The organism is Nanhaiella sioensis (assembly GCF_046557775.1).
GTDB lineage: Bacteria > Bacillota > Bacilli > Bacillales > SM2101 > Nanhaiella > Nanhaiella sioensis.
In genome coordinates this window covers 3,910,143-4,140,828 of record NZ_JBKAEG010000001.1, presented here as the reverse complement: position 1 = coordinate 4,140,828, position 230,686 = coordinate 3,910,143, and the positions used below count along the sequence as shown (strand labels likewise).

The window sequence follows — 230,686 nt, the reverse complement described above, 5'->3', positions numbered from 1 at the left end:
CTATTAACTCCCCCTTTCTTCTAGCTCCTTAATTTCTTTCACCATGTTTTGTAATAAAAACAGAACTTCGTTTAAGATTCCAGTGTCTCCAGCGACTTCTCTATTGTTTTCAATATGCCAAATAAGATTCTCTAACCTCTTTTGAATAAGAATGGTTTCACTCACTATTCACCTGACTCTATCTTTTGTTTACTAAAACAGCATCATTGTTTATTAAATCAAAATTCTTCCTTTGTATTAATACGTTAACTCCCACATACAATTGTATTAATTACCAATTTGAAGAGGTGGTTTGTATATGACGACGACTATCATTGATGTGAAAACTCATAGTATAATTGCAACTTTACTTATTGGTAACACAGCCTTAATTCCCTTAGGAGAAGGACTAGTTGTTTCTCCAAATGGTAAAATTGTTTTAGTAGTAAATTTTACTGGCAATAGTATAAGTGCCATCAATACTTCAACTCATGCAGTAGTTGCCACTGTTCTTGTTGGAGTTAACCCTTTTTTCGTCATTTTATCTCCGGATGGAAAAATTGCTTATGTTGTAAACAGAGAAGACCCTTTGATCCCTTCTTTCATATCGGTAATAGATACTAAAACTTATTCTGTTATTGCTACTGTACCTGTTGGACGTGATCCTAGGTTTGCAGCAATAACACCTGACGGAAAACATGTTTTTATCTCAAACGCTGAAGATAATACTGTTTCCGTTATTGATACCAAAACTTATAGCTGTAGTGCTACTATTCCTGTTGGAGCCAGACCATTTAACATTATAATTTCCCCTGATGGTAAGTCTGTTTATGTTGTAAACATTAGTTCACCATCTATTTCTATTATTGATGTAAAAACACAATTTGTGATTGGTACTGTACCAGTTAGTAATAGTCCTTCATCTATTTCCATTACCCCAAATGGTAAATTAATCTATATAGTAGCTTCTGACGTTATTTCTGTCATTGATACTAAAACTTATTCTGTTATTGCTACTGTACCTGTGATCAACGCTCCGTCTAACTTGGCCATATCTCCTAACGGTGATTTGGTATATGTTATTGGCGTAGATATAAATGATTTGGGAGCTTTGTCTGTAATAGATATAAAAACTCAATCCGTTATTGCTGCTGTCCGTGTGGGAGTTAATCCGGTTGATATTACAATCACACACGATGGGAAAATTGCATACGTAGTAAATGAAGGTGATGACCAAAATCCATCTACTACGACGGTAATTGATTTAAAGACACATGCAGTTATTGCTACTATTCCCAATCCGATTAGTTCCGGTACAGTATCTATTTCCCCAGACGGAAAATTAGCTTATATTTTAGAAAGAAACAGTTAATTTATTGCAGTATGATTTATTTTATTAAACAAAACTATCATTGTGGTTACTAGTTACGGTAGGCATATAAACATTTTTATTTTCTTTGGGCAAAAACCCAAAATAAACAAAGTTATATCGCATACTATAAATCATATAAGTTGATACCTTATATCCAGCCATTTGGCACCTCTCGAAAATTTTGGGAGGTTACATAATTTAATGGTATAAATAAACCTAATATCCTAGGGTTATAATTTCATATAGTGTTGTACGGATGCTTTCTTTACAGGAAGGCTTTTTTTATTTTCAACATGTTTTTTATTAATGCTCATTTTCTAAAATCCTACGTATGATATTACACCTCAATCTTTTATAAAGGAGTTTACAATATGTCATTTCTTTATGTTACAAACTCTGATTCAAATGACGTTACAGTAATTGATACTAAAACTCATTCCGTGATTGCTACAGTTTCTATAGGGAGTGGGTTAGATAACCCTGTTGATGTAGTTTTTACTCCAGATGGAATGCTTGCTTATGTGGCAGTTAGCACACCTCAAATTGGTTTTATATCAGTTATTGATACAAAAACGCATTCTGTTATCGCCAGAGTGACGGTAGGTTTACAGCCAGCACTGTTAACCTTCTCTCCAAATGGGAAACTTGCCTATTTGGTGAATAGTAATTCACTAAATATATCTGTCATCGATACTAAAACTCATTCTGTAATTGCTACGGTCCCTGTCAGTGGAAGCCCAAGAGATATCATCTTTACTCCTGATGGAAAGCTTGCTTATATCGTGAACAGTTCTTCAGAAGATATCTCAGTCATTGAGGCGAAGACCCACTCTGTTATTGCTACAGTACCTGTAGGTGTAAATCCAAGAAATATCATTTTAGCAACTGAAGGGAAATTTGCTTATATTGTTAATGAAGGTGCAGCTCAACCTGGAAATACAGTTTCAGTCGTTGACACTAAAACTCACTCCGTCATCGCTACCGTTCCCACTGGAGATTTACCGAGTGATATAGATTTTACCTCAGATGGAAAATTTGCTTATGTAGTGAATGCTGGTTCAAATGACGTTACAGTAATTGATGCTAAAACTCATTCCGTCATCGCTACAATTCAAGTGATCGTTCAACCGACTATAATAACCTTTAATCCAGATGGAAAACTTGCTTATATTTTAAATTCACCCGATGCAGGTAACGACTCCATATCAGTTATTGACACGAAGACTCATTCGGTGATTGCTAACGTACCTGTCGTAGGTAACGGAACTGGTATCGTTTTTTCTTCAGATGGAAAATTTGCATATGTCTCAGCTAGCATTGAACTATCCTTAGGAAATGTCTTTGTCATTGACACAAAAACTCACTCTATTATCGCAACAGTACAAGTTGGAATGGATCCCAGAATGATTGCTATATCACCTAACTAAACAATAAGAATCTGATTTGAGTAGGGATTGTTTTTTGTTTCATTAATTTTACAATCTAATATTTTGCTATATAATAAATGGTAAGGATTTCTATAACATAAAAAATTCATGTTTGGAGCGATTAACATTGAGCATCTTAGCATTTATTGTATTAACTGTGCTTTCGGTGATACCTGTGGCCATCATATACTGGATAGGAAAGTTTTTCAGAAAGCAACGATCCGTTTAAGCTAAGTTTCTTCATGTGAACGCCCTCCATTCTTGGGGCGTTTTTTGCTTTAGTAACCACAATGCTTATTAAGTCTTATAAAAATAATTAATTTGTCTTAGCACATTAATACAAGCTTAAGTAAGAATCTTACATAACATAGAAGTACACCATAATTATCACTCTCTTCCTGTATCCTCCTTTTACGAACAGACAGGGAGAATTTTAAAGATTTGTTATGGCGATTCCTCTGTACTCTCCTTCCGCTTCTGAGTATGGAGGAATTTTTTCATTTTTCACAATGCTTATTTTTTCTATAAAATTATTTATCTTCTAGTACATTCGCACATAACTTATACATAAAGTCCGAATAAAATATTATGTACGGAGACTCATCACATTCCCTCAAACCTCCCGAGGTATACCTCCTTTTATATGATCGGATCAGGGGAGGTTACATAATTTTCGATAATCAACTGAATTACTCTTGTGTTTAATAAAATATATTTCACACCAATTCTAATTGCGAATTAACCAAACAATTTACTCATATCTATGAAATAATAATTACTTTGAAGAGGTGGATTTAGTTTGACTACTACTGTGATTGATGTAAAAACTCATAGCATAATTGCTACTTTACCTATGGGAGAAGCTTCATTTAAACAGTCAATCTTTACTCCTAATGGAAAAATCGCTTATGTAATTAATCAAATTCTCGGTAATATTTCAGTCATCGACGTCAAAACTCATATTCTAATAACTACTATTCAAGTTGGTCTTGGCCCATTTGATCTTACTTTCACATTTGATGGAAAAATTGCTTATGTTACTAATTTTCGCGATAATCCTGGTACCGTCTCCGTTATTGATGTTAAAACTCATAGCAAAATAGGAACGGTACAAGTTGGTCTTAGGCTTTCTGACGTGGCTTTTACACCTGATGGAAAACTAGCTTATGTGGTTAATAATCTACAGAATGGCGCGGTATCAGTTATTGATGTCAAAACTCATACTCCCATTGGAATGATTCCTACTGGAGCATTCCCATTTAATATCGCCTTCACACCTGATGGAAAAATTGCTTATGTTACTAATTTCTTCGATAACCCTGGTACCGTCTCCGTTATTGATGTAAAAACTCATAGCCTGATAACAAGAATTCTCGTGGGAGACAGCCCAGACGCTCTTTCTTTTACACCTGATGGAAAAATTGCCTATATAGCAAATAATGATTCAGTTTCAGTCATTGACGTAAAAACTCATACCGTGATTTCTACTGTTCTAATCGGTGGTGGTAATCTATTTGATATAGTCTTCACGCCAAATGGAAAAATTGCTTATGTTATTAATAATGTCAGTAATGGTTCAGTTTTAGTTATTGATGTCAAAACTCACAGTATTATTGCAACTATTGCAATTGGAAACATTTCAAGTGTTGTAGACTTCACCCCAGATGGAAAAATTGCTTATGTTACTAATGGTGTTAATAATGGCTCAGTTTCAGTTATTGATGTCAAAACTCACAGCATTGTTGCAACTATTGCAGTCAGAGACCTTCCAAGAGTTGTAGAATTCACCCCAGATGGAAAAATTGCTTACATAATTAGTAGTTGATTACACTATTCCTATTTTTGAGTAGTATCTAAAGCCCCCCTAGAGAAGATTAGGCATTACAGATAATGATCCCCCTAAAGGTGAAATTATAAACGTTATAGATACAACTATTGACATACAAATTTTTGTACTGAAGATTATTGTTATTTGTCGCTAGTTTTTAAGTAACCACAATACAAAATAAGTCTTATAAGCTAAAATCATCCACAGCTTCATCCACAAGGTCTTGACTAATTCCGATATACCTCAAGGTAACAGAGGGGTGACTGTGGTTAAATATTTCTTGAAGTAAAGCTACATCCTTATTTTTCTTGTAAAAGAAGTATCCGAACGTCTTTCGCGTTGAATGACATCCACACTCAGACACCCCAACCTCTTTTGCTTCTTCATTTAGAATTTTCCATGCTTGTGATCTTTTTTATGATTGGAGCCACGTAATGACTTAAATAAATAATCATCATCTTTCATGTTGCTTGTGTATTCATTAATTTGTTTCTGTAGCTCCTTGTTTAATTTAAACCGTTTAGATTTTTTAGTTTTCTGCTCAGTAATAACTAGGTGACTATGATTTTTCACATCTTTGACTTTCAACCATAGTAAGTCACTGATCCTTAAGCCTGTATTAATTCCCATTGTAAAAAGAAAGTAATTTCGCTTGTTTTGTTTTAATAATGTTAGTTTCATAGCTTCGATTTGTTCAACGTCTCTAATGGGTTGGACTACATTCAAGCTTATTTCACCTTCTGGTATATTATTTTTATTGATTTTCGAGTAATTTTTTTATGCCAATGTCTTCGAAATCTTCTCGATTAATCTTCTTCTGTAGCTCAATTTGCTCCTTCCCTTCCTTCGTCATAACTCCCTCACCCACTCTGAATAAGATTTATCTTGCAATAACACTCCCCACTTTTTTGAAAATGGATTATCTACTTTTACTTGCTGTTTCGTAAAACCAGGTTCATAGATTGTAATAATAGAGAGTGTTTCTCGATCATTTGAAATACCTTTATGTAAAACTACTTGTCTCGTATTAGTCATGATCAACCTCCAATTCTGAATCTAAAATAGCACTAATCCCTTCCTCTTTAGACAGCGAGAATATATTGTATATCAATTTATTTTCTAATAAAATGTTAGTTTTATTGACTCATACCCTAACCCCTTTTTAATATGGTTGCACACTAAGGATAATCGTCCAATCATGTCAGATAGATGTACATATGTTATTTAATGATTAATAAAAAAGGAGTGGTTATTGATGGAACCTTCTAACATTGAACTTAAAAGTTTTTCTGAGCAAGACAACGAATTACCTAAAGATGATCAGAGATATTCACTTACTGTCAATAGTAACGGAGATGTCATCCCTTCGTTAGTTGTCAATCAACAAGATGATTGTGATAATGTGATTTCATTTTGTTGTACGAGTGTAGTACCTGACGGATTTCGTTTACCAAGCATAGAAAATATTTGTATATCGTTTGACTTTAGTGAATTGGATTGTTGTTTGGAAACATTTGAAACAACTGGAGTAGTAAACAACCCTTGTAATGGCACTTTAGAATGTCCTGTTGATATAGAAGCTGTTCGTCTTGTTGGATGTGCTAGAATGCATGCAAACTTTGGTGAACTAAAACCAATAGATGGTATTACCCTCAATATTTCAAATACACCATGTACTATTTGTTGTGATTTAACAAAATGTGTTGACCAAATCATAGACTTTACATGTGGGCAAAAACCACCTTGTCGTGACTGTTTTAAAGTAGATGGTTATGATGTTGTCACGGAACTTACAACTGATTTTTGTGGTCGACAAATTGTTGTATTGAATGTTGATTTGGTTGTAGAGTTTACTGGATGCTCTACTGGAGAATAATTAATTTCTTACCTATATTCTCCTTTAAATTACAAACTTGTAGCTATCAAACCTTGGTTGTTAGTAAAATCTTCAACTAAGGTTTTTACTTAACTTTAAATCCACTTTCTACAACTTTTTCAACCCCTTTCCCTATTCCTATAATTCATAGTTTTAAGATTCAATTTTTGGTCATAGACTATAGAAAACTATTGAAAAGGAATGATGAAATTTGGCATACTCATACCCTATCTATGTGAGACCAAACATTGAATGTGATACTAACTTATTGACTTCAGAAATCTCTTCAAGAAGATGCCTTACTGTACCATTAAATAACAAATTAAATAAAACAGCAGTATTTATAATGATGAATCCAAGTAAAGCAAATTCTTACGAGTCAGACAAAACTATTAATAAATGTGCTAGCATATGTTATCATGATCTATCTCATCTCAAAATAGGTCGGTTTAAAGTAGTTAATGTTTATCCTTTTTATCAATCAAATGCAAATCAACTTGTAGCTACTATTAGTAATGTAAAGAACATTTCTAGAGCATTGTATTACGAAGAAATCTTAAATAATGTTTCAGTTGTCCAAGATGTAGTTAAAACATCTGATTATGTGATAATGGCTACTGGTCGTATCCCGGATACAATTAATGATAAAACCGAATATCAGTTTATTTTAGATACAATAGGTTGTTATATAGAAACATATAAAGGTAAAGTTTATTTAAGTTCTGGAAAAAGTTATAATAATAGATATTATATGGAGTATGCAGGTAATCAGTACTCATATCACCTCGCACCTAAAGGCATCACATCTAAGATTGATAGATTAAAATTGTTCAATATCTCAAATGGGAAATTCATGAGTATTCCAGAAACTAACCCAATACCTCTAACAGTTCCTCCTCTTCTTTAATGGAGGAGCTTTTATATATAATTTTCACCTACAATTCCAATAAAATAGTCGTTTTATTAAATTAAATTTCACCTAATTCCAATTCTGGCTTTACTATTTCAAATAACTTATTTATAAAATCAGCTGCATTCTCTATTACCCAATCACATTGATGTATGGTTTCTTCCGAAGTTACTTTATTTTCTTTCATAAATTGAATAACTGATGAATACAGCTTGTCTTTTGTGTCTTGTATGTGTACACCGTTTAATTCCTCTCCTGCCCAAAGATTATTACCCAATTTCTCTATTAATTTATCCTCAAACTCTAGTTCATATGGATAATACCTTCTTGTATCAACACCTTTGATTGTTGCTACTTGCCCTATGTATTTATCTGGATATACTCCATCCTCATCAATTACACAACATATTTTAACTTTATCTCCCTCTGAAAATTTCAAAAATCATTCCTCCATTTTCTATAAAACTATTATTTTATTGTGTTTCATTTATACTTTTTAGAACTTCTTGCAGTACAAACTCAACTGGTTTATTGGTTGTATTAATGTCAATAAAATTCATCGAGTCTTTTATTAAAGGTGGAAGTTCTACATTTCTCATTTTCTCGAACACATTCTTGTATGTGCTCTGTTGCTTCAATGTTTCAGATACGCTTTCCTTTACCTTTCCAAATGGAACCTTATCTCTAATCAACCTATTGTTCAATTCTTTTTCATCTTCAATCAAAAAATTTAGTAAATAGATTTCATCGGCTAATGTAGGTAGTATGTTAGTGAAATCTAAGAACTCTTTATCAAAATCATAGGATTTATATAAAAAAGAGTAGACCATTTCTGATGGGAAAAATCTATCGCAAATTATGATTTGATTTGGTACATTCCATTTAAACTTTCGAAATAGATCTAGCCAACTGTGATAATAATTTTTAATTTTATCTAATCCTTCAACATTATCATCATCAAACCCAGTAAAATTGATAAGTGTACTATTTTTTAAGATTTGTCTTAGCTTAAATGCAATTGTACTTTTACCTGTTCCTCTAGCACCTTCTAAAATAATTAATTTGAACAAGAGTTATATCACATCCTTATCTTCTTCATAGGTAACCTTTACATGTTCTACCTACGTTTAGTGAACTTCTTCATCTCATATTTGAAACATCTAACGCCCTCATCCGGTTATTTTATTTATATATTTAATTATTTTATATAAGTAATCATGATTTAACCCATTTTTCATTATGTAATCTATGCTTCCGGACTTCCCTTTTAAATAGCTTAGCAGCGCTGCTTTCGTTGAGTCTTCATCTGAATAACCTTGCTCTAACCAGTATTGTTTCAAATAACCTAAATACCATGTTCCCATTTTTATAGAATGATAGGGATTGAAAGGATCTACTTTTTCTATTCCAACTTTATCAGCAAGCCATCCTAGTGTGTTGTTTCGGTTGATTTGCATTAACCCCACACTTGAACCATTGTAGCTTACAGCAAATGTATCAAAATTTGATTCCTTTTTAATTACCGCCAGAACTAGTTCATACGAAAGGCCATTACTTTTCGATTCTTCATAAATATACTTTTGAATTTCTCTTTCAAGTGGAATTTCTTCATAAAATGTAAAGTCATCTTTTTTCACCTCGCTTATACTTTCTATTGATTGTATTGACAGTTGACCTTGTAAATTTTCAATAGTGCTTTCTTTATCATCTAGTGTTTTGGCTAGTTTATCAATTTCTGATTTTTTATATTCTATTAATTTATATTTATATTCTAACTCCTCCTTCATTTCAGCTTTTACTTTATTGAAGTTTAGTATAGTAACAGTGTTCAATATTGCTAGAGTTACAATTAACCCCATCGTTACTATTTGTCTAGTATCTACTTCTTTTATGTTTTTTAATAAAATAAGCATCAACACCTCCTTATATATTCTATATAATATTATTTTATATTAGATTAATTCATATTACAATAGCTATTTTGAAATTTAACTTAAAGAAAATTAATATCTATTCTGATTTGCCTCTCTTACTTTTAGACTTCTTCTTTTTATTTGAAATACCAAGGAAGTCATTTATTCTTTTTTTAGCCATCTCAATATAGTACTCATTGTCTAGATATTCAGGGACTTTCTTTTCTTTTACATCATCATTATCTATAAAACAACGTTCTGGTGTATTGCCGATTTTTTCAGCAACTTCCTGTTCTATACCATCCTTCAATTTCCACTTTACTTTATACACTCCTAGAGCGTTATCATCGTTCGAAGCAAATACACGTAACACTTTTTCAGATAATCTTATATCTCCATGTTGTGCATAAAGGTATTTATTTGACACTTTAACAATTTTTTGAAACTCTCTAAGATCTGTACACTTCTTAATTGTTTCTTCTACGGGAATATTCTTTGTGAAATAATTAATCAACGATTTATTCACTATTGGTAAGTCATAATCTAAATCATTTAATTTTTTCACATATGCTCCTTTTGATTTGTAGCTACCATCCGGAAATACCAACACATAATTGTTTACGTCTTTTTGATAAATTTTACTAGCGATTTCCCATTCAAGGTCTAACCTCGTTCTCTTTTCCCACTCACTAGCAACGTCCTTTAATTTTTGAATATCAGATTCTTTTTCTACTTTAATGAATACACCATCTGTATTGGCTTGTACCAATTCTCCATACGGTTCCAATTTTTCAATTAAATCTAGTAACAACATCTGACCTGCTAAACAAACATTATTTGACATTAGTGGGTCATATAAAGGATTGTATTTATCTTTCATTGCCCCATACGTTCCATTTATTACGATCTTGAGAGGTGCTTGTCGAGGGTCTTTATTTCTTTTCATTTCTAAACGTGTGTCTCTAATTTCTTTATATTTTTCTGGGTTTTTAACATTTCTACTGATATATCCGTATTCTATTTTTAATGCGGGATATAGGCTAGAAACGTCACAGCAAACAATAATTCCCTCAGCATGATATTTTGGTAATGCAGCATGAATTCCACCCCATGCAAATATAGCTGGCATACCTGCAACATCTACTCGAAATTTTTTCTTATAGTCCATGTTTTCAGGCTGTTTATACCACTCAACAATGTGTTGATATTTTTCACTAATTACTAGAGTATCTGGAAAAGATAAATTAAATTCATCTCCTCTATTCTCATGTTTTTCAGCTCCTAGAATATATGCACCTAATTGAGCTTTTGTTTTTGAGAACATAGACATGTCAAGGTTAAATGCTTCAATTAATTGTAATTGACTATCGAACTCTTCTCTTTTTGCATCAAAGACTTTAATTGTTTCTTCGACATCATGTGTACAATACTCACTTATTTCGTATATTTCATCTTTTGTAACTGCTCTTTGTATATCAAATGACACTTCAGATTCTTTAATTTTACTACCCATGAATCCTTCTAATTGTTTTAAACTGTGGAAACCTGTACTTATATCGAAATTATTGAAAGGTATTTTATAAGCATCTCTTACTACTTGCCAACCTTTTTTATTTTCTAAGATGATTTTGTCGTTTATATATCCAGCATCCATTCCCAACAGTAGACCTTTAAATATAAACTGATCATAACCCCTACTATTGTACCCTATGAATATATCATTCTTCAGCAATTTGTATACTTGTTTAAGTTTTTCAACATCATTTATAATGATACTTTTTTTTCTTGTATCATAGTCGATTAATACAACTAACCAAAAGCTTTTCCCATGTTCCTTCACACCAGAAAAAACTTCAAAGTCATAAAATATTTTCCTCATTAAACCATCCTTCAGCTAAACAAATTTTCAAATTCATTTTCTTTCTTCTTAGCTTCAAAGTTATTTGAGTTATCTTCTAAAAATTGTTTATAATACTTACATCGTTTTCGATGACCACATAAAACCCCACAGTAAAATGAATTATATTTGTCTATTTTTACTGGAACCCATTCATCTTCGTTTGCTTTATTCTTTCTCTCGATTTCTACTACTGTATCTTTAACAAATGCTCTAACGTCATTAAGTTTTTCATCCGTGACCTCATATTCAACAATACAATCTTCTAGCCAATATTTCTTTTGAATCTCAACAGGCATGCAATTAAGATTATTTTCACTTTCTGCTTTATCCAGTAATAGCTCAATTTCAAATTCATCTAACATTAGTTTATATAATTCCTTTTCAACTTGCTTCCGAATTTCTTTGACCCATTTATGTCTGTTGCACATCTTTCGTTTTGTTTTCGTATTCTTTAAAACATTACAAACGTATACATACTTGATCATGAACCACATGACTTTATCTACTTTTATTGCTTTATCACTCTCAAGACCAATCTTATATAGTAATAGTTGTCTACCCGCTTCATCTAATTTCTTTCCAGAAAACTTACTTGATGTTTTCCAATCATAAACATTGACATATGGTTTACCTTTATCACTTGGTAATATTGCATCTACAAAACCTTTTAAGTATATTCCATCTCCTACTTCAAATTTAATCTCTTTTTCTAATAACATCTTGGAATCAATCTTATTAAAATTACTAATGAAATGTCGAACATCTTTCATCCAAGCTTCTTTCACTTTTTCATTTGGGAAGTCAATTCCTAGTAAATCTAGTTCCATTAGTTTTTCTTCAAAACTATTATGAAAACTTTGTATGTCACCTTTACTTTTATATATTTTCTCTAAATTGTCATGAATGAGTGAACCAGTAAGGGTATATACGTTTTCTATCCCCTTATTCTTTAGCACATATGTATTGTAATATTCGTACTGACAGTTATGAAATGTCGAAAACCTTGAATATGAATAAACAGTAGTTTCTTTCAAATTCACACTCCCTTTAAATCCATTTTGTACAATTTTCTAATAATTTCTTCAGTGTTGATTTGTCTAAGTCCGATGGAGCCAGTTTTGATCCTTTAGGTAAATAGAAATTCTTAGCATCAAACACGTATCCTACTTGATTACTAAAGAAATGATTGAATTTCAATTTTTTTGCTATTTCTACACTTTTATCTTCCTCTAACCCCTCATCTAGCATTACTAGTGTTCTGTTTGTATAAAGTGATTTAATATGATTAGCTTGGATATCGCTTAGATAGCTCCCCCCCAGTGATAAACCCACACCTAAACCTTTACTTGCTAAACTCATAGTGTGTTTTTCTGATTCCCCAATCATACATATGTCACTATTTTGGATTAATTTATAATTTTGAGAGAACCCATATAATGTTTTGGATTTTTGAAAAGGAATGACAGGAAACCATTTCACTTCATGGTTTTCTAATTCTTCTTTATTTAGCCTACCCATTACTCCACAAAGCTCTCCATCAAAAGTAAACCAAGGACATGTAATCCTATTTGATACACTATCGAAACCAACTTTGTAATCTACTTGTACTTTTGGTAAAATTCCATCTTTATAGAATAATAAGTTTGGCATTTTATGATACTCTTCTAATAATGTGAGTGGATATGTCTCCATCACGACCAATTCTTCTTTCTTCAATTTTTCTATATGTTTATAGAATCCTCCAAAAGGAGGTACATACTTGTCAATTACACCATCAAATTTATAATTTACTTTATTAGATATAAATTCGATTGTTTGCTTAAATGACAAGGCTCTCTTCTCTTGAATAAGTGTAATGATGTCTCCTTTTAATCCTGATGAAAAATTAATAGTTCCCAACGAATTCTTACTAATTCTAATAGATGTAGGGTTAGAGTCTAATTTATTACCACACCTATATTCATTACCAAAATCTCTAATATTGTGAAATTTACAGCACTCTAATAGCTTTTCAATATAAGAAGGATTTCTGATTATGTGCTGTTTTAGCGAAAAAACATCCAATACTTAAACACCTACCTTTGGTGTTTAGGAGTACAATACCCTAATTCAGTCCATTTATTCCAATCCCCATCAAATTGGTATAGAATTGCGATTTCCCCTCCATCATTTCTAGTCTTGTCCAGGAACATAATTCTGTACTTTTTTTCTGGATTCATAGTTATGTATTCTTTAACTTTCGTGTATTTACCCCTAGAATCTTTCTTGAACTTGTAAGGCTTTATATCAAATTTCCCATCTGGAAATTCATCTTCCCATACTGGTCTAGTCATAATTAATTCTGAAACTACTTCTTTTACACCTTTTGCACTTGACAAAGTAGCAGCAGTTAAATAACGAGTATTTTCCATATATATAGCTAACTGCATAGTAATAATAATACCCATTTCTTCCTTTTCAGCTACCTGAAGTAGTTGTTTGGATGCTTCAATCAATTCACCAGTAACGTTACCTGAAGCAGCATTTTCTGATTTAAACGTATCATAAAGGCCGTATTTAAAGCCTTGTTTATTCATTTTTCTAAAAACTCGTTTTACATCATCAATACTGTAATCAAATATCTTTACAAACTTAATTCTTCCTTTGTAATTAGTATCATAATATTCCTTTGCCTTTTTCATCATTAGTTGCTGTTCATCACTAAAATTACCCATTTTTTGTTTCTTTCTTGGTAACCCATAGTAACCTAATTTTAGTGATAAAATTGTCGCCATAAAAATATGTTGCCATGCTCTTTTATTCATCTCATTCGCAACAATTACTATTTTTTCACCTTGATCTAAAATAGACATAACATATGTATTTACACAATATGATGTTTTCCCTGTTCCCGAAAAACCCGCAAATATCAGCACATTACTTAAGTGCAAACCAAGCGTATGAAAATTCATTATAGGAGAGGTATTTGCGTAGCTGAGACCCATCTCAATACCACTATCACATGAATCTATAAAATCTTCATCCAGATCTAAATCTTCAACTTTTACTCCACTACCTCTGTTTAGAAAAATATTGTCCAATTGATATTCAAAATAATCATATAGTTGAGAACTCACCATTTTTCGATACTTATCTAACTCATCAATGACATTAAATCCTTTATCACTAAGGTTTAATAACATATTATATTTAACTAATTCATCATAATAAATTTCCACGTTATCTTCATTTACAATACTTCTTATTTCTTCTACAGTTTTATAACCTCCTCTTAGTTGAAAACCCTTTTTAAAAGAATCTTTATCCTCTATAAAACTATAAATACTTGCATCGTCAAAACTCTTATAACCTAATTTATACATCTCGTATCCAAGGGTATAATAAAATCTACCATCATCCGTAAGTAAATCCCTGTCTGCTCTCACTTCTTTTTCAAAATCTGAAAATAATTCAGGATTTCTCCATAAGCAAAAAATAAAAGAGGCTTCAATGTGATCTCTATTCGAAACAAGTTTTTCATTATAATCCTTCAAAGTTTTCACAGATCATCCTCCTCTAAAAAGTCCAAAATACTATTGTCGTTTTTTATATTTCTATTTTTTATTATAATATCTTCGTTCATTAGTGAATTTATATCATGTTTTTCTTGTTGGTGATGTTGGCTCTTTTTTCTCACCCATTCATCATGAACATCGTTTATACAACCTTCAATAATTTTCATAATGTAACTTACCTTGCCATACTCACTGTTAAAATTTTTGACTATTATCCAATAATGGATATCGTCTTTCTTTAACTCAAATGCTTTTAAAATGACCTCGTAGTTATAGAATTGTTTTAGCTGCATAATCTTTTTAACTAAAACTGGGGGTACTATTTGACCTTCCTTATAACCTAAAATTTGTTCGGAAATGAAACACATTAACTCTTTATATTTAACCTTCTCTTCTAGAGATTGTTTATATTCTTCTTCACTACAAAAGTAGGAATTTTTACCTTTTTCATTTGTTACTTTGTAAAAAGTATCGGTAGTTCCTTCTGTTCTGCAAATCTTACATTTACACTTTCTTGCCACAATCTTCACCACCTTATAGAGAAAAGAGGGGATAATCACACCCCCTTTAATATTAAATTAAATAATATTAACAATCTTTTGAAGACCTTCAGTTGAGGTTTCTTCGGCATCTTTAAATGATTGTATATTGTATTCATCCATAATGGATTTAACTTTCTTTTTAACATCATCAGAAGCTTTAGGGTACCTTTCTTTTACAACTTCAATCAATTTAACATTTTTTTCTACATTCACCTTCGATTTTAATCGATCTTTCAATTCTTCCTCTAAACTATCTTGTTTCTCCTTTTCTTGTTGAATTTTCTCTTCTTCTAAAGTTGTTTTACTTCCTTGTTTTTTGAAAGATGATTTTATAGCACCTTCAATGGCTCCAATAAATTCATCTGTTGTTAATGAAACACTAGATGTAATATCAGAGAAACGAGATTTAGAGTCAATATTAAAATTGTCGTCACGGAATGTAATAATCCGTTGTTCTCCAAGTACATTTCCAATTGTCTTATCTTTTCCGATTTTTTGTTTAACTTTAACTTCTTCAATATCACGATTTATTGAAGCTACTCCAAGAACGTGAAGTTTGGTTTTTATAGCATTGAAATACCGATTACTCATGTTTGTAGTTAGCATTTCATATTCTTGCCCAGTAACTAAATCAGTCATTGATTTTCGTTTTGTATGACCAATAACAAACATTGAAATACCTACACGTTTCAAAGCCCACATTTTATCTAATACAAGATCAATAGCTTTATCTTCTCCTGCCTGGAATCCACCAAATGCTGCTTTAATCGATTTAACTTTCTTATCTGGGTTTTCTTTATTGTGCAAGCGAATTACTTCTGGTTCTGCAACACGCATTAACTCATCGAATGTATCATAAACCAATACTCTTAAATCTTTGTAATCTGTGTTTCTATTTTCTATAATGTCATCAACAATCTCTTCAAATATGTCCCATTCAGGAACATCTTCGTACATTGCGTTAGGAATTGCATCAACTCCATCTTCTTTACCAAAATTTAATATTAGATAACCATCTGTTCCTACAAGTTTTTCACAAGTATCAACTGCTAGAGTTGTTTTACCAATACCTGATTCACCAATTAAACCTAGGTTATATGCTAATGGATCAACCTTAATTTTATTTTTCTTGCCAAACTTTCGAGCCATGCAACCTCTCCTTTGTATGTTATTAGTTTAATTTATTTTATGAGAATAAATCATCAAAATCTGCATCAGGTTTTATTGTTTCTGATGACTTTTCTGTAACTTCTTCTTTCTTTTCTTTTCGTTCGACTGCTACATAATCCAAATCTTCAGGCTCATATGAAGATTCTACTACCCCATCCCGAAAATCATTTTGATCGTTTACAATTTGTAACAGTGGTTTTATTAGACGATTTTCTTCTACTGATTCTCCTAACACTTGACCTTTAGGTTTAAAATCTTCTACTTTTGCCAGTCCTATATCTACTGATTCTTTTTGCTGAGATGTAAGATCGTCATATGTAAATTCAACTACATCAGCTCCTCTGAAGAACGATACTACCCACTGAAGATGATAAACCGATTTTTTATTCTTAACATCAAATTTATTTTTTATAAAGTTAAATCTTTTGACATGTAATTCATTTTCAAAGTCTAATTTTTGTGCATTTAGGATGAATTGTTGTGGATAAAATACATCCTTTTTAGCATTATTATCATAGTCAATAATATAACCATCTATGAATACTTTCTTTTCATCCTCAAAATCTTTATCATCTATACAGCCTTTTATAAAGAAGATATCCATTGTCCCACGAAGTTGATTAGGAGTGTCATCTTCAACAATTTCAATTAATGTTGGTTTAAACTTCCGATAAAATTTACCGTTCCATTCATTGATTTCAATATTACCTGTTAGTCGGAATTTATGTTTTTTGTATGTATTCAGATTCTCAGCTAAGTATTCAACTGCATCTAATTCATGTATAAATTCTTTTCTGTTCACTGAAAGTGTTTCTAATTCTTTTTTTAACTTAGATAACTTTACCTTATCTGAATCAGTAATCTCATCTTTATATTCAATACTACGTATTTCATATCTTAACTTTGCTGCTTTTTCCTTTACTTCTTGTTGAGTAGTAAAGTCAACAATGAATTTTTTAAAGTCTGCGACCATTTCAATTGTTTCTTGCTTCTTTCTATCTTCCCAAGGTATTTCTAATTTCTCTCCTTTTTCATATTCCGTACTCTTTCCAAATGTAAATACTACATTTGCCTTTGATTTTGAGTAACCACCATAATACTCTATAAATACACTATTATTTTTTGATTCTTGTACAGCAAAATTTAGTCTTTTCCCCACCCAACCAGAGTCGCTTTCTTTTACCTCAAGAAACTTATCATCATTCAGATATAAGTTCCCGACAAATTCAAATGTATTATACAACCTACTCATTCAAACACTCCCATTAAATTAATTTCTTTATTTACATCAATAAATACCTAACTCAACCGACAATTGTTTATACTTTTTCTTATCGAAGTTCCAATCATTATGTAATGTAGTACCTTTATAATTCACAATATGTATTACGGTATCTCTTTTTACAATTATATGCAGATTACCATACTGATATTTTTTAATTCCTTTTAATCTATTAAACAAGTTATTCTGATGTAATCTTTTAGCTAGGTGTACGTTCCTAGTAATTTTCCTTCTTGCTAGATCAAAAGAAGTATTGTGATTCCCCTTCACATTTCCCCTATAGTATTCATAAACCTCATCGGCCAGCTTCAGCAGCTTCATTTCATCACCCCCTCTCGATTTTATACCTTAATTATATTAACTTAATTTATATCAGTCAATGTTTTTATTTAATTAATTTATATTAAATCTCCATTTCGATTTAGTCCTTATTTTATGTTAAAAACCTTTCGAATCAAATCATCCACCATCTCACCATCAAATTGACTTCCAGCTGCTCTTGGATGGCCTCCACCTCCAAATACTTTAGCCACATCTTCCCCTAAGTCAACATTCTCCTTAACACCACGATAACTAACTTTATTTGATGCTATATTTATTATCACAATAAAATCAAATTCCGGATTACTCTTAGCTAATTCATTACCCAATTCCGAATGATACTGTTCAGCAAAGACAACACCAGCACGATACTCTAATATATCAAACCCCTTCAATTCACCTTGCTTACCATTTATGTATTCACTGATTTTATATTGCTCTACATCAAGTATTGTTTTCTCAGAATTAGTGAAGTTAATGGAAGGGTTCACTCCAAAACGCTCAACAAATTGATCTCTACCAACTATATACAATAGATCATTTAACTGTTTAGCATGACTATCATTAAATCTAGTTGACCATTCCCATGTATCATATCGTCTAACCTTTTCTACAAATTCAACAAGAAGTTGGTTATTAAGCTCATAATTATTCCAGAGATAATCATAAAATATACTTGTTCCACTAGATTTCATTTCACTTTCACCTGGATAAATGCTGATCTCATAATCATTAACATATGCCCAGTTATACTTATTGAGCCATTTTGCAGTTGCGTGATGATCGAGTAACTTTATATCAACGTTGTATAGCCCTTTATGTATTTCATTGATTTTCTGTGCTGTTTCATCATTAACTGAGATGTCAGTAATAAAAATATTTGAGTGTGAATAGTTTTTTTCCGACAGTAAAGTATCCAAGAAGCGATTTATTTTATCATCAACATTATCATAATCACAGTATTGAATATCTACATTGTCACCAAACGCATATTTAGCAACAATGCCACATCCAACTCCATCTAAATCTGTATGAGTAAATAGCTTAACTTTCATATACTACATCTACCTCCAATTAATTTCCTAATAAAAGGATAGTTTTATTGTGTTTTTATCCCTGATATTTTTTAAACAGTTCAGACATTTTCATGTTGTTGTATTTTGCTAAATCTACGGCTAATGCAACAACATTTCTAGGAGCTGAACATCCAACCTCTTCGCAAAGATACTCTAGCAATGAGAAATATTCACGATCCCCATAGCAATAATCATCAGAATTTGTATTTCCTCCAACTTCTTTTAAGGCTTGAATCCGCCCTTCACCATCCCATGCCAACATGACTTGACTGTTGATGTTGTATTCTGTAACATCATTTCCCATGGTTGAACCAGTAGAACTTCTCCACATACCGTACTCATCTTTCCAATCAGCTTCAGCCACATCACATAATCGTTGATATTCAGTTTCATCCATTTCCCAAACTTGATAATCTTCACCCTCATAAGTTTTTTCTGCATTAATCCCTAGTTTACTAATTGCTAAGTCTATTTTTATTGCAAGTATTTCTTTCATATTTTATTCCTCCTCTAATAAAATCATCATTTTATTCCATGTATTTAATTCTCTTATATAAATAATGTTAAAATATATCCTATTCCCAGTCCCCAAAAAGGCATAACTATAGAGTGAGCAACCAGTTTATATATAAACTCTTCCATTGGTACTTCCATAGCTTCCTCTTTCCAATCAATTTTCAATAAGATAAAATCAACAACTAGCATTACTCCTACCGCTTCAATAATAGAAATTGATGGTACGCTGAATGCTGAAACAATAAACCACTCCCAAAGAAGAGATAAAACAAAACCATGAATCAGTAATGTAAATGGCATTATTGATAAGGATAATAGCAGCTTTGATCCTTCATTTCCTTTCATTCTTCTACCTCCATTTATTAATTTATTTTATTATAAAATTTACATTTTATTTCGAACTAAATACCTGCTGCATCAGCAAACCCTTTATCATATGTAGTCCTAAGTTCTTTCTCCATTTCCTCATTACACAGAATATGTAATAAGTCATCTATTTCTTCTTTACTCAATCCACCTTGTTGATCTTCACGATTATACAGAAACCAACCGACTTTATTGAGAATACTATAATCACTGTTTATTAGTTTTTGAGTTTCTAATATCATCAACTCACCTCCATGATTTCAAATCGAATTTAATAATTTGGTGATACCAAAATAATTGGATTACCATTGAAATACTTGTCAGCTAACGCTCTATAAGAAGTATGTATACCCTCTTCTACCTCTTCGTCAAAAATTAAATGCTGCTTATCTAATTGCTCATCTGCAACTTCTTTAATAATAACGCTATCATACTTAATCATATCTTCAGTAGAATCCTTATCTATATATTTTGTGAAGAAATACATAACAGCATTTTTGGCATTATCTGCTGCAATAATTTCAGCACCTTCACTATGAGTGAATTTAAATACTTTATACGACACTTCTGAAAAATGCTCATTTAATTCGTCTTCACTCCAAAATCCAACTCCATTACCACATTTCACTTCATATAAGGATTGTTCATCTGTCTTATTACATTCATAGACCTCACCTTCTGAATACACAACAGTTCCATTAACCTCTACATTTTTAATACATTTAACTTTCATTCGAATTTCTCCTTTATATAATTATTTTATTATTAAACAGCCAGCTCAAATTTCTCTGCAAACTTCTTAATAACCATTTGTTGCTCATGTGATGGATTATTATTCATCTTTCCTTTAGCTTGGGTAATTCTTTTGTTTCTCACTTCAATCGTTACCAATGGAGTTTCAATATCATCTCTATTCCGTAAGAATAGAATTGTTGAAGCACCTTTCCTTACTTTGTTCACATAACTTCCTACACAATGTCCTAGTACATTTCCTTCCCTAACCAAATCACTCGGTTCCTCTGGAGGAAAAATCTTAAATCCTTGATATGTATATTCCAATTTTTTGTGATTCTCTAACGACTTTTTCCATTCCTCCAATTCTAATTCATTTAGTTTAACTTTGTAATTCCTTGATGCTATATCATGGGCTGTTTTTAAATACTTTGGATATCTATCAAATCTTTCATACCCCATTTCAGTAGTCATTCTGATGTAGTCTTTGTAATTACTGATAGCAGAAGCTGATCTCAAACCTTGAGAAACATCACACTCAAAATATATGTACCTTAAGAATTTTTTAATTGGCAGGTTATAGTCATTTGCAATTTCTAATGAAGATGTGTTGTGGTACTCATTGTATAAATAACTAAATTCATTACGCTCAAATTCAGATATTTTTTCTAAGCCGAACTCTTCTTCTAAGGTTTTCATATAAGCCAATAGATTTATCGCTCTTTTATCAGCATTGCAATCGTTTATCTCCTGTAATCGACGAATTGAACAGCCATATTTCGTAACCATCTTCCATTGAGTTTTACTTAAACCAAGTATCTCTCTTGGCGATTTACCTTTAGATTTTACAATTCTAGTGCTACGATTGAAATCTACACCACCTTTAAACAACAGCTCAAAATAGCTATGATTTGTTATTAACCTATGAAAGAAACGACCGAACATTTCAGTTTTTTCACCTCCCATAGCCCCCAAATGACTTAGTGCCTTACTGTATAAACCTCTATTTGCTTCAGTTGATAAAAAGTCAAACATCTCTTGAACTTTATTCCAGTTCTTTGGAAACATACTGTCTACATTTCTAACACTAAATTTAACGTCTTTTAAGTTTCTTTTTATCCAGTAAATTTGATTTCTCAAATCATAATACATTTCTGATACCGTTCCATTTACACCTGCAAGAGGATTATTAGAATTAGGTTCATGAATATAGTAGATATGGAATCCATAGTCCATTTTCTTTTTTAAATACATTGTTCCAATTAATTTACCTTCTCTATTTAAAGATTTATAATCTGGATATCCAGAACTCTTAATTTCATCTTTAAAATCTGCCACTTTTTCCTTATATTGTTTCATTCGCAACACTCCTTTAAATTAAATAAGATATAAGTATTACTATATCAATTACCTTTCTCAACCTTTTTAGAGTAGAATAACTCTGGAAATTCGTTTTTAAATTGAGTTATCGCTTCATTTTTAGCATTATTAAATTCCCTTGCTGTAATTAATCCCTTTCTATTTAGCATAATTATTAATGCATTTGTATTTACTGAATTATTTATTTGTTCATGCAAAGGATTAAACTCAGTATTTTCCATACCCAATACACTCCCTTCAGTAATCACGCCATAAAATAACCTTGTTTTTTAACCTTCTCCCATTTCTCAGTATCAAATATATGATCATCTGTCTTTTCATTGCCATAGCAATTTGTAGTCAACTTAGCTTTTATAAACTCCTTATCAAATTTTTTCGTCCATCCTTCTTCACATTTTTCAACACTATGTATCTCAGTGATATACTGTTCTAAAAGATTCATTTAGATAACCTCCTATTTAATATAAAACATTCGTTTTATTTTATTTCTTGTACCATTTCAATCTCATTAATATTGATAAATATGTCATCAAAAGTTACGAAACCATATCCTGATCCATCACTATTAATTAAATTCCTATTTATCCATTGTCTAAGTTCTCCTTTGCTATGTTCTTTTGATTTCAACTGAATTTCTCTACCAGACTTAAAAATAACTTTCAATCTTAAGCTCTCCATGTAATCACCTCCAATAAAAGGTCAATTTTATTTTGAAATTTCTATCCCTCTGAACTAAATTCTCCCCTAATGAAAAGTGGGATTATTAACGCCCATAAAGGGATAGCACTTTTGGTTATAATGATTCCAACGGATACTGCTAATACAGTTGCAATCCAACTCATAGCGTAGGCAGTTGATGCTTTCAAGTTCACCACTCCTCCTTTTGTATTAATTTATTTTATATAAAATCATTGTTTTATTGTGATTGAATACCAAGCTACTGCTTTAACACTTTATTCTAATTTCTTAATAATTTTCTTGTACTTATTTAATCTATCAATATCTTTTTGAGTAGGGTTGTTAATTCTGGATAAATCACAGTTATCCTCAAGATCTGCAAGTTTGACTACTCTAGATATCTGAGATTTCTTCACTCTTTCTATGTAGTCTTTATAGTTTTCATGTTCACGTTTTGTAACGCAGTCAATCGCATAAATAATTTCTTCTGAAAACCCTTCTATTCTTAAATCATCTAATGTGACATTTGTATCCTCTATTACATCATGCAGCAGAGCAACAATTTTTTCATTTTTAGTTTTAACTTTATGCATTACTCTTAAAGGATGAAGAATATATGCATTACCACCTTTATCTTTTTGACCCAAATGCCCATTAACTGCAATTTGAATTGCTCGCTCTAAGAAATCTTTATTCATTTTGAATTCCCCCGTATTTATCTTAATTTATTTTATTGAAGGTATACCCTAATGTTTTATACTATTTCTAACATATTTTTTCCTCTCCCTTTCTAATAAAAAGATAATTTTATTTGAATTTCTTCAGTCTGCCAATTAGTTTTCTTAGGCCTACCTCATCAAGATTCGGTATTAAGTCATATAAAGTAACTTCCATCTTCTCTGAGAAGTCATTATGAACATTAGATGTAGAAATTTCAGAGTATAGCTCCATGGCCAATTGTTGCAATTCATCCATGAGTTTTTCTACATTCAATTTACTCATAGCTTGCTTTTCCTTCAGGATCTCTTTCACCACTTGTGGCAGTTTCTTTCCAATTTTCATTCTTACATGTTTGAGCAAAGTGTCCAACTCTTCTTCAACTATATCTTCATATATCCATGTCCCCCCATTTTTTAATATAACTCCCATATCTGTTATGTCAAAATCTTCATCAAGAACATTTTCATCAACCAGCTTATGTAATATCTTATCTACCCTTGCTTGAGTTAAATTTGTGTTAACAAACTCGTCTAGCAGACCATTTGTAGGGGCAACTCGTTGTTTTTTCACTTGTTTCACTTCAGCAAATTCATCTGACACAATCTTAGTGAATTGCTGCTCTCCGTTTCTATTGAACTTATAACTATAGTTTTTCACTACAACACCTTCTCCAACTTTCCCAAAGAAAGACTTACCTACAAACGATAATATGTGATCTATTGATTTATATTCTCCTTGATAAAAAACTGGACATTGTTTCAATCCTAATTTCTTTGACTCGAACTCTACATTAATAAATGGTGCATATCTTTCCGCTTGTATATCAAAAACATCAAATAAGTAAAACTGATTGTGGTTCTCTCCGTAATCTAATTTATGTTTTACAAGCCATTCACCATAATAAATTACATTTGATAATAGTTTGCTAGGATCTAAAGTTTGAGTCCATTCATAAAAACCTCTGAGATTGTTTTCTTTACTTAATTGATTATTACGAGAATAGGCTAAGATTTTACCATCTTCTACTTTAAAACTAGCATTTGCTCCATCAAGTTTTTCCATGACTACAATTTTGTCGCCCTTTTGTAAAGATTCATGTGTACCACCTTTTCCGTGTCGTAAGATTTTCATATATTTTTTCATGTTATCATCATCCTTATTTAATTAATTTATATTAAAAGTACGTTTTTTATTTTGATTTTCTTTTCCATGTCAGTGTTCCAGCATCACTATTAATCTTAATAGTATCTGTTTTTTCAATAATACAGAGTCGATCCATATGAGCCATTATTGCTGCTTTAATTTCTTCTGTTCTATCCTCACTTTTATCTAAAGCAGTTCTACCATCCGTACCTACTTTTCCTATGTATAAGTTATTGGTCATCGGACTATTTAATACTTTTATGTCTGACCATTTGATCCCCATTTTGAAATCACCACTTTCCTATAAAATACTCGTTTTATTGTGCCTTTCCCTTAATTCACCTTATATGTAGCACATATTAAATTCGTTTACATATATTGTTTCTGTAAATCATAACTTAATTTACTCAGTATGCAAGGAGGCTTTTTATGGCAACTTGGAAAGAAACTTTAGCATGTGTTAGAGATTGTATTGATGAGTTTGAACCAGGCTCTCTGGATCGATTCGCATGTATTTTAGATTGTTATGAAGAAAAGGCAAAACAAATTTTAACAACGAGCCAATTCCCTGAAAACACACCTGCATTTGTTCAAACTATAGAGATTCCTCCAAATGGTAAAGACACCATGGAAGTATTTTTATTACTAATTGATCTACTCCCGCCTCAACAGTTTGAATGTGTAGAAAATCTTGACGACCTTACAGAACTAGAATTTAATAATCAAATTGTAGATTTAACTTGTGGTAAATCCCGTCCGTTTTAAGAAAACAGCTCCTATTTGTTAGGGGCTATATTTCTTGTTAAAATGAGAATTTTATTGACTCCTGTAACCTTGTATCTCAATGCCCTTGTCTTGTTGACAATTATGAAAAATATCCCAAGTCCATCTATCACTAGATACAAAACAATCCTTTAGCATTTCATGATCTGTTTCGTATTCTTTACCACAGTGCTCACACTTAACCACAGCAATCACCTCCATTCATATAAAAGAAATATTATATTTAGATTCTAAAAGACTTAAATCTGCTTTTCCTAGATTCATTCCCTTTACAGCAGTATTTTGAATTTCTGCAAGTATTTGATTAAGAACAACATCATAATCGATCTCACTTTTACCATCATGCCAAGCTCTCTTAAAAGAATTCTCTAGAAATCGTTGCAATGTAAAAGGTATATATTCAGCATTAACAAGTTTCTCATAAAGTTGCACTACCATGTGATTAATAGAGTATTTTTGTACTTGTTCAGGATACATGCCATATAATTCAGCAGCAAAAAACTTTAAATCGTTTTGATAATCTATTCGTTTAAAGTGACCTTTGGTATATAGTATTAATTGCTTTTCAATAGGATGAATCTCTACATTTTGTTCAATAATAGTATTCAACCGATCATGGCCCCCATTTCCCACAATTTTTCTCTCACTTCTACCCACTTATGAGATGTCGATCCTTCCCCATTACTGTCCTTACAGAACCAATTAGTTATTTCAGGTTTACCATGTACTACATAATCTCGTAATCCCTTAACCCAGCTACTTTCTGTAGAAGACATGGATAATACTTCTGCATACAGTGGAAGGTCAACAGGTTCATCAAATATTTTATGGATACCCCATGCATTACTTTCTGCTTCTAGGAGTCCAATTCTACCAGAGGGTTTAAGTTTATATTGGAACTTCCGTGACATCCAATCAATAGAATATAAATATGATAATAAGTTATTTGCTTTTATTATCCGAGTTTCTTTACTAGCCTTCCTAGCTTCTTTCTTCCATGCTTCTATTAATTTTGGATCGGGTGTGTTTCGTGATTTTGGGTTGTGCAGTCCTGATGGTTTAACTAGCTTTCTAGATCTATTTTCTTTCGTGTCTATATCAAACAATGCAAATGATCCAAGGTTTGTATATTCATATTCACTAATGATTGTCCACCACATATTATTAATATTGTGATAAACAACACCTTTTTGTAAACGACCTTTCCTATCTCGGAAATATTTTAGTTCCCCATTTCTAATTCTCTTCCCATCTTTATCCTCTGCATTATACATAGGTAAATCATATTCGGGTAATTCTTTACCCTCTTTGTAGTGCCAACAACTTTTAATACGTCTCATTATTACATCATAGGCTTTTTCCTTAAAAGGTTCACAAGTATCCATGTATCCTTTTGATGCAACAAACTCTTTGACCTTGTTTAATTCAACAAGAAATCTACACCGGATTAAATAAGGCATTAATTTAAGTTTATCAAAATCATAATATCCACCATTCTTATTAATCGTATTTACTTCTTGATAGAATTCGATTTTAAAGCCAATTCGATACTTTTCTGCTTTAAATTTTAATTCTTCCTTCTCTCCTTCGAAATGGTTAGCTGCAAGACTAGGGTAATCTTTTGATATCCTTTGATCGCTTTGAATAAACCAACCTCTACCTCTCATCATTTCAAATACATCATTCATTAATTCGAATGAGGCGCTGCTCTCATCTCTTAAGTAAAAAGTTGCCCCACCATTTGCCAAGTTGTCATCAAATGATTTGTCCATTCACACACTCCTTTTTTAATTAATTTACATTAAAATATCGTTTTTATCGTGTTATTTTTTTTCTACCCATTCACTACCCACGAATCCTGCTACTGGACAATTATTTTTTGTATAGTACATGTAATGAATTAAATTAGTATGTGTAACACCTGTACACTTTGCCACAATATCACCTTCATCTTCTGTATGTATTACTATTTGATCCCCATCTTTTATATCATGCAATTTTATTTACCTCCCAATAAAAGAACTGTTTTATTATCCGAAACCATGTGATACTGCTGTTAAAATAATCTCCCCTGCTCTTTTATTTTCTTCTTCTGAAAAGTTTTCCTTATATTCTGTTGCACAAACACTTTTACCATGCCACCAGTCATCGAATATTATAGCAACATTCTCATTTTCTTCTTTTGCCATTTTTAAATAATGTTCATATGCTTCACCGTAAACTTTTGCACCCCATTCATTTAGAGTTTTCATGGTTTTATCATCTAACTTTTTCTTTCTGAAACCGAGCAAGGACACATAATCGACCCCTTAATCAAAGTATTTTACGGTGTTTTTTAGAATCTGAACTAGATCATCTGACATATTAAAACGTTCTTTATTTATCTCGATACTCTTTCTAATGTCTCCATCTTTATGTCTAATTGTTGCTGCTTTCCAATCACAAAACATTTCAACTAAATCAATTAGATTCATTCCCTGAATGCCATTCTCAAAGTGTTCCGGATGATGAGAGTTATTCAAGTAATGATGATCTAACGTGACCTTTAATCCTTTTAAATTTTCTATATATTCATCAGAGCCGTAAGTTGATTTCTTAAGTTTTGGGCTATACTCTGTAAATCCTTCTAACTCTGGTGAACTCAACTTTGACTTGTCATGCTCAGTGGCTCGAAGTAAGAGCTCATCAATTACTATAATCATAAGTTTTCTAACCTGCATTATGTGTTCTACCGTATCCCTAATACAATCATCTTTTGTATATTTCAATTACACTCCTCCTTTCAAATAAAAAACTGTGCTATGTGCTCTTATCCGGCCTTATTTAAATCTATGAATTTCATCCCTAGTTAACCTTACTAGATTTCCATACGGTGATAATCCTGTGAATATCGGTCTCCTTAAAGCTTTATGAAATTCAATCTTATTAATTACAGCAGTCCTTTTTTCTCCATTAAAAGTATAATACTCAATACCTCTTCCTATATACTTCATGAATTAACATTCCCTTCCCAACTATTAAAGGCTGCGTTTCTAAGTAAAATAACTCTTTTATTACGATATATGTGTTTTTTTCATTCTGATTCCGTACTCAATCCCATTTAATGTTGCGAACATATCTAGCTCGTCTCCTCCAAAAATATGCTCCTCAACTTCAGTATCTTTATCAATTGAACGGAACCACTTAATATTCCAACTTTTATCCTCTGAATTCATTGCTTCCTCCTCAATTAATTCAAGTCTTTGAACATTAGAACCCAAGTATTTATTTAATTCCTTTAATTTAAGATTGACCAAATCCAGCATTGTTCTTTTTCTCAATTATGTCACCTCATTCCTGTTTATAATAAACCCTGACTTTTATTAGAAATATTTGTCTAATTTATTTTCATATCTATAGTGAAAAGAATCATTATCTACTTCCAAATAATCCAAATTCATATCTTGGGATTTTAAGTCCTTCATCGTGCCTAGATAGTAACTTTTTTAACCTGAATACTTCCTGTTGGTATGACTGCGTCCATCTGACCATCTTGTCAGATTCGCTTCTAAGCAATTCACGACTAATTTCATGAGTTACAGACAGCAAATCTTCTTCTAGCAATCTCTCTTTCTCTTTATATTGTTCAATTGCGTTATTCAATCCTTTGATTCTTTCCGTTATATCATCTCTTAAAACATCTTCATCTAAGTAATCATAGTGTTTCATGTTATCTCCCCTTTGAGAAAAGTAGGATTATTCTCAGTCCTTCAAGATATCCATTTTATGTAGCATGATATTCTTGGCCATCTTATACGCACAATTCCTACAAATTTTTGGTGTAGATGTATTACCCCAACTTTCCATTTCACCGCAAAAGGCACATTCAAACTCAGTAATTGCACAGCCTCCAGCACCACTTCGAGAATTCTGTATTGCACTCGATAGTTTTTCAATATCCATCATTGATTTAGCCATAGTAATATTGTTTTCAAATGTAATTGTTAACTCTCTTATCTGGTCTCTACCAAGATTCTCTACTTCGTTCCATGATAATTTTTTATTAAACAATTCCATGAGTGTGTCATAATAAACCTTCATGTTATCTTTTTTCATAGATTGAACTCTATAAACATACCAATCTTTCAATATAACGCTCCTTTCTAATAAAGTCGAAATTTTATAACATAGCATTAAAATCGACTTCTTCAAAACTCAATTCCTCATCATATTCATAAACTCCATAATCCCAACAATAGGATGTGACTAATTTAGCTTCAACTTTTAAAACCGAGAACCTGTCTTCATGTAAATGGTAACTTAACTCAGTTTCTAAACAATCAAATGCACCATCATATTCATTTTCAGGAATATTAGTTAATCTTTCTAAAACTTCAGCACAAGATTTTCCTTTCTCATCTATAAATTGGTGAATCAAAAAATAAGCAGTAGTACTTCCTACAATCTCATTTTCCATAAACATTATTTACCTCACATATTAATTAATCCAGGCCGTTATATAATTCAATTCCTAATAATTCATCTGAGAATCTAGGTAACTCCCTCAAAGACTGGATAATCTTTCCTTTAGTTTCTTTACAAGGGAAGTATCCAAACCTCGCATATCGGAACATTCGGTTAAATGTGTTTACCGGTAAAATTATTTTACTAGCATCTTCATCAATTACTAATCGTTTCATATGCAAGTGCTCGAAAAACTTATTATGATATGCAACTTTCCATCTAGTCTCTTCTTCGGGGTCTTTTTCTTTATAATAAACAAACTTTGTAATAGTAAAGTCAAACTCTTTAGTCATGTCTAATGGTGACTTATATTTATGTTTAATCAACTCAACTGTGACACCTGTTTTGGTATTCAGGTAAGCTGTCACCTTATCATTTCTATATCTGAATTTATAATCTTCTCTGCCTTTAAAATTTTCCTCTGCCTCCAAATAGTCCTTTTCATTTTCGAAGAAAATGTCTACGTCTTTAAACTTTTCGCTGTTAAAGATATTTTTAAAAATTCCCCCAGCTATGTATCCTTTATGATCAAACATATACTTGTCTAACTGTCTAAGCTTTATAAAATTATCAAGTGGTTGATCTAATACATAATCACTTATTGTCAATTATCCTCACTCCTTTATTTAATTATTTCATTAATAAAATGCATATTTTATTAGACTAATACTTTTCTGGAAACTTGTCTTTAAATTTCCCTAAGTCTATTTTTTGAACGGTGTCATCGCATATTGCATATGCTGGCATGTTAAACATAATTGCATCATGCTTGATATGTGCTCCATCTCTATAAGGGAGTTCAAGTAGTCCGTCTTCACCAATGGGCTTCTCACCACTTCCTGATTCTCTCTTAGTCTCTCCCATCATTATTTTTGCGATTTCACCTGTAAAATGCTCATACACCAGTTCATACTTCCATGTTTGAAAAATATAATCTCCTTCTTCATGTTCACATCGAATTTGTAACCTAGGAACAGAACTAGCATTCAATACATTTTCAATTTGATTCATATCATTCTCCTTTTCCGTTAAAATGTATGTTTTATTCACTCATTTCTTTAATTATATTTTTAAATTTAGAACAACTCATATTTCTTGGAACAAAATGTTCAATCACATGTGAAAAAGGTTTTAGCCAATCTTCCAAAATTTCTTTTCCTGTCTCTCTGTCAGGTACCGATCCTGTGATGTTGTTCAAATAATCTTCTTTAGTCATATTCCAATGTGTAGGACAATCCACTACAAATGAGAACCTACAATAAAGACCATTGGGTTGTTTAGCAATAAATGAACTCATATGTTCTCCTCTCTAAATGAATTTGCCTATATTTACAATATTTGCTACAATTTTTTTAATAATTTTATGTAGGTGATAAAATGTGTGGTAGGTTTACTCTATTTACTGATTTTGATCAAATAATTGATCGTTTTGGCATTGAAGCAGCTTTCTCTGAAGATGAATACCGATTTAATTATAATGTTGCTCCTTCACATTCTGTTGTATCTGTAATCAACGATGGTGAAAAGAATCGGCTAGGTTATCTTAGATGGGGTTTAATTCCTCACTGGGCAAAAGATATGAAAATCGGTTACAAAATGATTAATGCTCGTGGTGAGACAATTGCTGAAAAGCCTAGTTTTCGTAACGCTTATAAAAAGAAACGCTGCTTAGTAATTGCTGACTCCTTCTATGAGTGGAAGAAAACTCAAGATCGTAAAATTCCTATGCGTATCAAACTAAAATCTAATGAACCATTTGGCATGGCTGGATTATGGGAATCTTGGAAGTCTCCTGAAGGTAAGACTATATATTCTTGTACTGTAATTACTACTGAACCAAATGATTTAATGTCTACAATACATGACCGCATGCCTGTAATCCTAAAACCGGATGATGAAAAGGTTTGGCTTGATCCTACGATTAATGATACTAATTATCTTCAACAATTTATAAAGCCTTTTGACCAAGAACAAATGGAAGCTTTTGAAGTTTCATCTGATGTAAACTCACCAAAGAACAATTCACCTAATTTAATTCAAAAGGTATGCTAGAGGGTTCTTACCCTCTTTTTTACGTTAAAACAATCTTTTTATTTAAATTTACTTTTCACTGATAATCTCTACATTACTCATCAAATTCCATTCATTTGAAAGGGAATAATTAATTAATTTAGATAATTTGTATAATCACGACATCTCTCCTTTCATCCACTTTTTCTTTTGGTGAATCTCCCCACCCCTTTAATAAAAGTTGAGCTAAATCTAGTTCAAACTTTATTTTATTGATCAAGTAGACACCCTCCCCTCTCCTTTTGTGCTATTACAATAAAATGAATCTTTTATCGTATACATTACTAAATAGTTACTCTAAGTTGTAATATTCGATACATTTATATTAACTTATTTTATATTAAAAATCAAATATATTTTTCTCTTTTTCATACATTTTTTGTGATCAGGCATATACAATCTGGAAGCTATTCACTTTATCGCTATTTTATAGATGAAATAATGAACAGCTTCAATTCCTAAAACACAGCTCATTAATTGAAATTCAATGTTAACAATCACATTCATATTACTACAATCTCTTTCTTATTTATTGACCTCAGATGTTCTCATATAACAGAATAATTACTTATGTTTCTTCAGTTTCTATTATCTCAATTGCTTCTATCTGCGACACATTCAGTTTGTGTAACTTGCCATTTATCATGACGCTACAGTCTCCTCCCGATGTTGCCTCTGGAAGAAAACATTGTTTAAATTCTTCTTCTGATTTTGTAGTATATACTGTTGCACTTAAAGTTATCTTACATTGAATAGGTAGTACCAAGAATGTTTCCCCCTCTAATTGTGTTCATATTAATATTGAGTTATTAGAAAATGTATTGATAACTCTTGCGGACTAAATAGGAATGTATGTTCGTGTTTATATTATAAGTCCAGTAACGTTCGTATGCAACTAAATTATTTAAAACTTGCCAACCTTTACCAACAACTGATATGATATTATTGTATTATTTTCGTAGTAGGAGGATTTCCGATGAGCAAAGATATAATCGGAAAGTGTTTACTCCATAAGCTATTGAATGAATCATACATGTCTCAGGTGGATCTATCAATTGCAACTGGTATATCAAAACAGCAAATAAGCGAATACATAAATAATACACGTACAATGTCTTTACAAAACGCTAAAAAAATTGCTAACATTCTAGATTGTCATATTGATGACTTGTATGAATGGAAATTACATGAGCTTTGAGTAAACATGACGAATGGACACTCCTTCGTCATGTTTTTTAATTCACTATATCGTGAACTTTGTCGTGTCATATTTACTATAATTAACATTTTACAGCAAATTTTTTCTTTTGTCCTTGACTTATTTTGTCGAAAATTAAAATTATTTGGTATATTTACTTTTTTCTATTGACATTTTAGTAATAAAATGTTCCATTTTTCCGGAATGGAAAAATCGGCACTATTTTAACTGTATTTTATACAAGATTATTTTTTAACAAAGTAAATCCCTGTTTTACACAAACAGGGATCTCGCATTACAAATCAATATCTATATCATATAACTCCTTAAGATTTTCAGAAGTAATAAAAGTCTTTATTAAAGTTGTATTATACATCATCATACCGTTATTATTAAACATTGGTACATTAAACTTTTCACCTAACTTGGCGAATTGTTTATATTTCAATTCTCCTTCTTCTTGTAATACCTCAGCAGCTTCTTTAAGCATTCCACTCTGTCTAATGCCATTTGGAGTTAAATAATCTAATCCATGGATTTCTTTAATCGCATTTATTCTAGTATAAATAACACCTGTACTAAGAACGATATCCTTTGTTCTATGATGTTTTACATTTCTAAAAATAAAATCTCCAGTAAAAAGTTCTTTTTCATTAAAATTCTTTGTTTTTACATTGTAGGACATATATTTTTCTTGCGCATATGCATTTTTTAAATATCTTACACATCTGTCAGATATCTTTAACTTTCTCTTTTCTTCACTTGCATCATCTTTTAATTCTATAGTATTTTTATTCCAATCAATATCGTAATAGTTTAGGTTTTTAATTTCACTAAAATCTTCTCCCATTGCACCTTCATAAAAAAGCTGGAACATTGCTTGATCGACAGCATTTTCAAAACTCTCTATAAAGTCTTCAAATTCTTCATCTGAAAAATGTATTTTATATGTTTTATCAATAAATTGTGAATACCATTCTTTATTTGCCGTATCCAAAGGGTTTAAGTTGTTCTCTCTATATCCATTTTTAATAGCCCATGTAATATATTGCCTAATATAAGCAGTATATGACCGAGCTGTATTCAATGTTTTTGGGGACATACTTTGAATGATAGTTCCAATTTGTTCTTTATTAAAATTATATAGATCTCTTTCAAGTACGTTCTCTTCTGAATTCCTAGAAGCAACAAACACATATTTTATTACTACTCTAGAATCTTCGTTTTCAAATTCATTAAGATACCTATTTTTTAGCGCTTCATTATAAAGTTCACTCACACCAAGTTCCCTCCCAGCTCTTAGACCCCTATACATCTACATCGTTAAATAATTTCTCTATACCTAATTTTGCCTTTCTAGTCAAACGACCTTTCTCATCTAATACACCTTGTTCTTGCCACATTTTATTATCTCTATTGAAGTCGATTTCTTTAACATATTTAATAACATATCTCGCATCAATGTTAGCTTTTTGCATTTGAGAAGCAAGTAAAATATAGCCAGCGAACATATTGTTGTCATTTATGAGTGACTTTTCCTTAGTTTCTATATACTTTTCTACAAATTCTTCTTGATAAGTTCCAATTAAAACATCAAAAAATTCTCTTAGGTAGTCAGAACAATTAAACATGTCAACTTTTCTTTCTAAGTTAAAGTTCTTTTCAATGGAGCTTAATAATGTGTTATAGGTTACTAATTCCTCCCTTAACTTAGAAAGTCCTTCTTTTTTAGATATGCGGCCTTTTAGCTCTGATTTTGTAGATAATTCTTTAATTATTTGATCAGCATATGTTTCTCCACCAAGTTCCCGTATTCTCACTTTAGATTGTGGAGTTCCTTTAGATATTTGTGCTAGGTGTTTTCTTGCTCTGTCATCTGTTAAATTTAATAATTTTACTCCAAATTTAAATTCACCAACTACAGGATTTTCAGCTAAAGCCATTTCTGCCGCCTTTGTTCTGTGCCAACCATCGAGTATATCTAATTTGGTACCTTCTGTAATAGTAAGTTCTCCTGAAGATTTATCAAATAATATCTCTTCACCTACATCAGAAGTTCCCACCGCAGCATTAAAAGTTAAGTCTGTCGCAACAAGGTTATCTTCTTTTAATAAGTTTTTCATCTCTAGAACATTTTTCATCACTAAAGTGGCTTCTTCAACTATTTCTCCTCCAACTTTGGTGTAACTAGGAGCCCTTTGGACATTAAAATTATAATGAAGTTTTCTTGACTTCAACATGTCAATTAAATCTTGAATTGTTATAAAAAAATGCCATGTTTCATGATTATATTCCCCAGCTTTTACTGTGTACGGAAACTCAAATTCTTCCTCTATATAAAGCTTTCCACTATATTGTCTAGCTGTTTTAATTTCAGATTTTGTAAAAAAATCCTCTGGATTGATATTCGTGTCTCCTGTTTTCAAATAGATTTGCTCTGCAAAGAGAAATAAAAGCCTGTTGTCTATACTCTGCAATTCTTTAGCAGGGTTGTTGATCCAAGATTGAATTGATCCATCTAAAATGGAATGTTTCTCTGATAAATGATATTTAATTTCTTTTACAACATTTCGTTTTCTTTTTATTATTAATGTAGGTTTAATTAAATTCTGTTCTAACAAAGAACGATCTTGTCTCATTTTGCTCTCCACCTTAAATTTATATCTAAGTTAACTATATATTAATAAAAATTTATAGTAAATAATTATTTATATAGTTCTAATATAAATTATTCTTTAAGCTCCATAATCTTTTTATTAATCAACATCTTCTGTCCAGAATCTAACATCGATATAGCTTTAATTATTTCTTCATGTGAAACCTTTTTAAATAAATCTTTATCAATGGTATCTTTGATTGATATGGCTCCTGTAGCACCATAATCATTCGGACTAGTGTATAATACTGTAGTACTTGGGGATACATGACCTAGATAGTTTCTTGTAGCGTCCAAATCTTTAGTTTGATTATAAAAGAAAGACCCTCCGGCTTTTCTTATGGAATGAATTACTATTTTTCTATCTCCAAAATCCATTTTATTTCTTACTCTTTTAAAGACTTTATCAAGAGTGCTTTTCTTTAAGCTAAAAACATATTCTGATTCTGATTTTAATTTAAGTAACTCATTATAGAAAACTTTAGAAATTCTTCTGGTAAATTGCTTATTTCCTTTGTCTATTCCTTTTATTAAATAGTTAAACTCTGTTTCATAGAAGTTACTCCACTTAAGTTCCAAAATTGCTGATTTTCTTATTGATGTATCCAATGCAAACCACAAGAGAAGTTTCTTTTCTTCTCCCTTATCTCTTTCTTTTGAAGCTAATTCAGCTAATTCCAAAACTTCATCTACAGTAAGTGCATCATAACTCTCTGTAACCTCTGGCAAACTCTCTGTTAATGATAAAAAAGAAACGTCTTTTACTAATTTCTTAGCTGATAAGTATTTAATTAAGCCTTTGAGTGATGTTATCTTTCCATTAATCGTTTTATTAGCATATTTTCTATTTCCTTCTTGATCGCTTTGGCTTATTAAAATTTCAATAAAGTCTTCAGTATCTTCCAAATTTACTTGAATATCTTCAAAATTTAATTCTTGAAGTTTTTTCCCTTTAATCATCAAAAAGAAATCTTTAATATCCCGTTCATAAGACTCTTTTGTTTTGGGACTTCTTCTTTCTAGTTTCTCGAAATATCTTTGAATCTGCTCGTAGACTATGCTGTTTTCATTTCCCAAATTAACAACATTTTGAGCCAACAACTTATGCCACTCCCCTCTTTTTCAACTCATTCATTATAATCTTCTCTGCCTGCCTAGCTTCTTTTAAAGCTTTTCTGAGGTCATTTTCTTTCATATTCTTGGAATTTCTTCTATACCAGCCTGAGATATCAGTAAGTGCCATATCCTCCATCTCCTTTTAATAATTATATACTACTTATATTTCTTTAAAACATTAATTATACATATTTTTGTTATTTAATTAATTTTTATTATAAATCAATTATAAAGTCATACCAATTATATGTAAAGGAGAATTTGGTATATTTGGTTGGTTTTTCTTTAATATAAAAAAGAATTTGCACTTGAGACAAATTCTTCAAATAAAACCATATAATCACGATTCCCAGCTATTATACCAAACTATCATAATCCGATTAAGCAATTTAAGAAGAAATCAATAAAGTATTATGTAAATATCAAACCTTAATTCAATACAGAAATTTAGAAAACTATTTGAAATCCCCATACTCTCCCACTAAAGTATTCACAATTTGTTCAGCTACCTCAATATCACCTTCGTCTATTTCACAAACTTCTTTAACTGTAAGAAACCACTTATAAACTTTATCCCACTGTTCCTTATTGAAAGAAATTGACAATAAATCTTCAGATACATCAACCATTATTTCAACTCCCTATATGTTATTTATTGAAACCATGATTTAATAGTAAAGAATCATCCTCTATCCTCTTTAGATAACAATTATATATAGGTATGTAATTATGTATATTTTATAAGTCAACTAAGTTTTTCATTACTTCTATAGGATTTTGTTTATATAGTCAATTAATTTATTTACAATAAGTCACTTAGTCAATTACAACCCTCCTTTAATCTATATGTTACTTATTTACCCTTTTTGATTATATGATAATAATTTCATATAACCTATCGTCATATCTCTTGCAATCTGCTTAGGAGTTCTCGTTGGATTAAATGTAAAATAACTAGGGTCTAAGGCCAGATCTAAGCTCATGTATTTAACAGACTGCTGATACTCTTTCTCCATTATGTATTTTCTCATAGACACAACAGACATCTCATGCACCTCAATTTAATAAAAATTAATTATGTATTTATAAGTAATTATAACATGATTTTACAATTTGTCCATTAGAAAATACATAATAATTTTATTATTATATTAATTTATAATAAAGAAAATCTCATTTCTTATACATAGTACAATTCTTCTCCTGTAAAGTTTAAGAATGGGTCGGTTTTAATTGCTGTCTTGTCATTAGCACAATTACAGGTACTCTTCCAGCAATGTACACAAGTATAATCTTCATTTTCGTTCTTCATTGTTAGTGGCATGTACGCCATTTGTAATTGTTTCAGCATTCTTGAATAGTTTCGTTTCATTTTAAACCTCTCCTTTTTAAATTGTGCATATTTTATTTTATTGGAAAATTGACATATATTCTATAAACTATAAAAGACATCACCCATTTCAGGGTAATGTCTTTTTTAAGTTATGTAAATCTATTTTCCACCTTCAGTGTCATCAGCAATATCAGTTGTTGGAGTTGACACACTCTCATCAGTATCACTTACTATGTTAGTTGGTTTAGGTACTCCACCTCCCGGATCGGCTAAATGCTGGTCATTAAAATTAGTAAGAATAACACTAGCGCTTATTATAACCAATGCAGAACATACCAATGTTACGATTAGTTTCTTCATTCTTATCACCTCCTTCTAAATTATTAACCGACTAATAAAACATCAATTATTCGTATGTCAATTTTTAATTTTTCTAATTCTATTAAAGGTAATTTTCTATAGTACATATCACCTGACTTTCTAAACGCTTTTACTGATTCACAGAAATCTCCTATATCCCTCGTGATTAATCCTTTAAGGTAGTAGTGAAATGCCCTTTGATTATCAGTTAAATCATCAACCTGTTCAGATTTAAGTAGTTCCATTGCTTCTTCGTTACGTTTGTTGTTAATGTGATATCTTACTATTTCATGTAAATCTGAAGAATTAGTACTATTTAAATCTAAATACCTTGGCTTTTTACCCCATAAATTATCTAAGAATGTCATACTTCGCTTGATGTTTGTTCTCAAATTTTCTGTCAAACCTTTAGACATTTCATAACCTTTAATTAAATACTCATTTCCTTTGGAATAGTTATCTAGCATATAAGAGTTTCCCATATGCAACATAGCCCAAGTTTGTAAAATCGGTTCATTTGTATTCATTATTATCTTTTTACACATCTCTCTTGATTTATGTAAGCTTCCATTTCGAGCACAGTATTCAGCCTTAATTAAAAGAAATCTAGCATAGAAAATATTTTTTATGAACACTTCTCTTATATCATCGAACTCTTTCTCACTGATAGTTGCAATCATATCATTGGCGACTTCATACTTTTGCTGATAAAGATAACAATATGCTTTAAAGATTGTTTTACATATATCAGCTTCTGTTGATTTACTACCTTTCTTATCATACTTCTTTAGAGCTTCTAAGTAGCTTAAATTACTATCCAGAAATTGTTGATTAATGTCATATAATCTAGCCCACTCTTTACTATCATCATTGTTGCACTTGATCAGTCGATCTATTAACTCTTTTTTTTCTTTGTCCATTCTATTAATGTTAAAATACTCAAGCATGAACCTAGCAGTTCTCTTAGTTGGTTCGAGTGATAATGAATATTCATACATCATTTCTTTTTCTTCACCAGGAAATAATTCTTGTACAAGCTTAATTAATCCGAAAAAATCTTCAAATTCTCTACTCTCATCATTCAAAACTCTCGTTAGGCCACCAGCTTCCTTAAAATTTGCAATCTTAGCAGCTTTTGTTTTATATCCCCAACCCAATGATTTAATTTTGTGTAGTACTTTTTGTTTAAATGTTAATCGTTGAACCACAATGACCAACTCCCAAAAATTTTCAAATCTATTAATTAATTCTTATTTTACAAAATTTGATATAGTCAGTCAATACATTATATATGATTAATTTGTATTAAATTTTATTCCACTATATAGATTCTATTATAGTTCTTTTGGCACATAGCCCTGATAGATTAATATTTCTCCATCACTTCTTTTTATACAGCATCGGCAAGCTCCGATCTTAATTTAGAATAATAATCTTCGTTCATTTATTCTACTTAGTAGAATTGAACCATATATCTTCTCTATCTCTTCAACACTATATATTATATATAGTTATTTTATATTGTCAAACAACTTTTATAAATTTTTTGTAATTGTTTTTGATCCTTTTTTTACCCGATAAAATGTCTCTTCATTATGTTGATGTAACTGAAAAAAGCCTATCTTATAAGATAGGCTTTAAGGAAGTGACTAGTTTTTCACAGCTTCCTTTAATTCTTTTCCTGGTTTAAATGCCGGTGCTTTACTTGCAGCGATTTCAATTTCTTCACCAGTTTGTGGATTACGTCCTTTACGCGCTGCTCTTTCACGTACTTCAAACGTTCCAAAACCAAGTAGAGAAACTTTATTGCCATCCTTTAATGAGTCACCAATTGCACCGAATACCGCTTCTAGTGCTTTACCTGCGTCCTTCTTACTTAATTCTGCTTTTTCAGCTACTGAGTTTACTAATTCTGTTTTGTTCATTATATTTCCACCTCTCTATGTAACGACTTATATCTTATCAAATTAAGCGAATAAAAGGCAATAACAATAATGACTGGTCAACCCCTTCTAACAAGAAATTGATTCATTTATTCTTTTCATTTGAATTTAATTTTCTAGTAATTTCAAATAACCCCATGCTTGATAAATGTCTGCAATTGATACATTTAAAAGGCTTGCTTGAGATTTATAATTTCTTATTAGTTCGGGATTATAATTAATTAAATCTGCAACTAACACTACAACTCTAAATGGAGTAAACATTATGTCATTGTGCAAAATCTTGTAAAATCCATCATTAATTTTCTCAATAGCACCGTAATGTATCAAATGTTTAATTCTTTTTGAAATATTTGTAGCAATAGTGTTATTAATATCTGCAAGTTCTTTTTGGGTTATTTTAGTAATACCACTGTTGTCTTTTCTTCGATCAACTACTTCTAAAATATCCAGATATATCTGAAACATAGATCTTAATTTTTCCATATCATTAATAGATGTCTGATTATCTATGGCTTCAATATTATCTAGGTCATCAATTTCTACTTTTCCATATCTGTCATTGTCCAAAAATTTTACCTTTGCAGTAGTATAGCCTCCATTTGAACTATAACTCTTATATTCAACTTTTCTTCCTCTGTGCTTTAATTTGTTTTTATTAATTGGGTTCACAATATATTCTTTTCCTGAAAAAAGTACTACTTCTCTTACTGTTTCACCATCTTTTTTTGTCGTTACGACAGTTTTATTTGTATAGTGTTTAATTGAACTCCCAATCATTAATACAATCTTCCTTTCAAATAAAACGATTCTTTTATTCCAATTCTATCATAATCAGACATTTCTTAGAAAACGGACAATAAAATGCAAGTTTTATGTCAAAATTTATGTTTGACTACAACAAAAACCCAAACTCAAAAGAGCAAGGGTTAAGTCATTTTCTAATAAATGTGTTAAATATACCTCATAAATAATATAGTTAATAAGCTCTTTTTCTATATTGTGAGCTCCCTATATTTTCTGTGTTCTCGCATTTTGGAAAATTTGTACAACCATAGAATACGCCGTACCTACCATTTTTTTTAACCATGTAAGAACCACAGCTTCCACATTTTTTTTGATTATTAATTACAGCTGTATTGTTAATCGTGTAGTTACATTTAGGATAATTTGTACACCCTAAAAATTGACCTTTGTTTGATGTTCGTTTAACCATAAAGCCACTTTGGCACCTTGGACAATTTGGATTCTCTATAATTGATACTTCAGATATTGGTTTTTGGTATTCGATGTTAAAATCCTTCTGTAATTCCTTAACAAAAGAAGATCGTTTCTGTTCTGGTGAAAGTATATATGTATCATTTTTAGTACGTGTAAGAGCAACATAAAATAATCTTCGTTCTTCTGCGAACACAAAATTATCACTATCAGTTAAAACCCAACTAAGGAGTGGGTCATCAGCTATTTTATTCGGGAAACCAACCATGCTATTTTCAGCATTGATAATGATAACATTTTCAGCTTCTAGTCCCTTACTTCTATGTACAGTTAAAAATGATATTTCTAAATTAGGAAATTTATTGTATTTCACTTTCATCTTTCCTAGTTGCTTATCGTGATGTTTTGTAAAAACCATTGATTTATCTATAAAAGATATATCGAAATTATTTCTTCCCAATAACATTATTTCTGCTTCTTGTCCGTAAAGGTTAACAATATTTTCGATAGCACTTGTTAGCGCCTCTAACTTATCTTTTTGATAACCTATTATTTTTATAGGAGCTTCATTTTGTTTATCTGATTTTAAATCTTTCTTATATTGAAGTGGATTTTTCATCACAAAGTCTCCGGCAATATCGATGAGTTGTTGTGCATTTCGATATGTTTTTTCTATCCTCGTGATTTCATTCTGTCCAAAGTATTTTTCAAAACTAGTAAAAAGTTCTAAGTCACTGCCAGCAAAGCGAAAAATAGATTGCCAGTCATCTCCTACACACATCACTTTTGCCATTGTTTTTTCCTTTATTGCATTCACTAAATGAAATCTGCTTTTAGAAATGTCTTGATACTCATCAATTATTATGTACTTATAAGGAAAATAATCTTCCCCATCCTTTACAATGTTAGTAGCCATATTAATCATATCGTTAAAATCAATTTCATTTTTTTGCTTTAGTGTATCTTGATAGTAAATGAAAATCGGTTCTACTAATTCAAAAAATAACTGTGTTCTCTTATATAAAAATAAGTTCTTACTCCTAAGGGTCTCATTTTCTTTAATGAAATCTTCAAATTTCTCTACACTAAATCCATTTGATTTGAATAAATTAATAAATGTCCCGACTAATTTAATAAATTCTTTTAAGAATCGGTCTTTTCCTTGATCATAAACCGATGAGAAAATTTCTAAAAAGTCAACTTCTTTTAATTCAACTCCTTGTTTCTTTAAGTTTTCTTCTAGTTTTTCAAGTAGTATTCCTTTGCTGTTATAATATGAAAACGACTCAATTAATTTTGTTTTATTTTTCTCATGGACACTTCGCTTCCAGTGAATACCTTTGATATATTCTCTTTCCTCAAAAGAATTTAACCAAGGTGCTCTCATCTGTTCATTTACACCAAAATGTTCAAGGTAAAGATCATATTCAGGTAAATAAAAATCAGGTTTATATTGCCTATAATTTTCATCTCTTGTATTATACTCATACTCTTTTTCGTATACATATTGAATACCATTTAAAAATAAGAAATTTGCAATAAGGAACTCTTCAAGACTTTTTACTGTTTCTCCACTAATTGTTCTTAAGTTTTGTGCAAGTTGTTGCGTTTTATGATTAATATATTTAACCTTATCCATTTTACTTTTTAAGGTTTCAAAATCAATATTCTTATAGTGTTCATGATATTCACCTAAATTCTCAAATTCATCCAAGTTTTTAGGAACGTTTAAATAATATCCGAAGAACTCTATCAGCTTTTTCACTTGTTCTTTATTGTTATAAACCTCTTTGAACATATAATTATTGATCAAATCCTGTGGATTTTCTATTATATCAGGTCTAGAACCCTTTTCTTTTGAAATAATCTCTAATCCTAATTTATGAAATGTTTTAACATCAACATCCACACAAAGTTTTTTCGAGATTCTTTCATACATTTCTTCAGATGCTTTATTCGTAAATGATATTAATAATATCTCTTCTGCTTTTACTTTCTTTACTTCTATTAAATATTTCACCTTCCCAGAGATTGTTAGCGTTTTACCACTACCTGCACCTGCTATTATTAAGTTGCTATCCTCGTTAGTTACTATTGCTTTTCTTTGTTGTAAATCAAGTGATTTCCCATCAATATTATTAAATAATTGTTCATTTTTTTTGAGTTCTCTTTCAATATATTCCATGTTCCATTTTTTAATGTAATTTTCAAAATTACTATAAAGGTTGATAAAATGAAGTATATTTTTATCTTGTATACTCTCCATATAGTCTTTATAAAATAAATATGTTTCTTTTTGTTTGTATAAAACACTGTTGAAAAGGCTACTACCAATATAGTCCTTTTTAATATGTTCAACTTCATTAAAAAATGAACCCATAAGAGAATAATAGTGTTTAATCTCTTTATTTACTTCCTCTTGTACAATATATAATCTGTTGTAATTTTCTAAATAGCTATTACGTAAATACTTGAAGTCTTTTTCAACAACACTCATCTTATGAGATGATTCTATTAAGTCAATCTGACTTTCAAAGAATGATACAATAACTTCATTTAAGTTATAATATTTATCTTTCGTTATATAAAAGTACTCCTCTTTGTAATGATTTTCAATAACTCTTATTTGATCGTCTGTTATTACCTCTCTCTGCATTTGCAAGTTTTTTATTTCCATTTCAAGTAATTGATCTTTAATCCTAATATGACTTAAGTGTTTATTAATATCTTTAAGATATTTATTAAGTTTCCTCTTATTCAAATACCTTGTAAATACTTGAATGACTTTATTCACTATTATCCTACCTTCCATTCCCCATTCAATATAGATATATTTTACCATAAATAGATTTTATGTATTATTTTGACGTTTGTTGGTATAAATACTAACTTGAAGTCAATTAATTACATTAAAACAGAAATTTTATCGTAAAATCTGGTAAACTTTTTATATTGATACTTCTCAAACTAGTGGGTGATACATATGAAGAAAACGAGGAGATTTACACGAACGGGAGTAATAGATGGTTTCAATTTACATGAGTTAGATAACCTTGATGAGATATAAATTGTTTCGTTTTATAGGATTGATAGAAAAGGAGAAAATAATTATGATCGGTTAGAATAAGTTGTTTATTTGAAGTTATAGCTTACATCTGGAATCAGTTTATATATGGTTAAGAAATAATCTAATGAATTTTTTTATGTCCAATTTTATCTACTTTTCCTTACCCTAGTTTTTATACCCTGGGGTAAGGAATATACACATAAACCCTATATTTTTTAGAAATTTCTCACTCTCAATTGGTATTGTCCTCCTATATTACCAGTTGGAGCATACACCTTGATTTTATAAGTTCCGGAACCATACTTACCTAAATCTACTGAATATAACCGTTCTTGAGTACCAGCTGTTGTAGAAACTCCCACCAACCTACCATCAGGGGCATAAACTCTATATTTATAATTATAACTCCCATGCACATTATTCAAATAAAAATTACACTCTGTTCCGTTTGTAACATCTAAATTAACGTAATGTAAAACGGAGTCTTGATTAAGTTTTTCTTCAACACTTAGTGCAGCCTCTGTTATTTTTTCGGTAGGAATAGTTGCATTTACCGGTTCTTGAATACCCTCGTTGGATATATAAGAAGCTAAAAATATACCAATAATACACAATGTAGTGATTCCGCCGATTAAGGGAACAAGGGGAAGTGAGAATTTTATTCTCTTATGTTTTTTATTTAAGCTATTCTCTAATCTGTTCCTCAATTCATATTGTTTTTTTGGATTCCAGTGGATATCTTGATCCAGGTATTTTACAGTTTGAAATGGATATTTTTTATGACGAATGCTCATAAATAAATCCCCCTTCGTCTAAATTTATTCGTAAGGCTTTTAATGACCTAGACAATGTAGATTTATCCTTGCTCTCTCAGACCATCCCAAAATATCACTGGTTTGTTTAATTGATAATTCCTCTATTATTCGAAGAATTATCACTTCGCGATATGTAGGTTTAAGCTTACCAAGTGCATCATACAGTTCTTTAAAATTTTCATTGATTATTATTGTACTCTCTGTTTGAGGACTACTATTTTGCTCTCTTGAAGATGGAATTAGATGTTCCAGCAAATTAAACTTCTTTCTCCTAATATAATCCATTGTAATATTATGAGCTATTTGAAATTACCATGTTTCTATTTTCTCTTTCTCAATTAATTTAGAAAGTGATTTACTTACTTTAATAAATGTGTCATGTGTTAAGCCTTCAGAGGCATGGTAATCTTTTGTAAGAACAAAAATAAATTTTAAAATGCGACTACTATATTGATCATATAAATGAAGTAGTTCGTTATTATTAGTTTCTAACATACTATTTATACCACCTCCTAAGTGTGGTTAAATCTTAGCACCTTTAATCAGTCATATTTCCTATAAAATTACTATATTATCTATCTAATTTATAGTATTTTTGACATAATTTTTATAATTATTTAAATTTTTTTGAAAAAAGTGCGACAAAAAATGATCTTAATCGTCTTACATATGAATTTTCATTTAGGGAGGGAAAATGTCAATAAAGTTTTATGGAACTAAATTATACGGAAAGAGGGATTATATGAAAAATATTAAACTAAAAACTGTAGCTACATCTACTATTCTTGGAATTACTCTTTTTGCATCTTCTGCAGGTGCTTGGAATTTTGGGAGTGATGAATCAAGAGGCTGGCTCCCATACAAAGGTTCAGGTTCCGCATACAAAGAAAATGGTAATGTTCTGGTAGATCTATCTTTCTATTACACATCTTCTCAAGTAAGTTATATTAGTGATCCTAAACGTGGATATCCAACTATCGATGTGAGAGATGACGATGAAGGTGCATTTGATGGCATAGGAATTTCTACTACCTTACCGGATCCTAAATATGACTATGAAGATGACAATAAAGATGGATATAATGAAGAACTAGAAGTTGTTTCATTGGATAAAAAGGGCTTTGTTGCTGAAAAGAAATATTACGTAGCCCAAGAGTGGGATGTTAATACAAGTTCTGTGAACGATAACTCAGCACTCATTGCTTATGCAGCAACTAGCATACAGCTTCTTCCATCACTTGATTATAATGCTTTCGATTCCGCATTTATTTGGAGTACAAGATATAGCAATGTAATAAACAATGTAGCTTTTTCCCCAATGGATTTTACTGCTCTTACAAGTGAAAAAGCTGTAAATATCAGTGCAGCATCACAATTAAACGATAAATTTTTATCAGATTATTCTGATATCAAAACCAGAAAGGACTTGGATGAATACAAAAACAAATCTCATTTAAAAGTTAAAGGTTTAAAAAATAAAGAGGAGTACTCATTCCTAGTTACTTTAAATCAACCTACTAGTATTGATGACTTCTTTAGTTTAACGGACAAAAATAATATAGAAGTCACTGAAGTCCTTGCGAGGGGTATTGATGAGAATAAAGATAAAGTTACAATTAGTACTACAAAAGCCGAATATGAAGTTTTACAAAATTTCCAAGAAAAAGATGCTTATGAATTTAAAGGAATTATTGAAATCAAGGGTGTTAGTACTGGAAAAGACATAAAAGAATTATTGAAAGATTCAAATATATACGCCATAGAAATAGAAAATGAAAATGAAGACCAAAAGGCATTTGGGTTATATTGGAAACACGAGCAGTTTTAAACTCATATACAATACTTATTTTTTCTTAAGTGCACTCATTTCTGAGTGCTTCTTTCATTTTTATCATATATTACGTTAAAACTTTCATTTTATCGTAAAAATCACGTACAACATTACTCATCTTCCAATGGCTTTGTTACACCTGCGAATTCCCATCCCTTTGATTCTAACCAATCAATAAATTCATCTGTAAATGTATCACAATCAACATCTTCATTAATTGATCCTTCAATCTCTATCCATAATTTTTGCTTTTTCATTTTACTCTCTCCTTTTAAATGTAAGACATGAATTCCTCTAATACCTTGAGGTAAAGTTTTTAAGCTACCGGATGTCAAATAAAAAATATCCTAATTTTCATGGAATATAATGTTACAATAAATCATATATTTAGGATCTTAACTAATAAGAATGGATTGTTTTTTAAGATATACCTTTAGTTAACAATGGAGGGTGCAAATGATAAAACCTATAGGTGTTTTTTTTACTGTAATTATATTGTTTTTAACTGGTTGCAATAATGAAAAATCCTTATTAGTAGAAAAGCTAGAACAATTAAATGAAAAAGTAGTTGAGGTTAATAATACCATCAAGGAACAACAAAAGGTTATTGATGAACTTAATAAAGAGTTTTCTTATTTAAAAGACTTGTCAGAGAAAGAATTAGACGCATACGAATTATTTGCACAGGATAAAGATATAAGGAAACTTTTAGGTTTCTCACCAGAGAAAATAGTTTTGATTTACTTTCATTCAGTAGTAATTGATGATATTGAGGCACTTTATTCACTGACTTATGATGACGGTACCTTACCTGATTTTTCGATTTTTAAACAGAAGTATTACCAGGAGGGTCTGCATAAAAAAGATTTGGAAACCACACTTGATTTTAGGTATTATAATTCAATTGAAGTTAGTGAGGAAAATAAAACTGATAATTATGCATCAGTCGAGATGAGTGTTGATTTTGGTCTTTTTCACCCAACAGTCATATTAGGCTTGAAAAAAGAAAATGAAATATGGAAAATGGATATTTTACACTTGGTGTAGTATATCAAAGAGTTAGATTAATAATACTCTTCAACAAAAAGAAGTTACTTGAAGAACAACTCACAAATACTTTTTTATCTTTTGGCTATAAATAATCAATAAGATCTGCTATTATAGATGAGCTTAAATCTAATAAAAGGTGATTCTATGACAGATAACACTGAGATAGACTTAAATATATTATACGATTACAAAAAGTATCCAGATAAAGCTGTGGTCGCTGCAATAACTGTAACTCAACTAGTTTTAAAAGTTCTGTAAAGGATTATGTTTTCATACGTGAGTGTAGTGAGTGTGGAATGAAAAAGAGTATATAGCCCTATCAATGTGTAGGGCTTTTTACGATAAAATCAATCTTTTATTACATCATCTTGCATTTAATATTTCTCAATAAGCTTTCCATTAAGATGCCCTTATAGTAGATAGATAATTTCTAAATATCTTTTCTACTATAAGGACAGTATGTCGTTATATATTTTTTCTATAACTTAAAAACCACTAGCATTTTCATATCTAACGTTAAATTCCTGTAGGAATTGATTTGCAATCGCTTCATCGTGAATAATTAGCATATTTTCATCATTAACATTGTTACCATTCTCACTCCAATTAGTAGAACCTATAATAACTGTTGGATCACTTGTTGAGTTAGCATCAATCAACATAGTTTTACTATGAAGTTTTCTAGATTCATTATCTTTATAAACTGGTGCAGGATTTGCCCAACGAGTATTTGGATTTCCTACACTTGACTGTGTTGCAGTTCTACCTGTCATATCAACACTTGCTGACCACCACTGATTCCAATAACTTGAATCAAAGACGCCTTTAACATCAAACCCTGTTAACGAACCTACTAAATCGTCATATGAACCTTCCCATTTATATTTCAGTTCATCCAAAATGATTTGGTCACTCCAAGCAAAGATTGTAAAGTAAGCACTGTGATCTGCTTCATTCTTGATAATATCTTGAACACGACCTAATGCATTATCACCTGATGAAAAATAAACTTCTACTGTTGTTCCATTTATATTCACACTATGAGTAGTATTATCCGCTTTTCGAGTATTAAAGTTAGCATTTACCGGATCTGGGATAAGCGAAGTACTCCCCCACATTTCATTAAATTCAACTTCATAGATACTTGCCAGTTCTGGACTATTCACTTCAACTACATGTTGTTGATTTCCATCTAAGATGCCATTTTGCATATTTTCCTCCGTACCATATAAACCGGTTACAGTATAATTCCAACTGCCTGTAAACACCCAACTATCATCCACTACTGCAAATTTGTTGTGCATTTGAGTATTAGGAGAGTAGTATGAGTTAATATCTTTTTGTTCAGCTTCTACAAATAAATAGCCAGTTTCATTTGTATTTCCAACTTGAACTGTTACTTCCGGAAAGTCGGTAAAATCAGAAGGTAATCCAAATTCTACTCTCTTTAATGCATCCTCGACAACAAACATTGGTGAATCTGAGAACACAAGTATATCATCAGGTGTACCAATTATTTCATCTAACCCTCTAACCATTTTCTCTACATATAACCTCATTGTTTCAAAACGCTCTAAGTTGTTGGGGTCGTCAGCATCTTTAGAGTCTGCAATAAATCTAACGTCTATTCCTTCAGCAGCTTTCGAAATCAAAGTATCTACAATTCTAGGCAAATTAATTTCATAGGCTGCCATATCTATACTAGTTGTAGCCTCATTTAAGCGTTGAATCAATCTGTTTTCTAAATTAACATTGTAATTTGCTAGATTTCCAGTAATTGCATCTTCTACATTCGCGCATTTATTGAAATAAACATTAATAGCACCTAGCTCATTAGAAACATTGTTTAATTGCTCACCTGTTGTATTACAACCTGTCGGCTCAGTTGTTACAATAGAGTTCGTTTGCTTTGGTGTACCTAACCCTCCATTATATGTCGAGATTGAGCTCTTCCAATTTGATGCAGATGCACTAACTGTTGAATCAATTCTCTCCATTGTAGCTCTTGTACTACTATCACCAGCATACCAGTTATCTACTATATCTATTAAGTTATTTTGGGCATCTCTTAATTCTAAAACTTCATTTGTATTACTTAAAGCTCCAGTATAAACGAGATCAGCCATTACATTTGAAACTGTATTATCATCTGTTCTCTCTAAAAGAAAATATCCATTTGGAAGAATTTCTCCATTTAAATTTATCGATGGGGTTCCATCAATTGAACTTAATGTCCATCCTTCTAATGATATTGTAGTGTTCGAGTTATTGTACAGTTCAATCCATTCATCACTACTACTTGCAGTTGTACCCATCCAAGCTATTTCGTTAACCACTACTTCCCGTTCTGTAGCGGCAAATCCAGTTTGAATAGATGGTGACAGTAAAGCTAAGATTATTGCCAAAACTGATGATAATTTTAAAAGTTTACCCATTCTCCTCAACGCCCTTTCTGGATGATAATAAAATATAAATCGCTTACATATAAATACTATCACGAATTACGAGATAATAAGTACTAAAGTTATTTGTAAAATCATACAGAAAAAGTGTTTATTTTACATTTCAATAGTTTGCTATCTTTACTAAAATAAAATGTAGCTTTTATTGTGAATTGCATTTTCCAGATCTAAATAGAATAAGGGCTAGAATTAGCCCTTATTAACCACAAATAATCATTGTGGTTAATTGTAGAATCAACATGTAAATAACCACAGTTAAAGTGGTCAGGGTTTATTATAAACTGTGGAGGATCAAAATTTTAAGGAGTCCCGATAAAAGCTATTTCACATAAAGTAACCATTGCCCTTATGCCATCAGATGTACCAACTAATGCTGTGCCTCTTAATTGTTCAATTGTGAAATTTGGAATGGGAGTTGCATTAGTTTTAAGAATTAAATTTACCGTTGTACCAACTGGAAAGACAATTAACAAACTTGATTGTAAGTCTCGAATACAACAATCACATGTAGTAATTTCTTTTATTTCTTCCTTCACTATTGACTTACAACCACAGGGTGACGTTACTTTATAACTTGTCATGTTTCCACCTCCCCATTCAAAAACTTACTTCATGTTATGTTTAACAACTTCTTTTCGTATGGGAGGAGTTACTATTTTAAAGAATATAGTTTACTGTTGTCAATTTCAGATGGATACATATTTTCTATTATGTTTCATAACAAGTTCTAAAAATCTACTACTAGAGAGTGCTCTACAACATTAAATGCTTGCTTCTTTATCTAATATTCTGGGTTATATTATTTGATACAGGGATAGTCGTTATACATCTTTCTGTAATTATAAATTCATAATCTCCTAAACAACTGTCTCCTGATGCACCAGTACACATAATCTTTATACTAGTTACCATATTAAAGTTGAGACTGTGACTGTTTGCCTGATTGTTATTATTTGATGGGGGGATATTTAGAATGGTATCCATGCCATTTGCGGTAATAATCACATTCACTCCACATAAAGAGGAGCGATCTACCTCAATAGTTCCGTTAATAGCAGAACTAGTATTTGTGCTAAAAATTGTCGTTGTTTGACCACAGTCTAGATCATACGTACCGCGTAATGTCCCAGTAATAACAGGGCAATCACAACAAGCAGATGTTTCTTTGGTAACACTTTTACCACAACATGGTGTAGCTTTATATGTGCTCATTATTTCACTCCTTTTTCAATACATTTTAAAACATTTTATGTCTGTACACTTGTTAGTGATTAGGCAAACAAAAAAAAAAGGGCTATTTTTAGCCCATAGTAACCTCAATATCACTTTTGGTTACTAATTGCTCATTCATTCGAAATAATAATCAGTACCATCAATAATTATTTTGTTGGTATCTTTATCGAAAATATAATCTAAATTTTTCAATTTTCCACTTACCGACCACTTACCAAGGACGCTAGACCTAGTTGAACGATAGGTTAAAAATCCGTCTTTCTTATAAAAGGTAATTACACGACGATTACCTAAAGGAAAATCAGGATGAGGGTGATTGGTTAATCCAGCTATTATAAATGTCTGTAATTTACCATCCTTTATTTTATAGTATTCAGGTTGATATTTTAAGTAGTTAAAAGAGAACAGTACCATACTTGTTACAATGACAATAAAAACGATAATCCCCTCTGTTTCCCTAGGCAAAACCTTACCCTTTGTTACCATACTTTTAAAGTAATATATGTACAAAAATCCAATATATAAAACGTTGAGAATTGGAAACCATATATCTTCAGGGGTAGTAAATAAAAAAATAAATTCATTTTCCTTCTTAATTAAAATCATGTAGAAAAGAAAAATTAAATAAAAAATCAAGAAAGTTTTCCAAACATTTTTTCTTGAGTAAGTTCTTTTTATCATGTCATCAGTCCTCCTTTTATCTTTCGTTATTGATGTCCACCCTTTAGAACATAGATTAATATATCATGTGTTCAATTTTATGTAATTAGTATATGGATACCAATATATACAGATTGGGGTAGCGTCAGGATAATGCGGATATACAACGGTAAGGGAACAAACTCGGTTATATCAGTAGTTTATGGGCTATAAACAACCATTCCTGCATTCATGGACAAAGTAGGTATTAGTCAAATTACCAAAACCCCATGTTTTTGTAATGTACTTACGAACTTAAAGGCCGCTTGATACTCCAAGCTTTACGCCTTACCATAATACATTACCAAAAGTCTTACCATAATGACTATGTTGTAAATCCGCATTTTCGGAACTGCACCCCTTACTGATTTTACTTTATAAAATGGAAAGTATAGTTTAGTATTATTTAAGCTGAAAAAAATAAGGAGATGATATTTTATGTGGTATCCAGTCATATTTGTAATTTTAGGATCAATACTATACTTCTCAATAGCTGGTTATTTTCCATTATTAGGTGTTTACATAGGAGTTGGATTAATTTCTGGTTGTTTGTTTAGAATAATTGGGTTACTTAAGGATTTAAACAAAAAATAGATAAAATCAATGTCCATTAAGTTTACTAATCAAAATGAATGTAAATTGTAACTGCTGAAAAATCCAATAAAATGGATATTTTATTGGATTCACAAATAACTATATCCTTAATATCACTCTTGAGGGCGCTGATAATGTTATTCTTTTATTCATGATTATTTTAATCACCTGAATCTCCCATATAAAAAGAGCATATAAAACTCCCACATGCTCCTTTATCTTTTTCAATTATTAATAAAATCCTTATTATCATAGGTTGAATATGTATCATTGTTTGACAACCACTCTTGAATCCCAAGAATAGTATAGTAATTATCATCATCTGTACGTATGAATGGAATCCCACTGCCTAAAAGAACTTGATTTAAATCTATTCCATCAAATTCACTTATGGTAATCCCCATATACTCAGCTATTTCTGATTTACTATATAGTCTCATTTCTATCTTACTGTTTTCACTTACTGAATTGACTGAACTAACTGAATTAGATTTTGCCATGTCTGATAAAGAATTGGAGATAAATATTGAACTGACTAAGATAGATATTGCTAGAATAATAATTGATATCCCAGTAAAATTTATTTTCATACTCCCGCCGCCCTTCGAACAAGCATGTAAATTCCTCCTCTTTGTATGATCATAATACACTATTAAGAATAATCCAATCGACAATTTAAGTACTCTTAGACTACTGAAACTTAGACTTAAAATTGTCATTTTATTATGATTTACTGACACTTCGTTGGAAATTTTATTATATAATATCCGTGTATTATCAAAGAAGATTGGAAAATTATATAGAATAATACTAACTAGCAATCATTATTTACCTAACATTCATGATGTAAAAACATAATAAAAGAAACCAATGAAAAGAAATAAAACTCACAGCAATCAGTGAGTTGAGTTGATAGTAAGTGTTCATTTTTCAAAAATTAATAGTTAATTGAAATTCCTTAAAAATAACGTAAAAAGTATTTTACGAACAGAATTCGAGGCTAAATAAAAAAATTATGGTCTCATTATTATGACTTCACTTGCTACTACAACTTGTGTATTTTCTGGTGCAACATAAATCCATACTTTAACTTTGCTTCCAATTGTCAGTTCAGAAGCACCAACTAAATTTCTTTGATTTCCTGTTTGAGTGTAAATTTTTGTTTCACTAGTGATTTCAAAGTCACGCAACCCATTATCTTTACCGTCATAGTCATTATAATATGGTTTCAAAAAATCATAAAAAACATTCTCATCTAATTGAATATCTTTAACTGTAAGAATATATTGTCGATTTAACTTTTCTTTATATGGATCGTCACTACTCTTTACAAATGAAAAAATTTCAGCGTCGTAACCATAAATATCGACATCCTTTTCGGGTGAATTTTCTTTAGTACAGCCAATTAATAGAATAAAGCAAAAAACCACAAAACATTTTTTCATTAGTTATCTCCTCCTCTCAAACGAAAGAGGACGGGGTGAAAGTACCCGTCCTACATTTCTATTATTTCTCTTTCGTTACATACCAGTTATTTTCAGTCCAATCATAATCATACACCCAGTAGATATGACCTGAATTGGCTTGATATTTAATACTATGTTTATCTACATAAGAAGTTGTAACTTTACCTGAAAAAGTACCTATTGGAGTTGATACACCAAATCCACCACTATAGGTTGTTTCACTAGAATAGCTTTTTGTGGTACTTTTCACGTCTGATACAGAAAAGGAGGCTCCATACTGGCTATTCTTAACATCTTGCCAATTTTTGCCATTTCTACCATTAGAAGCCCAATTCTCCGTTGTTGTGGAACCTACAAATGTTACTGGTGTCACATCTCGACGAGTATATTGAAAGTCATTTGCAAAATAAAGATCATAACTTTCATAGAGATATTTATATCGGGCATAAAGATCATATGTCAAATCACAGTATAGTGTGGAACCAATATATTTACAAGTGCCATCTATACTATAATCGATTCCTGTTGAGACATCACTTGTTAAACTCACACTTCCACCCTGACTCCAAGGGTCATTATCTATTGAATACCCCCCATAAATATTTACTTTTGCCGCAGATGTCATTGAAAAACTGACATTCATATCTGTTCCAATATTAACTTCACCAACTTTTGTATCTTCTGTTGAATTTTCAAACGTGTAATTACATTTTTTATATTCAGCAACTAATGGTTCACAAGAAAGAGATGCTAAAGTTGAGATTCCCTCTACACTTTTCATGCTTGCACTATTATTTTCCTTAATTTTCTTATCTCCAGAAAATTTTGTTGAAATCACTTTTTTTCTATCTTTATTTAATTTATCCAATGCTTTTTCCTGTTTTGCTAATTCTTTATCTTTAATATGACTTACAGAAAATACTTCTCTCTTCAATTCATTATCTGGAGACGAAAAATACACTTCATATACTGCATCCGCTACATTTCCTGGAGCATCCTCAAGCTTCGAAGAAGAAATGGAAGAATTAAACTTTAACTTCCCGTTTTTTCCAATAAAATCATTAAATACTCGCTCTGAACCGTCTTCACTTAATGAAAATATAGAAACCTCTGTCCCCTCGGCTATCTTACCGTCCTTATCATAGGCTTCAATATATACTTCTGTATCACCTAGCTCCTCTAGATCTGTATTTTGATCAGCCATAGCTACAGATGAATAAGGTAATAACAAAAACAGTATCATCATTAAATTAAATATTTTATTTTTAATCATACTTGTATCCTCCTAAATCATCAATTTTATTTTTATATGTAAACTGGCCAGTATTACATCAAAAATATTACCTAGACTACTTTTTTACACAACAAAAAAGCTAGGCATGAGACCGTTATCAGTGCACCGTCCAAAGTAAAATGAATTGCTCTAATCAGATAGAATCTTAACATATTTATCCAGTTAATTTCAATCTTATTTTTGTAAAGTTTTTAATTTTCATACATTTCTAATTATATAAATCTTTAATTTCATAATTTTATATCTGTTTTCCTAAACTCCATAATTAACTTGAATAATAGAGAAATTTCTTTAAAGTATTTTGATTCCTGTTAACACCAATACGGTATTGAACTTCTGTAATTTGTTTTTTCATTTTCTTCAAATAAGTGATTATTTTCGATAAAAGGGAAATTTTATTGCAAATGACCGATAATAGAACAGCATTCTTTATTTAGATAAAATATTACTTTTATTGTGATTGGTTTCTATACCCTCAAAAAATAAAAAGCTCGTTCATAAAAGGTCAAGTGTTAGTTATACATATTTAACGATATTAAACTAGTTCTTTTATAAAATATTATAAAAATAGTAATTACTACAAATTATTTACCATAATACAGCAATACTTATACAGACACACATACAGAATTATAAAATCTCATCATTTCTTAGTTTTTTAACATATTCTCCAAACATTACTTCACCACCTGTTGAGTATTCACTTGACCTTGTAATAATTCGATTAGGATTTGCTTGGTTTCAATATTTAAATCTTCAAGCTCTCTTGCAATTGATTCTGCATCTTCAGTTATTTGTTTTTGAAAAAGATAGTATGTAGTTTGATTAATATATCCTGTTTTAATCTTCTTCTGTTTTATAGCTGGCTTACTCTCTCTTAACTCAATTACTCTTAATATTCCTTCTCTTTCTACTTTAGGAACTTCAATGATTTCTAATATTTTTTCCAATGTTTTATAATCAGGATTTTTGTTCCTTCCATTTTCTAAGTGACTTACGTATGAGTCACTTTTACCAATTGACACAGATAATTTTTTTGAGTTTATCCCTTTTCTTTTTCTGTGTTTTTTAATTGTGGCTCCTACCTCTAGTAAGTTCATATCGTATCACCCTTCCACAAATTCTCAGTAAACCATTAGATCACCACTACATCTTATATCTTATTACATTTAATTATTTTATAAATAAAAACCTCCTAATAATTAAATGTAATAGATTTTACAATTATGTTTAGTAGAAAACACTTCTTTTATCACATAGTTTCTAAAGAGTTTTTAATGACCCTTACATCGAACATCCTTTTATTACGCAACGCTTCACTTCTCGATAATTTTCCATTAGACAAAACCCTTACACATTCATATATCGGTGATTTTTCAACACTGGTTATTTCCCAAGTTCCTGATTTACTTTTAATATTAGACTTATATGTGAATCGGTTACCAATTTCAAAAATAGGTGGTTCACTAACGATTGGTTCAGAAAATCCTGTAGACATATGATAATTTTTTGTTAGACTCATAATCTAGTCCTTTCATGATACTGCATAGATAATGAATACTCTCACTCTATCTAACTAGCTTACTGTTAATCATCCCTAATATCTGAAATTACTATACTTTTTATTGTGTTGTCTTTTAAATGCCAATGAGAACTCAGAAAGTAAAGATGGTTTATCCGTTAATTCATTCCCCACCCATGGCTGTAGCAAATATGAAACCACTGGATTTAAATCATCATCAATCATTATATTATTCGCAGTCATCCCAATCATTTTATTTTGTACTAACACACTCACTCCACCATCATTGAATGGTAATTTTAGGGTGTGATTATCTTCTTGATACAATGCATAAATTATAGCTTTTTGGTAATCAGTTAGTTTTCTTAATCTATCTTCAGCGTACGCATAAAATTTCTTTCTAGTTCTAGCGTGTCCTATTGATTTTAATGTTTTATATATCAGATTAACTATAAGTATAGAAATTGATACTACAAAAACGATACCAATTATGAATCCAAATTTATCTCTAAATTCAAGCATAAATAATTGTTTTAGAAATGATGTTGGAGAAAAAAGAAGCATACTGCTTGCTAAAGATAAGGCTGCCCATATTAACACAGGTAACGTTAATATTTCTTTAATATTAAAATCAAATTTCATATTGACCCCCAAGAATTCTTGATTTCTATTAATTACATCTATATTTTATGTAATATCTAGTAACAAAGTTAAAATTTTTACTTTACTATTATTTTCCTAGAATGTGAATCTTGAGTCAATTATAATTACAATAAAACATCTGCTTTATTTGAAATTGCAAGCAATAAATTATAGTTGCTGTTATATAGAGTTTACCTTTATATTCTTTGATTTAAGTTTGGGTTAAAATAATAACTTATTGTGTGAACAGGATGTGTTCATAAGGTTTTCAAATATTGGAGTATTAGCTCAGATAAAGTGAAGAAAATAATATAACCCCAAAATTTGTTCTCTTTTGGGGTCTTAAGGGTTTTGGAATAAGTATAGTTTTCCATGTTAATTTGTTTAATTTGTTTGCTTAAATCTATCATCTAAAACTCTAGCAAAAAATGTTGAAAATTGAGCTCTATTTACTGTTTTGTCTGGTTTGAATGACCCATCATTATATAGTTTTGTAATGTTATTTTCTGCTAATATCCCTACGTACTTGTATGCCCAATGAGAAGATAACACGTCAGAAATTTCACCTTCAAAATTACCTTTTAAGTCATAAGCATTCACAATAGCTCTTGCCATGTCAGCACGAGTTAATGGTGAAAAAGCATTGAACGATTCACCTCTAGGAAATATGCCTTCGTCTACTGCTGTTGCAATTTCTTTGTAGTAAATATGGTTTTTAGATACATCATTAAACCCAGGATCAGGACGATTATTTATTTCAAGTCCTAATGCTCTTACAAACATAACAGCAGCTTGACCGCGTTTAATTTCATCTTCAGGTTTGAAAGTACCATCTTGGTATCCTTTTATAATTCCATAATTTGATAGGTAAGCAATTTCCTTAGCTGCCCAATGATCTACTGATAAATCTTCGAAATTACTCGTGATTACTTCTACAATGTAGCTACCATTCATATAATCATAAAATGATTCTACATTTATATAATAGGTTCCTTCATTTAGATCAACTGTTTGAATAATTCCCACAGGATCATCATTGTTTGTAAAAATTTTTGTTATTAGTTCTCCCTTATAATCAAATAACGAAAATCGTAATGAATCATATAAACTACTACCTATTATAGCTCTGCCTCTAAATCCTATTTTGCGAGCTTCAGTAATCTGAAAGATGAAGTAGTCATCATCTTGATTAAATTTATATCCTTCATATGTTGTATTGAAAATCATAGGAGTAGCAGTTTCAATAGAGTTATTTTCTATTGAACTCACAAAATACTTGTTAGGTGCAAATGAGAACTCTAAAGTAAAAGGCTCATAATCAGGAAATTCATCTGGTTCTACTTTTAAATAATAGTCACCTTGTGGTAACCCCAACACCCAGAATAAATCTGTAGGCTCGTATGCTAGTTCATCTCCTTTATTATTCAATAATCTAAGCTGAAACCCTCTTTCTTCTTTAGTTCTAATTTTCACAGAGAACTTTCCTTGCTCTTCTACTCTTAATTTATAATAATATGCTTCCACTCTATCAATTTCGTCGTCAAGCGTTTCTACTTCCGAATTAAGATCAATTTCTAGCGCATCATTAATGCTGGTATTAGCACTTGAAGCTTTAACATTTGCTGGTACAAAAAATACTGTAGTAATTAAAAAAAATAAAATAGCAAATATTACTTTTTTCATATATTTTACCTCCAAATTATTTTTCAAAATAAATTATACCATAGGAGGGATAAAATGGACTTTTTAGTTATTTTTGTTTAGGGATAAAGTTGAATTTTTTATTAATTTCCGTACCCAACAATAAAACTGAATGGCTGTTATATAGTTTTTTGAGGCTTTACAAATGACTAATTAAAATGTGGTTCATTAAAAGGTGTATTTTCTCATCAACACTTAACTTGTTCCATGCTTTAGGATTGATTTTCATACTATACGACCTCCTTTACTTTCTCTCCATTTACAAGCATATTTACGTACTTCTTAGCGTCTGTTAGCTTATCGGTTGTTTTCATTGAATGTATTTCTTTGTCACCTTTAAATATCCGGAAACACCCCCACCTTGTAGTAATCCAATATTCACCATATGAGTAAACACGATTTTTTTCTTTTCTTCCCATAAATTCAAATTCTTTCGTTTCAGCTTTGAAATCAATATCCACCTCAGTATTTTTCATTCTGTTATATGTTTCTCGTTTTTGATCATTTGTAATTTCCCTTTTATATTTATTTATAGTTCCTTCTAATTCTTCAGGTAAACTGGCCAATTCTCTCAATAATTTTTCTTGCCTGCTCATTGCCTTATCATATTTACTTTTATTTATGCCTGCCCTACCAGTTACAACCCAACTTGGATTATTCCCTTTATGTTGTAAGTAAGAAACGTAAGTGTTATAGTATTTCTTTTTGAATCGTTGTAATGACTGTTTAAGCTTGAATATATAATACTCGTTATTATTTGTAGAAATAGTTTCTTTCACTTGGTCGTTATATTTTTTGAATAAGTCTTGTATTTCTTTGTTATGGTCACGCTTATTCTTTCGGAATATCCAAGCTGAATCATGTTCCCTATCCTGAATTGATTGGTCAATTGAATATGTTTCTATATCATCAATTTCAATTTCAGGGTATGAAATTTTTGATTGTTCAAGATTCAGCTTTTTTTCTTCCTTGCTGTTATAGGTGTGAATTAGTTTATATTGGTCTAAGTGTTCATAATTGTAACCTTTTCCGGATTCGTTCCCATTGGGATAAATCAGAAAGTAAAACGATTCTTGTTTATCTTTGTCTAGGCTAGTATTAATACATTCCAATAAAACACTATCCGTATTGGAAGCCTTAAATAAACGTGACGGCTTGACGTTATCCTTTTGTAGTCGGCTATTTAGTGTTACTTGCTGCTCATTTGTAAGTTTGCTGTTATAGTCTTCCTGTGGTTGTTCTGGTGTCTCTTCTTTGTTGCTGTTATTACATAATTGGTCAGCTAGTTGTTTAGTTTCTTCGGTTAAAATAGCCCACCAAATATTAGGACGCTTTTTACCTCCCCATCTAAAACCATATGCTTTCATCAAGTTTCTTTTTTCCTCTGAAGGTTTGGAAGCAAATGTTATTTCTATTCCATTACCTTTAGATCCTGTTTCAGTTTCATATGTAGGAATATTAATAATTTCATTGCTTGAATGAGCTTTGTTTTCTCGTGGCTGTTGGTGATCTTTTTTATTATCTGTTATTTCAGTTTGTAAAAGGTTATCTTGTTGTTCTTGTGTCCGCTGTGCCTTTTTATAAATAGTCTTTTCTGTTACTTCTTCAACCTCTTTTAATTCTGCAAAATGAAAACAACCATTAGAAAATAAACGGTTAAAATTAGACTCAGAAAAATAAATCAAGTTAGCACTGTTTGACGTTCCTGTTAACTGTTTATTTAGCTTCTTATTCATTCTAATGAAACGGTATGATGTGCCTTCGTAAGATTTATCGAATTTGTACACATAGTCTTTATGGACACCATTTGTTAATGACTTATCAATAACTAAGTAAGTATTTTCATTAGTTTCTGTTATTGTAGTATCAATTTTGATTGGTTTAATAACTTTTGTTACAACCTTCTCTATAACTGGCACAAGCTTTGATTGTTCGTTTATTTTATTTTCTAGACGGTCAACGAATGATTTTACCTTTTTACTGGTCAGCTCTCTATTATTGCAATCATATACAGAAAAAGCTCCGCTACCTTTTGCAATGATTTCCCCATTCTTTTCTATATGCCAATTTGAACGTTTAGGCGTTATGTTTTTATAAGTTGGATATTCTTCAATTATTACTGTATTTTCTTTTTGCTTTTGCATCATGGAATCAATAATTTTTTGTGATGATAATTTTTCATTTTCAGTTGCTGCTGAATCGTTTATTGTTGCTTTCAATTTTTCTATTTTAGCGTAATCAGGTGTATAACGTTGTTCAGTTTCCTTTTTACCTGAATAGCTTAAACCATGAACATCAATAAGCAAAACATAACCGTCTTTTTCTGCTATTCCGTCCCAATGTGCAGGACTCCAGTAGTCAACCATCATATCACTTTGATCGGGTGTATATCCGTATGTTTTCCATCCTCTTTCCTGTAGTTCCCACATAATTTTTACTTTCGCACTTTGACGGTCATAATAGGAAATTGTCATTTTAATACACTCCTTTTATTTGTTTTAATATTTCATTGTGGCCTATAATATTAAATAATTTTTGATTACTTATAGACCACTAGCAATATTAAAACGGTGCTGTTATATAGTTAATTAATGGTTTAACTTGAATTGTGTTTATTACATCCTGCATGTATTGGTTATCAAAGCAGTTGTATTTAGACTGTTTTACTGTCATTTTGTTTGATTGCTCTATGTTATTAGTAAGGATATCTTGATCAATATCAACCCAACCGCTATAAACTAATATTGATTCTTTTGGTAAAATTCTGTTACTGTAAAAGCTTCGCTTACGTTTAGGCTTGTGTACAATTCTTAAAGATTCGTTATACTGTGCGTATTTTTCGTTTATTGTTTCAAATAAGTTTGTATGAATGACAGTAGGAAAACCAAAATCAGAGAATTTAATAATAGTAACTTTTTGATCTTTGTAATTGTTGAGTGTGTTTGTTACTTGTGATAGTTCGCTGTTATGTATGGTGTATTGTCTTAATGCTGAAGCTAAAGGATCGGATAAATCTTGTTTGTATATATCCTGGTTTATAGTTGCGTTTTCTTTATCAAGGATTGAGAAAAAATATTTGTTAACTTGTTCCTTTTCTTTGTTTGATAATTCCCAGTGAGGTTTGTATGATACTGTAAAGATTGATTCTCCGAACATATCAGTCAGCCAGTTAGCTTGTTGAAAGTTATCCATTTCATTAAATGATAAAGTAGTAAACATTTTAAACATCTCCTTTGATATTGTTTTAACTTCTACACAAGCCCACAATATTTATGATGTGCTGTTATGGGCTTGAATTGAGGTTAAATAATAAGTAATATTAAATTAATTTACATAAAATCTATATTTTATTTAAACAGTATGTTTACCGCAATAGTCACAAACCCCATCAACCCACAAACCATAATGCATGAGAACTGGTCTACCTCCTGTCCACTCATTTATACAGCCCTCATTCCCTTTTCCACATTTATTACAATCATTATCCTTTTTTTCTCTCTCATACTCTTGTTGTCGTTTAATTAAGTTTGCTGTAACTTCTTCCCCAAATTTTTCTAAACATTCTTTTTCCCATGTGTATGCCATTTAACATTCCCCTTTCAAATTGAATAAAACAAATCTTTTATTTAGCTTAGTTAGCTAAAACGTAAATTTCTTTGGTAAATCCTCGGACAATGTAGACATCATATCATCTGTAATTTTAAAATTAATAACCTTTATGAAAGAGATTTTATTTTTGAACAGCTCATACTTACATAAAACATCAGAATCTAAACTATTGAAAAACTTTTCTGTTTCATCGTACCATTTTACATTAGGTTCAATTTTATGAAACTTTTCAAATAAACTTTTTGAAATCATAAATTGTTTGTAGTCATGAATCATGCATAATAAATCTAGCAATCCTTCTGTCATAGGTACTTTTTCAGGTGTACCAGTGAAATTATTTTTCATAACAAAACACCTCCAATTCTAAATAAAATAAACCTTTTATTATAATATAGATGTTTAATCATTTATTTTCTTATGTCTTATAATGATAAAATATTAAGATGTATACTTTTCCCTCCAAAAATCATTTATTAAGTAGCTGTTTCTGTTCTTCTTTTTTAATAAACTTTGCAGTCTTAGTCCAATCATTCATTCTGTTGTTATTGTAGTAATAGAGCATCAAGTGTTTAACTTCTTTTAATCCGTATCTATCCATGTGGTTTTTAAGATAAGTAATCGTTACGGGGTATTCTTGTTTGTCATATATGTATGGGTTCATAAACTTGTTATGGATTTCATTAATTAGATGATCATTTGCTTTTTCTAATTGTTTTTTACTCATACCTTTATTAACTAGATAATCTATTTTGTTTTCCATCACAAAACCTCCTTTTTTGTAATAAAATAGTTATTTTATATTAGATTAATTTATATTAAATATCTTCTTATTCATCCTCTTCGAATACTAACAATTTACTTTCATAGTCCTTATACATTTCGCTAATTATTATTTCTTCTATTCTTTGCGTATCGCTTTCATATGAGTCAACATCTTCAACATTCGTATAATACTCAGTCCATATAATACCCTCATCATCCATTCTAAAAACAACTTTATCATAAATACTAAATGTTTCTTTATCATTCATTGATAATTGATCAAAGTATTTACCCCACTTTATTAATTTTTCACTCATTTTTTTTTACCTCCTTTTCAATTCTTTAATTACGTTTTTCGTTATCTTACTTATATTATAATTCCTTTTTTCGTAATTGTCAATTACTTTTTTCGTTATTTACAAACTTTCTTTTTCATTTTATACTTATCTAAAAAGCATAGAAGGGATAGTAAAATATGATTGTTAAAAGTAATTTAAAGCAAGTATTAGAAGCTAAAAACATGGAACAAAAAGACCTTTCAAAAATGACAGGTATTAGGGAAGCTACAATTTCAGAGATGTGTAGAGATATTAATAAAATGTTTTCTAGGAATGTACTTAATAAGATCGTTAACGCTTTAGATATTACAGATATAAATGAATTAATTATACTAGTTGAGGAACAAAAGGAATAAATAAAGCAGCCCATTTGATAATAAGCTGCAATTATTTGTTTTTATTTACTTTATCCCTTATTACTTTAACCTTTATAACAATAATTGGAATCAGCAAGCAAATAAATACAAGGTCTGTAATATAAGTATCATCTAAACGATATCTAAAAGTGATATAGAAAATAAATACGAATAATATTCCGTCACTAATCCTATTCAATAATTGCATAATTTTACAAAGTGTGATATATATTAGAGAAAGGAGAAAGAGTAATTAGTGGTTACTCTTTCCTAAGAATACAATGAGCCTAGAACAATTTGACTATTACTCTTTTTTATCTATGTGAGTATTATCAATTTGTTCTTTTTTCTTTTCTTCTTGGCGTTTATTAAGCTTTTCGGTTATGTTTAGATATTTCTCTATGATGTTTTGAATACGTTCTATAATTACAAGTATTACAACTATACCGCCAAGATAGAAAAGAATTGATTCAGTCAATCCCCTAATATAGTCAATCACACTTTTACTCACCTCCTTATGTATTAGATAGTTATATTATACCATATATTAATAGATATTTATATGATTAATTTATATTAAATGGTAGAATTTTTAATATTTTTTACTTGCTAATGAGATTATGTTAATAGTGTAGCAATAAATATGAATTGCTGTTATAACAATGTTAACTAGCAATATTATTATAATTCTGTTATGCAGCTTTTCAGTATATTAAATTAAGAATAAGTTGATATTGATTTATTTAGAGTAATTTAAAAACGTCAATCCATGATGTAGATTGACGTAATAGTTCTATTATATGTATTTTTTAATATCAATTGTGTCCTCTAGGTCTACTAAGCGTGAATTCATTGCATCTTCTATTGATTCGTTTAATTCTTCTGTATCAAGTTGTAATTGTGATAAAGCTTGGATAAGATCGTTTTTAATTTGTTCTTGTGTTTCATTTGATAGCTGATTAACATACATAGTTTTCATTTTGATAACCACCTCTTAACTTATTTGTTAATACTATTATAACATTTAATATAAATTAAGTAAATATAATACGGTTTATTTTTATGTGATTTAGTAAGTTTTTTAACTTTTAGTGTGGAGTTTCTTTTACGTGACAATTATATAAATAATAATTTGGTGGAATAAAAGTGTATTTCTAGTAATAATAGAGTTTATAATACATTGACTAAAGGTTGACTGTTATTATACGACATTTTTTGTCATAATTTATTTTCATGGTTGTCGGCACATAAATTGTACTTATTGTAAGAATCCATGTGATAACATTACTATCCGTTTAACCTCACTGAAATAGTAATCAAGTATGATAAATCACTCTAGTTACGCATAAGGGATATTCTGCGTAACTTAAAAACCGTTGATTTAATAGGCTTTCTAGCATAGGGGGGATATTTTACATCTAAAAATACTAACAATTGTTCGTTAAAACCCTTAGCACTTCAATCTACACCACTATTAATTTTTACAGTTCTATATTATATATCTCTTACCAATTACCAATAATCCTCCAACAACCTCTCATCCACTAAAATTCTATCGTAAATCGTATCGAACAACCACGATAGAACCCTTGATACACCTGCATTTCTATCCATCTCACTTTCCACTAACTCCACTCACAACCTATCAAAATCCCCTCAAACCCTTATACATCAACACTTCTACGATAATTTTAACCTTTTACTCTCACAATCTCTCAATTTCACGCACTATAATCCTATCCAATCCCTGATAAATCAACATTTCTATCAATATCTTACTATATCACTATCACATCACACGACATTCGATCTATCGTACCCAAAGTAAAGTATATTTTCTCCAAAATAAATAGGCAGCTAATTCAGCTACCCTCACATTTTAACATCAATCATTTTATATTTAATTAATTCAAATTAAGTATTCTTTAACAAATTGATTATCTTCACCAATCTGACTTATGTGTAAATTTACAATAGGTCTTGTCACAGCAACATAAAACAATCTAGCTTCCTCAAGTAAGTCACTTCTTTCATGCGGAAACTTTTCATCCTCTATTCCAATAACAAATACATTTTTAAATTCCAATCCTTTACTTACATGAACGCTCATCAATTTCACACTATCTTTTCTAAACTTCCTCTTGCTATTTGTAGATGCGGTATAAGCATAAGAAATAAAGCTCTCTAGGTTATTACCTTTTACAAAAGTCTTAAGTACTTCAATTGAGTTTAACCTATCATCAATTTCCGCTTCATTTGTATATTTTTCTTTAACAAATTTTTCCAATTCAAAGCTTCTAACAACATTGTCAATTAACCTTACCAAACTAATATCTTTATCCTTTTGCAATCTCAACTTTGTAATGTTCCTTTCAAAGTCATTTGCGTTAGATTGTTGCCAATGTTCAGGGTATGCCATATTAATAACACTTTCAAATAATGACATATTATGCACACCAGAGTATTTTCTAATATTATCAATTAATTTTCCACTAAAAAACCTAAACGGATAATTTCTCAATTTAAAAATATTTTCCATCGCACTATCATCATGTGGATTATGAATCAATCTAAGGTATGACATGATACCTAAAATTTCTTTACGTTTAAAGAAACTACTTTTATCAGAAATCTCGTAGTCTATTCCCTTTCTTTTTAATTCATTTTCAACATAACTAGAGTGAGAGTTTTGTCTATAAAGAACGCAGATATCACTTAGTTTGTCTCCATTTTTTATTAATCTTTCAATGTGATTAACAACTTCATTACCCTCCGATTCTCTTTCATAATATGTTTTTATGTTAATATTTCCTTTATTACTTTCATTCGGTACTGAATCTGAGTAATGTTCATAATCGCCATAGTATTTTTTGATAAATTTATTGGCCTTATTAACAATATTTGCTTTTGATCGGTAATTTGTGTCTAGGTTAATTATCGTGGCATTTTTCCATTCCTTATCAAAGTTCATGCAGTATTCAGTATTACCACCTCTAAATGAGTAGATTGCCTGCCTATAATCAAACACACAGAAAATGTTACCAGATTTACAAAGTTGCTTTAGAAGTAGATTTTGAACAAGGTTTGAGTCTTGATGCTCATCTACTAATACATATTCATATGTATGCTTTTTTGGATTATCTTTTAATAGTTTATAGCACTCAATTAAATAATCTTCAAAATCATATCTATCTTCATCTTGCTTGAATTGCTCATAAGCTTTAAAAAATGTTCTTAATTCATTCTCATCATATTTACTATCTTTTTGTATGAAAGTATCTTGATAAGACTTTAAATAATTTTTCTGATAACCTATGAAGCCTTTTATTTCCTCAACATCTGCTTTAGGGTTTATTTTTTTAAAACAATTTTCAACCTCCCATTCTTTTATTAACTTCTTTGTATCGGCTACATCTAGTCCAACATCAGTCAATATTTTCCCACAAGTAGAATGGAATGTACCAACATTAACGTCAATGTACCCCATCTTTTTGAGTTTACCTTTTAGTTCATTTACTGTATTTCTTGTAAAGCTGATTGTAAGTATATCATTTTGATTTACATTATGTACTTCTATAAGGTTCTTAATTCTATTTAGTAGAACAGTAGACTTACCCGAACCTGCTCCTGCAATAACCGCACATGCCCCTTTATTAAAGTTTATTGCTTGTAATTGCTGATCGTTGAATTTTAATACCATATATTCTTACCTCCGTTACTCAATTTCAAAAACTTCTTTACCATTTTTAGTTTTTCTTCACTTAAATCATCATCTCCTTGATACTCTTCCAATCTTCTAAAAACTGCATTTTCGATATTTTGCTTATTGTTATACCATCTGTACACTACCTTTTTAGATTCATCGTAATCCTCAAGTTTAATCCTTGTATATGAATTAATTTCGAATTGATCATAAACCCTTTTGTAGCAACTATCTACAATTACTCTATGAAACAATTTATCTTTTAAACTGTTTTTCTTTCCTGTGTATTTTTTATAGCACAAGCTATTAATTAATTTTGTAAAAGCTTTTCTTTTACCATCATCAGTAGCAAGTACCAATGTTGCATCTTTCACTTCTTTTATTTCTTGGATTATTCTATTTTGGTTTTGTTCAACATCATTAAATTTATTTTCATTAGTGTTTAACTTTGCATTATGAAGTTCTTGAGTGGTTTCTATCATTTCTAATTTGTTTTCAATAAGGGCTACCCTACTTTGAAGTCTATTTATCTTAATATTCAGTGTAATTTGTGAAACAGATTCTAACTCAGCGTCTGTATATTTCTCTAATTCTCTTACATCAATAGCCATATTAAACAACCTCCATATCAATAATTTTTCTTGTGTTTGGTAAATATTTCTTCATCTCATTACACCAAGACTGCACAGTATCAATGATAGTTGTTAAATTTTCAATCACTATTTCATCATTTTGCATTTCCTGTAGTGCCTGGGAGTATTGAATTGGAGCTAATTTTTCTTTTATTAGGTGATCAATCTCTACAACTAGTCCTGAAATTGAAGTGGCAGCTTGAATTTGCCTGCCAACATCTTCTTTCTCCCGCATAAGAGTTTTAATTTGATTTTTTAACTGTGCGAATTCTTTGTTTTCTTGCTCAGTTAACTTCATCTTTTTTTCCAGAGCATTCTTTTCATTTAGCAAAAGATCGTATGATTTTTGTTTCGATTTTATTTGATTATTCAATATTTCAATAGATTTATAATCTGTTCTATCAACCTCTTTTTCTATTACTCTAGTTTGAATTTTTGGAGGTTTATTCTTTTCAATTTCTAATTCTTTTTCTATATCAGACAGCTTATTTTTTAGTTCGGTGTATGCTTTGTGAATTGAAATCTCTCCGTCATCTATTTTTTGAATTGTATCCAAGTCTGCATTTTCAGAAACATATTTTGCTTTTTCGAATTGTTTGCCTGAACCAAATCCACTTACTTCAGCTACAATATCCCTAGTTGCACCCGCAGCATGTGGAAAATTTTCCATAAGCTGTGGACTACATCCTCCACTAGACGTCGCTTGTCTCTTTTTCGCATTCTCTTTTTCAATTCTTTCCAACCTTCTAGCCCAATCTACTCTCTCACTAAACGTAAACTCCTTCCTATTCTCATTCTCACTAATCTCTAATTTCAATTGATGCTCATAGTCCTTAACACTCATCACCCTAACCTCTATTTGCTCATAACCTAAATGCTTGCAAGCTCTCAATCTCCTTTCACCTGCAATCAACTGATAATCAGGCGTAACTACTGGAGGATTGATTAATCCATTTTCTTTTATATCCTGTGCCAATTCTTCAATATTACCAAAATCTTTTCTAATTCTATCGTTTACATTAATTTCATTAACATTAATAAGCAACCTATTCATCCTTTCGATATTTTATTAAATTATTCATTATTAAATTCCCAGTTCCTTTAACATATTTCCTCTCCTCTCTCCAATTTATAATTTTAGGATAATACAAAATTCCTAATATGTAAATATATTAAATTAATTTACATTAAATTAATTGTATCAATTTCTCCCTCTCACCTTTTCTATTTTCTAAAAGGTTATCGTTTTAAGCTATTAAAGAATATATATATAATATTAATAACTAATTATTATAATATATATTATTTATTGTCTCAAAACGTTAACCTTTTAATTATTCTAATATCAGTAGGTAATTTCATATGTACGTGCTTCCTTCGTAACTTCATTTTTCTCAACTTTATATTTATCATTTTCTTCCCAATTTACCATTTCACTCTTCTTCAAACTATTTAAATATTTATCTACTGTATTTTTCGCCATTCCGATTTCTTCTGATATATTTTCGATAGATTTATTGTATCTACCGTTGAACCACTGACACTTACACTTAAAGTAAGCATACACATAGAATCCAGTTACACCTAAATTATCATTCTCCAAGCAAAATGAAAAAACATCAAAAGGAATACAGTGAGTGTTTTCAATTTCATAAAATGTACCATCCCACAATCCTTCTTCTTTACTTTCCTTTGTTCTCCATATTGCTTTGATTGGCAGTTTAACTTTAAAATTGTTTCCTCTATACTGATAGAAAGTTTTCCTTACTTCTTCATCCATGTCACTGATTAGTGTAAACTCAATATCTCCATCGTTATAATCCCAAGAAATTGGATAATTCGAATCTGTAAGTGTATACCCTATCTGATCAAGTAGGCCATTCTTTTTAATAATGTAATTAATCTTCTTATTATCTGGTGAATATCCTAACATTCGCTTGATTAACTTAGTATCAATTTTCATTTCTCCATACTTGGTATATCTAAATAGCCAACAAATCAAATAATAATAAGAGTATGTGAAGGCAATGTGATCGCATTTCTTGCCATGAAGCAATCTAAGATCCTCAAAGATTTCGTTGGGCATGTAAACTTTGTTTTGCTGGTAATTCCATTGCAGGGCTTCTTTTATATTATTCATTCTCACACTCCCCTTGTTTTTATCAAATTAATATTAACTTATTTTTTAATAATTAGTCAATTATAATATAAATTAATCTTATATTATAACACGTATGCTCTGTAACGTATTATAAGCCCCTTTATAGCCGTTTTACATTCATTGAATACAATTAGTCTATTAATCTATTTTCTCCTCTCTGAGACCCTTGTATGAAGTCTGAGAAGCACTATAAACTAAATTAATCATATACAAAGAAAGAGATGAAATTTCTTCACCCCTTCCCTTGTTGATCTCTCCACTTATTTAGTTCATTTTCATCGGCAACAATTACATAACTTTTCCCCTGTTTCTCTAGCCACCTCTCGTCCACTAACTCTCTTACTAGTTCATGTAGATTATTAATTCTAATTCCCATTGCTTTACGCAATTCGGTTATCCTAGTTTCACCAGTATTGGCAATTACCCTTTTCAGTTTATCAATTATTTTCTCTTCAACAGAGTCTACCACCTTAACATTCTCTACATGATTCTCTTTGTTATTATGAACTATAGACTTATAAACATTCTCTTCCTCCCCTTCATCAAGACTAATTACTGGTGCCTGAAACCGAATAAATTCTACATGCTGCCCTACATATTTAACTACTCCATCTCCAAATCCTAAGAGATTCTTAAACGGTATTCCCGTTCCAAATACAGTCTTATACTCATTTGAATTATCAAGTTTAAAGGAAATCCTAGAGGGTAGATTTGTTTTAATTACTCCAGACATTACTTCTTTATCTGGTCTTTGTGTAGCAATAATTAAATGTATACCAGCAGCTCTTGCCTTTTGTCCTAAACGTTCAATAAACGTTTCCACTTCAGGTTGGCTAATCCGTAAATCGTTATACTCATCAATGGCACAAACAATATAAGGTAGCTTATTCACGGACTTTTCGTTAAAAGATGTGATATTTTTACAATTGGCCAATGACAAAGTTTCATACCGTTTTTCCATTTCTTTTACTAAACTACTTAAAGTAATTATTGCTTCATTCATATCAGTAACTATACTTTCAATGTGTGATATTCCTTTATACTGAATAAATTCAACCTTCTTAGGATCTATAAGAAATATCCTTAATTCATTTGGATTTCGTAATAAAATCAATGTAATTAGTAAAGAATTGATAAACACACTTTTTCCACTATTGGTTGCACCAGATACTAAGAGGTGGGGGGCTTTTGTTAAACATTTATATACAGGTTGGTTATACATATCTATCCCACATACAAATGGCAAAGGGTTTTCTGAAGCATACCCTAAATATTGAGGATTCTCTAAAAGTGATTTTAAATAGATTATGTCTCTTTTTGAACATGGAATTAGAAATGTGATTGTGTTAGGCTGTTTACCCTGGACTATGTTAATTTCTGTTCCTAATACAGCTTGAATGTCTAGTTGTTTATTTTTAATCTCTGAATATATTACTCCACCTGGTATTTTAAAAGTCACACATTGGACTGTTGCACCTAAATCAATATCTACTATGTCTATTGATGAAGTTTTTGTTGCTCTCGACCTTTTTAATGCAGATGGAATTTCGTTGATTATAAATTCATCTAGTTTTCTATCTTTCGATTGTTCAAAAGGCAGTAAATCAATTAAGTTGTTGTATACAGTTTTGGTTCTTGTGCCTACCAGATCACTGATCATAGCCTTTGTTCCCTTACTAGCCTCACAACCAATTAGTGTAATCAATTCCTTTTCGCTGAAAAGACTCTCTTGTGACTCTAAAGAGAATGATCGGTTAACAATACTTTGGATGAGTGATTTCTTATTCTTGATTTTTTTTAGCTTTAATTCATTGAAATAATCAAATTCTTCTAGAAGTTCTTTTATTTCTGATTCAACGATTTCAAGTTTATCATTTTCATTTGAAAGTACTAATAATCTAATTTCTACTCTGTAACCCTCGTCAAGTATCTTATCTTCTATTGCCTGTATTTCACTTCTTTCAGATTTGAAATTAGTAATCTTATCAAGTACAGACAGCATCTTTGACTGGAATGATCTACTTAACTTCTTAATTGAAGGTAAGTCATTTCCTTTAAGGTATGCAGCGTATTGACTAATAAAAGTGTCTCTCCAATTATCACACCTTTTACTGAACAGTAATTGAATAAAAATACTTTGATTGTCCATAGAGAGAAATTTAATATCTTTAAAGATTGATAATACTCCTTCCTGATAAATTGGTAAAAATGCAGGTTTTGATTGTTGTATTACATAACAGAAAACATTAGATTCTTTTAATAACCAATCCCACTGTTTAATTTCAACTCTACCAGTTTCCAATCTCACAATGGATGGTGTAATAATATAACCCTCCACCTCTTTTCCAGTAGAAAATTGTTCATATCCAAAAACACCTTCTCCCAGATAAGGAGATGTGAGAAGAGATTGAATCAACGTCTCATCGATTCTATCTATTTTCTTAATGATAGCTGATGAATTTTTAACTGGAGTCTTATATAATTTTCTGGTTACTGAAGAAAACATGCTAATCGACTACTTTCAAGAACCTGTGGGTAATGACAAATAAAACAAAGGTATTAACAGCAACTACTGTAGTATTTAATAACACAATTACTTCTAACCCAGTCATTTTGCCATCTCCTTTTCTGCACCCAATAGTATTTTTCTCCCCTCTTTACTTAACCAAATTTTACTTCCAGAAATATGAGCTTTAATCATTTTATTTATTATTACCTTGAACTCATTTCCTTGATAATTTTTCATGTTGCACACTCCTTATTATTATTTCAAACCTTTAACATACCTTTGACCATGTTTCACTCTTAATTGCTTTATGCTTTGCTTTCTAGTCGCTGATTTATTTCTTATAAACTTTGCGGATCGTAGATTTTTTAAAGTAATAGTATCAGCTACTCCCTTAATCGTTTTAATCATATCTGTACCCATGTCTTCTATATCTTGGCCGTCATTCACTCTTGCTTTCACAAAATGTGGAGGATTTAACATTCTCCATAAACCTCCTGTGATAATTAGTAGCTTCATCAATAATCCTCCACCACTTGTGATAAATGAAGCTCCTAGAATAAATACAGTCATGACACAAATGTAGAATGCATAAATGAGTTGTACTTGAGATAGTTTCTTAAGGTTATACCACCATCTGTTGAAATGTTCTTTGTAATCATTAAATACCCATGCTGTAAGTGAAAGTGGGGATACAAGGAGCAGTGTAAGTATATCCCACCATCGTCTGCCATTCTGTAATAACACTGGAATTAATAGTGCTAGAACAACTACATCAAAAGCTATTAGAATAAAAATATCCTCAGCTTTTAATCCATCAAGGACACTTTGAAACATTCTGAAATCAGAAATTTGATGACTACCAACTTTACTAATAGTTTTAGTAATCAGGTTAATTAAGGCGAATGATTGTTCAAACAGGAATGGCGCTGAACCTGCTGCTATTAGAGAAATTGAAAAGCGCTTACTAATCTGCTTTAAGTCCATGTGTTTCTTTTTTACCATTCTTTTAATTCCTTCAAGCATCGTCAATATAATTACTAACACTATAGCAATCACTGAGAACTCAAAAGTAGCATTTTTCACATAAGAATTGTTAAATAAAAATAGTGGAGTTTGTAGTACAAACGTTGTCAATAGCTCATATGTTTTTGCGAGGATATTAATAGAGTATGTGGATATGTTTTCTGGTAGTTCATTAACCCATTTAATAGCTTTAGAGAGGAAGTCACCTATTTCCTTCCACTGGGATAAAAAATCTCCCCATGAATTATTAAGAAGTTTACTACTATTTTCAACTTTCCCTCTCTCCCAAAAAGTCTCTGCTTTTACACTATTTATAGTCAAAGAAAGAAAGCTCATCGAAGCAACTCCAAATGGTATCGCTATTTGCTTAATTAAGTTTAAAACGGTTTTACGAACCACTCGAAGTTTCCGAATAATAGTATCATTACCAATGTGATTGTTATTATTAGAACGGGTGCTAGAAGAACTTGAGTCAGTCCTTTTAAAATGTCTGTTGTCCACTCTGTTGCTTCTTTTCCTTTTCTTAGCATCCTGTATCCCCCTGCTAGTTGTGTAAGAAGAATTGCTAAGACAACTGATGCTGCTGTGCATATCCCTATAAGGTACATTCCTACTTTTGCTATGTCGGATGGCATGATGGTTGTCGGATTTCCCGTTGCTGCTAGCACTGGCCTTACGAGCATGAAAAGAAATCCTGATGTCGCTATTGTTGTTTGACATATTTGTTTGTATATTTTTTTCTTTCGTTTGTTTAACTTCACCACCTCCTTTTGTATATTTTTTATTAAAAAAGTGGAGCAAGTATCTGCTTTACTGTATGGAATATAATTAACCCCTTGCTCTGGCCTTTTCACGCAAAGATTCAATTTTATCACTTGATCCACCTCTAGATCGCCCCCTTTTCTTGTTGTGGATTTTTAAATCAAAGGTATTAAACCATTTAACCCCTAAAATTACACCTGTTGATACGGAACCTGCTGTGGCTAATTTTAGTACTAATATAGCAATACCAGATAGTGTGGGAGTCATTTGATGTCACCTACTTTATAATACTTGTTGCTTTTATTCTTAAGCTTTATTTGCTTAGGTTTTAACCTTTTGACAGTGTGTATTGTAGAAGATGTGACACAAACTGTCTGAATAACAATAAGAATAGTTAACATTCTGATTACCTCCTGTTGTGTTTTATAAAATATGCCTATTCAAAATGTATTTGATTGATGGATTGTACTATGACAAATTTTTATAAAGTTTGTGATTTTTGAACTCAAAAGGTATTATTTTTACTTTTCTTCTCGATAAAATAAGTCCTCTAATGGAATACAACCTAAAGCAAACCATATTCGGAGCAGATAATCAGCAGATGGTTGATTTCTATTGTTAACTATCATGCTTAAATTTGAACGATCGATACCTGTTAATTCACATAAATCAAGCTGTTTCATCTTTCTCTCCTTCAGAATATCTTTTATCCTGTTTTTTAGAACTAGTTTCTTTTCTCCTAAATTTTGATCCCCTTCGTAAATTATATCGTAATTTAGAGTTTCAATTTTTTCTATTTCTTGCACAGTAGCTCCTAGTATTAATTCTTCAATAGTTGCTGGGCTGTATTGATTCTCATCGTTCCATAGTTTGTGCCTCATATTAAGATAACCAACAATTTGTTCTAACTTATTATAAGTTGACTTTCTCATTTTTAAATTGATCTCAATAAACTCATCAGACATGTTTAACACTCCTCATAGTTGGAAATTATATTTGTAAAACCTTGCTAGGAGATGAATTATTTAATGGTACTTTTTAAAGAAAAGAAAGACGTTGATAAATATATTCAAACTCTCGTTGATAAAGGTAGAAAAGCCTAATAACAGGATACTGATACGGAGGTTATTATATGCTTGGTTTCGGATTTCATGATTATAATACACCGAAGTGGAAATTAGAATTGGATGCTTTGAGTGACGATCTAATTTATAAGACAGCGCTTTCAAAAGATAAGCTTGAAAAAGTACTACATGTACTCTATGAGCATAGGGTGATTAACTAACTGTTGTATTGATTTACAGGAAAGGTTTAATAAATATAATAAAAAATGGAGTTAGTTACCCATGTTTTAAACACACTAAAAACATGTTACCGATCCCTTGGGTAATTACCCATCTAGGGGTAACATTGTCGGTAATCAAATGGGTAATCATTCGGTTACACCTGGGTAATATTCGGGTAACTAACTTTTATTGTTTAATATAGTAAACTAACGATTATATTTTGCTAAAATTTCAGTAACTGAACGCTTAGGGACGGGTTCTTTTCTAACTTTCGAAGTGAAATCTTTGAAGTCGTTTTGTAGAGTATTAGAGTTGTCTTGTTGTAGGTGAATAACTGATTGTTTTTCCTCAATTAATTTACTTATCTCATTCAGACGAGCGTTAATCCAAGGTAAGCCACCCAAAATTGTATATACTGTACCATTTCTCTCTTGTTCTGTATAGTATCCTTCAAAAAGATCAACAGGTATTCCATTCTTAAAGACATTATATATTTTCTCTATTGGTAAATAGTCCATAAGTGCTTCTTGTCCATCATAAATCACACCAGCTCGTATAACTTGATTGTAGTCAATCGGTGAGAATATGTTCTTTTTCCATTGATATTGAATAGCATTAGTAACTCCTTCTGACGTTAAGTTTGTATCAGATATTTCAGCTATGTCGGATTTTGATAATATACAAATTCCTTTTGTACTAAAAATTTGCTTTAGATCTTTTCTATCTAATACTCCATATTTTGATGATTTTTTAGTGTAAGATACTATAGAAGATAACAAGTCAACGAACTGTGTATTAACCTTGTTGTATATTCTGTTTTTGGAAATGAGTTTGAAATTTTCTTTTGCTTGTTCATTATCAATAGGGATAATACACAAGTCTTGTGTATAAATCTCTTTGGTAGTATTCACAGTATTTATTTGATTAATTACTGCTTCTGACTTATCAGGTATAATTGGACAGGCAACAAATACTTTTTCGGGTAATTCGTTGGTTAACATTTCAAGAATTAACGGGCTGACTCCACTTCCTGAACCACCACCAGTAGAGAATATTACAAATACAACTTCTATTGATAGGGTAGAAATGCTCTGTCTAATGAATTCGATTGTAGATTCCCAGTTATCATTCATAAGTTTAATCGCATTTTCTCTAACTTTTCCAACACCTTCAGATCCAACTAATTTTAATTTCTTACTTACATGTTCTAATGATTTTAAATCCCTTTCAGAATAATTGATTGCTAACGCAGGGATGTTTTGCTTCGCAAACTCATCTGCCATATTACCTCCGGCCTGACCAACTCCAATTACACTTATCATTCAACAATTTCCCCTTTCAAAGATTCATTGATTGCTAGTTGACCATATTCGTTAATGTAAATGCGATGATCTTTGTTTCCTCCGACAATATTAATAAACCCATTAGCTTCTAATCTGATAAGCGTTTCTCTAAATTTTGCTTCTGATAAGTTACTAAGTCCCTTCAAGTCCCTTCTGGTTATTGCTTTAAAAACAACATTTGCTCCATTGTCGTGTAAAATACCTAAGATAGATATGTCTCGAAATGACATCTTCGAAATAATGTGATCAAAATATTCGTTCAATTTTATTCCTCCTTCAATTCAATATCTTTGAATAAAGTTAAAAATACACAAAGATATTTTAAAATTGTTAATGATATTAGAATAACTTGACTCCATTATATGTAATCGTTGATAAATTATACAATATAAATTGTATAATTTATCAACTAATATTACTTAATCATTCAACAAACAGTGGTATCATTGCGTTTTCTTCCTTTTTCATTCATACTAATTTTAGGTGATTAAAGTGAAGATTAAGGTTCGTAGTAAATTTGATGAATTTTTAGACAAACGTGGCATCAAAAAAGCATGGCTATGTGATCAAGTCGGTTGCGATAGAAGTCAATTGAGTCGTTGGTGTCAAAATGATAACAATGGTGTAGCAATTTCTACCCCTTCTGTTGGATACATATTAAAGATAAACAAAGTCCTAAACTGTAATTTGGAAGATTTATATGAGTTAATCAAGGAATCAGAATGAAGTTATTCTGATTTTTTTATATGACCAATTGTTTGGTTAATATTAATTAATTATATATAATATATATTAGTAGATTATTCGAGTTATTGTCTAAGGTCAGAATAGCCAACACTTCAATAATAAAAATAGGAGGTATGTTTTTGGTTGAAAATCTAAATAAACAAGTGTATTTATACTCATTAGACACTAGTGCTTTTTATAGTGATGAAGAATACAAAATACACAATAAAATGTTAAAGCTCTATAGAATTAGAAATTGTTTGAAGCTTGAAGAAAAGAAGCACCACAATGAAATATATAATATTTCAAATGAGTTAAGAGAAAAAGATACAAGATATAAAAAGTTATTAGAGACAAAACGAAAAGTAAATAAAAAGATTGGTAAGTATAAAGAAAAACTGACTAATGAAATTGACAAAAATAGAAAAATTCGTAATTTAAGAGATGATTCCTTAAAAGAAAATAAAATTATTGGAATGTTTGATTCTGCGTTAACAAGGACTATTGGAATGAAAGTAAATGAAGTGTCCAATAGCTTGTTTGTAGTTAGAGTTTATTACTATCAGATTTTACAAAGCTTAATAGATAATGGTTTCATGCATAATGGAGAAAAATACATATACTTTTCCTCTTCAGCTGGACAAATTAGAACCAAAAAAGCTGTTTTCATTAAAGAGGCTTTATGGAATGTAAATGAAGGATCATTGACTTGTGGACTATCTTTGGAAGAAATCAATGAAAAAGGTGGCTGCAATATTAATAAGCTGCTTGCATACAAAGCTCTGACTGCTTCCGCTTCAATAGAATGGAAGGATTTCAAGATAGATAGAGCTATTGTTGTCCCTGACTTAGAGACAAACGTCAATGCAATGTTTGATTATTTTGATAGGAATACATATGAAGTAGCTCCCAAAAATATGAGTGTTCCAATTGAGCATACTGATGGATGTGGGATGATACTTCCTGAAAAAAGTAAAAGATCATTCATGGTTAGACTTCCATATGTCAAAGGATTATTAGTTCCATTCTCATTTGACAAGTTTGCAAAAGAATTTAATAGTACAAAAGTAAAAGATATTTACAATAAGGAATGGGATATAATTGAAGATCAAATTCAAGTAATTTTTACTGCTTCTCAATTTAAGATGAAAAAATTTTATGATAATTGGAGTGACTACAAGAAAAGGTTTAAAGAAAATAAGTGTCAAGCAGTGAAACTAAACGAAGAAGATATTGGTGAGAATGCCACTTTAAATTATCAGATGCTGCAAACAATTACTGATGCCACCTCACAAGAATTGAACGAATTAGCGAAATTAACTATCGATGATATTAGTAACTTAGGAACTGATAAAGAAGTCATGTTAAGAGTACTTGGAGCAACAGAAGCCAACCAAAAGAAGAACTATTACCAACAAGCATTACTTATGTATCCAGAAATGCTGAATGATGAACATTCTAAAAAAATAATAAAAGATAAAAAGAAGGCTTTAGTTAAAGATGCAAGATCAGCAAAACTCAGGATTAATGGAAAATACACATATATAGTGCCCGATTTATATGCCTTTTGTGAGAGATTATTTTTGAACAAAGAAAAACCAACAGGACTCTTAAGAAATGGTGAAGTGTGCTGTACTATCTACGATAAAGGTAAGTTAGATATTTTGAGAAGTCCACACTTATATAAAGAACATTGTATAAGAGAAAATATACATAGTGATACGATCAATAAATGGTTTATTACTAAAGGAATTTATACAAGCATACATGATCCTATTTCTCGAATTTTACAGTTTGATAATGATGGGGATAAAGCTTTAGTTGTTCAAGACGATATACTCATTCGAATGGCTGAGCGAAACATGAAAGATATTTTACCTTTATTTTATGAAATGGAATCCGCAAAAGCAGAATTAATTTCAAAAGATAAGGTATATAGTAGCTTGCTTCTTGCATTTAAAGCCAATATTGGTGAAGTAAGTAACAACATAACCAAAATATTTAATAGTAAGAATCCTGATATAAGAGTTGTCAAATGGCTGACTGCTGAAAATAATTACATAATTGATTTCGCCAAGTCACTTTATATGCCTAAAAGACCAGAGTGGGCTAATAAAGTTATAAAAAAGTCAATTGCTAGTAAAGTACCATACTTCTTCATTGATGCTAAAGATAAACATACTAAGAGTGTTGAACCTCTCAATAACAGTACAGTAAATAAACTAAGAAAAATAATTCCAAATAAAAGAGTAAATTTCAGGGAAGTCGCAGGAGATTTTAATTATAAGAATCTTATGAGTGAAGAAGTCAAATATACTAATAAGAAAATAGTTGATGAATACAGACGACTAGATCGATACAAGAAGTTTATTATTAGAGAAGTCGGGATAAAAAACAGAAATGAAGGACTTTTATATGTGTATAAGCATATAAGAAAAGAGTTAAAAAAGATTGAGCAAAACGAGGAGAAAATAGTAAATATTTTGGTACATGAATTATATGCAAAAGTAAAGTCTCCCTATAAGACAACACTATGGAGTTGTTATGGAGATATTCTACTAGCAAACCTTCGAGGGAATCTAAAAAATATGAAACAATGTGTAAGGTGTGGAAGTAGATTTGAAATTGTTAATAGTCAATCAAAGTATTGCGAGGATTGTAGCATTGAAATAAAGAGGGAAAAAATTAGAGAGCGTGTCAGAAAATATCGTAAAAAACATGTAACGCTTTGAACACTTCATAAACCATTGATATTTTAATAGATTGAATGAATTTCAACTTATTAGAATTGCTATAAACAGCTTAACAGTAGGGTTTTCCGTATCTTATTTATAATAATCATTAAAGGAAGAAAAAGCTCAAGTACAAGTTAAAAAGTTATTATCTCTCCCCCACTTTGAAAACTAGTTTAAATACAAGATAAATAAAATATGTCTCAATATAATATTAGATAAATACAGTATATATAAATTAAGTTTATGTAAAAGGAGTGGTGAATGTGTCATGAAAACTAAACAATGCATCAACCAAGAACTAGACTATGAACTAGAAATGTATTTTAGTAAAGAATATCTCGACAGATACAAAGAATTATATGCCTATTTTGACCACTCAGGTGTGTTACAATACAGGGTAAATAAGTACTTTATTGAGGAAGATTGAATTTTTAATATAAATTAAGTTTATAAATATATTTTTAAGGAGGATTTCTAATGCCACTCCCTAAAGACAATTTGTTCTTTGGATATTCGGATAAGCTAACAAATGAACAAAAAGAGTATGTCGATTCAATTATTGATAATCAATTAACAATCGTCAATGCAAAGGCCGGTACGGGGAAAACAACTCTAGCAGTTATGGCAGCAAAATTTCTACAGAGAGAATTAGTTTATATCTTCAGCCCTGTACAAGAACAAGTGTTAGGATTTACTCCTGGTACTGTCGAGAAAAAAGAGGCAAAGTACATTGTTCCAATTATAGATGCTCTGTTAGAAATGAATGAGGATCCTGAACGTAGTGTAGTGACTGAAGAAAATATCGACAACGTGAAAAATGGGAACGCTTGGGTTCAAGCTATATCTCACACTTTTGCTAGAGGAACTAATATTAAAGGTAATAAACTTGTAATTTTAGATGAGACACAAAACTTTACTCGTGGCGAATTGAAAAAAGTTCTAACGAGAATACATAATGATGTAAAAGTTGTAATGATCGGACATGATGGACAATGTGATTTGAAAGATCCAAAAAAGAGTGGATTTATCCCCTACTTGAAGCATTTTAAAAATGAACCATATGCAAAGATCCGTAATTTAACTGTAAATTTTAGAGGAAAGTTAGCACAACATGCAGACGAATTGAAATGGTAAATTTAATTTTGAAATAACAAGGGGGAATTTAGATATGGCTAAAATAACAAATTCGGTTGCATTCAAGGGCGACTACTCATATTTAGATATGGAAATAACAGAAACCTCTAAAGAGTCGATTGATACATATGATTTAAAGGAATTTTTAAAACGTTTCGATGGAAAATTCATATCAATTACAATACAAGAAGAAACTACTCCAGAGCCTAAAGAGCATGAAGGCGAATAGGAGGAGATTATTTCTTGCTAACTAGAAAAGAAGGAGAAACCCAATTTCAATATAAAGTACGATTAATATCAATGAAGATTGACAGATTAATAGATATTAGCTGGGAGGATATAAAAGATTTACTTGGTGAAGATTGCTCCCCATGTCACTTACGGAAAACGGCATACGGAATTTATGAGTATCATAGTCAGATAGGTAATAAAAATATAGATACTACTGAAGATAATATTGATGAGCCACAACTTAATTACAAAGACACAACGGAAATCTTAGCTAACGGTTCTCATAAATCTGACAAACTAGTTAGAATGACTGCTGAACAATCTAAGGATGTTAATTATCTCCTTAAAGCTCATGGCTTTGACAAAGCTACTTGGGAACTTGTAAATGCCAAAAATAATATATGGAACGTATACAGTAAACAAGATGGCGCACAAACCTTATATTCGAGTAAAATCACTGTCAAACCTAAAACAGCAGATTTTGATATTGAAAAATTGATTGAGCTAATAAGTGAAAACGTTAAGCAAATTACTATTAAAAAGAGTACTGATAATGCTACACACTCCAAATTATTAGAAATACCATTGTATGATATGCACTTTGGTGTATCAAATCTTGAATACTATCAACACCATCTACAAGAGATAGTATCAAAAATACATAATCATCCATGGGAGAAAATTTTATTTGTAATTGGTCAAGACTTACTACATAACGACAATTTTAAAGGCCAGACAGCAAATGGCACTATAATTGAAAAAGTTGACATGGTTAAAGCTTTTGATGAAGCATTACAGTTTTACACTACACTGATAACCGAGGCAATTAAAAATTCTAATGATGTTGAGTGTATCTATGTAAAAGGTAATCACGATGAATCAATCTCATACGGGTTATTCAGAACTCTACAAGCCACATTCCCTCAGGTACAATTTGATGGCAGCTTAAAGCAACGTGTCGGATTTACATGGGAAAAAGTATTTATTGGTCTGAGTCATGGTGATAAAGGTGCTAATAGAATCATCGAGAATTTCATGACTGATTATGGAAAATTAATTGCCAATGCAGATGTGAAGGAAATTCATTTAGGGCACCTACATAGCGAAAAATCAAAAGACAAATTTGGCATTACTCAGAGAACTCTTTCCACAGCCAATAAGACGGATGGCTGGCATGATGACAATGGATTTATTGGTGCAAATAAACGTTTTCAGTTGTTTGAATACTCGCCAAATAGCTTAGATACTATTTATTACATATAAAATTTATTCCAATAACAGGAAAGATCATTTATTATCATCACCTCCTTTCTGGGAGGTGTAATTAATCGTAGATTTGGGCATTAATATAACATATTTTCCACATCTGTGCATTTTATCTTGAAACATATCTATTATACGGTTATATTATAGATTGATCACTTAAAGGATTTTAAGAGCTTATTGTCGAATATTATAGTAAAGGGGGAGATAATATGGCTATGGTTTTAGACGTTGCAATGTATTTCATAAGCAGAAGTACTCCTTTTTCGCGAGAAAGTGTAACAAACCTTAAGCTTCAAAAGCTCCTATACTACGCACAAGGCTTTCATTTAGCAATACATGGTCGAGTTTTATTCGATGATGAAATTGAAGCATGGGTTCATGGTCCTGTCATTCCATGTGTATACCATGAATTTAAACACCATTCTTACCATGATATTGACGAAAAATTTCACAAAGAAGATTATATACTTACTCCCAATGAGACATTATTATTAGAAGATGTTTGGGAAATCTTTAAATTGCACTCCGGAAAAGACTTGGAAAAAATGACACATGATGAAGAACCGTGGATTGAAGCAAGACGAGGACTTTCTGAATATTCATATAGCGACAATCAAATAGATCAAGATACATTAAGGGATTATTTCATCGCAGAGTATCTAGAATAAAACACTAGTTCCTTAGTGGATTCAGGTGGTGAGTATTATCTGGGTTTTTTTGGAGAAATACGTCTATTTTTTAAATAATATTATTAAAATCATTGTTCCCTTAAGTTTTACCATTTATTTTTTTGGACATCGTGAACAAAAAGATATAGCATATTCTTTACTTAAGAGAAAAAGCACAGTTAATGTTGTTGGTTTTTTAATATCAAGTGCATTAATGGTCATATTAATAATTTATTTGATTCCTAATTCCACAGATATTGCTGAAAAACCCGAAACACTGTCAAAATTCGGAATCATCATTACAACAATTATATCCCTAGCATGGATTTACTTTTCTTTCACAACTTATTATATGATCCTTAGAAGTATTAATGTTCTTGGCGAATTCGGAAGAAATATATCATTAGTAAATGATAAGCTAGACGAATACAACAATTTACAATTCAACAAAAATGGTATTAAAGACAACTATTTATTCGCTAAGAAAGTTCAGAAGGAATTTAGACAAATTATTATTTCAGTAGAAATATGTTTTCAAATATTGATTTCAAAAGATAAATTCAAACTCAATAATGATTATACAGAGTCACTTGATAGTATAAATAAAACTCTAATCAGAGGGATTACTGAGATAAATAAAGACGAAGAAAAATTTAGTAATCTTGTCCCTTATTCTGGCGAAACTTATTTAAAATTGTATATAATTACTCTAACATATATGAACACGATGCTTGAAGTGTCTCTTAAAAATAATAGACATAAAGAAGTTAATTTAATTTTAGATTATGCTACATTAGTTAAACCATTTGGATTTTATATAAATCATGATTTACGTCGTGATTGGCTTATTTATAAAGAGTTGTCAGGTAAATCATCTTTTTCAAATATAGAAAATCTATATAAAGAATTTTTTAATGAGTATTTTTCTTTCATATTCCAATTAATTACATCTTTATCTCAGCAAAATGACACTAGAATAGTTAAAATTTTAGATAATCTCATAATTCAGGAGTATGACAACAGTAAATTCTTTAGTGAAAATGATTTCTTATCACTTACTACCGCACTTTTACTTGACTCTATAGAATCAAACAATTTAAAGACGGTTACAGATGTGACGAATACTTTACTTAAATACCTACAAAAAGAAATCCCGATCGAAGAACATATAAAAATAAACAACATGAAAATTAAAATAAACAAATTTAACAAAAAACAAGGGAAAAACTCTAAAGAACTAGAATGGAAAGTTTTAAACAACATTTTTCTTTCAATGGTAAAAGCTATTGAATTGGGACATTATAGTATAATTGGGTTTTTAGTTAAAATACTAGTTAAGAACTTTGACCAGAAAACAGTTTGTACATTAATTAAAGATTTATTTGATAACATTGAAAATACAAAACCCGATCTTAAGATTAGTAAGAGGATGCCTTTATACATACCACTAAATCTTTCATTTAGCCCTTCGTCTTATGAATACTGTTTTTTAAAATCCGTAGTGTTAATATACTTGCAGCAATGCTTTGCAGCTAAAATAAAACAAATAATGGATCTGAATGACGAAGAAATATTGGAATTAAATCACTTTTTTAATTCTAAGAATGAAAACAGACAATATTTTGAATATATAATTAGTAAAATCAGAGGATTAAATAAGACATACGGTCTCTTGGCGTTGGAAGAATCATATCTCGATGAAGTTTTAGACAATAGATATAAAAATATCTAATTCTAAATTAAAATACAGCTGTTATCACTAGTTTTAAATAGATTCTTATTGTGCTAATCACTTTCGAAAGGATTGTGGTAGGCATAAATAAGAATCTATTTTTATTTTTAAGGTGGTGTTTACTGTGACTAATGGAAAACAAACAATTACTTGTTCTGCTTGTGGTATTCCAAGGAATCCTGTTCAATTTTACTCATCATACTCCCCTTTCCATAAAAACACAGGAAAGCTCCATGTTTGTAAACAATGCATACTTGATTACGTTGATGGAAAGAACATCGAATCTTTGAAAAAGATGCTTAGGATGATAGATAAACCCTTTCTAATGGAATTATACGAGAGTTCAATTGAAGAAGCTGAAAAATCTAATAAATCAATTTTCGGTTTATACATGAAGAATTTAGGACTGAAGCATAACAGAGAAAAAACTTGGGATGATAGTGATTTTGATGGGCATAATCACAGTAAATCATTACCTAATCATCAATCAACAGATGTCGATGTTGATGAAGAAATAAAACAACTTACTCCAGATGAAACAAAATATTTAAAAGTCTTTTGGGGAAAAGGTTACAAAATTGAAGATTTGGTTTGGCTTCAACAAGAGTATGAAGATTGGACTAACAGATATGAATGTGATTCCAAAGGAATGGAAACTTTAATTCAAGAAATTTGCATGACTAAACTAGACATTATGAACAGACGTGAAAGTGGTGAGAAAGTTGATCAACAACTTAAAACACTACAAGATTTATTAGGATCAAGTAATTTAAAGCCAGTGCAAGAAACTGGAGCGAATGCAGCTGAACAAGAATCGTTCGGAACGCTTCTAAAAAAATATGAGAATGAAAGACCTGTTCCTGAGCCTGACTCCAAGTGGAAAGATGTAGATAAAATCAGTAAATATGTTAGAGTCTTTTTCTTAGGACATTTGTCAAGAATGTTAGGTCTTAACAACAAATATAAAGATGAATATTGGGATGAAATAAACAAATTTACAATTGAAGAACCTGTTAATGACGAGGACGATATGAATGAGCTCATATAGTAATTTCCAAGTCGATAGAAACAAGGCGTATAAAGGCACTAACATATTTAAAACGAACAGAAACTTCAATAAAAAGTCAAAATCCGAAAGATTGATGGAAGGTATTGGTGTTTGGGCTTCTTACTATAGAGCGAACCCTCATAGATTCGTAACAGAGTACCTTTTCATAAACCTCAAGATATTCCAATGTATATTAATTTACATGATGATGCATAATCATTATTTCATGTATTTAGCCAGTCGTGGACAAGGTAAAACATGGCTTACTGCTGTTTTTTGTTGTGTTAGAGCTATATTATACCCTGGAACAAAAATAGTGATAGCATCAGGTACTAAAGGTCAGAGTCGTGAAGTCATTGAGAAGATTGATGACATGAGAAAGGAATCATCTAACCTTTTTCGAGAAATATCCGATTTAAAAACCTCTACTAATGATGCTCGTGTTGAATTTCACAATGGCAGTTGGATAAAAATTGTTGCATCTAATGATGGTGCCCGTAGTAAAAGAGCTAATCTACTAATAGTGGACGAATTTCGTATGGTTGATTTTGAGATTATTAGTAAAGTATTGAGAAAGTTTTTAACAGCCCCAAGATCTCCTAAATACCTAGAGAAAGATGAATATGCACACCTTAAAGAACGTAACAAAGAAATATATCTATCTTCTTGTTGGTATAAAGTTCACTGGTCATATAAAAGATTCTTAACTTACTATAATTCAATGATGAAGGGGTCAAAGTATTTTGTTTGTGGACTTCCCTATCAATTAGCTATTAAAGAAGGCTTATTAGACGAAGAACAAGTTAAAGATGAGATGTCAGAAGAAGATTTTGATCCTGTTGGATGGTCAATGGAGATGGAAGCCCTGTGGTTTGGCGAATCAGAAAAAGCATTTTTCAAGTTTGAAGATTTAGAGAAAAACAGGAAAATCGCTTCCCCTCTTTTTCCCAGAGAATACTACGATCTTATTAAAGCAAACTCATTTAAATATGAAAATAAGAAAGCTGGTGAAATCCGACTAGTATCATGTGATATTGCGGGGATGGCTGGTAAAGAAAATGATGCTAGTGTGTATACAATTTTTAGGCTTATTCCAACTACAAAAGGATACGAAAGACACATTGTCTATATGGAAAGTATAGTCGGAGGTCATACGGTAACCCAGGCCATTAGAATTAGACAGTTGTTTGATGATTATGATTGTGACTATATCGTCTTAGATACTCAAAATGTGGGACTTGGTGTCTATGATCAGCTTTGCCAACCACTCTTTGATAAAGAAAGAAGTAAAGAATACGATCCCCTATCTTGTGCAAATGATGACAAAATGGCAGAACGCTGCACTTATAGTGATGCAGGAAAATTAATTTATAGCATTAAGGGTAATGCACAATTGAATAGTGAAATTGCTGTTCTTTTAAGAGATGGTTTTAGACGAGGAAGAATACGTATTCCTATAAATGAAATTGAAGGTAAAGAATATCTTAAAAAATTTAAAGGTTATGAAAGTCTACCTGAAGAAACAAAAGCTAAATTTATATCTGCATATGCTCAAATTACGTTGTTAATTAATGAAATGATCAATTTAGAGGCAGAATTTAATGATAACGGTCAAGTAAAGTTAAAAGAGCCTAATAGCAAAAGAAAAGACCGATATAGCTCAGTTGCATATGGAAACTATATTGCCTCGCTTTTGGAAAGAAAACTAAATAATATGGAAGAGTATGATGAAGATGATTCTTTAGTTTACTTCTGATATAAAATAATCAAATAGGAGGTGAACAAATGAACAATAGTGACACAGAGATTGACATTAACTCAGAAGAATATAAACGACTAGTCAATGATTATCAAGACTATGTATATACATACGTTAATAGTTTTATATCAAATTTATTTTCACAAGGTATAGTGAATGAAGTTGACTCTGAAACATTATTAAAATACTTCGCAAACCCAGACCGCTTTCAAAAGGAAATAGAAAATCTTGCTCAATATTACTATATTTCTAGTGCTGAAATACATCAATTATTTGAATTAATTGAAGCGTTGCCAACACTAAACTATAGAATTGATTCATTTGAAAAAACTGCTAACACAGATAAACACATCGCCAACCTCAATAAAATTTTACATAAAGTAAAACACAAAAGGCTTACTCGTGATTTACTCAAACAAAATGCTTCTGCAGGAAACTTAGTAGGAATTTGGTTAGGTACTAAGAGTAACCCCTACCCTTACATTTTCGATGATATGAAACATATCTTCCCTACTGATCGAAGTCGAAATGGCGAGTGGGTTTGTGTAATAGACATGAATTGGTTTAAAAATATGTCTGACAGCTATAGACAATTACAATTGTCCAACCTCTCCCCTTTTATTACTAAGGATGATTATAAAAAATTCGAAGAAAATAATGTAGACTATCAGTATAAAGAACTTCCACAAGACAGAACATTCGTATTGAGAACTGGAATTCTCAAAAGAAACCAAGCATTTGGAACTTCTTGGGTTACATCAGGTCTATTTGATGTTCTACATAAGAAAAAATTAAAAGATGTTGAACGCTCTATTGCTAATAAAATCATTAATGCAGTTGCAGTATTGACAATCGGTACTGATAAAATGGATGGTGACTATACAAACCTTAAACTAAATAAAGGCATGAAACAAAAGGTACATAGTGGAGTAAAAACAGCCCTCGAAAAGAATCACACAAACGGAGTAACAGTTGTAGCCATTCCTGATTTTGCAGATTTAGAATTTCCGGATGTGAAAGCTGATGGATTAGATGGAAAGAAATTTGAACATATAAACGGTGACATCCAATCAGCCTATGGATTATCAGGTTCTATTTTGAATGGTGAAGGTGGAAATTTCGCAACAGCAAAATTGAACTTAGAAACTATTTATAAACGTTTGGCAGTAATGCTGGAAGATGTTGAACAAGAAGTGTATCAAAAATTAATTAATCTAATATTGCCGAATAAACATGCTGATAATTACTACATGGTGTATGACAAGGAAGCACCTTTAACCTTAAAAGAGAAAATTGACATTTTATCCAAACTTAATGATAAGGGTTGGTCTATTAAGCATGTCATCGATCAAATAGCAGGAGTTTCATGGGAGTCATATCTTGAACAAACATTATACGAAACCGAGGAATTGAAATTACAACAGAAGATAATACCTTATAAGTCCTCTCATACCCTCTCTAGGGAACCTGGTAGAGAATCTATTGATAACCCAAATAATGAAAACACAATCAAATCCAAGACTTCCGATGGCAATAATTCTCCTTAGTTTTGGATTATATCAATTTAAGGAGGTGAAATTATGAATAAACCTCAAAAGAAAAGAAAATTGAATTTAACGCTGAGGCAATTAAATACATCTGACGATCCAACTATTGTAAATTGCACATTCATTATTTTGGATTTTGAGAAGTCTGGTAACAATGTAATTGTGGATAAAGATGTTGCACTTGAAGGTGGAAGTACGTTAATAAACAAACCTATTGTTGCACTTTATAATCCTCCAAGTGAACCAAATACCAGTACAGATAATTTTAGTGATCATGCACAATACCTCGGTGAAGATAGATACGGAAACATAACTATTAAATCAGATACTGTTCCAATTGGTGTTTTTACAACTGAAGGATATGAATTAACTATAGAGAACGATGGTGAAGAGATAGAGGTAATGGCCGCAGATGCAGTTTTGTGGCGTTCAAGGTTTCCAGATGCAGTTGACTTAATTGAAGAATGGTACAACAGTGATGTTGAAGTGGTTACAAGTTGTGAGTATTTATATGCAAATTATTCATTTCAGAACGGCATTGAATATCATCATTCACCAATCTATTTTGAAGGCCATGCGATATTAGCCTCTGAAGACAGAGGTGAACAACGGGCATTGTCCCCTGCCTACGATACATCGAAATTATTGAGTATAAATGAAATCAGTAAGTTTAATAGATTAGTAGCACAAGCATTTAATCATTCAAACAAGGAGGAAATTGATTCAATGAAATATTTTAAGAAAGTTTGCGAATTGTCGCATAATGATATCAGATCACTCTTATATGGACAACTAGATCCTACTTTATCTCAAAATGAATACTCATGGATATCTGATGTGTATGAAAGTTACTTTGTTGTGAATCTTTATAGTTATGAAGAAGGAAGTGAATATGACAAATACTATAAATTTAATTATACAAATACTAATGATGTTGTAAGTATTGATTTTGAATCTAAATCAGAAGTCACATTAAAACGGGATTGGATTGAAGTAACAGAGTTCGAACAGCTGCAAAATTCATTGTCTCAAAAGGAAACTGAGAAAAAAGAATTAGAACTACAATTGAATGAGTCAAAAACTTCACTTCAAACTACATTAAATGAAAAGAAAAATATTGAGAATAAATATAGCGAAGCATCCACGAAGATCATTCAACTAAATTCTCATATAAATGAGCTATCTCCTTATAAAAATCAAGTAGAGAATGAGCAATATCAATCAGCTCTTAATGAAAAAAAATCTTTTTATGAAACAAAATTTACTGCTTTAAACGCTCTGGAAAAATTTAATGAAGATGAAACACAATCATTAATTGAGAAAGCTGTAGCAGATTCAGATGAAGGCAAACAGGCAATTCTTCAATTAAATACTATACTTGTAGATTTAGTAGTGGTGAATAAAGAAAGCCAGTCTCAACGCCCTGTTATTAGAGAAACTGCTAGTAAAAGGGAAAACTTAATTCCAACTGGCGATGATTTTGATAGTAGATATGGTTTATAAAAAATAATTATATATTAGGAGGCACATAATATGGGTTCAAGAGTTTTAAAAGCATTGCAAGAAATAGGAAGTCATGCTGTAGGTAATTTAAATAATATTAAGGTTAAAACAGTTGCACATGGAGCTTTGGTTAAAGGAAATGTTGATAATTTCACTCTTGTCGAATTAGATTTCGAGGATGGTGAACGCGTAGCTAAACAGTTATCAGCAATAGATAAGAAAGCCTATTTAATTGCCACACCAGAAACACGATATCTTGGTGAAGCTATGGTAGATTTTTATAATGAAGAAGGAGATCGTGCAAGAATTGTAATTTTAGAAGAAGGTTATACACGCTTTGATACTTCAGCATTTTCATTAAATACTGGTGTTTCAGAAGTTAAAAAAAATCAGGTAGCACACTTCGACCCTACTGCTAAGAAATTTATTATTTCTGAAGTTAGCTCTGCTCATGCAGATTACTCAGGTTCAAAAGCAAAATTCTTAGTTGTAAATAATGAAGAAGATATGGAGTACACTCTTGGTGCTCAGATGGTTCGCTTAGAAGTAATTGAAGCTTAAAGACGCAAATAATTAATCGCAAAGGGGTTAAACATATGAAACTTGATAACTTAAAATTAAAAGGTTTATTTAACCGAGTCATCAATAATAACATGGAGAAAGAAGATTCATCCGATATAAAATCCTATATCACAAAAGTTTTTGGGGATGGTCGGCAAAATCCTGATCCATCTATGATTCACCAATTTAATAATCTGGTAGTTGAAACAGCTGACGAAATTGCAAAACCAATGGTAACAAACTTACTAAGCATCTTCGCCAGTGTAGAAAACAGAAATCGTGGTGATTTATTAGAGCTAAAAATACCACAAAAGACAAAAGCTAAAGTTGTTTGGTCTGCTACAGGTTCAGGTGTAGATTTAGTCCGTGTAGAAGGTAAAAAATCAATTTTTGCCGTCCCTGCTCACTTATCAACAGGTTTCTATTATGAACCACTTGATCTAGTGAAAGAGTCTGAAGAATATTTCAGAAAATTGGTTAATGATGTTGCAAATGCTAAAATACGTCTTTACTTAGATAAAATTAATGAATTAACAGCTAAAGCTATTGCAAGTGGAAAAATTCCTGCAAATAACGTTGAAACTGGTTCAAACTTAACAATTCAAAAGTATAATAAGGTTGCTTCAGTATTACAACGTTATGGAGGTCGTCCTGTATTCATTGCAGATACTTTACTAATTGATTATTTCGCTATGCAACAAGCAGCTGATAGTACATTCAAAAACCTATTAACTGATGGAATTAAAGAAGAATTGCTAACAGCTTTAAATCCAACACGCATTGCTCGTACAACTGCCGCTAACCTTATTAATCCTTTCACGGACAGTACAAACTCTAAAGTTGAGTTACCAGTAAATAAAGGATATATGTTTGCAGGCGGCGTGGAACAAAAACCATTTTCCATTGTCCAATATGGAGGGCTTCGCCAAATGACTGATCAGGATATGGAAGATGAACGTATTAAAATGAAAATTACCCAAGATGTTGCAGTAAACCTTTTATTTGGAGAAGCCGTAGGTGTAATTGAAGAACAAGCGGCCGTTGCATTGTAATTTAAAAAATAAACAATAAGGACATTAGGAGGAGTTTTATATGCAAGAAAAAGTAAAATTAGCACGACATAGAAATACATCATATTTTGTCAAATATGATGCAGATGGTTCAAGCCGTCAATACACATGGGCAGGTTCTAGAAATGGAAAAATAGATGTCAAAGAAGTTCCAAAAGAAGTAGTAGATTGGTTGCAAATGAATAGTGTTTGTTTTGATAAGGGTGAATTAGTAATTGTAGGTGAAGATGATAAAACAAGTGAGATAAAGGATGGAATCATTGAAAAAGGGACCTATGAAAATAACACACACTCAAAAGAAGAAATTGAGAGTCTGTTGAAAGGTAACTTCAATAAAATGAAATCAGAGTTAAAGAAAATAACGGTTGATGCAGAAAAAAATTTTGTCATTGAAGTAGCAACAGAACTTAAATCCGGATTACCAAGTGGAAAGTTAGACTTTATTTCTGATTGGATGGGAATTGATTCTAATGTTCTTTTTGATTAAAAGGTGATAACAATGACAACCTATGATCAAATTTGGAGTACTTTTCTGAACAACTGTAAAGTCTCAGATATTGATTTACCACAATATCCTGAAAAGATATACGAAGTAATACAAAATGGAGCAATGTATTTTAATAATCGGCTCCGTCTAGATCTGATTTGTGATAACGATTCAGAATCTGTTAGTCATGACTTGGGTAATGATCAACTTCTAATCATGGCTAACTTTATTCGTTTATTGTTTCTTAAGAATCAAAAGACCTACTTTGAGTCACTTTGGCAGCCCTTCCAGAAAGATGTTGGTCAAAAGAACTTTTCAACTCAATTGAAATCCCTTGAATCCTCCATATCTGACCAAGAAAGAACAATAGAACGACTTATCATGAATATGGAGGAAGATTTCTTATGATTGAATTAAATGTTAAAGTTCATAACCAAGATGGGACTTGTGAAGTTGAAAGCCTGGATGGCTATTGTTTGAGATTAAGCAAAAAAAATAATTCCATTTTATATCTTCTAGAAAATTACTTAAATAAAAAGTTATTAGATGAACCAGACTTAGCTGAAATTAGAGATGTGATATTAACAGTCAGTGCAGATATTTCAAAACTCAATCAACAAATAGTATTTTTATGTGGTGATGTTCATGAGGGACTATAGTAATTACCACAATACTGATATGAATGAAAAAATAGCTCATGATGGGAACCTGATACTTGAGCACTCTCTAAATGGTTTTGAGGGTTATGACGCAACAATTAACAATCATGATACTGCAAAAGTTCTAATTTACGAAAAGTATGATAGTGACAGTGAAACTAAAAAAGTTATCGGATACACTCAACATATTGAACGAGGGAACTTATTAACAATAGATGGCTTGCATTGGCTAATCACATCATTCCCCGAAGATAATAAGATTTATAGAAAAGCAGAAATCAGACTATGTAATGCAACTTTCCCTCATGAGTACAATAAAACAAGAGTTTTATTGGGATATGATAGAGATGGAAAACCAATTTATGATGATGTGGTTGAATATGAACATATCCCCTGTATTGCAGAAACTAAATACACCTCAACATTTAATAATGATCAACTTCCTCTCCCTGACGGTCATATTAAATTAATATTGCAATACAGAGTGTCTGAAAGTATTACAGTAAATCGAGAGTTCGAAATGTACAAAAACACATATAAAATTACTGATATTGATTACACCAAAGTGATTAACGATAAAGGTATTATGGTTATTCTTGCAGAAAGGATGGTGTAGTATATGGGAATGTATGAAGGTATTAATGACATTAGAGAAGTATTTCGCTTTGACGAAACTTTGCTTAGACTCCTCTACTACCCTCCTGAAGATTTAAGGACTAGCATGCCCGATCCATTAGATGAAATATTACCTAATATGCTAGATATGGATGAAGATTGGTCTATAAGAGATAAGCATATCATGCTAATACCAAAAGCTAGCGATTTTGAGGAAGAGCCACTGTGCAGAATATATTTGTATGCAGGGAGACGATTATCTTCAGGTGATTATCACATAGCAAAACAACAAGTCATAGTTGACATTCTTTGTCATAATGATTTCGAAGTAGATTTACGATCATTAAGAATCTCAGATAGAATTAATCAGCTCCTAGTTCATGAAAAAATGACAGGGATTGGTAGAATGACCTATGAAGACGGAGATCCAATTTCAGCTCCCGAAAACTATGTAGGGTATCGACATATTTATCAATTTGGGAGTTTGAAGAAGTGAGTACGTTACAGGATATTTTTGCAAAACCTATTGAGATTAAAGATATTGGTAGCCTACATCCTATTAAAATGATAGACTATGATACCTTTATTGAATGTTCAAACATCCTTTTACTTAACAGTAATAATTTTGATGTCGATAAAGTAAAAGAAATTCATGACTACCATGAAGAGTTGAAATTGTTAGATATAATGACACTAGAATTAGGTCGTGAAGGCTTTCTACCTACCATGTTGAAACTTCTTAGTAGGTTGTTCTCAATAGTCTTACAAAAAAAAATGAAATTTGGTAATGGTCATAAAGGCGTACATTTCTATTCCAAAGATTCCACAACAATAATTAATAGAGATAACTATGAGGAAATCAGGAAGACTATTTTACAACAAAACCTTCTATTCGAACCTAAAGTCTATAAAGACAAACTAGTCCAAGAGTGGGCTAAAATGGTTTTAGATCAAAGAGCGAAAAACAGCATTAAAATGACTACTGAAGATAGTATTACTACTATTGCTGCATTTTCAGGTAAACATTATTGGGATTTAGAGAATTATACTATATATCAAATAAAAGCAGAATTTGCACGTATCAACAAGCTAAAGAATTATGACACAATGGTAGCATTTAAATGTGCTGGTGATGATAAGTCCAAGCTAAATCATTATGCCGAAAGTACTGATATTGATAAACATCCCCAAGATGAGTTATTTGTTAAAAATAAATTTGTTCATTAATCCAACAATTACACTGTTGGTTTTTAATTTATAATAAGGAGTGATTTTATGTCGCTAGTAGCTGATATTTTTAAAGTTTTAATTATTTCTAATAATGGAGAAGTAATCGGAATTGACACTTTAGAAGAATCCAGTATAAATGTAGCGGGCAATGAAACTGATGTAACAGGTGGTCGTGGAGATAATATTTTAGCTATACTAAATGGCCGAAGAGATATTGAAATAGCACTTAACAATCCCGAGTGGAGAATGGATATTTTAGCAAAACACCTTGGTCAAGAAATTCAAGTTGGAGCCACTGAAGCATATGCTTTTCCTAAATGGCATGAAGTTGATGAAAGTGATTCAATTACTCTAGATGAAACTCCTTCTCTTAGTGCATCTATTGTAATTGTTGATAAAGATGAAAAACCAATTGAATCATCTACATATACAGTTTCTAGTAATAAAGTAACTTTTGATTCTGGTGTTTCTGTAGGAGAACATGTAAAAGTTGTAACATATAAATATCAAACAAGCGCAGAAACTGAAACTTTAGATATAGATAACACTAAGTTTCCTGAGAACGTTAAAGTTGTACTTGAGACACTGGAAATTGACAATAACGAAAAACCTATTTCTAAACTTCAATTTGAATATCCCGAAGTTAAACCAAGTACGGACTTTTCCTTTAATACATCATCAGCAAAACAACAAAGTAACCAAGAAAGCAAGTTGAGAGTATTGAAACCGAAGTTTAGCGAGACAATTGGAACATTTAAACGAATTCCAATTTCTGCATAACAAAATGAAGAAATGTTGAGTAGGGCCTTCTCCCCTACTCTTCTTTTATTTAGGATTTCAAGGGGGAGTTATTAATTTATGGCTAATAATACTGAATTAAGAGCGTCTGCTATTCGGAAAAAGGCAAAGGAAGTAAATCAAAAAGAAACTTATGAATTTGAAGATAGTACAACATTAACCTTCTACCCTATTTTTACTGAGAAAAAGATTGAAAAATTGTTAGAAGAGTTTGCTTCTTTATTTAAACAAGCCAATGAGAAGGATATTGAGCTATCAGATAAGATGACCTATTATCTGACGTTATTGCAATGTATTAAACATTTCACTCATTTAGGTAAGGATATTCAAAATAACCTTGAGTATCAATTGGATTATCTTGATGCTTTGATTGATTCTGGTTATTTCAAGAAGATCACAGAAGAAGTTTTTGTACCCCAAGAGATACAAAAGGTATTTGAACGAATGACTGATGTGTTAGGTAAATATAAAATGATGGAAGACTTGATGAACGATGCTCAAAACAAGTTTTATGATTTGAAGTTAAAGAATAAAGAAGTGTTCGAACAGCTTGGAAATATTGGCGAGAAAAGTAAGCTTGTTCAATAAAGTGAGTTGATGACAATTGCCTACGTTCAACAATTTAAAAGAACTAGAAAACTATTTGAGTAGTGGTAAAGGTACAGATACCTTATTGAACAATGACAATATACAACAGGTCTTAATTAAAGAAGCCAAAAGACTTGAAGGTTACATAAAAGATGAATTAAATATTCACTTTCGTTCCTATCAGCCAAAAGTATATCAACGTACCGGAAACACTCTTGCTTCAATCTATGTAACTACTCCAAAAAAAGATGGCTTATATAATTGGTCAATAGAGATACGATTCGATAGATCTTTGGCTGAGCATCCTTCTGTAATTGGCAGTGATCAACCTAAAGGATATACCCCCTGGTTGCTGGAAGTTGGTTGGAACATTGAATCCAAAGTTGGATTTTCTAGACCAATGTTTACTGATCATCCAGGTACAAAATATATAACAAAAGCCATAAAAAAATTTAACAGTCATAATTCTTATGGACTCAAAATTGAAGTAGAGACAGACAAAGAAAAATATATGTAAAGGTGGTGAATTGATTGTCTAAAATTGATAAGAATATGCTACGTGATCGAGCCAAAAAATTACCAGAAGTAACAGATGATATGTGGAATAAAGTTAATAAAGATTACCGAGATTTGGTTGAAGAGTTTGTAAGTGTTCAAAATCATTCACCCCATACGAAAAAACAGTATGTCAGTGGTTTAAAACAATTTGGTTGGTATATAAACGATTCAATGAACAATAAGCCACTTCACAAAATTACAAAACGTGATTTCTTAAGATACGTTAGCTACCTGAGAGATAATCGCAAAATGTCGTCAAGTTCAATGAATTTTAAGAAGGCTTGTGTTTCAAGTTTATGTAATTATATTGAAAATGTTGTAGCTGATGAAGATGACACTTACAAACTTTTTAGAAATTTCACTCGTGGCCTCCCTTCTATTCCCAAAAACACAGTATACGAAAAGGTCAAAGTAACGTATGAAGAATACCTTGAAACGATGAAAGTTTTAGAAAGTGACGAGAATTATCTAGGGATGGCTTGGTTGGCAACTGCTTTTAATGTTGGTGCTAGGAGATCAGAAATATTTCAATTTAAAACTGAAATGCTGAATTATGAATTTCCGGAGAATGCAACTTTTATATATAGTCACAATATCCGCTTAAAAGGTCGTGGAGAAGATGGAAAGGTTGAGCCATATATGGTTAATCGTGAAGCCATAAAATATATGAAACTCTGGGTAGAAAAACGTGGTTATCAGCATGAATATATTTTCACGACCAAATATAATGGAGAAAATATGCAAATGTCCCCTTCTTGGGCAGATTACTTCTGTTCCAATGTACTCACTGATATTTTAGGAAGACGAATTAACCCCCATTTATTTAAGGCCTCTTGTGTAACACATCTATTAGAAACAGGCGTAAAATTAGAATTAGTTTCTAGGTATGTAGCCCATCACGAAAATGTAGCTACAACGATTGCACATTATGATTTGCGTGATTTTGAAGAGGAAAAAAATCAGATTTTCGAATAAAACTCCTCTTTTATTTGGAAAGGCTAGTTTGGTAATCTCATTCCCATCTTTATTACACAGTTCATTTCACAATGGGATCGAACACCAGAGGCGCTGAATTATGGTGCCTCTTTGATACAATTAAATACAAAAAGGTATTCCACCTTAATTTTGATGGAATATCTTTTTGTGTTTCGATTGTTTTCAACTTCTTCACTAATTAATAGTTTAAACAACAACTATACTATTAAGTTTATTAGCTTATTAACTTTGCTTCCTTTTTTTCACTTTCTTAATTGGAGCTATAATAAACAACTCCTCTATGGAAATTTCAAGTGCCTGTGAAATTGCAACTAAACTTGTATCTTGATGTGATTTTCTTGTGTCGAATTGTAATAATTTTTCTACTGGGATGTTAGTTAGTTCTGATAGTTGAGTGTATGACATATCGCGTTTTTGGAGGACTTCATTTAATCTTGGGGTAACATTGTAAATCATGGCTTCTCCCCTTTGCATATGTAAAGGTAATGACTAGCTCATTTGTCAGTGTCTGTTGGGTGAACAACATTATTTACTTTACTACTCTTATTCTAAATTACACACTAGACTTCTCTATGTATTTTTTATTACATATTACATTCCGAAAATATTACAGTCAATAAATATAACACTATTAAAATACTTGATTAGAGAAAAACTAATAAGCATTGTATTCATTTAAGATAAAAGATAACTTTTATTTTAACTAGCAAAACTAGTATGAATAATTAAATCCCCCTTTTGGTATATATGTTATAATATAACAAAAAACTATTGAGGTGATTCTTTTTGAGGAAGTTATTAGTTCTATCACTTCTTTTAGCTGTTGTAAGCTGCTCTCAATCTGTCAAAGGAATAGATAAAGATATATATACACAGGCTGAAGAATATGCCCAATCTGTTTATTATTTTTTTGAAAATCAAAATTCTGAAACGTTTGATTTAGAATATATAGATGAAATGTATGATTTTCTAAAAATTAAGACTAATAATAATCAAGAACAAAATTTAATAAAATACCTAGGTTCACTATATGTCTTACAGTCTTTGTATATAGCTGAAGATTTCGAAAATTCATCTCCTTCAGAAGAGACAATAAAGCAGATTAATGAAATTATAGATATGTTAGAAACTGAATATGAAATGAATATTAGAAACGATTAGACCTTCCATAGCAAATGGACGGTCTTTTTTATTTGGAGCGTGATTATATGTCTGATTTACGTATAAAAATTATTGGCACCCTGAACGAAACAAAGACCGTTACTCATATACAACAACAACTGAAAAGCATTGAAAAAAAGTTAAATCTTCAAATAGGCGTTGATACTAAACTAATCAACAATATTAGTGAAAAAGTACAACAACTTCAAGCTACTATTAATCAGAACTCAAAAGGTATTAAAATTATAGATGATCAAGTTGCAATTAAAAACATTGATACTGCCAAAAAGGGTATCAGGGAACTATACACCGACATAGATAAAGCAGTAAAACAGTATAGTACATTGGGAAATGTAAAAATTGGACAAAACCTTAATCCCGTTACAAAGGAGCTTGAAAACTTCACTCTTACTGTAACTAAAGCAGATGGAATTGTTGAAAAGTTAAAGTTTAACCTTGCCAAGATAGAAACTCCAGAAGGCTTGCAAAATGTATTCGAACTTGACAGTAAAAAGGTAAATGATGATAGAGAAAGAATCACCGAAAACATATTACAACAAGAGAATCAAATTAAAAGTACAATTAAAAAACAAAATGATAACTTAAAACATCAGTTAAATATATATAAACAGCAAGCTGAAGTCAATGTTATGAAACTGAAAAGAAAGTATGGAGATAGCGTTGACAACAATGAATTAAACAATTATCTATCTCAGGTGAACTCACTTTCCGAAAAAACTCCAAAATTGAAACAACAAATGGATAATTTGGACATGTCCTTTAAAAGAATTGGGGAAAGTGTTCAAACAGCAGCATCTCATACTCTATCATTTAGTGAGCAAATGAAAATTGCGATTACAAGGACAGGACTTTGGGGTATTGCTACAACCTCTATTTATGGAACTATTCGAAGTATCCAGCAAATGTGGGAAGAAATCAAACTTGTAGATGAAGCAATGACTGAATTGAAAAGGGTTATGGATGCAACACCAAAAGAATACAATGATCTCTTAAAAGAAAGCATTCAATTGTCCACTGAACTTGGAAATAACGTACATAACGTCCTAAAAGCTATTAACGGTTTCGCACGAGCTGGTCAATACACAAATGACCAATTATTAGCTCTAGCTGAAACTGCTACTGTTGGTTCCAATGTTTCAGAGCTTACTGCTAATCAAGCTATGAATAACATGATTAGTACAATGAACGTTTTTAAAATTGAAGCTCAGGAAACCATGTCTATCATGGATAAAATGAATGAAGTTGATAACAACTTTGCAGTATCAACTAAACAAATATCCGATGCTATGGCTCGCTCGTCAAGTGTAGCTAATACATATGGAGTTAGCCTTGATGAACTTATCGGAGATATTACAAGTATTGCTAGTGTGACATTTGAATCCGGCTCAGTGATCGGCAATAGCCTCAAGACGATATACTCCAGAATTACTACCATGTCAGAGGCTGAAACTGCACTTAATGATATTGGGATCGGGATAAGAAATCTTGATGGAACAACAAGAGATGTTTCAGATATAATTGGAGAACTTCGTGGTAAGTGGGATAATCTCACAAATACTCAACAACAAAACTTGGCTGTCACGTTGGCAGGCCGTTACCAGCTGAGCCGATTTATCGCAATGATGTCTAATGCTCAAACCGCTATATCTGCTACAGAAACAAGTATAAACTCTCAAGGAAGCGCTCTAAAAGAAAATGAAAAATACTTAGAATCTATCCAAGCTAAAATTAATACTCTTCAAAATTCATTTACATCTCTAAGTATAAGTATTGGAGAAAATGGATTTACAGACCTAATGATTAATTTTTTTGAAAGTCTAACCTTCATGACTAATGGTTTTGTTGATTTGACGGAAGCAACAAATGGATGGAATATAAAACTTCCATTACTTGTTGCTGGTGTTTATGGCTTATCTAAAGCATTTAAAGTATTATCTGTTGCTGCCAAAGGAGCTAAACTATCTCTTGGTTGGATTGGTGCAATTCTGGTAGGGTTAGAACTCCTTGGAACATCCATAGCTGGTTTAGCAAAAAGTAACGATGAGGCAGCGAACAGTTTTATTGATTCTGCAAAAAAATATGAAGATAACGCTTCTAGGCTAGAGACACTAATTCAAAAATACAATGACTTAAAACCACAAATTGATAAGAATAGTGATGCCCAAGCCGAATATAAGGATGTTTTGAATGAGATATCTCTAATTGCTCCTCAAGTAATCGAAGTAACTGATAAATATGGTGATTCTTTAGAAGTTAATAAGAAAAAAGCTGATGATTTTGTTAACTCACTAAGATCTATGTCCGATGAGCAATTAAAGAATGCAGATACACTCTTATCTAACAGTTTAGTGAATGCATATAATGACTTAGACAATTTGCATTCCAAACAAGCTAAATCAAGCAAAGAAGTTCAAGAAATGTTTAATTTTATTATCAAATATAACGAAAAATACGGCGTTTCATCATATACCGAGGCGGTTAATGAGTACCAAAAGCGCACTAGAGAAGAATTAGGTCTGTTTGGTGCTGCGGCACAAGAAGCATCTCAAGAGTTTATGAAATATCACAATATAATTCAGGGACAAACTAAAGACCTAAAAAAGTATCAAGAAACCATGGAAGAGGTTAACGAAGCCCAATCTAAAGTCGATGACATTAAAAACAGACTTAAGCATATTCAATTCTTATCAGGAGAATACCAAAACCTTAGCAATATTATAAAACAAACATTTGATAATAAAATAGCAACTGACATTTACTTTGACTTTGACAAATCACAGATAGAATCTCTAATTGCTTTTGGAGATGAATTCAATAGCAATAAAGAAAACATCAAAGAATATATACCCATTTTAGAAGAAGCAGGAATCACTCAAGATAAAATCGATCAAATTGTAACAAACCTTACTACTGATCTTCAGGTAAATTCTGAAGCAATCGGTGAAAATCTTGACGAATTAGATAAACTGGTCGAAACATTTAACAATGCTACAACAAGTATTCAAACACTCTCCTCTATTATAGAAGAATTAAATGAGGGTCATGGTTTATCAGCAGATAGTATAGCAACTATCATGGAAAAGTACCCTTCCCTACTCCAATATATCAATGATGAGGCCATACTTCTAGAACAACTAAAAATAAAACAAAAAGAAGAAGAGCAAGTTGCACTTGGCGTTCTTTATTCTAAGCTTTCAGGTAATGAGACATTCATCAATGAATCGTTACGAGGACATGAGACGTGGATAAATGAGCTTGTTGAAATGTATGGTATAGACCTAACACAATTCGCTACCTTAGCAGAAAAGAAAGCAGCCATAGAAGATAAATTAATCAACTCCATAGCTAAAAAATGGTCAGATTATTACGATGTAGAAACTCAACAATTTAATGACCGGGCTGCCATGTTATTTGAGACTGATCCAAAAATGGCAATGCGAATGTGGGATGAAGTCAAGGAATATGAAAATGTCGTCAATAGATTTAAAGATATAGTCCTAGATCCAATAGATATAAACTTTGATGAATTCAAAGCTAGCTCTCCTTCCAGCTCAAAATCTAGTTCGTCTTCAGAAAAAGAAATAGAGAAATATATCACGGATGAATACGCAAAGGCAATTGACAACTTAAGTGCTAAACTAAAAGAATCCGAACATCGTCAGTCTTCCCTTTCTGATACATCTGAAGAATACCGAAATGAGCTCCAGCAACAAATCGATTTACATAAGCAACAACAGTCTCTTACAGAAAATGAAATTAATCGTCTAATTTCCAATAAAAACACCCTTTTATCGCAAATTAAAGCGATGGGTGATTTTAATAAACTTAGCAACGAAAATAAAGATAAATATAATGAGCTCTCTAAAGAAATTGATGATCATGAAAAATCTATACATAGTCTTCGCTCTTCATACTTAGATACGCAAGAATCAATCTCATCATTAACCTGGGATCGTGTCCAGTCTGAAATTAACTCTCTATCTGAAGCCATTGACAAACTAGATTATCACATCGACCGATCATCTAAAGTTCAATCAACTTATAATGATAGTTCTGAACAATATCGCAGCGAATTAGAAAAACAAAATGAACTACTCTCAAAGAAAGAAGATCAGATTATTGAGCAACGTGAAACTATCAAATCATTAGTTAGACAAGAACAACTCTCTGCTGAACAACAAAAGGAATTAAGTGAACAACTAGATGACCTTTCCCTTGCTTATTGGGATGTTAAGAATCAAATTGATAGTGTCAATAGATCACTTCAAGAATCTCTATGGGCTGAAGTTACTGAATTAATTAAAGAACATACCGATGCTTTAGAAGATTTAGATCATGAATTAGCTATGTCACAAGAGAGAATGTCTTTATATGAGGAAGGTTCGAAAGAATACATCAGTGAACTTGAAAAGCAAATTAAACTCATTCGTGAAAAACAAAAAGAAACAAAGAAAGAAATGGCTTTGATTGAAGAACAACTAGAAAGCGAGAAGCTCACTGTTGAGCAAAAAGAAGAATTAAATGAGCAACTAGACGACCTCTCCCTCTCCATGCTTCAATATGAAAATTCAATTCAGGATGTAAACGATACATTAGATGGTCTAATACAAGAGCAGAAAGAGATAGTTTCATCCCTAGCTGAAGATGTAGTAGATATATATAAAGAAATATATGAAAAACAAAAAGAAGTCGCTTTAGAAGCAATTGATGATGAACTAGATGCGCTAGAAAAAAGCCATGATAGAAAAATCAATCTTCTTGAGGAAGAAGAACAGAAATATGATGACATCTATAACGCTAAAATAAAATCTCTTGAACAAGAGTATGCAGAAGAAGACTATGAAAAAGAACTTGCAGACAAACAAAAAGAACGTTTTGAGATTGAAGAAAGACTCAATAATCTCTCATTAGACAATAGTTTCGAAGGTAAAGCTAAAAGAGAAGAATTGCAAGAAGAATTGAATGAAGTAATTTCTGAAATTGAGCAGTTGCAACAAGATCGTAATAGAGATTTACGAAAAGAAAATCTTGAAGATGATCATGATGCAATTAAGAAAGAAATCCAACAGCAAAAGGACAAATATGAAGAAAGACTAGAAGATGACCGTGAATACTACGAACGAAAACGAGAAAAAATTGAGCGTCATTGGGAGAATGTCATTAATGATGAAAGACGATGGAATGAAATTAGGCGTATGGATGAGGAAGAATTACTTTCATTATTAAAAGAAGATTATGGTGATTTTGCAGACTTTTTTGATGACAATTCTAAAGTGATTGGTAAAAGTGTTAGTGAGAACATTACCGATAGATTAAAAGATTTACGTAGGGAAATAAAGGATACAGCAAGAGAAATTGAAAAATTGGCTGAAGAGAATGATATTGAATATAGCTCGTACTCTTCTTACTCCCATTCCCCATCTTCTTCCTCTAGTTCAAAAAATGATGATGAAGAGATCCGTAGAATTGCTCGTGAACATGATGTTGACTTAGTAATTGCTGAAAGTATGCACGAAACCAATAAACGACTTGGTTATGAAAAATATCATGAAGGCGGTATTGTGGGAGGTAATTCTGGTAGTCCATCTAGATTAACACAATTGGTCAATAAATTTCTAAATGATAAGCCTAATGAACAAACAATTACTGCTCTGAAAAATGAAGTTATGTCTCCCCAAAGTAACATTCTAGAAAACTTTGGATATAACGCAAAAAGGTTAACCACTTCCATGATTAGTTCAATTGGTTTAAATTCACGCCCCACTTCCACGCCAGTGCCAGCAGCAAATGTAAATAACCACTATATCTTGAATATTGATAAATTAACAGGTGATAAATCTGGAGCGAAACTATTAATTAAAGAGTTTTCTAAAGAGATGACAAAAAGAGGATACAAATAGGAGGTGATAGGATGTCAATAAGGTCTTCATTGGACTTTCAATATGATGGGATTAAATGTAGTGACATGGGATTAATTAGCATCTCCCCTTCTTCTGGATTATATAAAGAATCATTTTTACCTACCAGAGAAATACGTGAGATTCAAGTTAAAGACAACCCCTTCCCCTTCTTTCAGGGGTTCGATTACAAGCCATTGGACATTCCTGTCACATGCTATTTTGAAGAGACTTACAATGAAAATAAAATAAGAGAAGTATCTAGATGGCTTATGAAGGATTTTTATAAGCAATTAATTTTTGATCAACAACCAGACAAAATTTATTATGCTATGGTATCGCAAGATTCAGAAGAGATTCATAATGGTCTAAAGCAAGGGTATGTCACATTAACATTTAGATGTGACTCCCCTTACTCATTCTCCTCAATATATGAAACTGAAATGTACATCAACAATGGATCTGGTTCACTTCAATTTGAGAATAATGGTGATTTGATACTAAAGCCAAAATTTATAATCGAAAAAACTAATGATAATGGAGACATTTCATTTCTTAATGTAACAAATGGTGGTCAAGAAATGAAGTTCACAGAAATAACCAAAGGTGAAGTTTTGACAGTTGATTGTAGCCATAATGATATTGAAACTGATGTGCCAGGTACTTATAGATACAGTAATCATAATAAGTATTTCATGGAGTTTGGTATAGGAAATAATGAATTAATACTTACTGGTGACTTTAAATATAAATTTTTTTATGAATATACATTTTTAGGATAGGAGGTGACTTGTTTGTATCATGTTCATAATATAACCGAAAAGCCTAGAGACTTAGAATTATTCTTAGAAACTCCACAAGAACAAACAATTGCTATGTTATCAGAAGCATTTAATAAGAGCTGGTCATTAAAACTGGGGGGGATTAATGAAATTAACTTTCAATTACCTTTAACAGTAATCCAGAATCATGACCTTCTAGAAAATAAACACATAGATATGATCAAACATCGTCACTACGTATCAATTAAGATTGGTTCATTTGAAGAAAAATACTTAATCAAAACATTAAATAGAGTTTCTGATGGAGAAAATGACTATCTCAGTGTTAATGCTCAATTAAGTGCGATAGAGTTAGCAGATAAGATCATCAAAACCTATAGTGTTGAATCATATAATGCAACACAGCTACTAAACGATGGATTATCTACTTCAATTTGGTCGGTCGGTGAAGTAGATACTGAACTTGATGACATGTATAGATCTTTTGATATTACCAACGCTACAGCATTAAGTTTTATCAGTGAAGTAGCAAATAAATTTGGTGGAATCCTTGAGTTTGATACAGAGTTTAGAAAAGTACATCTACGAGCTCCTGAAAATATAGGTGTAAATCTAGGGTTAAGAATAGCTTATGCTCAATATTTAGAAACAATTGACTATGAAGAGAATTCAGGTGATATAGCCACTCTTTTACGAGTGACTGGTTCTAATGGAATATCAATTGAAGGTGTGACCGCTAACGGTCAACCGTATATTGAAGATTTTTCATACTATCTGTATCCATTTAAAAGAGATGAAAATAAAAATGTTATTGATTCTAGTCACTACATGTCTGATGACCTATGTAATGCAATATTAGATTACAGCGAATTATTAGAAGGAAAAGATATAGAGTTCTCTGAGTTTAAGCAACTTAAAATAGTTAATCAGGAAACATTAGCTAACCTTGAAGTTGAATTATCTGAGTTACAGACTGAATATGACATTATTCAAGATAGCATTGATATTGCTAATGCAGCTGGAGACTCAACTACAAGTTTAGTAACTCAAAGAAATAATAAGCAGCATGAAATCGATAGTAAACAGATTGAAATTGACTCCGTTCAGAATGAAATTGATTCAATCAACTCACAAATAACTACCCTACAACATGAGATTTCAATTGAACAAAATTTCACTGAAGATCAAATTATCGAGAGAAGTAAATTTGTAAATGAAAAGCTATGGGAAAACACTAGCATAACTAATGATGATGATTTACTTGAAGAAGCTAAAAAGATTCTTGAGGAAATGAACACGCCCAGTGTAAATATTAGCTTAAGTATCGTAAATTTCAAACAAATTGTTACTGAACAGAAAAACTGGAATAAGCTACACCTTGGAGAATTAATCACAATTGTTCACGATAAATTAAATTTAAACATTGAAGCTAGAATTACTGAGATTGATTATGATTTTGAAAATATCTCAATTAATATCACAGTTTCTAATGTAAGAAATGTGTTAAATGAAGAAGAGCAATGGTATAAAGACCTTAAAAATTCCATAGATAATTCTACCACAGTCGATCTATCAAAATATAAATGGGATAAATCAATAGAAAATGAAAATGCCATTCAACAGTTGTACAATGATGCAATTGATGCAACGAAAAGAAAAATTACTGGTGGAGTAAATCAGTCTGTTGAAATGACAAAAAGAGGTTTAATAATAAAGGATATTGAAGACCCTGCGAGTTATTTAATTGCTCAAAACGGTGTTCTTGCTATTACTAATAATAATGGTGAGGACTGGGACAATGCTATTACTAAAGATGGTATTATAGCTGAAAGAATCATTGGTGAGCTTGGACAGTTTGTAAAAGTTAATGCATCACAAGTATTAGTAAGTGATAGTCAAACAATTGGTGACTACGTAGATGAGCAAATACAACATTCAGATGATTACACTGATGAACAAATTACAGAAATGAATAATTCACTTTATGATTTGGAGGAAGATGTAGGAAAATTTTCTGATGACGGTTTTATTACATTTGCTGAATCTGAAAACTTGAAGATTAGCCTAAACCAGGTCAAATCCGAATCTACTGACTTCATAAATGTTGCGTCCTCATTGAATATAACTACTGAAAAAACAAATTATGAAGCAGAATTATCTTCATTAGAATTAGAAATTAACAACTGGATTAATCAATTATTATATCCTATAGCTGTCACATCGGATAATAGAAATAACATAACCCAAAAATTTGAGAATGTTCAAATCGCAAAATCAAAGTTAATCAATAAAATAGCAAGTGTCAGAGAAAAGAATGCTAATGATTATACGGATGAAAACGGAGGGTTTCCTTTTGGTAATTGGCAATATAGTGATACAACCTTAATTGACGGAGGACAAATTAAAACTGGAACTATTGAAGCTGAGAGTATAAAAGCTGGGGAATTGATAGGTTTTACTATTAAATCAAAACCTTCTAGTGAAGCAAACAGAGTCGAAATTACTAACAATGAGATTAAAGTTATTGCTGACAATGAAAAAAAATATGTAACGCTAGAATCAGAAGGAAATTCAGCTTTAACATTTTATGAGGAAAATAATGCTGGAGAAGAAACACGAGTTTTGAATTTATACGCTGGATATCATCCTACTATGGGGGAACTTAGTACCATTTTTTCTTATGGAGATTTGAGCTTATTTTCCAATAATCAAGTATATGTAGATGGGGTTACTGTTCCTACGGATGCTAATGGAGATATGAAAATGTATTGTGGTGGGACGTTTGATGTAAGTTCAACTGAGGCTGACATAGCCGGTTACGATGGAGTACAAATGATAGGTGATACAAATATATTAGGAGACCTTACTGTAAGGTTCTGGGGACACAAATCTAGTTCAGCCTTAACATCTTTAGGAGAAGTTTATCTATATGCATATGAAACACCAGAATATTTTTTTGGTGATATGGGTGTGAGTACAGTTGTAAATGGAAAATGTGTCATTGACATTGAGCCATTATTCTTAGAAACAGTAAATACTGACTTTGAGTATCATGTTTTCTTATCACCTTATGGTGAAGGTAACATTTACGTTGCTGAACGAAACAAGGACAACTTTGTAATAAAAGGTGACGACATGAAATTTAGCTATGAAATTAAAGCAAAAAGAAAAGGTTTTGAAGATGTCAGATTGGAGATTACTGGTGATTTTTAAACTAGGAGAAGATGATAATGAATAAGGCATATAAAGTATTAGTTAGGACTAGAGTAGGTATTGAGGAAAACTTTGTATCTGCATCTGAAAAAATGCAACTAGACTTAATAAAAAAAGAAGAAAGGAAAGAGAGATTTAAAGAGGATAAAGAAAAGTCTGAAGACATGTATAAATTGGCTAAAGAAAGAAGAATACAATTAAGAAGGTTAGATATGGGTAAAGAAATATTATAAAAATATGATGAGGTGGATTTTTAAATGATACCACAGGCAGATTCATTGAAAGTCGTAGAAATTTTACTAGAGGAAATTAAAATCAAAACTAAATCTGAAGCAGTACTAAAAACACAATTAGAACAATTATTTATTGAAAATGATAAGTTAAAAAAGCGACTAGATAGTATTTCAAACACTTCAGAAAGAGATTCTAAATAAAATATAGGTTTTATCGTAAATTAGATTGTGAATTAGTTTTACAATTATTGATATAACAACATTTAAAACAGTTGAGATTTCACAAATTTTCAAGAGATAGTCCTAGCGACTGTCTCTTTTTTATTGAAAGGAGGAGTACTCAATGTCACTGAAAGTCAAACCAGATTTCAGCCCATTCTTTAATAGATTTGAGAGAAGTAAGGAGCTTGCTTATTATGCTAAAGAAAACCAATGGAGTGAATCAGAATTCAAAGATGCATTACAATTACTTCACTCCATCTTCAACAAATCTGATGATTAATTAAACATATTCTCTAACTCTTTAAATTGCTTTTCAAGTCCTTTAATAGCATCATTATTCTCTAAATTTATACTAGATTTACAATGAGGGCAATCAATCTTAGTATTGGCTTTAAAAACTTTTCCTGCATCGACCTTGAATTCCTTTTCACAACCAGGACACTTAATATCTAAAAATTGCCCTTCAAATAATTTACTGATATCCAAATATTTACACCTCCCTCCACTGTTAACATTCAATATTTAGAAGTTATTTCCTTCTATATTGTTTCTTCATAATGAAATTAATAGTGTAATTAGGTGATGTTTTTATTACCAAACGTAAAAATTGGTTAATATTTATGGAGGAAATTCAAATGGAAAACAATGAGCCTTTAGCACACATCAGCGCTCTACGTGAAAAAACAAACGGTCACGAAAAAAGGATCGAGCATTTAGAATCTCAATCACAAGAAACCGTTAGAATATCAACTTTAATGGAGTTGCAAATCGAAACAAATAAAGAACAGAATCAACAAATGAAAGAGTTCAGTAATACTATGAAAAATATCGATGGGAATCTTACTCGCTTAAATGAAAATCAGGAACAGCTATCAAATCGGGTAACTGATATTGAAGAAACTTTAAGTGAAAGCAAAGTTGATATCAATAAAATTATTAAGATTTTGTTTCTAAAAATGGTATTACCTATTGCCGTAGCATATTTAATTTTGAAGTTTGGGTTGAAGTAAAAAATAAGGAGTGTAAAAATTGGCTAATTATTTCTATCTTACATTAGATACTACTGCTCCCTCAAATGCCACTATAAGTATTGAGTGGGGTGCTGCGTATACGACCGATCACCTAGTTACACTATCTATCGGTACAACAGACGGTGATACAGATGGATATCAAATGATGATTTGGGGAGACGTGAACACTACCTATGATAGTAGTGTTCAAACCGCCAAAGGTGACTCATCCTGGATTTCATACAACAACAGCAAGCAGATAAAGTTATCCGATGGTGATGAAAAAAAGTTTATTTATCTAAAAATTCGTGACGATGTATGGAATGAATCGGAGGAAGTTTCCGAATCAATCAACCTTGATACTACTATTCCTACTGTTACTTTAACAAATCCTGACGTTAGCATTGTCTCTAAAAATATCGGCAAAAATGTTGCATCCTTCTCTTTCTCTTCAGACGAAGACTTTACAGAATTCAAGGTGAAAGTAGTAAATGCTACTGGAGCAGCCCATGACACAGGCACTGAGATAGATACAACTCATGGATCAGTTAATACAAGTGGAGATGAAGGCTATTCTGCAAACACACCAATTAATGTTCAAGTCACAGGTGATGATATTGAACAAGCTTCTAGTGGTGACGGTCAAAAAGTTATCAAGGTATTCATAAAAGATCACTCTGGTAAATGGAGTGTTTGATAATACACATGGAGGTATCTACTGAATTATGCAAAATTATATCATAATAGAATTAGATACCACCCCTCCCCTATTTGACATTTACATGCCGCAATATACAACAAGAGACATTGAAAACGAAATTAAAATTGTCGCAAATGAAAAAATATCTTCTCATGAGATTTATGTAATTGATTCAAAAGGTAAAAGATTCGAATTTACTTTTCTCCAAAGTAGAGATAATGAATTAGTTGGTTACGTCACTTTTAATCAATTGTCTCCTGGTATTGCTACACTAAATGTTCAAGTAAAAGATCAAGTTGATAATGTTTCTGGTATATACAGAAAGACAATTGAAATAAAAGATGAGTTTGATAGAAACAGGATTATAGACATCGCTGACTCTACCGTTAATCTTGAAATTTCAGATGATATTAAGAGTTTAAAAGTTCAAGATTCAGATTATCTTAAGGAGTGATAGAACTTGAGAAACAGATACCAATCTGGAAATACAGTTTGGCTATCTTGTGAATTTGAAGAAGATCCTCAGCTAGTAAAATTAATTATATATAATTACAAGCAAGAAAAAATCGAAGAAATCACAAGTGTAGAAAAAATTGATGTGGGGATGTATAGATATCCTTACAAGACGATAGCAAATAAAAATGAAACATTGCACTATGAATGGTACGGAGAAACTGATGGTATCGTTAACTTGAAAAGGAAAAGTTTTTGCACTTCATTTTTATAGGAGGTGTCATTATGAATATTGGAGAAAGTATTATTTTTTATGTAGGCACAAAGAAAGTGCGAGGGACAATTGTAGAAATTGTTAATGAGAAGTACATAGTAGAATTAGAAGATTCAAGTACTGTTGTAGTAAATGACAGTCAGATAATTAGGTGATTTGATATGATAATTACAGATGGATTGATAGCATATTATCATTACCAAGAAGGATTTGAAGGCACTACTTGGAAAAATATTGCACCAAGCACTATTGGACAATTTGATGGAGTTGTTGATGGTGCAATATGGACTGATGATGGAATATTTTTTGATGCTCAAAAGGACATATGCCTTATTAGTGATATGCAAAATCTCTTGAATTTTACTATAGAAGTAGATTTTGACCCACTTACTGCTGATAAAAGTGGTAGAATATTTCATACATTTTCCTCAGATGAATATTATTATTTTGGAAAATCTAATGGTAAATATGTTACTAGAGCACAGAGAATTGATACTTATGGGGACTGGGATATTTTGAGGAGTATTCCAGATGTACCTGCAAAATTTGTCCTATCTTTTAACAATGATAATAATAAAGGATTAACAATTTATAGATTTTTAAATGGTGGAACATGGTCAACATATAAAGAAAATATACCTGCTGAAATATTTCAAGGATTTGCGATTGGAAAACACCCTGATTATAGTTTTTATGATTATGATGGCACAATATCATACCTCAGAATCTATAACCGTCCATTAAGTGAAGAAGAAGTTTTACAAAATAACTTAGTTGGAAAAGATATTGGATTAGAAGTTTCTGTCCCAGAAGCACCGAAAGTAGTTAATTTCCAATTAGATAAACAAAAAATTAGCGATGAAAACGGGCAGGATATATCGCAAGTGACGTTTCAATTTGATGTAGACGTCACTGAGTGGAGAATCAACGTACTAGGAACATCACAAGACACAGGCACGATCGCAGCAGATGGTGGAAACGTCAGCTCTAATACTGAAATTACAGCAGAAATTGACTACACCGAACTCTACCAGGAAGGCCAAAATCGGATCAATATTTATGGTAAAGATGCAGATGGAAATTGGACAGAATACGAGGACTGAGGTGATAAATTTATGAATTTACCTCCAAGAAAATATCGATATCGAACCTTTGTTAGTGATAAAGATGGTTTATCACAAAAAGACTTTTTACTGATTATATCGGTTGGAGTCTTTTTTCTTTTTGTGTCAGTTGGTCTATTTATGATTCTTGTTAATAAGAGATTAGATGAAATGTACCTTGAGTTATTAGATATAGTCACACCTGTAGTTATTGGCGTTACTACTGGTATCTTTGGTGTGCAGATTACTCAAGAGATACGTAAACCAAGAGGTGATCCAACAGTGTCAGAGTCAGAACAAGCTGAGGAAGTATACGAAAATTATGATGATGAAGGGAGAATTTAATTATGCCTTATAACTATATTGTAGATCATATTCCCAAAAACACTCCATATAACCGAAGACCTGCTTATCCTATGACACCTGAATACATAACAATTCATAACACAGGAAATCCAAAATCGAATGCTAAAGGTGAGCGAGGCTGGCTAACAAATCCTAGCAACAAACGCACTGCCTCTTATCATATTGCAATCGATGAATTCGATGCAGTAGAATGTCTCCCTTTAAATGAAAGCTCATGGAATGCTGGTGATGGTACATATGGTAAAGGAAATCGAAAATCAATAAGTATCGAAATCTGTGAGTCGGGTAATTATCAAAAGACATTAAGAAATACTATCGAATTATGTGCAAAATTGCTCCATGCACGTAATTGGGGTGTAGATAGAATGAAAAGGCACTATGACTGGAGTTCAAAGGTATGCCCTAGGCTAATGTACGACAATGGTAAATGGACTGGCTGGTATTGGTTTGTTGGTGAGGTACAAAAAGAGTTAGATAGTTTAAAGAGAAAAGCAAACACAAATATAAAAGGAGATGAGGACAAATTGGAACTAGATGATTATAAAAATGGTGTTTTGGCAGACTCGTTGGAAACTTTAAATGATAAAGGATGGTTGTACCCAAAATGGGCTGAAAAAGCTAGGAAGAAAGAGTTAACAGTTTCTGAATTATTGTGGCTTAACACTGTTGTATTGTCACGGGCATTGAATAAAAAGGAGGAGAAATAATATGGATGCGATAAACTGGGTTGAAATAATTCAAGGTGCTTTATATTTGATTGTTGGTTTACTAGTTCCATTTGTATTAACATACATAAAAAATAAGAATCACACAGAGAAGTTTAATAGCGTGTTAGAATATGCTGAGATTGCAGTTAAGTTTGCTGAACAGTATTATGATAAATACTCAGGTGAGACTAAATATAAACATGCTGCTAATTGGCTATCTGAAAGAGCGAGTCAAATTGGTATTAAACTAAGTGAAGAAGAAGTCAGAGGTATTATTGAGGCTACACTTAAAAACATTAAGATGGAATATGAAGATACCTGGAATTCCAGCATGGGATGAATAACTTAATGATTTAAAATATATAAAAACTTTTTCAAGATTCTTCAATACATTCTTAGATTAAAAGATAAATAAACTACAGACTACAGAATTTATTTTTAAGATGGCTTACTAAGAAAACAAGTTAAGTAGTATTAATACTATAAGTTGTTAAACATCTTTTCAATTCAAAAGAGAGGATAGTATCCTAAATAGAACTATCCTCAATTAATTTTATTTACTAGCTTCTTTAGCCCCTGTTTTATCAGCAGGAGTCGGGTAGCTCGGCCAATCCCACTCTTTTGTAGTACCATACATCAATTTGTCATTATTACTAGTATCTCTTAAATCTTTTAAACCAACTGCATGTCCAAATTCGTGAGCTAATATTATTTTTCTATCGGCAGTGTCATAATCATTATACCTTGGAACATTGATATCCATTGTCCAACGAATGTAGTGACCTTGAGAATTAGTGTCACGTCCATAAAATTGAGCTATTGTGTCACTATCAGGTTGAGTAAAGGTTGAAATGTAACCTACTCCATTTCCTGAAGAATTGTGATAAAAACTAACGTCAGATGAATCCCATTTTGCCGCTCCACCTAAAATCTCATTATACAAACTTCCACCAATAGTTATTTTTGGATTTAATGAAAAACTATCAAGAGAAGTGCCCGCATGACCATTAAGCTTCAAAACCCATCCTTCGGACTCACTTCCATCGGGACCGCTTGTATGAGCAGATGAAATGCTTGGTGACAATATTAATAAGAAAACTGTTGCAATTAAAGCAAAATAGTTTTTTCTCATTTATTTCTCCTCCTTTTCAATTTTATCTATTTCTTTAACTAGTTTTTTAATGAATTTATCTTCTTCAAAATATTGTTTCTTAGTATTCTTTACTTCTTTAACATTTGTGGTGATATCATTTAGATACTCATCCGCCCATGCCTCTTTTACAACTTCCTTCTCCTTTATTTTATAAATGTTAGCTTCGCCACTTCTTATCCAATATCTATTTGGATTTTCTTTAGATTGCCCCATGAAAAGAATAACTTCTTCACCTGGTTCAAATAATTCCATATTATTAAAAATAAATTCACTATTACCTTCTTGAAGTATATTGATATTATCTAATTGTTCACCATTACCTTTAAAAACCTCAAGCACTGTTGCATTAAATATTGTTGCTGGTGCTGGTTTTGATAATTCTTCATCTAGAGCATCAATTCTAACTTTTGCTATTAGGTCAGATATCTCAACAGATTCTTGGAAACTATAAACTTCCACTAGTCCGTGAATCTCTGTTTTGGTTTGTTTTACCTCAGTTAGTTCTGATGAAGATATTTGTTCAATTTGAATCCCCGAAGCATCTTCTTTATTAAGAAGCAAACTCGAGGAAAAAACGGTAGCACCAATAATGGTAGCGCTTAAAATAAGACCTCTTTTTTTATTCTTCAAAACTATCTTCCTCTCATAATAAAATTGTTATTTGTAAAACTAATTGTAAACAAGAGACTATGTATTTGAGGTTATTCCTAAAATGTATGATATAACCTTCTACCTACCACTCCTTTAATATTAAATTACTAATACATATGTAAGACGAATAAAGTTGAAATTTGTCGCACTTTTGTTAAAAAAAAGATAGAATTATTAATATACCTGTCGAATAATATGTTTTTTCAGAAATCGACATACAATTATTGTCTTGTAAAGAGGTGACTCCATGGATAAAAAAACTAAAGATATTCTTCACTTATATGATGTTTATAGTAATAGAATTTTAAAGTTTATTTATACACTTACTAATGATTATCATAAATCTGAAGACTTAACACATGATACGTTTGTAAAAATAAATAACTCATTGAACCAAATTAGAAATATGGAAAAAATCGAAACATGGATATTTCAGGTTGCCCATAATTTAACCATGGACTATTTAAGGAGACAAAAAATAAATTTCTTTGAACGTCTTTATCCACAATCAATAGAAAAAGAATCTGCCCCTTCTACAGAAAGTATTATCATAAAAAGTGAAAGCTTCGGAGACTTGTATACAGCTCTAAAAAAGCTTAAACCTACATATCGGGAAGTTATTATTCTTAGGAAAATAGAAGAATTGTCAATAAAAGAAACGGGTGAAATCTTAGGATGGACTGAAAGTAAGGTAAAATCTACTTTATCTAGAGCAATGAGAGTACTACATAAAGAATTATCAAAAGGAGGATATGATTATGAGCAATCGTCCTGAGGAGTATCCATTTGATCAGGTAAAAAAACTGGATGAGAGCATACATTGGGATACTCAAAAACAAATCGAGTTAAGACAGAGAATAGAGAAAAGTTTAAATAAAACAAACAAAAGGCACAATTATGTTTTCAGAGTCCTTCCACTGGCTGGCTTAGCAATAGTATTTTGTATTATTGGTATATTGTTAGCACCATACATATCTGAAGAAGAATTTAATAAACTGGGGAATGCTTCTACGCCTGTGGAAAATACAACAGAGGCTGCACTAAGTGTTGAAGAAGTACTTAATAAGGATTCTGTTATATATTATGTGAATTTAGATGTTACAAAAGGATCAGAATGTAATTTCTACCTAAATAATGTACATGGGGGTTACAACTATAAATACAAAGTATATGCTCCTGATGGAAGTTTAATTGGAGAATCTACTACTGCGGACACTCAAGAGAGGTTGTATGCAGTTGACCTGAGTAAATACGGTTCTGGTAGATATAAAATAAAGGTATATTCTCAAGCAGGTAATATTGGAGGACAATATCAATTGAGAGTAAGAAATTATTAAGAAAAAGACTAGAATAAAAGTATTATTTTATTAGTTGAATTTCTTTGTATTAATTATATTTACAAAATAAAAGATTTTTTTCATACATAATTATCCTGTTTTAGATGCGCATGAAATAGAAGAAATTAACAATACAATCCTGGAGTCTATGGAGTTTACACAAGAAGTGACTGTAACGTATTTTGAAGATGGAGCTTTTAAACCATGCATGGGACATATTCATTTTGTAGATCATCTCAACAAACATATAAGAGTAGTGGATAAATTTGAGGAAATACACAGGATTAAATTTGAGGATATAATAAACGTACAAATAATATATCAGCCCCACATGCTTTGCAGGGCTGTTTTTTCATGGAGTGAATATCTTGCTGTATTTTATATTATGCAATTGTTATATTTTGTATACGTAATTTTATATAGTACGGTGATGTACCATATGTATAGTTCCAGCTTTTCATTTTTGAAGAAACTGGGACTAATCGACTCACTAATCAATATGTTTCCTTTGAATAATTGGAACATTATAGACAATTGACAGTTGCATATCTAAGTAGTCAGACATTCATTAAATACAAGGGATGTGTTTTTACATCTTAATATTTGAAAGGAATGAAATTACATGTCTAATTGTGGGTGTAAAGGAAAAGGAAACAGTGAATTATTATGTAAATGTGATAATACACCTATAACTTTCGCAAGCGTTAATGTTGGAGCAGATCCAACAACTTTTATATCGTTGACAACCGATAAACTACTCGTTACTGAAAAGGATTGGATTGCAAAGATTGATTCAATGGTTGTCATACAAGCTGATGTAGCAGATGGTACGTCCCTCCCCCTTATTTTATTTTATGAAATTGAACGTATTACAGGGAATACTACAAAATCATTGTGTAGGTACGCAGTGAATGACAATAGGGATGGACAATATACACTAACCCCTAACAATACTGTATGTGATGAACCAGGACTAGGATGCCATCAGTATCGATTATCTGTCACGGGTCTAATTCAACAAGGAGTATCACTTACTTTCAATTGTAGATGTATCAACGTAACTACATTTCAAAAAAGGTAAGTAAACATAAGAAATGCCCTACTCTATTCAAAGAGAGGTATCTTGAAAGACTTCTTCTGTTAACATGAGAGCATCATACAGCTTGACTTCATGAATAATGTCCTCATCCACATTATCAAGCTTAATACTTGGTGTTGTTCCTAATACACCAATATTCAAAACACTTCCATCTAAGTTATCAAGTGAGTTATCTTGTCCAATTGAGTAAGTAAAAATAAGATAAACTAAAGTTGCTGAAATTATAATTAACAATATTTTTTTCATAAAAGTTGTCTCCTAGTTTTTGTTTATAACGATAAAAATGTGGTAGTATAGATTTTGTCTATTCTACCACATTTTTTTAACATATTATTTAGCTACTATTATATTTTCCGACTGAGAAACACATTTAAAATGGTTTGATGTACTTGTAGCAGTGAGGCTTATAGAAGCAAATTTAGCATCTAGACCTCCGGTTAAACTTCCGCTAGTTGTAGCGTAATTATAGAAATTTCCATCTGCTAAATACCAAAGTGTATACTCTTCGTTTAATGCCTTCGCACTAGCTGTCACCCCCTGTGTATCAATCTGTTCCAGTCTCTGTATAATACACATCCATCGTTTTAATGACCGTTTCATCTCCTTCAGGCAAATCGACACTGTTACTAATTGAATAAAGTTGAACAAGCTCCCCTACTTGATTTACCTCAAAAGTTATTAAGCTTCCGTTGTTTTTAACACCCTGTGTATCTATCAATACTCCATCAATATATAATTCAAGTTTAGATGTAAAGGTGTCTCCTACTTTATCATGGGCATAAACAACAATATTCCTTATATTTTTTTGTCCCCATAAATTTTCTTCGTAATACGCTGAGTTACCTCCACATTCACTTCCCCCGATGCATACCTCCTTTTTATACATTGCAAGTAGGACTTCTTCTTCAACCGTTTCTTCCGTAACGTACGCGTCTATAGTTGCTATAAACGTTTCATCTCCCTGTTTCAGGCCATTCTCATGAACAGAATAGAATCTAATGTAACTTCCTTCTCGTTCCACGTTATAGATTAAAAAACTTCCCTCTTCAAAAACAGCTTGACTATCTACCAATTCACCATCGATATACAGTTCAAGGTTTGCAGTTGAGGTTGAACCTACTCTATCATGAGCGTAAACAATAATTTGTTTAATGTATTTTTTTCCCCACAAATTCTCTTGGTGATATTCAGAATTACCGCCACATTCTGTTCCTCCAATACACACTCCAGGTTCATAGCTAGCTACTTGAATAGGAGCGTTAGTACTTTCCATTGCAATAGTATTCTGTGAATCTGTAAAATTATTTCCGTTTGCAAAACTAACACCAGAGAATAAAAGCATTAATATAAAGCATGACATGACCACTTTTTTCACTTCAACACCTAACCTCTCCATTTTTTTTGAAATAACAATTAATTATACCATTTATGTAATATTATGTGTTTTTTATTTTACCAATTTTAGGTTACTCATATTTGAGTGTTCTTTCACTATATTCTAGATTTGTTTACTAACCTAAATGTCCATTAAGTTTATTAGGAAAATGATTTATTTTACCCAGCACATTTATACAAGCATAACTAACATAACTTATATAAAATAAAGTACACCCTTTATTAAACCATCCACTTCAAGCGTTTGATTGGTTGTTTTTAAAAGCACTCAATAGATGAGTGCTTTTTGACTTTCTCACACTTACTCAAATGTCCTCAAATCTAATACCTTTTACTTTTTATTTATGTATTATGTACTTTGTAAAGCACAAAATTAAAAAGCCCTATACCTGAGAATAGGGCTTTTGAAATCAATTGGGAAGACTAAATATACCCAGAGTATATGATATGTGCTCCCTCCCCATATTGTGTGGGTAATGGAGTCTATTCATGGTAGTCAATTATTGTGTTTTATTAATTATATAAAACTATGATCCTAATGCATTTATTCACGATAAAATTGTTATTTTATTGTAAATGAGTGTTTCCTACTCAATATATTTATTCTCTGCTAAAGGTTTATGGATGTAACTAAAATGAGAAGACCCTATTTAAAATGAATAGGGTCTATTAAAGGTTTATAATAGTGTTGAAAAAGTTTGTCCAATTTGACAGCCACTCAGAGCTTACTTACATTGGTTAATGAAACCTTGGTGTGGAATTCCCTTATCTTCAAAAACTCGCTTAGTATATAGTGGAGATAATCCAAATTGTCTATATATTTCGTTCAAAGATAAATTTTTAATGAAATGAAGGTCATATAACAACTCAAAGTCTTTTTCTCTTTTCAATCGTGAAATTTCTTTTAACTTTAATAATTCCACATTATACTTATTGAACAATATCTCCATGTCTTTTGTTTCAATGCCAGTCTCCTTAAAAATCTCATTTGGTGTCATTAGCATTTCATGGTTCATCTCAATAAGCTTGTCCAAACTTGCTACATGCTTTTGCCAGTTATAAAGGTGTTTACCACCCTTCCATTTGGATTTGGGTAAATCAAGATTTGATTCCGCATAGAAAATGAAACTTTGGTCTTGACTAATGTATCAATTGCTTCTTTCCCAAAATCTTTTTCCCCACCTCGAGCAAGTGAGTAAGCCTCATCTATAAATAAGATCCCTCCCATAGCACGTTTAATAAGCTCGCGAGTTTTTTGTGCAGTATGCCCAATATATTCTCCTACTAAATCTGCCCTCTCAGCCTCAATCAGATGTCCTTTCGATAACACATTCATACGAACAAATAGTTTCCCCAATAATCTGGCAACAGTTGTTTTTCCCGTTCCAGGATTACCTTTGAACATCATATGCAGCACTTGTTTACCTGGTTTTAGCCCCTCTTCCTCACGTTTCTTATTAATAAAAATCCATGCATATATTTCTTTAACAATCCGTTTGATTTCTTCCATTCCGACAAGAGAAAGAAGCTCATCTTCAATTTCTTTAAGTATATTATGTTGAGAAGGGAACGGCTTATTATATACATCAGTTTGTTGATGTCGTTTAACCTCAATTTTCTTTTGTTGATTATTAAGTATAATATTGATTTGACCATTATTTTTCATCGTCATAGGTTGATTCAAGCGATTTCACCTCACATTCATTACTAGTATACGTACGAAAAATAAAATTGTGACAAATGCCTATAACAAAACTCCATATGTAATCATATTAACTGTAATAGCAAAGGAAAAGTGGTGTATTTTGTTTATAGCTTATTAACAAATTTCTGCAATTTTTTTCTTAAATTCATTATCAACTATTAACCCGTCTAATTTGTCAAACTTAAAGCTATAAAATAAAATGACATTAAGGTTTATTATATTTTTGTACAAGTAACACATGTAAATAGCAGTTTACTCCAGTTAACACTGAGGATTTCAATAAGATAGTCTCGGTTACACCTGGAAGAACATTGGTGAAAAATTTAAAAGGATAGGTAAGAGTATCGATTTATTTTTACTACTTTAATTCAATCCACACCAGAACCTATAACAACTAACTTTTTAAGGCTAATATTATCAAACAAAGTGTTAAATTATTTTTGACCCTCCCCGACCAGAGGAATTAGTCTCGAACAGGTTTTAGTACTTGTTGCCAGAGATCGCTCGAAAGCACTGTCTCCATGGTTGCTTGTATGGGGCGTGTTATGAAAACACAGATTGATATTATGATTAGTTCTAAGATGACACCTGACAACGTACTCGTCACAGACGCTTGGAGAGGCGATAAAACATATGCCAAAGAAAAAGGATTTGAAACATTATAGAATTAAAGCTAATGATGGTACACACGTTATTAAAGGTCTATACCATATGAAAATTGTAAATAATATCCACTTTCGTATGAAACAATGGATTGTCCGTTTTAAGGGTGTAGCTTCAAAATACCTTGATCACTCCCTTGCTTAGTTCTTATTTGTTGATAGTCGTAGTAACGAAAGTACAGAACACAATAATAATGACTTTTTATTAACATCATTTGTATTTGAAATGACAGACACTTATGATAGTTTACGCTTGTCAAAATTCAAGTCTCAACGAGTTGGTTATCAGAACAAGAGTTCATTAGGATATGAAAAAAATTAATTGATACATACAATAAATAAACTCCAAAGAACGAATGATTGTAGATTAAAAAAACTAATTCTGTAAAAAGGTGGTGTTGGGACTATTGAGTCAAGTCGCTTTGAAAACAAAAATATATTTTGGGCTTTCTGTTACCATTTTTCTTATCGGTCTTCTTTCTTGGGTTCCTTATTTAGTATTTAACATCCAAGAACCTTATGGGGTGTTAACGTTATTTCTTAACCCAATAGGATTTTATGTAGGCTATTTATCTAAAAATAGATTGATAGCATTAAGCAATTTATTCATGGTCTTTAGTTTTGTTCCTGTTTTAATATTTGTTTATGTGACAAAGGGGTATATTCCAATGTAAGTATGATAGCCTTTTTGAAGTAAATTAAACATGAAAATCTTATAGTGGCGGCTTCCATAAATTTTATTCAATTCAACTTTAAGATTAACACAGCCATAAAATAAAAAATGACACCATGATAATGGTCTCAGCAGTTCAGTTATTGTGGTGAATTTTTAACATTGCATTTAGATGCATAACTTAAACACCCCTAATATGTCATAAACAGGTTTCATCTCTACCCATGACTTCCCTCTTTTTAATTTGATTAAGAGTGATCATCAAACCAGTAAGTCCCGCAGTCAAGGAAGGTGGAATACTCCAACTAGAAAACCCCAGTATCCTGAAAATAAAGATAAAGAGAAAAAGCATCGGAAATCCTACTAATACATACTATTAAAGAAACGTACAGTGCTATTTTATTATTTTTCATTGCACATCTCCATTAATGAATGTGAAAAGCAATAATTTATCATTCGATAAAGGTATCGTGAAACCTATGTATGCTTGCTTATTCCTTAGTAGAAAAACAACAATCATTACGAAAACAGCTCGTTCAAAAAAAATAACCTACGTTAATTAGTAGGTTATTCTTACAATTTATTCAAAATCTATTTGAATATTTTTTTGAGGTGCAAAGGTTGAGATCGCATGTTTATAAATTAATTGCTGTTTGCCTTCTGTCTCAAGCAAAACAGTAAAATTATCAAATCCTTTTATTTGTCCTCTCAATTGAAATCCATTTAATAAGAAAACTGTTACAAATGCTCCATCTTTTCTAACTTGATTTAAAAATTGATCTTGAATATTAATTGATTGCTTCATAATTTCGTCCTCCTCTTTTCTATATATACATAATTATTCGCTTAAAGTTTGAGCTTTCCTGCTATGTAATCGAAAATATCCGTTAACTTTTCATTAAGATGACTAGTATCAGTCATATCAAACCATTCAATGTCCATCTTGTTTCTAATCCACGTTAACTGTCGTTTGGCATACCGTCGTGAATTTTGCTTTAAGCTATCTTTCGCATCTGCTAACGTTATTTTGCCGTCAAAATGCTCATATAATTCTTTATAACCTATCGCTTGAATTGATTGGCAATTCCTTATGCCTCTTTCATAAAGATCATGAGCTTCATTCACAAGACCTTGATCAAACATAAGGTCCACGCGTGCATTGATTCTATCATATAATTTTGCTCGATCCATGGTTAATCCGATAAGTGCATTATCATATAATATATCTTGTTTCTGGTCTTGTTGCAACTCAGACATTGGTTTACCCGTCACATGGTAAACTTCAAGTGCGCGTATAACGCGTCTCACATTATGTGGGTGAATCCGTTCAATACTGAGTGGATCAACTTTTTTTAGTTCATTATATAACGAATGTGCTTCACCATTATCAGCTTTTGCTTGTAAGCGATTACGATATGAAAGGTCAGTCGGTTGACTGGAGAATTGGTAATCATACAAAACCGCTTGAATGTATAAACCAGTACCTCCTACAATCATCGGAAGCTTCCCTCGTGACTGGATATCGCTAATTAAACCTCGAACGATCATTTGAAATTCTGCTACAGAAAAAGATTCATGAGGATCTTTAATATCAATTAAATGATGCTCGATCCCTTCCATCTCTTCTCGTTTTATTTTTGCAGTACCAATATCCATTCCCCGATATATTTGCATAGAGTCACCACTAATAATCTCCCCATTTAACTTTTTCGCTAGCTCTATGCTTAATTTTGTTTTTCCAACAGCTGTCGGACCTACAATCACAACAACTTTTTGTTCTGTTTCATTCAACTAATGATCACTACTTTCTATATCTATTGCAGTCAAATCATAACATATCCAATTTTGTTAATTAAACATTCATATAGTATAACCAAAAATGAATACTTTTTAACAACTCTACACAATAATTTTATATTCTCCAGACATGATAACGCTTTCGTTATAAATCACTAATCACCTTATATTAGCAAAAATCTTTTAAGCAAACGTGAATGTATAAAAGTAGAGAATAAGACCATTTTACATAAAAGTTGCAAAAGGACAGCGTGAGTCTCTCCATTATATTTTTCATTTTTTTTAGGCTAAGGTAGATTTGCTCCCATTAAGCTAAACATGATGATATATAAGCTGTTTTCACAATGACTGATGTTTATCGAACAAGAACGATACACGCAATTATATAGCTCGCAGGTTATTCCTTAAATAAACAGCGCATTGAATATCTAATTTAGTATGGGAGCAGCACAGTTTACGACTAGGGTCGCAAAATAATCAACATTCTGGAGACAAAAGTGTTTATTGACTTTTGTTGAGTCGGCATAGCACTATTATATTAGCCTTGTTAATTCTTATTACTCATTGTTTAAACTTACATAACTCGTTTAAACATTTTTTCCATTTCATAGGTCGTATAATGAATGATGATTGGTCTACCGTGTGGACATGTAAATGGGTCACTCGATTGTCGAAGCTGTTCAAGTAAAGAAAAAATTTCTTCCTCTTTAAGATGTTGATTAGCTTTAATCGAAGCTTTACAGCTCATCATAATCGCAGCTTCTTCACGAAGTTTTTTTACATCAACTTTTTGCATTTGTAGCACTTGCTCAATCATATCCTCTATGATCGTTGTCTCATCTCCTACTGGGAACCAAGTCGGGTGAGATCGAACGATAAAACAATGGTGTCCAAAAGGCTCTAACAACACCCCACATTGGGCTAACTCTTCTTTATGCTCATTTATTAGTACATATTCATCTTGTGAATATTCTAAAGTTAGTGGCAACAACAGCTGTTGAACCTCTGAAGTTACTTGACCGACTTTTTCACGATAGTATTCATATTTAATTCTTTCTTGAGCAGCATGTTGGTCGATAATATAAAGACCTTGTTCATTTTGAGCTAAAATGTAAGTTCCATGCATTTGGCCAATAGGATATAGTGGTGGGACACGTTGCGTATGATCTGTAACAAAATCATCCAAATCCGTTAATTTTTCTTCCTCTATCTCAGAAACATCGTTATCATTATCTAGTTGTATTCTTTCTGGTTCAAGTGACGCATGATAAGCACTAATTTCATCATGCATAAACTCATCTTCATTTTCCTTAATGACATTAACCACGTTTTCACTTTGTGAATGAATACCTGTTTTCTTTTCTACAGGCAAAACAGGCTCACCATGTGTATCGTTACTTAATGCATGATGTTCCAACGTAAAATCTTGTTGAACTGTTCGTTCTGTTCTCTTTGTAAATGGGTTTGCTTCAGGAATGAGCTGCTTAGTTTTAAATTCTTTTTCAATCTGTGATCCTATTAAGTCGTTTAGCTCAGACTCCTTACTAAGTCGCACCTCAAGTTTCGAAGGATGGACATTTACATCTATTAATAAAGGGTCCATGTTAATTTCCAATACAATAATTGGATATCTACCGATTGGTAGTAATGTATGATAACCGTTTTGAATTGCTTTCACAATAGAGTAGTTTTTAATATATCTCCCATTTATCATCGTAGAGATGTAATTCCTAGATGCTCTCGTAAGTTCAGGTAATGAAATGAATCCCTTCACCTCAAAATCTAAAGATTGAATCGATATTGGAATCATTTTCTTAGCAATAGATACTCCATATATCGCTGCTATTACTTGTTTCAAATTACCATTACCATTTGTTAAAAGTAGTTTTTTTCCATTATGGATTAATTTAAATGAAATTGATGGGTATGCTAAAGCTAGACGATTAACGATATCAGTAATATTACCTAACTCGGTATTGATCGTTTTCATATATTTTAATCTAGCTGGTGTATTATAAAACAAATTAGACACTGTTATATCCGTGCCTTTACGACTATCAGTACGATGATGACTAGCGAGCTCACCACCTTTAATTGAAATATACGTACCCGCTTCTTCACCAGTACTCGTCTTCATCTCTAGCTCGGATACGGAAGCAATACTGGGTAATGCTTCACCTCTGAATCCAAGCGTCCGTATTCTAAACAGGTCATTTTCATCTATGATTTTACTCGTAGCATGACGTGAAAAAGCCACAAGGCAATCATCTGGTTCGATGCCATCCCCATTATCAATCACTCGAATTTTTGCTAATCCTGCCTCTTCTAGTTCAATTTCGATAACAGTGCTATGCGCATCTATTGCATTTTCAACCAATTCTTTTACAACTGAGGCTGGTCTCTCAACTACTTCCCCTGCTGCGATTTTATTAGCAAGCTGATCATCTAATTCAATAATTTTCCCCACAATATCACCTCCAATCTTATCTTTTATAAAGGCTCTTTTCGTAAATTTAGTAGCTATTTTCACAAAAAACAGACAGCATGCTGAGTTTATGAAAGCAATAATTGTAACAATTAAAGAGATGCCCCACGAGCACAAGATAGATACGCGTTTATATCTTAGAGCGAAAAGCAACAATCAATGGGAAACTGCTAATCAAAAAAATACGAAAAAATGCAGTCTAGACTGCTTGAAAATTGTTTATGAACGCGATTAACTCGGTTAGCTTGCATTTTTCGTTTTGTCCACTTATAAAAATCACTTCAATTTCTTTTGAATTTCATATAATTTATTTATTGCATCCATAGGTGTCATGTCTAGTAAATCAAGTGATTTTATATCTTTTAACATCCGCTTTTCTTTCGTAGAGAGTTTTTCTTCAATTTTATTTGTCGTTTCTTCTTGAACAAATAATGATAATTGTTCTTTAGGAACAGCATGCTCCACTTTAGTATTAGGTTCTGATTCACTTGCTTTTTCAAGTATAGCTAGTACCGATTTTGCACGATCGATTAAAGCGTCTGGAAGATCAGCTAATTGTGCAACATGTATACCATAGCTTCTATCAGCTGCACCTTCTTTTATTTTATGGAGGAACACTACTTTCCCATGTTCCTCTATTGCACTCACATGAATATTTTGTAATTTTGCTAAATCATTCTCTAGTACTGTCAATTCATGATAATGAGTTGAGAATAGCATCTTCGCACCGATGTTGTTATGAATATATTCAATTATAGCTTGTGCAAGTGCCATGCCGTCATAAGTTGATGTACCTCTACCAATTTCATCAAATAAGATTAAACTATCTTTAGAGGCATTCATTATGGCATTATTTGCTTCTAGCATTTCTACCATAAACGTACTTTGACCAGAAATAAGATCATCAGCTGCACCAATACGAGTGAAAACCTGATCAAAGATCGGCAGTACAGCTTCTTGGGCTGGAACGTAACAACCAATCTGAGCAAGAATAGACGTTAAAGCAATTTGTCTCATATACGTGCTTTTCCCTGACATATTTGGACCAGTAATTAATAGTATCTCTCTATCATCATTCATCACACAATCATTCGGTACGTACTGCTGAAGTTGTAGTACTTTCTCTACGACGGGGTGACGTCCATCTTTGAGAAAGACCTCTCCATTATGAGAGAAAGCTGGCTTACAATAATGTCTTTCCTCACTAACTGTCGCAAAGCATTGCAATACATCGAGTTCACTAATAATTTGAGCCAATTGCTGAATACGAGAAATATTATTTTTTACTTGTTCACGAATATGAAGGAATAGCTCGTACTCTACTTCAACAATTTTTTCTTCTGCTTCAAGTATTAAAGCTTCTTTTTCTTTTAACTCAGGCGTAATAAACCTCTCTGCGTTTGTTAATGTTTGTTTACGCTCATATCTTCCTTCTGCTAATAAATGAAGATTTGCCTTAGTTACTTCAATATAGTAGCCAAATACCCGGTTATAACCAACTTTCAACGATTTTATGCCTGTTAGCTCACGTTCTTGTTTTTCTAGAGCCGCTAACCATGATTTGCCATTCTTACTAGCATCTCTTAATTTATCAAGGGTCGAATCATATCCATCTGCAATGATGTCACCCTCCTTAATCGTAAGTGGTGGGTTTTCACGCAAAGAAGCTTCTAACAAAACTGTCACTTGTTCACACGGATCAATTTTTTCAGCAAGTTCACCACAGTAAGCATGATCTAGTGTTGTTAATAATTGCTTTATTGCAGGTATTTGTTGTAATGACTTTTTTAGTTGGACTAGATCTCTTGCATTTACATTCCCAAAGGCTACTCGACCTGCCAAACGCTCTAAATCATAAATTTCCTTCAACATATCCCGAAGCTCAATTCGCTCAAAATATGAATTAATAAAAGTCTCCACCATGTTTAAGCGGTTATCTATCGCTTCTTTATTGATGAGGGGTTTGTCTAACCATTGCTTAAGGCGTCGTCCTCCCATCGCTGTCATCGTATCATCAAGCAACCACAGTAAAGAACCCTTTTTCCCTTTACCTCGAATTGTTTCTGTTAGCTCTAAATTCCTTTTTGAAAAGTAATCTATTTTCATAAATTGATTTGTTTCATATACTTGGACTTCTTGCAAATGTTCTAAACTGCGTTTTTGTGTTTTCTTTAAATAATTTATTAAACGGCTAACTGTATGTGTTAGCTTGTCATCATGTAATTTGTTTACAATGTTCAAAAATTCATTATCGAGGATGATATTATCTTCGAATGAAAATGTTAATTGGCATCGTTCTAATAATTTTATTTTTAGCTCTTCTGGAAATTGTGAAGCAACAACAACTTCTTTTGCATTTATTGAATAAATTTCGTTAATTACATCATTGAATTGCTGCGAAATAATGGTAACTTTGCTCTCGCCAGTTGTTAAATCGATGTGAGAAAGACCGAAACTATTATCATCAAACATCGATATTGATGAAAGGAAATTATTATCTTTTTCTATAACTCCCTTGCCTTCCATCACTGTACCCGGTGTAATGAGCTGAACTACTTCACGCTTAACAACACCTTTTGCTTGTTTTGGATCTTCAACTTGCTCACAAACTGCTACTTTATACCCTTTTGTTATTAATTGTTCAATATATCCGCTTGCAGCATGGTGTGGAACTCCACACATCGGAATGCGCTGTTGGTCTCCACCATCTCTACTCGTTAATGCGATCTCTAACACCTTGGATGCATTGACTGCATCATCAAAAAACATTTCATAAAAATCCCCAAGACGAAAAAATAAAAAGGCATCCTGATAATCTGCCTTTATCTTTAAATATTGTTGTATCATCGGCGTATAGCTTGCCATTGTTATCCCCCAAATATTCCTATTATTAAGCACTATTTATTATAACATATATGGGGACATTTCTTTATTACATTGGTTGTTTCAACATAAATTGTTATTAACTAAGGCTCTTTTCGTTAATTTTGTCTTTTTTTTCACTAATTGTTAAAACTCTGATATGTATATGTGATTGGAACAGTCTTTTGAGAAGAAAAGATGCCACGATGGCTAGATATACACGTGTTTATAACTTGGGACGTAAAGAAAATATCATTACGAAAAATCCTTTAACTAAGGCTCTTTTCGTTAACGTTGTTATTATAATATAAACTCTGATGTGTATGAGTGGGACGATTTTTAGAGAAGAAAAGATGCCACGAATCTTCTGAAGCCTATTTAGCTGATCGTAAAACATATTAATGACAAAGTTTAAGAATGGTACCACTACAACAAGAGTATCATTTCAAATAAATTCATAAGGCAGAACTTGCTTCTGACAAGTAAAAAACTAGGAAGTCTGGCTCCCTAGTTCTTTATTATTCTTCTACGTCTTCTATTAGAAAATCAGGATTCAAATCTTCAAATTCTTCATCATCTAATTCCTCATCGTCTAACTCTTCATCATCCCATTCTTCTTCGAACTCTCCATCAGGATCAATGACAACCCAGACTTTCGTTTCCCCAATTACTTCTGCTAGAAATTCCCTCTCCACTTGAACGATTACTTTATTACCATTTGGAGAAATGGTCGCTTCCAGCGTATTAGGCTGCTGTAGAACTTTTGCTACAACTTCTTGACCACCGTCTAAATAATTTTCATCTTTGTATTTTAATTTGATCACATCTGTATATGCAACTTTTTCTGTTACGACTTCTGTTTTAGTATTATCACTGAATGAATACCATACATTAATGTCATAAGTACCATCTAATTCAACAGTAGATTCTCGTTTTTTTGCCTCATATTGGTGGTTTATAATCCAACAACCTAAAATACTAGTAGGTTTATGGGACGGAGAAAATGTGTGTGTTGCTTGGGTGAACTTACGCCCTCTTCCTATTACAGCTTTAGTAATAATTTCTCTATGTTGTGACATACAAGTATACCCTCCTCAATCAATCTTCTTTCCATCCTATGCAGGGCAAATGACTATTGTGCCTATTACAAAAACAATTATGTGATGTATTAAATATAGCCGTATAGTTCATTGTATGTCGCAAAATCTAGATATGTACCTATTTTTAAAATTTATTTAGAAAAATAGCATAGACTGATTTGTTCACTATACCCGAAGGTACCTTTTGACATAGGTTCAATAGGTATGATTGACTCTAGAGTGTAGAGAAATTGGAAGCTTCTTAATCTTTGGAGCTATATAATATGAAGGACTTTTTAACTTTAAGTGTGAGAGTTATAGTGTTCTCAAGGAGACTTGAGTTTGATCTACAAAACTAAAGCTCGTTGACTTTGTTGCATTTTTTATTACATTTAATCAGTTAGTAGCTTTTAATTAATGGCTCTTTTCATAAACTTTGTTGCTATTGTTATCTTTTAATTCCAAAAAGTGGTTTACATTATTAGTCATCGTTGTACAGAAAGAAGATGCCAGGAACGATATTTATATTCCTATTTAACTGTTAGTGTGACAATCAACAATTCATGCAGGAAAGTCCAATGCTAGCTAATCTTTACAAATATCAAAAAGAGCATTGATATGTATCCAATGCTCTCTTACCTTAAATAATAGATTGCTTAAAAGCTTAGTGACAACTGCTTCCACTACTTGCTTTAACTTTTGAGCCTGTCTCTCCACGGAGTACATCTCCACCTGTAGAGACAATTATTTCATCGGTAACTGTATTCGTAATTGTTGATGCAACGAGTTGAAGTAAATCATTCACATGAATTTGCGATGATTTAAATTCCTGAACGATCGGCAATTCATCTATTTCAGCATGAAGTTTATCAATTTTTTCTTCCACTTGTTTTAATGCCTCATGCTTACCATAATGTTGAAAATTAACTGCTTGTTTTTGCAAGCTCTTAATCAAAGCAATCGTTTCTCTTACTTTTTGATTTTCATTAATTTTCTCTTCCGTTTGTTTAAACAGTTCTACTTCTCCCGTATCCGCAATCATCTTCGCTAAATCACGAGCACGTGCAACAAGATCATCTTTAGTATACTTAGTCATCTTAATTCACCTCTGCTACTTCTTCTATCAATTCACCATCTAATGTCCATGTTTTTGCTTGTGTGATCTTCACTTTTACAATTTGACCAATAACTGATTTAGGAGCTCTGAAATTAACAAGCTTATTCTTTTCTGTGTAACCCGCAAGCACTTCTGGATTATTTTTACTTTCACCCTCTACAAGTACTTCAACGATTTTGCCTTCATGTTCTTTCATTTTAATAGCAGAAAATTCATTTACAACTGCATTAAGTCTCTGCAAACGTTCTTTCTTCACTTCCATCGGAATATTATCTTGCATCTTAGCTGCCGGAGTACCCTCTCTAGGTGAATAAATAAATGTATACGCAGAATCAAATCCAACTTCTCGATACAATGATAAGGTTTCCTCAAATTGATCGTCTGTTTCATTCGGGAATCCTACAATGATATCAGTCGTTAATGATACAGATGGAATAGCTTCTTTTATTTTTCTTACTAATTCTAAATAATGCTCACGGGAATATTTACGTGCCATAATTTTCAACACATCAGTGCTCCCAGATTGAACAGGTAAATGAATATGGTCGACTAAGTTTCCGCCTTTAGCCAATACTTCTATAAGGCGATCATCAAAGTCACGAGGATGGCTAGTTGTAAAACGGATACGAGCAACTTCAATTTTTCTTAGTTCGTCCATTAAATCTCCTAAACCATAGTCAATACCTTCCAAATCTTTACCGTATGCATTCACATTTTGGCCTAAGAGTGTAATTTCCTTATAACCATTCCTAGCTAAGTGACGAACTTCTTCAATGATGTCTTCAGGTCGTCTACTGCGCTCTTTTCCACGAGTATATGGCACGATACAGTAAGTACAGAACTTGTCACAGCCATACATAATATTTACCCAAGCTTTAATATCCCCTTTACGCACTTTCGGGAGATTTTCGATAACATCCCCCTCTTTTGACCATACTTCAACAACCATCTCTTTGCTAAGCATAGCTTCTTTAACAATCTGTGGTAATCGGTGAATATTGTGAGTTCCAAATATCATATCAACATGATGGTGTTTTTGTAATATTTTATTGACAACCGATTCTTCTTGGGACATACATCCACAAACACCTAATAATACGTTAGGGTTGTTCTTTTTTAAATGCTTAAGATGACCAAGTTCACCAAATACTTTATTCTCAGCATTTTCTCGAATTGCACATGTATTTAATAGAATAATATCTGCATCATCAACCGTATCTGTTGATTCATAGCCTAACCCTAGTAAAATACCTGCCATGACTTCTGTATCATGTTCATTCATTTGACAGCCATAAGTTCGGATATAAAACTTACGCCCAGTACCTATTCCGATCATGTCCTCTGGCAGTTCAAAATCACGCTGGATAAGAACATCTTCTTTACCACGTTTTTTAGCATCTGATAAAGACGGCGCCTGATAAACACTATCAAAATACTGACTATAATCCTTGGCGGATTTTTTGTCCGAAGGATTAGGTTGCTCTACTTGTTGTGATTCTAAGCGTTGCTTTTCGTTCATTATATATCTCCTTTCGTACATATCACTGCAAAACTAAAAATACTTACACACATTATCATAGTATAATGGTAATACAAATAATAAACAATAAAAACAAAGCTTTGTTACAAATTAACCACATATTTATAGGTAGAGAAAAAGCAACAAAACCGCTAGTGTTTTGTTGCTTTTTTTAATGATCAAATTACATAAATTCTGCTACGAGTTCATCGAATTTATCTTTGCTAATACTTAAATCAGCATTTGTTAACGGATCTTCACTATAGCCATAAACCAACTCTTGATAAGATGGTTGCTCGTTGTTTTGATAGATTAATCCAGTTACTAAACCGTTATGCTCCATCAATGTTTGCATCGCTGTCATACGATTGTTAGGATCATATCCTTCAATCGTTTTTAGACTTGTTAGATTTTCTTTAAACCAATCATACGTATTCGTTTTATTGTACGTAACACATGGGCTAAATACATTAATTAACGAGAATCCTTTATGATTAATTCCAGCTTCAATTAATGAAGTTAACTCTTTCAAATCGGTAGAAAAACTTTGTGCAACAAATGTAGCTCCTGCTGTTAATGCCATCTCCATTACCGATAAGGAAGATTCAATAGAACCTTTTGGTGTACTTTTTGTTTTAAACCCTACTTCACTACGTGGTGAAGTTTGACCTTTTGTTAAACCATAAATTTGATTATCCATGACAATGTATGTTACATCGATATTTCTACGAATCGCATGTACTGTATGCCCCATACCAATTGCAAAGCCATCTCCATCTCCACCTGAAGCGATGACAGTTAAATCACGGTTAGCCATCTTCACACCTTGAGCTATAGGTAAAGAACGACCGTGGATACCATGGAACCCGTATGAGTTAATATATCCAGATATGCGCCCTGAACATCCAATACCTGATACTACTGCTAATTCCTCAGGTTGTAAGCCAACATTCGCAGCTGCTCTTTGAATGGCAGCTTGTACTGAGAAATCTCCGCACCCTGGACACCAATTTGGTTTGACATTATTTCGAAAATCTTTAAACGTCGCCATTTAGAACATCTCCTTGCATTTTGTGTGTATTTCATGTGGCAGGAATGGATTTCCATCATATTTTAAGACAGATGTTATTTTTTCTCCGAATCCTACGTTCATTTTCATAATACTTGCAAGTTGACCAGTAGCGTTGTTTTCAACGACAACGACCTTTTTCGCCTTTTGAATAAGCGGTTGAATCTCATCAGTTGGGAATGGATGCACTAAACGAACGTGCGCATGATTCACCTTGATACCGTCTTCTTCTAAACGTGTCATGGCTTCTTCAATCGCTCCACGTGTGGAATTAAAACCAACGATTAGTATGTCCGCATCTTCATGTTGACAGTTTTTGTAGACAGGTGTATCAAATTTCATCTGATCAAGTTTACGGAATCTTTTATCCATCTGTAATTGACGATTTTCTGCATCTTCAGATGGTTTTCCAGTTTCAGCATGTTCAACACCCGTTACATGATGTATACCATGTTTTGTTCCTGGTACTACACGTGGTGAAATCCCATCTTCAGTTACTTCATAACGCTTAAAGTAAGCTTTATTTTCTAATTCAGGTAATTCTTCATTAAGTTGAAGTTTACCACGACGAATTTCAATTTTATCATAATCAAGTGGCTCAACTGTTTGTTTTCCAAGAGACAGTTGCAGATCTGTTAAAAGAATGACTGGGCATTGATACTCTTCTGCTAAGTTAAATGCTTCTATAGAATCGTAGAATGCTTCCTGTACTGTACTTGGGGCCATTACGATTTTTGGAATTTCACCATGTGTTCCATAAATCATAGCCATTAAATCTGACTGTTCTTGTTTAGTTGGTAATCCAGTACTTGGTCCTCCACGCTGTGTATCAACAATCACAAGTGGCGTTTCTGTAATACCAGATAGTCCAATTGCCTCCATCATTAACGATAGACCAGGTCCAGCTGATGCTGTTAGAGTTCGTACTCCCGCATAATTAGCACCAATTGCCATTGTACAAGCAGCAATTTCGTCTTCAGTTTGTATAACTGTTCCACCAAATTTAGGTAGCGTTTTAATTAAATACTCCATGATTTCTGAAGCTGGTGTAATAGGATATGCAGGCATAAATCTTGCCCCTCCAGCTAATGCACCTAATGCAATCGCATCGTTACCTATCATAAACAGACGCTTTTTACCATCTGCTTTTTCAATTTTCATCTCTTTATTATTGTTACCGAGCTGTTGCTTCATAAAATCAGCGCCAGCTTGAATTGCTTCCATGTTTTTATCGACAATTTGTTGACCTTTCCGGCCAAATTTTTCGTCAATTACTTCAAAGAACACCTTCGTGTCAATGTCAAGTAACTCACTAGAAGCACCTACAGCAACCATATTTTTCATTAACGAAGTGCCTAAATCAGTTGCAATCTCCGTGAATGGAACCGCATACAATGCTACTTTCGAATCATCTGGAATGGTCGGGTTAAACTTTGCATCAGCAATTACAATCCCACCATCACGTAACTCACTAAAGTTAACATCAATTGTTTCTTGGTCAAATGCTACTAGTATATCTAAATCATCAGAAATAGCACGAACCTGAGTTGTACTAACGCGAATTTTGTTATTCGTATGACCACCTTTAATACGTGAGGAAAAATGGCGATACCCATATAAATAATACCCTAATCGGTTTAACGCTACTGAGAAAATTTCTCCTGTACTTTCAATACCTTCCCCTTGTTGTCCGCCAACTTTCCATGAAAGTTGATTGATCATGTCTTACACCCCTTTGGAATACGTTCAATATTATATATTTAACAGCATTTGTTTGAGAATGTTCAAAAAGTTTCAGTCATACAATGGTTTGATATTCTCCTCATACCCGCTATTTTGTATTTACACATTTAAAGCGCATACAAGTAAATTATTGGTACCTTCATCATTTTCTTTCCCTTTTGAACATGTACAATTTGTTATAGCACGTTCCAACCAAGACACTTACATGGTGATCTAAAATGTTTTTGATGAATAACAATTATGAAATGTTTGGATGTACTAAACGCTTACAATTCTAGACCTATAATCAAAAAATTGCAAGTGTTTCAACATAAAATTTGTCGATTATATGAATAATTTTTTTGTTTTCGAAAAAATACATTTATTATTCAGGTAAATGTTCTACAAAATTTTGATATAAAAAACTTCTTACTAACTCATCGCTATAATATTTATGTAATTCTTCGATTAAATGCATATAGCACTTAAAGCTTCCCATACCTCTTACTGTTGTAGAAATCCCATCGAAATCAGAACCAAACCCAATGTTTTTAGCCCCTCCTAAAGAACATAAATGTTCTATATGTAACAATATATCTGCTATACCTGCATGACCGTGTACGGATAAAAACTGTGGAACGAAGGTAACACCTATCATGCCATCTTTCTCGATCATTGCTTTAATTTGATTGTTATGTAAATTGCGCGGATGGTCACAAAGCTTATAACAATTCGAATGTGATGCAATTGGATAGTCCGCTAATGCCATTACGTCCCAAAATCCATGCTCTGATAAATGTGAGACATCTGTCCAAACTTTTTGATCATTTAATGTTCGAACAACCTCTTTTCCAAATGATGAGAGCCCGGCTCCACGCTCTTCTAATATACCGTCAGCTACAGTATTGCCATAATTCCATGTTAAACCAACAGAAGATACTCCTAGCTGGAGTAGTGTTTTTAACCTAGTTATACTCCACCCTATACAATCGCACCCTTCAAGTGTTAACATAGCACCAATTTCATTGCGGTTTAAGGTGTTAATATCTTTTTTTGTTTTAACTAGTTTAATATGATCGTATTTAGCAATGATTTGATTATAAAATATATCTATCATTTCTAATGCGACGTCAAATTTGTCTATATTACTAACAGATTCAGGAATATAAATCGCAAAGCATTGTATTTTACTTTTTGTCGCAATCATTTGCTCGTAAGTTATATGTAATGACTTATCATTTTTGAATGAAATAGATGGATTGAGCCACATCTTTAATAAAACATCGCAATGTGCATCAAATATATTCATTCTTGCTCCTCCTCTCTTATCATAAGAGTTTTCTCAAACATGATTGTTGGTATTCGTACAAACACATTACAAGTATATAAACTAATCCCTCATGGCATCTTTTCTTATTAGCGTATATCATCTACTGAGGATGGGGACGCATATGTGGAGCTTTACGATCGTATCACTTGTCAAGCGAAAAGAAGCGTAGCTAACTGTATTTTCTTATACTATAAAAACAACCTGTTTGCAGTATTCGCAAACAGGTTTATGCTAACTTCTAGAGTAAAATTCTAACAATGAACCTAGCGAGGTTCAATAATCAATTTGATTGCCGTCCGTTCTTCTCCATCAATTTGGATGTCCGTAAACGCTGGGATACAAATGAGATCAACACCACTTGGAGCTACAAAACCTCTTGCTATCGCTACCGCTTTCACTGCTTGATTCAATGCACCTGCCCCAATCGCTTGAATTTCTGCTTGCCCTCTTTCTCGTAATACTCCTGCAAGTGCACCAGCCACAGAATTAGGGTTAGACTTTGCTGAAACCTTTAATATTTCCATTCCTAGTTCCTCCTTGTTTTTTACTGTGAATGATAAGTGTTCAGTAGAACATTTTATATATATAAGCCCATTGATACTATATTCAGTAGTCACATATAGTATTCCTGCAAGTTTTTAATCTTTTATCAAAAAATTCACAAAAATCTTAATTTCTGGAGAAACAAGGTTGGATAAATAGGTTTTTTTACAGTCCGATGACCAGCAAAGCTACAACTCTCGATACATCCCTTTTCGAATTCATAATTAATAAGCCACTTAAGAAATAAACACGTTTCAACTATAGTTTTCTTATGTAAGAACGTAACAATCACATATTACCTAATAGAATAGCAACAAAGTTGACAAAAAGAGCCTTAGTTAAAGAAGTTTTAATAATTATAGTTTCTTTACGTACTAAGTTATAAACACGTGTAGATCTAGCGAACGGGGCATCTTTTCTTCTCTAAGGACTGTTACAATCACATATATACATCAGAGTTTTAACAATTAGTGAAAAAAGACAACGTTGACGAAAAGAGCCTTACGAAAAAAGTTTAATCAAAGTATGGATGATCATCATTAATAATAATGCGGTTAATCCCTTTAGCTTTACCCGTTTTGTTGTCAATATCAATGACTACAGCATTAAGTTGAGCTCTTCCATCGGTTACTTCAAACCGAACAGGGAGGTTAGTCAAAAAACGCTTCAAAACAGCTTCTCTGTCAACACCTAATATTCCATCATATGGACCTGTCATACCTACGTCAGTTATATATGCAGAACCTTGAGGTAGTATGCGATGATCGGCCGTTTGCACATGTGTATGCGTTCCTACAACAGCAGATACCCTTCCATCTAAATACCAACCCATTGCTTGTTTTTCACTCGTGGCTTCAGCATGAAAATCTACAAAAATGATTTTGGTTCGCTTGCTTGCTTCTTCAATTAATTCATCTGCTTTTGTAAATGGGCAGTCATTTGGATTTAAAAATGTCCTTCCTTGTAAATTAATAATGGCTACCTCACGACCTTCACAAGGGATATAAACGATGCCTTTACCTGGTACACCTTCTGGAAAATTTGCAGGGCGTATCATGTATTTCGCAGAGTCAATAAACTCAAATATATCTCTGTTATCCCACGTATGATTACCAAGTGTAACAGCTTGTGCTCCAGCATTAATAAAACCGTGGTATATTTTTTCCGTTATCCCTTTACCCCCTGCTGCATTTTCACCATTAATAATAGTGACTGAAGGGAGGTATTTCTTTTTTAATTTAGGAACATATTCATTAACCATATCCCTTCCTGGTGAGCCAACTACATCTCCAATAAATAAAATTTTCATTTTTTTCAACCCCTTTATATTTGTACAATTTATTATCAGTTTTGCCAAAACAAAAAAAATAAAGTGGTAAAAACCACTTTATTTTGCATATTCGACAGCTCGTGTTTCCCGAATCACTGTCACTTTTATGTGACCTGGATAATCGAGCTCATCTTCGATTTTCTTTCTAATCTCACGAGCTAAACGGTGAGCTTCCAGATCATCAATCGAATCTGGTTTAACCATAATTCGAACTTCACGTCCCGCCTGAATTGCAAATGATTTCTCAACACCATCAAATGATTCAGAAATCTCTTCGAGCTTTTCGAGACGTCTTATATAGTTTTCAAGTGTTTCACTTCTTGCTCCAGGTCTTGCTGCAGATAATGCATCGGCAGCAGCCACTAATACTGCAATGATAGAAGTAGGCTCTGTATCACCATGGTGTGAAGCTATACTATTTATAACAATTGGATGCTCTTTGTATTTCATAGCTAGTTCTACACCAATTTCAACATGACTACCTTCCACCTCATGATCTATAGCCTTACCAATATCATGAAGTAATCCTGCTCGGCGAGCTAGTAACTCATCCTCACCTAATTCAGCTGCCAACAACCCTGACAAGTAAGCGACTTCCATTGAATGCTTCAACACGTTTTGACCATAACTCGTTCGGTACTTAAGTCGACCTAATATTTTGATTAAATCTGGATGGAGCCCATGTACACCTACTTCAAATGTCGTTTGTTCACCAATTTCACGAATATATTCATCCACTTCTCTTCTCGATTTTTCAACCATTTCTTCAATACGAGCTGGATGAATACGTCCATCTTGAACAAGCTTATCTAAAGCAATGCGAGCCGTTTCACGTCGAATCGGATCGAAGCCTGATAAAATCACTGCTTCAGGTGTATCATCGATGATCAAATCAATACCTGTTAACGTTTCTAGAGTTCGAATATTTCTACCTTCCCGACCAATGATTCGTCCTTTCATTTCATCATTAGGCAGATTTACGACAGAAACTGTAGATTCCGCTACATGATCAGCCGCACAACGTTGAATGGCTAATGATAAAATGTTTTTTGCCTTTTTATCAGCTTCTTCTTTAGCGCGACTTTCTGCTTCTTTGATCGTAATCGCAACATCGTGTGCGAGCTCTTTTTCAACATTGCCAAGAATGATTTGTTTCGCTTCCTCACGTGTCAAACTAGAAATACGTTCAAGCTCTGTACGTTGTTTGTTAAACATCATTTCCACTTTGCTTTCCATCTCTTCAATATGCTGTTGTCTTTGACCTAGAGAATCCTCCTTTTTTTCTAACACACTCTCTCGCTTAGATAAAGATTCATCCTTACGATCAAGATTCTCTTCCTTATGCATTAACCGATTTTCTTGTTTTTTTAGTTCGCTTCTTCGATCACGAATTTCTTTTTCTGCTTCTGTTCGAAGTTTGTGGATTTCATCCTTTGCCTCAAGAAGCGCTTCTTTTTTAAGCGCGTCAGCCTCTCGATTTGCATCGTTAATAATTTGTTCAGCAGCGCTTTTTGCGCTTGTGATTTTCGCCTCATTAGATTTACGAACAAGTGAGATATAAAGAACAACAACTGCACCGACTATGGCAAGCAAAATGGTGATGATTATAATGGGATTGAGATTGTCCATCATTTCACCTCCTCTTGCTATATACTTGTTTCTTGCTAGATTCAAACTGTCGGCATGTAATTTTTCCCTTAATAAATTCCAACATGCACAATGGCTTTTCAAGTTCCAATACTAGAGGCTGTTATAAGCCTGGAAAAAGACTGTGAATTTACTCAATATCGTTGGTAATTTATTGTTAAATACCTACACAAGTAATTTCATCGTGTGCTTCATAAGTACGAGGCAACTATTTCATTGCACTTGCACCTGACACCAACCGATTGCTCCTTCTTCCTATCTGTCCTCCAATTTTGTTTGAAAAAATTCTTAATAGTAACAATTGTAATATTAACAAACATGTATAATATACATACTAATTGTAAAGGTGGGTAATTTTATTGTCAAGGCCTGCCACTGCCATCTTTCCTTAATATTGGAAGAGAGCGCACAAACCTTGACTTGAACAGCGACAGACTTTCTTCAAACCTTGTTCCTACAACCTTATAAACTGGTAGGTGATTTACCATACTATGTCCTGCTGTTGTAAGCTATTGAATAGAATTAATGATAAATGAAGGCCGTTTTCGTAAACTTTGTTGCATTTTTTCACTTACATTTAAATAACTGATGTGTTTTATATGACGTCCATAACCTTTGAGAAGAAAAGATGCCCCGAGCGATAGCTATATTTGTGTTTAGCTCTTTTTATGAATAGCAACAATGTGAAAACAGCTCAAATGAAAAAGAAGGATACTGCATGAAGTATCCTTCTTTTAAAGCTTATGTTGTTTACTCTTTGAATTCGAGTTCACTTTGAGAATCGTCACTTACCGTCTCTGTCGTATTGTTAAGGCCATAGTGTTCTCGAATTTGTTCGTGTATTTGTTTTGATATGTCCGCATTTTCCATTAAGAATTGTTTAGCATTTTCTCGTCCTTGCCCTAGGCGTTCACCTTCAAACGAGTACCAAGATCCGCTCTTCTGAACAATATCGAGCTCAGAGCCCATATCAAGAATTTCTCCCTCTTTGGAAATTCCTTCTCCGTACATAATATCAACCTCGGCTATTTTAAACGGAGGTGCCACTTTATTCTTTACTACTTTTAATTTCGTTTTATTACCTACGATATCATTTCCTTGCTTCAACTGTTCAGCTCGACGAACCTCTAAACGTACTGAAGAATAAAACTTTAACGCACGACCACCAGGTGTAGTTTCCGGATTCCCGAACATAACACCAACCTTCTCACGAATTTGGTTAATGAAAATAGTAATCGTTTTAGATTTATTTATTGCTCCTGAGAGCTTACGTAAGGCTTGAGACATAAGACGTGCTTGCAAGCCAACATGAGAGTCTCCCATCTCCCCTTCAATTTCAGCCTTTGGAACGAGCGCTGCAACCGAATCTATGACTATAATATCAACAGCACCACTTCTTACAAGTGCTTCAGCAATCTCTAACGCCTGCTCACCTGTATCAGGCTGAGATAGCAATAGTTCATCTATGTTAACACCTAGCTTTTGTGCATAAATAGGGTCTAACGCATGCTCAGCATCGATAAATGCAGCTTGACCACCTTGTTCTTGCACTTCAGCAATCGCATGAAGAGCAACTGTTGTTTTACCGGAGCTTTCAGGTCCGTATATTTCAACGATACGACCACGTGGATAACCACCTGCTCCAAGCGCAACATCCAATGCTAATGAACCACTAGGAACGGTAGATATTTGACGCTCCGACTGTTCACCTAACTTCATTATTGATCCTTTACCAAATTGTTTTTCTATTTGTTTTAACGCCATATCTAATGCAGCTTGACGATCACTCACATTTATTCCTCCTCATCTCCATTACTACTTTATACTATACCTTGTTTTTAGACATTTGCCAAGCAAAAAACGAACATCTATTCGTTTTTTATTCAAAAGTGAACTCAATCAGGCAAAATAGAACATTGTTCTGTAAAATAGATTTGGGGATCTAAAACTTAAGTTCTTTTCGTATTTTTCATGGCTATAGTTCCTTAACTGATAGAAAAAAATATCGTTTTAATACACAGTCATCGCTTGTAGCAGAAAAAATGCCCATCGTACTAATTATATTTTGTTTATATTTTAATTCAAAGAAACTAAAAAAGTTGGGCAGCCTATGCCTGATTATTTTTTCAATTGTTTGAGTAAATAATAGTATCCATATTTAATAGCTCTTTCTCTAATCATTTGTCTAGAACCAGCTAATTTCAATGAATAGACTTCTGTAGGATGATCTTTGATCGAAAGTCCAATAAAGACCGTTCCTATATCTTTACCTTCCACGCTTTGTGGCCCAGCAACTCCAGTAAAGCTAATTCCACAGTCAGAGTTACATGATTTCCTCACATGCTCAGCCATTTGTTGTGCACACTCTTTACTGACGGCACCTTCCTGTATAAGTGTCGTTCGGTTAACATTGAGTAATGTTTCCTTCATATCATTCGTATAAGCTACAATTCCACCTTTGGCTACAGATGAAGAACCAGGAACAGCTATTAACTCACTCATAAACATGCCTCCAGTTAAACTTTCAGCGCTTGCTATCGTCAGTTTTTTTTCTTGTAAAACAGCAACCGCATGTTCTAATAGTGAGGTGTTTTCATAGCCATAAAAATATTGACCGACACGACTTAGTATTTCTTGTTCTGTATCATCAAGAAGCTCATTAGCTTTGTCTACTGAGGAATGTTTAGCTGTCAATCGAAGTTTAACTTCAAAGTTAGATGCTAACGGAGCAATCGTCGGATTCACTTGTTTATCAATCAAATCTTCAATCTCAGTTTCCAACTTAGACTCACCAATTCCAAAGAACCTTAATACGCGAGATATGATTCTTTCCCGAACACCTAACAGGTTATTGAGATATTCTGTCCCGTATTTCAAAAACATTGGTTGCATTTCCATTGGAGGACCTGGTAATAGCATATATGTGACATGATCCTTTGTTATAGCCATTCCTGGTGCCATCCCATGGTCATTAAGCAATACCGTTGCTTTTTCTAGAATAACAGCTTGCTTTTTGTTATTGTCTGTCATTTTACGATTTACTTTTTCATAGTACGCTTCAATTCTCTTAAGCGACTTTTCATGTATGACTAGCTGTTGCTGTAGCATTGATGCCATCGTTTCCTTAGTTAGATCGTCTTTTGTTGGGCCTAACCCTCCAGTAAAGATAATTAATTTTGACCGCTGTTTTGCAGTTTCAACAACCCTTTTTAATCGATCTTGATTATCCCCAACTACAGTATGAAAATAAACATTAATTCCTAGCTCTGCTAATTGTTTCGAAAGAAATTGGGCATTTGTATTCGCAATTTGCCCTAATAATAACTCTGATCCAACTGCTATAATCTCAGCGTTCATGTCTTCCCCCCGTAAAAATAGCATGTGTAGTCTGCTACATGATGTACCTTTAACATTATGAGGATGAGAAGGAAACCCGTCTCATCCTCATTAAAGATTATACTACTTCGTGCATCGTCTCAAATTCTGGTTCACTTTGAGTTAGCAAATACTTGTTTATTTTTCGCAAAATAGTCCCATCCAGACCAAATTGTGAAAAATACTGCGATCCATAGTGCTATATCAGCAAATGGAATCGACCATGCTTCAAAAGGAATATTATGTAATAGCAATGCAGAAACGGCTACAATTTGTGCCCATGTTTTAATCTTGCCAAGCATGTTTGCAGCAACAACTTCACCACCACCTGCTAGAACAAGTCGTAAACCTGTTACGGCAAATTCTCTACTTATAATGACTATGACCATCCATGCAGGTGCCAATTCAAACTGAACGAGTGTTATCAGCGCCGCTGACACTAATAGCTTATCAGCTAAAGGGTCTAAAAATTTTCCTAAGTTGGTGACGAGATTATATTTCCTTGCATAATAACCGTCAATCCAATCAGTTGTGGAAGCAATGATAAAAATGATAGCACCAATGAAATGTGTAACAGGTATCTCTCCTCCGCCTATTTGCAATTGTCCCCAGGATAGCGGTGCAAGCATTATCACCAAAAACACTGGAATTAACAAAATACGTGAAACGGTAATCTTATTTGGTATATTCACAAATTCTTCCTCCTTCATAACTTACATGTACAATAATATATCAGAAAAAGCCATCAAAATGATGACTTTATTGTTTATTAAAGAGGATCTCAATTACTTGGGTTGTTCCAGCTTCTTCTGGAAACTCTAACATTTCTCCATTTATATTTATTTCTGTATCTGGTGTGAAGCCTGCTGTAATTACAACCTTGCTTTCCTCAGTCATGTCGTAGGCTAATGGTTGATCCTCAGCATTTAAATTTGTAGAATATAGTTTTTCACCTTGATCATTCACTACTTGAACCCAAGTATCTCCTGTGGATACAATCTCTAAATTAAATTCTTCTGTATTAGATAACTCCATTGAAACATTTCTTCCTTGTATATTTATCACTTCAAGTTCCTGTTCTACAACTTCCTCAGGCTCGTCCACTTCTTCATCCTGTACATCAGTTTCTTGATCAGCGTCTTCTGCTGCAGGCTCGCTGTCCACCTCTTCAACTGGATCATTTTCTTTTGAATTATCTTCAACGAAAATCGGATGCTCTTCTCCATTTTCCTGCGCTGGAGTACCATCTGAATTACCTAAAAAATTCAGCGCGATGAAGTAGATACCTATAAGAAGTCCGAAAACAAAAACTCCTGTTAATACTTTTGGTAGCACATCTGCCACTTTTGAAGTTGTTGTTGGTGAAATCTGTTTACGACTCTGTACTCTCGACAGCTGACCAGGTAAATCTGAATTAGATGAGCTAGGGAGTTCATTTTCATATTGTTCAAAAATAAGATCAGCATCTAACTCAACTGCTTCACAATACGATTTGATAAAGGCACGCACGTAAAATTGTCCAGGCATTCGATCATAATTACCGTCTTCAATTCCGATTAGATAACGTTTTTGTATCTTCGTTAACTTTTGTAAATCGTCTATGCTAATATTTTTTTCTTCTCTTGCTTCTTTTAATCTTTTACCTAGTTCTGTCAATGAAAACACCTTCCAATTTGCTAAAAATCAAATGTAGATAAGCTAGATTCTTGTAACATTTGTGGTTGTTCAACAATATCGTACGTTATTTCCTCTTCAGGATTATTCCGTAGTTCAATTATATAATCGAAATCGTCCATCTTATATTCAGTATTTCGAACAAATATATCCGGATGCTCAACTACCTTGACAGCTGGAAGCCTCATAATCTCCCGAACTAGCTGCCAATGGCGTTCTGAAGCCCTTTTCGTTGACACAATACCATCAATAATAAATAGATTATTTTCGTTATATTCGTCCTCAATGAGCTGGCTTCTGACCGTTTGTTTAAGCAATGTTGAAGATACGAATAACCATCGCTTATTTGCACATACGCTCGCAGCTACGACCGATTCAGTTTTACCAACCCTTGGCATACCGCGTATACCGATTAATTTATGACCTTCTTGTTTATACAGTTCTGCCATAAAATCAACTAATACGCCGAGCTCATCTCTGACAAATCGAAATGTTTTTTTATCGTCCTCATCCCTTTGAATATAACGTCCATGTCTAACAGCTAAACGATCTCGTAGCTTCGGTTCACGTATTTTTGTCACTGTTATATTATCCATAGTTTGTAAAATTGATGCAAGACGTTCTATTTGTTCATTCCGATCACATCTCAATAATAACCCACGTCGATGGTCCTTAACACCATTGATTGTAACGATGTTAATAGATAACATCCCTAATAAAGATGACACATCCCCGAGTAAGCCAGGTCTATTTTTATGAATTTCGTATTCTAAATACCATTCTTTTTTTTGCATGCAAATCCCCCTATGCAGCACTATAAAAAAATATTAAGTTACGTATCACACATAAGTCTATAAGACTATAATAAATGATTTATATGTAATATAAAAGGGGCATTCTTTACCCAATGATAATTAATTACTTTTTATACTAATTATTGTATCTTTCAGGCTCTTTTCGAAACTTTGTTACGGTTGAAGCAAGAAGTTGATTTATACGTTTTCCATCATTTCACATAACAAATAATGCCACGCATGCTAATTGGGGAATGTTTATTTCTTCAACAAACAACATTTTTTGATAAAACAGCCATTAGTGAAAAGTACATATCATGGTAAATTTCTTTTATATAATCAAGAGCTATCATCTAGAATAGCTAAGGAGCGGTTTTACCCCTTCCAACGTTACAATTAAATCAAAAAAGAGAGGAGCTCCCCCTCTTTAATGATTACTCCCATCATTTTCAACTAACTTGACCATCATATTCGCAATCGCCTGCTGTTCCTCATTCGATGCTACATGCCATAAATCAGCTAATACTTTTTCCTGAGCATTCTTCGGTTCTACTTGGTTGGATAAATAATCGCCAATTTGATAAGCAATATCCGATACCGTGTTTTGATTCATGCCACTTTCTTGTGCTTGATGAAGTCGATCTGCTAAAAAGTCCTTCCATTGTTCAAAATTATCTAGCACAGACATACAAAAGCCTCCTTCATGTGTAGTCAATTATAGTTTGTTTCAATGGCAAAAATTTATACAAACTAGCTATGACATTTAAGTGAACTTTATGCAATGACTCTTCCCCATAGCTTTGTTGCAACTTTTAAACCAACATAGCAGCTATGAAAAAAGCTGTACAAAAAAGGCTACACATATAGGTTATTATATGTGTAGCCTTGTCATTAACAATGCCACCCACCATTAACAGACAAAATTTGACCAGTGATATATGATGCTTTCTTTGAAATAAGAAATAATGCGGTATCCGCAATTTCCTGTGGCGTTCCAACCCGCCCTAAAGGTATCTCGTCCTCTATACCTTCAATTTCTTCATTCGAAAAAATGTCTAGCATGGCAGTATTAATTGCGCCAGGTGCAATGCCATTCACCCTAATTCCACTTGGAGCAACCTCTTTTGCCAATGCTTTCACAAATGTGTTTTGTCCACCTTTAACCATAGAATAGAGGACCTCACATGAAGCCCCTGTTATTCCCCATATAGATGTAATAAAAACAATATTACCTCTTTTGTTTGAAATCATATTTGGTAATAACGCTTTCGTAATAGTAAATGGGCTAGTAACATGCAGTTGGACCATTGCCGAAATATCTCGTTCATCCATATCAGTGATAAGTCCAAAATAACTATTTCCACTATTATGTATGACAATTTCTATATCATGTTCTATTTGTTCAAGCAGCTGATTTGGACCAGTTGGTAATGACAAATCCGCTTGAATGCCAACAACATGTACGCCTAGCTGTTCTATTGTATTAATCAACTTGTCAATTTCTTGTTTGCGTTGATGATAATGTACATATAATGAATAACCTTCCTCAGCTAATTTCTTAGCTATTTCCATACCGATGCCACCACTCGCACCAGTGATTAACGCATACTTCAACTCTCCACTCCCTTTAATTTACAGACCCTTTTCATATACTTCGTTTATTAGCATAGCGAGATGAGGTTTTATCAGACTACCGTCTTTGTTGAAGATAACGGGATGCCACCAACACGATTTATACCATATTTTTTTGTCTTGGTACAAATCAACAAATCAATCACTTTTTGCATGCATCTCCGTGCTCATTAACCTAGAAGTAACGAAGTTGTTGAAATATGATAAGCTATTGTCCAAACTTAAATATTTATTGGGGCTACTAGCTATACATAGCTCCTTATTGTTTCGGAACTACTTTACATACTGTCATTTGCGGTTCATTGAATAATTCCACAGCTGCACTGGTTAAATCCTCAATTGTTAACGATTCAAGTACAGGCACTACATCAAAGAGGTCCATGTCATTAAATGCATAACGTGTAAATTGGTTTGCAATATATTCAGGAGAATTTATTGCCCTTAAAAATGCTCCGATCTTTTTCTTTTTCACTCTTGTTAATTGTTCCTCTGTTATTTCTTGCTCTTTTAAATCAAGCATGATTTCACGCAAACGCTTCGTTAACTCATCTGGATCATTCGTGTCTCCACCAACCATTGCAAATCCAAAACTTGCCTCCTCAGTATAATCATAAGCAAATGTGTCATCTATTAGCCCTTCTTGATAGAGGTTTTCATAATGTGTTGAGCTTTTACCGAATAATAAATCTAGCATGACATTTATCGTTAGCTCATGCTTTAATAACTCTTGACCAGATCGTCCTATTTTGGGTGATTTCACACCTACCATACATTTTGAAGATTGTACATTCATTTGTAGCACTTGTTCTTTTTGTGCAACTTCCAACGGCTCATTGTATTCGAAACGGGTAATGTCCGGTTGATTTTCATAGTTTTTACTCGATTGATTTTCTCGGATCAAATGCATTATTTGTTCGGCATCAATTGGACCAACAACAAATAACAGCATATTACTCGGATGATAAAATGTTTCGTAACATTCATATAGCAGCTCTTTCGTAATATGAGAAATTGAATCAATTGTCCCAGCGATATCTATTTTTACAGGGTGATTCTGAAACATATTTTGGATTAAGCCAAAATATAAACGCCAGTCAGGATTATCATCGTACATTGTTATTTCTTGACCGATGATACCTTTTTCTTTGTCAACAGATTGATCAGAAAAATACGGAGCCTGAACAAAATTTATTAATGTTTCAAGGTTTAGTTTTACATTATCAGTACTAGAAAAAAGGTATGCTGTTCGTGTAAAGGACGTAAATGCATTTGCAGAAGCACCTTGCTTACTAAAATCCTGGAATACATCACCATCTTCTTTTTCGAACAACTTATGTTCTAAAAAATGAGCTATGCCATCAGGTACAGTAACCATCTCGTTACTATTTAAAGGCGTAAAACGATTGTCAATTGAACCATATTTCGTCGTAAACGTAGCATAAGTTTTGTTAAAACCCGGTTTCGGCAAAATGTAGACGTCAAGACCATTGCTCATTTTTTCATAATATAATGACTCCTCTAGCTGTTCAAAATTTATCTTCTTCATGCCTGACTCGCCTCCATCCCTGTTAAAAAATAAATCGTATCTAATTGTACATCTTGCGCAACAGCAACAATTTCTTCCTTCGTCACACCATTAATTCCATTGAGCCATTCATCAATAGAACGATGAATATTTGAAGCAACATTATGATATAGCACTTCTACTAACCCACGTGAATGATCGATTGTTTCAAGCACTTGATTTTTGATAACAGCCTTTGTTTGTGCTAGCTCTTGATCAGTAAAGTCACCTTGTTTCATCGCTGACATTTGCTCTTTAATGATATTTACGGCTTGATCATAATTTTGAACATCTATACCTGACATAACCATTAATAACCCTTTGTGGCTTTCAAGTCTTGAAGCAGCGTAATATGCTAAGCTTGCTTTTTCCCTAACGTTTATAAATAATTTCGAATGCGAGAAACCTCCAAATATGCCATTGAATACTTGTAAAGCAAAATACTCCTTATCAGCATAGGTTGTTTTTGTTCGATAACCTATATTTAACTTTCCTTGGCGCACATCCTGCTTCTCAATAATTTCGTTAACCTTCTCTACGGTATAAGTATTTTTCTTTGGTGACTGCCTGGCATTTCGTTTGGAAAATGAAAAAAAGTTAGAAACATATTGTTCAATTTGAGAACTATTTACACTTCCTATGACATACAAGTCAATCTCATCTTCTGACAGCACTCGCTCATAGTATTTATAAAGACTTGCTGATGTAATGTTATCTACTTCATCTAATTCACCATTAACATGCAAACTGTATGGCTCATCTTTACACATTTCTTGAACTAAACGATAATTAGCGTAGCGCATTTTGTCATCATAAACCGCTTGTATTCGCTGTTTTAAGGCTCTTTTTTCTTTTTCTACTATTTGTTCAGAGAAATGATTTCCTTCGAGATATGGTGTGAAAATGACCTCAGAAAATAATTGCATAGCCTTTTGCAGCAACGGTGTTTGATCTGATAAAAACTTTTCATTCGCAACTTCCATTTTAAATGAGATGACATGTTGTTCACCTTTTTTTGCTAAATCTACATCAAATGTTGCTCCATATAAATCATCTAAGTGTGATCTTAACTGTTTAACAGAAGGTAAGGACCGCGTCCCGCTTTGTAATACATGAGGTAAAAGTGCCCTTAGCGTTGCGTCTTGTTTTTGTAGTGGTGCATTCCATTTCATTAAGATCGTATTTGTTTTAAATTTTTCCGTTTCAATTGTGTGTAACCTTAATCCATTGATCGTGCGTTCTTGCTCTATGAATAATGACATAATTAAACCTCCTTCTATAAATTCTTTCAATTAGATGAATCTCATCTTTATATAAATATTAACGTGACATCGTTCATGTAAACTTGGAAAACGACATATCAATACAAACAAAGATTAATCTTCAACACATACTGTTTTTATTTTCTTCTAAAACAACGGAATTAACCTAAATTAAATATACCTTTGTACAAGAAGATTTTTCAAGTAAATACCTATTTGACAATTTGGAATGGCTCTTTTCGTAAACTTTATTACTATGATCACCAAGTTGGTACAATCTGAAGCGACTTTAGATGTTAGTCCTCGTGTTACAGAAGAAAAGATGCCCGAACTCTAGTTGTGTGTGTTCTTAATACGAAAAACAACAATGAATGTGCAAACAGCTTTTTGAAAGACATTAATTCCACACTATGTTACTTTAACTAACATGTATCCTAAACTATGTTGAAATGATACTAAATTAAAATACGAGAAGAGCTTTTGATATAGCTTACTCGATAGTTCTCGTCGTTTCTTAATAAGAGCATCTCCGATAATAAAAAAGCCTAAACAAAAAAAACTCCCACTAAGGGGAGTTTCAGTTAAGTCAATGCTATTATCGTTTGCCTTTTTCGTATGGGGTTCCAAGTGCTTTCGGTGCTTCTGCACGACCTACAAACCCAGTTAGAGCTAAAATTGTTAATACGTATGGTGCAATTAACAAGTAAACTGGAGGAATATCTTGAAGTACTGGAATAGTAGCCCCAATTACACTTAAAGATTGTGCTAAACCAAAGAACAATGCTGCACCCATCGCTCCGATAGGATGCCATTTACCAAAAATCATTGCTGCTAGTGCTAAAAAGCCTTGACCAGAAATAGTGGTAGCCGAAAAATTCCCTTGAATGGTTGCAGCATAAACTGCACCACCAACTCCTGCTAATACGCCAGAAATCATTACACCGACATAACGCATCCTTGTAACATTGATCCCCATCGTATCAGCCGCCATTGGATGTTCACCTACGGAACGTAATCTTAAACCGAATGGAGTTTTATAAACGATAAACCAAACGACAAATGCAAGCGCGATAGCAATATATGAAGTCCATGGTACACTTGAGAAAAAGATATCGCCGATAATTGGAATGTCTGATAAAAATGGTACATCAATCTTATCTAAACGTACTGCTATTGAATCAGTTTGACCTTTACCATAAATATTTTTAATTAAAAACATAGCTAACCCTAAGGCTAAAAAGTTGATCGCAACACCACTAACAACTTGATCAGCTTTCAGAGTAATACTCGCCACAGCATGGAGTAGTGAGAAAAGTCCAGAGGCTACTGCAGCCACAAGAACACCTATCCAAGGAGCTGCTGCACCAACTGAATCTTGGAGTGATAAAGTTGTCACAATGCCGGTAAATGCACCAAAAATCATTAAACCTTCTAAACCAATATTTACTACACCCGATCGCTCACTAAATACGCCACCTAATGCTGTGAAAATGAGGGGAGCTGCCCATAATAACGCAACAGGAATAATAATTCCTAACACATCTAATACACTCATTTATTTCCCCTCCTTGCTTAAGCGTGTAATAACCCAACGGATTAAGTAACTCGATGCCACGAAAAAGATAATTAGAGCTATGACAATTTGAACAAGCTCCGAAGGTACGTTTGCGTTAAAGTTCATTTGTGGAGCTGCTGTTTTTAGTCCACCAAACAATGCTGCAGCAAAAATAACACCAATGGCATGATTTGCCCCTAACAACGCAACAGCGATCCCATCAAAGCCTGTACCTGTAAACGCTGACATAACTGTCATACTTTGGAAAGTTCCTAGCCCTTCCATCGCACCTGCGACACCAGCGAAAGCACCAGAAATTGTCATCGACAAAATTATATTTCGTGAAACATTCATACCTGCATACTGAGAAGCATGCTGGTTAAAACCTACTGCTCTTAACTCATAGCCTTTTGAGGTTTTTTCAAGGATAAACCACATAATAAAAGCCGCTAATAAAGCAACAATAATTCCGTAATGAAGTCGTGAATTTGCTGTAATAGATGCCAAAAATGATGACGTTAGTGATGCACTTTCATTAATTTGTTGAGACCTTTCATTTCCTGCGTATAAAAAAGTCTTAATTAAAGCTGCAGTAGTATACAAAGCGATATAGTTCATCATAATTGTTACGATTACTTCATGTACCTTAAACCGCGCCTTTAAAAAACCCGGAATGAGCCCCCAAAAACCACCTGCCACTGCTGCAGCCAGAATGGCTAATGGTACATGTATAACTGAAGGTAGGGTAAAAGCTGAGCCGACCCATACAGCTGCCAGCCAACCGACTAAGAGCTGACCTTCAACACCGATGTTGAATAATCCAGTCTTAAAGGCAAATGCAACAGCGAGTCCTGCTAAAATTAGCGGAGTCATGGCACGAACCACTTCACCAATTGCTTTTGGTTTACCAACCATTCCCTCAAACAATGCACTATACCCTTCAACAGGGTTATAACCCGATACTAGCATAATGATTGCGCCAGCTAACAAACCGAGAGAGGCTGCTAGCACAGGGATTAATATATTTATTAGTTTTTCATTTTTTAATAGTTTTTGCATCACGAAACACCTTCTTTTTCAAGCTTACCCCCAGCCATTAACAGGCCTAGCTCTTGTTCATTTGTCTCCTTAGGGTCAACGATACCGACAATTTCCCCTTCATAAATAACAGCAATGCGATCACTTACATTCATGACCTCATCTAGTTCCAATGAAACGAGTAGTACTGCTTTTCCTTTATCACGTTCCTCAACAAGTTTAGCGTGTATGAATTCAATGGCTCCAACATCAAGGCCACGAGTTGGCTGAGCCGCAATTAATAAATCTGGACTCCGATCGACTTCACGTGCAATGATCGCTTTTTGCTGATTCCCACCTGATAAAGCTCTCGCTGGTGTAAATTCACTTGGTGTTCTGACATCATACTCTTCAATAAGTTCAGCAGATTTTTGATAAATATGTTTATAATTTAACACACCGGATTTTGCGTACGGTTGTTGATAATACGTTTGTAAGACAATATTTTCCCCAACAGAAAAATCTAATACTAACCCATGCTTATGACGATCTTGAGGAATATGCCCAACGCCAGACTCTGTTATTTTACGAGTTGACATCGTACTAATCTCTTTATTATTGAGCTTAATAGAGCCGGCTTTGACTTTACGTAAGCCAGTAATTGCTTCAATTAATTCTGTTTGACCATTACCATCAACCCCAGCAATTCCAAGAATTTCTCCAGCCTTTACTGATAGATTGAGTCCATTTACACTCGGTAAATTCCTGGCATCATGTACAACTAGATTATCTATTGTTAAAACCTCTTTTGTAGGTTTAGCTTCCTCTTTATCAACTTTGAAGTGCACTTCACGACCGACCATCAATGCCGCTAGTTCATCCGGATTAGTTTCGGCTACATTCACTGTTCCAATCCCTTTTCCTTTACGAATAACCGTACAGCGATCGCTAACTTCCATGATTTCCTTCAATTTATGTGTAATAAGAATAATTGATTTTCCTTCTTTAATAAGCGTTTTCATAATTTGAATAAGTTCACTAATTTCTTGTGGAGTTAGTGCTGCAGTCGGCTCATCAAAGATTAAAATTTCCGCTCCACGATATAATGTTTTTAAAATTTCAACCCGTTGCTGCATTCCTACAGATATATCTTCTATTTTTGCATGTGGATCAACTGCTAAGCCATATTTTTCAGAAATTTCACTTATAGACTTAGCTGCATCTTGAATATTAATTTTTCCACCCTTTGTCGGTTCGCTACCTAAAATAATATTCTCTGTTACTGTGAAATTTTGGACTAGCATAAAATGCTGATGTACCATCCCAATTCCTAGACGGTTGGCTACATTAGGGTCAGTAATTTTAACTTTTTCTCCCTTTACTTTGATATCCCCTTTTTCAGGTTGATACAAGCCAAACAACACATTCATTAATGTGGATTTCCCGGCACCATTTTCACCTAACAAAGCATGGATCTCGCCTCTTTTTACTTGTAGTGTAATATTGTCATTAGCAACGATTCCAGGAAACTCTTTTCTTATATTTAACATTTCAATCACGTATTCCACGATTATCACTCCTGACCCATGGATAGATAGAAAGCACGAGTGCTTTCACAATAGCTAAGCTTCTAATATTGATGTCTTTTCTATGGTAGTTATGCTAAATTTTATCTCCTACAGCGCTTAAGCTATGTCATAAAGGCGCTTTGGAGTTAAATGTACTATATACTGATTACTTCGATCCACATAATAAGTTAAGCTCTTGTTAGTTGGCAAAGGCTAGTAAACACTAGCCTTTGCTTTGTTTCATATTATTTTCTTAACATTATTCAAGCGTATTCAAAAATTCCTCATACTCATCATCAGTAGCTGGAACGATTAATTCACCATTAAGAATTTTCTCTTCATACTCTTCAACTAAAGCCAATGCTTCTTCGCTAACATTATCTGTTGTCGGTGCGATACGTACTCCGTCTTCTTCAAGACCGAATACAACTTCTTCTCCACCTGGGAAGTCACCTTCCATCGCACGTTTAGAAACTTCATATACAGCAACGTCTACACGTTTAACCATTGAAGTTAACGTTACATTTTCAGGCATACCTTCCTCATGCTGGTCACGGTCAACACCGATTACCCATACGTCTTCTCCATTTTTCTTACGGTTTTTCGCTTCCGTAAATACTCCGTTACCTGTACCACCAGCAGCATGATAAATAACATCTGCGCCTTGCTCATACATCGTTGTTGCAATTGAAGAACCTTTAGCAGCATCACCGAAGGAACCCGCATATTGTACAACTACTTCCATATTTGGATCTACAGCTTTTACCCCTGCTTTAAAGCCACTTTCAAACTTTTTAATTAAATCTGATTCTACTCCACCGATAAAACCAACTTTATTAGTTTTCGAATGCTTAGCAGCTACAAGTCCAACCAAGAATGACCCTTGGTGCTCTTTAAACGTAATGTTTGTAACATTATCTAGGTAATATGCATTAAAATCTGCATCATAAAGCAAGCTGTCGATGAGCGCAAATTGTGAATCTGAATTTTGTTCAGCAATCTTCGCAATCGGTTTTTCTAATAAAAAGCCAACTCCAAATGTTAAATCATAACCAGCGTCAGCAAAAGTTGTTAAGTTTGGTTCATATTCTGCATCACTTGCTGATTGTAAGTATTTATAGCCTGTACCTTCAGTTAAGTTAAATTCACTTCCGAATTCCACCAAACCCTCCCAAGCAGATTGGTTAAATGATTTGTCATCAACTCCACCAATATCTGTTACCATACCTACTTTGAAATCCACAGTTTCTGCTGGTGCTTCACCTTTATCAGCTTGTCCACCTTTGTCTTCATCAGCACTACCACAAGCACTTAAAAGTGTACCTGTAGCCAACACTAATGACATAGCTAAACCAAATTTTCTTTTCTTCATCGTTTACTGCCCCCTAAATGTAATTTAATGCATGAACATCAAGCTTAATTGTAGTTTGTAATGATCCACCTCCTTAAAATGACCTTTTATGGTGTGAATAATTATGATAGGCCTTTTCGCATTGATTTTCTTACTAAGGAAGAAGCGTTCTTGACACCTTCTCTTATTTCAACATGATGTCTATTGCATACAATCAGTTTTTGAAATTGAGCTTCAATAGCAACAAAGTTTACGAAAAAGCCTTATGAAAAGAGGAAAACGACATCTATGAATTATCGTCGATTGTCCTCCAACTAAGCATGTTATAAGCGCTTACGCAATACATGAAAGCTGAACTTATCCGCTTTAAAATAGTTTAATGAATATAAAATCGGTCTATCATTCGTATCAAAATGTAATTGCTTGAGCACAAGTAAAGCGGTTTCAGGATCGCATTGTAAGATTGGTGATATTTTCTCGTGATACCCCAATGGCTTAATATTAGCAACGGCATAAGATATTTCTACACCAGCTTCAAGATTTAATACCTCAAACATCGATTCTTCATCATGCGAATAATTATCTGGCAGTATATTGGTCAAGATTTTATCAATACAATATACGACAGGCTCGCCATTCGCTGTTCTCACACGTTCAACTAATAAAATTTCTTCATTTTCATCACAATGAAACCTTTTTTGATCATCTTCAGTCGGTCCTTGTTTCGTTGAAGAAAGAAAAATGGTTCCAGGCTTCATTCCACCTTGAAGGATCATGTTTGTCACACTATTTAGTTGTTCAATTCCAGACGTAAACAGTGGTTTGGAGTTTACAAATGTCCCTACTCCGTGTCTCCTAGTGACAACATTTTCTTCTTCAAGTACCCGTAGAGCTTCGCGTAAAGTCGCTCTACTTACTCCAAGTAGTTTTGACAATTCAAACTCAGAAGGTAATTTTTCTTTTTCTTTGTATAAACCGTTTTCAATATCTTCTTTTATTTTATCAATTACCTGTAAATATAACTGTCTATTGTCTGACTTGATTGACATACTTGCTCCTCCAATATTTTACTTCAAGAGATCAGACATCTGATGTTAGACGCCCATTTCAGTCGTTTATAATATATCACTTTTTTTGTGCGAAATAAATAGTACATTACAGTTTTATTAAAAAAGAACTTAACCTGTAACAAAACTTCTTTTTTTTGGAAGGATCTTTTCGTAAACTTTGTTGCAATAGTTCCTAAATATGATAATAATGTTATCTTTTTACACAATTCTATAGAAGAAAGGGTGCCTACTATAAATAAACAGCAACCGATTGAAAAGCTATACGCTTTCTTAAAAACAACTTATTCATTATAAATAATAAATCGGGTGAAGAATCTACTCCACCTCATTGCAAAAACCCCACCTAAAGTGGTGGGGTGGACTTCGAAAAATGAACTAATTTATGATCCTACATCTTCATTATGTTGTGACACTAATACTGTTCGTGGTTTACTACCTTCATAAGGTCCCACAATTCCCCTGTCTTCCATTGCATCTATTAATCTTGCTGCTCTTGTATAACCGATTCGAAAACGGCGCTGTAACATTGACACGCTTGCCGTTTGCATTTCTAACACCAATTGAATCGCATCATCATAAAGTTCATCACTAACTTCTTCTTGTGCTTCATTCACTTCTTCTGGAATCATCTCTTCTTGATATTGTGCTTTTTGTTGTGATATCACATAATCTACGATGGTTTCAACTTCATCATCTGAAAGAAATGCCCCTTGAACGCGGGTAGGTTTTGATGCTCCAACTGGTAAAAATAGCATGTCACCTCTACCTAATAATTTTTCAGCGCCACCCATATCGAGTATCGTTCTAGAATCTGTTTGTGATGAGACACTAAATGCTATTCTTGAAGGGATATTTGCCTTAATTATTCCAGTGATAACGTCGACTGACGGTCGTTGTGTGGCAATAATTAAATGGATACCAGCTGCACGAGCCATTTGAGCAAGTCTTGTAATCGCATCCTCTACATCAGACGACGCTACCATCATTAAATCTGCAAGCTCGTCCACTATCACGACGATGTATGGCAAATTTGGCTGGTTTTCTTCACCTTCATCATTAAACCTGTTAATGTAATCATTATAACCTTCAATATTACGTGTCCCTGTATGAGAAAATAACTCATAACGTCTTTCCATTTCATTAACAACTTTTTTTAAAGCTTGTGATGCCTTCTTAGGGTCTGTTACAACCGGCGCTAATAAATGAGGGATACCATTATACATATTTAACTCTACCATCTTCGGATCTATCATCATCATTTTTACTTCGTGCGGTTTTGCTCTCATTAAGATGCTCGTGATAATTCCATTAATACATACACTTTTACCACTACCTGTCGCTCCTGCGACAAGTAAGTGTGGCATTTTATTTAATTGTGCAAGTATCGGTTCACCAGATATATCTCGTCCTAGACCAATTAGTAATTTGTTATCTTCATTATTTTTTTCTTTTGATTCCAACACTTCACGAAGTAGTACAGTTGCAACTTCATCGTTAGGAACTTCAATACCTACTGCGGATTTGCCAGGGATTGGTGCTTCAATTCGAATATCCTTTGCCGCAAGTGCTAATGCGAGGTCATCGTTTAAATTGACAATTTTACTTACTTTAACACCTACATCTGGGTAAACTTCATATTTAGTAACAGCAGGCCCTAAATGAACTTTAGTTACTTTAGCATTTACACCAAAACTTTGGAATGTTTTTTCTAGTTTTCTTGCGTTTGCATAAACGCTATTATGTTCACTACGCTGATTAGTTTGTTTTGGAGCATACAGTAAGTCGATTGATGGTAGCTCATAATGAATATTTTCCGTTTCTTTAAAGGTCAATGGTCCATTCTGATCGATATGAATATTCTCCTCAACAATTGGTACCTGCTCTTTCTCTTCAATTTGTTCTTCATTTTTTTGCTCAATAGGTTCTTGAACCTTGTCGGTGAAGTCTGAAATAACAGGGGTGACATCAACTGATTCAACAACATAGTCCTCTTCTATTTGTTCTGTATCGGTATCTAGCTTTTCTTTTTTCGGCTTTGTCTTCCGTTCTTCCTTGTGCTTCCTTTTATTTGTTTTGCTAAAAAATTCCTTTATATCTTCGATAAATGATACCCATTGCCTTTTGAAGAAATCCACAACAGGTACTGCTACTTTTAACAAAGTTTCTTGAAGGGTTTTACCTGTAATTAAAATAATACCAATAATGATAAATAATAGTGCAAGCCACTTAGTTCCTAAACTATCAAACAAATAATGAAAAGCGGCAAATAAAAAAGCACCAATCATTCCTCCACCAAGATCAGGTTGAGTAGTTTCTCCATTAATTTCTAAATTATATAGCTCCCACGTATTTTTTATAACGCTTGGGCTTTGAAATGGTCCTTGTTCGGTTAGGGCCTGGAATAATGCAACATGACTTAATAACATGAGTGATAGCAGGATTAAATATACGCCGATTAACCTTCTGCTAAAAAAAGATGGCCATTCTCGTTTCCATAATAAATATATGGCAAGCCAAAGAAAGCCAATAAGAATGAGCATATACCATTCACCGCTAAAAAAACGGAATAACAACACAAGACTAGTACCTACAACACCTAATTTAGCAATCGCAATACTAGTGATTGCAATTAGCAAAAGTCCGATCAACTCAAAGGTAAGGGCTGCTTGCCATTTGTTTTTCATTTTTGATCTCCTTCTTTTCCTTTTTGCCAATATATTCTCACCCCAATCTTCGTTAAATAAGACCCTCTTCGAAAAGCTTATTACTATTATCAAGGCAATAGCTATCAGATGTTTTATGCACTTCATCCTAAAACAGCCTTAAATAAGCATATGTATGTTTGATAATCGAATAAAAAGCAGCCCATTTTAGGCTGCTAATTATATGCATATAAATTATAACATATCGATGGAATAAATAGCATAATTAAAATAGTACATTCGTTCTGTCTTTTGAAAGTATGTTACCAGGCGCAACTTCTGAACGTAAAAAATGTTGTGGGTCCGTACTGATGACTCTAGAAATTTGGTAATTATTAGTTGTTGTTTCATTGACCAATAAGTTTACGCCGTCAATAACGACCATTTTTTGTTGATTATATACTTCACTCTCCTGCTGGAAAATGATTTCTGCTGGCATCATTGTGTAAAGAATCATTGTAGCATCTGCTCACTTTCATTCTGTTTCGGTTGGCCTTCAATCATTTCAGACAATTTTTTAATTGCATTCCCCACTCCTCCAACTTCGTTAATAATACCGTATTCAACTGCGTGAGAACCAATAACATTTGTACCAATGTCACGTGTTAAATTTCCTTTTGAAAACATCAGTTCTTTAAGGTGCTCCTCGGAGATTGCTGAATGCTTAGTAATGAAATTAAGCACACGTTCTTGCATTTTATCCATATATTCAAAAGTTTGAGGAACTCCAATGACTAGCCCAGTTAACCTAACTGGATGTATGGTCATCGTAGCCGTTTCCGCAATAAAAGAATAATCACAAGAAACCGCAATAGGAACTCCGATAGAATGCCCACCACCTAAAACAATTGATACAGTAGGTTTGGATAGAGAGGATAGCATTTCTGAAATAGCTAATCCCGCTTCTACATCTCCACCAACAGTGTTCAATATGACCAGGAGCCCTTCTATGTTTGGGTTCTGTTCAATAGCAACAATTTGTGGGATAACATGTTCATATTTCGTTGTCTTGTTTTGAGGCGGCAGTTGAACATGCCCTTCAATTTGTCCAATGATTGTTAAACAGTGTATTTTTGAATCCTGAGATAATTGAGGAATATTCGTTTGGCCAAGCTGTTGAATTTTGCTAACCAGACTTTCATCTTTTTTTTCACCCTGATTACCCTTATCAACTTCTTCTGAGTTTTGTTCATTTTCATATTGGTCGAATGCCATTTTTATCTCCCTTCAACGCTTGATACATTTAGTATGAACGAGATAAATAATTTCATTCTTTACAGCTTGTACAGTATTTTTATTTTAGTTTCTTTGATCCTCATCATAACAAACTAAATTATACAAACCTAAAATTGTACATATGCAATGATATTCCATCCCCCCTGACTTACCCTATAAGCGAAAGGTACATTTTAAAAATAAAGCCTCATGGTTTAATTACAGTAATGATAAAACAAGAAAGTTATCCATTCTAAAAAAAAATCCTAGCGAGCTAGGATTTTTCAGTATATAACCCTTAAGGTAGAAATCCATCTTTGAACATACGGAATTCTTCTGATAGAAGGGTATAATCAAGTTGTGTATTAGACAAATCTATTTTCGCATTTAGGACACCGATTCGGGATTTTTCTAAGTCAGTTGCTGTCAACAGACCTTCATCAAAACGTGCTTTTTGTTGTTCATATAGCTTCTCTTGTTTTTCAACGTTCTCTTCAAGTAAGTCTAACCTTTTGTGAAAAGCTTCAATTTGTTCAGCGTAATTATATGACTTTAATTCTAACTTATCATATTGATCAAACAATTGGATTTCTGCTTTTAACTGTTCAACTTCATAATATTCGACTAAATCATCTTCCGCTCTATTTCGATCTTTCACTGCTTGGTCGTAAGCTTCCTCTGCTGATTCCAAATCACCTTTAGCTTTTCCTATCGCAATATAAATTTCTTCAACAGTCTGCCCAGCAGGGGGATTTGATAGAGAAGCTTCTAGTTCAGCTATATATTTTGTTAATTCTTCAATCGTTTCTTTAAATACACTTCCCCCTAATACAGGTAAGTCTTCTGAGTCCTCTACAATATCCTTATACGTTTCAACAACCGTCCGGTAGTAAATAAGTGATGAATGACTTTGTTTCATTTCTTCTGCTAAATTTTTCGGTTCATATTCAGATGGTGGTAGCCTCTTTATGTCATCAACACCTTTGACAGATAGCTCAGTGTTCAGATCATTATCTAGCTGTTGATTCAATTGAAATTTAAGCTGATTCAACTGCTGCTGTGTTGAACTCAACGATAATTCAGCATTAGAGACACTTACTTCAGCTTGAACCACGTTTTGTTCAGATGCGATTCCCTCCCGGTATTTCTTTTCAATTTTTTCTAATTCTTGTTTGGAAATTGATAAATTATCTTGTTGAATCTTTAAAGCTTCTGTTGCCTTTTTATATTGTACAAGTAAAGAATATGCACTATACTCAATCACCCATCTCGTGGATTTTTCAGCATAATCTTCCTGAATTTCCTGTAAATCTTCTAGCTCTTCTAATGCATCAGCTTGATATTGACGGGTCGCACTTGATAATGTAACGGTATCCTTTTCGTAAATTTGCAATGATAAGTCATTCTCAATGATTTCTTCTACTGCTTGTGAGAGTGATACAGTTACCTGTTCGTCTGCATTTATCGTCATTGCAGGTATAACGAATACTATACCTAGTGTAGTCATCCATTTTTTCATTCATTTTCACCTCATATTTTATCCTGCGATTGTTTCAGAATTAGATGCTTGTGAAGCTTTCTTTCTAGTAAAGAGCCTTTTCAACCAACTACCCAAATCATCAATGATTGTGTACATAACGGGAACAAATAACAGGGTAAAGCACATTGACACGGTCAAGCCGAAAATAACAACAATACCGATCGGTTGCTGCATTTCGCTCCCTTCACCAATCCCTAAAGCAATTGGTAGCATTCCTAGTACAGTTGTGGAAGTAGTCATTAAAATAGGTCGCAATCGACTTCCACCGGCTAATATAATAGCCTCCTTACGCTCCTTCCCTTCCCTTTTTAACTGATTAATATAGTCAACTAATACGATCGCATTATTAACGACGATACCAGCTAAGACGATCAAGCCAATAAACGCAGAGAAGCTAAGCGCAGTTCCAGTAATGAATAAGCCTAAGATGACTCCAACAATTGTTGTTGGTACTGAAAACATCACGATAAATGGATATGAAAATGATTCAAATTGTATTGCCATAACTGTATACACTAGAAAAATAGCCAATGCTAATGTAATTAAAAGGTTACCTAGTGATTCGTTAAAATCTTGTTGAACACCTTCAGTTGTTACATCATATCCTTTTGGTGCTGGGATTTGTGATAGTAGCTGTTCTACCTGTGCTGTTACCTGACGAGCATCTGCACTATCAACTATATCTGCTGTAATTGCATATTGTTGTCGCTGGTCTTCACGCTTTATTGATACAGGGCCTAACGTTTGCTCAACAGCTGCTACTGATGTTAATGGAATATGCTGTCCAGATGGTGTCTTTAACAATAAGGAAGAGAGAGCCTCCATACTTTCCGTTTCTAAATCTGGTAACTTAACAACAACATCGAACTCATCACCATTTTCACGAAGTTTTGTCGCTGTATTGCCATGAAAAATTTCACTAATTTGACCTATAATTTGACTTTGGCTTAAATGATATTTTTCTGCTAATGCATCATCTACTTTTACAGTTAGCTGTGGCTGACCGTTAACACTTGGCACCTCAACGTTTTCAATAGATGGTATGCGTGATAGAAGAAGTTCTACTTGTTCAGTCAATGAATTTAATACCTCTTGCTCTGGACCTGATAGGCGAATAGTAAAGTCGGCACCGCCATTCACACCTCGAGTTGCTTGTCTCGTGCTAAAATCAGCACCGATAATTTTTTTCAAGTCATTTTGTATTGCATTCGCAAGAGTAACATTATCCATATTACGTTCTTTTTCATCTAGCAACAAAAGAGTTACACTAACGCTCGTTGGTTGGACTACTGTGTATTGGATATCAATGTTACTCTCATAATCTACTAATATCTTTTCCACTTCATCTGCATAACCTTCAACCACCTCAAAATCTGTACCACTATCAAAACTAGATGATATCGTAAGCTGGTCCTCTGCTGCTTGTGGGAAAGTCTCTAACTTTAGCATTGCAATTAAAAACAAACTACCCACAGTAAGTAAGAAGGTACTAAGAATCACGATCCAACGTCGCTTCAAACTCCATGTTAAAGTAGACAAATAGCGTTTTTTTAGAAATTTCATCCAACGTGGATCACTTGCAACTTTACTATCGGTTGAAGATTTTAACAATGTCGATGACATCATTGGAACTAGCGTCATTGCAACTAATAAAGCAGCAATTAATGAAAATGAAACGACTAACGCTAGTGGTAAAAAGATTTGGGTAATTTGTCCATTATCGATCAAAATCATTGGTAAAAATACAACAAGTGTTGTAGACGTTGATGCTATTACAGCAGAAATAAGTTCACTTCCTCCTTTAATAGCAGCTTGCTTGGAGTCCATGCCAGTTTGGCGGTATTTTGTTATGTTTTCTAAAATAACAATCGAACTGTCAACCATCATACCGATCCCTAGGGCTAAACCAGATAATGTGATGATATTTAACGTTTGATCAGCGTAATTAACTAAAATAAACGTACAAATAATTGCAAAAGGAATAGATAAACCAATTACTGCCGTTGCACGAACACTTCTTAAGAAAAACAATAAAACTAGTATTGCAAAAGCTCCACCTGCTAATAAACTAGTCGTAACACCATCTATTGAATCCTTAATAAATGTTGATGTATCCATTACAACAATAAATTCAACACCTTCATCTAATTCTCGCTGAACTTTATTTAATTCCTCATGTATCGCATCAGATATATTAACAGTATTTGTCCCCGATTGCTTTGAAATAGACAATAATACAGTTGGTTCATGGTTCAATCTAGTAATCGTCTGACGATCACTCACTGTATCTGATATTGTTGCAACTTCCTCAATCGCAATGGTTTTACCACTTGCTAGTGGAATTAGAGTAGCTTTGATATCATCGATTGACTGATACTCACCATCAACACGAATTTGGACAACTTGATTCCCTTGAATCACATCACCTACAGTTGCAGATGTATTTTTTCCCCTAATTGAGTTCACCACATCGGAAACTGTTAGGTTATATTGTTCAAGTAATAATGGCTCGATGATTACTTGTATTTCCCTCTGCTCTCCACCTTCTATGTCAACTGCAGCAACACCTTCGATTTTTTCAAAGTTTGGTGCAATATCCTTAGCAATCTGTTCAAGAGATGTAACATCTTTTCCGATTAAGCCTAGATAAATGATTGGCATACTATTAATATCAAATTTTGAAACGGCTGGTGCATCAGCATCATCTGGTAATATACTACTTACCCTTGATAACTTCTGTTGCAGCTCTGATACCGCTTCGTCTAACTCAATTGAGGTAGAGTACTCTATGATGATAGACGACGCACCAGTTCTAGAAGTTGATGAAATGGATTCTACTCCATCTAAAGATGCAATTTGTTTTTCAAGCGGCTCCGTAATTAGCTTTTCAATCTCTTGTGGAGATGCGCTGCTGTAAGTAGTCGAAACTGTAACAACATTTTCTTCAATTTCTGGTAATAGATCTAAAGGTATATCACGAAGTGATATCATACCGATTATTATTACACAAATCGCAAGCATTATTACACTTACAGGGCGCTGTACCGCTGTTTTTAATAAATGCATTATTCACCACCTCGATCATCCGATTCCTCTTTTGAATCTTTGTCTGATTTATCGTTTTCGTCTTGCTGATCTTGTGGGTTTGTAGCTTCTTTTGAATCTTGCTCCATTATTTCTAGTTCTTCACCAGGGAGCAATACGTTCATTCCATCGGATACTAGCTTATGTCCATTAATTATAAGTTCATCACCTTCTGATACTTCTCCTGTTATTGCAGACAAATCAGATTGTAAGTTCAGAACTTCTACATCCCGTCTCGCTGCTTTGCCATCTTCAACGACAAAAACATATGTATTGTCACCTTTTTGTATAATTGAATGTGTTGGAACTAACAGCTCATTTTCTACTAAAATATCAGTAAAGATTAACTGAACTACTTCTCCCCCACTCATATTTGTTGTTTCGCCTTTGAAATGTAACTCCACTTCAAAAAGCCCTTCATCATTCCGCGTTGAAGAAATAAAAGTCACTACTGCTATTAACGCTTCAGATTCTGTTGCTCTATCCACTTTTACTTCTTTACCTAATGTGAGTAGATCTTTCTGCTCCTGGGTAATTTGCGTTTTCACCATATAATTGGACACATCAGAAATCGTTAACAAAGCTTTTTGAGGGGATACATTTTCCCCAACTACGTAATTAACTGCTTTTACCTCACCAGAGATAGGCGCATATACTACAGTGTCTTGAATATTTCGTTCAGATTGACCAACTTTCGTACTAGCCTGCTGTACTGAGATTTTTGCTTGTTCAACTGAGATTGCTGCTTTTTCTACATCTTTTTCAGCTGAAGCAACGTCTATTTTGGCATTTTCAATATTTATTTCATCCTGCTCAAATGATTGTTCATCAGCTGCATTTAATTGTGCCTTTTCATAATTAATTTCAGCTTGCTGTTCTCTTTGCTCGGCTTGCTCTACTTCTTGTAAAGATACAGCACCATCCTCATATAAACGCTCCAGTCGTTCACGGTTTATAGTTGCATCTTCCCATTGTTGTTGTAGATTCGCTAAGTCTAAATCAGTTTGGGACGTGCTCGTTTCGTCATTCGCTTGTTTATCACTTAATGCAAGTTCAGCTTTAGTTAGATTTGCCATTACTTGCTCCAAACGATTTTCAGCTTGCTCTTTAGCAACAATGGCACTTTCTAATTGTTGCTTTGCATTTGCTAAAGAAATTTGGTCAAGCTGTAAGCCATCTGTATAACTTTTCCCATCAATGTCAGCTATAACTTGTCCATTTTTTACTAAATCTCCATTTTTAACATTTATTGATAGTAATTCACCACTAACTTTAGCCACAACCTCAACAACAGATGCTGGAACCACATCTCCTATTAAACGTTTTTGGGCTTCAAGATTACCCTTTTTCACACTTTGAGTTTCAACCGCAACACTTTGTATTGCAGTCATATTATTCATCTTGGTCCCAGCTTCTCCATTTACATTCGAACCCGCTGAACAACCAGTTAATAATAAAACAGCGGCCACTAGTATACTAACTTTATTCCCCACCAATTCACTTACAGCTCCTTTTCTATAAACCAAAAATATGTCCAAATGATAATTATAATGGAATTAATTACATTCATAAAGCTATAACTATCGATTTGACGAAACTATGTTATTAAATTTTGTATCTCCTTTATAAGTATATATTACAGCTTAGAGTATACAAATTGATTACCATTACATTTATGATTATACATCTTACATTTTTATCACATAACACTTTATAGTCTTGGGTTTTTCCTAGCTATTGTAAATAGCTGTTTCCGTTTGGTATTAAGAAGTATACACGTGCACAACTAGATTTTCGGCATCTTTTCTTTTGTACAACGATAAGTAATGATATAAAACTTTGTGGTACTATGTTGATAACGATATCAACAACGTTAATGAAAAGAGCCTTGTGAATAAATAAAGAGTGTTGAGGAAAATACTTCTATCTCAACACTACAATAATGGAAAGTACACTGTATATAATTAACTTCAAACCCTTAAGATAGAAAGTACACTTGATCAACTTGTTGAAATTCGTGAAAAAGTGAAGACTCTATTCACAAGTACAGGTTCCTACGCTATTTACAGAGCTAGATGTATTAAAATCTTACAAACTGACCAAAAAACATTACACTTCCATTATAATCGGCAAAATCATTGGACGTCGTTTTGTTTGTTGGAACAAAAATTCATTTAAAGCATCCCGAATACTTATTTTGATTGAATTCCATTCAATTACATACCCTTTAACACACTGAGCTATAATTTTGTTTACAATCTCGCAAGCTTGTTCTATAAGTGATTCTGATTCCCTTACATAAACAAATCCTCTTGTAATGATTTCGGGCCCTGATGCAATTTGCCTTTTTACTTTATCAAGTGTTACGACAACGATAAGAATACCATCTTTAGATAGTAGTTTACGATCTCGTAATACGATGTGTCCTACATCGCCAACGCCTAAACCATCAATTAAGATATTGGCAGCAGGGACTTTTTCTCCTGTCGAAACTTTACCGTTATTAAATTCAACTACATCACCATTATCTACAATTAAAACATTTTCAGATTTTACACCAACTGAAAGTGCCAATTTAGCATGAGCACTTTGCATTCGATATTCGCCGTGGGTTGGTATAAAGTAGGTAGGCTTCATCATATTTAACATCAATTTAAGCTCTTCTTGGCTTCCGTGACTAGAAATGTCAGTTAGGTTTTTGTTATAAACGACATTGGCTCCAACACGAAGAAGATGATCAATTGTTTTTGAAACAATTAGTTCACTTCCAGGGATGACTGGCGAAGCAATTAAAACCGTATCTTCCGGTTGTATATGTACAGGTTTATTTGATTGAGTTGCCATTTTTGATAAAGCAGCCATAGGCTCGCCCTTCGTTCCACACGTTAAAATTAATACTTGATGATCTGGTAATTTTTCAATTTGATTTAGAGGTGTAATTATATCATCACTTACTTTTAAATAGCCTAAGTCTATTGAAAGCATAACGATGTCATAAATGTGCCTTCCCACAATGGCTACTTTGCGATTATTCTCTTCTGCTGCATCAAACACTTGTTGAATTCGATTAATATTAGATGCAAAGGTTGCTACTACAACACGGTTTGGAGCACTGTAAATCCCCTCAGAAATTTCTTGCCCAATGACCGATTCGGATACAGAATATCCTGGTTTATCAGCATTGGAGCTATCAGATAAAAGAAAAAGCACCCCTTCTTTGCCTATAGATGCCATCTTATCAATATCAGCGGTTTCCATTCCAACAGGTGTTTGGTCAAATTTGAAATCCCCAGTATGTACAATTGCACCTTCAGCTGTATGAAAACAAATGCCAACACAATCTGGTATACTATGAGTTGTTCGGAAAAAAGATACTTTCACTTGATTAACTGTCAATATTGACGTTGCTGTTACTTCATTCAATAAGTCATCAGCCGCCAGTCCATGCTGTTTTAATAATTGCCTTACTAAGGCTAATGTTAATTTCGTACCATATATCGGTACTCTTAGCTCTTTCAATACATACGGTATGGCACCGATATGGTCTTCATGACCGTGGGTTAAAAATATCCCTTTCACTCTCTCCCTATTTTTAATTAAATAACTAATATCAGGAATGACAGCGTCAACCCCGAACATTTCTCCCTCTGGATATTTAAGCCCAGCGTCAACTACAAAAATATCTGTATCTATTTCCACTATATGCATATTTTTGCCGCTTTCACCTAGCCCTCCAAGCGCAATTAATCTTATATTGTCTTTCTTTTCATTCAATATAATATCCTCCTATGTACAATTTACCCGTCGCTAAATAACTTACGTCCATTATAACTGATGCATGAATTTGAATACAAGTTAATTAACGGGGCGATTTGCACATATATTAAGACTATTTTTCACATTCATTATCGCTACCTCCCCTTAGATATTAGCAAGCAATCTAGCGTTCGTTGCTTCATTTATCCTCTTAACATATGGGTCTCTCATAAACCTCATATTACAAGTCCATTGATAGTAATAGCGACAAGGATTACGAAAAAAAGAGGCTGGGACAAAACCCACCTCTGAGATGAAAAAGCCGGTGAAATTTTACAAGAAGTAAAATTTCACCGGCTTTGTTTATTTTGGAATTAAAACAAGGACCACTTCTGATAAAATAAAGTTACCACACCAAATTTCATCGGAAAGAAGGGTCCTTATGTTTAAAAATTATATCATGAATCAATTAATTTTGCCTTTAGATCTAGAAGTAAAATTACAAAAGAACGATATTGCCTTCCATGTCCATCATTTAGTTGAAAGTATCCCTCAGGAAGCGTTTGAACCATTTCTCCGAAATGAAGGCTGTCCTGCCTATCATCCACGCATGATGCTTAAAATAATTCTATGTGCCTACACGCAATCTGTCTTTTCTGGACGCAAAATTGAAGCCCTATTAAAAGACAGTATTCGTATGATGTGGCTAGCTCAAGGATATGAACCAAGCTACCGCACAATCAACCGATTCCGTGTTCAACCAGAAGTGAAAGAATTAATTCGTGAATGTTTCGTCCAATTCCGTTGCCAATTGATCGAAGAGAAACTTATTGATCAAGAAGCGATTTTTATTGATGGTACAAAAATCGAAGCAAATGCGAATAAATTTACGTTCGTCTGGAAGAAATCCATAGAGAACTATCATGAGAGTTTAATTGAAAAGTCAAACCAGCTGTACAATGAGTTACTTAAGAATGAAATCATACCTGAAATTCAACGTGAAACGGCTGAACAGTTATCATTGGATGAGCTCGCTCAATTGGTTCAAAAAGTAGACGATGTCGTAACCAAGTATGATAAACAAATTGAAGATACGTCAGACGTTTCAGAACGAAAAGCCTTAAGAAGTGAACGTAAGTATCCAAAACAAATTCGAAAGCAATTGATTGATTTCGTCTCACGTAAACAGAAATATCAACAAGACTTAGAAACCTTTGGCTCACGTAATAGTTATTCTAAAACAGATCCCGATGCGACATTTATGCGAATGAAAGATGATTATATGAAAAACGGACAATTGAAAGCTGGTTACAATGTACAAATCGCAACGGAAGGTCAATACACACTTGCCTATAGTTTGTTTTCAAACCCAACAGATACACGTACATTAATTCCATTTTTAGATGAAATTGAGCAACATTATTTCGAGTTACCGAACCACATTGTTGCAGATGCAGGTTATGGTAGTGAACAGAACTATAATGATATCCTTTCTAATAGAAAACGAGAAGCGCTTATTACGTATAACTTATATTTAAAGGAACAAAAGAAAAAGTACCGACAAAACACATTTAATCCCGAAAATTGGGAGTATGACGAGGAAACAGATACATATACATGTCCTAATCAAAAGCGCCTTCAATTTCAATATCATTCTATTCGCAATGACCGTACAGGATTTGAACGGAAGTTCAAAGTCTACGAGTGTGAAGACTGTTCCGCATGCCCATTCCGTTCATTATGTACAAAAGCAAAAGAAGGCAACAATCGAAAACTAATGGTGAATGAAAAATGGGAACAGCAAAAAGAATATGTAAGAGCGAAGCTTTCAGAAGAGACAACGAGTGCCATCTATCGAAAACGAAAAATCGATGTGGAACCAGTTTTTGGATTTTTGAAGGCGAATTTGTGTTTCTCTCGATTTTCTGTACGTGGAAAATCGAAGGTGGAAAACGAAATGGGCCTTGCGTTAATGGCTGTGAATTTAAACAAAATCACTGCCAACAAATAAGGTAATAGAGGCCCTACCACTCTAAATAGAAAAAAGGTGAATTTGAGCTCACTCAAATTCACCTTTTTCATTTTTTGAGGCTAGTTATGTCCCAGCCTCTTTCCTTCATTAAATTTACTGTAGTAGTTCGGATAATTTAACCCGTTCATGCTCCGCTAAAGGCACTAACGGTAGTCGAACTGAACCAACATCTAGCCCGCGTATTTGTAAAGCTGTTTTTACTGGTGCCGGACTCGGTGCCATAAAAAGACCCGTCATAACAGGTAATAGTTTCTGGTGAAGTAATGCTGATTCATTTAACTTATTATTGCGATATGCATGGATCATTTCCTGCATCTCATTGCCAATAACATGCGATGCAACAGACACGACCCCACTACCCCCTATTGCAAGTATAGGAAGAGTTAAACCATCATCTCCACTATATAAAAGAAAATCTTCGTCAGTATTTGCGATGATTTCTGTCATAGCGTTTAGATCACCACTGGCGTCTTTTACCGCAACGACATTGTCAATTTTTGAAAGTTTAATAATCGTCTCTGGTGAGATATTAGTTATTGTTCTGCTTGGAACATTATAAAGCATAACAGGAAGCTTTGTGCTGTTGGCGATTGCTTTAAAATGTTGGTATAAACCTTCTTGATTTGGTTTATTGTAATACGGTGCTACAAGAAGAATCGCATCTACTCCTGTTTCTTCAGCTTTTTTTGTTAATTCAATAGATGCATACGTATTATTACTTCCAGTACCAGCAATGACTGGAACCCTTCCAGCTACTTCTGAAACCACATGTTGGAACAAAGCGATTTTTTCTTCAGTAGATAAGGTTGCTGATTCACCTGTAGTACCTGAAATGACAAGGGAGTCTGTACCATTGTCAATTAAGTAATTTACGAGTTGGCTAGTTTTCGAAAAATCAATATTGCCACGATTATCGAATGGTGTAACCATCGCAGTAGCCACATTCCCGAAATCAATCAATCTTCCCACTCCTTACTAATATTTGTAAAAGGATACTTCAAAAAGTCCGGAACAAACTTATGCACTAGATCAAAGTAGTCTGTTCTTCTCCTCTTGTTGTCCCCAATAGTGAACACTATCATGATGTTTTATGATTATTACTTCCGACTTCGTGATTTTCTCCTGAAAGTTGAAAGGCATCGTGTAATGCATTGACAGCTTTCACCATATCATCCTGTTTAACTAACACCCAAATGGTTGTATGGCTATCAGCTGATTGTAAAATTTGAATTCCTAGTTCTGATAACGCTGTGACGATTTTCGCTGTTACTCCAGGAACACCATTTATTGCAGCACCGACAGTAGACACCTTTGCACAATTTCTTGTGATGATTGGATCATAACCTTTGCGTTTTAAGATTTCAATCGCATGATCTGTTAATTCATCAGGAATTGTGTACACTACGCCATTTGGTGTAATGTTAAAAAAGTCAACACTAATTTTTTCATTAGCCATTGCTTGAAACACTTCTGTTTGATGGTTAAACTCATTTTCTTTAGCAAACACTTTGATTTGTGTAACATTAGAAACATAAGCAATGCCTGTAATAAGTCGTTCTTTCACATCGCAACCTTTATTATTTTTGTCCAATGTGGTAACAAGTGTCCCTGGTGAATTGGAATAAGTTGAACGAATTCTAATCGGAACCTTAGCTTGCATAGCAATTTCAACAGCACGAGGATGTATAACCTTTGCTCCTTGATAAGCCATATTACATATCTCATTATATGTTACTATGTCTAATGGTTTTGCTGAAGAAACGACGCGTGGGTCAGCCGTCATGACACCCTCTACATCTGTGAAAATATCTATCCATTCTGCTTGAAGTGCAGCACCGAGAGCTGCTGCAGATGTATCACTGCCACCACGACCAATCGTAGTTACATCTCCATACTTCGTAGCTCCTTGAAATCCAGCTACTACGATAACATCATAATCAGCTAGTAACGAAATGACACGATCGCATTTCATATCTGTAATCTTTGCATTCGTGAAGTCATCATTCGTGCGAAAACCTGCTTGTGCACCAGACATTGCAGTTGCTTGAATTCCAAAAGAATTTAACATATTTGAGAAAACCACACTGGAAATTATTTCACCACAAGATAGCAACATATCATGTTCGCGTTTACTTATCTTACTTTTATCTGAACCTAACAAATCAATTAAAGTATCTGTTGCATAAGGGGCGCCTTTTCTACCCATAGCAGAAACAACCACAACAACTTTATAGCCCTCTGATAATGCATGTTCAATATGATCCCTAGCTAGGTTACGACCCTTTTCGTCTTTTACAGAAGTTCCTCCAAATTTTTGAACGATGATTTTCATTATTACACCTCTTGTAGTTTTCCAACTTCATACAAGAATTAACTCAGCTTATATGAATTTACACTAAATTTAATTTAATTAGACTTTCTGCAATTTGCACAGAATTCCAAGCTGCACCTTTGAGTAAATTATCAGATACTACCCACATATGAAATCCATGATCACGGTCTAAATCTTTACGTATTCTACCTACAAAAACATCGTTTTTACCTACACTATGGGCAGGCATTGGATAGACCTGTTCCGCTGTATTGTCTTGAACGACTACACCAGGTGCATCCGATAGTACATTAATTACATCTTGCGCTGCAACATTCTGATCCTTAATCTCAAAATATACTGATTCAGAATGCCCTGTTTCTATAGGAAGACGAACGCATGTCGCTGCAACTTCTAAATCTGGTCTATGCATAATCTTTTTTGTTTCATTGATCATTTTCATCTCTTCAAACGTAAAACCATTATCTTGGAATTTATCAATTTGTGGCACCGCGTTAAACGCTATTTGATAGTGCTTATCGTCTCCACTTACCGGTAGCACAGCCGGAGTAAATTCTTCATTTTCGATAATTGCTTTTGTTTGATCTTTTAACTCTTTAATTGCAGCTGCACCTGCACCAGATACTGCCTGATATGTTGAAACTAAGACTTTTGTTAGTCCAAATGCCTTTTGAATAGGTTCTAATGCAACGACCATTTGAATGGTCGAACAATTCGGGTTAGCAATAATTCCTTGATGGTTTTTAAGATCATCTTCATTTACTTCAGGAACAATGAGAGGTACATTTTCATCCATTCTGAACGCGCTTGTATTATCCACAACAATCGCACCATGCTTCACCGCTTCTGGTGCAAATCGTTTTGAAATACTACCACCTGCACTAAAAAGAGCTATGTCTACACCTTGAAAACTCTCTGGTGTTGCAACTTGCACTTCTACTTCATTCCCATTAAACAACACTTTTTTTCCTGCTGAACGCTCTGACGAAAGCAAGGTTAGCTTTGCTACCGGGAATTTTCGCTCTTCTAAAGTTTTGATCATTTGTTGTCCTACTGCCCCTGTTGCTCCTAAAACTGCCACATGATATCCTTTAACGTGCTCCATTTTATTGCCCCTTTCGAAAGTAACCAACTAAGGTATCATTCATCATTAATGAGGAATAGTTCATCTGTTTCCCTATTTTATAATAAACAATATTTTATCATATTCACGCATTAAAGAAGAGCAGTTTTTAAATAAAATCCCTCATAATTTTGCACTTCTATTATATTTTATCAAGTTTATTCAAAGTTGGCTATCTTGAAAGCGCTCAATTATTACTGGTTGTAATTGTCGACCTTCCAGAGCTGATAATACGGTACCCTGTAGCTTATCCATATCAGCAACCATAGAATTTGGTTTCTTTACCGGTGCGTCTTGACCAAAAGGTATAAAGTATATATTTTTCGTAGCCATTAACCTCATTAAATTGACACCATTCAAGCCAAGCGCATCATTTGTTGAAATACCAACAACCACAGGTCTTTGGTTTCTTAACGTTGCTTTTGCAGCCATTAGTACTGGGGAATCAGTCATTGCGTTAGCAAATTTGCTCAATGAATTACCTGTTAATGGAGCAATTACCATGCAATCTAAAGGAATTTTTGGTCCAAGCGGTTCTGCTTTTACAATTGTATTGATTACTTCTTGACCTGTTAGCTCTTCAATTTTTCGTACCCAATCTTCACCTTCGCCAAACCGAGTGTCGGTTGTTTGAACAGTGTGAGAAACAACAGGCAATACCTCTGCACCTGACTTAATTAGTTGCTTAATTTGTGGTACTACCGCATCATAGGTACAATGTGAACCTGTTAAGCCGAAACCTATTCTTTTCCCAACTAACGACATTATTCGTCCACCTTTCTTTGTTGTAAGTCTTCAATTAACAATTGAGACAGTACATTGGCAACAATTTGACCTGCTGTTTTTGGTGCAACGATACCTGGTAAGCCAGGTGCTAAAAACGCTTTAATGCCACGTTTTTCTGCGTAACGAAAATCAGTTCCACCTGGTTTTGTCGCCAGATCAACAATTAATGTATGGGCTGGCATTCTAGAAATCACGCCTGCTGTCACAATAGGATGAGGAATGGTATTAATACACACATCAATATCACTAACTTCTTTATTTAATAACGATAAATGAAAAGGCTCTATCCCCATTTCATAGATTCTAGCTAAATGTTCTGATCGCCTTGCACCAACCTTCACCATAGCTCCTAGTGAGTGAAAAGAACGAGCAACGCTCATGCCAATCCTACCAAACCCTAATACGGCTACTTTAGAATTATGAATGGTAAAATCGGTATTTTGAATGACCATCATGATCGTACCCTCAACTGTAGGTATTGAGTTGTATATCGCCACATCATCTCTTTCCATTATTTGTACGAGTTTTCTATTAGACGCTGTCGTAAGTTGATCCAAGTATTCGTTACTAATACCCGTATATATCGCACAATGTTCTGGTGTTTGTAATAACATTTCTTTTGTTAGTACTACTTTTTCATTTGAAAATATTGTTTCTATTTTTCCTTCATTGTTCGTTCCAGCTATAGGTAATACGATGGCACTTATATCTGAATATTTAAGTTCGTCAATTTGCTCTTTAGTAGCCCCAGTAAATCCATGGTCTAGCTGATCAAACCCTATTAATGATAACTTTGCATCTAACTCAGTTAGCTTCCGTATGACCTCAAGTTGACGTGCATCTCCACCTATAACAGCAATGTTCATGCCTGTTAGCATTAAATTCACCTTCTTTTGATGATAAATTACGCGCAAAATGTGTAGGATAAATGCCTATATATTCCCGTTCCTTTCACATTTTATGTTATGGGATTTCATAAGGTGAATGATTACAAAAAAAAAGACTAACCAAATCTGAACTGCCCCCTGTCTAGTAGACAGCGGAAATAATAAAAAGTCACTTAAGCGGCTTTAGCTCTATATTCCATAGGGCTAAGGCCATTTAATCGTTTTTGGTACCTATCGTAATTATAAAAATGTATATAGTCTTCTATGGCTTGAGATAATTCTTCAAAGTTCTCATATTTATTTAAATAATACTTCTCACATTTCAGTGCTCCCCAAAAAGATTCCATCGGTCCATTATCAATGCATCGACCTACTCGCGACATACTTTGTGTCATCTTAGCGGCATCTATTTTTCGTTTAAACCCTTTAGATGTGTACTGAAATCCTCGGTCACTATGTATTAGTGGATAATCCCCGTTCAGTTGGTCTATCGCTCGGTCAAGAGTATTAAACACAAGAAGGTTATTATTCGAATTCCCTAAAACATAACTAATAATTGAGCCATCATATAGATCGAGAATAGCACTTAAATAAGCTTTCTTTGATACTCCATATTTAAATTCCGTTACGTCCGTTACCCATTTTTCATTCGGTTTTTCTGCCGTGAATTCGCGATTTAACACATTTTCTGCGACATGTTGAGGAGTAGAGCTCTTATAAGAATTTTTCTTTCTTCGAATGACAGACTGTATGCAGGCTACCTTCATTAGTCTATAAATACGTTTGTAATTAAAGTTCTCTTCAAATTTCCGATTGATATTTAACGTCATTCGACGATATCCATATATCCCATCGACCTTCTTATGTAGAACCATCATTTCTTTAATAATCTCTTCGTTCTGAAGTTCTTGTGCCGAAGGCTTCCGTTTCAGCCACTTATAGTAAGCACCTCTCGTAATACCTGCCACTTCACAAAGCAATAGAATACTCAGGCCTTTGCTTTCATTAAGTTCCTGAATGGCAATATACTTGTCTTCATATCGAATGCAGCTTACTTTCGCCTCCTTTCGATTTCCTCTAACTTTTTTAAGAATAAATTTTCCGCACGTAAGCGCTCATTTTCTCTTTCTAGCTTTTTCATCTGGAGTTCAATCTTCTCTTCTGGAGTTAGCTTTACTTCTTCTTTCTTTTTTCCACGTTTATCTTTAAGTCCTTCATCTCCACCATTTTCATACTTCTTAACCCATTGGTACACCTGTTGATAAGAGACCTTGTAGGTCTCAGCTGTTGTTTGATAATCTTTGCCATTCCCTAAACAGTCCATTACAATTTGTATCCGTTCTTCCCAAGTCGTATTTCTTCCGTTAGTCATAGTCCTTGTCCTTCCTTGTGTCGTATCTTTTAATTCACTATGACTATTATACTTGTAAACCCATTTCTCAAGGACGGAACAACTTGAAATTTCATATTTACGAACAACCTCACGTTGAGAGTATTCCCCTGACAAATAATCTTTAACTGCAGCTTCCTTTAATTCTTTGGAGTAGTTTTTCCATGTTTTAGAGTCAATTAATCCATCAATTCCACTTTTCTCAAATCGCTCTACCCATTTATAAATAGTATTTTTAGGAATTTGGTACATTGTTGTTAGCTCTTTTAGAGTGAAGTTTTCGTTGTTATATGCCCTCACCACTTCATGTTTAAATTCAATAGAGAAAAATTTATTGGACATAAAAAAGCCCCCTTAAGGTAATCAGATTTTATTTTTTAATCTGTCTACCTTAAGGGGAGCATATCAATCCAGTTAATCTTTTATTATTGCCTCTATAGTGATATGACGTTATTATCATAAGGCTCTTTTTAGAACCTTTATAACGATTGAAGCAGTAAATTAGGGGGATATGTGACCGTATAGGTTTTAGAAGAAAAATTGCCATGAAACTTTAGTTGTATACGTACTTATTTTTTCTAACGATAATCCACAAACAATTCGAACACAGCCTTTCGTAAAAATAGCTGACGACGAATTTAACAACTTCTATCTCTTTGTACCGAAGGTAGAAGTTGAAGCAAATTCTAGTTACAGTACAAAATCAACCATCTATGTAAAAAAGATTATGCATTAAAGACACCGATTGATAGCTCGGCTAAAAGACTGTTAGACGCACATTATCACAAATAGAGATACTTAATCAGGTGGAGTATCATTTCCACCTGATCACAACCTCTAACATCTCATTTTTAAAGTTTCACTCGTTTGTTTCAGTTTCTGGTATGTCTATAATCACCATATCGGATCCAATTTTTTTAATATGCTTCCAAGGAACACGCACTTCAGTGCCTTGCTTTCGAAATCCAAACCATTTTAATGTTGGAATAATTAATGCATTTATCTGTCCAGTTTGTTCATTGATCTCTAAGTCAGTTTGGCCTAGTACTCCTAATCTTTCTGCTCTTTTGACATCAACAATTTCCTTGCCACTTAATTCACTTAATCTCATTTTTTATCCTCCTCTCTACTACATTGTAGGGGATAACCATAAAAAAAATGCCTACAAGTTTCTATAGGCATAAAATCGTTTGGACGATCATGTTGAAGATGGCTTATTTGCCTACCGGCAATATACCGTCAGGACTAATGAGAGCTGTGGAGAACTGTTCAGTAAAAAGTTCTCTTGCTAAACGATTGACACTCTCTTCACTAACTGAATCAATATCTAATAGTACCTCATCTAATGACCGATGACGTTTTAACAACAGTTCGTTTTTACCGTTTCTACTCATTCGACTATTGGTACTTTCAAGACTTAATGTTAAATTTCCTTTCATTTGTTCCTTATTATTTTTTAACTCTTTTGTACTAATACCGTCATTTTTTAAGTCTAATAACGTTTCTTGGACGGTATCAAATAATGTTTCAAGCTGATGTTTTCCTGTTCCGCCATATATCGTAACCATACCATTATCTTGATAAGAGGAATGATAAGAAAATATGGAATAGGCTAATCCCCTTTTTTCTCTAACCTCTTGGAATAAGCGGCTACTCATACTTCCACCTAAGATATTATTTAACACGATAAGACTATAAATATCCTTATGTCCTACAGGTAACCCGTTAAATCCCATACATAGATGAGCCTGTTCTGTTTCTTTTTTACGTACTAATTTGTCCGTATGGAAAGATGGCGTCGTTAATTCATCAACCGTTACTTCAGATTCATAAGACCCAAATTGTTGCTCAACATCTTTAATAAAGCTCTCATTAATGTTACCAGCTACTGAAATCACGACATTTTCAGGTGTATATGTATTTTTCATATAATCTCGTAAAGCTTCTCCATTGAATGTTTCAAGCGTCTCTTCTGTACCCAAAATTGGATAGCCTAATGAATGCTGACCAAAGGTAGCTTTACTTAATAAATCGTGTACAATGTCGTCAGGAGTGTCTTCGTACATTTTAATTTCTTCAAGCACAACGTTCTTTTCCTTCTGTAGCTCTTCCTCATCAAAGACAGAATTAAAAAACATGTCCGACAGTATATCCAAAGCGTATGTAGCATGCTCATCAAGTACTTTTGCATAGTAACAAGTATATTCTTTGGACGTGAAGGCATTTACTTGTCCACCGATACTATCAAATGCTTCTGCAATCTCTTTAGCGGAACGATTAGTTGTCCCTTTAAAGAACATATGCTCTAAAAAATGTGAAATTCCATTATTCTGTTCATTTTCATTACGTGATCCAGTTTTAATCCAAATACCAATTGCAACTGAACGAACAGAAGGTATATTTTCTAACACAATTCTTGCACCATTTTGGCATGTATATTTCTTAATCAACTTCGTTCCTCCTTAGTTACTGCATTATTAACTAGTTTCTCACCTATTAAATTGTAAAAATAAGGTGTCTTTAAGCGAACGTACCTTCATCGTAAGATTCGTTCTTCACTTAGTAATGTAGTAACATCAACTATTTGTAATTTTTTTTGCTTAATTGAAAGTATTAATGTTTCAAGTGCTTGGGTTGTTGAAGAAGTTGGATGCATTAAGATCATTGCACCTTTATGTACTTTAGTCATTACGCGGTCTACTATTACATGAGGCTCTGGGCGTTGCCAATCAATTGTATCAACACTCCACATAATCGTCCCCATATTTAGCTCAGATGCAATTTCTACAACTTCATCTCGAATGCTTCCACTAGGTGGAGCAAACAAAGTTGAGGATTTATTTGTCGTTGCCTGAATGATGTCGTTTGTCTTAACTAATTGATCGCGGATTTCATCCGAACCCATCAATCTTAAATTTGGATGTGAGTACGAATGATTTCCAACCTCAAAACCAGCGTCCACTATCATTTTTGCAAGGTCAGGGTTCTCTTTTACCCAGCGACCTTCCAGAAAAAAAGTAGCTTTTACTTTATGTTTATTTAATATTTCTAACATTGATGGGATGTACTCTGTTCCCCAAGCAACATTTATTAGGAAAGCAACCATCGGTTTATCTGGATGTCCTCTATATATTGGCGAAGGAGGTAAATCCGATAAGTGGATATTAGGCTTAACTTGTTGAAATACAAGTTTTTTCTCATCAAAATTACCCTCTTTTTTCATATTCTCATAAGAAGCCTCTATATCAACTTGTAAACCATTATACCCAGGTGTTGCTTTCCACACTTTATGAACCTCAGCATTCTGTGCAGGAATCTTATATTGAGGAGCTTTCTCCTTTATTTCTATGTAAAGTGAATCCATTTGCTTTGCTACAGTCATCGTACTGTTTTTTAACCCTTTTACGTAACTAGTTGTAAACGGATTTTGGACTGCACCAATAGTAATAATTAATATTGTTATAAAAGCAAGAATCTGCACTGATAACTTTCTCATTAGTTTTCCCCCTTTATACTAAAAAATATGTATAATGAGGACAAGGTAGAACAACTAACATTGAAGATGTTATTCAAAATGCAGATGATGTGTTGGTCGCACGTTTAAGTCTTCTCCCTCTATAGGGTTCTTTTAACATACATGATCACTAAAATTATTTGTCGTTCTAACAAATAAATAAGACTACATTTAGATTGTAAATGCCATCTTCTCTTCAAATCACATATAGCTTCGTTTTGCTGCTGTAGGTTTGTAGCAATAAAGTTGCTAAAAGAAAGCCTTAAGAAAAACTCGGCTTTAATGCCGAGCTATCTATGCTATAAATAATGGAAACAAATTTTTAAAGTTTTGATGCGTTTGCACAGCTTGTTGAACTAGAGAATACACGTAAACTCTAGCGTTTGTGACATCTTTACTATTTTTTATAATCGATAAACCTTCACCTTGCTGTCCATTTTTTGAAAATATACAACAAAGTTTACGAAAAAGCTTAAGATTTTTGTTCTTGTTCCTTTTGCTCTCGTAAAACTGCTTTTCTTGATAAGTTAACTCTTCCTTGCTTATCAATTTCTATTACTTTCACTAAAATTTCATCGCCAATTTTGACAACATCCTCTACTTTGCCAACACGTTCTTCAGCAAGTGCAGATATATGAACAAGGCCATCTTTTCCACTAAATAACTCAACAAAAGCACCAAATTTTTCAATTCTTTTTACTTTACCTAGATAAAGTTGGCCGACTTCAATTTCACGAACGATATCTTCAATAATTTTCTTCGCCTTTTGATTCATTTCTTCATCCATATGAGAAATAAAGACAGTTCCATCTTGCTCGATATCGATTTTTACCCCAGTCTCTTCAATAATTTTATTAATTTGTTTACCACTTGGGCCAATTACATCTCTTATTTTATCCGGATTAATCGACATAGTGAATATTTTTGGTGCATACTCAGACAGAACTTGGCGTGGCTCGCTAATTGTTGCAAGCATACTATTTAATATTTCTATCCGACCTTTTTTAGCCTGCAGTAATGCTTCTTCTAAAATTTCACGTGATAAACCTTCAATTTTAATATCCATTTGCAAAGCTGTTACGCCTTTTTCAGTACCAGCTACTTTGAAGTCCATGTCACCTAGATGATCTTCCATTCCTTGAATATCTGTTAATACTGTATAATGCTCATCCGATTTTACTAGTCCCATTGCAATACCCGCTACAGGTGCTTTAATTGGAACACCGGCATCCATCATAGCTAATGTACTAGCACATATACTAGCTTGTGATGTTGAACCGTTAGACTCTAACACTTCGGATACGAGCCTAATTGTATAAGGAAATTCCTTCTCAGATGGGATTACTTGTTCAAGTGCACGTTCACCTAAGGCACCGTGTCCAATTTCACGACGTCCTGGACCACGCATTGGACCCGTTTCTCCAACACTAAAAGAAGGGAAGTTATAATGATGCATAAATCTTTTCGACTCTTCAATGCCAAGCCCATCTAAAATTTGTACATCCCCTAAAGCTCCTAATGTACAAATACTCAATGCTTGGGTTTGTCCACGTGTAAATAAACCTGATCCATGAGTTCTTGGTAAAATTCCAATAGTTGATGAAAGAGGTCGTATTTCATCACCTTTACGTCCATCAGGCCTAACCTTCTCTACTGTAATGAGGCGACGAACTTCTTTTTTAACTAATTTAGCTAAAATTTCATTTACTTGCTTTAAAGTGTCTTCGCTTGCATCTTGCTCTTCATACTTTTCAATTACAGATGCTTTAACTTGGTTAATTGCTTGCTCTCTAGCTTTTTTTTCAAAGACTTGTACTGCCTTGTTAATATCTTCCTCTGCGAGTGCTCTAATTTCGTTCTCAAGTACTTCATCAACTTCATAAAGTGTTACTTCCATTTTTTCTTTACCAATTTCCTGAACAATTTGTTGTTGGAATGAAATAAGCCTTTTAATCTCTTCATGTCCAAACATAATTGCTTCAAGCATCGTTTCTTCTGGAACTTCTTCTGCACCAGCTTCAACCATGTTAACGGCATCTATTGTACCAGCGACTACTAAATGAATATCGCTTTCCTCCATTTGTGAAACCGATGGATTAATGATAAACTCACCATCAATTCTACCAACAACAACACCAGCGATAGGACCGCTAAACGGAATATCTGATACCGATAACGCCAACGAAGATCCGAACATAGCTGCTTGCTCAGATGAACAATCTTGATCCACACTCATGACCATACTTACCACTTGGACTTCATTTCTAAATCCATCAGGGAATAATGGGCGAATTGGTCTATCGATTAGTCGACTAGCTAAAATCGCCTTTTCACTTGGTCTCCCTTCTCTTTTAATAAAGCCTCCTGGAATTTTCCCAACAGCATATAATCGCTCTTCATAATTGACTGTTAGAGGAAAGAAGTCAACTTTTTTAGGTTCTTTCGAAGCTGTAGCAGTACTAAGAACAACTGTATCTCCATAACGTACCAACACTGCACCATTAGCTTGTTTCGCTAATTGACCTACTTCTACGGTTAGCTTCCTACCGGCCCATTCCGTAGAAAAGATTTGCTTATCTTGTCCCATATTCATGCCCCTCTCTATTCTTTATATTGTTACTTTAGTATGAACTTTATTTTACAAGTTTTATGTATATTTTTTGCTAACAAAAAAGCGGGAATCCTCTCCCGCTTTCTGTTGATTATCGACGTAAGCCAAGTTTATTAATTAGTTCGCGGTAACGTGTAACATCTTTATTACGTAAGTAATTTAATAGGTTACGGCGTTTACCTACCATTTTTAAAAGACCTCTACGTGAATGATGATCTTTTTTGTGAACACGTAAATGATCGTTCAAATTATTAATTTCCTCAGTTAGGACAGCAATTTGAACTTCTGGAGAACCAGTATCACTTTCATGAGTCTTGTATTGACCAATTAGTTCATTTTTACGTTCTTGTGTGATAGCCATCCATTTCACCTCCTCAAAATAATCCCCAGTTACCGAGCAAACGTTGGTGAATCGTCTTGCCAAGCAACGGTTCTTTTCATAATACGTATAATAGGTTACACCTTTTTATGACAAAAAGCAAGTCTGTTCCTTATTTTTTTCAAAGTACTTGATTGCTTCTTGTTTATCCACTTCGATTTGCTGTACTAAGTCTTCAATGCTTGAAAATTTTTGCTCGTTACGAATTCTGTCATGCCATTCTATTACGACTTGTTCACCGTATATCATTTCATCGAAATGGAAAATATGAACTTCTACAGAAGGCTTCAGGTCTTCTTTCTTATTAAATGTTGGTTTAAAACCTACATTACAAACACCCTGATACCACGTTGATTTTACTTTGATTCGAACAGCATAAACTCCTACAGCAGGATATATATGATTCTCTTCTAGTTTGACATTAGCAGTTGGAAACCCAATCGTTCTTCCTCTTTTATCCCCATCAATCACGATACCAGTTACATGATAGTTACGGCCTAAAAAGCTAGGAAGTGATTTCATATTACCGTTCTTTATCATCGTACGTATAGCTGTAGAACTAATCTTCTCATTGCCTTCTATCAATTTATCAACTGTCGTTTGCGCGAATTGATTTCTTGAATGAAACGGCAACGTTTCCATCGTACCCTTACCTAATTTACCATAAGTGAAATCAAAGCCAGCAACAACGTGCTTAGCATGCAAATTAATAATATAATCGTCAACGAATTGCTGAGGTAATAAATTTGCAAACTCGCTCGTGAATTTCACAACATACAACATGTCTACACCCAAATTGGCAATATATTGCTCCTTAGCTGCTTGTGTAGTAATATACTCAACATGTTTTTCTTTACTTGCTAGGACAACTGAAGGATGAGGAAAAAAAGTCATCACTGCACTTTTCATACCGAGTTGATTAGCAATTTCTTTCGCAGTTTTTATCACTTTTTGATGACCTAAGTGCACTCCATCAAAAAAGCCTAATGCCAAAACTGTTTCTGGGATTAATTCCTTTTTCATTTGATGAGGATGAGATATATTTATAACTTTCATTTATTGCTCACCTTTTCTTATTCTTACTCGTTTGTTACCTTTTTGTAGAAGGCTCTTTTCATTCGCTTTGCTGCTATCGTTCCTATATGATAGAAATGTCATTTTACGCAGCAGGCATCGTTTTAATGAAGAAAAAATCCCATGAAATCTAGCTGTATCATCGTTTATTTCTAGGTACTATTAACAACTAGCTATGAGAAGGTAGCCTTGTAGAAATAGGAAATATGATCGCACATTAAAGCTATACCGTAACTAACACTTTTTTTGGCTTCATCAAATGCATTTTTTCTGGATGTTTTATATATAATGCTAAACATTGATTAAAACGATCCACCATACAAAAAGGCACATTAACTTCTATATCTGATAGTTCTTCCGCCATAGGCAAAACTGCACCATTTTTCACTTTCTCTGCTACTTTATCATTTATTTGTAATTTCGGCAAATGAGTAAGTGCGCTTTCAATCGTTAATAATTTCTCCTCTACTTCACCATCATTGACCAACTGCTCGATTTCATCAAAAGATAAGCATTGTTGTAGTGAGAAGCTGCCCGACTCAGTTCGAATAAGGTTGGACATATGAGCTGGAAACCCTAGCAGTTCACCAATCATGACTGCTACTGTACGGACGTATGTACCTTTGCTACACGAAATTCTAAATCGAAAAGAAACTGTATCATTAGTATATAATTCCCGGTCATCTAATAAAGACAGCTTGTGGATTGTAATCGTCCTTGTTGGCCGCTCTACCTCAATGCCTTGACGGGCATACTCATATAACCTTTTACCATTTACTTTTACTGCTGAGTACATAGGTGGAGTCTGTTCGATTTGCCCAGTTAACTGGTTAAACACTTGCAAGACTTCTTGACGACTAATCACTCGATCTAACTTTTTTTCTGCTACAACCTCCCCAGAAGCGTCTTCAGTAGTTGTGGAAAAGCCGAGTGTAACCTCGCCTTCATACACTTTATTTTCGGCTGTGAGAAACTCAACAACTTTTGTAGCTTGACCAACACATAATGGCAATACACCGGTTACATCCGGGTCTAAAGTGCCTGTATGGCCTATTTTTTTTGTTTTTAACATCTTTCTTAATTTAAATACACAATCATGGGATGTTAATCCCTTTGGTTTATTTAGTAATAGTATTCCATTCAAACTTATCACCTCTTAACTTAGACATGTGCTAGCTTAATGATCACCTTTCGTAAGTCCTAGAACCTTTGCTTTCATGAAAAAGATGACTGGAATCATACACTGTACGTAACGCAGGGATATTATCCACATCAAGCAATGGAAGCATTTGATTTATTGGCGCTGCTAGCCATAAATGATAATGGTGAAGTGACCTCGAGGGGGTGTGTGTTGAAGCTAGTGTCCAAGACCTTTCCTACTTGCAATCAAATTCTCGTTTCTTGGTACAAAGAAAATTGCATGTTAACGATCTCTTTATTACTACTTTCGTATACTCGGTAGCTTGATTTTATAAATTTTTGCTATTGATTAGAGAAGAAAAGACGTCACTTACAATAATTATTTTCATGTCTAGCTCTAACAATTTTTGCGAAACTAGCCTGAATCAACAATCATTGCCGCAACAGTCTCTTTAAAAAAAGGATAGACTATTCGCCTATCCTCTTTCATTATCTTGCTGTTCGTTTTTATCGTCTTTGTTAATATCATGCAATATAGATTCTATTCGATACCCATAGTCAATTGACTCGTCAAATTCGAATAAAAGTTCTGGTGTTTTGCGTAATCTAATCCGCGAACCGATTTCTGAACGAATGAAGCCCTTCGCTTTCTCTAACCCCAACAACGTATTCTGTTTCTCTTCGTCATTACCAAGAACAGATATATATACTTTTGCTTGTTGTAAATCGCCTGTTACACGTACATCTGTGACAGTTACGAATCCAATACGTGGGTCCTTCATTTTTTGACCGATAATTTGGCCTAGCTCTTTTTTCATTTGTTCAGCTATTCTAGTTGATCTATGACTCATGATAATCACCTCTTTTTCAAAACCACTCATACGTTGTAATCGTTCTTTCGATTTCAGGAAACGAATCAAGCAATTTTAAAGCATGTTGAAGTTCAATTTCACTCGTTTTTTTGTTGTTCGATACAGTTACAATGGCGATCTTTGTCCGTTGCCAAACATCATGAAAATCAATTTCAGAAACTGACACATTAAATTGTTGCTTTTGTCGAGTTAAGATACGTTGTAATACTGATCGCTTTTCTTTGAGTGAAGATGCATCATAAATGATGCATTCACATTCAACATAACCAATCATTATTTACTTACTTCTTCCATCACATATGCTTCGATGATGTCGCCATCCTTAATATCATTGAACTTTTCAATCGTAATACCACATTCGTAACCTTGTGATACTTCTTTCACATCATCTTTAAATCGTTTAAGTGTGTCAATTTCACCTTCAAAAATGACAATGCCATCTCTAATAAGACGAATTCCACTATCTCTTGTCACCTTACCATCTGTTACATAACAACCAGCAATTGTTCCTACTCTTGAAACTTTAAATGTTTGACGAACTTCGACCTGACCAACCACTTTCTCTTCAAATTCAGGGTCAAGTAATCCTTTCATCGCAGCTTCAATTTCTTCAATTACTTTATAAATAATTCTGTGTAAGCGGATATCTACATCTTCCGCTTCAGCAGTTCTTTTCGCATTAACATCAGGTCTAACGTTAAAGCCAATAACAATTGCACTTGAAGCCGATGCAAGAATAATGTCCGACTCAGATATAGCCCCAACACCTGTATGGATAATTTTAATTTTCACGCCTTCAACATCTATCTTTTGTAATGCTGCCGCTAATGCTTCTACAGAGCCTTGAACGTCTGCTTTGACAATTATATTAAGGTCTTTCATTTCCCCTTGTTTAATTTGTTCGAACAAGTCGTCCAACGTAACTTTAGTTTTTGCACTTCTCTGCTCAAGCATTTGTTTCTGTAAACGCGCTTCTCCTACTTGTCGTGCAGTTTTTTCATCTTTAAATACCATGAACTGATCTCCAGCCTGTGGAACTTCATTTAAACCTGTAAGTTCAATCGGGGTTGAAGGCTGTGCTAGTTTTACTCGGCGACCTAGATCATTGACCATTGCTCTCACACGTCCGTACGTATTACCAACAACAATAGGATCTCCGACATTTAACGTTCCATTCTGAACGAGCAAAGTGGCAACGGACCCTCTACCTTTATCTAATTGGGCCTCTATCACTGTTCCAACTGCTTTTCTTGAAGGGTTTGCTTTTAGTTCTTCGACTTCAGAAACTAACTGAATCATTTCTAACAAATTGTCTATCCCTTCACCAGTAATCGCAGACAACTGAACAAAAATAGTGTCCCCGCCCCAATCTTCAGCGACTAAGCCGTGTTCTGTAAGCTCTTGCATGACGCGTTCAGGGTTTGCTGATGGCTTATCCATTTTATTTACGGCAACAATGATTGGTACCTCTGCAGCTTTTGCATGGTTAATCGCTTCAACTGTTTGTGGCATAACACCATCATCGGCTGCAACAACTAAGATCGTAATATCTGTAATTTTGGCTCCACGTGCACGCATTGTTGTAAAAGCAGCATGTCCTGGAGTATCTAGGAATGTGATTTTCTTATCATTTGCAACAATTTGATACGCACCGATATGCTGTGTAATCCCACCAGCTTCTTTTTGTGTAACTTTAGAATTTCGTATTGAATCTAACAAAGTTGTTTTACCGTGGTCAACATGTCCCATAATTGTTACAACTGGCGGACGCTCGCTCAAGTCAGCTTCTGAATCTTCCATTTCATATTTTTCAAACTCTGTCACATCAAATACGATTTCTTCTTCAACCTCAACACCATATTCATTAGCAACTAACTCAATAGCATCCTTGTCAAGGTCTTGATTGATTGTTGCCATTACTCCTAAAAGCAATAGCTTTTTAATGATTTCAGAAGGCTCTTTGTTTAATTTATTAGCAAGTTCGCCAACAGTTAAAGACCCTGTAAAAGTAATTTTTGATGGTAGTTCCTTTACAACTTTTTTTGCTGGCTGATGAGCCTGTTGTTGATGTTTATTTTTATTGTTGTTATTTTTTTTATTGTTTTTGTTCTTTTTATTTTTATTTGTTACTTTCTGACCCTGATGTTGGACTTGCAAATTTTGTTTTTTCCCTTCTCGTTGATTATTAGCCTTGTTTACAGGTGCTGAATTATTAGTGTTTACTTTTTGCTGCTCCTGTTTTGGCTTTTGTTCATTTATTTTCGATGCTTCGTTTTGCTTTGAGCTATTATAGCTATTGTCTAGCTTATCAATCATATTTTGATCGATCATAGCCATATGGTTAGACACTACAATATTTAAAGACTTAAGTTTATTAATTACCTCTTTACTGGATATGTTTTGTTTTTTTGCATATTCATAAACTCTCATTTTTCCCATATGGTCACCCCCAATTAGATTTCGAGCAATGAAATCAACTTTCGAGCAAATCCTTCATCAGTGACAGCAATGACGACACGTGCCTCTTTACCAATCGCTTGCCCAAGTGTGTATCTGTCATCAACAATGCGCAATGGAACACCATAATAATTACATTTGTCACTTATCTTTTTCGTAGTATTAGGAGAGGCATCATCAGACAATAAAATTACTTTTGCTCGATTATTACGAATTTCTTTCAGAACAAGTTCTTCTCCTGAAACAATTTTTCGCGCTCGATTCGCTAACCCTAACAAAGACATCCATTTATTCATGTGATGACTGTTTCTCCTTCTCGACAAGCTCTATTAACTGTTCATAAATAGCGTCTTCAATTTGTGCATTCAAATGTCTTGATAATTGGTTATTTTTTCTTGCAAGAAGAATAATGTCCTTATCTTTCGTTAAGTAGGCACCACGACCAGCTTTTTTACCAGTTTGGTCGACAGATACTTCACCTTCTTTGGATCGGACAATACGTATTAATTCTTTTTTTGGCCTCATTTCACCGCTAGCCACGCACTTTCTCATTGGTATTTTCTTTTGTTTCATTTTTGCACCTACCTCACTCGATTTTTCCTTATAAATCGAATGTCTCGTCATCAGGAAGCTTATCAAACAGTGGTGCATCATCAACTGGATATATTCCAAGCTGTTCAGCTTCTGATTGACTCTTAATATCTATTTTCCATCCTGTCAGCTTTGCTGCTAAACGAGCATTTTGACCCCGTTTTCCGATTGCTAAAGATAGTTGATAATCAGGAACGATCACTGTCGTTGCCTTTTCTTCTTCGTTAACGATAACTTCCAATACCTTTGAAGGACTTAATGCATTTGCTACAAATTCAATGGTATCTTCCGACCAACGGACGATATCAATTTTTTCACCCTTTAATTCATCTACAATCGCCTGTACACGTTGCCCTTTAGGGCCTACACATGCTCCAACAGGATCAACCTCAGGATTATCACAATGTACTGATATTTTTGAACGGTCGCCAGCTTCCCTTGAAACTGATTTAATTTCAACGGTTCCATCGTAAATTTCTGGTACTTCAAGCTCAAAAAGACGTTTTAAAAGACCTGGGTGTGTTCTAGAAACAAAAATTTGTGGACCCTTTGTTGTCTTTTCAACTTTTGTAACATAAACTTTGATTCGGTCATGAGGCTGAAATCTTTCATTTGGCATCTGTTCATTGACCGGTAACAACGCTTCGATTTTTCCTAATCCGACGTAAATAAACTTAGGATCAAGGCGCTGTACAATACCAGTCATGATATCATCTTCACGATCGATGAATTCAGTATAAATGACACCTCGCTCCGCTTCGCGAACACGTTGGGTTACGACTTGTTTTGCTGTTTGAGCTGCAATTCTTCCGAAATCCTTTGGTGTCACTTCTAATTCAACTACGTCACCGATTTGATAGTTTGGATTGATTTGTCTAGACTCTTCAACAGAAATTTCAAGTCTAGGATCAAACACTTCCTCAACGACATCTTTACGCGCAAATACTTTCATAGATCCAACAGCTAAATTTAGGTCTACACGCACGTTTTGAGCTTGGTTAAAATTCCTTTTGTACGCGGATATTAGAGCAGCTTCTATCGCATCAATGATGATATCCTTACTAACTCCCTTTTCCTTTTCCAGCTGTGTCAAGGCATCTAAAAGTTCACTACCCATTTACTAATAATCCCCCTCACAATGAAAACTTCCTACAACTTACGTATCCTTTTTCATTAAATTCTATTTTAGTGGAATGCAATTGCAAGTCTAGCACTGGCAACTTTATCATAAGGTATTTCAAGTACTTTTGTTCTTGTTTTAACCTTCACTGATATTGTAACAACTGTACCGTTAAAACCAGTCAACTCGCCTTCAAACTCTTTTGCTCCATCTACTGGTTCATAGGTTTTAATATATACATTTTTACCTATTGAATTAACGAAATCCTTTTCTTTTTTCAGTGGTCTTTCGGCACCTGGAGATGATACTTCTAGAAAGTAATTATGTTGAATCGGATCAATTTCATCTAATTGTTCTCCAAGTTTTTCACTAACGATACCGCATTCTTCTATATCAATTCCGTTCTCTGAATCAATAAAAACTCTAAGGAACCAGTTTTGTCCTTCTTTCACATATTCAATATCCACTAATTCTAACTGCATTTCTGATAAAATAGGTATCACTAATTCTTCAACAATTTGTGTTACCTTCTTACTCATTTTCTTCCTCCTAACTTGAGAACCAAAGCCTTAGCTTTACATAAAGCAAAATTCATGTAACTTGATTAATCCATACAAGCACTTTAGTTACATCACCAAAAGGTACTTTTCAGATACCTTACCGCTTGAGATATGCACACCACTTGTGCTACACATATAGATGACAAGCATATGTCAAGATAAGCCAGCTAGATGATTGATCTTTCATCTTTTCCATGGCATGACTTATGACCAAAGCTGATACCAAATTATTTGATCAATTACCTAAGTACAAGTTGACAGCTATTGGGCTGTTTACTCATTGTTTGTTGTTAATCTCAAAAAATTAGCCCGTCACTTATCTTCGATTGAGAAACGATGACAGTCATAATTCCTCTTTCAACTGTTTTATTTTTTGAGACAATTGCAACAAAATATACGAAAAGAGCCTAAACTTAACGTGACACTACAAAAAATTCCCATTTACTACAAACGAAAGAGTGGGTTTCCCCACTCTTTTCTTTGCCGTTTATGATAGTATCTCCATAAAAACTATATCATAATCACCATATTAATGCAAATACTTTAGAAAAGCGGAGGTGCCTCGGTCATCCCCGACAAGCGCTGGAGACATATCGCTTGAAGGCGCTTTTTGCCTTCAATTGATATGGCGAAGCGACCTCGAGGGGATAGGCACTGCAGCTAGACCGTAGAAAAGCGGAAGTGCCTCGATCATTCCCGACAAGCGCTGGAGGCATATCACTTGAAGGCGCTTTTTGCCTCCGATTGATATGGCGAAGCGCCCCCTCCAGGGGATAGGCAATGTAGCTTGAAAAATTCATAAACTATAGTGCCTCTCTCGCCTTTTCGTATTTTGACATAATAACTACAAAGTTTACGAAAATAGCCTTTTTAAAATAGTGATAATTGATTTTTATCAGGTAAGGATTCTAAACAGCCGTGGTTGTCTAAGTACTCAAGAATTGTTTTAGAAATCTTTCCACGTTTTTGCAAATCCTCTTTTGAGAGGAATTCACCTTCTTTTCGTGACTTCACAATATTAATCGCAGCGTTAGTTCCCAAACCAGGTATAGAATTAAATGGTGGAATGAGCGTATTTCCGTCGATAATAAATTCATTCGCACTTGATTTGTATAAGTCTACCTTCTTGAAGGAAAAACCACGTTCACACATTTCCATAGATATTTCTAATACAGTGAGTAAATTTTTCTCCTTTGTACTAGCTTCTAACCCTTTATCATTTATCTCTTCAATTTTGGCTCGAATTGCATTCGACCCTCTCACCATTGCTTCTATATCAAAGTCTTCGGCGCGTACAGTAAAATATGCTGCGTAGTAGAGGAGAGGATGGTGAACTTTAAAGTAAGCTATTCTAACAGCCATTAATACATACGCAGTTGCATGGGCTTTTGGGAACATGTATTTTATCTTAAGACAAGAATCGATATACCAATCAGGCACCTCATTCTTTTTCATTTCTTGCATGAATTCATCTGTTAACCCTTTCCCTTTACGAACAGACTCCATTATTTTAAATGCAAGTGAAGGTTCCAGTCCCTTGTATATTAAGTAGACCATAATATCATCTCGACAACCGATCACTTCACTCAATGTACAAATCTTATTATGGATTAACTCTTGTGCATTACCAAGCCATACATCTGTCCCATGTGAAAGACCAGATATTTGCACGAGCTCAGAAAAGGTTGTTGGCTTAGTATCTTCTAGCATTTGCCTAACAAATCTTGTTCCAAACTCAGGAATACCGAGTGTTCCTGTTTTACACATAATCTGTTCCTCAGTAACACCTAATGTCTCTGTTCCACTAAATATTTTCATTACCTCTGGGTCATCTGTAGGTATCGTCTTAGGGTCAATCCCACTTAAATCTTGCAGCATCCGAATGACTGTTGGATCATCATGACCGAGTATATCTAACTTCAGTAGATTGTCATGGATTGAGTGGAAATCAAAATGAGTCGTTTTCCACTCAGAGCTTGAATCATCAGCAGGATATTGAATTGGTGAAAAGTCATAAATATCCATATAATCGGGTACAACAATAATACCACCTGGATGTTGTCCAGTAGTACGCTTCACCCCTGTGCACCCAGATACTAATCGATCAATCTCCGCTCCCCTTAGATGCAAATTGTGATCATTTGTATATCCTCTTACGAAGCCATATGCAGTTTTTTCTGCAACAGTACCGATTGTACCAGCACGATATACATTATCTTCTCCAAATAAAACTTTCGTGTAATCATGAGCAATTGGCTGGTATTCACCCGAGAAATTCAAATCTATATCAGGTACTTTATCTCCTTTGAATCCTAAAAACGTCTCAAAAGGAATATCGTGCCCGTCTTTATTATAGTTAGCGCCACACTGAGGGCAATCTTTGTCAGGTAAATCATAACCTGAACCAACTGATCCATCATTAAAAAATTCCGAGTGTTTACATTCAGGACAAACATAATGAGGAGGTAAAGGGTTTACCTCAGTTATTTCAGTCATTGTTGCTACAAAGGAAGATCCAACTGATCCACGAGAGCCGACAAGATAGCCATCATCTAATGACTTTTTCACTAATTTATGAGAGATTAAATAAATAACTGCAAAACCATGACCAATGATGCTTTTTAATTCTTTCTCCAGTCGTTTTTCTACAATTTCTGGTAACTCATTGCCATAAATATCACGGGCTTGATTATAACTCATCGCTCGGACTTCTTCATCAGCCCCATCAATTTTTGGTGTGTACAAATCATCTCTAATAGGTTTAATTTCATCAATTTGATCAGCAATGTTTACCGTGTTTGTAACAACAATCTCCTTAGCCCGTTCTTTACCTAGGAATGCCATTGCTTCTAGCATATCATCAGTAGTTCTAAAATGTGCATCAGGTAGTTTGTGTCGATTTAACGGGTTTGCACCACCTTGAGAACCGATTAGAATTCTGCGATAAATCTTATCTTCTGGATCCAGATGGTGGACATTACCTGTAGCAACAGTAGGAATGGCTAATTTCTCACTTAAATCAACGATTTTTGTAATAATATCTTTTATTGCATCTTCATTTCTAACGAGTTCAAGCTCAATTAAATGCTTATATAAATCAGGTGGAAAAACTTCTAAGTAGTCATAAAACTGTGCTATGCTCTCGACCTCATCTGGAGATTTTTGCATCATTCCTTCAAAAACTTCTCCTCGATCGCAAGCAGAACCCACGATGATTCCTTCACGGTATTTTTGCAATAGTGACCTAGGAACGCGCGGTACACGGAAAAAATATTGCAGATGGGAAAGTGATACGATCTTAAAAAGATTTTTAAGTCCAACATCGTTTTGTGCTATTATAGTCGCATGAAATGGACGCGAGCGTTTATATGAATCATTCCTAGCCATCTTATGATTAAGCTCATTATGGTTTTCTATATCTTTATCATGAGCATCTTTTAACAATTTAGCTAAAAGGTATCCAGTGGCTTCAGCATCGTAAATAGCACGGTGATGTTGCGTAAGTTCTATGTCAAACTTTTTACATAACGTATTCAACCGATGGTTTTTTAGTTCTGGATATAATGCACGTGCTAATTCTAGAGTGTCTATTACTGGGTTTTTGGCTTTATCATAGTCAACTTTTTTATATCCTACATTTAAAAAACCCATATCAAAGCTTGCGTTATGAGCAACTAAAATATCATCTTCAACCCAATCATGAAATTGCTTTATGACAACATCAATATCAGGTGCGTCTTTAACCATATCATCAGTAATACCTGTCAATTCAATCGTAGTTGCTGATAATGGATGGTGTGGATTGGCAAATGCTTCAAAGCGATCAATGATTTCACCATCCTTCATCTTAACAGCTGCCAGCTCTATAATTGTATCGTAAACAGCAGACAAGCCCGTTGTTTCTACGTCAAATACAACATAAGTATCATCTGATAGTAGTCTATCCTGTTCATTGTATGCTATAGGAACCCCGTCATCTACCAAGTTCACTTCTAAGCCATATAGTATTTTCACCCCATGCTTTTTACCTGCAGAGAAAGCCTCTGGGAAAGACTGTGCGATTGCATGATCAGTAACTGCTATTGCCTTATGACCCCATTTTTTTGCTTGCTCAACTAATTTAGTAACAGAGGTTACGGCATCCATTTGACTCATCGGCGTATGCAGATGTAGTTCCACACGTTTCTCATCAGCTGGTTCGTTATCAAGTCGCTCTTGACCCCTGATTTCATTAATATCATTCGCAATCATGACTAAATCACGGACAAAAGTGTCGTTTTGAACGCTACCTCTCACTCGAACCCACATGCCTTTTTGCACCGCTTGTAAAAGAGAAACATCCTCTTTATCTCGAGAAAACATTTTCACTAAAATAGAGCTGGTATAATCAGTTACTTTAAATGTTAACAATGTTCGACCACTGCGGAGCTCTTTCGTTTCAGCATGAAAAATATATCCCTGAATGGCTATTCTCCGCTCTTCGTCTTCTATTTGTTCAATCCTGCGAATATCCTCATCGTCTTTAATCGTATAACCGATTGTTAGCGGTCCTTTTCTTTCTACATGTTCAGTATTTTGATCCTCTTTCTTTTGCATTTCTGCAATGGCTGTCATGACTTTTTGTTGATCTTCTTGTTGCTTTTGTTCAACAAATTTTTCATATTCTTTTTCCGAGTAGTTCACTTCTGTTTCTAGCTGTAGGTATGGGAACCCAAATTGTTGATACACTTCCCCAATATCTTTAGCAAATTTTCTCTTTAAAGCAACAGCTTCGGTATCATTTCGAACTTTGACAATTGCATTAATTCCATTCAAGTGAGGAGTCTGGTCATGTAGTAGGTTCAGCAAGGGTGATTGAATACCTTCAAATTCAAGTAAACAAACCGTCCAATAGGCCTGAAAGTCCTCTTCTGTGAACTGCTTGTCCCGAGCTAATATTGAAAAAGTTACATTTGCTATGTGAGCAAAGGATTTTTGCAAGGCTAGGCTAAAGGAATTATAGATGTCTATCGGTAGGATGGTTGCTAATTGAAATAGAAAATGCCAAGACTTCTTTTCTTTATCGATAATAAGCTTTATTATTCCTGCTTGATGAAAATGCTTAACAAATACATCGTCTGTACAATTAATCTGTTGGAGCAGGAGTTGAAACCGTTCTTTTTGCTCTTGTGATAATTGTTCCATTCTATCCCCCTCCTATCTACCATATAGAAAACTCGGCACAAGCCGAGTTTTCTATATATTATTTTGCTATGTTTTTTTGAATTGTATTTATTAGGTCAGTCTTATGAACCTCAACTGTTTCTCCAGAATTCCTAAACTTCACTTCAACAATTTCCTCAGCAGCTTTTTTACCGATTGTTATACGAACAGGCAGGCCTATTAAATCTGAATCTGAAAACTTCACTCCTGGACGTTCTTGGCGATTGTCAAATAGGACGTTAATACCAGTTTCTTGGAGAGTCTCATATAATTCTTCAGCTAATTGTCGTTGTTCATCATTTTTTATGTTTACTGGAATAAGATGAACATCATAAGGTGAGAGAGCAGCTGGCCAAACCAAACCATTATCATCATGAAATTGCTCAGCGACAGATGCAAGGATTCTTGATACCCCGATACCGTAACAACCCATAATCATCGGTTGATTTCTACCATTTTCATCTAAATACATACCATCCATCGCTTCACTATATCTCGTGCCTAATTTAAATATATGTCCTACTTCAATTCCTTTAGCAAACACAATTGTGCCATTACCATCTGGGGAAGGGTCTCCTTCTTGAATAAAGCGTAAATCTTCGTATGCTGATACGGAAAAATCACGATCAGGATTTACCCCTGTATAATGATAGTTCTCAACATTCGCGCCACAAACTCCATTTACTATCGCTTTTACGGCATGGTCTGCAATAATTTCTATATCACCTTGTACTTGAATAGGACCTAACGACCCAACAGTACAATTCATCATTTGTTTAGTTTCTTCAGCAGTTGCTAATTCAACGTTTGATGCACTGTACAGGTTTTTCACTTTAATATCATTTACTTCATGATCACCACGAACTAACACTAGTACAAACTTCTCATCAGCTTTGAATAATAGTGATTTAATACAATTATGATCATCAACTTGTAAATGATGAGCAACCTCTTGTATCGACTTTTTATCGATTGTTTCTACCTTTTCTAGGTCTGCGGCAGCTTCATCACTCTTAACGTATGTAGAAACTACAGGTGCCATCTCAATATTTGCAGCATAATCAGAGCTATCAGAGTATGCAATAGTATCCTCTCCTACATCTGATAACACCATAAACTCATGCGTATCTTTACCACCCATTGCACCAGAATCAGCAATAACAGCCCTGTAATCCAAGCCACACCTTCTGAAGATGTTTCCATATGCTTCATACATCTTGTTATACACTTCATCTAATGACTCTTGCGAAGAATGAAAGGAGTATGCATCTTTCATAATAAACTCTCTACCACGCAACAAACCAAAGCGCGGCCTTTTTTCATCACGGAATTTAGTTTGAATTTGATATAGAGTAAGTGGGAGTCTCTTATAACTCTTTACTTCATCTCTTAATAGGTTCGTAATTACTTCTTCATGAGTTGGCCCTAAAGCAAAATCTCGGTTGTGACGATCTTTTAGTCTTACTAGTTCAGGACCATATGAGTACCAGCGTCCAGACTCTTGCCACAGCTCTGCTTGTTGAAGTGCTGGCATTAATAACTCCACTGCGCCTATGCGGTCGAGTTCTTCACGAACAATTGTCTCAATTTTGTGTAACACTCGCTTGCCCAATGGCAGAAAACTATAAACACCACTGGCATTTGAACGGATAAATCCTGCTCTTAGCAAGAGCTGATGGCTTTTTACTTCAGCATCAGCAGGCACTTCCCGCAATGTAGGAATAAATGTTTGACTTTGCTTCATTTCAAATTACACCTCTTATTTCTTAACGGACTTTTTATAGCTTAAAAATTATTGGAAAGCTCTTCTTTTTGATTTCTCTACTAAATTAGAATAACTAGAAGAGAAAATACAGCAACACCTTATAGGAAGAACCTTTGGATATCGTTCCACGTAACTACTAACATTAATAGCATTAATAAAGCAAAACCAATAAAGTGGACCATACCTTCCTTTTGACGATCAATCGGTTTTCCTCTAACAGCCTCAATGGCAAAAAACATTAATCGGCCTCCATCTAATGCCGGTAGTGGTAGTAAATTCATAATACCTAAGTTAATACTCAATAAAGCTGCCCATCTCATTAAATATAGCACACCAGATTGAGCTACTTCCTCTGTTGTTTTGTAAATGCCAACTGGACCTGATAGCATATCAAATGAAAATTGACCAGTTATTAATTTCCCAAGTAAAATGATGATCTCTTTTGTCCAAACAAAAGTTTCTTCAGCTCCGAATGCAATTGAACCGAATATCGATTGATTCACCGAAGGGTATACACCAATTTGTCCAATTTTCATCCCTTGAACTTCATTTAACTTCGGAGTTACAGTAATTGTTTCTGATTGTCCATCACGTTCAATTGTAAATAATAGCTGCTTTTCAGGGTTATTTTGAATCATTTGAACGACTTCATCCCAAGAAGATAATTGTTTGTTATTAATTGCTAATACAATATCACCTTCCTGTAAGCCAGCTTCAACTGCTGCACCGCCTTCAATGACCTCCCCTAGTTGTGGATCATCAGACGGATAGCCTTGAATGAAAGCAATAACCATAAAAAGAACGGCAGCTAAGACGAAATTCATAAGCGGGCCTGCAAAAATAGCTAGTGTTCGTTGCCACAACGTCTTCGAACTAAATTGTCTTGAGTATGGGGCAATTTGGATGTGTTGATCATCCTGAATAAAATGTGCCGTTTCACTCACTTCAAAACGTACAAGTTTTTCATCATTATCTTCTTCATAGCCTGTTATATACAGTTCGTGCTCTAAATCAGCAAACTCTACTTCAACGATTTTTGCATCAGGGTATTTGTCCTTATTGTTTAGAACGATGTTCGTTACTTTTCCATGTTGATCAAACAGCAGACCGATGCTGTGGCCTGGTTTAATTTCAATCATTTCAGGGTCTTCACCAGCCATCCTTACAAAACCACCGATAGGAAGAAGCCTAATCGTATATAGTGTTTCTTTCTTTTTGAAAGTAAACACTTTAGGTCCAAATCCAATCGCAAATTCTCTACATAAAATTCCAGCTCGTTTTGCAAAAACTAGATGACCTAATTCATGAACAAAAACTAACGCTCCAAAAATAATTACAAAAGCAATTACCGTATTTAGCGTCTCCACATATCCAACCACCTTTAATTTATTAGTGTTTTTATGTACTTACGAGTGTCCGTATCTACTGTGCGTATACACTCTAAATTAGGGTTTTTAATTGTACGGTGTTGCTCAAGTGATCTTTCAATAAGTTCCTCAATTTGAAGGAAGGTAATTTCCTTTCTAAGAAAAGCAGCAACAGCTTCTTCATTTGCAGCATTTAGTACTGTTGGCATCGTTCCCCCTTCTACTCCCGCCTCGTAGGCAAAGCGTAAACACTGGTATCGATTAACATCTGCCTTCCCAAAATGCAGAGCTCCAATCTCCACAAGATCCAATCTCTTTGTATTGTTAAACACTAGCCTATCAGGGTATGATAGCGCATATTGAATCGGAACACGCATATCAGGATTTCCTAACTGGGCAATAATGCTACTGTCATGAAATTGGACCATTGAGTGTATAATGCTCTCTTTATGGAGGACGACATCAATATGTGTATAAGGAATTTGAAAAAGCCAGTGCGCTTCGATAACTTCAAGACCTTTATTCATCATCGTAGCAGAGTCTATCGTTATTTTTGCTCCCATAGACCAGTTAGGGTGATTTAGTGCTTGCTCAACAGTAACATGCTGCAGTTCATTTCTCTTTTTCTCACGAAAGCTGCCACCAGAAGCTGTTAAAATGAGCTTTTCAATCGTTTTTTCTTGTTCTCCCTGTAAACATTGATAAATAGCAGAATGCTCACTGTCAACTGGTAGAATTGAAACTCCGTTATTTCTTGCCATTTCCATAACTATATGTCCTGCTGTTACAAGTGTTTCTTTGTTGGCAAGAGCAATTGTTTTTTTGGCTTTAATCGCTTCAATCGTTGGTGTAAGACCTACACTTCCAACCACCGCATTGACGACTATGGATGCTTGGTCATGAGTCGCGGCATGAACTAATCCATCATCACCATAAACAAATGATATATCTTTAGTAAATTCACTCTTTAATCGATCAGCATCTTCTTTATATTTAACAGATACGAGCTTAGGTGAAAATTCATGAATGATTTTCCTCGCTTCTGGTATATTCTGTCCAACAGAAATTGCTACAAGGCTAAATTGGTCTTGGTGCAGCTTAATGATATCAAGCGTCTGCTTCCCTATAGAGCCAGTAGCCCCTAATAAACTAATGTGCTTCAAACGATACACTCCCCATATCCATTCAAAATTAACAACCGTCTTTTTTTCTGTTAAATCCTATCCTTGCTATACACTAGTGCGCTACAACTTGATTAAAAAATATAATATCGGTAAAACGAAAATCAAGCTATCAAAACGGTCTAATATTCCCCCATGCCCTGGTAAGATACGTCCAGAATCCTTTACCGCATAATGACGTTTAAACGCTGATTCAACTAAATCACCTATTTGTCCAAAAATAGATAAAACGATAGCAATGCCTAAAATGCTAATCATTGTAAAATCATCGATAGGGGCAAACAGTTTAAACAAAATCGCAGCAATAATTGCACAAGCAATACCACCTATTGATCCTTCAATTGTTTTATTTGGACTAATTTCAGGCCACAGCTTATGCTTACCAAATTTGCGACCTACAAAATAAGCACCAGAATCTGTTGAGAAAATAACTGCAAAGGCAAAGAATATATAAGTTAAACCAACTTGTCTCGTTTCAATAAAATAATAAAATCCAATTCCAACATATAATGTAGCAACTATGATAAATCCAACATCGTCAAAAGAAAACTTGTTATTTGTCAACACAGTATACGATAAAAAAAGTAAAACTGCGAATAACAAAAACTCAACTTTCATAAATGGAATTCTGTCTAGTAACATGGGGTGATCTGGTACGAGTATTATCCATAACATAAGTATGCTAATTACCCCTGGAAATGACAAAATTGAGATGTGTTTCATACGTAAAAGTTCATATAGCCCTATCGTAGCTATTAAATACATCACCGCAATAAATGGAAGGCCACCATAAATGACGATAGGCAAAAAAACTGCTAGCGCAATAGTAGCTGTTATAATTCTTTGCTTCATATTAATATCATCCTTTACACGCCGCCAAAGCGTCGAGCTCTTTTTTGAAACTCGTCAATCGCCTCTAGAAAATGTTCCTCTGAGAAATCCGGCCATAACGTTTCAGTAAACCAAAACTCTGCATACGATAGCTGCCAAAGCATGAAGTTACTTAGACGAACAACACCGCTCGTTCTAATTAATAGGTCAGGATCTGATAATTCTTGTGTCATTAAATAATTTGAAAATATATCCTCTGTGACCTCTTCTTCTGTTAATACACCTGATTTTTGGTCCGCTATAATCGAATTTACCGCTTGAACTATTTCATTGCGGCTGCCATAATTTAATGCAAAATTTAAAATCATTCCATCATTATCGCTTGTTTTGTTAATAGCATTTTGCACAGCACGGAAAGTGTGTTCTGGTAAGCTATCTTTCATCCCCATTACTCGAACTTGTACATTTTCCTTAATTAATTCAGGTAAGAAAGTTTGGAGAAATTCTTCTGGTAGCTTCATTAAGTAATCAACTTCACTTTTTGGTCGCTTCCAATTTTCTGTTGAAAATGCATATAACGTTAGTACTTTTACACCTAGAGAATTTGCTAGCTTCGTTATCTTTCGGACAACCTTCGTTCCTTCATGGTGTCCTGCAATGCGTGGTAATGCTCTTTTTTGTGCCCACCTTCCATTGCCATCCATAATAATTGCAATATGCTCAGGTATTGGATTCTTTTTTATCGTATCTATTGTATATACTTGCTCTGAAGAATTTGGTTTACGATTCTTCCAAAAGTTTAATTTATGTAGCATACAGGTTTCCTCCGTCACCCTTAACAATCTATATTGTCTCTAGTTTAACAAAAAAACCCCCTGTTTAAAATAGAGGGTACTTTACATATTGTACAATGATTATGCTTATACTTCCATAATTTCTGCTTCTTTTTCTTTTGCAACCTGATCAATTTTTTTAATATGATCATCCGTTATTTTTTGAATATCCTCGGTTAGTCCGCGAAGCTCATCCTCAGTGATTTCACTATTTTTTTCAAGCTTTTTTAATTCGTCATTTCCATCACGACGTACATTACGCACTGCCACTTTCGCATCTTCACCGTATTTTCTTACTACTTTTGTTAATTCTCTACGGCGCTCTTCAGTTAATGCTGGTATCGTAATTCGAATAATTGAACCATCATTAGATGGTGTTAATCCGAGGTCAGCCTTTAAGATTGCTTTTTCGATATCACCTAAAGATGATTTATCATAAGGTTGAATAGTTAACATACGTGCTTCAGGTACAGTAACTGATGCTAGTTGATTTACCGGAGTTGGTGCACCATAATAATCTACTGTCACTTTATCTAATAATGAAGGGTTTGCACGACCAGCTCTTACTGTCGCTAACTCTCTTGAAAATGCTTGAATAGCTTTTTCCATTTTAGATTTCACACTATTAATAACTTCTTTTGACATTATTTTTTCCCCCTTACTAATGTTCCGATATTATCACCTAATACCGCTCGTTTAATATTTCCTTGCTCCATAATAGAGAAAACGATAAGTGGTATGTCATTATCCATACAAAGAGAAGATGCTGTTGAGTCCATGACACCTAATCCCTCTTTTAGTACATCCAAATATGACAGTGTATCATATTTTTTTGCAGTTTGATCAATTGTTGGGTCTGCACTATATACACCATCAACATTATTTTTTGCCATAAGTATAACATCTGCTTCAATTTCCGCTGCTCGAAGTGCTGCAGTTGTGTCTGTTGAAAAATATGGATTACCCGTTCCAGCAGCAAATATGACTACACGTTTTTTTTCAAGGTGGCGTATTGCTCTACGACGAATATATGGCTCAGCAACTTGTCTCATTTCTATAGAGGTTTGTACACGAGTTTGTACACCGGAATTTTCAAGACTATCTTGAAGCGCTAATGAATTCATGACAGTAGCTAACATACCCATATAATCGGCTGTAGCCCGGTCCATTCCCATTTCACTACCTATTTTTCCTCGCCATATATTTCCTCCACCTACTACAACAGCAACTTCAACACCTAGTTCGGCAATTTCCTTTACTTGATCAGTTACTGAGGAGATCACAGCTGGGTTAATACCAAATCCCTGTTCACCTGCTAATGCTTCTCCGCTTAGTTTTAATACAACTCGTTTATACTTTGGATTATTCATACTAACCTCCACTAGAAGTTCTTTAAGCTAAATGACTTTAAAAAAAGGGAACACACTTGTGTTCCCACTATTTTAGCTAAGATTTGGTACTTACTTTTTCACTTGGCTCATAACTTCTTCAGCGAAGTTTTCTTGACGCTTCTCAATTCCTTCTCCAACTTCAAAGCGTACAAAACTTTTTACAGTAGCTCCTTTAGCTTCAACAAACTGTTTTACTTTTAAATCAGGGTTTTTAACGAATGATTGATCTACTAAACAAATATCTTCAAAGTATTTGCTTAAGCGGCCTTCAACCATTTTTGCAACGATTTTTTCAGGCTTTCCTTCGTTTAATGCTTGTTGAGTCAGTACTTCACGCTCACGTTCAACTTCATCTTGAGAAACTTGATCACGTGAAACATATTTCGGTTTGATCGCAGCAATATGCATAGAAACATCTTTAGCAGTCGCTTCATCATTAGTTCCTTCTAATAAAGTCAAAACTCCAATTCTGCCTCCCATATGAAGGTATGCACCAAAAGCATCATTATCAGTTTTTGTAACAATTTCAAAACGACGTAAAGTCAGTTTTTCACCAATTTTTGCAATTGCAGCATTGATGTATTCTTGAACAGTCGTTCCATTGTCCATTTTTTGTTCATGAGCTTCTTCAATTGTGCTTGGCTTGTTAGTCAATAAGTGTTGAGCTAATTCTTTGATTAATGTTTGAAACCCTTCATTCTTCGCAACAAAATCAGTCTCTGAATTTACTTCTAGTATCACAGCTTCATTTCCTGATACTTCAATATATGCAGAACCTTCTGCAGCAATGCGATCTGCCTTCTTCGCAGCTTTAGCAATACCTTTTTCACGTAAAAAGTCAATTGCTTTTTCCATATCACCATCAGTTTCTGTTAACGCTTTTTTACAATCCATCATTCCTGCGCCAGTTTTTTGACGAAGTTCTTTTACCATTTGTGCAGTAATAGCCATTATGAAAATTCCTCCTTATATATGTATCATAGTATAATTATTAATAAGATGTTCTACTCGCTTATAGTATTAACTCAAAGATGTAGATAACTTGTGTATTTTCTCAAAAAAAGGTGATAGAAGGCAAATCCCTCTTATCACCTTTTGTAAAAATTTCACTTAAGCTGAAGTTTCTTCACCTTGTTTTGCTTCTAAAATCGCATCAGCCATTTTAGATGTTAACAATTTAACAGCACGAATTGCATCATCGTTTGCTGGGATTACGTAATCAATTTCGTCTGGATCACAGTTTGTATCAACGATTCCTACAAGAGGAATGTTTAATTTATGAGCTTCTGCAACTGCGATACGCTCTTTACGTGGGTCGATAACGAAAATAGCATCCGGAAGACCCTTCATTTCTTTAATACCGCCTAGGAATTTCTCTAAGCGTTCTTGTTCTTTTTTAAGTTGTACAACTTCTTTTTTAGGTAATACATCGAAAGTACCGTCTTCTTCCATTCTTTCGATATCCTTTAAACGATTAACACGCTTTTGAATTGTTGAGAAGTTAGTCAACGTTCCACCTAACCAACGTTGGTTTACATAGTACATACCTGAACGTTCAGCTTCGTCTTTAACTGAATCTTGAGCTTGTTTTTTCGTTCCAACGAAAAGGATTTTACCACCGTTACCAGCGACTTCCTTAACAAAGTTGTACGCTTCTTCAACCTTTTTAACTGTTTTTTGAAGATCGATAATATAAATTCCGTTACGCTCAGTAAAGATGTAACGCTTCATTTTTGGGTTCCAACGGCGTGTTTGATGACCGAAATGAACACCAGCTTCTAGTAGTTGTTTCATTGAAATGACTGACATGTGTTTTCCTCCTAAAATGGTTTTTGCCTCCGCTTGCTTCATTTTTAAACAAATCTGTTATCACTTCATAATAACAGCACCATTGTTTAAATCAGCAACCGTGTGTATTAACACCAAAAAAAAATATAACATATTCATAGCATACAATCAAGTTTAAATATTAGTTTTGTTAAATTTAAGAAGAAGTTCTATTTCAGTTTTACCCTTATTTAATTGTTTGGCAATGTCTTCAATGCCATATCCTTGGCTTCTTAAACCCAATACTTTGTCCTTAAAAGTTTGGTTCTTGTCGCCACTCATTACATGCTCTTTATTATAAGGTTTAATATCGTTTCTGTTGAGTTGCTTTACATTTTCATAGTCATTATTACGATAGTCTGGAAGTAAATCTTTTACATCCTCATCTGATAACGTATCAATATCATAGCTGGATGAATATTTCTGTTCTAGTTTATCGTTACTTATCTTCGTATTAGTCTGTTTGTCAAGAGGTTGCTGGACTTCGGTAGTCGAAGATCCATGTGGCGATGAAGATTGTTCTTTCTTAACTGCTTGGACTCGATTTAGAAATTGATCATTTTGTTCTTTCATCTCGACGACAAAGCTTGCTATAACACTTTCCAGGTCCTTAATCATTCTTTCTTGTTTCTTTTCGACTTCGTGTAATCTCGATATTCTTAAATAGAGGATAATAATTAGCCAAAATGCGACAGCTAATAATAAAAAATATAATATTGCTAACAATGGATTCATCGTAACCTATCCTTTATAATCAATGATGTTTCCTTTATATGGGTGATGCTCGTCTTCCGTAATTTCTTCTTCCTGATTCTTTTTTGTCGTTGACTGCTGAAATTCTTTGTCATTATGGTCATTTGTAAGTTCAGCCTTCTCATTTTTACTCTTGCTATTTACTTGCTTTCTTTTACGCTTTTCTTCTTCTTGAATGCCAATAGCAAGTTGGTCTTGCATATGTTGCCCTCGCTGCTCAAGCTGTTCTTGGATTTTTCCGATGTCTTGTGTTCTAGGAAGTGCAACTTGTAGTTCAACTAATTTTAAACTCATTTTTTACCACTTCCTTCTCCAAGGATTATAATTTGTTGTGATTTATCATTGGTTCGAATGTCCATGAAGACAGTTTATACATTCAAATAGTTGTTCTTACCAATAAATTGACACGCGCAAATAGAATTCGTAACCTCTGTTCTTTAATAGATGGCATAAATACCCATAGGTTTTAGGTGTAAAACAACAGCAGCAAAAAACCTGCTTTTAATATTAAGAAATGAACACTTACACAATTAGATGTCTGGGTATCTTATATAAAAATCGTATAATACACAACAATTACTCAATTGTAAGTAAAAAACAACAAAGTTTACTTAAAGAGCTTTACGGAAATATTTTTGTTAAAATATCTTTTAGCTTAAACAGTGCTTTTGAATGGATTTGTGAAATTCTTGAAGTTGATAAACCCATCACTTCTCCAATTTCGGTTAATGTTAGTTCTTCTTTATAGAACAAACTAATAACAAGTTGTTCTTTTTCATTTAACTCCTTAAGAACATCTACTAGTTGACTAACTAACTCATTTTTTAATAATTGTTCTTCAGGAATGATGGATTTTTTATCAACGATCGTATACGCAATTGGATCTTTTTCTTCCGATTCTTTGTTATGCTCATCCATGGATAATACATTAGCAAAAAAGCCTTCCTGGATCGTAGAATACACTTCAGCTACGTTAATATTCAATTCATTTGCAATTTCATCAGCTGTAACGTTTCTTAATAACTGTTGTTCAAGTCGTTGAGTGGTTGCTTCTAGCTTTTTAGCCTTTTCTCTTGCACTTCGTGACATCCAATCTTCTTTTCTAAGACCGTCAAGTATAGCACCTTTAATTCGAAATGATGCATACGTATCGAATTTTAAATCTCGCGAAGTGTCAAATTTTTCTAATGCATCAAAAAGCCCAAATAGACCATAACTTTTCACATCATCTAGATTTACTGTCTTGGGTAACCCTACGGATATCCGTTGAACATGATACATAACGAGTGGCATATATTTTTTTACAAGTGCATTCCCAGCATTCTCATCACGAGTATGTACCCACTTTTCCCAAAGTAGCTGATCCTCACTTTCTAGCTTGAGCGCCATTATTACCCTCCTTGTAATGAACTCGTTCAAGTATACTTGAACATCGATGAACCAGATGGAGAGTCAACTCCATTTATTTAAAGGTTGGTTTCGCATAGATTGTTGTTTTTGTAACAAAAATAAAAACATAGTCTACTATTTTTCGTGGCATCTATTCTTCGGTAAAACATTGACTATTGTGTAAAACGACATTTTTCTTCTAGCTTAAGAAATATAGCAACAAAGTATGGAAAAGAGCTAATTAGAAACGCTATCGAGCGAGGAGGGAACTAAAACCCCTGTACCGAACGAACAAAATGTATAGACTCATTCGTGCTCAAGTCCATTTCTTTAGCTCGATTTAAACAATTTTGTTGGTATATTATTAAAGAGAAGCTTTGATACATATATTTTGTGATTCTTTTGTTTTTACAGTTATAAAGGTATGACAAATCGTTATAACATGACTGTTTGATCACAAAAATTGCATTTATATTACAATAATACCTTGATTAACTGTTCTTATTGTTAATAGACGATTTAGAGGACTAAATTCTATTGTCCTGCCACTATTTCCACCTACATCTTCTGATTCAATATTAATCTTTGCCATGTATAAATATTGCTTCACAGCTTCAACATTGCGGTTTCCAATCCTCATAAGGTCATTGCCTTTAGTAAACTGGAACATTTGTGCACCACCAGCTATTTTTGCAAGCAAATGATTTTTAGACGCACCATGCAGAACGAGTTGGTTAATGAGTACTTCAATTGCCGTATCAGCATATTTAGCTTTATTAAGTGATCCTGCCTTAGCCAAGGAAGAATCAGGTAGCATCACATGTGCTAAGCCAGCAATATCTTTGAACCTGTCGTATATAACTACCCCAACACAAGAGCCTAATCCAGATGTGCGTATGATATTCGGGCCTCTAACAATATCCATATCTGCAATACCTACTTTTACAACAGATATCGCTTCATTCATGCCCCGTTACCCCCAGAGCCTGAAAAAGCTTCGTAAAAGAATTTGGATCAGGAAGTAAAAATATATGTCCCTTCACACCTTCAAGAATCGATTGATCTGACTCTATGACACTTGTGTCTATGACAGTCGCATAGTCACTTACTTGAGATAATTGGATTAAGCCCATACTTATAATTGCTCCAACGAGATCAACGCTAATTTGCGGCACAGAAGGATACATATTCAACTTCGTAAAATCAGATAAAGAAGAGAGGTAAGAACTTGATAAAATATTACCTAATTCTTCCAAAGCAGACATAGCTAGTTGATCATATGGAGGGCCTTCGAACGCAAAATTGCTCAAGCCCGTCCATTGTCGAACTAACAATGATGCTTGTTCAAGTGGCAAAAGGAGAAACATACTACCGGGTGCGTCACCTTCAATCTGTAAAAAGACACTGACAACAACATTATCTGCTCCCCCAGCTAAGTCCATCATTTCATCAAAAGAAACAATTCTTACCTCAGGTATATTCATCTCGATTTTCTTATTTAATATCTTAGAAAGGGCTGTAGCAGAATGACCAGCACCAATGTTTCCAATTTCCTTCAAGATATCAAGGTGTGTATGATTAAACCTTTCAATGAAAGTCATATATTCACCTTTCCAGTTTTTCCGAATCGATCAGATTAATATTGAGCACTTCAGAAAGGTCAAGTAAAATTAGTAATCTATTACCAACCTTTGATATTCCTTTTAAATATTCTGCTTTTATGACACCAACTACTTCAGGTGGTGGTTCAATAGAATCGTCAGGAATATCAATGACATCATTAGCAGAATCTACAATTAGACCTACTTCAACATCTTCAATTGCAACGATAATAATTCTCGTGCTATCAGAATAGTCAGTTGTCATTAGCCCAAATCTATTGCGTAAATCTATTATTGGCGTTACAACACCTCTCAGGTTAATTACACCTTTCACATCTTCACTCGTTCCAGGAACCCGGGTTATGTGTTGAACCTTTTCTATTGAACGTACTTGGTCCACTGGAATTCCATATTCCTCATCTTCCAACTGAAAAACGATGACTTTTTGTTCTGTAGCTGTTCCTCCTATCACGATCATAACCTCCCTTTGTCATCTATTTTATAAGTGCATTACAATCAACAATTAGAGCAACCTGACCATCTCCTAAGATGGTTGCACCTGATATAGCAAATACGTTTGTTAAATAATTGCCTAAAGATTTCAACACAACCTCTTGCTGTCCAATAAAAGAATCAACTACTAAGCCAGCTAGTTTTTCGCCTTTCCTAACAATGACGATTGAAAAATACTCATCCTCCTCAGTTGAGGCTGTTGGTACTTGAAAGATATCATTCAAAAATAACAACGGGACTACTTTCCCACGAAAATCAATGACCTTTTGGTTATGAGCATTCAAAATATCATCTTTTTTAGCAATTGCAGTTTCAATGATTGAAGAAAGAGGTATAGCATATTTCTCTTGTTGAATTTCTACTAACATGACAGAAATGATAGATAAGGTTAAAGGTAATTGGATCGAAAATATAGACCCTTCTCCTTCAATTGAATCAATTGAAACAGATCCACCGAGAGACTCAATTGTATTCTTTACTACATCTAGCCCTACTCCTCGTCCTGAAACATCAGAAATTTTTTCTGCTGTAGAAAAACCAGATGAAAAGATAAGTTCATATACTTGTTTATCTGTTAAGGTAGCAGCATTTTGCTTAGTAATGATGCCATTTTTAATAGCTTTATTTAATACTTTGTCACGACTGATTCCCGCACCATCATCTTCAATTTCAATAAATACATGGTTACCACTATGGTATGCCTTTAATTTCACTGTACCTTCTTCGTTCTTGTCTTGTTGAGTTCGTTCAGCAGGTAATTCAATCCCATGATCTATAGCATTGCGAATAAGATGAACGAGGGGGTCACCAATTTCATCAATGACAGTTCTATCTAGTTCTGTTTCAGCACCTATGATCTCTAAGTTAATAGATTTTCCTAAATCTCGCGCTAATTGCCTAACCATCCTAGGAAAGCGGTTAAATACTGTCTCTACAGGAACCATCCTCATGTTTAAGATGATGTTTTGTAAATCGCCAGATATTCTTGACATGCGTTCTACAGTTTCATGAAGTTCACTGTTATTTAAATCTTGTGAAATTTGCTCAAGTCGACCTCTATCAATGACAAGTTCCTCAAACAAATTCATAAGTATATCTAGACGTTCAATATTGACACGAATCGTTTTGTTTGATGCTGTTGCTCTCTTTTTATTAGCTACTACCTTGTCATCATTATGTAGTTGACTTTCCATTGATTCGTCTATAGTAATCTCTTTTTCATGATTTATTGGAGTTAGCTCTTTTTCTACTTCCGCGTGTCTCATGCTTGCTAAATTAAGAGCTTTAATTTCAATATTTGCTATTTCGGATACTTTCATTATACGTTTATGTATGGTTTCCTTCGGTTCCTTGGATACGAAGGCTATAGTAAATTCATTGTCAAACTTTTCATCTTCTAATAGCTCTACGCTAGGAATAGATTTGATGATTTCTCCAATTTGCTCCAAAACTTCGAATATCATAAATACACGAGCTGCTTTCAGTAGACAATCTTCTCGAAGTGTGATGTTTATCTCAAAGCTTTCAAAACCCTGTTCCTTTGACTGCTGGATCACCGTATACTCAAATTCGTCATAATCCACGAGAGTCTGATTGTCATTCACTTCAGCATTTTGTACCGTTACAGCTGCTTCAGCTAGCGATTGCGTTAAAGGATGCCCCTCTTCAATTTGTTTTAATTGTTTCACCACCGCTGTAACATCATGTTTACCATCTCCGCCTTCAGCTATAGAGATCACCATCGTTTCAAGGTCATCGACCGCTGCAAAAACAACATCTAACACGTCAGGTGTAAAGATAATTTTTTCATTTCTCATTCCATCAAGGACGTTCTCCATTTGATGTGTTAAGCTAGCTAAATCTTCAAAACCCATTGTCGCTGACATCCCTTTTAGTGTATGAGCAGAACGAAAAATCTCATTAATTATCATTAAATTGTTTGGATTTTTTTCTAATTCTAATAATTGTTCATTTACTGTTTGTAAATGTTCTTTACTTTCATCAATAAATACATCTAAATACTGATTCATATCCATAACATACACACCCCTTATTCGGATTTTAGAAAAGGATGTTCAAAAAGTCCGAGAAAAATGACTTGGCAAGGGTAGGCTTATCTCATAGTGACAAAAACGTGACAACTATATGAGAAGCACTCAAATTGCTTTCCTCTCCTCTTTTTGTTCTCCTTGTGAACACGTACTTGAAGGGTTTAAACCTCTACTTTCTTCGTTTGAGCTTGTTTTTTATTAGCTCATCGAAAATGTACATTTAACACGTTATAGAATTTACTGATAAATATATTTTACTTATAAATATATTTTACTGATAAATATATTTTAAGGCTGTTGGTGTAATATCACCAAGGTCTGCAACATCGTCAATAACATTTGCAGCTATTGCAGACTTAGGCATACCAAAAACAATTGATGTGTCTTGAGATTCTGCAATTGCTTTCGCATTGCCTTTAGATTTTAATGTTTTTAAACCTTCAGTACCATCTGAGCCCATCCCTGTCATAATGATTGCGATTTTCATATATCCAGATATTTCACTGACTGATTCTAGCATCACATCTACAGATGGTCGATGGCCATTCTTAATTGATGACTGATCTATTTGTAAAACTAACGATGTACCTACCTTCTTCACTTTTAAATGAGAGCCACCTGGAGCAATATAGGCGGTGCCATTTTGAATAATTTCTCCATTCTCGCCTTCCTTTACACATATATCACATAGAGAATTGAGACGTGATGCTAGTGATTTCGTAAACCCTGCTGGCATATGCTGCACGATAATTATCGGTACATTAATTGATTTAGGAAATCCTTGCAACACTTTTTGTAATGCTCTCGGTCCTCCAGTAGACGTACCTATGCATAATATTTTTTTATTCGCTTGTTTTGAACTGTTATGAGATAACTGGGACATAGATCTTAGTTCTATTTTACTATATTTTGCTAATGATGAAGTAATAGATTTTGCTTTTCCGGTAGGAATTTGAAAATTATTCATATTTACTTTACTAGCTAGCAAAACTTTAGAGACTATTTCGTCCTTTACTTTATGAAGGTCTAAAGAAATACCACCAGAAGGTTTCGCGATAAAGTCAATAGCACCATATTGCATCGCAACTATTGTATTTTCAGTTCCTTCCTTTGTGGTACTAGATAACATGATGACGGGTATGGGATTGTGAGTCATAATTTTTTTCAGAGCTTCTATCCCATCCATTGTAGGCATTTCCACGTCCATGGTTATTACGTCAGGATTAAGTTGTTTAATTTTGGTCAGTGCATCCTCACCGTTTCTAGCAGTTCCTACAACTTCAATCTGATGATCTTCTTTTAAAAATTGTGAAATCAACTTTCTCATGAATGCTGAGTCATCTACGATAAGAACTTTTACTTGTTTCACGGTGGTACCTACCTTTCAATTAAATATTTTCGTAATCTTGACATAAATGAATGAGTTGTTGGTTTTTGTTGTCTCATATCATTTGAATTTAACAAATATGTATTAGCTATAACTTGAATATTTTTACTTGCACTAGATTTTGGTGCATATAACAAAAATGGAGTTTGTCGGCTGACTGCCTTAACAATATGTTTGTCTTCAGGTATTTGACCTAAAACCTTTATTTCTTTATTTAAGAACTGTTTCATGACAGTTGAAATTCTGTGAGTTGTATGATTTCCTTCTAGTTGTGACTGAGTTTTATTAACTATTAAAAATAGCGGCTTTGCAGGATCTTTTAAAATGATATACTTTATCGCTGCATATGCATCCATAATCGAAGTAGGTTCTGGTGTAGTAACGACAAATACTTCGTTTACTGCTTTTAACAGCAATAGATTTTCTTCAGTCATGCCAGCACCCATATCAAATATGACATAATCATATTTATCTATTAACCTTTGCATATGTTGAATAATCAATTGGACTTTAGTAGAATCCAGCTTAAAAACATGATTAAAACCAGAGCCCCCTGCAATATATGATAGGTTTTCAGGTCCTTTAGTAATAATCTGATCGATGGAAATCTCATTGTTAAAGACATCCAAGATTGTATGTTTTGAAGATACGCCCATTAAAATATCGATATTCCCCATACCAATATCCATATCAAAAATAAGTACCTTTTTTTTCTGCCTAGCTAACGTCAAAGCAAAATTTAATGAAATATTAGATTTACCAACACCTCCCTTACCACTTATAACAGCGATCGTTTTAGCTGAGGTGTTGGTTCCTTGAAGTTCCATTTGTTCACGTAAGCTTGCTGCTTGATCCTTAACCATTGGCATCTTCTCCAAGTATAATTTGGCCGATTAACTGAGGAGAAGCTGCTTTAATATCATCTGGTACATTTTGACCATTCGTAATATAAGCTACACCAACTTGAAAATGATCGATTAGATTAAGCATAGAACCGTATGTTGATGTCTCATCTTCTTTAGTAAAAATAAACTGATCGATATGAATCATTGAAAATTGCTTATAAATTTGCTTCATGTCAGTAAATTTTGATGTGAGGGATAGAACAAGAAACGTTTCAACATCCTCATTAAAATCTATAATTTCTTTGAGATCCTCCACGTATTGTTGATTCAAAAAATTCCTGCCAGCTGTATCTACTAGTACTACATCATAATCAACAAATTTTTCCTTAGCACGTTGAAAATCTTCAATATTGTAACAAACTTCAATTGGGATATCTAAAATTTTGGCATATGTTTTTAATTGTTCAATTGCTGCAATTCTATACGTATCAGTTGTAATAAAGGCAACCCTTTTCTTATCATTTAACACACATTGAGCAGCTAGTTTTGCCAATGTAGTTGTTTTTCCAACTCCTGTTGGTCCTACTACATTGACAAATTTCTTCGTAAAGCTCACTCCTCCATAGTTAAATGAAGCTATACTGTCGACGATTAGTTGCTTCGTCCACCTCAATAAGTCCAAATTGTTATCTTTATTTTCCGTCGAATATTTCACCAATAGTGCATCCATAACCTTCATTCTTAACGAATCAGATATCTCTTGAACAATTAGCATTTCGTTAATTTGCCTTAGAGGTTTTGGGTATTTATCAAAATTTGTATGTATATCAACGTTTAAATTTTCCATTAATGATTTGATATCTTTTAATTCAGTTAAAACATCGTCAGATTTTTCAGTTGCTGCTGTCTCATCCTTCAAATGAAGGACGTCATGAGGTTTTTCACTTCCTTTTACAACTGGCATACTATTTTTCATGCTCATTGCTTGTTGTTCGGGAGAAAACGGTTCTGGGTCTTGTACAGCAATAACTTCAAACTGTTTCTTTGAAAAGAAACCGAGTAACCCTCTTTTCTGAGCGACCTTAGAACTAAGAATGACTGCATCATTTCCTAATTCTTGTCGTATTTTTTTCATTGCTTCAGACATAGAAGGTGCGATATATTTTTTTATTTTCATTGTATGTTCACCACTCCAACACTTTGAACTTCTACACTTCCATCAAGTTCATTATAGGATAACACTGGCACGTGTGGAAGTAATCTTTCGATAATTTGCTTCATATACATTCTTACGGCAGGTGAACATAACAATATTGGGGCTTGATCCTGGAACTGTTGCTGTTCAATATTCTGTATTACACTATTCGTTATCACTTCAGATGAATCAGGAGCGATAGATAAATAGTTCCCGTGTTCTGTTTGTTGAATACTATCTGCAATCATTTTTTCAACAGCACCTGATAATGTAATCACTTTTAAGCTGTCTCGGTTATTAATAAATTGTGACGTAATTTGGCGAGCGAGTGATTGTCTTACATACTCTGTTAATAATTCTGTGTCAGATGTTAACTTACAAAAATCAGCTAATGTTTCAAATATGACCGGTAAATTTCGGATTGAAACATTTTCTTTTAATAACTTGGCTAACACTTTCTGGATATCTCCAATTGCTAGCGGATTAGGTGTTACTTCTTCAATAAGTATTGGATAAGATTCCTTCAAATGTTCAACTAGCTGGTTCGTTTCTTGGCGGCCTAATAATTCATGCGCATTTGTTTTAATTAATTCAGTAATATGTGTAGACACTACTGAAGCTGGATCTACAACTGTATACCCAAGCATTTCTGCTTTTTCTCTCATGTCTTCAGAGATCCATTTTGCTGGCAACCCAAAGGAAGGTTCTACCGTATCAATTCCTTCAACAGCTGGATCATCAACACCAGGACTCATAGCTAAAAAGTGATCTAACAGAAGCTCCCCTTTAGCTACTTCGTTCCCTTTTATTTTAAATCTATACTCATTCGGTTGTAACTGAATATTGTCACGAATTCTTACGACCGGAATAACAAGACCTAACTCTATCGCCAACTGCCTTCTAATCATCACAATGCGCTCTAATAAGTCTCCACCTTGCTTAGTATCAGCTAGAGGAATTAAGCCGTAACCGAACTCAAATTCAATCGGATCAACATTGAGCAGGCTTACAACACTGTCAGGACTTTTCATTTCCTCTGTTTCTATTTCTTCTTCAAGCTCTTCTTCATCTTCAATAGAAGCTTTTTGAGAGTTACTAATCAAATAACCACCAGTGATGAGCAATGCTGCAATTGGTAATGTTAATGTTAAAGACATCGTTGTAAAAAAACCGAAACATGCAATCGTTGCACCGACCACATATAACATTTTAGGAAATGCAAATAACTGACCCGTTATATCCTCACTTAAATTTCCTTTTGATGCAGCCCTTGTAACGATAATACCTGTTGCTGTTGAGATCATTAAAGCTGGAATTTGACTGACTAAACCGTCACCTACAGACAATAGCATGTATGTACTTGAGGCTTCAGCAAGATCCATATCCATTTGTAGAACTCCAATAATCATGCCAAAAATAATATTGATCAACGTAATAACAATACCTGCAATTGCATCCCCTTTTACAAATTTACTTGCTCCATCCATCGCACCATAAAAATCAGCTTCTCGTTGAATTTTTTCACGGCGTACAATCGCATCTTTTTCAGATATAAGGCCAGCATTTAAATCAGCATCAATACTCATTTGTTTACCGGGCATTGCATCTAATGTAAAACGAGCTGCAACCTCTGAAACCCGCTCAGCCCCTTTTGTAATAACTATAAATTGAATAATAATAAGAATAACAAAAACGACAAAACCAACTAACACATTTCCACCAATAACAAAATTTCCGAACGTTTCAACTACTTGACCTGCATCGGCATTACCTAATATAGAGCGCGTCGTGGATACGTTTAAGCCGAGGCGAAAGAGTGTTAATACTAATAATAGTGAAGGAAATACAGAAAGCTGCAGGGCCTCTTTCATATTCATCGATACGAGGAGGACTAATAAGGCAAGAGAAATATTTAACATGATTAACACGCTCAATAACCACGTAGGTAATGGAATGACTAACATAATAATAATAAGTACAACACCGACTATAACAGGTAAATCTCTTGCTCTCATATGACATTCTCTCCTTACATATGCTGTTCAAAATTTTACTAAGGGTTTCTACCCTGATCTTCAATCTTGTTTAACAATCTCACTGAACATTCATTTATACACAACATCTATACTTTATTTTTTAAGCTATAAACATAAGCTAAAATTTCGGCAACTGCTTTAAAATATTCCTCTGGTATGGCTTGACCAATCTCTGTTTGATCATATAGAGCCCTTGCTAATGGCCGATTTTCTATAGTTACTACATTGTTTTTCTTTGCAATTGACTTGATTTTTTGAGCTATAAAGTCCACTCCACTAGCTACAACAAAAGGAGCATCCATTTTTGATTCGTCATACTTCAATGCGACTGCGAAGTGTGTTGGATTTGTAATGATTACGTCCGCATTAGGAACCTCTTGCATCATTCGCTGCATCGCCATTTCTCGTTGCTTTTGTTTTATTTTTGACTTTACTTGAGGATCACCTTCGACATTTTTATATTCATCTTTTATATCTTGTTTTGACATTCGAATACTTTTCTCAAAGTCATATTTTTGGTACAGGTAATCGATAATTGCTAAGAAAACAAGAACAATGGATGCTGCTAAACCCATTTGAAAAACTAACTTTGCGAGAAAAGACAGCGCAGCACCAATGCTTATTTGTGACAGCATTTCCACTTGACCCCAATTGACCCATAGTATAAAGAAAGTAACTGCTGCAACAAACGATATTTTTAAGATGGATTTTAAAAATTCAACAAGCGCTCGAATTGAAAAAATTCGTTTTGCACCTTTGATTGGATCTATTTTTTCTAGCTTAAATTTAATAGGTTCAGTTGAGAATAAAAAACCTACTTGTGAATAATTTGCTGCAACTCCTCCAACCATTGCTGCAAGCATTATAGGTGCTATGATTAATGCCATATCTTTTACTAACACTAGAAAGATGTCAAATACGTTACTTTCCGTGACATCTACTAATAAATAATCTTGAAAAGTAGTAATAAATATATCTACTAATTTGTCCAGCATATAAGGGCCACTAAACCAAAAAAAGAGAAATACGACGAATAACACAATCGCTGTATTAACATCTTGACTTTTCGCTACTTGACCTTTCTTTCTTGACTCTTGACGCTTTTTTGGAGTCGCTTTTTCTGTTTTTTCCCCAGCAAAAAACTGAAGATCTAATCGTAAAAAAGACAAATTATACGCCTCCTAAAATTCTCATCAAGGTTCTCAAAGTGACCAATACATTCTCGAATAAGTCCCTTACTAAATAAATAAAAGATGCCATTATGACAATTAGCATCACAAAGCTCACGATAATTTTGATAGGAATACCAACGACAAAAATATTTAGCTGAGGCATCGTTCTTGCCATAATTCCTAATGCAATATCTACTAGAAAAAGTGAGCCAACGATAGGTAGGGCCATTTGAAAAGCTATAATAAACATATAACTCATCGTTTGAATCAAAAATGCACTGAATCTACTGTCCCCAAAAGAAACCCACGTTTGATCGATTGGTATAAATTGATAGCTATTGAAAATCCCGTCAAGTAATAAATGATGGGCATCTACTGAAAGTAAGAACAGTAACGCAAATGTATATAAATACTGCCCCATGAGAGGGCTTTGAGCTCCAGTTTGGGGATCAATAACGTTGGCAATCGCAAAACCCATCTGAAAATCAATAAAACCTCCAGCCGTCTGGATAGCAGAGAATATAATATAAGCGGTAAATCCTATTAGTATACCTATTAAAGCCTCTTTTAGAATCATAGCAATAAACAATACATCTATTGGAATGGTATATGGATCTATTGTAAATACCATGATCCACGCTAAAAAAAAGGATAATCCAATTTTTAGCGTATTTGGTATATTTCGATAAGAAAAAATTGGTATCGTTACAAAAAAGGCTGAAATTCTAATAAATATTAATAAGAACATTGGAAATAAAGCAATCATATCATTCATAACTAACCCACAAACTTATGCAAATTATTAAAGATTTCATATGTATAACTGATCATCCTAGATAACATCCAAGGACCAAATACAACCAACCCTATAAAAACAGCAACAATCTTCGGAATAAACGCCAATGTTTGTTCTTGTATTTGTGTAGTAGCCTGAAAAATACTAACAGCCAAGCCTACACCTAAAGCTAATAATAGCAGAGGACCACTTACTATCAGTACAGTGTAAACACCTGATTGGGCAAGTGATATAACAGTTTGAGCATCCATAACTTGTCTCCTAACCAAAGCTTGTTAATAGTGATTTAATAACAAGATTCCAGCCATCAACTAGTACAAACAATAGTATTTTAAATGGTAAGGCAATCATAACTGGTGGTAGCATCATCATCCCCATGGACATTAAAACACTAGCGACTACCATATCAATAACTAAAAAAGGTACAAAAATCATAAAGCCAATTTGAAATGCTGTTTTCAATTCACTGATCGCAAATGCCGGGACAAGTGCTGTCATCGGAATGTCTTCAATTGATGATGGGCTCTCATATTCTCCATATTGTAAAAATAGCGCTAAATCTTTTTGTCGCGTATGATTACTCATATATTCTTTCATAGGTATACTCGCTCGTTCATAAGCTTCTTCTATGTTAATTTCTTCGTTAAATAAAGGTGTCAAGGCTTGTTCATTTACCTCTTGAAAAGTTGGCGCCATAATAAAAAAGGTTAAAAATAGAGACAACCCTACTATTACTTGGTTTGGGGGCATTTGTTGTGTCCCTAACGATGTCCTAACAAACGATAACACAACTACTACTCTAGTAAAGCTCGTCATTAATATTAAAATACTTGGAGCTAAAGAAAGGACCGTCAATAATAGTAATAGTTTGACTGTCGTTGATACATTTTGGGGATCACTCGTATTAAAAAGCTCTGCAATCTCATTCATTCAAACTAGTCCCTTTCTTTATCTTGCTCATGTAGAAGATGTTTTCTTTCTTCAGAAAGCTCATCTAACTGTGATTTGAGCACACTAGCGAAATTTTCATCATTATGATGTTGCTTTTTATCGCGAGACGATAAAAGCTTCTTCACTAAATGTGCTGGCTGCACCATTTGATTTAGCTTATTATGATGATCATCTATGATTTGTTGTACTTCATGCTCATTGTCAATTTCTCGTAATAATTGAATATCTTCACCTACGCCAACAACTAAAATACGCTTACCGACTTTAATGAGCTGAACGGAGCGATTAGAACCTAAGCCAGTTCCACCTAAATTCTCGACATATTTAAAATTGCTTTGAGCACTACTTTTTTTATTGACAAATTTAATTAACAAATAGATAAGTAGAATCACAAAAATGGTGGCAAAAATCATTTTTGTAACATCCCATAAGCCCACCGTATTTTGATTTTCTACAAGTGGACCTACCTCTTCTTCATTGTTACCGTCTTCTAAATTACTATCTTCGTCAAAATAATCTGTTACACTCATTGGTGATGACTGCTCCGCATAAACAATCAAAGATTGTAGCGGAGCAAAGATAATGGTATATAAAATTGCTATTAATAATATTTTTTTTACTTGCAAGATGGAAACCTCATTTTAATTTAACGTTTTATTAATTGCTTCAATAACACGTTCTGCTTGGAATGGTTTAACGATAAAATCTTTCGCTCCAGCTTGAATAGCATCTATGACCATCGCCTGTTGTCCCATTGCTGAACACATCACTATTTTTGCATTTGGGTTTATTTTACGAATTTCTTTCAACACTGAAATCCCATCCAATTCAGGCATAGTAATATCTAAAGTGACTAAATCTGGTTGGAATTCTTTATATTTTTCAATTGCTTGAACACCATCGGCAGCTTCGCCAACAACATCAAATCCATTTTTCGTTAATATATCTTTAATCATCATTCTCATAAATGCCGCATCATCTACGATTAAAATCTTATGACTCATATTTTATAATACCTCCATGCTTCTTAACGCAATTTTTTGACACGATCTGATTGACTTATAATATCTGTTACCCTAACCCCGAAGTTTTCTTCTATTACGACTACTTCACCTTGGGCAATTTTCTTATTATTTACTAAAATATCAACTGGCTCTCCCGCTAATTTATCAAGTTCAATAATTGAACCAGATGATAGCTCTAAAACATCTTTTACATTTTGTTTTGTGCGCCCTAACTCAACAGTGACTTTTAAAGGAATATCTAATAACATATCAAGATTGTTTGATTCAACTGTGGTCATAGGTGTCCTTTCAAAGTTAGAAAATTCGGCTGGTTGAATATTAGGTGTTGCCATTCTTGATGATTTACTTACACCTGTTCCTATATATTGTGGGGCTGAGCCATGGTTTACTTCATGACCTACTTCTCTTTCTAACAATGAAGTAGCTGCAACTTCATCCATAGCATGTTGAACTGGTATCTCTTCCTTTGAATTCATAGCTTGTTCCTTATGAGAGCCTTCCACTGCCATCTGATTACTATCTTCTGAGAAAAGTAAATCTTCCGCTAAATCTTTTCCAAAAGTTTTCGGTAAAAGTTGCATAATATTGGAATCGATTAAATCCCCTACTTTTAATCTAAATGATACTTTTATTAAGCTATCAACTTCGGGAATTCTTTCTGTTCCTTCACCTTCCTTAATATCAAGTATATCAATACTCGGTGGAGAAATATCGACTTTTTTGTTAAATACTGTCGACATGGATGTAGCTGCTGAACCCATCATTTGATTCATAGCTTCTTGTACAGCACTTATTTGGATCTCTCCAAGCTTACCTTCAGGAGGGTTCTTTCCATCTCCTCCGAGCATAATATCAGCAATAATCGCCGCATCACTTTGTCTAATTACTAATAAATTAGAGCCAGAAAATCCTTCTGTATAATTAACTTGTACCGCTACATATGGGTGAGGAAATTCATCTTTTAATCTACTTTTTAATACAACGGATACTAAAGGTGTTGTAATTTCCACCTTTTGATTTAATAAGGTGGAGAGTACAGTCGCTGAACTACCAAAGGAAATATTTCCTATTTCACCTAACGCGTCTTTTTCAAAATCAGACAAAAACTCCTCTGCTGCATGGCCTTGATTTTGGCTGTCACTGCTCTCATCATCAGTCCCACCTAGCAGTGCATCTATTTCGTCTTGTGATAGCATATCATCATTTAACATATTCATTTCCCCCTCTCACATGATCTATCAACTGGACTGCTTGTGTTTTACCAACTTTTCCAGGTTGTCCAGTGAATTTTGGCAAATCATTCACTTTTATAGTTAAAGGTTGATCTATCTTTTGATTTAATTGAATGACATCACCAACATCAAGATGCAAGAAGTCTTCTATTGGAATTTCTGAAGTACCAAGCTCAGCGGTAATAGGAACCTCAGTCAATTTAATTCGCTCTTTTAGTGCTTCAATCTCTTGAGGCTCTCGTTCTTTCTCACCTTTTTGCATCCAGTAATGAACAGATAATTTCCGGATGATCGGTTCTAAGACGACGTGTGGAATACAAATATTTATCATTCCAGTCGTATCGCCAATTTGGGTATTCATCGAAATGACCACGACTGTTTCATTTGGTGAAACCATTTGTAAAAATTGAGGATTCACTTCAAAATTAACTAATGTAGGCTCCATTTCAACAATATTACTCCATGCTTCCTTTAAATTATCTACAGATTTTTCAAAAAGGTTAGACATGATCGTTGTCTCAATTTCGGTTAATCGATCTACCTTATTAAAATTATGTCCACTTCCACCTAACACGCGATCTAACATCGAGTATGCGATATTTGGGTTCACTTCCATCAAGATTCTACCTTCTAAAGGAGGTACCTCAAACACGTTCAACACAGTCATCTTAGGTATTGAACGGATAAACTCCTCATATGGGACTTGATCTGCAGACGCGACTGTAATTTGAATATATGTACGTAACTGTGCTGAAAAATAATTAGTAAATAATCTTGCTAGATTTTCATGAATTCGGGTTAAACTACGAATTTGATCTTTGGAGAAGCGTAAAGCTCTTTTAAAATCATAAACTTTTACTTTCTTTTCGGATTCTTCCTTTTTTAATTCCTCCGCATTCATCTCGCCTGTTGATATTGCAGACAATAAAGCATCAATTTCACTTTGGGATAACACTTCACTTGACAAATTTGTTCACCTCCATCTTCGATCTGACTCCACCAATTGATAAAGAGTTATTGAAGAAGAAAGGAGGTAATGTAAACTCTATTTACATTTCCATCTTGCATTAACTCATTGATTTTGTTCATTAATTTCTCCTCAAGATATATTTTGCCTTCTTTACCACTGAATTGCTCTGCTTTCATTTCAGAAATCTCTTGGATTATAATATTACGCACTTGAAAATCGCGTTTCTGCAGTTCTTTTTTTGAACCTTTACTATCAGTTTCTATTTTAAAGGAGACACGGATAAAGCCTTCATCAAGTAGATTGGTGGTAATATCATCCATATCCATAGAGTTATCTATTATTTCATCAATAGTAGGAGCTGCTTCTACATCTTTATCTCCTATATCAAGCAAAACGATTAGCAATATTAAACCTACGATCGTAAAGGTTGCAAGCATTATTATCATAAGTGTGTATAATCTATTTTTATTCACTTTCCTCACCTTCCGTCTCTCGATGAGTCCCAATTATATTTATCTTTGTATAATACTGTTCAATTTGTTGTACAACATCATCTACGTCTTCTTTAACAACAAATTTTTTCCCATTTGTTAAAGTAATCGTCGTATCAGGAAATGCTTCAACCTGCTCAATGTAAATCGCATTTAACATATATGTTTTTCCATTTAGCCTGGTGAGTGCAATCATATTTTCAAATATGGGCAAATAGAATTCACCTTCAAGATTAACAGCAAGCTATGTATTAACTAGATATGTAGAATTCTATTTGCCCTTTCCCCTTTTTAAATTTAACGTTTTAGGTTAACAAGTTCTTGTAAAATTTCATCAGATGTTGTAATAATTCGAGTGTTCGCTTGGAATCCACGCTGAGCAACGATCATTTCTGTAAATTCCTCAGAAAGATCAACATTGGACATTTCTAGCGTACCAGGTTCGATAGTACCGGTGCCGTTCTCTCCTGGGTCGTCCGTAAGAGCAGTACCTGAATTAATTGTTTCAGTAAATAAGTTATTACCTATCTTTTGAAGCCCACCATTATTAGAGAATTTCGCTATTTGGATGGTTCCAGCTGTCTGTAACCCGGTTGAATCTGTGTAGGAAACAGTTCCATCCTGACCAATACTAAATTCAGAAGCATCAGGAGGGATATTTAGGTTAGGACCTGTTGTACCTGTAGCTACTAAATATAGCCCATCACCATTAACAATATCTCCATTTACATCCAAATAAAAATTACCAGCGCGTGTATAAAATTCATTTGTACCATCCGTTACGACAAAGTAACCGTCTCCTGATATTGATAAATCCAAAGTTCTATTCGTTGTTTGTAAGCTACCTTGCGTATGAATCGTATCAATGGATGCCAATTGTGCCCCTAAGCCTACTTGTTTAGGGTTTGTTCCTCCTCGTACACCTGATGGTTCTGAAGCCCCTGCTACTTGCTGGCTGACGAGGTCTTTAAACATAGCACGACCTTTTTTAAAGCCGAAAGTGTTAACATTTGCGATATTATTACCGATTACATCTAGCTTCGTTTGGAAGTTTTTCATTCCAGAAATTCCTGAATACATCGAACGTAACATATTTACGATCTCCTTTCTATGCGGTTACATCTGTCATTCCGTAACCTTGGCCTCCATATGGTCCGGCCGATTAATCAATAATGATTGTTCCGTTTATATTCGAAAATATTTGCGTTGTTGCTGCTTTTCTATCCATCGCTGTAACTACTGTGTTATTTTTTGCACTGACAATTAATGCAGCATTATTTAATAATACGAGTGAATCTTGGATACCCATTTGTTTCGCTTCGGCAACTTTTTCACTTATCTTGTTCCATTGCCGATTATCAATCGTAATATTGCGCTCCATTATTCGCTGACTCGCATGTTTACTAATTTTGAGTTCATTAGTAGATGCTAGTGCAAGACCGAATTGTGTTTTAAAATCAGCTGAAGCTGGTTGCTTAGTTGTTGAAACATGGTTATTTTTAGGACTAATTTGATGCTGTTGATAAGCATGAATGATACGTTGTGTCAATTATTCACCTCCTATTATTAAGAGGGACAAATTTTCACGTTTATGCAGAAATTTTGAGAATTTGTGAAGCTGAAATAGTAGTTCCATCTGCATCATCAAGCTGGTATGTCGTTTGTCCATTGTTAAACAAAACAGAAAGAACTGTCGCTGACATTTCAGTCCCATCATCTCTTTGCCACATAACTGACTTCCCTATTAATTCACTACCTTGTAATATGTGATTGTCTGTAGTAGTATGGTTAATTCCAGAAATATTACCTAATTCCAAAGTTGAACCATCTTCTAGCTCAAAATAAACTTCACCGTTAATATATTGAATTGAACTAATAACTCCTGTCCCTTCAACAATCGTT

The 230,686-nt window shown here is 33.4% G+C and carries 243 protein-coding genes and 3 pseudogenes (1 of these 246 running past the window's edge); 61 read left to right on the top strand and 185 right to left on the bottom strand.

What is annotated here, in order from left to right; all coding sequences use genetic code 11:
• Nucleotides 1-3: 3 nt before the first annotated feature.
• Nucleotides 4-165, bottom strand: a complete 162-nt coding sequence (locus V1503_RS19470; protein ID WP_410628808.1) for a hypothetical protein — start codon at nt 163-165, stop codon at nt 4-6.
• A 133-nt stretch (nt 166-298) separates the two neighbouring features.
• Here V1503_RS19470 and V1503_RS19465 point away from each other — a divergent pair, with 133 nt between their 5' ends.
• The 3 genes from V1503_RS19465 (at nt 299) to V1503_RS19455 (ending at nt 4,603) form a co-directional block, all read left to right on the top strand.
• Nucleotides 299-1,351: a YVTN family beta-propeller repeat protein gene (locus tag V1503_RS19465; RefSeq protein WP_410628807.1), complete on the top strand. Its 1,053-nt coding sequence runs from the start codon at nt 299-301 to the stop codon at nt 1,349-1,351.
• Nucleotides 1,352-1,722: 371 nt separating this feature from the next.
• Nucleotides 1,723-2,778, top strand: a complete 1,056-nt coding sequence (locus tag V1503_RS19460) for a beta-propeller fold lactonase family protein (RefSeq protein WP_410628806.1) — start codon at nt 1,723-1,725, stop codon at nt 2,776-2,778.
• 799 nt (nt 2,779-3,577) lie between these two features.
• Nucleotides 3,578-4,603 carry a beta-propeller fold lactonase family protein gene (locus V1503_RS19455; protein WP_410628805.1) on the top strand — a complete coding sequence of 342 codons (1,026 nt, stop codon included), beginning with the start codon at nt 3,578-3,580 and terminating at the stop codon, nt 4,601-4,603.
• A 187-nt stretch (nt 4,604-4,790) separates the two neighbouring features.
• Here V1503_RS19455 and V1503_RS19450 read toward each other — a convergent pair.
• Nucleotides 4,791-5,332: pseudogene (locus V1503_RS19450) on the bottom strand (site-specific integrase).
• 123 nt (nt 5,333-5,455) lie between these two features.
• Nucleotides 5,456-5,641, bottom strand: a complete 186-nt coding sequence (locus tag V1503_RS19445) for a hypothetical protein (RefSeq protein WP_410628804.1) — start codon at nt 5,639-5,641, stop codon at nt 5,456-5,458.
• Nucleotides 5,642-5,861: 220 nt separating this feature from the next.
• On the opposite strand from V1503_RS19445, the gene V1503_RS19440 reads away from it, so the two are divergent.
• On the top strand, nt 5,862-6,482 hold the full coding sequence (locus V1503_RS19440; protein ID WP_410628803.1) for a hypothetical protein: 621 nt from the start codon (nt 5,862-5,864) through the stop codon (nt 6,480-6,482).
• Nucleotides 6,483-6,693: 211 nt separating this feature from the next.
• Nucleotides 6,694-7,389 (top strand): DUF1643 domain-containing protein, encoded by a 696-nt coding sequence (locus V1503_RS19435; RefSeq protein ID WP_410628802.1) that lies wholly within the window; start codon nt 6,694-6,696, stop codon nt 7,387-7,389.
• 61 nt (nt 7,390-7,450) lie between these two features.
• Here the strand turns inward: V1503_RS19435 and V1503_RS19430 are convergent, their stop codons facing one another.
• From V1503_RS19430 to V1503_RS19315, 24 genes are all read right to left on the bottom strand, one after another.
• Nucleotides 7,451-7,831, bottom strand: coding sequence for a hypothetical protein (locus tag V1503_RS19430; protein WP_410628801.1), 381 nt, complete (start codon nt 7,829-7,831; stop codon nt 7,451-7,453).
• A 34-nt stretch (nt 7,832-7,865) separates the two neighbouring features.
• Nucleotides 7,866-8,462 (bottom strand): hypothetical protein, encoded by a 597-nt coding sequence (locus tag V1503_RS19425; protein WP_410628800.1) that lies wholly within the window; start codon nt 8,460-8,462, stop codon nt 7,866-7,868.
• A gap of 99 nt (nt 8,463-8,561) precedes the next feature.
• Nucleotides 8,562-9,305, bottom strand: a complete 744-nt coding sequence (locus V1503_RS19420) for a transglycosylase SLT domain-containing protein (RefSeq protein ID WP_410628799.1) — start codon at nt 9,303-9,305, stop codon at nt 8,562-8,564.
• Between the two features lie 97 nt (nt 9,306-9,402).
• The gene (locus tag V1503_RS19415; RefSeq protein WP_410628798.1) at nt 9,403-11,184 is read right to left on the bottom strand and encodes a hypothetical protein; all 1,782 of its coding nucleotides are present in this window, start codon (nt 11,182-11,184) and stop codon (nt 9,403-9,405) included.
• Between the two features lie 11 nt (nt 11,185-11,195).
• Nucleotides 11,196-12,245: a PD-(D/E)XK nuclease family protein gene (locus tag V1503_RS19410; RefSeq protein WP_410628797.1), complete on the bottom strand. Its 1,050-nt coding sequence runs from the start codon at nt 12,243-12,245 to the stop codon at nt 11,196-11,198.
• A gap of 7 nt (nt 12,246-12,252) precedes the next feature.
• On the bottom strand, nt 12,253-13,269 hold the full coding sequence (locus V1503_RS19405) for a hypothetical protein (protein WP_410628796.1): 1,017 nt from the start codon (nt 13,267-13,269) through the stop codon (nt 12,253-12,255).
• Between the two features lie 11 nt (nt 13,270-13,280).
• Nucleotides 13,281-14,747, bottom strand: a complete 1,467-nt coding sequence (locus V1503_RS19400) for a DnaB-like helicase C-terminal domain-containing protein (RefSeq protein WP_410628795.1) — start codon at nt 14,745-14,747, stop codon at nt 13,281-13,283.
• The gene (locus tag V1503_RS19395) at nt 14,744-15,280 is read right to left on the bottom strand and encodes a YorH family phage-derived protein (protein WP_410628794.1); all 537 of its coding nucleotides are present in this window, start codon (nt 15,278-15,280) and stop codon (nt 14,744-14,746) included. Before V1503_RS19395 ends, V1503_RS19400 begins: the two co-directional genes overlap by 4 nt.
• Nucleotides 15,281-15,337: 57 nt before the next feature.
• Entirely contained in the window at nt 15,338-16,450 is a 1,113-nt protein-coding gene (locus tag V1503_RS19390) for an AAA family ATPase (protein WP_410628793.1), read from the bottom strand.
• Between the two features lie 37 nt (nt 16,451-16,487).
• Nucleotides 16,488-17,723, bottom strand: coding sequence for a hypothetical protein (locus V1503_RS19385; protein WP_410628792.1), 1,236 nt, complete (start codon nt 17,721-17,723; stop codon nt 16,488-16,490).
• A 36-nt stretch (nt 17,724-17,759) separates the two neighbouring features.
• Entirely contained in the window at nt 17,760-18,074 is a 315-nt protein-coding gene (locus V1503_RS19380) for a YorE family phage-derived protein (RefSeq protein WP_410628791.1), read from the bottom strand.
• A gap of 107 nt (nt 18,075-18,181) precedes the next feature.
• Entirely contained in the window at nt 18,182-19,129 is a 948-nt protein-coding gene (locus tag V1503_RS19375; protein ID WP_410628790.1) for a DHH family phosphoesterase, read from the bottom strand.
• Between the two features lie 55 nt (nt 19,130-19,184).
• Nucleotides 19,185-19,646 carry a hypothetical protein gene (locus V1503_RS19370; protein WP_410628789.1) on the bottom strand — a complete coding sequence of 154 codons (462 nt, stop codon included), beginning with the start codon at nt 19,644-19,646 and terminating at the stop codon, nt 19,185-19,187.
• Between the two features lie 53 nt (nt 19,647-19,699).
• Nucleotides 19,700-20,011 (bottom strand): hypothetical protein, encoded by a 312-nt coding sequence (locus V1503_RS19365; protein WP_410628788.1) that lies wholly within the window; start codon nt 20,009-20,011, stop codon nt 19,700-19,702.
• Nucleotides 20,012-20,067: 56 nt separating this feature from the next.
• Complete coding sequence (locus V1503_RS19360; RefSeq protein WP_410628787.1) at nt 20,068-20,274, bottom strand: hypothetical protein; 207 nt, start codon at nt 20,272-20,274, stop codon at nt 20,068-20,070.
• Nucleotides 20,275-20,303: 29 nt separating this feature from the next.
• Nucleotides 20,304-20,765, bottom strand: coding sequence for a hypothetical protein (locus tag V1503_RS19355; RefSeq protein ID WP_410628786.1), 462 nt, complete (start codon nt 20,763-20,765; stop codon nt 20,304-20,306).
• A gap of 32 nt (nt 20,766-20,797) precedes the next feature.
• Complete coding sequence (locus V1503_RS19350; protein ID WP_410628785.1) at nt 20,798-22,123, bottom strand: PcfJ domain-containing protein; 1,326 nt, start codon at nt 22,121-22,123, stop codon at nt 20,798-20,800.
• A 44-nt stretch (nt 22,124-22,167) separates the two neighbouring features.
• Nucleotides 22,168-22,365 (bottom strand): hypothetical protein, encoded by a 198-nt coding sequence (locus V1503_RS19345; protein ID WP_410628784.1) that lies wholly within the window; start codon nt 22,363-22,365, stop codon nt 22,168-22,170.
• Nucleotides 22,366-22,388: 23 nt separating this feature from the next.
• Nucleotides 22,389-22,586 (bottom strand): hypothetical protein, encoded by a 198-nt coding sequence (locus V1503_RS19340; protein ID WP_410628783.1) that lies wholly within the window; start codon nt 22,584-22,586, stop codon nt 22,389-22,391.
• A 35-nt stretch (nt 22,587-22,621) separates the two neighbouring features.
• Entirely contained in the window at nt 22,622-22,822 is a 201-nt protein-coding gene (locus V1503_RS19335) for a hypothetical protein (protein ID WP_410628782.1), read from the bottom strand.
• A gap of 41 nt (nt 22,823-22,863) precedes the next feature.
• Nucleotides 22,864-23,010: a hypothetical protein gene (locus tag V1503_RS19330; protein ID WP_410628781.1), complete on the bottom strand. Its 147-nt coding sequence runs from the start codon at nt 23,008-23,010 to the stop codon at nt 22,864-22,866.
• A gap of 87 nt (nt 23,011-23,097) precedes the next feature.
• Complete coding sequence (locus V1503_RS19325) at nt 23,098-23,520, bottom strand: GTP pyrophosphokinase (RefSeq protein WP_410628780.1); 423 nt, start codon at nt 23,518-23,520, stop codon at nt 23,098-23,100.
• A gap of 109 nt (nt 23,521-23,629) precedes the next feature.
• Nucleotides 23,630-24,685 (bottom strand): RNA ligase family protein, encoded by a 1,056-nt coding sequence (locus V1503_RS19320; RefSeq protein ID WP_410628779.1) that lies wholly within the window; start codon nt 24,683-24,685, stop codon nt 23,630-23,632.
• Nucleotides 24,686-24,731: 46 nt separating this feature from the next.
• Nucleotides 24,732-24,968 (bottom strand): DUF7446 family protein, encoded by a 237-nt coding sequence (locus V1503_RS19315; protein WP_410628778.1) that lies wholly within the window; start codon nt 24,966-24,968, stop codon nt 24,732-24,734.
• Between the two features lie 146 nt (nt 24,969-25,114).
• Here V1503_RS19315 and V1503_RS19310 point away from each other — a divergent pair, with 146 nt between their 5' ends.
• Nucleotides 25,115-25,450: a hypothetical protein gene (locus V1503_RS19310; protein ID WP_410628777.1), complete on the top strand. Its 336-nt coding sequence runs from the start codon at nt 25,115-25,117 to the stop codon at nt 25,448-25,450.
• Nucleotides 25,451-25,501: 51 nt separating this feature from the next.
• Here the strand turns inward: V1503_RS19310 and V1503_RS19305 are convergent, their stop codons facing one another.
• From V1503_RS19305 to V1503_RS19240, 14 genes are all read right to left on the bottom strand, one after another.
• The gene (locus tag V1503_RS19305) at nt 25,502-25,654 is read right to left on the bottom strand and encodes a hypothetical protein (RefSeq protein ID WP_410628776.1); all 153 of its coding nucleotides are present in this window, start codon (nt 25,652-25,654) and stop codon (nt 25,502-25,504) included.
• Between the two features lie 15 nt (nt 25,655-25,669).
• The gene (locus V1503_RS19300; protein ID WP_410628775.1) at nt 25,670-26,077 is read right to left on the bottom strand and encodes a hypothetical protein; all 408 of its coding nucleotides are present in this window, start codon (nt 26,075-26,077) and stop codon (nt 25,670-25,672) included.
• A complete protein-coding gene (locus V1503_RS19295) occupies nt 26,074-27,240 on the bottom strand; it encodes a hypothetical protein (RefSeq protein ID WP_410628774.1) in 1,167 nt (388 codons plus the stop codon). Before V1503_RS19295 ends, V1503_RS19300 begins: the two co-directional genes overlap by 4 nt.
• Nucleotides 27,241-27,291: 51 nt before the next feature.
• A complete protein-coding gene (locus V1503_RS19290; RefSeq protein WP_410628773.1) occupies nt 27,292-27,465 on the bottom strand; it encodes a hypothetical protein in 174 nt (57 codons plus the stop codon).
• Between the two features lie 33 nt (nt 27,466-27,498).
• Entirely contained in the window at nt 27,499-27,765 is a 267-nt protein-coding gene (locus V1503_RS19285; RefSeq protein ID WP_410628772.1) for a hypothetical protein, read from the bottom strand.
• A gap of 12 nt (nt 27,766-27,777) precedes the next feature.
• On the bottom strand, nt 27,778-28,236 hold the full coding sequence (locus tag V1503_RS19280; RefSeq protein WP_410628771.1) for a DUF5662 family protein: 459 nt from the start codon (nt 28,234-28,236) through the stop codon (nt 27,778-27,780).
• A 51-nt stretch (nt 28,237-28,287) separates the two neighbouring features.
• Nucleotides 28,288-28,461 carry a hypothetical protein gene (locus V1503_RS19275; RefSeq protein WP_410628770.1) on the bottom strand — a complete coding sequence of 58 codons (174 nt, stop codon included), beginning with the start codon at nt 28,459-28,461 and terminating at the stop codon, nt 28,288-28,290.
• Between the two features lie 60 nt (nt 28,462-28,521).
• Nucleotides 28,522-28,788, bottom strand: a complete 267-nt coding sequence (locus V1503_RS19270; RefSeq protein WP_410628769.1) for a hypothetical protein — start codon at nt 28,786-28,788, stop codon at nt 28,522-28,524.
• A 91-nt stretch (nt 28,789-28,879) separates the two neighbouring features.
• A complete protein-coding gene (locus tag V1503_RS19265; RefSeq protein ID WP_410628768.1) occupies nt 28,880-29,176 on the bottom strand; it encodes a hypothetical protein in 297 nt (98 codons plus the stop codon).
• A gap of 33 nt (nt 29,177-29,209) precedes the next feature.
• Nucleotides 29,210-29,596, bottom strand: coding sequence for a hypothetical protein (locus V1503_RS19260; RefSeq protein ID WP_410628767.1), 387 nt, complete (start codon nt 29,594-29,596; stop codon nt 29,210-29,212).
• A gap of 31 nt (nt 29,597-29,627) precedes the next feature.
• Entirely contained in the window at nt 29,628-29,930 is a 303-nt protein-coding gene (locus tag V1503_RS19255; RefSeq protein WP_410628766.1) for a hypothetical protein, read from the bottom strand.
• Nucleotides 29,931-29,949: 19 nt separating this feature from the next.
• Nucleotides 29,950-30,579, bottom strand: coding sequence for a Gabija anti-defense Gad2 family protein (locus tag V1503_RS19250; RefSeq protein WP_410628765.1), 630 nt, complete (start codon nt 30,577-30,579; stop codon nt 29,950-29,952).
• Nucleotides 30,580-30,634: 55 nt separating this feature from the next.
• Nucleotides 30,635-30,982: a hypothetical protein gene (locus V1503_RS19245; protein ID WP_410628764.1), complete on the bottom strand. Its 348-nt coding sequence runs from the start codon at nt 30,980-30,982 to the stop codon at nt 30,635-30,637.
• A gap of 31 nt (nt 30,983-31,013) precedes the next feature.
• Complete coding sequence (locus tag V1503_RS19240) at nt 31,014-31,268, bottom strand: hypothetical protein (RefSeq protein ID WP_410628763.1); 255 nt, start codon at nt 31,266-31,268, stop codon at nt 31,014-31,016.
• Nucleotides 31,269-31,348: 80 nt separating this feature from the next.
• Here V1503_RS19240 and V1503_RS19235 point away from each other — a divergent pair, with 80 nt between their 5' ends.
• On the top strand, nt 31,349-32,023 hold the full coding sequence (locus V1503_RS19235) for an SOS response-associated peptidase (protein WP_410628762.1): 675 nt from the start codon (nt 31,349-31,351) through the stop codon (nt 32,021-32,023).
• Nucleotides 32,024-32,609: 586 nt separating this feature from the next.
• On the opposite strand, the gene V1503_RS19230 is transcribed toward V1503_RS19235, so the two are convergent.
• A complete protein-coding gene (locus tag V1503_RS19230; RefSeq protein ID WP_410628761.1) occupies nt 32,610-32,807 on the bottom strand; it encodes a hypothetical protein in 198 nt (65 codons plus the stop codon).
• A 210-nt stretch (nt 32,808-33,017) separates the two neighbouring features.
• Here V1503_RS19230 and V1503_RS19225 point away from each other — a divergent pair, with 210 nt between their 5' ends.
• Complete coding sequence (locus tag V1503_RS19225; RefSeq protein ID WP_410628760.1) at nt 33,018-33,239, top strand: helix-turn-helix domain-containing protein; 222 nt, start codon at nt 33,018-33,020, stop codon at nt 33,237-33,239.
• A gap of 295 nt (nt 33,240-33,534) precedes the next feature.
• Here the strand turns inward: V1503_RS19225 and V1503_RS19220 are convergent, their stop codons facing one another.
• The 15 genes from V1503_RS19220 to V1503_RS19150 all read right to left on the bottom strand — a co-directional run bounded on the left by V1503_RS19220 (nt 33,535) and on the right by V1503_RS19150 (nt 46,242).
• Nucleotides 33,535-34,518 carry a phage lytic cycle repressor MrpR family protein gene (locus V1503_RS19220; RefSeq protein ID WP_410628759.1) on the bottom strand — a complete coding sequence of 328 codons (984 nt, stop codon included), beginning with the start codon at nt 34,516-34,518 and terminating at the stop codon, nt 33,535-33,537.
• A gap of 28 nt (nt 34,519-34,546) precedes the next feature.
• Complete coding sequence (locus V1503_RS19215; protein ID WP_410628758.1) at nt 34,547-35,878, bottom strand: DNA sulfur modification protein DndB; 1,332 nt, start codon at nt 35,876-35,878, stop codon at nt 34,547-34,549.
• 89 nt (nt 35,879-35,967) lie between these two features.
• A complete protein-coding gene (locus V1503_RS19210; protein ID WP_410628757.1) occupies nt 35,968-36,996 on the bottom strand; it encodes a tyrosine-type recombinase/integrase in 1,029 nt (342 codons plus the stop codon).
• Between the two features lies 1 nt (nt 36,997).
• Nucleotides 36,998-37,138, bottom strand: a complete 141-nt coding sequence (locus V1503_RS19205; protein WP_410628756.1) for a hypothetical protein — start codon at nt 37,136-37,138, stop codon at nt 36,998-37,000.
• Nucleotides 37,139-37,466: 328 nt separating this feature from the next.
• The gene (locus V1503_RS19200) at nt 37,467-37,640 is read right to left on the bottom strand and encodes a hypothetical protein (protein WP_410628755.1); all 174 of its coding nucleotides are present in this window, start codon (nt 37,638-37,640) and stop codon (nt 37,467-37,469) included.
• Nucleotides 37,641-37,868: 228 nt separating this feature from the next.
• A complete protein-coding gene (locus V1503_RS19195) occupies nt 37,869-38,057 on the bottom strand; it encodes a hypothetical protein (RefSeq protein WP_410628754.1) in 189 nt (62 codons plus the stop codon).
• Nucleotides 38,058-38,191: 134 nt separating this feature from the next.
• Nucleotides 38,192-38,383 carry a hypothetical protein gene (locus tag V1503_RS19190; RefSeq protein ID WP_410628753.1) on the bottom strand — a complete coding sequence of 64 codons (192 nt, stop codon included), beginning with the start codon at nt 38,381-38,383 and terminating at the stop codon, nt 38,192-38,194.
• Nucleotides 38,384-38,503: 120 nt separating this feature from the next.
• On the bottom strand, nt 38,504-38,704 hold the full coding sequence (locus V1503_RS19185) for a hypothetical protein (RefSeq protein ID WP_410628752.1): 201 nt from the start codon (nt 38,702-38,704) through the stop codon (nt 38,504-38,506).
• Nucleotides 38,705-38,727: 23 nt separating this feature from the next.
• Complete coding sequence (locus V1503_RS19180; RefSeq protein WP_410628751.1) at nt 38,728-39,912, bottom strand: AimR family lysis-lysogeny pheromone receptor; 1,185 nt, start codon at nt 39,910-39,912, stop codon at nt 38,728-38,730.
• A 441-nt stretch (nt 39,913-40,353) separates the two neighbouring features.
• On the bottom strand, nt 40,354-40,629 hold the full coding sequence (locus V1503_RS19175; RefSeq protein WP_410628750.1) for an HU family DNA-binding protein: 276 nt from the start codon (nt 40,627-40,629) through the stop codon (nt 40,354-40,356).
• A gap of 126 nt (nt 40,630-40,755) precedes the next feature.
• Entirely contained in the window at nt 40,756-41,427 is a 672-nt protein-coding gene (locus V1503_RS19170) for a hypothetical protein (protein WP_410628749.1), read from the bottom strand.
• A gap of 199 nt (nt 41,428-41,626) precedes the next feature.
• Nucleotides 41,627-44,659: a UvrD-helicase domain-containing protein gene (locus V1503_RS19165; RefSeq protein WP_410628748.1), complete on the bottom strand. Its 3,033-nt coding sequence runs from the start codon at nt 44,657-44,659 to the stop codon at nt 41,627-41,629.
• Nucleotides 44,660-45,147: 488 nt separating this feature from the next.
• Entirely contained in the window at nt 45,148-45,726 is a 579-nt protein-coding gene (locus V1503_RS19160; protein ID WP_410628747.1) for a hypothetical protein, read from the bottom strand.
• Nucleotides 45,727-45,765: 39 nt separating this feature from the next.
• A complete protein-coding gene (locus V1503_RS19155; RefSeq protein ID WP_410628746.1) occupies nt 45,766-46,002 on the bottom strand; it encodes an RNA polymerase sigma factor in 237 nt (78 codons plus the stop codon).
• Nucleotides 46,003-46,056: 54 nt separating this feature from the next.
• The gene (locus V1503_RS19150) at nt 46,057-46,242 is read right to left on the bottom strand and encodes an RNA polymerase sigma factor (RefSeq protein WP_410628745.1); all 186 of its coding nucleotides are present in this window, start codon (nt 46,240-46,242) and stop codon (nt 46,057-46,059) included.
• Between the two features lie 247 nt (nt 46,243-46,489).
• On the opposite strand from V1503_RS19150, the gene V1503_RS19145 reads away from it, so the two are divergent.
• Nucleotides 46,490-47,575, top strand: a complete 1,086-nt coding sequence (locus V1503_RS19145; RefSeq protein ID WP_410628744.1) for a hypothetical protein — start codon at nt 46,490-46,492, stop codon at nt 47,573-47,575.
• Nucleotides 47,576-47,688: 113 nt separating this feature from the next.
• Here the strand turns inward: V1503_RS19145 and V1503_RS19140 are convergent, their stop codons facing one another.
• Complete coding sequence (locus tag V1503_RS19140; protein WP_410628743.1) at nt 47,689-47,835, bottom strand: hypothetical protein; 147 nt, start codon at nt 47,833-47,835, stop codon at nt 47,689-47,691.
• Between the two features lie 199 nt (nt 47,836-48,034).
• Here V1503_RS19140 and V1503_RS19135 point away from each other — a divergent pair, with 199 nt between their 5' ends.
• Both V1503_RS19135 and V1503_RS25205 read left to right on the top strand, forming a co-directional pair.
• Nucleotides 48,035-48,625 carry a hypothetical protein gene (locus tag V1503_RS19135; RefSeq protein WP_410628742.1) on the top strand — a complete coding sequence of 197 codons (591 nt, stop codon included), beginning with the start codon at nt 48,035-48,037 and terminating at the stop codon, nt 48,623-48,625.
• Nucleotides 48,626-48,882: 257 nt separating this feature from the next.
• Nucleotides 48,883-48,942: pseudogene (locus V1503_RS25205) on the top strand (DUF8096 family protein); the annotation flags it as partial.
• Between the two features lie 171 nt (nt 48,943-49,113).
• Here the strand turns inward: V1503_RS25205 and V1503_RS19130 are convergent.
• The 4 genes from V1503_RS19130 to V1503_RS19115 form a co-directional block, all read right to left on the bottom strand.
• On the bottom strand, nt 49,114-51,063 hold the full coding sequence (locus tag V1503_RS19130; RefSeq protein WP_410628741.1) for a phospholipase D-like domain-containing protein: 1,950 nt from the start codon (nt 51,061-51,063) through the stop codon (nt 49,114-49,116).
• A 326-nt stretch (nt 51,064-51,389) separates the two neighbouring features.
• Nucleotides 51,390-51,671 carry a hypothetical protein gene (locus V1503_RS19125; protein WP_410628740.1) on the bottom strand — a complete coding sequence of 94 codons (282 nt, stop codon included), beginning with the start codon at nt 51,669-51,671 and terminating at the stop codon, nt 51,390-51,392.
• A gap of 196 nt (nt 51,672-51,867) precedes the next feature.
• On the bottom strand, nt 51,868-52,302 hold the full coding sequence (locus V1503_RS19120; RefSeq protein WP_410628739.1) for an S-Ena type endospore appendage: 435 nt from the start codon (nt 52,300-52,302) through the stop codon (nt 51,868-51,870).
• 135 nt (nt 52,303-52,437) lie between these two features.
• A complete protein-coding gene (locus V1503_RS19115) occupies nt 52,438-53,004 on the bottom strand; it encodes a hypothetical protein (protein ID WP_410628738.1) in 567 nt (188 codons plus the stop codon).
• Between the two features lie 456 nt (nt 53,005-53,460).
• Between V1503_RS19115 and V1503_RS19110 the strand changes: the two genes are divergently transcribed.
• A complete protein-coding gene (locus tag V1503_RS19110) occupies nt 53,461-53,616 on the top strand; it encodes a hypothetical protein (RefSeq protein WP_410628737.1) in 156 nt (51 codons plus the stop codon).
• A gap of 224 nt (nt 53,617-53,840) precedes the next feature.
• Here V1503_RS19110 and V1503_RS19105 read toward each other — a convergent pair whose 3' ends face one another.
• The 13 genes from V1503_RS19105 to V1503_RS19045 all read right to left on the bottom strand — a co-directional run bounded on the left by V1503_RS19105 (nt 53,841) and on the right by V1503_RS19045 (nt 64,929).
• Complete coding sequence (locus tag V1503_RS19105) at nt 53,841-54,206, bottom strand: hypothetical protein (protein ID WP_410628736.1); 366 nt, start codon at nt 54,204-54,206, stop codon at nt 53,841-53,843.
• A 423-nt stretch (nt 54,207-54,629) separates the two neighbouring features.
• On the bottom strand, nt 54,630-55,061 hold the full coding sequence (locus V1503_RS19100; RefSeq protein ID WP_410628735.1) for a hypothetical protein: 432 nt from the start codon (nt 55,059-55,061) through the stop codon (nt 54,630-54,632).
• Nucleotides 55,062-55,122: 61 nt separating this feature from the next.
• Nucleotides 55,123-56,355 carry a hypothetical protein gene (locus V1503_RS19095; protein ID WP_410628734.1) on the bottom strand — a complete coding sequence of 411 codons (1,233 nt, stop codon included), beginning with the start codon at nt 56,353-56,355 and terminating at the stop codon, nt 55,123-55,125.
• A gap of 698 nt (nt 56,356-57,053) precedes the next feature.
• Nucleotides 57,054-57,476, bottom strand: a complete 423-nt coding sequence (locus V1503_RS19090; RefSeq protein ID WP_410628733.1) for a helix-turn-helix domain-containing protein — start codon at nt 57,474-57,476, stop codon at nt 57,054-57,056.
• A gap of 152 nt (nt 57,477-57,628) precedes the next feature.
• Nucleotides 57,629-57,898 (bottom strand): hypothetical protein, encoded by a 270-nt coding sequence (locus V1503_RS19085; RefSeq protein ID WP_410628732.1) that lies wholly within the window; start codon nt 57,896-57,898, stop codon nt 57,629-57,631.
• A 75-nt stretch (nt 57,899-57,973) separates the two neighbouring features.
• Nucleotides 57,974-58,540, bottom strand: a complete 567-nt coding sequence (locus tag V1503_RS19080; protein ID WP_410628731.1) for a superinfection exclusion B family protein — start codon at nt 58,538-58,540, stop codon at nt 57,974-57,976.
• A gap of 384 nt (nt 58,541-58,924) precedes the next feature.
• Nucleotides 58,925-60,223 (bottom strand): S-layer homology domain-containing protein, encoded by a 1,299-nt coding sequence (locus V1503_RS19075; protein WP_410628730.1) that lies wholly within the window; start codon nt 60,221-60,223, stop codon nt 58,925-58,927.
• 248 nt (nt 60,224-60,471) lie between these two features.
• Nucleotides 60,472-62,715 (bottom strand): hypothetical protein, encoded by a 2,244-nt coding sequence (locus V1503_RS19070; RefSeq protein WP_410628729.1) that lies wholly within the window; start codon nt 62,713-62,715, stop codon nt 60,472-60,474.
• 88 nt (nt 62,716-62,803) lie between these two features.
• Nucleotides 62,804-63,460, bottom strand: a complete 657-nt coding sequence (locus tag V1503_RS19065; protein WP_410628728.1) for a hypothetical protein — start codon at nt 63,458-63,460, stop codon at nt 62,804-62,806.
• Nucleotides 63,461-63,592: 132 nt separating this feature from the next.
• Nucleotides 63,593-63,826: a hypothetical protein gene (locus V1503_RS19060; RefSeq protein ID WP_410628727.1), complete on the bottom strand. Its 234-nt coding sequence runs from the start codon at nt 63,824-63,826 to the stop codon at nt 63,593-63,595.
• A gap of 54 nt (nt 63,827-63,880) precedes the next feature.
• On the bottom strand, nt 63,881-64,195 hold the full coding sequence (locus V1503_RS19055) for a hypothetical protein (protein ID WP_410628726.1): 315 nt from the start codon (nt 64,193-64,195) through the stop codon (nt 63,881-63,883).
• 121 nt (nt 64,196-64,316) lie between these two features.
• Nucleotides 64,317-64,610, bottom strand: coding sequence for a hypothetical protein (locus V1503_RS19050; RefSeq protein WP_410628725.1), 294 nt, complete (start codon nt 64,608-64,610; stop codon nt 64,317-64,319).
• A gap of 67 nt (nt 64,611-64,677) precedes the next feature.
• A complete protein-coding gene (locus tag V1503_RS19045) occupies nt 64,678-64,929 on the bottom strand; it encodes a hypothetical protein (RefSeq protein WP_410628724.1) in 252 nt (83 codons plus the stop codon).
• Nucleotides 64,930-65,087: 158 nt separating this feature from the next.
• Here V1503_RS19045 and V1503_RS19040 point away from each other — a divergent pair, with 158 nt between their 5' ends.
• Entirely contained in the window at nt 65,088-65,306 is a 219-nt protein-coding gene (locus tag V1503_RS19040; RefSeq protein WP_410628723.1) for a helix-turn-helix domain-containing protein, read from the top strand.
• 304 nt (nt 65,307-65,610) lie between these two features.
• Here V1503_RS19040 and V1503_RS19035 read toward each other — a convergent pair whose 3' ends face one another.
• From V1503_RS19035 to V1503_RS18980, 12 genes are all read right to left on the bottom strand, one after another.
• Nucleotides 65,611-65,805, bottom strand: coding sequence for a hypothetical protein (locus V1503_RS19035; RefSeq protein ID WP_410628722.1), 195 nt, complete (start codon nt 65,803-65,805; stop codon nt 65,611-65,613).
• 297 nt (nt 65,806-66,102) lie between these two features.
• Nucleotides 66,103-66,285, bottom strand: a complete 183-nt coding sequence (locus V1503_RS19030; RefSeq protein ID WP_410628721.1) for a hypothetical protein — start codon at nt 66,283-66,285, stop codon at nt 66,103-66,105.
• A 930-nt stretch (nt 66,286-67,215) separates the two neighbouring features.
• Nucleotides 67,216-69,006, bottom strand: coding sequence for an ATP-dependent helicase (locus V1503_RS19025; protein ID WP_410628720.1), 1,791 nt, complete (start codon nt 69,004-69,006; stop codon nt 67,216-67,218).
• Nucleotides 68,997-69,620 (bottom strand): ORF6C domain-containing protein, encoded by a 624-nt coding sequence (locus V1503_RS19020; RefSeq protein WP_410628719.1) that lies wholly within the window; start codon nt 69,618-69,620, stop codon nt 68,997-68,999. Before V1503_RS19020 ends, V1503_RS19025 begins: the two co-directional genes overlap by 10 nt.
• A 1-nt stretch (nt 69,621) precedes the next feature.
• On the bottom strand, nt 69,622-70,686 hold the full coding sequence (locus V1503_RS19015; RefSeq protein ID WP_410628718.1) for a ParB N-terminal domain-containing protein: 1,065 nt from the start codon (nt 70,684-70,686) through the stop codon (nt 69,622-69,624).
• Nucleotides 70,687-70,986: 300 nt separating this feature from the next.
• The gene (locus tag V1503_RS19010; RefSeq protein ID WP_410628717.1) at nt 70,987-71,781 is read right to left on the bottom strand and encodes a hypothetical protein; all 795 of its coding nucleotides are present in this window, start codon (nt 71,779-71,781) and stop codon (nt 70,987-70,989) included.
• A gap of 253 nt (nt 71,782-72,034) precedes the next feature.
• On the bottom strand, nt 72,035-74,308 hold the full coding sequence (locus V1503_RS19005) for an FtsK/SpoIIIE domain-containing protein (RefSeq protein WP_410628716.1): 2,274 nt from the start codon (nt 74,306-74,308) through the stop codon (nt 72,035-72,037).
• Nucleotides 74,309-74,410: 102 nt separating this feature from the next.
• A complete protein-coding gene (locus tag V1503_RS19000; protein ID WP_410628715.1) occupies nt 74,411-74,548 on the bottom strand; it encodes a hypothetical protein in 138 nt (45 codons plus the stop codon).
• Nucleotides 74,549-74,566: 18 nt separating this feature from the next.
• A complete protein-coding gene (locus tag V1503_RS18995; RefSeq protein WP_410628714.1) occupies nt 74,567-75,670 on the bottom strand; it encodes a hypothetical protein in 1,104 nt (367 codons plus the stop codon).
• Nucleotides 75,671-75,711: 41 nt separating this feature from the next.
• Entirely contained in the window at nt 75,712-76,218 is a 507-nt protein-coding gene (locus tag V1503_RS18990; protein ID WP_410628713.1) for a hypothetical protein, read from the bottom strand.
• A 141-nt stretch (nt 76,219-76,359) separates the two neighbouring features.
• Nucleotides 76,360-76,497, bottom strand: coding sequence for a hypothetical protein (locus V1503_RS18985; protein WP_410628712.1), 138 nt, complete (start codon nt 76,495-76,497; stop codon nt 76,360-76,362).
• Between the two features lie 120 nt (nt 76,498-76,617).
• On the bottom strand, nt 76,618-77,061 hold the full coding sequence (locus V1503_RS18980; protein WP_410628711.1) for a helix-turn-helix transcriptional regulator: 444 nt from the start codon (nt 77,059-77,061) through the stop codon (nt 76,618-76,620).
• 167 nt (nt 77,062-77,228) lie between these two features.
• Between V1503_RS18980 and V1503_RS18975 the strand changes: the two genes are divergently transcribed.
• Nucleotides 77,229-77,381 carry a hypothetical protein gene (locus V1503_RS18975; RefSeq protein WP_410628710.1) on the top strand — a complete coding sequence of 51 codons (153 nt, stop codon included), beginning with the start codon at nt 77,229-77,231 and terminating at the stop codon, nt 77,379-77,381.
• A gap of 207 nt (nt 77,382-77,588) precedes the next feature.
• Here the strand turns inward: V1503_RS18975 and V1503_RS18970 are convergent, their stop codons facing one another.
• Together V1503_RS18970 and V1503_RS18965 are read right to left on the bottom strand one after the other, a co-directional pair.
• Nucleotides 77,589-78,704 carry an FtsZ/tubulin family protein gene (locus tag V1503_RS18970; RefSeq protein ID WP_410628709.1) on the bottom strand — a complete coding sequence of 372 codons (1,116 nt, stop codon included), beginning with the start codon at nt 78,702-78,704 and terminating at the stop codon, nt 77,589-77,591.
• Entirely contained in the window at nt 78,701-78,988 is a 288-nt protein-coding gene (locus V1503_RS18965) for a hypothetical protein (RefSeq protein ID WP_410628708.1), read from the bottom strand. The genes V1503_RS18970 and V1503_RS18965 overlap by 4 nt, the downstream gene beginning before the upstream one ends.
• Nucleotides 78,989-79,217: 229 nt before the next feature.
• Between V1503_RS18965 and V1503_RS18960 the strand changes: the two genes are divergently transcribed.
• The 24 genes from V1503_RS18960 to V1503_RS18845 all read left to right on the top strand — a co-directional run bounded on the left by V1503_RS18960 (nt 79,218) and on the right by V1503_RS18845 (nt 100,615).
• The gene (locus tag V1503_RS18960) at nt 79,218-79,451 is read left to right on the top strand and encodes a helix-turn-helix domain-containing protein (protein WP_410628707.1); all 234 of its coding nucleotides are present in this window, start codon (nt 79,218-79,220) and stop codon (nt 79,449-79,451) included.
• A 140-nt stretch (nt 79,452-79,591) separates the two neighbouring features.
• Nucleotides 79,592-82,183, top strand: a complete 2,592-nt coding sequence (locus V1503_RS18955) for a hypothetical protein (RefSeq protein ID WP_410628706.1) — start codon at nt 79,592-79,594, stop codon at nt 82,181-82,183.
• A gap of 271 nt (nt 82,184-82,454) precedes the next feature.
• Nucleotides 82,455-82,613, top strand: coding sequence for a hypothetical protein (locus tag V1503_RS18950; RefSeq protein ID WP_410628705.1), 159 nt, complete (start codon nt 82,455-82,457; stop codon nt 82,611-82,613).
• A gap of 50 nt (nt 82,614-82,663) precedes the next feature.
• Nucleotides 82,664-83,320 (top strand): PhoH family protein, encoded by a 657-nt coding sequence (locus V1503_RS18945; protein ID WP_410628704.1) that lies wholly within the window; start codon nt 82,664-82,666, stop codon nt 83,318-83,320.
• 34 nt (nt 83,321-83,354) lie between these two features.
• Entirely contained in the window at nt 83,355-83,549 is a 195-nt protein-coding gene (locus tag V1503_RS18940) for a YonK family protein (RefSeq protein ID WP_410628703.1), read from the top strand.
• Between the two features lie 14 nt (nt 83,550-83,563).
• A complete protein-coding gene (locus V1503_RS18935; RefSeq protein ID WP_410628702.1) occupies nt 83,564-84,814 on the top strand; it encodes a hypothetical protein in 1,251 nt (416 codons plus the stop codon).
• A gap of 212 nt (nt 84,815-85,026) precedes the next feature.
• On the top strand, nt 85,027-85,485 hold the full coding sequence (locus V1503_RS18930; protein ID WP_410628701.1) for a Panacea domain-containing protein: 459 nt from the start codon (nt 85,027-85,029) through the stop codon (nt 85,483-85,485).
• A gap of 28 nt (nt 85,486-85,513) precedes the next feature.
• Nucleotides 85,514-87,217, top strand: a complete 1,704-nt coding sequence (locus tag V1503_RS18925) for a hypothetical protein (protein WP_410628700.1) — start codon at nt 85,514-85,516, stop codon at nt 87,215-87,217.
• A 124-nt stretch (nt 87,218-87,341) separates the two neighbouring features.
• The gene (locus tag V1503_RS18920) at nt 87,342-88,265 is read left to right on the top strand and encodes a YonG family phage-derived protein (RefSeq protein ID WP_410628699.1); all 924 of its coding nucleotides are present in this window, start codon (nt 87,342-87,344) and stop codon (nt 88,263-88,265) included.
• Nucleotides 88,252-90,021, top strand: coding sequence for a terminase large subunit domain-containing protein (locus V1503_RS18915; protein ID WP_410628698.1), 1,770 nt, complete (start codon nt 88,252-88,254; stop codon nt 90,019-90,021). The genes V1503_RS18920 and V1503_RS18915 overlap by 14 nt, the downstream gene beginning before the upstream one ends.
• Nucleotides 90,022-90,050: 29 nt before the next feature.
• A complete protein-coding gene (locus V1503_RS18910) occupies nt 90,051-91,571 on the top strand; it encodes a hypothetical protein (RefSeq protein WP_410628697.1) in 1,521 nt (506 codons plus the stop codon).
• A gap of 33 nt (nt 91,572-91,604) precedes the next feature.
• The gene (locus V1503_RS18905) at nt 91,605-93,074 is read left to right on the top strand and encodes a DUF8531 domain-containing protein (RefSeq protein WP_410628696.1); all 1,470 of its coding nucleotides are present in this window, start codon (nt 91,605-91,607) and stop codon (nt 93,072-93,074) included.
• A gap of 30 nt (nt 93,075-93,104) precedes the next feature.
• Nucleotides 93,105-93,635 carry a hypothetical protein gene (locus tag V1503_RS18900; RefSeq protein WP_410628695.1) on the top strand — a complete coding sequence of 177 codons (531 nt, stop codon included), beginning with the start codon at nt 93,105-93,107 and terminating at the stop codon, nt 93,633-93,635.
• 35 nt (nt 93,636-93,670) lie between these two features.
• Nucleotides 93,671-94,687: a YonB family capsid-like protein gene (locus V1503_RS18895; protein ID WP_410628694.1), complete on the top strand. Its 1,017-nt coding sequence runs from the start codon at nt 93,671-93,673 to the stop codon at nt 94,685-94,687.
• Between the two features lie 40 nt (nt 94,688-94,727).
• A complete protein-coding gene (locus V1503_RS18890) occupies nt 94,728-95,192 on the top strand; it encodes a hypothetical protein (protein ID WP_410628693.1) in 465 nt (154 codons plus the stop codon).
• Nucleotides 95,193-95,204: 12 nt separating this feature from the next.
• Nucleotides 95,205-95,600: a hypothetical protein gene (locus V1503_RS18885; protein WP_410628692.1), complete on the top strand. Its 396-nt coding sequence runs from the start codon at nt 95,205-95,207 to the stop codon at nt 95,598-95,600.
• Entirely contained in the window at nt 95,597-95,851 is a 255-nt protein-coding gene (locus tag V1503_RS18880) for a hypothetical protein (RefSeq protein ID WP_410628691.1), read from the top strand. Before V1503_RS18885 ends, V1503_RS18880 begins: the two co-directional genes overlap by 4 nt.
• Nucleotides 95,838-96,467 (top strand): hypothetical protein, encoded by a 630-nt coding sequence (locus V1503_RS18875; RefSeq protein WP_410628690.1) that lies wholly within the window; start codon nt 95,838-95,840, stop codon nt 96,465-96,467. The genes V1503_RS18880 and V1503_RS18875 overlap by 14 nt, the downstream gene beginning before the upstream one ends.
• 3 nt (nt 96,468-96,470) lie before the next feature.
• Nucleotides 96,471-96,962 carry a YomW family phage-derived protein gene (locus tag V1503_RS18870; RefSeq protein WP_410628689.1) on the top strand — a complete coding sequence of 164 codons (492 nt, stop codon included), beginning with the start codon at nt 96,471-96,473 and terminating at the stop codon, nt 96,960-96,962.
• A complete protein-coding gene (locus tag V1503_RS18865; RefSeq protein ID WP_410628688.1) occupies nt 96,959-97,693 on the top strand; it encodes a hypothetical protein in 735 nt (244 codons plus the stop codon). The genes V1503_RS18870 and V1503_RS18865 overlap by 4 nt, the downstream gene beginning before the upstream one ends.
• Before the next feature lie 48 nt (nt 97,694-97,741).
• Nucleotides 97,742-98,476, top strand: coding sequence for a YomU family phage tail tube protein (locus V1503_RS18860; protein ID WP_410628687.1), 735 nt, complete (start codon nt 97,742-97,744; stop codon nt 98,474-98,476).
• 78 nt (nt 98,477-98,554) lie between these two features.
• Nucleotides 98,555-99,082: a YomO family phage-derived protein gene (locus tag V1503_RS18855; protein ID WP_410628686.1), complete on the top strand. Its 528-nt coding sequence runs from the start codon at nt 98,555-98,557 to the stop codon at nt 99,080-99,082.
• A 16-nt stretch (nt 99,083-99,098) separates the two neighbouring features.
• Entirely contained in the window at nt 99,099-99,599 is a 501-nt protein-coding gene (locus V1503_RS18850) for a hypothetical protein (RefSeq protein ID WP_410628685.1), read from the top strand.
• Nucleotides 99,600-99,634: 35 nt separating this feature from the next.
• Nucleotides 99,635-100,615: a tyrosine-type recombinase/integrase gene (locus V1503_RS18845; RefSeq protein WP_410629471.1), complete on the top strand. Its 981-nt coding sequence runs from the start codon at nt 99,635-99,637 to the stop codon at nt 100,613-100,615.
• A 243-nt stretch (nt 100,616-100,858) separates the two neighbouring features.
• Here the strand turns inward: V1503_RS18845 and V1503_RS18840 are convergent, their stop codons facing one another.
• Nucleotides 100,859-101,092 (bottom strand): helix-turn-helix domain-containing protein, encoded by a 234-nt coding sequence (locus V1503_RS18840; RefSeq protein WP_410628684.1) that lies wholly within the window; start codon nt 101,090-101,092, stop codon nt 100,859-100,861.
• A 330-nt stretch (nt 101,093-101,422) separates the two neighbouring features.
• On the opposite strand from V1503_RS18840, the gene V1503_RS18835 reads away from it, so the two are divergent.
• The 7 genes from V1503_RS18835 (at nt 101,423) to V1503_RS18805 (ending at nt 112,445) form a co-directional block, all read left to right on the top strand.
• On the top strand, nt 101,423-101,797 hold the full coding sequence (locus V1503_RS18835; protein WP_410628683.1) for a hypothetical protein: 375 nt from the start codon (nt 101,423-101,425) through the stop codon (nt 101,795-101,797).
• 47 nt (nt 101,798-101,844) lie between these two features.
• On the top strand, nt 101,845-107,718 hold the full coding sequence (locus V1503_RS18830; protein WP_410628682.1) for a phage tail tape measure protein: 5,874 nt from the start codon (nt 101,845-101,847) through the stop codon (nt 107,716-107,718).
• An 11-nt stretch (nt 107,719-107,729) separates the two neighbouring features.
• Nucleotides 107,730-108,497 carry a distal tail protein Dit gene (locus V1503_RS18825; RefSeq protein WP_410628681.1) on the top strand — a complete coding sequence of 256 codons (768 nt, stop codon included), beginning with the start codon at nt 107,730-107,732 and terminating at the stop codon, nt 108,495-108,497.
• A gap of 12 nt (nt 108,498-108,509) precedes the next feature.
• On the top strand, nt 108,510-111,710 hold the full coding sequence (locus tag V1503_RS18820; RefSeq protein ID WP_410628680.1) for a phage tail spike protein: 3,201 nt from the start codon (nt 108,510-108,512) through the stop codon (nt 111,708-111,710).
• Between the two features lie 17 nt (nt 111,711-111,727).
• Nucleotides 111,728-111,943, top strand: coding sequence for a hypothetical protein (locus V1503_RS18815; RefSeq protein ID WP_410628679.1), 216 nt, complete (start codon nt 111,728-111,730; stop codon nt 111,941-111,943).
• A 24-nt stretch (nt 111,944-111,967) separates the two neighbouring features.
• On the top strand, nt 111,968-112,144 hold the full coding sequence (locus V1503_RS18810) for a hypothetical protein (protein WP_410628678.1): 177 nt from the start codon (nt 111,968-111,970) through the stop codon (nt 112,142-112,144).
• A gap of 142 nt (nt 112,145-112,286) precedes the next feature.
• Nucleotides 112,287-112,445, top strand: coding sequence for a hypothetical protein (locus V1503_RS18805; RefSeq protein ID WP_410628677.1), 159 nt, complete (start codon nt 112,287-112,289; stop codon nt 112,443-112,445).
• Here the strand turns inward: V1503_RS18805 and V1503_RS18800 are convergent.
• Nucleotides 112,442-112,651: a zinc ribbon domain-containing protein gene (locus V1503_RS18800; RefSeq protein ID WP_410628676.1), complete on the bottom strand. Its 210-nt coding sequence runs from the start codon at nt 112,649-112,651 to the stop codon at nt 112,442-112,444. The genes V1503_RS18805 and V1503_RS18800 overlap by 4 nt on opposite strands.
• A 149-nt stretch (nt 112,652-112,800) precedes the next feature.
• On the opposite strand from V1503_RS18800, the gene V1503_RS18795 reads away from it, so the two are divergent.
• The 9 genes from V1503_RS18795 to V1503_RS18755 are packed head-to-tail and all read left to right on the top strand — an operon-like array spanning nt 112,801 to nt 117,118.
• On the top strand, nt 112,801-113,175 hold the full coding sequence (locus V1503_RS18795; protein ID WP_410628675.1) for a hypothetical protein: 375 nt from the start codon (nt 112,801-112,803) through the stop codon (nt 113,173-113,175).
• Nucleotides 113,176-113,194: 19 nt separating this feature from the next.
• Complete coding sequence (locus V1503_RS18790) at nt 113,195-113,872, top strand: hypothetical protein (protein WP_410628674.1); 678 nt, start codon at nt 113,195-113,197, stop codon at nt 113,870-113,872.
• Nucleotides 113,873-113,900: 28 nt separating this feature from the next.
• Nucleotides 113,901-114,329, top strand: a complete 429-nt coding sequence (locus V1503_RS18785) for a hypothetical protein (protein ID WP_410628673.1) — start codon at nt 113,901-113,903, stop codon at nt 114,327-114,329.
• Between the two features lie 6 nt (nt 114,330-114,335).
• A complete protein-coding gene (locus V1503_RS18780; protein WP_410628672.1) occupies nt 114,336-114,602 on the top strand; it encodes a hypothetical protein in 267 nt (88 codons plus the stop codon).
• 11 nt (nt 114,603-114,613) lie between these two features.
• A complete protein-coding gene (locus V1503_RS18775; protein ID WP_410628671.1) occupies nt 114,614-114,757 on the top strand; it encodes a hypothetical protein in 144 nt (47 codons plus the stop codon).
• Between the two features lie 6 nt (nt 114,758-114,763).
• The gene (locus tag V1503_RS18770; protein ID WP_410628670.1) at nt 114,764-115,705 is read left to right on the top strand and encodes a LamG-like jellyroll fold domain-containing protein; all 942 of its coding nucleotides are present in this window, start codon (nt 114,764-114,766) and stop codon (nt 115,703-115,705) included.
• Nucleotides 115,706-115,717: 12 nt separating this feature from the next.
• On the top strand, nt 115,718-116,050 hold the full coding sequence (locus V1503_RS18765; RefSeq protein ID WP_410628669.1) for a hypothetical protein: 333 nt from the start codon (nt 115,718-115,720) through the stop codon (nt 116,048-116,050).
• Between the two features lie 2 nt (nt 116,051-116,052).
• The gene (locus V1503_RS18760) at nt 116,053-116,778 is read left to right on the top strand and encodes a peptidoglycan recognition protein family protein (RefSeq protein WP_410628668.1); all 726 of its coding nucleotides are present in this window, start codon (nt 116,053-116,055) and stop codon (nt 116,776-116,778) included.
• Nucleotide 116,779: 1 nt separating this feature from the next.
• A complete protein-coding gene (locus V1503_RS18755; protein WP_410628667.1) occupies nt 116,780-117,118 on the top strand; it encodes a phage holin in 339 nt (112 codons plus the stop codon).
• A gap of 213 nt (nt 117,119-117,331) precedes the next feature.
• On the opposite strand, the gene V1503_RS18750 is transcribed toward V1503_RS18755, so the two are convergent.
• Nucleotides 117,332-117,910 carry a hypothetical protein gene (locus V1503_RS18750; RefSeq protein ID WP_410628666.1) on the bottom strand — a complete coding sequence of 193 codons (579 nt, stop codon included), beginning with the start codon at nt 117,908-117,910 and terminating at the stop codon, nt 117,332-117,334.
• Nucleotides 117,911-118,561, bottom strand: a complete 651-nt coding sequence (locus V1503_RS18745) for a hypothetical protein (protein WP_410628665.1) — start codon at nt 118,559-118,561, stop codon at nt 117,911-117,913.
• Nucleotides 118,562-118,829: 268 nt separating this feature from the next.
• Here V1503_RS18745 and V1503_RS18740 point away from each other — a divergent pair, with 268 nt between their 5' ends.
• The 4 genes from V1503_RS18740 to V1503_RS18725 all read left to right on the top strand — a co-directional run bounded on the left by V1503_RS18740 (nt 118,830) and on the right by V1503_RS18725 (nt 121,000).
• Entirely contained in the window at nt 118,830-119,357 is a 528-nt protein-coding gene (locus tag V1503_RS18740) for an RNA polymerase sigma factor (protein WP_410628664.1), read from the top strand.
• Entirely contained in the window at nt 119,341-119,919 is a 579-nt protein-coding gene (locus tag V1503_RS18735) for a hypothetical protein (protein WP_410628663.1), read from the top strand. The genes V1503_RS18740 and V1503_RS18735 overlap by 17 nt, the downstream gene beginning before the upstream one ends.
• Nucleotides 119,920-119,992: 73 nt before the next feature.
• Nucleotides 119,993-120,457 carry a YolD-like family protein gene (locus V1503_RS18730; protein WP_410629470.1) on the top strand — a complete coding sequence of 155 codons (465 nt, stop codon included), beginning with the start codon at nt 119,993-119,995 and terminating at the stop codon, nt 120,455-120,457.
• 84 nt (nt 120,458-120,541) lie between these two features.
• Nucleotides 120,542-121,000: a hypothetical protein gene (locus V1503_RS18725; protein ID WP_410628662.1), complete on the top strand. Its 459-nt coding sequence runs from the start codon at nt 120,542-120,544 to the stop codon at nt 120,998-121,000.
• 27 nt (nt 121,001-121,027) lie between these two features.
• Here the strand turns inward: V1503_RS18725 and V1503_RS18720 are convergent, their stop codons facing one another.
• The 4 genes from V1503_RS18720 to V1503_RS18705 all read right to left on the bottom strand — a co-directional run bounded on the left by V1503_RS18720 (nt 121,028) and on the right by V1503_RS18705 (nt 124,097).
• Nucleotides 121,028-121,264 (bottom strand): hypothetical protein, encoded by a 237-nt coding sequence (locus V1503_RS18720; RefSeq protein WP_410628661.1) that lies wholly within the window; start codon nt 121,262-121,264, stop codon nt 121,028-121,030.
• Between the two features lie 298 nt (nt 121,265-121,562).
• The gene (locus V1503_RS18715; RefSeq protein WP_410628660.1) at nt 121,563-122,393 is read right to left on the bottom strand and encodes a hypothetical protein; all 831 of its coding nucleotides are present in this window, start codon (nt 122,391-122,393) and stop codon (nt 121,563-121,565) included.
• Nucleotides 122,394-123,138: 745 nt separating this feature from the next.
• The gene (locus tag V1503_RS18710) at nt 123,139-123,447 is read right to left on the bottom strand and encodes an AraC family transcriptional regulator (RefSeq protein WP_410628659.1); all 309 of its coding nucleotides are present in this window, start codon (nt 123,445-123,447) and stop codon (nt 123,139-123,141) included.
• A 5-nt stretch (nt 123,448-123,452) separates the two neighbouring features.
• Nucleotides 123,453-124,097: an AAA family ATPase gene (locus V1503_RS18705; RefSeq protein WP_410628658.1), complete on the bottom strand. Its 645-nt coding sequence runs from the start codon at nt 124,095-124,097 to the stop codon at nt 123,453-123,455.
• Nucleotides 124,098-124,565: 468 nt separating this feature from the next.
• Here V1503_RS18705 and V1503_RS18700 point away from each other — a divergent pair.
• Together V1503_RS18700 and V1503_RS18695 are read left to right on the top strand one after the other, a co-directional pair.
• A pseudogene (locus tag V1503_RS18700) lies at nt 124,566-125,102 on the top strand (IS1595 family transposase); the annotation flags it as partial.
• A gap of 85 nt (nt 125,103-125,187) precedes the next feature.
• Nucleotides 125,188-125,454 (top strand): hypothetical protein, encoded by a 267-nt coding sequence (locus V1503_RS18695; RefSeq protein ID WP_410628657.1) that lies wholly within the window; start codon nt 125,188-125,190, stop codon nt 125,452-125,454.
• A gap of 579 nt (nt 125,455-126,033) precedes the next feature.
• On the opposite strand, the gene hfq is transcribed toward V1503_RS18695, so the two are convergent.
• From hfq to V1503_RS18525, 34 genes are all read right to left on the bottom strand, one after another.
• Nucleotides 126,034-126,258 carry an RNA chaperone Hfq gene (hfq, locus tag V1503_RS18690; RefSeq protein ID WP_214482767.1) on the bottom strand — a complete coding sequence of 75 codons (225 nt, stop codon included), beginning with the start codon at nt 126,256-126,258 and terminating at the stop codon, nt 126,034-126,036.
• A 41-nt stretch (nt 126,259-126,299) separates the two neighbouring features.
• Nucleotides 126,300-127,244 (bottom strand): tRNA (adenosine(37)-N6)-dimethylallyltransferase MiaA, encoded by a 945-nt coding sequence (gene miaA, locus V1503_RS18685; RefSeq protein ID WP_410628656.1) that lies wholly within the window; start codon nt 127,242-127,244, stop codon nt 126,300-126,302.
• 580 nt (nt 127,245-127,824) lie between these two features.
• Nucleotides 127,825-129,717 (bottom strand): DNA mismatch repair endonuclease MutL, encoded by a 1,893-nt coding sequence (gene mutL / locus V1503_RS18680; RefSeq protein WP_410628655.1) that lies wholly within the window; start codon nt 129,715-129,717, stop codon nt 127,825-127,827.
• 294 nt (nt 129,718-130,011) lie between these two features.
• On the bottom strand, nt 130,012-132,600 hold the full coding sequence (mutS, locus tag V1503_RS18675; protein WP_410628654.1) for a DNA mismatch repair protein MutS: 2,589 nt from the start codon (nt 132,598-132,600) through the stop codon (nt 130,012-130,014).
• A 515-nt stretch (nt 132,601-133,115) separates the two neighbouring features.
• A complete protein-coding gene (locus V1503_RS18670) occupies nt 133,116-133,676 on the bottom strand; it encodes an outer spore coat protein CotE (protein WP_410628653.1) in 561 nt (186 codons plus the stop codon).
• A gap of 664 nt (nt 133,677-134,340) precedes the next feature.
• Nucleotides 134,341-134,772: a YlbF/YmcA family competence regulator gene (locus V1503_RS18665; protein ID WP_410628652.1), complete on the bottom strand. Its 432-nt coding sequence runs from the start codon at nt 134,770-134,772 to the stop codon at nt 134,341-134,343.
• 1 nt (nt 134,773) lies between these two features.
• Nucleotides 134,774-136,312: a tRNA (N6-isopentenyl adenosine(37)-C2)-methylthiotransferase MiaB gene (gene miaB, locus V1503_RS18660; RefSeq protein WP_410628651.1), complete on the bottom strand. Its 1,539-nt coding sequence runs from the start codon at nt 136,310-136,312 to the stop codon at nt 134,774-134,776.
• 184 nt (nt 136,313-136,496) lie between these two features.
• A complete protein-coding gene (locus tag V1503_RS18655) occupies nt 136,497-137,363 on the bottom strand; it encodes a 2-oxoacid:ferredoxin oxidoreductase subunit beta (RefSeq protein ID WP_320258879.1) in 867 nt (288 codons plus the stop codon).
• Nucleotides 137,364-139,103: a 2-oxoacid:acceptor oxidoreductase subunit alpha gene (locus V1503_RS18650; RefSeq protein WP_320258880.1), complete on the bottom strand. Its 1,740-nt coding sequence runs from the start codon at nt 139,101-139,103 to the stop codon at nt 137,364-137,366. It abuts the gene before it with no gap.
• Nucleotides 139,104-139,488: 385 nt separating this feature from the next.
• Nucleotides 139,489-140,412 carry a dipeptidase gene (locus V1503_RS18645; protein ID WP_410628650.1) on the bottom strand — a complete coding sequence of 308 codons (924 nt, stop codon included), beginning with the start codon at nt 140,410-140,412 and terminating at the stop codon, nt 139,489-139,491.
• Nucleotides 140,413-140,696: 284 nt separating this feature from the next.
• A complete protein-coding gene (gene spoVS, locus V1503_RS18640) occupies nt 140,697-140,957 on the bottom strand; it encodes a stage V sporulation protein SpoVS (protein ID WP_410628649.1) in 261 nt (86 codons plus the stop codon).
• 533 nt (nt 140,958-141,490) lie between these two features.
• Complete coding sequence (ymdB, locus tag V1503_RS18635; RefSeq protein ID WP_410628648.1) at nt 141,491-142,285, bottom strand: 2',3'-cyclic-nucleotide 2'-phosphodiesterase; 795 nt, start codon at nt 142,283-142,285, stop codon at nt 141,491-141,493.
• Nucleotides 142,286-142,363: 78 nt separating this feature from the next.
• Nucleotides 142,364-143,935, bottom strand: a complete 1,572-nt coding sequence (gene rny, locus V1503_RS18630) for a ribonuclease Y (protein ID WP_410628647.1) — start codon at nt 143,933-143,935, stop codon at nt 142,364-142,366.
• A 768-nt stretch (nt 143,936-144,703) separates the two neighbouring features.
• Nucleotides 144,704-145,744 carry a recombinase RecA gene (gene recA, locus V1503_RS18625; RefSeq protein ID WP_410628646.1) on the bottom strand — a complete coding sequence of 347 codons (1,041 nt, stop codon included), beginning with the start codon at nt 145,742-145,744 and terminating at the stop codon, nt 144,704-144,706.
• A 327-nt stretch (nt 145,745-146,071) separates the two neighbouring features.
• Complete coding sequence (locus tag V1503_RS18620) at nt 146,072-147,310, bottom strand: competence/damage-inducible protein A (protein WP_410628645.1); 1,239 nt, start codon at nt 147,308-147,310, stop codon at nt 146,072-146,074.
• 131 nt (nt 147,311-147,441) lie between these two features.
• Nucleotides 147,442-148,038 (bottom strand): CDP-diacylglycerol--glycerol-3-phosphate 3-phosphatidyltransferase, encoded by a 597-nt coding sequence (pgsA, locus tag V1503_RS18615; RefSeq protein WP_410628644.1) that lies wholly within the window; start codon nt 148,036-148,038, stop codon nt 147,442-147,444.
• 49 nt (nt 148,039-148,087) lie between these two features.
• Nucleotides 148,088-148,993, bottom strand: a complete 906-nt coding sequence (locus tag V1503_RS18610) for a helix-turn-helix domain-containing protein (RefSeq protein ID WP_410628643.1) — start codon at nt 148,991-148,993, stop codon at nt 148,088-148,090.
• A gap of 11 nt (nt 148,994-149,004) precedes the next feature.
• Nucleotides 149,005-149,796 carry a DUF3388 domain-containing protein gene (locus V1503_RS18605; protein WP_214482750.1) on the bottom strand — a complete coding sequence of 264 codons (792 nt, stop codon included), beginning with the start codon at nt 149,794-149,796 and terminating at the stop codon, nt 149,005-149,007.
• 427 nt (nt 149,797-150,223) lie between these two features.
• The gene (locus tag V1503_RS18600) at nt 150,224-150,484 is read right to left on the bottom strand and encodes a DUF3243 domain-containing protein (RefSeq protein WP_214482749.1); all 261 of its coding nucleotides are present in this window, start codon (nt 150,482-150,484) and stop codon (nt 150,224-150,226) included.
• A gap of 203 nt (nt 150,485-150,687) precedes the next feature.
• Nucleotides 150,688-151,410: an elongation factor P 5-aminopentanone reductase gene (gene ymfI / locus V1503_RS18595; protein WP_410628642.1), complete on the bottom strand. Its 723-nt coding sequence runs from the start codon at nt 151,408-151,410 to the stop codon at nt 150,688-150,690.
• Nucleotides 151,411-151,687: 277 nt separating this feature from the next.
• On the bottom strand, nt 151,688-152,974 hold the full coding sequence (gene yfmH, locus V1503_RS18590; protein ID WP_410628641.1) for an EF-P 5-aminopentanol modification-associated protein YfmH: 1,287 nt from the start codon (nt 152,972-152,974) through the stop codon (nt 151,688-151,690).
• A complete protein-coding gene (gene yfmF / locus V1503_RS18585; protein WP_410628640.1) occupies nt 152,971-154,254 on the bottom strand; it encodes an EF-P 5-aminopentanol modification-associated protein YfmF in 1,284 nt (427 codons plus the stop codon). The genes yfmH and yfmF overlap by 4 nt, the downstream gene beginning before the upstream one ends.
• A 595-nt stretch (nt 154,255-154,849) precedes the next feature.
• On the bottom strand, nt 154,850-155,809 hold the full coding sequence (locus V1503_RS18580; protein WP_410628639.1) for an ABC transporter permease: 960 nt from the start codon (nt 155,807-155,809) through the stop codon (nt 154,850-154,852).
• Nucleotides 155,810-156,868 (bottom strand): ABC transporter permease, encoded by a 1,059-nt coding sequence (locus tag V1503_RS18575; protein WP_410628638.1) that lies wholly within the window; start codon nt 156,866-156,868, stop codon nt 155,810-155,812. It abuts the gene before it with no gap.
• Nucleotides 156,868-158,394, bottom strand: coding sequence for an ABC transporter ATP-binding protein (locus V1503_RS18570; protein ID WP_410628637.1), 1,527 nt, complete (start codon nt 158,392-158,394; stop codon nt 156,868-156,870). The genes V1503_RS18575 and V1503_RS18570 overlap by 1 nt, the downstream gene beginning before the upstream one ends.
• A 259-nt stretch (nt 158,395-158,653) precedes the next feature.
• Complete coding sequence (locus tag V1503_RS18565; protein ID WP_410628636.1) at nt 158,654-159,766, bottom strand: BMP family lipoprotein; 1,113 nt, start codon at nt 159,764-159,766, stop codon at nt 158,654-158,656.
• 302 nt (nt 159,767-160,068) lie between these two features.
• Nucleotides 160,069-160,794 (bottom strand): GntR family transcriptional regulator, encoded by a 726-nt coding sequence (locus tag V1503_RS18560; protein WP_214482742.1) that lies wholly within the window; start codon nt 160,792-160,794, stop codon nt 160,069-160,071.
• Nucleotides 160,795-161,195: 401 nt separating this feature from the next.
• Nucleotides 161,196-163,499, bottom strand: coding sequence for a DNA translocase FtsK (locus V1503_RS18555; RefSeq protein WP_410628635.1), 2,304 nt, complete (start codon nt 163,497-163,499; stop codon nt 161,196-161,198).
• 244 nt (nt 163,500-163,743) lie between these two features.
• Nucleotides 163,744-163,974, bottom strand: a complete 231-nt coding sequence (locus V1503_RS18550; protein WP_320258895.1) for a YlzJ-like family protein — start codon at nt 163,972-163,974, stop codon at nt 163,744-163,746.
• The gene (locus V1503_RS18545; RefSeq protein ID WP_214482739.1) at nt 163,971-164,732 is read right to left on the bottom strand and encodes a ClpP family protease; all 762 of its coding nucleotides are present in this window, start codon (nt 164,730-164,732) and stop codon (nt 163,971-163,973) included. The genes V1503_RS18550 and V1503_RS18545 overlap by 4 nt, the downstream gene beginning before the upstream one ends.
• A gap of 298 nt (nt 164,733-165,030) precedes the next feature.
• Nucleotides 165,031-166,251, bottom strand: coding sequence for a TolC family protein (locus V1503_RS18540; RefSeq protein ID WP_410628634.1), 1,221 nt, complete (start codon nt 166,249-166,251; stop codon nt 165,031-165,033).
• Nucleotides 166,252-166,269: 18 nt separating this feature from the next.
• Nucleotides 166,270-169,338, bottom strand: coding sequence for an efflux RND transporter permease subunit (locus V1503_RS18535; protein ID WP_410628633.1), 3,069 nt, complete (start codon nt 169,336-169,338; stop codon nt 166,270-166,272).
• On the bottom strand, nt 169,338-170,849 hold the full coding sequence (locus V1503_RS18530; protein WP_410629469.1) for an efflux RND transporter periplasmic adaptor subunit: 1,512 nt from the start codon (nt 170,847-170,849) through the stop codon (nt 169,338-169,340). Before V1503_RS18530 ends, V1503_RS18535 begins: the two co-directional genes overlap by 1 nt.
• Nucleotides 170,850-171,465: 616 nt before the next feature.
• Nucleotides 171,466-173,133, bottom strand: coding sequence for a ribonuclease J (locus V1503_RS18525; protein ID WP_410629468.1), 1,668 nt, complete (start codon nt 173,131-173,133; stop codon nt 171,466-171,468).
• 421 nt (nt 173,134-173,554) lie between these two features.
• Between V1503_RS18525 and V1503_RS18520 the strand changes: the two genes are divergently transcribed.
• On the top strand, nt 173,555-175,123 hold the full coding sequence (locus tag V1503_RS18520; protein ID WP_410626823.1) for an IS1182 family transposase: 1,569 nt from the start codon (nt 173,555-173,557) through the stop codon (nt 175,121-175,123).
• 114 nt (nt 175,124-175,237) lie between these two features.
• Here V1503_RS18520 and dapA read toward each other — a convergent pair whose 3' ends face one another.
• From dapA to flgD, 54 genes are all read right to left on the bottom strand, one after another.
• Nucleotides 175,238-176,104, bottom strand: coding sequence for a 4-hydroxy-tetrahydrodipicolinate synthase (gene dapA, locus V1503_RS18515; protein WP_410628632.1), 867 nt, complete (start codon nt 176,102-176,104; stop codon nt 175,238-175,240).
• A gap of 118 nt (nt 176,105-176,222) precedes the next feature.
• Nucleotides 176,223-177,476, bottom strand: a complete 1,254-nt coding sequence (dapG, locus tag V1503_RS18510) for an aspartate kinase (protein WP_410628631.1) — start codon at nt 177,474-177,476, stop codon at nt 176,223-176,225.
• Nucleotides 177,477-177,534: 58 nt separating this feature from the next.
• On the bottom strand, nt 177,535-178,581 hold the full coding sequence (gene asd, locus V1503_RS18505) for an aspartate-semialdehyde dehydrogenase (RefSeq protein WP_410628630.1): 1,047 nt from the start codon (nt 178,579-178,581) through the stop codon (nt 177,535-177,537).
• A 180-nt stretch (nt 178,582-178,761) separates the two neighbouring features.
• Nucleotides 178,762-179,364, bottom strand: a complete 603-nt coding sequence (locus V1503_RS18500) for a dipicolinate synthase subunit B (RefSeq protein ID WP_410628629.1) — start codon at nt 179,362-179,364, stop codon at nt 178,762-178,764.
• Nucleotides 179,364-180,263 carry a dipicolinic acid synthetase subunit A gene (gene dpaA / locus V1503_RS18495; protein WP_214482785.1) on the bottom strand — a complete coding sequence of 300 codons (900 nt, stop codon included), beginning with the start codon at nt 180,261-180,263 and terminating at the stop codon, nt 179,364-179,366. The genes V1503_RS18500 and dpaA overlap by 1 nt, the downstream gene beginning before the upstream one ends.
• 182 nt (nt 180,264-180,445) lie before the next feature.
• A protein-coding gene (locus tag V1503_RS18490) for an IS3 family transposase (protein WP_410628628.1) occupies nt 180,446-182,004 on the bottom strand; the annotation gives its coding sequence in 2 pieces (ribosomal slippage) (nt 180,446-181,362 and nt 181,362-182,004; 1,560 coding nt in all).
• A 517-nt stretch (nt 182,005-182,521) separates the two neighbouring features.
• Entirely contained in the window at nt 182,522-182,773 is a 252-nt protein-coding gene (locus V1503_RS18485; protein WP_214482731.1) for a YlmC/YmxH family sporulation protein, read from the bottom strand.
• A 103-nt stretch (nt 182,774-182,876) separates the two neighbouring features.
• A complete protein-coding gene (locus tag V1503_RS18480) occupies nt 182,877-184,112 on the bottom strand; it encodes a M16 family metallopeptidase (RefSeq protein WP_214482730.1) in 1,236 nt (411 codons plus the stop codon).
• An 86-nt stretch (nt 184,113-184,198) separates the two neighbouring features.
• A complete protein-coding gene (locus tag V1503_RS18475; RefSeq protein ID WP_214482729.1) occupies nt 184,199-185,158 on the bottom strand; it encodes a polysaccharide deacetylase family protein in 960 nt (319 codons plus the stop codon).
• A 490-nt stretch (nt 185,159-185,648) separates the two neighbouring features.
• Nucleotides 185,649-187,763: a polyribonucleotide nucleotidyltransferase gene (gene pnp / locus V1503_RS18470; protein WP_214482728.1), complete on the bottom strand. Its 2,115-nt coding sequence runs from the start codon at nt 187,761-187,763 to the stop codon at nt 185,649-185,651.
• Nucleotides 187,764-187,878: 115 nt separating this feature from the next.
• Nucleotides 187,879-188,148, bottom strand: coding sequence for a 30S ribosomal protein S15 (rpsO, locus tag V1503_RS18465; protein WP_214482727.1), 270 nt, complete (start codon nt 188,146-188,148; stop codon nt 187,879-187,881).
• A gap of 105 nt (nt 188,149-188,253) precedes the next feature.
• Nucleotides 188,254-189,222: a bifunctional riboflavin kinase/FAD synthetase gene (gene ribF / locus V1503_RS18460; RefSeq protein ID WP_410628627.1), complete on the bottom strand. Its 969-nt coding sequence runs from the start codon at nt 189,220-189,222 to the stop codon at nt 188,254-188,256.
• A gap of 241 nt (nt 189,223-189,463) precedes the next feature.
• Nucleotides 189,464-190,384 carry a tRNA pseudouridine(55) synthase TruB gene (gene truB, locus V1503_RS18455; protein ID WP_410628626.1) on the bottom strand — a complete coding sequence of 307 codons (921 nt, stop codon included), beginning with the start codon at nt 190,382-190,384 and terminating at the stop codon, nt 189,464-189,466.
• Between the two features lie 472 nt (nt 190,385-190,856).
• Complete coding sequence (rbfA, locus tag V1503_RS18450; protein ID WP_214482724.1) at nt 190,857-191,231, bottom strand: 30S ribosome-binding factor RbfA; 375 nt, start codon at nt 191,229-191,231, stop codon at nt 190,857-190,859.
• Between the two features lie 16 nt (nt 191,232-191,247).
• Entirely contained in the window at nt 191,248-191,526 is a 279-nt protein-coding gene (locus tag V1503_RS18445) for a DUF503 domain-containing protein (protein ID WP_214482723.1), read from the bottom strand.
• Nucleotides 191,526-193,691 (bottom strand): translation initiation factor IF-2, encoded by a 2,166-nt coding sequence (infB, locus tag V1503_RS18440; RefSeq protein WP_410628625.1) that lies wholly within the window; start codon nt 193,689-193,691, stop codon nt 191,526-191,528. Before infB ends, V1503_RS18445 begins: the two co-directional genes overlap by 1 nt.
• Nucleotides 193,692-193,705: 14 nt before the next feature.
• A complete protein-coding gene (locus V1503_RS18435; protein ID WP_214482721.1) occupies nt 193,706-194,005 on the bottom strand; it encodes a YlxQ family RNA-binding protein in 300 nt (99 codons plus the stop codon).
• The gene (gene rnpM, locus V1503_RS18430; protein WP_214482720.1) at nt 193,998-194,282 is read right to left on the bottom strand and encodes an RNase P modulator RnpM; all 285 of its coding nucleotides are present in this window, start codon (nt 194,280-194,282) and stop codon (nt 193,998-194,000) included. Before rnpM ends, V1503_RS18435 begins: the two co-directional genes overlap by 8 nt.
• A gap of 28 nt (nt 194,283-194,310) precedes the next feature.
• Entirely contained in the window at nt 194,311-195,417 is a 1,107-nt protein-coding gene (gene nusA, locus V1503_RS18425) for a transcription termination factor NusA (protein ID WP_410628624.1), read from the bottom strand.
• 68 nt (nt 195,418-195,485) lie between these two features.
• Nucleotides 195,486-195,959: a ribosome maturation factor RimP gene (gene rimP / locus V1503_RS18420; protein WP_214482718.1), complete on the bottom strand. Its 474-nt coding sequence runs from the start codon at nt 195,957-195,959 to the stop codon at nt 195,486-195,488.
• Between the two features lie 891 nt (nt 195,960-196,850).
• Nucleotides 196,851-201,164: a PolC-type DNA polymerase III gene (locus V1503_RS18415; RefSeq protein WP_410628623.1), complete on the bottom strand. Its 4,314-nt coding sequence runs from the start codon at nt 201,162-201,164 to the stop codon at nt 196,851-196,853.
• 58 nt (nt 201,165-201,222) lie between these two features.
• Nucleotides 201,223-202,926: a proline--tRNA ligase gene (locus tag V1503_RS18410; RefSeq protein ID WP_410628622.1), complete on the bottom strand. Its 1,704-nt coding sequence runs from the start codon at nt 202,924-202,926 to the stop codon at nt 201,223-201,225.
• Between the two features lie 119 nt (nt 202,927-203,045).
• Nucleotides 203,046-204,314 carry an RIP metalloprotease RseP gene (rseP, locus tag V1503_RS18405; protein ID WP_214482715.1) on the bottom strand — a complete coding sequence of 423 codons (1,269 nt, stop codon included), beginning with the start codon at nt 204,312-204,314 and terminating at the stop codon, nt 203,046-203,048.
• A 14-nt stretch (nt 204,315-204,328) separates the two neighbouring features.
• Complete coding sequence (locus V1503_RS18400; RefSeq protein WP_410628621.1) at nt 204,329-205,477, bottom strand: 1-deoxy-D-xylulose-5-phosphate reductoisomerase; 1,149 nt, start codon at nt 205,475-205,477, stop codon at nt 204,329-204,331.
• An 81-nt stretch (nt 205,478-205,558) separates the two neighbouring features.
• Nucleotides 205,559-206,347, bottom strand: coding sequence for a phosphatidate cytidylyltransferase (locus tag V1503_RS18395; RefSeq protein WP_410628620.1), 789 nt, complete (start codon nt 206,345-206,347; stop codon nt 205,559-205,561).
• A 14-nt stretch (nt 206,348-206,361) separates the two neighbouring features.
• Nucleotides 206,362-207,141: an undecaprenyl pyrophosphate synthase gene (gene uppS / locus V1503_RS18390; RefSeq protein ID WP_214482712.1), complete on the bottom strand. Its 780-nt coding sequence runs from the start codon at nt 207,139-207,141 to the stop codon at nt 206,362-206,364.
• Between the two features lie 105 nt (nt 207,142-207,246).
• On the bottom strand, nt 207,247-207,804 hold the full coding sequence (gene frr, locus V1503_RS18385) for a ribosome recycling factor (RefSeq protein ID WP_214482711.1): 558 nt from the start codon (nt 207,802-207,804) through the stop codon (nt 207,247-207,249).
• Entirely contained in the window at nt 207,804-208,529 is a 726-nt protein-coding gene (pyrH, locus tag V1503_RS18380; protein ID WP_214482710.1) for a UMP kinase, read from the bottom strand. The genes frr and pyrH overlap by 1 nt, the downstream gene beginning before the upstream one ends.
• Before the next feature lie 90 nt (nt 208,530-208,619).
• Nucleotides 208,620-209,501, bottom strand: coding sequence for a translation elongation factor Ts (gene tsf / locus V1503_RS18375; RefSeq protein WP_410628619.1), 882 nt, complete (start codon nt 209,499-209,501; stop codon nt 208,620-208,622).
• Nucleotides 209,502-209,660: 159 nt separating this feature from the next.
• The gene (gene rpsB, locus V1503_RS18370) at nt 209,661-210,359 is read right to left on the bottom strand and encodes a 30S ribosomal protein S2 (RefSeq protein WP_214482784.1); all 699 of its coding nucleotides are present in this window, start codon (nt 210,357-210,359) and stop codon (nt 209,661-209,663) included.
• 153 nt (nt 210,360-210,512) lie between these two features.
• A complete protein-coding gene (locus tag V1503_RS18365; protein ID WP_410628618.1) occupies nt 210,513-211,112 on the bottom strand; it encodes a DUF6115 domain-containing protein in 600 nt (199 codons plus the stop codon).
• A gap of 6 nt (nt 211,113-211,118) precedes the next feature.
• Nucleotides 211,119-211,424, bottom strand: a complete 306-nt coding sequence (locus V1503_RS18360) for a hypothetical protein (protein WP_214482707.1) — start codon at nt 211,422-211,424, stop codon at nt 211,119-211,121.
• Between the two features lie 327 nt (nt 211,425-211,751).
• Nucleotides 211,752-212,519 carry a FliA/WhiG family RNA polymerase sigma factor gene (locus V1503_RS18355; protein WP_320258914.1) on the bottom strand — a complete coding sequence of 256 codons (768 nt, stop codon included), beginning with the start codon at nt 212,517-212,519 and terminating at the stop codon, nt 211,752-211,754.
• Nucleotides 212,520-212,988: 469 nt separating this feature from the next.
• A complete protein-coding gene (locus V1503_RS18350) occupies nt 212,989-213,486 on the bottom strand; it encodes a chemotaxis protein CheD (protein WP_320258915.1) in 498 nt (165 codons plus the stop codon).
• Entirely contained in the window at nt 213,479-214,120 is a 642-nt protein-coding gene (locus tag V1503_RS18345; protein ID WP_410628617.1) for a chemotaxis protein CheC, read from the bottom strand. Before V1503_RS18345 ends, V1503_RS18350 begins: the two co-directional genes overlap by 8 nt.
• Before the next feature lie 4 nt (nt 214,121-214,124).
• Nucleotides 214,125-214,592, bottom strand: coding sequence for a chemotaxis protein CheW (locus V1503_RS18340; RefSeq protein WP_352223421.1), 468 nt, complete (start codon nt 214,590-214,592; stop codon nt 214,125-214,127).
• 22 nt (nt 214,593-214,614) lie between these two features.
• The gene (locus V1503_RS18335; protein WP_410628616.1) at nt 214,615-216,669 is read right to left on the bottom strand and encodes a chemotaxis protein CheW; all 2,055 of its coding nucleotides are present in this window, start codon (nt 216,667-216,669) and stop codon (nt 214,615-214,617) included.
• Nucleotides 216,670-216,955: 286 nt separating this feature from the next.
• Nucleotides 216,956-218,053, bottom strand: a complete 1,098-nt coding sequence (locus V1503_RS18330; RefSeq protein WP_214482701.1) for a protein-glutamate methylesterase/protein-glutamine glutaminase — start codon at nt 218,051-218,053, stop codon at nt 216,956-216,958.
• 8 nt (nt 218,054-218,061) lie between these two features.
• Nucleotides 218,062-218,934, bottom strand: a complete 873-nt coding sequence (locus V1503_RS18325) for a MinD/ParA family protein (RefSeq protein WP_410628615.1) — start codon at nt 218,932-218,934, stop codon at nt 218,062-218,064.
• Entirely contained in the window at nt 218,927-220,093 is a 1,167-nt protein-coding gene (gene flhF / locus V1503_RS18320) for a flagellar biosynthesis GTPase FlhF (protein ID WP_320258922.1), read from the bottom strand. The genes V1503_RS18325 and flhF overlap by 8 nt, the downstream gene beginning before the upstream one ends.
• Nucleotides 220,090-222,126, bottom strand: a complete 2,037-nt coding sequence (gene flhA / locus V1503_RS18315) for a flagellar biosynthesis protein FlhA (RefSeq protein WP_410628614.1) — start codon at nt 222,124-222,126, stop codon at nt 220,090-220,092. The genes flhF and flhA overlap by 4 nt, the downstream gene beginning before the upstream one ends.
• A 107-nt stretch (nt 222,127-222,233) precedes the next feature.
• Nucleotides 222,234-223,316, bottom strand: a complete 1,083-nt coding sequence (gene flhB, locus V1503_RS18310) for a flagellar biosynthesis protein FlhB (protein WP_410628613.1) — start codon at nt 223,314-223,316, stop codon at nt 222,234-222,236.
• A 1-nt stretch (nt 223,317) separates the two neighbouring features.
• A complete protein-coding gene (fliR, locus tag V1503_RS18305) occupies nt 223,318-224,094 on the bottom strand; it encodes a flagellar biosynthetic protein FliR (RefSeq protein WP_214482696.1) in 777 nt (258 codons plus the stop codon).
• A 2-nt stretch (nt 224,095-224,096) separates the two neighbouring features.
• Nucleotides 224,097-224,366, bottom strand: a complete 270-nt coding sequence (gene fliQ / locus V1503_RS18300; protein ID WP_214482695.1) for a flagellar biosynthesis protein FliQ — start codon at nt 224,364-224,366, stop codon at nt 224,097-224,099.
• 10 nt (nt 224,367-224,376) lie between these two features.
• A complete protein-coding gene (fliP, locus tag V1503_RS18295; protein WP_214482694.1) occupies nt 224,377-225,045 on the bottom strand; it encodes a flagellar type III secretion system pore protein FliP in 669 nt (222 codons plus the stop codon).
• Nucleotides 225,046-225,050: 5 nt separating this feature from the next.
• Complete coding sequence (locus V1503_RS18290) at nt 225,051-225,692, bottom strand: flagellar biosynthetic protein FliO (RefSeq protein ID WP_410628612.1); 642 nt, start codon at nt 225,690-225,692, stop codon at nt 225,051-225,053.
• Between the two features lie 15 nt (nt 225,693-225,707).
• Nucleotides 225,708-226,070, bottom strand: coding sequence for a response regulator (locus V1503_RS18285; protein WP_214482692.1), 363 nt, complete (start codon nt 226,068-226,070; stop codon nt 225,708-225,710).
• Between the two features lie 23 nt (nt 226,071-226,093).
• Complete coding sequence (fliY, locus tag V1503_RS18280; RefSeq protein ID WP_410628611.1) at nt 226,094-227,302, bottom strand: flagellar motor switch phosphatase FliY; 1,209 nt, start codon at nt 227,300-227,302, stop codon at nt 226,094-226,096.
• Nucleotides 227,292-228,290: a flagellar motor switch protein FliM gene (gene fliM / locus V1503_RS18275; protein ID WP_410628610.1), complete on the bottom strand. Its 999-nt coding sequence runs from the start codon at nt 228,288-228,290 to the stop codon at nt 227,292-227,294. The genes fliY and fliM overlap by 11 nt, the downstream gene beginning before the upstream one ends.
• A gap of 47 nt (nt 228,291-228,337) precedes the next feature.
• Nucleotides 228,338-228,766, bottom strand: a complete 429-nt coding sequence (fliL, locus tag V1503_RS18270) for a flagellar basal body-associated protein FliL (RefSeq protein ID WP_214482689.1) — start codon at nt 228,764-228,766, stop codon at nt 228,338-228,340.
• Nucleotides 228,759-228,980, bottom strand: a complete 222-nt coding sequence (locus V1503_RS18265; protein WP_214482783.1) for a flagellar FlbD family protein — start codon at nt 228,978-228,980, stop codon at nt 228,759-228,761. Before V1503_RS18265 ends, fliL begins: the two co-directional genes overlap by 8 nt.
• A gap of 101 nt (nt 228,981-229,081) precedes the next feature.
• Nucleotides 229,082-229,876 (bottom strand): flagellar basal body rod protein FlgG, encoded by a 795-nt coding sequence (flgG, locus tag V1503_RS18260; protein ID WP_410628609.1) that lies wholly within the window; start codon nt 229,874-229,876, stop codon nt 229,082-229,084.
• Nucleotides 229,877-229,946: 70 nt separating this feature from the next.
• Nucleotides 229,947-230,333 (bottom strand): TIGR02530 family flagellar biosynthesis protein, encoded by a 387-nt coding sequence (locus tag V1503_RS18255; protein WP_410628608.1) that lies wholly within the window; start codon nt 230,331-230,333, stop codon nt 229,947-229,949.
• Between the two features lie 40 nt (nt 230,334-230,373).
• Nucleotides 230,374-230,686, bottom strand: partial view of a flagellar hook assembly protein FlgD gene (gene flgD, locus V1503_RS18250; protein ID WP_214482686.1) — the 3' portion only. It continues 323 nt past the right edge of the window; the window shows 313 of its 636 coding nt (coding positions 324-636); its start codon lies off the right edge, out of view — the gene reads right to left on this strand; its stop codon occupies nt 230,374-230,376.

Coding starts and splice junctions, on each gene's coding strand:
- V1503_RS19090 (WP_410628733.1), bottom strand. CDS start 57,476: ATGAACTTACTAGAGGTAGGAGCCACAATTAAAAAACACAGAAAAAGA.
- nusA (WP_410628624.1), bottom strand. CDS start 195,417: ATGGGTAGTGAACTTTTAGATGCCTTGACACAGCTGGAAAAGGAAAAG.
- V1503_RS19040 (WP_410628723.1), top strand. CDS start 65,088: ATGATTGTTAAAAGTAATTTAAAGCAAGTATTAGAAGCTAAAAACATG.
- V1503_RS18785 (WP_410628673.1), top strand. CDS start 113,901: ATGCAAAATTATATCATAATAGAATTAGATACCACCCCTCCCCTATTT.
- asd (WP_410628630.1), bottom strand. CDS start 178,581: ATGGAGCACGTTAAAGGATATCATGTGGCAGTTTTAGGAGCAACAGGG.
- fliY (WP_410628611.1), bottom strand. CDS start 227,302: ATGTTAAATGATGATATGCTATCACAAGACGAAATAGATGCACTGCTA.
- infB (WP_410628625.1), bottom strand. CDS start 193,691: ATGGGAAAAATGAGAGTTTATGAATATGCAAAAAAACAAAACATATCC.
- V1503_RS19240 (WP_410628763.1), bottom strand. CDS start 31,268: ATGAGTTCATTTATTGCTAAACAACCCAATGGTCTTTATTGTAGGTTC.
- V1503_RS19315 (WP_410628778.1), bottom strand. CDS start 24,968: ATGGGGATCAAATGGTCAGACATAAAAGTATTAAATAGTCCGATGACC.
- V1503_RS18410 (WP_410628622.1), bottom strand. CDS start 202,926: ATGAAGCAAAGTCAAACATTTATTCCTACATTGCGGGAAGTGCCTGCT.
- V1503_RS18500 (WP_410628629.1), bottom strand. CDS start 179,364: ATGTCGTTAGTTGGGAAAAGAATAGGTTTCGGCTTAACAGGTTCACAT.
- V1503_RS18720 (WP_410628661.1), bottom strand. CDS start 121,264: ATGAAAAAAATATTGTTAATTATAATTTCAGCAACTTTAGTTTATCTT.
- V1503_RS18725 (WP_410628662.1), top strand. CDS start 120,542: ATGTCTAATTGTGGGTGTAAAGGAAAAGGAAACAGTGAATTATTATGT.
- pyrH (WP_214482710.1), bottom strand. CDS start 208,529: ATGAATAATCCAAAGTATAAACGAGTTGTATTAAAACTAAGCGGAGAA.
- V1503_RS19415 (WP_410628798.1), bottom strand. CDS start 11,184: ATGAGGAAAATATTTTATGACTTTGAAGTTTTTTCTGGTGTGAAGGAA.
- V1503_RS19000 (WP_410628715.1), bottom strand. CDS start 74,548: ATGAAAAATTATCAAGGAAATGAGTTCAAGGTAATAATAAATAAAATG.
- V1503_RS18930 (WP_410628701.1), top strand. CDS start 85,027: ATGGCTATGGTTTTAGACGTTGCAATGTATTTCATAAGCAGAAGTACT.
- V1503_RS18565 (WP_410628636.1), bottom strand. CDS start 159,766: ATGAAGAAAAGAAAATTTGGTTTAGCTATGTCATTAGTGTTGGCTACA.
- V1503_RS19045 (WP_410628724.1), bottom strand. CDS start 64,929: ATGAGTGAAAAATTAATAAAGTGGGGTAAATACTTTGATCAATTATCA.
- V1503_RS18485 (WP_214482731.1), bottom strand. CDS start 182,773: ATGAGATTAAGTGAATTAAGTGGCAAGGAAATTGTTGATGTCAAAAGA.
- V1503_RS18415 (WP_410628623.1), bottom strand. CDS start 201,164: ATGGAACAATTATCACAAGAGCAAAAAGAACGGTTTCAACTCCTGCTC.
- V1503_RS18770 (WP_410628670.1), top strand. CDS start 114,764: ATGATAATTACAGATGGATTGATAGCATATTATCATTACCAAGAAGGA.
- mutS (WP_410628654.1), bottom strand. CDS start 132,600: ATGGCAAGCTATACGCCGATGATACAACAATATTTAAAGATAAAGGCA.
- V1503_RS19005 (WP_410628716.1), bottom strand. CDS start 74,308: ATGTTTTCTTCAGTAACCAGAAAATTATATAAGACTCCAGTTAAAAAT.
- V1503_RS19345 (WP_410628784.1), bottom strand. CDS start 22,365: ATGGAAAATACTGAGTTTAATCCTTTGCATGAACAAATAAATAATTCA.
- V1503_RS19075 (WP_410628730.1), bottom strand. CDS start 60,223: ATGAAAAAAGTAATATTTGCTATTTTATTTTTTTTAATTACTACAGTA.
- V1503_RS19235 (WP_410628762.1), top strand. CDS start 31,349: ATGTGTGGTAGGTTTACTCTATTTACTGATTTTGATCAAATAATTGAT.
- V1503_RS19350 (WP_410628785.1), bottom strand. CDS start 22,123: ATGAAACAATATAAGGAAAAAGTGGCAGATTTTAAAGATGAAATTAAG.
- V1503_RS19130 (WP_410628741.1), bottom strand. CDS start 51,063: ATGGGTAAACTTTTAAAATTATCATCAGTTTTGGCAATAATCTTAGCT.
- yfmF (WP_410628640.1), bottom strand. CDS start 154,254: ATGTCATTATTCATAGAGCAAGAACGCACGATCAATGGATTAAGGTTA.
- V1503_RS18435 (WP_214482721.1), bottom strand. CDS start 194,005: ATGAATAAATGGATGTCTTTGTTAGGGTTAGCGAATCGAGCGCGAAAA.
- V1503_RS18910 (WP_410628697.1), top strand. CDS start 90,051: ATGAACAATAGTGACACAGAGATTGACATTAACTCAGAAGAATATAAA.
- V1503_RS18600 (WP_214482749.1), bottom strand. CDS start 150,484: ATGTCTGTGCTAGATAATTTTGAACAATGGAAGGACTTTTTAGCAGAT.
- flhF (WP_320258922.1), bottom strand. CDS start 220,093: ATGAAAATAAAAAAATATATCGCACCTTCTATGTCTGAAGCAATGAAA.
- V1503_RS18915 (WP_410628698.1), top strand. CDS start 88,252: ATGAGCTCATATAGTAATTTCCAAGTCGATAGAAACAAGGCGTATAAA.
- V1503_RS18815 (WP_410628679.1), top strand. CDS start 111,728: ATGAATAAGGCATATAAAGTATTAGTTAGGACTAGAGTAGGTATTGAG.
- V1503_RS18360 (WP_214482707.1), bottom strand. CDS start 211,424: ATGAGTTTAAAATTAGTTGAACTACAAGTTGCACTTCCTAGAACACAA.
- V1503_RS19030 (WP_410628721.1), bottom strand. CDS start 66,285: ATGAAAACTATGTATGTTAATCAGCTATCAAATGAAACACAAGAACAA.
- V1503_RS18620 (WP_410628645.1), bottom strand. CDS start 147,310: ATGAACGCTGAGATTATAGCAGTTGGATCAGAGTTATTATTAGGGCAA.
- dapG (WP_410628631.1), bottom strand. CDS start 177,476: ATGAAAATCATCGTTCAAAAATTTGGAGGAACTTCTGTAAAAGACGAA.
- V1503_RS18880 (WP_410628691.1), top strand. CDS start 95,597: ATGATTGAATTAAATGTTAAAGTTCATAACCAAGATGGGACTTGTGAA.
- spoVS (WP_410628649.1), bottom strand. CDS start 140,957: ATGGAAATATTAAAGGTTTCAGCAAAGTCTAACCCTAATTCTGTGGCT.
- V1503_RS19375 (WP_410628790.1), bottom strand. CDS start 19,129: ATGAAAGTTAAGCTATTTACTCATACAGATTTAGATGGAGTTGGATGT.
- ymdB (WP_410628648.1), bottom strand. CDS start 142,285: ATGAAAATTTTATTTATTGGAGATGTAGTTGGCTCACCAGGAAGGGAT.
- V1503_RS18795 (WP_410628675.1), top strand. CDS start 112,801: ATGGAAAACAATGAGCCTTTAGCACACATCAGCGCTCTACGTGAAAAA.
- uppS (WP_214482712.1), bottom strand. CDS start 207,141: ATGCTACATAAATTAAACTTTTGGAAGAATCGTAAACCAAATTCTTCA.
- V1503_RS18840 (WP_410628684.1), bottom strand. CDS start 101,092: ATGATTTACAATGTTACCCCAAGATTAAATGAAGTCCTCCAAAAACGC.
- V1503_RS18755 (WP_410628667.1), top strand. CDS start 116,780: ATGGATGCGATAAACTGGGTTGAAATAATTCAAGGTGCTTTATATTTG.
- V1503_RS18555 (WP_410628635.1), bottom strand. CDS start 163,499: ATGAAAAACAAATGGCAAGCAGCCCTTACCTTTGAGTTGATCGGACTT.
- V1503_RS19355 (WP_410628786.1), bottom strand. CDS start 20,765: ATGAAAGTTAAATGTATTAAAAATGTAGAGGTTAATGGAACTGTTGTG.
- V1503_RS19025 (WP_410628720.1), bottom strand. CDS start 69,006: ATGGTATTAAAATTCAACGATCAGCAATTACAAGCAATAAACTTTAAT.
- pnp (WP_214482728.1), bottom strand. CDS start 187,763: ATGGGACAAGATAAGCAAATCTTTTCTACGGAATGGGCCGGTAGGAAG.
- V1503_RS19245 (WP_410628764.1), bottom strand. CDS start 30,982: ATGAATCAAATTGAAAATGTATTGAATGCTAGTTCTGTTCCTAGGTTA.
- V1503_RS19125 (WP_410628740.1), bottom strand. CDS start 51,671: ATGACAAGTTATAAAGTAACGTCACCCTGTGGTTGTAAGTCAATAGTG.
- rbfA (WP_214482724.1), bottom strand. CDS start 191,231: ATGAGTCATAGATCAACTAGAATAGCTGAACAAATGAAAAAAGAGCTA.
- V1503_RS18670 (WP_410628653.1), bottom strand. CDS start 133,676: ATGTCACAACATAGAGAAATTATTACTAAAGCTGTAATAGGAAGAGGG.
- V1503_RS18885 (WP_410628692.1), top strand. CDS start 95,205: ATGACAACCTATGATCAAATTTGGAGTACTTTTCTGAACAACTGTAAA.
- flhA (WP_410628614.1), bottom strand. CDS start 222,126: ATGAGAGCAAGAGATTTACCTGTTATAGTCGGTGTTGTACTTATTATT.
- V1503_RS18875 (WP_410628690.1), top strand. CDS start 95,838: ATGAGGGACTATAGTAATTACCACAATACTGATATGAATGAAAAAATA.
- V1503_RS18520 (WP_410626823.1), top strand. CDS start 173,555: ATGTTTAAAAATTATATCATGAATCAATTAATTTTGCCTTTAGATCTA.
- flgG (WP_410628609.1), bottom strand. CDS start 229,876: ATGTTACGTTCGATGTATTCAGGAATTTCTGGAATGAAAAACTTCCAA.
- V1503_RS18560 (WP_214482742.1), bottom strand. CDS start 160,794: ATGTCAATCAAGTCAGACAATAGACAGTTATATTTACAGGTAATTGAT.
- V1503_RS19100 (WP_410628735.1), bottom strand. CDS start 55,061: ATGAAAAAATGTTTTGTGGTTTTTTGCTTTATTCTATTAATTGGCTGT.
- V1503_RS18750 (WP_410628666.1), bottom strand. CDS start 117,910: ATGAGAAAAAACTATTTTGCTTTAATTGCAACAGTTTTCTTATTAATA.
- V1503_RS18335 (WP_410628616.1), bottom strand. CDS start 216,669: ATGGATATGAATCAGTATTTAGATGTATTTATTGATGAAAGTAAAGAA.
- V1503_RS19365 (WP_410628788.1), bottom strand. CDS start 20,011: ATGAAAGGAAATGAAGGATCAAAGCTGCTATTATCCTTATCAATAATG.
- dpaA (WP_214482785.1), bottom strand. CDS start 180,263: ATGCTAACAGGCATGAACATTGCTGTTATAGGTGGAGATGCACGTCAA.
- rnpM (WP_214482720.1), bottom strand. CDS start 194,282: ATGAAACAAAAGAAAATACCAATGAGAAAGTGCGTGGCTAGCGGTGAA.
- V1503_RS19150 (WP_410628745.1), bottom strand. CDS start 46,242: ATGTTAGAAACTAATAATAACGAACTACTTCATTTATATGATCAATAT.
- V1503_RS18985 (WP_410628712.1), bottom strand. CDS start 76,497: ATGTTAACTATTCTTATTGTTATTCAGACAGTTTGTGTCACATCTTCT.
- V1503_RS19385 (WP_410628792.1), bottom strand. CDS start 17,723: ATGAGTAGGTTGTATAATACATTTGAATTTGTCGGGAACTTATATCTG.
- tsf (WP_410628619.1), bottom strand. CDS start 209,501: ATGGCTATTACTGCACAAATGGTAAAAGAACTTCGTCAAAAAACTGGC.
- V1503_RS18650 (WP_320258880.1), bottom strand. CDS start 139,103: ATGATCAATCAACTTTCATGGAAAGTTGGCGGACAACAAGGGGAAGGT.
- V1503_RS18740 (WP_410628664.1), top strand. CDS start 118,830: ATGGATAAAAAAACTAAAGATATTCTTCACTTATATGATGTTTATAGT.
- V1503_RS19390 (WP_410628793.1), bottom strand. CDS start 16,450: ATGGCTCGAAAGTTTGGCAAGAAAAATAAAATTAAGGTTGATCCATTA.
- V1503_RS18855 (WP_410628686.1), top strand. CDS start 98,555: ATGGCTAATAATACTGAATTAAGAGCGTCTGCTATTCGGAAAAAGGCA.
- V1503_RS19320 (WP_410628779.1), bottom strand. CDS start 24,685: ATGAAAAAATATATGAAAATCTTACGACACGGAAAAGGTGGTACACAT.
- V1503_RS19190 (WP_410628753.1), bottom strand. CDS start 38,383: ATGAAACGAAACTATTCAAGAATGCTGAAACAATTACAAATGGCGTAC.
- V1503_RS18845 (WP_410629471.1), top strand. CDS start 99,635: ATGCTACGTGATCGAGCCAAAAAATTACCAGAAGTAACAGATGATATG.
- V1503_RS18350 (WP_320258915.1), bottom strand. CDS start 213,486: ATGAATGAAGCGATATCTGTTGTAAAAGTAGGTATTGCAGATATGGAT.
- V1503_RS19115 (WP_410628738.1), bottom strand. CDS start 53,004: ATGATAAAAAGAACTTACTCAAGAAAAAATGTTTGGAAAACTTTCTTG.
- rpsB (WP_214482784.1), bottom strand. CDS start 210,359: ATGTCAGTCATTTCAATGAAACAACTACTAGAAGCTGGTGTTCATTTC.
- ribF (WP_410628627.1), bottom strand. CDS start 189,222: ATGAAAGTTATAAATATATCTCATCCTCATCAAATGAAAAAGGAATTA.
- V1503_RS19110 (WP_410628737.1), top strand. CDS start 53,461: ATGTGGTATCCAGTCATATTTGTAATTTTAGGATCAATACTATACTTC.
- V1503_RS18860 (WP_410628687.1), top strand. CDS start 97,742: ATGTCGCTAGTAGCTGATATTTTTAAAGTTTTAATTATTTCTAATAAT.
- V1503_RS19120 (WP_410628739.1), bottom strand. CDS start 52,302: ATGAGCACATATAAAGCTACACCATGTTGTGGTAAAAGTGTTACCAAA.
- V1503_RS18940 (WP_410628703.1), top strand. CDS start 83,355: ATGGCTAAAATAACAAATTCGGTTGCATTCAAGGGCGACTACTCATAT.
- V1503_RS19105 (WP_410628736.1), bottom strand. CDS start 54,206: ATGAAAATAAATTTTACTGGGATATCAATTATTATTCTAGCAATATCT.
- fliQ (WP_214482695.1), bottom strand. CDS start 224,366: ATGGATGCTCAAACTGTTATATCACTTGCCCAATCAGGTGTTTACACT.
- V1503_RS18775 (WP_410628671.1), top strand. CDS start 114,614: ATGAATATTGGAGAAAGTATTATTTTTTATGTAGGCACAAAGAAAGTG.
- V1503_RS19325 (WP_410628780.1), bottom strand. CDS start 23,520: ATGAATAAAGATTTCTTAGAGCGAGCAATTCAAATTGCAGTTAATGGG.
- V1503_RS18655 (WP_320258879.1), bottom strand. CDS start 137,363: ATGGCGACGTTTAAAGATTTTCGAAATAATGTCAAACCAAATTGGTGT.
- V1503_RS18535 (WP_410628633.1), bottom strand. CDS start 169,338: ATGCATTTATTAAAAACAGCGGTACAGCGCCCTGTAAGTGTAATAATG.
- rimP (WP_214482718.1), bottom strand. CDS start 195,959: ATGAGTAAGAAGGTAACACAAATTGTTGAAGAATTAGTGATACCTATT.
- V1503_RS18265 (WP_214482783.1), bottom strand. CDS start 228,980: ATGATTGCACTCACCAGGCTAAATGGAAAAACATATATGTTAAATGCG.
- V1503_RS19170 (WP_410628749.1), bottom strand. CDS start 41,427: ATGATTGGGAGTTCAATTAAACACTATACAAATAAAACTGTCGTAACG.
- V1503_RS18890 (WP_410628693.1), top strand. CDS start 94,728: ATGCAAGAAAAAGTAAAATTAGCACGACATAGAAATACATCATATTTT.
- V1503_RS18285 (WP_214482692.1), bottom strand. CDS start 226,070: ATGAGTCATAAGATTTTAATCGTAGATGATGCGGCATTTATGAGAATG.
- V1503_RS19050 (WP_410628725.1), bottom strand. CDS start 64,610: ATGGAAAACAAAATAGATTATCTAGTTAATAAAGGTATGAGTAAAAAA.
- V1503_RS18900 (WP_410628695.1), top strand. CDS start 93,105: ATGGGTTCAAGAGTTTTAAAAGCATTGCAAGAAATAGGAAGTCATGCT.
- V1503_RS19055 (WP_410628726.1), bottom strand. CDS start 64,195: ATGAAAAATAATTTCACTGGTACACCTGAAAAAGTACCTATGACAGAA.
- V1503_RS18545 (WP_214482739.1), bottom strand. CDS start 164,732: ATGGCATTCGACCAATATGAAAATGAACAAAACTCAGAAGAAGTTGAT.
- V1503_RS19265 (WP_410628768.1), bottom strand. CDS start 29,176: ATGAAACACTATGATTACTTAGATGAAGATGTTTTAAGAGATGATATA.
- V1503_RS18395 (WP_410628620.1), bottom strand. CDS start 206,347: ATGAAGCAAAGAATTATAACAGCTACTATTGCGCTAGCAGTTTTTTTG.
- V1503_RS18970 (WP_410628709.1), bottom strand. CDS start 78,704: ATGATAAGTGTAATTGGAGTTGGTCAGGCCGGAGGTAATATGGCAGAT.
- hfq (WP_214482767.1), bottom strand. CDS start 126,258: ATGAAGCAATCAATTAATATTCAAGATCAATTTTTAAATCAAGTTAGA.
- V1503_RS18995 (WP_410628714.1), bottom strand. CDS start 75,670: ATGAGCTTTCTTTCTTTGACTATAAATAGTGTAAAAGCAGAGACTTTT.
- V1503_RS19310 (WP_410628777.1), top strand. CDS start 25,115: ATGGCAACTTGGAAAGAAACTTTAGCATGTGTTAGAGATTGTATTGAT.
- V1503_RS19225 (WP_410628760.1), top strand. CDS start 33,018: ATGAGCAAAGATATAATCGGAAAGTGTTTACTCCATAAGCTATTGAAT.
- rpsO (WP_214482727.1), bottom strand. CDS start 188,148: ATGGCTATCACACAAGAACGTAAAAATGAACTAATTGGTCAATACAAG.
- V1503_RS19465 (WP_410628807.1), top strand. CDS start 299: ATGACGACGACTATCATTGATGTGAAAACTCATAGTATAATTGCAACT.
- V1503_RS18735 (WP_410628663.1), top strand. CDS start 119,341: ATGAGCAATCGTCCTGAGGAGTATCCATTTGATCAGGTAAAAAAACTG.
- V1503_RS18870 (WP_410628689.1), top strand. CDS start 96,471: ATGGGAATGTATGAAGGTATTAATGACATTAGAGAAGTATTTCGCTTT.
- V1503_RS19205 (WP_410628756.1), bottom strand. CDS start 37,138: ATGGCACTTACTGATATCTCAGGCTGGTATAGAAGAAATTCCAAGAAT.
- V1503_RS19215 (WP_410628758.1), bottom strand. CDS start 35,878: ATGAGACAAGATCGTTCTTTGTTAGAACAGAATTTAATTAAACCTACA.
- V1503_RS19445 (WP_410628804.1), bottom strand. CDS start 5,641: ATGACTAATACGAGACAAGTAGTTTTACATAAAGGTATTTCAAATGAT.
- yfmH (WP_410628641.1), bottom strand. CDS start 152,974: ATGAAGAAGATAAATTTTGAACAGCTAGAGGAGTCATTATATTATGAA.
- V1503_RS18605 (WP_214482750.1), bottom strand. CDS start 149,796: ATGCAAAAAAAAGAATGGTATTTAGAATACGAAATTCATAAAAATAGA.
- V1503_RS18825 (WP_410628681.1), top strand. CDS start 107,730: ATGTCAATAAGGTCTTCATTGGACTTTCAATATGATGGGATTAAATGT.
- V1503_RS19185 (WP_410628752.1), bottom strand. CDS start 38,704: ATGAAGAAACTAATCGTAACATTGGTATGTTCTGCATTGGTTATAATA.
- V1503_RS19460 (WP_410628806.1), top strand. CDS start 1,723: ATGTCATTTCTTTATGTTACAAACTCTGATTCAAATGACGTTACAGTA.
- V1503_RS18980 (WP_410628711.1), bottom strand. CDS start 77,061: ATGTCTGATGAGTTTATTGAGATCAATTTAAAAATGAGAAAGTCAACT.
- V1503_RS19175 (WP_410628750.1), bottom strand. CDS start 40,629: ATGAACAAAACAGAATTAGTAAACTCAGTAGCTGAAAAAGCAGAATTA.
- V1503_RS19200 (WP_410628755.1), bottom strand. CDS start 37,640: ATGGTTGATGTATCTGAAGATTTATTGTCAATTTCTTTCAATAAGGAA.
- V1503_RS18830 (WP_410628682.1), top strand. CDS start 101,845: ATGTCTGATTTACGTATAAAAATTATTGGCACCCTGAACGAAACAAAG.
- pgsA (WP_410628644.1), bottom strand. CDS start 148,038: ATGAAGGAGGAAGAATTTGTGAATATACCAAATAAGATTACCGTTTCA.
- V1503_RS19085 (WP_410628732.1), bottom strand. CDS start 57,898: ATGAGTCTAACAAAAAATTATCATATGTCTACAGGATTTTCTGAACCA.
- V1503_RS19145 (WP_410628744.1), top strand. CDS start 46,490: ATGAAAAATATTAAACTAAAAACTGTAGCTACATCTACTATTCTTGGA.
- V1503_RS18475 (WP_214482729.1), bottom strand. CDS start 185,158: ATGAGAAAGTTATCAGTGCAGATTCTTGCTTTTATAACAATATTAATT.
- V1503_RS19340 (WP_410628783.1), bottom strand. CDS start 22,586: ATGAATCTTTTAGAACAGTATATCACTGAGATACATAGTGTTGAAAAA.
- V1503_RS18540 (WP_410628634.1), bottom strand. CDS start 166,251: ATGAAAAAATGGATGACTACACTAGGTATAGTATTCGTTATACCTGCA.
- V1503_RS19140 (WP_410628743.1), bottom strand. CDS start 47,835: ATGAAAAAGCAAAAATTATGGATAGAGATTGAAGGATCAATTAATGAA.
- V1503_RS19135 (WP_410628742.1), top strand. CDS start 48,035: ATGATAAAACCTATAGGTGTTTTTTTTACTGTAATTATATTGTTTTTA.
- V1503_RS19195 (WP_410628754.1), bottom strand. CDS start 38,057: ATGTCTGTTGTGTCTATGAGAAAATACATAATGGAGAAAGAGTATCAG.
- V1503_RS18975 (WP_410628710.1), top strand. CDS start 77,229: ATGCTTGGTTTCGGATTTCATGATTATAATACACCGAAGTGGAAATTA.
- fliR (WP_214482696.1), bottom strand. CDS start 224,094: ATGAATGATATGATTGCTTTATTTCCAATGTTCTTATTAATATTTATT.
- V1503_RS19295 (WP_410628774.1), bottom strand. CDS start 27,240: ATGGACAAATCATTTGATGACAACTTGGCAAATGGTGGGGCAACTTTT.
- V1503_RS19370 (WP_410628789.1), bottom strand. CDS start 19,646: ATGAAAGAAATACTTGCAATAAAAATAGACTTAGCAATTAGTAAACTA.
- V1503_RS19070 (WP_410628729.1), bottom strand. CDS start 62,715: ATGACAATTTCCTATTATGACCGTCAAAGTGCGAAAGTAAAAATTATG.
- V1503_RS18355 (WP_320258914.1), bottom strand. CDS start 212,519: ATGGCGCTCAAGCTAGAAAGTGAGGATCAGCTACTTTGGGAAAAGTGG.
- V1503_RS18805 (WP_410628677.1), top strand. CDS start 112,287: ATGTCACTGAAAGTCAAACCAGATTTCAGCCCATTCTTTAATAGATTT.
- V1503_RS19380 (WP_410628791.1), bottom strand. CDS start 18,074: ATGAAGCTGCTGAAGCTGGCCGATGAGGTTTATGAATACTATAGGGGA.
- fliP (WP_214482694.1), bottom strand. CDS start 225,045: ATGAATGAGATTGCAGAGCTTTTTAATACGAGTGATCCCCAAAATGTA.
- V1503_RS18365 (WP_410628618.1), bottom strand. CDS start 211,112: ATGAATCCATTGTTAGCAATATTATATTTTTTATTATTAGCTGTCGCA.
- V1503_RS18345 (WP_410628617.1), bottom strand. CDS start 214,120: ATGACTTTCATTGAAAGGTTTAATCATACACACCTTGATATCTTGAAG.
- V1503_RS19160 (WP_410628747.1), bottom strand. CDS start 45,726: ATGAGCATTCGTCATAAAAAATATCCATTTCAAACTGTAAAATACCTG.
- V1503_RS19065 (WP_410628728.1), bottom strand. CDS start 63,460: ATGTTTACTACTTTATCATTTAATGAAATGGATAACTTTCAACAAGCT.
- V1503_RS18905 (WP_410628696.1), top strand. CDS start 91,605: ATGAATAAACCTCAAAAGAAAAGAAAATTGAATTTAACGCTGAGGCAA.
- V1503_RS18765 (WP_410628669.1), top strand. CDS start 115,718: ATGAATTTACCTCCAAGAAAATATCGATATCGAACCTTTGTTAGTGAT.
- V1503_RS18575 (WP_410628638.1), bottom strand. CDS start 156,868: ATGCAAAAACTATTAAAAAATGAAAAACTAATAAATATATTAATCCCT.
- V1503_RS18645 (WP_410628650.1), bottom strand. CDS start 140,412: ATGAATATATTTGATGCACATTGCGATGTTTTATTAAAGATGTGGCTC.
- V1503_RS19020 (WP_410628719.1), bottom strand. CDS start 69,620: ATGGCTATTGATGTAAGAGAATTAGAGAAATATACAGACGCTGAGTTA.
- V1503_RS19010 (WP_410628717.1), bottom strand. CDS start 71,781: ATGAATAATATAAAAGAAGCCCTGCAATGGAATTACCAGCAAAACAAA.
- V1503_RS18895 (WP_410628694.1), top strand. CDS start 93,671: ATGAAACTTGATAACTTAAAATTAAAAGGTTTATTTAACCGAGTCATC.
- V1503_RS18810 (WP_410628678.1), top strand. CDS start 111,968: ATGATACCACAGGCAGATTCATTGAAAGTCGTAGAAATTTTACTAGAG.
- V1503_RS18580 (WP_410628639.1), bottom strand. CDS start 155,809: ATGAGTGTATTAGATGTGTTAGGAATTATTATTCCTGTTGCGTTATTA.
- V1503_RS19440 (WP_410628803.1), top strand. CDS start 5,862: ATGGAACCTTCTAACATTGAACTTAAAAGTTTTTCTGAGCAAGACAAC.
- V1503_RS18445 (WP_214482723.1), bottom strand. CDS start 191,526: ATGATTGGTTATGTTGAATGTGAATGCATCATTTATGATGCATCTTCA.
- V1503_RS18325 (WP_410628615.1), bottom strand. CDS start 218,934: ATGGTTAAGGATCAAGCAGCAAGCTTACGTGAACAAATGGAACTTCAA.
- rny (WP_410628647.1), bottom strand. CDS start 143,935: ATGGACAATCTCAATCCCATTATAATCATCACCATTTTGCTTGCCATA.
- V1503_RS19080 (WP_410628731.1), bottom strand. CDS start 58,540: ATGAAATTTGATTTTAATATTAAAGAAATATTAACGTTACCTGTGTTA.
- V1503_RS19255 (WP_410628766.1), bottom strand. CDS start 29,930: ATGTTTATGGAAAATGAGATTGTAGGAAGTACTACTGCTTATTTTTTG.
- V1503_RS19335 (WP_410628782.1), bottom strand. CDS start 22,822: ATGGAGAGCTTAAGATTGAAAGTTATTTTTAAGTCTGGTAGAGAAATT.
- miaB (WP_410628651.1), bottom strand. CDS start 136,312: ATGAACGAAAAGCAACGCTTAGAATCACAACAAGTAGAGCAACCTAAT.
- frr (WP_214482711.1), bottom strand. CDS start 207,804: ATGTCAAAAGAAGTTATTAATAGTGTGAAATCTAAAATGGAAAAAGCT.
- V1503_RS18550 (WP_320258895.1), bottom strand. CDS start 163,974: ATGATTCTTTACACAATGATGCCAGCAGAAATCATTTTCCAGCAGGAG.
- V1503_RS18945 (WP_410628704.1), top strand. CDS start 82,664: ATGCCACTCCCTAAAGACAATTTGTTCTTTGGATATTCGGATAAGCTA.
- V1503_RS19420 (WP_410628799.1), bottom strand. CDS start 9,305: ATGCTTATTTTATTAAAAAACATAAAAGAAGTAGATACTAGACAAATA.
- V1503_RS19275 (WP_410628770.1), bottom strand. CDS start 28,461: ATGAAGTATATAGGAAGAGGTATTGAGTATTATACTTTTAATGGAGAA.
- V1503_RS19095 (WP_410628734.1), bottom strand. CDS start 56,355: ATGATTAAAAATAAAATATTTAATTTAATGATGATACTGTTTTTGTTA.
- V1503_RS18950 (WP_410628705.1), top strand. CDS start 82,455: ATGAAAACTAAACAATGCATCAACCAAGAACTAGACTATGAACTAGAA.
- V1503_RS18665 (WP_410628652.1), bottom strand. CDS start 134,772: ATGACTAAGTATACTAAAGATGATCTTGTTGCACGTGCTCGTGATTTA.
- V1503_RS19060 (WP_410628727.1), bottom strand. CDS start 63,826: ATGGCATACACATGGGAAAAAGAATGTTTAGAAAAATTTGGGGAAGAA.
- V1503_RS18760 (WP_410628668.1), top strand. CDS start 116,053: ATGCCTTATAACTATATTGTAGATCATATTCCCAAAAACACTCCATAT.
- V1503_RS19360 (WP_410628787.1), bottom strand. CDS start 20,274: ATGATATTAGAAACTCAAAAACTAATAAACAGTGATTATAGTATTCTC.